Genomic DNA, 172741 nt, shown 5'->3' with positions numbered 1-172741 from the left:
AGCTGTAATTTTTTCATTGCCATTGGGTGTATTTGGAGCCTTCTTTTCAACAAAAATGATGGGCTTGGAAAATAATATCTATTTCCAAATCGCCTTGATAATGTTGGTTGGGCTGTTGGCTAAAAACGCCATCTTAATTGTAGAATTTGCTCTGCAGCGTAGAAAAAATGGTGAAGGTTTAGTAGATGCTGCTATACATGGAGCTAAAGCACGTTTACGTCCTATTTTAATGACATCGTTTGCCTTCATATTAGGTTTAATGCCGCTAGTACTAGCTAAAGGTGTTGGAGCAGAAGGAAACAACTCAATTGGAACAGGTGCAGCAGGTGGTATGCTTATAGGAACCATTTTAGGTGTATTTGTAATTCCTATTCTATTTATTCTATTCCAATGGCTACAAGAAAAAGTATCCAGTAAACCAGTAGTAATTGAAACAAAAGAACAGTAAAATGAAATTTATAAAAAATCCATATTTACATAAAACGGCTGTTATAGTATTTATGGCGTTTGTATTACAAAGTTGCTTTGTGGCAAAAGAATACACGCGTCCAGAACTAGAAGAAACAGCAGACAGCCTATATAGAACCGATAACTTGCCTCAAGATAGTATATCTATGGCTGATATATCTTGGAAAGATATGTTTGCTGATACCTACTTGAAGCAGTACATAGAAGAAGGTCTTCAAAATAATTTAGACATTCGTGTGGCTATTCAGCAAATTGCAGCTGCCGAAGCCTACATGAAACAAGGTATAGCAGGTTATTTACCAACGTTAAGCGCGAATGCTCAAATGACACATCAAGAATTATCATCAAACAGTCAATTTGGGTCGTTATTTTCTTCTCTAGATCAATATGAACTTTCAGGTAGTTTATCATGGGAAGCAGATATTTGGGGAAAAATAAGAAGTAATAAGCGCGCAGGTGAAGCAAGCTATTTACAAAGTGTAGCAGCACATCAAGCAGTAAAAACACAGTTGGTTTCTGCAATTGCTTCTACATACTACCAATTGTTAGCTTTAGATTCACAATTAGAAATAACTGAAAAAACTATAGCAGCAAGAGATAGCAGCGTAATTACTATCAAAGCATTAAAAGATGCTGGTCAAGTTACACAAGTTGCGGTAGATCAAAACATAGCGCAATATAATAACGCTAAAGCTTTATTGATTGATATTAAAGCGTCTATTTTTAGAACAGAGAACACATTAAATCTCTTATTAGGAAAACCTTCAGGAGAAATATCACGTAGTGTATTAGATGCTCAAAGTTTTGATGCAGATATAAAACTGGGAGTTCCTATGACATTATTACGAAACCGTCCAGATGTTATGGCATCTGAATACGGACTTGTACAAGCCTTTGAAATGACCAATGTTGCACGTAGTAACTTCTATCCGTCATTAACATTAACAGCTTCAGGAGGATTTCAAAGTTTAGAATTAGATGAGCTGTTAAGTGCCAACTCATTGTTTGCTAACATTGTAGGAGGATTAGCACAACCTATTTTTAATAGACGTAATATTAAAACGCAACATGAAGTAGCAAAAGCACAACAAGAGCAAGCACTTTTAAACTTTAAAAAGACTTTGTTAACAGCAGGAAATGAAGTGTCTAACGCACTTTATACTTACAATGCTGAAACAGAAAAAGTAACCTTTAGATTAAATGAAGTGCAAGCCTTAAGAGATGCTGAAGCTAATTCTGAAGAATTATTAGCAAACGGTTTTGCAAACTATTTAGATTTATTAACGGCAAGACAAAGCGCATTAAATGCAGAGCTTAACGTTATAGATAATAAACTACAGCAATTATTAAGTATTGTGAATTTATACGAAGCCCTTGGCGGCGGATGGAAATAAAAAAATAGTGTTAGTTTAAGTTAGCTATGATAGGCAAAGAACAAATTATAACGTTCGCAGCCGAGAAATTTACCCAATTTGGCAGCAAAAGGTTCACCATGGATGAGCTTGCTGCCTTATTGGGTATTTCTAAAAAAACAATTTACAAATACTTCCCTAGTAAAGAAGACTTGGTAACAGCAAGTATTCATCATTTAATACATGAATACAAGTATGCATTAGAGCACTTGATAAAAGAAGAACAAGATCCTATTGTATGTGTAATTTTAATGTATCAAAAAGCTTTTGAGCACCTAAAATACTTTAAGCCAGCTTTTATATTTGGTCTTCGTAAATACTATCCTTGTTCCAATAAAGTTTTTGATGATTTTCGTGACGATTTTGTAAAAAATAGAGTTTTCAATCTGTTAAAAATAGCTCAAGAAAAAGAGCTTTTAGTTCATGGAATAAACCTAGAACTATTTTGTGATATTTATTTTAAAAGATTTGAAGAAATAGCACTCAAAAAAAATAATTTATTTGAAATATACTCAAATAAAGATCTTCTAAATCATTTTATAGTGTACAGTTTAAGAGGCATTACAAAACCAAATTATTCAAACTCTTATTTTGAATAGTTTGCTATTTTTGTAGCATGAAAAAAGATATTGAAATCCCAAAAGTAGAAGGTGTTTATGTAGCGGTAGTTCATGAGTATAATGATATTTATAAAACTCAAGACTGGAACGCTTATATTATAAATGATAAAGACGTTGATTTAGACGTTGTTTTAATAGTAACCAATGGCTACTCTGGTGATAAAATAACATCTACATTTAGAAAAAAACTAGATACGCTTCCTAAAAAGAGCTATGCCAAAATAGAGCTCATGCAAGAGGAATTGTTTGCGCTTAACAATCAGTTTAAAGTGACATTTTTTGAAGGAAATCAAATGTTTGATAAAACTTATTTGTTTAGAAAAAACACGATTAATGAAAAAGCATTACAAAACATTCCGCTAATGCAAGTGAAAGGTGTTTTGGTGAAGTAGGAACACATTAAACCCCAAACTGGATAATAACAATTGTCCATAGAATAAAAATAAACAAATTCACAAAAATTAAGTTTAACCTTGCGTTTTTGCTAATCTCTTTCATAATAAAAATATATATAAGAGATGTTATTACTGTTAGCATGCAACCAATTAAAAAGAGCAAATTAATGCCTTGCATTCCAGAATTTACTCTGATCTTTCTATTTTTTGCAGTCACTTTTTTTACTAACTTAAAAATAGGCGATATGTGAAGAGTGATTTCGGTTTCTATAACTCTACCTTTTTGCGTTGAAAAGGAATAACCTTTTTGAGTTAGGTATTTATGACCTACCGTTTGTGATCTTCTTGAAGCCCTTCCTACACCACTATTCGATATTGTAATATAATATACTTGGGATATATGATCAGTCTCTTTATAACTAGGCAACAAAAAACAATCAATAGAAAGTAAAGTACTTAATAAAAGAGGTATTGAAACAAAGACAATAAATTTTTTCTTAAAGTCTTTTTTAAAAAACACACTGATTTTATTTAATGCTTCAACCATTTATTCGAGCAAAAAAATCGCTAATCCAACTTCTCTGTTAATTTTTGAAAGACTTTTTTAGCATCTTTACCTTCATAAAGCACGTTATAAACAGCATCTATAATAGGAAGTCGGGTTTTCTTTTTGTTCTTTTCGTTTAATAAATGGGCACTTTTAGTGGCGTAATAACCTTCGGCTACCATATTCATTTCCATTTGGGCAGATTTTACGGTGTAACCTTTACCAATCATATTCCCAAACATGCGATTTCTAGAGAAAACGGAGTATCCAGTAACCAATAAATCACCTAAATAAGCTGAGTTATTAATGTTACGTTTCATTTTATGCATTTTTTTTATGAAGCGTTTCATTTCTCTTATGGCATTACTCATTAAGACACTCTGAAAATTATCTCCATAACCTAAACCATGAGCAATTCCGGCAGCAATAGCATAAATGTTTTTTAGCATCACCGCATATTCAGTACCAATAACATCATCACTGATTTTTGTTTTTATGTAGTCGCTTGACAGGTTTTTTGCAATGGCTTTGGCCTTACTGGCATCAGCACATGAAATAGTTAAATATGATAAACGCTCTAAAGCAACTTCTTCGGCATGGCAAGGCCCAGCAATAACCGCGATGTTTTCAAAAGGAATGTGGTAAATATCATGAAAGTGCTCACCAACGAGTAATCCAGACTCTGGAATAATACCTTTTACTGCAGAAACAATGGTTTTTTTAGAAACATCGGCAGAAAGCTTTTCTAATTCAGAGTGCATAAAAGCAGATGGGATAACAAATATTAGCACGTCAGCATAATTTGCCATTTCATTAATATCGTTGCTTAACTTAAGCTGTTCGGTTTTAAACTCTACAGAGCTTAAATAGCTTGGGTTATGCTGTTCTTTTAGTAAGTGTTCTTTAGTGTAAGCACTACGCATATACCAACCAACTTCATCAAGGTTTTCGCATAGCATTTTTACAATAGCTGTTGCCCAACTTCCGGCTCCAAAAACGGCATATTTTATAGGTGTACTCATAAATTTTATTCATACAAATGAATTTCAAAAGTACATAAATTATAAATTCTTATTGTTATCTGAATATCAATCATTTAGTTTTTTGGCACGCAATTTGAATTGCCATAAGTAATAACTTTTTAAAATAATGGATTATGAAAACGATAAAATTACTTTCAGGGTTTGCTTTAATTACTTTGTTATTTACTTCTTGCTACCATGAAGAGGTTATTTATGATGATTATAATTATAATCCAGGTCCTTCACAAACAGTTTCTTTAAATCAAATGCTTAACTCGTATGAGTTATGGTATGTAGATATAAACCAAACAGCAGGTTATGGAGAAACACCTTTTTTACAAATAGCCTTTACAGTTTCTTTTAGAAACGGAACATTATATGCCAATAACAATTTAGTTGGTTTTGGTAGTCAAGGTAATGGTTATGGTATTGCTGTAGGAGATTATGATGCTTACAATATGATTCTAGATGTATATCACGATATAGATGGGTATCAAACGTTTGATGTTTATCAAGTAGATTATAATACAATTGAGTTATATAATCCATATAACGACACATCATATTTTTTAAATGGTTATCAGCGTAGTACGTTTGATTATGATTTTGTGTTTTATGATAACATTCATTATTTCTTACAAGAATATGAAGCATGGGAAAAAACATATACAAGTCAAACAGGTGCATTAAATGAGTTTGATAATGAAAACTATTTACAGTTTTTAGCCGGAGGTAATGATTCAGAGTTTAGAAGCTCTCAAGATATGAATATTTCAAACCCAAATAATATATATTGGGATTACACAGGTGTTTATGGCGTAGGAAACATTTCTGGTAATATGTACTTAAAAACATTGACGCTAGATTACGATTATTTTGCAAACGAGCACTTTGAGTTAAGCGTTATAAATGATCAGCGTGTTGAGTTGTATCATCCTTCTTCAGGAACTACATATCAATTTACAGGTAGAGGTTATATTCAGTTCATGAAAAACGCACAAGGAAAACAAACTGATACGCTAAAAAAACGTAAACAAAAAACATCTAAAACAGAAAACTTAAGAGAAAATACAAGAGAGAAATAATTTTTGGTTGGTTAGTTAAGAACGTACTTTTTACATAATAAAAAATGTGAAGTGCGTTCTTTTTTTACTATATTAATAACCTTTAAAAGCAAGATTAAAACATAGATTTTTTAAACATATTAACAATAAACATTAACACTTAAAAACAAACATTATGGGACTATTTTCATTTATTAAAAATGCGGGAGCAAAAGTATTTGGTATTGGAAAAACAGATGCAGAAGAAGCTGCAGAAAAAGCAGCTGAAGCAGCTGCAGCCGAATTAAAAGCAGAAGAAGCCGCAGCAAGAAATCTAGAAGAAACAATTAGTGATTTAGGACTTGAGGTTGAAAACCTAAAAGTACATATAGATGATGATACAGCTACTATTTCTGGTGCTGCATATGACCAAACAACTAAAGAAAAAGTGATTTTGGTTGTAGGAAACACCAATGGAATTGCTACTGTAGATGATCAAATGACGGTTGAAAACCCAGAGCCAGAAGCGCAATTCCACACTGTGGTTAGTGGCGATACATTAGGAAAAATTGCAAAGAAATTTTATGGTAACGCGATGAAATATCCTGTGATTTTTGAAGCAAATAAGCCTATGCTTAAAGATCCAGACTTAATTTACCCAGGACAAGTATTACGTATTCCTGCTTTAGATTAAACTTGAATAGCTTATTTAATATATAAAAGCCAACTTTTAAGTTGGCTTTTTTTAGTCATGAATTAAAAAAATTATTTGTAAAAATTCATTTCGTCAATATACTTCCAAACAGGTTCAGATAAAAGCGGTCTGATGTTTTTATCTTTTTTGATAGCATTTCTAATAAAGGTAGAAGATATTTCCATAATAGGTGCTTTTATATAATGCACATGATTATGATTGTTGAATTGTGTTTCTATTTTGCCTTCAGAAATTCTTGGGTAAACGTATAAGTGATATCTTTCTAAAATAACCTCATAGTTTTTCCACTTATGAAACCCTTTTAAGTTGTCTTCACCCATTATCAAAGAAAACGTGTGATTAGGATATTTTTCTTCTAGATGAATTAATGTATTTGCAGTATAATTAGGTTGAGGTAGGTTAAACTCAATGTTGCTAGGCTGTAATTTATCGTAGGTTTCGGTTGCTAGATAAACCATTTCAAATCTATGGTGATTATCTAACAAAGAACTTTTCTTTTTAAAAGGGCTATGAGGCGTAACTACAAACCATACTTGGTCTAAATCACTGTTTTCAGCCATGTGGTTTGCAATGGCCAAATGCCCTATATGTATAGGATTAAAAGTTCCGAAATATAAACCTACTTTCATTTTTATTGGCAATCAGTGTTTATAAAATTACCAACAAGTGTTTCAGCTTCAGCAAGTGCTTTATCTAGATTGTCATTTTCAATAATAACATCAAATAGCGGTGCTGTTGCAAGTTCGGCACTGGCTTTAGCAATACGCATATTTATTTTGTCAGCACTTTCAGTTTGACGCTTTTTTAACCTGATTTTAAGCTCGTCAATGCTTGGTGGTTTTACAAAAATAGCAAGTGTTTCTTCAGGGAATTTACGTTTTATACGGAGACCTCCAGAAACATCAATGTCAAAAATAACATGCTTTCCTGTTGCCCAAATGCGTTCAACTTCGGTTTTTAAAGTGCCATAAAAATTATCGCGATAAACTTCTTCCCACTCTAAAAATGCATCATTTTTTATTTTATTTTTAAATTCTTTTGCTGATAAGAAATAGTAGTCTTTACCATGAACTTCTTCGCCACGTTTTTCTCTAGATGTTGCAGAAATTGAAAACTCTAAATTTAAGTTGTCAATACCTAATAAGTGCCTTACAATAGTTGTTTTTCCTGATCCTGAAGGTGCCGAAAAAACAATAAGTTTTCCTTTAGTCATGCTTATAATACGTTTAAAAGTTGTTCTTTAATTTTCTCTAATTCATCTTTCATTTGCACAACTAGTTTTTGCATTGGCGCATAATTACTTTTTGAGCCAATGGTATTAATTTCACGACCAATTTCTTGACTTATAAAACCTAGTTTTTTTCCGTTAGAATCTTTAGAATTTAACGATTTTATGAAGTATTCTAAATGGTTTTTTAAGCGTACCTTTTCTTCGGTGATATCAAACTTTTCTATGTAGAATATTAATTCTTGCTCAAAACGATTTTCATCAACTTTTTCTTTTAGTTCTTCAACGCCTTTGCGTAAACGTTCACGAACACCATCTATACGTTCAGGGTCTATAGCGATAACTTGTTCTAACAAGTCATCAATACGTTGAATACGTTCTTTAAAATCGGCCTCTAGCACTTTGCCTTCATCTAGTCTATAAGTTGAAATATGGTTTAGGGCAGTATTTACTTCGTTTAAAATTGCGTTCCATTCATCATCATCAATATCATCACGCTCTGTACTTAATGCATCAGGAAAACGCACAGCCATTTTTAAGAGTTCGGTTTCATCACCAGCAACAACATCTCGTAATTGGTTCATGTATTGCTTTACAACGGTTTTGTTTACTTGTGTTGTGGTTTCTTCTCCAGTAATTTCAACATAAATAGAAAAATCTATTTTTCCGCGTTCTAACTTGTTGGCAATAAGTTTTCTTAAGCTTAATTCTTTCTCTCTATAAACAGAAGGCATTCTGGCATTCACATCAAGATTTTTGCTGTTAAGCGATTTTATCTCGATAGATATTTTTTTTGTTGGTAATTGTAACACAGATTTACCATAACCTGTCATTGAGTGTATCATAAATTAAATTGTATAAGTTATGCAAAGGTAACTAAAACCAAAGGTTTAGAAAACAGTTAATTTATATTATGCGCGCACAGCAAATATTTGTATTTTTGATACTTAAATTTGAAAAAAAGATGTTTAAAAAACAATTTGAAATACGTTGGAGTGATGTAGATGCTAACAGGCATTTAGCAAATAGTGCTTATACCAACTTTATGAGTCATGCGCGTATGGCTTTTTTAATAGAAAAAGGGTTTACTATGAAAGAGTTGGCAGTATTTAATATTGGTCCAGTGGTTTTTTATGAGCACATGTTTTATTTTAAAGAAGCATTTTTAGGACAGCCAATTACGGTAACTTTAGAAGTTTCAGGTTTGAGTGAAGACGGAACTTTTTTTCAGTTTGATCATAATTTTTACAACCATAAAGGTCAACACTTGGCGCATTGCGAAATGTTAGGGGCTTGGATAGACTTAAAAACGCGTAAACTAACGGCTTTACCAGAAGAATTGCATAAAGCAAGTGAGACTTTTCCTAGAGCTAAACATTTTAAAGTACTTACAAAAGAAGATACAAGAAGGCATAATAAAGTGCCTCAAGACTTAAGCTTGTAATTTTGGTTTTTTAGTAACCAAGTATACTCCTGAAAATATTAAAACTGAAGCAATGGCTTTTACTAAATCAAAGCTATCGCTTCCCATCAATAATGCAAAAATCACTGCAACAACGGGCTGTAAGTATAAAAAGGTACTTACGGTTGAAGCTTTGAGATGTACTAATGATAACGGGTTTAATAAATAAGTTAAAAATGTTGCTCCAATAATTACAAAAGCTACTGAAAAGATAATGTAAGCATCAAAAGATTCCCAATTTATTTCAGTAAACTCGCCATAACCAAAAGGTATAACCAAGATTAATCCAAACAAAAATAACCACCTAATAAAAGTAAACGGATGATATTTTTCGGTTAGTTTTTTTACTAAAATAATATATATACTATACGATGTTGCATTTATAAAAACTAATAAATTGCCTAGTAAAATATTGTCTCCAACTTGAGACGACTTGCCGTATAACGATAGTACAATGGCCCCAAAAAAGCCAAGAATGATGCCTAAAATTTTTAATATTGTAATGCGTTCTTTTAAAAAAACAGACGATAAGACTAACACAACAATAGGAGTCACAGTCATTATTACAGAAGCATGAATAGGTGTTGTATATTCTAAACCTTTAAAAAACGTAAGCATATTTAAAGCAATGCCAAATATTGAGGCCAAGAATAGTTTTAGATAATCCTCTTTATCAATACGCTCATTTTTTGTAAAGAAGCTTAAAATCCAAAACAGAGCAACAGCTCCAGCGACACGAATTAAAATAAAACCAAAAGGTTTTATAAAGCCACCATCAATGACATCATTTGCAAATGTGAAATTTAGCCCATAGAGTACTTGAACTAAAAAAGCTGCTATTAAAGCAAAAATACGTTTTCTATCCATGAATAGCTTCTTTAGCCAAGGCAGTTACTTTTTTTGAATTTCCTATAAAAATCGAATTGTTATAAATAAGTACAGGACGACTTAAAAATGTATAGTGTTCTAAAATGTAGTGCTTGTAATCTTTTTCAGTAAGCTCCTGATTTTTTAAATCCATTTCTTTATATAGCTTGGCACGTTTGCTAAAAAGTGCTTCATAGCTTCCAGCAAGTTTTGCCATGTCATCAAGTTGCTTAACAGTAATAGGTTCAGATTTAATATCTTGAAGTACAACATCAGAAGGAAGATTAAGCTCCTTTATAATTCTTGTGCAGGTATTACAGGTTTTTAAATAATAAATCTTATTCATGGCTTAATAATAGTTTCGTTTCAGAAATAAATTTAACTGCAAAATAACAGTATTTATATGGTTTAAAGTATCTTTATTGAAAATTAAATTTATGGATTTCACATTTGATGTCTTTTCAAAAACAAGAGCTTTTTTTAAAAAAATTATTGAAGAACAATCTTTAGAGGATTTAAACAAAATTCCTAAAGGATTTAATAACAATATTATCTGGAATATTGGCCATATTATTGTTACTGAACAAGTACTTATTTATAAATTGTCAGGTTTAAAACCTACTATAAGTGAATCATTGGTAAGTGCTTACATGAAAGGGACAAAACCAGAAAAAGATGTAACTCAAAAAGACGTTAATGAGATCGCTTCATTACTGTTTTCTACTTTGCAACAAACAGAAATAGATTATAAAAAAGGAGCTTTTAAAAATTTTAAACCATATACGGTTTCTACAACAGGAAATACATTAAATAACGTAGAGGAAGCTTTGCAGTTTGCGTTATTTCATGAAGGATTGCATTTTGGATATGTGCTAGCGTTACTTCGTGCTATTTAAAGTTTAAATAACTCTCAATTGTCTCATATGGAATTGTAAATTCGGTAAGCCCTGTTGAATAGGGAGCAATTTCATAACTGTTATATAGTAATATTAAGCCATCATCATTAAAACCAATATTTGCTGGAAGTGTGAAATTTTCAGGTTCAAAGTATAAATCGCGTTTTCCTTCAATCTCTTGATTAAAATAGGTTTTAGCAAGTTCTTTAAATTCGCTTAAATCATTTATTAAGGCATCATTTTCAATTAAATTACCTGTTTTGGCATCAAAGTTAAGAAACGACACTACAACTATACCGTGAGCGCCACCTGTATTTGTATAGGATGTCATTGCTATAGATACTACGTTAGGTGATTGATACATAACTTCACCATCTATTTGGGCTTCCCAAACTTGTGGTGTTTCTGGAAAGTCAGCTTTAAAAGCCTCAAACGCATTATTAAAATTAGAAACGCTTTCTTCAATTGATGTTTCCGTTTTTGAGTCTGGATCTCCAATATGTAAAGAAGAAACAACGGTTTTAGTAATTTGTGAATTTATGTTGTTAGAGACTGTTTCATTTCCAGTGGCTTCTATAATATTTATTTCAACAATATCAGTATTGTTAGTAGTTACGTTAACGGCATTAAATGTTAATGAAGTTTCTTCTTGACAAGAGAAAACGACACTAAATAAAACAACTAAAAACAAGATAAATTTATAACGCATAACTAGAAGACTTAATACGATGTTAAAGATACATATTGCTTTTGAATACAGCGAATTAAACCATAGATTTGTGCTAAATATGTTATAGAATGTTTTAGGTTTTTTTAATTCCTGTAATTCAATAGTTTAATAAATAAAAAACCACAAAAAATAATTTAATAGATGAAATTTAACACAAAAACAATACATGGAGGTCAAACACATGATCCAGCTTATGGATCAGTTATGCCACCAATTTATCAAACATCAACATATGCACAAAGTACACCAGGTGGACATAAAGGTTTTGAGTACTCAAGAACGCACAACCCAACACGTCAAGCCTTGGAAAATGCTTTTGCAAGTATAGAAAATGGAAACTACGGATTGGCTTTTGGTTCTGGGCTAGCAGCCATTGATGCTGTGTTAAAACTATTAGAACCTGGTGATGAAGTAATTTCAACAAATGATTTGTATGGTGGTTCTTACAGATTGTTTACATCAATTTTTAAGAAATTTGGTATCAAGTTTCATTTTGTAGGTATGCAAAATGCAGATAATATAGAATCATATGTTACTGATAAAACAAAGCTTATTTGGGTAGAAACACCAACAAACCCAATGATGAATATTATTGACATTAAAGCGGTTTCAACTATTGCAAAAAAGCATGATTTATTATTAGCTGTTGATAATACATTTGCAACACCATATTTACAGCAGCCAATAGATTTAGGAGCTGATATTGTTATGCATTCGGCAACTAAATATTTAGGAGGACACAGTGATGTTGTAATGGGCGCTTTAGTTGTAAAAGATAAAGAACTTGCTGATAAATTATATTTTATTCAAAATGCAAGTGGAGCTGTTTGTGGTCCTCAAGATAGTTTTTTAGTATTACGAGGCATAAAAACACTACATATTCGCATGCAGCGTCATAGTGAAAACGGTAAAGCTGTTGCAACATATTTAGCTTCTCACCCAAAGGTAGAGCATGTATATTGGCCAGGATTCGAAAGTCATCCTAACCATGAGGTAGCAAAATCTCAAATGAAAGATTTTGGAGGAATGATTTCTTTTACAACAAAAGGGAATAATTATGAAGAGGCTATCAAAATTGTAGAAAAATTAAAAATATTTACACTAGCAGAGTCTTTAGGTGGTGTAGAATCTCTATGTGGCCATCCAGCAAGTATGACGCATGCGAGTATCCCAAAAGAAGAGCGAGAAAAAACAGGTGTTGTAGATTCTTTAATTAGACTAAGTGTAGGAATTGAAGATATTGATGACTTGCTTGATGATTTAAAACAAGCAATAGGATAACTTAAATAATAAGTAAACAAAAAAGCCAGAACCCTAAAGTTCTGGCTTTTTTATTATGCTTTTCTAATATTTTAATCTAAATAATAGATGTATCCAAAGTTTAACCAAACTAACCAATCGTTGTGTTTGTTTGAAGATAACTGGTGATCAAAACCATCAATCCAATCACTACCATAATATTGCCATCTTAAATCTAGCATTAAATCAGATAGAGGTGTAAGCTTATAGCGAGCACCAATACTTGTTACTAAAGACCACGTGCTTCCAGAATCAGGGTTTATTGATCCAGGATCCCAATATGAGTAAAAGTTATTGGCATTATTAATGTTAGAGTTTCCATAAGAAGTATAAGCTTTAGGGTTGTATGATGTGTAATGCACACCAAGACTAACAAAAGGAGCAATTCTATAACTAAATGCCTGAAAAGATCTAATACTAAAAGGGAAGTATTCTAATTGCATCCCGATGTCAAAATTATTGGCTTCTCCAGTATGTGCTCTTAATTTATCAGCATTAGCACTTGTTTTATCTGGGGCAACCCATTCTCCGTAGTGTTCTAGTTTTGTTTTGTTGTATGAAAGTTCACTTCGTAACTTAAAGTGATCATTAAAATAAGTGTCTGTAGAGTAGCAATTACAATCAGCACGATAAGAAAAGTTGATGTAGTGAACAATACCAATTCCAAATCCAGAATTTCCAAAGTTGTTACGATCATTTGCTCTTTCACCAAAATCAGATCTAAATTGAACAGGGCCGACTATAGCTCCAATTTCATGTGAAAATCCTAATTGTGAAAATCCTGAATAAACTCCAATAAGTAGGAATACTATTAGTTGTAAAGGCCTGTAGTTAAACATAGTGCTAATTTCAATGGTTTAGAGCATTATTAAACAAATATAAAAAAACCCAATAACCTACCAAATATAAAATATTAAAAGCAAAGCAATTATATGAAAAGATAACATACAATCAATATAGAATTTTAAAAAAAATTTTGCAATTGCGAATTATAAAAAAAACCATTTTATTTTTTAAAGATAATGTATATTTGCAGCATTAATGTTTAAGAAATTAAGATTTCTTCAAAATAATAAAAAATGAAACAAAAAATAGAAGCGTTTTTAGAGATTGTAAAAGAAAAAAATGGTCATGAACCAGAATTTTTACAAGCTGTTCATGAAGTAGCTGAAACAGTAATTCCATTTATAGAGAACAACCCAAAGTATCAAAATAAAATGTTACTTGAGAGAATGGTAGAGCCTGAGCGTACTATTATTTTTAGAGTGCCTTGGATTGATGATCAAGGAAACACCCAGGTAAATAGAGGTTTTAGAGTTGAATTCAATTCAGCAATAGGACCATATAAAGGTGGACTTCGTTTTCATCCATCTGTAAACTTAAGTATTCTTAAGTTTTTAGGTTTTGAGCAAGTATTCAAAAACTCACTAACAACATTGCCAATGGGTGGTGGAAAAGGAGGAAGTGACTTTGACCCAAAAGGAAAAAGCGATAATGAGGTAATGCGTTTTTGCCAATCATTTATGAACGAGTTATTCCGTCATATAGGTCCAAATACTGATGTTCCTGCAGGAGATATAGGTGTTGGAGGTCGTGAAGTAGGATACATGTTTGGTCAGTATAAACGTTTAAGAAACGAATTTACTGGTGTGTTAACAGGAAAAGGGATTTCTTTTGGAGGTTCTTTAATAAGACCTGAAGCAACAGGATATGGTTGTGTATATTTTGCAAAGAATATGTTAGCAACAAAAAATGATACATTAAACGGAAAAACTATTGTTATTTCAGGATCTGGAAATGTTGCTCAATATGCATGTGAAAAAGCAACTGAATTAGGTGGTAAAGTTGTAACAATGTCTGATTCTTCAGGTTATATTTATGACCAAGACGGAATTGATGCTGAAAAATTAGCACATATTCAAGATATAAAAAATGTAAAGCGTGGTAGAATAAGTGAGTATTTAGACAAATATCCATCAGCTACATTTCATAAAGGAGAAAGACCATGGTCTGTAAACTGTGATGTAGCAATGCCATGTGCAACACAAAACGAATTAAATGAACAAGAAGCAAAAGCTTTAGTTGATAATGGTGTTATCGCAGTAGCTGAAGGAGCTAATATGCCAACAACTCCAGAAGCGATTGAGGTATTTCACAAGGCTAAAATTTTATTCTCTCCAGGTAAAGCTTCAAATGCTGGAGGTGTAGCAACTTCAGGATTGGAGATGAGTCAAAACTCATTGCGTTACAACTGGACAAGAGAAGAAGTTGATGCTAAATTAAACCAAATTATGGATGATATCCATGCTTCATGTGTTACTTATGGTACACAAGAAGATGGTTACGTAGATTATGTAAAAGGAGCTAACATTGCTGGTTTTGTTAAGGTAGCTGACGCTATGCTTGCACAAGGCGTTGTGTAGTTCTTTATTATAAAATAACTTTAAAAAAAGCTTTCTAAATAATTAGGAAGCTTTTTTCGTTTTAAAATTATATTATTTTTCGTTTTAAGTCGTTAGTTATAAATATATTTGAATGCATAAAAAAAGTCATATGTTTAAAAAGCTTATTCTTGTTTTCATTTTTTTTATTCCACTAGTTAATTTTTCTCAAGATTATTCTGCTCTATGGGATGAGCATTTTTCATACTTAAACATTAAAGATGTTACTCAAAACCAAAACAAACTTTATGCAGCTTCTGAAAATGCCATTTTTGTTTATGATACCGAAACTCAAGAAATAGAAACCTTAACAACCGTTAATGGTTTGTCGGGAGAAGCGATATCTCAAATACATTATAGCGAAGCTTACGAGTTATTGGTTGTTGGTTATGAAAATGGGTTGATGGATATCGTATTTGATAATGATGATGACGTATTAACAGTTATTGATATTTTAGAAAAACCTACAATTCCTCCAGGAAGCAAGATAATTAATCATTTTAATGAATACCAAGAGTTTTTATATATAGCAACAGATTATGGTATTTCTGTTTATGATTTAAGCCGTTTAGAATTTGGAGACACCTATTTTATAGGTAATGGAGGATCTCAAATAAGAGTGACACAAACCACTGTTTTTAATGGTTTTATTTACGCATCTTGTTTAGATGCTAATGGTCTTAAAAGAGCATTAGTAACTAGTGATGATTTAATTGATTATCAAGAATGGGAAACATTTAGAGGCGGTAACTATAGAGCTGTACAGGCAATGCAAGAAAAATTATTTCTTTCTAGAGCAGATAGAAGTTTCTTTGAGATTATAGATAACGCAATGAATCTATTGGTAAGATATGATGATTTACCACTAGATGTTAGAGCTACAGAAAACTATTTAGTTGTAACAACGGTAAACAACGTGTTTGTTTACGATATAAATTTTACCCTTATTTCTCAAATATCGGTAAGTGACCCTTTTATTACAGATTTTACATCTGCTACAGTAGTTGCAGAAAATGTATATATAGGCACAAAAGACTTCGGTGTTTTAAATGTGTCGTTAAATGCGCCAACTGAATTTCAAGAGTTACACCCTAATGGGCCTTTAATGAATGCTTCTTTTTCTATAGAAGCTTCTCCTAATAACCTTTGGGTTGTTTATGGGGATCATAATTTAACATACAACCCATCACCTTTAAAATCATATGGATTTAGTCATTTAAACGAAGAAAGTTGGGTAAATGTTCCTTTTGATAGTGTGCTTAATGCTAGAAATTTAAGTGAAGTTTCTGTCAATCCTTTTAACACCAATCAAGTTTTTATTAGTTCTTTTCACGATGGTTTATTGGAGGTCAATGATGATTTACCAACTATTTTATACAATCAAGAGAATAGTGGTTTAGAAAGTTTAGTTGTTCCTGCAGCCCCAAACTATGTCTCAATACGTACAGGTGCTTCAATTTTTGATACTAATGGTGTTTTATGGACAATGACAGCGAGGGTAGAAAGGCCTTTAAAATCTTATGATCCTTCAACTGGAGAGTGGAGTAGTTACAATTTTAGTAGTTTAATCGCTGACCCTTTAGAAGGTGAGTGGGGATATAGTGATATTGACATTGATAATAATAATACTAAATGGATAGGTGGTTATAATTACGGTTTGATAGCTTTCAATAATAATGGAGGGAATCAGCTGCTTGCAAGTATTAAAGATTTAGAGAATAATATGCCTTCTAATTATGTGACAAGTGTTGCCGTAGACAAGCAAAATCAAGTTTGGGTAGGAACAACAGGTGGATTAAGGGTATTGTATAATACAGGAAGTATCTTTACTGATGATAATGCAAGTGTACAAGAAATCATTATTTTAGAAGATGGTGTTCCAAAGGAATTATTATTTAGAACATTTGTTACAGATATAGAGGTTGATGGTTCAAACAACAAATGGATATCAACCGTAGGGTCTGGAGTTTTTTATTTTTCTGCAGATGCTCAATTAACATTATATCATTTTACTAAAGAAAACTCTCCATTACCATCAAATAATGTTGTTAATGTTGCTTTAGATAGCTCTAACGGTCGTGTTTATTTTGCAACAGACAAAGGACTTGTTTCTTTTCAGGCAGGCGGATCTGAAACTCAAGAAAGTATTGAAGAGGCTTATGTGTATCCAAATCCGGTAAGACCTACCTTCAATATCACACAAGAGAAAGTAAAAATAAAAGGAATATCAGATAATATCAACATCAAAATTACAGATATAGAAGGTAATTTGGTTGCTGAAGCGCAATCTAAAGTCAATTTAAGATATAAAGGTTATAATTTAGAGATTGATGGTGGAACAGCGTTTTGGAACGGAAAAAACTTATCAAATAATGTCGTTGCTTCAGGTGTTTATTTAATAATGCTTTATGATTTAGACTCCTTTGAGACCAAGGTTTTAAAAGTCATGGTTGTTCGCTAATGTTAGGTTCTACACAAGCAATAGTTTTATCAAAAATTAAATACCGAGACAACGATTTAATTGTAAAATGTTACACGCTTAATAGAGGTGTTGTTAGCTACTTGTTGCCGGGTGTTTTAAAAAGTAAAAAAGGAACTTCTAAAGTAGCTTATTTTCAAGCTTTATCTCAATTGTTAATTGAAGAAGACTACAGAAAAAATAAGTCTTTGCATTATATCAAAGATGTGAAAATTAATAATGTCTATCAGTCTTTACATTCTCATGTTATTAAAAGTGCAGTAACCATGTTTGTAGCTGAAATATTGTCTTTAGCTTTAAAAGAAGAAGAAAAGAATCAGACACTATATAGTTTTCTAGAAACGGCTCTTTTATGGTTTGATACAGAAAAAGAATACGCTAACTTTCATTTACTTTTTTTAGTAAAGCTCACAAAATATTTGGGTTTTTACCCAGAGTTGCCAAAGCAGAATGACAAACCTTTTTTTAATTTAGAAACAGGAACTTTTGAAAGTATAGAAGTTGGAAACTACAGTATATCAGGCAAAAATGTTGATGTTTTAAAACATTTACTGGCAGCAACTTTTGATACTGTTAGTAGTATAAAATTAAAGTCAGAACAACGTCAGTCATTTTTGAATATGTTATTACTTTATTACGAGTTACATATCGGTGGTTTTAAAAAAACCAAGTCGTTAGACATATTTGGACAAGTATTTAGCTAAAACAAAAAACCAATACAAACTCATGGAGTAGTGTATTGGTTTTTTTGGTTTTATAATTATGTTTTTACTTCTTCACCATTTTCTTTGTAATTACATAATCGTTATCTAACTGTACTTTAGCAATGTAATTAGCTTGGCTTAAATGCGACAAGTTGTAAGTTTCGTTGTTTGAGTTTCCTGTGGCAGAAAAAACTTCTCTTCCAAGCATATCAATAAGTGTTATCCTTTTAATTTGATACGCGGCATTAACTTTAAATGTTGTGTCGCCATTATTATCAATAATAGTTAGTCCGTTATCATTTATAGTGTTTTCATCAATAGACAATAAGGTGTCAGTAAATACAATCTCAAAACGATCATTGATTTCACCAGCATCGGCAGTAAAACTATATGGTTGTTCAAGCAGATTGTGTGTTATGTTTAATGAATAATCTTTTAGATATATTGTTTGATTTTCCGTTTCAAAAAAGCCGTCTATTTCAGCAATGGCAATCGTATAATTATCGTTATCAACGGTTTTAATACCTAACGGAATACGATCTGTAACATCAAACGGTAACCCACGACCTTGAATTACAAACGGTTTGTTTTCTATCACAGAATAAAATGATTGCTCTTCTTTAAGTACTGTTAAGGCATCAAACATTCTATCTCGCTCATGTGTTGCGCCATTAGTATATCCTAATAAAATTCTATTGGTTGCTTGTGTACTATTAGAAACTAAATCTAACCAAAATCTACCATTAGTATTGTCTTCAGTTTGTTGGTTTGAGCTTCGGTAGAATACAGAGTTATCATAAGATTTGTCTCGCATATTATTTCTAAACTCAATAGTTTGCGTACTAGCTGTTCCATCAATCATATTTACCATAAAACTTTGTCCAGCACCTATTGTTGTGTCTCCAGGACCTGCACCACTACCTAAAGCGTTGTAGGCAATATAATCACTGGCAGTATAGTTTGCAGAAAAGTCATCATAAAACGGATCTGCTATGGCATTAGATGGTAGAGTACCATGAGTCCAAATGTTTACAAAACCATCTAGAACAGTGCTATTAGTAGCATTGGTTAAAAATGTATATGCATCTATTGCTGAAGGATACGGGTTTCCAACTAGGTTCCAATCATCATCGTCATTTGATGGATCAGTACCTCGAGACACAGATACATTTATAACACCATTTAGTGGTACGCCATTATTAAAGGTAGCTGTAAAATTCAAATCACTAGAATTTGCTGGTTCTGGTTGACCATTAGCTCCTCTAACAATATATCCAACGCCAGGAATCATCGTTTCTCCTACAGCAGATACCCAGTTTCCTTGACCTCCATTAGGATTTGATATTGTTGGATTCCATCTGTAAATATGAGCTGTTGAAGAAATATTATTTACTCCATATCCTGTGACAGGTGATGACCAATAAACATAATCGTAATTTCTTACAGAAGCACTGCGTAACATGCTAATGTTTCCTGTATTAATACCGGTGTCATCACCTTGTACTAATGAACCATTATTTTCAATGTTAAAAGTACCATTGTTTGTAACTCCTAGGTTTACATAGGTATATCTTCCAGAAGTAACAGTCAAGGTTTTACCAGTGTTTATGGTAAGGTTGCCGTGCATGTGTAAATCATTTGAAGTACCCGTGTTGTAGTCATTGTTTAAAATAACATTATAGAACTCTTCTGTTGTAATAGGAGGAATTGGAGTAGCTCCATTTACAACGTTTTGGCTTGTGTTTCCTGTAAAAACAATAGTACTATTACCTTCTAAAAATGCATTTGTTCCTCTGTTGTTAATCCAATCGCCATATAAATGTATTTGACCGTCTGATGTGGCATTATTACCATCGTCCATGTCTAGAGTTCCTGATGATTCAATAAGTAAATTTCCGTGAACTTCAAGTAGGTTATTAATGTTATCTGAAATCTCAACACGGCTTCCAGAAATTGTCAAATTATGACTGTAAGCAATATCGTTAAATTCATCAGAGTAATTTGCCGTGTAATCTATAACCGCATTGTTTGATGCAGAGTTATCAATTTTAACATCCGTAGATGATTTAGGAACAGCAAGACCTTCCCAGTTTGCACAGTTGAACCAGTTTGTATCAACATCACCAACCCATTGTCCAGCAGGGTTGCTTGGGTTTAATAAAAATGTTTTTCCACCGCTATTAGCTGTGTTGTCAGTAGGATCAAAATTATATGAGCCTAAATCCCAATTTCCTGCTACATCAGAAACGTTGTTAACAATTTCTCGTATAGTAGCTAGACCGTGTTCTTTGTCATTTTCATAATAACCTCTAATAGAAGAGGTGCTTTCAACATTGAAACAACGTAATTCCGGAGGTAATCTAGATTCTCTGTTGTTACCACTATCATCGCCATTACAAGCGCTTGTAAGGTCTACCCAAGGAATTCCAATAGTAATACCATGAAGTAGTGTTCCTGTGAAATAATAATTAGCTTCATCAGGGTTGATAGTTCCGTCAGATACAAAGTCTCCTTGCATTAAGTATAACTGGTCATCACTTGATGTTGAAATATTAGGGTAAGAACCAGGTGTGATTACATTTGCAGAAAAGTCGGTTGTTCGAGTAGTCGTTGTTGTGCCTTCAGTAACAGAGGCATTTACAATAAAAGCATTGGAATTTGTAATTTCAAAACGTAATACAGAACCCGCAGGAATTATTGCGCTTCCAGTGTAAGTTATTTTAGCTTCAAAAGGTTGTTGATCAGCGCTGTCACTTCCGCCACCCCATTTATTTGTTCTTACGTTAGCAGCAGCTCCAGCTTCAAATCGAGAGTTTACAATAGAAAACTCGGTTCCAGCTGTGATGTCTACAAGTGTTGCAATTAAAAATTCATCTTCAGAACCACTTCCGTTTATCTGTCCATCATAACCAACAAAAATTAACTCACCAGGATTAAAAATTGTTGAGGTTGTTACGGTTAAAGTAGCAGTGTTTGATGTTGTGTTTCCACATGAATTGCTTACTATAACTTGATATAAATTACCGTTATCTGTTAACTGAATATTATTTAAGCTTAATGAGTTGTTGTCTGTACCAATATTTGTCCAAGTTGATCCACCATCAGTAGATACTTGCCATTGATAATTTGATGCGCTTGGGCTATCTACTACAAAAGCAGCAGAGCCACCAACACCAGTACTTGTATCGCTTGGGTGTGAATCTATTGTTGTTGTTGAGGTTGTTACTGAAACGGCATAAGGACCTATTTCACCATCAGACCAGCATCCCTCAACTGTGTTAAAAGCTCTTACATAATAATCTCCAGATGCAGTAACAGTTAAATTGTTTGAAGCGTTATTTGTTTGATCTTCACCTAATGATATGCTTTGCCAGTAATAAGCAACATTTGCTGGAGCAGTTCCGGAAAAACTTAATGATGTACTTGCTGCACAAACAGGAGTTGCACCAGATATTGTTCCTACTGGATCAGCTGCTGGTGTGCAAGATGGTGCACAATAAATTTCAACTAAATCAATGAATACCCTCATTCCTGATATTGTTGAAAACTCTAGAATCGAGTTATCAGGAACAGATGTGAAAGTGGCTGTGTAGGTGTTGTAAGACCCATCAATAATCGTGTTGAAAAATTGAGAAACACCGTTTAAAGTAACTGTAACTTCATTTTCATTACTATCCCAACCTTCAGCAGTAAACTGCACGGTTAAGTCTCCAGAAATACCAGTAAGAGCATTTGTTGAAATTGAACCAAAACTTGATCCTGATGCCAATCTTTTAGCACTGGCTCCGCTATTTATAGTATAACCACCAGTAGTAGGAAAATCCCTTCCGTTAATTGAAAAACAAGGTCCAGAAACTGTTTTTTCATCATCAGTCAAAGGGGTTGAGGTGTTATAATTTGGTCCTCCTGCACAACTACTATCGTTAAAGGCAAATACAAAAAAGTAATATTGTGTAGTTTGAGATAAACCTGTAGCTGTAAATGTTGTAGCATTAGAACTTTGTACCACAGTACCACTACCAATAGTATCACCAGCAGAATAGGTTGTTCCATTTACAGGGTTAGCTCCTAAAGTTGAAGAAGTGCTTACAACAACCAAGTATTCATCAGCTGTAGTTGTTGAGAATGAACCATCAATTGATGAGTTTGTAATGTTGCTAAGTGTTAAGTTTGTTGGTTGGTTGGTTGGTGCTGTACATGGTGTAGGTGTAGTAACACAAATATCGAAATCACCTTCAGTTCCTCCTCCATACTCCCAAACTCTAATGTAAACGGTAGAGCCTACTGTAAGGCCAGGTGCTGTGGCTAAAGACATGTTACCAGAGCCTCCATCATCATTGCAAACCTCTTCTGTCAAACTACCACAAGTTCCAGTATATATCGAAACACCTGTATCACTAATACTCCCATTTTGTGAGGTTTCCACAGTAATTTCTCCAGAGGCAGGAACAACTACAGAAAACCAAACATCAGGACCAAGAGAGGAACAACTAGGATTACTAATACCACTATCTGTAGCTCCTACATTGCTATATGTTTGATAAGTACAAGAAGCGTTTGGAGTTAAACTTATAGCGCCACTACAATCATTATTTACAGGCGGAGGTGGTGTTACATCTCCACTAACATCAATAGTAGGTGTTGATGATAAACCTGATGTAGCATTTGTCATTGTAATTGTACCTGAATAGCTTGTTTGAGCTAACCCGCTTACCAATCTTACATAAATGGTGTTGGTGTTATTAGCATCAAAAGCAGGTATATTTACCGTGTTATTGTATGGTCCTGCAGCAGATGTAGCAATTTCGAAATTTGTAGGTGCAGTAATATCAATGCCTGCTGTAAGTAACGTACCTTCTATATCAAAACTTTGTGGTGTTGATGGGCCATTTCCAAAACTGTAATCTAAACCAGTTATTGTGCTTGGTGTAGCAGTGATGGTTGGACCAGACGGAGTATCTTGCTTGTACAAAACTAAATCTATTTGAGACCCTGTATAACAAGCAAAACGAGGAGCTGATGGGTTATATTGTAAATCTCTGTTTGTTATAGCAATATTTGAGAAAATGAAATTTCCACCACTATATGTAATATTCCATCGTTGGTTATTGGATGTTACAGTATTCACTATTTGAACATTATTGCTACTACCTGAATAAGAAATATATCTTGAAGAATCTTCGCTATAAATAGTTTTCCCAGACCCATTAGTCTCTATTGTCCAAATAATTGTAGCATCCGGATTTGTTATAGTTCCACCGACAGGAGAAATAGCTGTTCTTGCCAAATAAGTGCCATTATGAGAGTTGTTCATTGCATATTCCTCATTACTTTCAGCAATAATATAATTACCATCTGTTAATTCTGCCAAAGATGTAATTTGGTTGTAAGTCTGCCCAAATCCAGTAATAGTAAGGCATAGAAATGCTATTAACAAAATAATGTAGTTCTTTTTCATAGGGAAAATTTCTTTATTTTTACAAAAAATGCTTACAAATATATGTCAAATAACTTAATTTTCAAGGTGTTGTGTGTTTATGGGTTATTAACAAATTGTTACTAATTTTGTCATGATGCAAAAACATAAGACATATACAGTAGAGGAAGCCAAGCGAGCTCTAGAAAGTTTTTGTGCTTATCAAGAGCGTTGTCATAAAGAAGTTGTTAGTAAATTAATAGCTATGAATATGATTCCAGAGGCTCGTGATGTGGTTATTGGTCATCTTATAGAGCATAATTTTTTAAACGAAACACGATTTGCTAAAGCTTTTGTTCATGGTAAGTTTAGAATAAAAAAATGGGGTCGCATTAGGTTATCACGAGAGCTTAAGTTTAGAGATATAAGTACATACAATATTAATTTAGCACTTAAAGAACTTTCTGACGACACTTACTTAGCTACTTTTCATGATTTAGCAGAAAAAAAAGCTTCATCTATTAGAGAGAGTCATCCTTTGAAGAAAAAGAAAAAACTTGCCGATTATTTATTATATCGCGGTTGGGAAAGCCATTTGGTGTATGATAAAATAAACACACTAGTATAAAAAGCAAGAAGCAACTTATGGTATGTAAGTTGCTTCTTTTTGTTTTGGTTGGTGTTTTTTTTAGTTGGTAAGTATCTTTTTTGAGATAACAGCACCATTATTTAGGGTGACTTTTGCTACATAAGTTCCATATTTTAAGTTAGGTAACTTATATGTTTCTGTAGTATTATTAGCTTTTAAGTTATAAACCAAGCTACCATTAATAGAATAAATTTGAACAGCCGATAAAGTGTGGCTATTATTTGTTTTAAATGTTATTTCTTGGTCATTTTCTTGAATTATACTTAAGCTATTTTCTAATGCTGATACATGCGATGTACTTAATGTGTTGTTGTTGAAAACAATCTCAAAACGGTTGTTAAATTCACCTGTAGCTGATGTAAACGTGTAGTCGGCATTCTTTATGTCATGTGTTACATTAAGTAAATTGTCTCTTAAATATATTGCATTGTCACTAAAAAACTCACCTTGAAATTGTGCAATAGATAATGTGTAAAGTGTAGCTTCTTCTATGGCAGAATAAAAACCAATAGAGATACTTTCATTTTGGTTTATGCTACTAGGAGATTTTCCTTGAATAGCATATTTACGATCGGTATCATTTTCTATAGTGGTATAAATTATAGCAGCAACATCAGATGATAAGTTTCTTGTAGTATCATACGAAGGACCATCATCAGCGCTTGTAGCACCAGTTACATACGCTATTAATGCTTGATTAAAAACACCGTTATCAGATGTTAAATTTACCCAAAGCTTATTATCGTTTTGATTTCTGAAAAACTGGCTGTTACTTGTGTTATCTGCAATACGCATGTTATTATTAAATACAACATTGCCACTACTTAAGCCTTGAACAAAGAAGCCTTGTCCAGAAGGTATGGTTCTATTAGGAATAACAGGTTTTCCTCCGGCAATTTCACCACTACCAGCATTTATGATAGCATAATCATCTGTGTTGAAGTTTAATACCTGATTACCATTATTGTCTGAAGCTGGAGGCGAAGCATGAGACCATAAGTAAATAGCACCACCAATAACAGAAGCATTTTCAGCAAAAAAAGCATCAGCGTCTATAGCAGATGGATATGGATTTCCGATAAAATTCCAGTCATTATCACCGTTGTCACCATTATAATGTATAGGTGTATTTATAATACCTGTATTAAAAGGGCCTTCAAATTGGCAATTATAAGTATCACCAGGTGTAAAACCAGAAGATTTAGATGTTATCGCATAACCAGCTCCTGGAGTAAGTACGTCAGAATCATTTAAAACAGCCCAATCATTTCCGTCATCGTCAATATCATCATGACCAGCAACGTAAGAGTTTCCATTTTCAGATTCTTCTAAAACATCTAAAAAATTTGCTGCATCATACCAATAACGTCTGCTTTGTTGAGTTGTAGGAAAAGCTTCAGCAGCTGTAATACCATTAACAGGAGAACTCCAATAAGTATAATCATACCAATTAGTAAGTTGTGATGTTTCTTTAATTACTACTGATGTTCCGCCTTCGCCAACGGCAAATGTAGCCGAGTTGTCTATTTGTACAACAGCTCCTTTTGAAGTTACAGTTAAGTTACCGCTGATGTTAATGTTTTTTTGAACACTAATAAATGTATTGTCGCTTACAGTACATGTTTTTCCAGAGTTTACATTAAGCTCCCAAGCGTTAATGCTGCCATTTAATGCCGTATCATAATCTTCAGCAATTGTTATGATAGAGTTTAAGTCAGGTAAACCATCGCTCCAAGTGCTGCCGTTCCACTCAGTTGACTTTCTAACACACTCACCTGATAAGCTTATGCTTTCAAGTACAGATGGATATCCGCCGTGAGCAGGAGCAAGTATTGTCATTACATCGCTATAAAAACCTATAGATAATCCAGCAGCCAACCTCACATAAATAGTCACACTGCCAGCACTAATAATTGTGGCATCTATGGTTAATTCGTCTGTGAAACCAGATAGGGGATTTAGTGAAACTTCAAAATTTGATGAAGTTATTAAGGTGTATTCACGTGCTAGCGCATTCTCGTCAAGGAGCACAAATGTTTGGTTTAAAGAAGGACCGTTTTGATATACGTAGTTAAAGCCTGTTAAAGAAATAGGAAGTGCATTTGTCATTTTTTTAGAAAAATGATCATTTTTTGTACTAAACCCAGATAAAATTAGGCATAGGCATATCAGGAAGGAATAGTTTAGTAGGTTTTTCATTAGGATGAGTTGTTTAGGTTAATTTGGGGTGACTAATAACTCTATTTTTGAAAAAAAATCAAAGAAACGTTGCTTTTTTTCGATGAAATGCATGTTTTTTGTTGAAAACGTAAGAAAAGGAATATGTAAAACTTTAACCTTGTGTGTCAATCAAAGCTTTTTTATTTTTCCAATCAATCCATTTTTGACCTCTTATTCGTCTCATAGCATTATCAAAATGTCTCATAATAATGATGTTATATAATGCTTGACTTAAATTGGTAATTTTTTTAGGAACAGACCTTAAACTCATAGAGAACCCTGGAGTTAGGTATTTCATATAATGCCAATAACCTTCTGGCATGTATAGAATTTCTCCGTGGTTTAACTGTGTTTCGTATCCTTTAGCGTGTTTTAATGCGGGCCACTTGGTGTAATCAGGATTTGAAAAATCTATATCCTCGCGTGTAATTAATGAGAAAGGAATTTTGTATAGATACTTATTCTGTTTTTGATCAAATAATATAATTTGCTTTTTACCTTCAAAATGAAAATGGAAAATATTGGCTAAATCAATATCGTAATGCATAAAGGTATGCGAGTTTTTTCCACCGAAAAACAGCATAGGTAATCCTTTCATGAGTTTTAGTCCAAAATCAGGATACTTAAAATCGTGCTGAAGTTTTGGTACTTCTTTTAAAACATTCCAAAGAAAAATACGATACTTTGTTGGTTCAGATTTAAGTAAGTCAATATATTCAGACATTCTCATTTTGGCATGAGGCTCATTAAAACCGTCTTTATAATTTACAGGTCTGTCATCATAAAGTGGTACAATTTTATCTCCTGCAACATCTTTTATATAATCTAGTCGCCATTTAGAATATGCCGGCCAATCTTCAATAAAACGTTCTATTACCACAGGTTTTTGTGGTTTGTAATAGTGTTTAATGAAGTCCTCTTTAGTTATTGTTTTTACTCGAGGAATATCTTGAAGATGCAATATAAAAGCCTTGAAAAATTAACGCTTCAAAGTTAAGAAATTGTAAATAATATTGCGGTTATTTAAAGCTGTATTTTAGTCCAAATAACACATTGCCTTTTATTGCTGGTACAAGGTTGGTTTCTGTATAATCTGCGTTAAAAATGTTATTTGCCATAATTGAAAAATCTAAAGCCTTGAACGTGTAGTTTATACTTGCATCATAAACGTTATAGCTTTCGCCTGCTGTTCTTTCGGCATATCTGTAAGCAATAGTTTGAGATAAATTTTTAATAAATTGACTTTTAAACGATGCTGTAAATTCATGTTTTAAAGAGTTTATCGAGTAACGAGAAAAATTGGCAGCTACATCTTTTAAGTCTTCTTCTAGAAACGTATACCCTAATTGAATGTTTTGATTGAAACTAGATGCTAAAAAGCTGTAACTTGTGTTAGCCTCAAATCCTATGGTGTTCAACTTGGCTATATTTGTTGCTTGCCAAGGGTCTGTGGCTGTGTTTTTAACATAGTCAATGAGTTTTTTAGAATCTCTGTTAAAAAATGCTCCTGTAAAGCGAAACTTATTAAGGTGTAATTTAATACCTAGTTCTTCTGATACTGCTTCTTCTGGTTCTAAACTATCGTTTCCTAATTCTGTTGGGCTTGAGTAATATAAATCTGTATATGTTGGTATGCGATATGTGTAGCCAATGTTTCCATATACTTGTAATACATCATTTATTTTATACCCTAAATCTATACCTGGAAATGCATGAAATTTAAAATCTGTAAAATAACTTAAAGCAACACCTGGCGTAATAGATAATGATTCATTAAATAAAGAAAAACGATGTTCTAAAAATACATTAGTCATAAATCTATCATGTTGGCCTAAATTATTACTAGATATAAAGGTTTGAGATAAATCTACACCAAAGCCTGTAATCCCTAATCTTGAACGATATGACGCGTTTACTTCTGCCCCAATCTTGTTGGTTTGATGTAGATTTCTGTATGCAGGTGGATTATCACGAATAAACAAATACATATCTTGATTTCTTCGCCAGTAAATACGTGGTTTTAATGTTAGTTTTTCCTTTTTTATTTCAGTTGATAACCCGATTAAGCTTGTTTGTGTTTCTTCATATTGATCTTTAGCTGTTGGTGACGCATAAAATCCGTTAGCTCCAAAATTGCGTTCTTGATAGTTTGCTATAAATGATATAGGTAGTTTATTTTTATTAAACGTACTTTTTATAAAATAGCTTTGGTTATCATAATCTGTATTATAACGATATCCTTCTGATGTGTTTCGAGACACATGTATAATATGAGAAGCGTTTTCTTGATTACTTCCTACGGTAATGTCAGCATTTTTTTGACCATAAGAACCAGCTTCTACACCAATTGAAACGCTATCATCTATACTGTTTTTAGTAACAATATTTATGGCGCCTGTAAAAGCATTTTGTCCAAATACGCGCGCAGCAGGTCCTTTTATTATTTCAATACGCTCTATAACTTCAAGCGGTAAAGCCATGTTTAGTGTATGATGCCCTGTTTGAGCATCTTCAAGTTTCATACCATCAATAAGTAAAAGGGTTTGATCAAAACTTCCGCCGCGAATGTATAAATCGGCTTGGCTACCATCAGTACCACGACGTCTTACATCAATACCAGCAACTTGTTGTAGTAAATCTGCAATATTATTGGTTGCACTCTTTTTTATATCATCACTTGTTATTATAGAAATTGTTCTAGAATTTTCTTTAAATGGTAATTCAATTCTAGTTGATGTTATTACTACCGAGTCTAAATCTTGCTGTTGTTGTAGCTTTTGCCCTTGCGTAGTAAATGTAAAAAGTGTAATTAATATAGATAATGTAATTAATCTCATAATAAAATAGATTCGTGTTTTTTAGCGCGGCAAAATTCGTAACTTTCCGGATTATCAAAATAGTCCAGTTTTAAAACAATGAATAGTCCGGTTGATGATATATTAAAATCGTTAGTTCAATTTGAAAAATCACCTAATACAGCTATTTATATTCAAATAGCGCAACAAATTATAAATGCCATACAGCGAGGGTATTTACCTGAAGGTACTGCATTACCTGGTACTAGAAAATTTGGAGAGCTATTAACTATCAATAGAAACACAGCTGTAGCTGTATATGATGAGTTGGCTTCTCAAGGTTGGGTTGAAATAGTTCCTAATAAAGGAACCTATGTACTAATGCCAGAACGAAAAACAGCAATTATAAAAGGAACTTCACAAAGTTTAGAAGCTTTAAAAACATATCCTAAAAAAGCTGGTTTCCCATTTCAATCGTCTTTTAATTTAGCCTCTACAGAAGAGTTTACACAAAGTGATTATGTTATTAATGATGGGCAGCCTGATTTACGTTTGCATCCTACACATCAATTTTCACGTTGGTATAGTGCGTCTATGAAACGTACATCGTTAATATCTAAATGGAATTTACCACAAGATCAAGCCTATAGTATGTTCAATAAGCATTTGTGTAATTATCTAAATGCGACACGAGGGTTTCATATTCAACCTCAAAATATCATGAGTACACGTAGTACGGAAATGAGTTTGTATATTGTTTCACAGCTTCTTATTAAAAAAAATGATATTGTTTTAGTTGCTGATTTAAGCCACTACAAATCAAATATGATTTTTCAGCAGGCTGGAGCTCATATTAAAACAGTTCCTGTTGATGCTAATGGTATTGATGTTGATTTTATTGAGAAGCACTTCACAAAAAATAGTATTCGCTGTGTATATGTTTGCGCGCATAGGCAATATCCAACTACCGTAACACTTTCAGCTGAAAGACGTTTAAAGCTTTTACAATTAGCAAAAGCTTACGAGTTTGCAATTATAGAAGACGATTTTGATTATGATTTTCAGTTTGATGGTTCAGCTATGTTGCCTATGGCAAGTGCTGACGGACAAGGTGTTGTTATTTATTTAGGGCGTTTAGGTCAGTCGTTCTTTCCAAGTTTTCAGGTAGGGTTTGTAGTGGCTCCAGAGAATATTGTAAATGAGACTAAAAATTACCTACAATTACTTGATAAAAAAGGCGATTTAATTCAAAAACAAATACTTTCTGAACTTATTTCAGAAGGTGAAATACACCGTTTAATAAAAAAAAATATTACCGTTTATAAACAAAGGCGCGATTATTTATGTGCTTGTCTGGATACGTATTTTAATGAATTAGCGGATTGGGATATTCCATCAGGCGGTTTGGCGGTTTGGGTGCGTTTTAAATCGCATATATCACTTATTAAATTAGCAGAACAAGCGAAAACACATAACCTGTTTTTGCCTAAAACAATACTTTATCAAAATCAGCATGTCTGTGCTATTAGATTAGGTTTTGGGCATATAAATGAAGATGCTATTGAAACAGTTGTAAAAAAATTGAAAAGTGCTTATAATTTGATAGTAGCAACTAATGATGATATCTAAAAATAATGTAATTTTAAAAACATTTTTTAGCTGAATCATAACATGTTTGCACTAGTAGATTGTAATAATTTTTATGCCTCTTGTGAACGGGTTTTTAATCCCAATTTACAAGGAAAACCTGTTGCTATATTAAGCAATAATGATGGTTGTGTTATATCGCGTAGCGATGAGGCCAAGGCTTTAAATTTACCTATGGGTGCGCCTATTTTTAAGTGGGAATCTTTCTGTAAGCAAAATCAAATTCAAGTACTTTCATCAAACTATCCGTTGTATGGAGATATGAGTAATCGTGTTATGAAAATTCTTGAACAGTTTACTCCCGATATTGAAGTATACAGCATTGATGAAGCTTTTTTACAGTTTAAAGGATTTGAAAACTATGATATTAACGACTATGGAAACCAAATACGTCGTCGTATTTTAAAATGGACAGGTATTCCTACATGTGTAGGTATTGCGCCCACAAAAGCATTAAGTAAGGTTGCCAATAAAATAGCACGAAAATTTCCTGAACATACCAAAGGTGTTTATGTTATAGACTCTGAAGAAAAACGCATAAAAGCCCTAAAGTGGATAAAAATTGAAGATGTTTGGGGAATTGGTCGCAGGTTGGCAAAACGTTTAAAAATTAAAAACTGTCATACCGCTTTTGACTTTACACAACTTTCTGATGCATGGGTACGAAGTAATTTCTCTGTTACAGAATTAAAACTGAAACATGATTTAGAAGGGTCACCAAGTATACAATTAGAAGAGGTAACAAACAAACGAGCCATCGCTACAACACGTAGTTTTGATTTTTCTTATAGCGATGTAAATTACATTAAAGAACGCGTTTCTACCTTTGCAGCCACTTGTGCTGAAAAATTGCGAAAGCAGGAATCATGTTGTTATATGATAATGGTAACTTTGAGTAGTGATAGGCATAAAAAAGAATTGCCACAACATAGAGAGACACGGATGATAAACCTAGCGTATCCTACAGATTCCACATTAGTAATCAGTAATGAAGCGGTAAAAGCTGTGGCAAGTATGTATAAACAAGGTATCAAATACAAACGCGCAGGCGTTATTGTAATGGGATTAGTGCCAAATGATAATTTTCAATTACATTTGTTTGAACATCAAAACCCAAAGCATAAACCCTTAATGTCTACTATAGACAAGCTAAACACAAAATATAAAGACTATAAAGTAAAGCTTGGAAATCAAGATTTAGAACGCACTTGGAAAATGCGTCAAGAACGATTATCACCAAAATACACGACCAATATTAATGATATAATACAAGTAAAATGCTAGTGAAACAAACATCTAATTTAACCTTTTTTACACCAGATATATCAGAAGACACATCATCAGGAGCTCTTTTTGTTGATGTAGGCATTTCGGCTGGATTTCCATCGCCTGCAGACGATTTTAAAGAAGAGCGCTTGTCTCTTGATAGTATGTTGGTTAAAAATAAACTAGCCACATTCTATGCGCGTGTTTCTGGACAAAGTATGATAGATGCTGGCCTAGATGATAATGATTTGTTAGTTATTGATAGAAGTTTAGAACCAGAGCATAATAGAATAGCTGTTTGTTTTCTTGATGGTGAATTCACTGTAAAGCGCTTACGTGTAGAAAAAGATGGTGTGTGGTTACAACCAGAAAATGCAAACTATCAGCCTATAAAAGTCACTGAAGAAAATGAGTTTGTAATTTGGGGCATTGTAACCAATGTGATTAAAAAGGTGTAATTTTTTTTCAAAAGCAAGCTATACATCAAGATTAATACATATTTTGTAGATTATTATTGAAAATAAAGTTGTTCATGATTCAATTATCTACAATAGATTATATTCTTATCATTTCATTCTTTGCAATAACCCTTTTTGTAGGTGTTTTTGTTTCTAAAAAGTCAGGAAAAAGTGCTTCTGAATATTTCTTGTCAGGACGTAATATGCCTTGGTGGTTGTTGGGACTTTCTATGGTTGCAACCACTTTTTCAACAGATACACCCAATCTGGTAACAGATATAGTGAGAACCAATGGTGTTTCTGGAAACTGGGTTTGGTGGGCTTTTTTACTCACCGGATTGTTAACAGTATTTGTCTATGCTAAATTATGGCGAAAGTCTAATGTCACAACCGATATTGAATTTTACGAACTTCGCTATGGAGGTAAACCAGCAAAATTTTTAAGAAGTTTTAGAGCTGTTTATCTAGGAATCATTTTTAATATTCTTGCAATGGCGGGCGTTACTTTAGCGGCCATAAAAATAGGCGGTATTATGCTAGGTTTAGAGCCTTGGCAAACAGTAGTTGTCGCAGGTTTAGTAACAGTTGTTTTTAGTGCACTTGGAGGCTTTAAAGGTGTTGTTTACACAGATTTTATACTGTTTTTTACAGCTATGGCAGGTGCTATTGGAGCTGCTTATTACCTTGTTGGGTTGCCTGAAATTGGAGGTTTAGAGAAGTTATTGGCGCATGAAAACGTTACTGATAAGTTATCATTATTGCCTGATTTTAGTAATACAGAAGCATTAATCACATTATTAATTATTCCTCTAGCAGTTCAATGGTGGAGTTCTTGGTATCCAGGAGCGGAGCCTGGTGGAGGCGGCTATATTGCTCAACGTATGTTGGCAGCAAAAAATGAAAACCATGCTATTGGTGCTACCTTCTTTTTTAATATTATGCATTATGCATTACGTCCTTGGCCATGGATTATTGTTGCTTTAGCATCTCTAGTTTTATTTCCTGATATTGCTAGTATTCATAAAGCTTTCCCTAATGTAGCAGAAAGTAAATTAGGACATGATTTGGCTTATTCTGCTATGCTAACAAAGTTGCCTGCAGGTTTATTAGGACTTGTGTTAGCATCGTTAGCAGCAGCTTATATGTCTACCATTTCTACGCATTTAAATTGGGGATCATCTTATGTGGTAAATGATTTTTATAAACAACAAATAAATAAAGACGCTTCAGAAAAAGAATTAGTTACTGTGGGACGTATTTCTACAGTCGTTTTAATGGTTTTAAGTGCTTTGCTGGCTTTAGTTTTGCAAAATGCATTACAACTTTTTGACATTATATTGATGTTTGGAGCAGGTACAGGCTTAATTTTTATTTTGAGATGGTTTTGGTGGCGTATCAATGCTTGGAGTGAAATATCAGCAATGTTAGTATCAGGAGTTGTTTCTATGGTATTAACTTTTACCTCATTAGGAGAGGTTTTATTTGGAATTGATGGAGTACTGCCTGCTTGGGCAAAATTTCCTTTTATTGTTTTAATAACAACTATTGCTTGGATTGTAGTTACATATCTGACGCCAGCAGAAAACACTTCAGTATTGCAAAGTTTTTATCAGAAAACGCAACCAGGTGGTCCAGGATGGGCTAAAATTATTACCGATGCAAACAAAGAAGGCGTTGATATAACTACACAATCTGAACGTTGGAGCGTTCCTTCAGGAATCATTGCTATGCTATTGGGTTGTGTGCTTATTTATAGTTGTTTATTTGCAGTAGGATATTGGATTTATGCAGAATATACTTTGGCTATAGGACTTACTTTGCTTGCAGTAATTGCTGCGTTTTTATTAAAACGTGTTTGGAGTAAAGTAAAAGCAAATATTTTATAAATAAAAAACCCTTACAAAATGTAAGGGTTTTTTAAAATATTGTAAAGTATTTAAATTAGTCTGCTAAAATAATTACTTTATTATCTTTCATTTCAAGTGTTCCTGAATTGATTTTTACAGTTAGAATCTTATCATCATCATTATGAGGAACAACTTCTGCATGTAGTTCATCAAAAACCAAATGGCTTTGAGTATGCGTATGAATTTTTATTGACCCAGAACCTAATGCTGCAACAATAGGTGCGTGATTATTTAACATTTGAAACTCACCGCCTATACCTGGTACAGCTACAGAGTCTACTTCGCTACTAAATAATGTTGCTTCTGGTGATACAATTTCTAAATACATATTTTTAAATATTGAGTATTGAGCAATTAGTTGTTATTAAGCTAATAGCTCATTACTAGTTTTACGCTTCAGCTAACATTTTTTCTCCAGCCTCAATCGCTTCTTCGATAGTTCCTTTAAGGTTAAACGCTGCTTCTGGTAAGTGATCTAATTCACCATCCATAATCATGTTAAATCCTTTAATAGTTTCTTTAATATCAACTAATACACCAGGAATACCAGTAAACTGCTCAGCTACGTGGAAAGGTTGAGATAAGAAACGTTGTACACGACGCGCGCGAGATACAGCCAATTTATCTTCTTCAGATAATTCTTCCATACCAAGAATTGCGATAATGTCTTGTAATTCTTTATAACGTTGTAATAACTCTTTTACACGTTGTGCACAGTCATAGTGCTCATTTCCTAAAATATCAGCAGTTAAAATTCTTGATGTAGAATCTAATGGATCTACCGCAGGGTAAATACCAAGCTCTGCAATTTTACGAGATAATACTGTTGTTGCATCTAAGTGAGCAAACGTTGTTGCAGGAGCAGGATCCGTTAAATCATCCGCAGGTACGTAAACCGCCTGTACAGATGTAATAGAACCTTTTTTTGTTGATGTAATACGCTCTTGCATCGCACCCATTTCAGTTGCTAATGTAGGTTGGTAACCTACCGCAGATGGCATACGACCTAAAAGTGCAGACACCTCAGAACCAGCTTGTGTAAAACGGAAGATGTTATCTACGAAGAAAAGTACGTCTTTTCCTTGTCCGTCACCAGTGCCATCACGGAAATATTCTGCTATAGTTAATCCTGAAAGTGCTACACGAGCACGAGCTCCAGGTGGCTCATTCATTTGTCCGAATACGAAAGTAGCTTTAGAATCTTTCATAGCAGTTTTATCTACTTTTGATAAATCCCATCCACCATCTTCCATAGAGTGCATAAAGTCATCACCATATTTAATAATACCAGACTCTAACATCTCACGAAGTAAATCGTTTCCTTCACGAGTTCTTTCTCCAACACCTGCAAATACTGAAAGACCACCGTGTCCTTTTGCAATGTTGTTAATTAACTCTTGAATTAATACGGTTTTACCTACACCAGCACCACCAAATAAACCAATTTTACCACCTTTTGCATAAGGCTCAATAAGATCGATTACTTTAATACCTGTAAAAAGTACTTCAGTAGATGTTGATAAATCTTCAAATTTTGGTGCTTGTCTGTGAATTGGTAAACCTGCGTCTCCAGCTTTAGGTAAATTTCCAATACCATCAATAGCATCACCAATTACATTAAATAGACGTCCGTAAACATCTTCACCAATTGGCATTTGAATAGGAGCACCAGTTGCAGTAACTTCTGTTCCTCTACTTAAACCATCAGAAGAGTCCATCGCAATAGTACGTACAGTATCTTCACCAATGTGAGATTGTACTTCTAGTACTAAAATTGAACCATCAGGTCTTTTAATTTCTAACGAATCATAAATTTTTGGAAGTTCAGCACCAGCTCCGAATTCAACATCGATAACTGGACCTACTATTTGTGCAACTTTACCTGTAACTTTTGACATTACTTATGTGTTTAATATTATGCAATTTAATTGAATGAAAACACCTATTGTTTTCGCGCTGCAAATATATGAGTTTTTAATTTAAAAACCACATCAAATTTTTCAGCTCTTTATCTATAAAAAACGCTCCCATTTTGAGAGCGTTTATATTATGATTATAAAGTATGTTTTATTGTAGCATTGGCGAGTATGTTACGCCATAGTTAGAAACGTTTAATAGGTTTCCAGATGCTTCAAAGTTACTACCATAAGTAGCATCTATAGCTTTCATAATTTCATTTGCCATAACTGCGTAGCCTCTGGCTGTTAAATGAACACCATCTAAACTTATTAAACCTCCAGTTACTAAACTTGTATTTAAAATATAGTCTCCAGTAAAAATACCAGATGTAGATGCTTCTTCTAAAATACCTTTAAAGTCAACTAAAGCTAATCCGTTGTCAGTTGCTGCAGACTCAATGGTTGCATTGTAAGCATCAGTAGCTGTTTTTATAGATGCTTGTTCGCTAGGAATCAACACCCATTTATCTTCTAAAGGTAAAGTAACACCTTCAACAGCAAATTGCCCTGCAACTTGAGCAGGAAGGCCTTGTCCTACTAAAAACTGCGCGTAAGCTTGATTTACTTGCCCAATAATAGAGCTACTTGGTAATACGAATAAGTCATTTTCTGTTGCTTGTCTAGTTTGTCCATAAGTTTGTCCTAAAAGGTTAGCTACTAACTGAACAACAACGGGGTTACTACCATCTAAACCAAATTGTGCTAAAAACGCAGGAAATGTAGGACTGTTATTTAAAGCTGTTGCTATTTGAACAGAAATATCAGCTAATGTTTCATCTCTTATTACAACCGGGCTTGCTTCTGTTTCAGAGAAAACTATGGCGCGACTTGGATCTATAGCTTGAAATATTGGGTTTAAGGCTCCGAAAACATTATTTAATGTAGGAATTTGAGGCCCAAAATCAGGATTAGAAGGGTCTAAAGGATTATGTGGCACTGTTGTAAAATGCGCTAAACTTGTAATATAAGGAACGTTTCCTACAACGCCTTTAGCGTTATTAGTTCCAATTAAAGCGCTTACAGCAGCATTAAATGATGTTGCAAAAACATTAGGGTCAGTAATGTCATTAGCTCCATATGTTGCAGGGTTAAAGTTTCCTGTTTGGTCTACACCTGTTCCTCCTGATAGAGCGTAACCTAAAACATCATTTCCTCCTATTTCTGATAAAGAAAAGAATGTAGGACTTTGAGCCACTGCATCTCCTAAAACAGTAGCACCAGCACTAGATGCCATTCTACCAAAATAAGGATTTAATGTACCATATCCAGCAATTCCTAAATGAAAACTTTTCATTCCTGGAATTCCATAGTTATTAAAAGGACCTGTTAATACATTTGTTACTTGTGTTGTTGGAGTAGCAGGTAACATAGCAGGGCCACTACCATCAAAGTAGAACCTAGGGTTTGCAAGAACCGTAGTTCCTGCAACTAATCCACCAATGTTGTCATTCATTAGGGGTTGTGAAAATGTGCCACCACCAACTAATGCAAACTTTTGAGAAAGCATATTTGGGAATGAATTTTCTTGACCTGCAATGAATAAAGCTCCATCTGTATAACCACCACTAAAAGAAGCTCCTACTGCTATATATTTAGAGAAATCTGCTTCACCATTAGATAATTTAGGTTTAGGTGCTTCAATATTTGTTGTTAAACTGTCATCGTCACTACTACAAGCTGATACAGCAAGTAGAGTAGCGAATAACCATATGTATTTTGATTTTGTTTTCATAATCATTGATTTATTCTTTTTCATGGCTTATAAATTATTAATTGTCCAAGATACATAGTACATAGAACCGATGTAACCAGTACCTATAGCTGTAAAGTATTCGTCACCAAGAATGTTTGTGGCACCAACTTTAAATGATGATTTAATTTTAGGTACACGGTAATTAAGTTGAGCGTCTAAAGTATGGTAAGCAGGGATGTCTCCATCTCCAAAAGTAGCTTGCCAGTAGTAATCGTCACTCCATCTCCATGCTACGTTAAATCCGAAATTTTTAAACAAGTCTGTTTTCCCAAAAGAAGCTTTTACTTTGTGCTCTGGAGTGTTAAAGTTTGTTCTAAAATCAGGGAAAGCAGCTTGATCAAAATCTTGTTTAGTATACGTGTAATTTACACCTAAATCAAAACCATTAAGCACTTTTGTAGATAACCCAATTGATCCACCATAAGAGTTAATATCAGCATCAGAGTTTGTATATGTTTGATATGTGATATAATCATCAGAGTCAATTGCATCAATAGAAAGTGCATTGTCACCTACTTGACCATAAAGAGGCGCAATAACGTTTTCACCAGAAATAAAGTCTTTGTATTTGTTGTAGTATAAACTTAAATCAATGATTGTGCTATTAAGTTTACCTCTATAACCAACTTCAAAAGATGTTACTTGCTCTGGTTCAACAATATTAGAGTTTCCTACTCGTAAAAGTTGTGAAGCTTCCGCTAAAGGTGTTCCTGTTTTTCTTGCAGCTTCAAATGCTAATACTGAAGATTGTGTATAAGAGTTGTTATAAGCTGCAGCACCACTTTGCGTATATCTGTTTCCATCATTGGCATTGTATGTTCTTACATAGCGATCTAAATTTGTAGGTGCAGACCCTACTAAAATAGCTCTACCAGCATCAAGACCTATAAATAAATCTTGCGTTGTTGGGTTTCTAAAACCTGTTTGGTAAGAAGCTCTAATGTTGTGGTTTTCATTAACAGTTAAACCAGCTGAAATTCTAGGTGAAAAGAATCCGTCAAAAAATTCTGATTTATCATAACGAAGAGATCCTGTAAGCTTTAATTTTAAGCTTTCATTTAATTCTAATTGTTTTTGTAATTGAGTATACATACCAAATTCAGAATACTCGATTGCTTCGTTATAATCTGTATAAATTGTACCTGAAGAATTTAGGCTGTATCTTCTATAAGAACCACCAACTTGTACTTCAATAGCATCCCAAAGATGACTGAAATTATAATTACCATCTGCATGATAGTATTTTGAAGCATCTTTAAATTGAGATCCTTTAGAAAAATCTGGATCTTGAATTACTCTATTAAATGCATTATTGAATTGTGTTGATCCTGGAGCAAAACGACCATTATCAGCAACAGCACGAGCTGCAGCATGTTTTTGCTCGTCAGTTAAGCCTTGTGGGTTTCCACTTAATTCAATTCCTGCATAGGTTGATATGTAGTCTTCAAACCAGTCTTCATCACTTTTAAAAGCTCTGTTGATATTAATTCCAGTAAAAACCATATCATAAGAATCACCAGCTTTATCAGCAACCACATAACCTCTTAAAAAGAAATTATCATTTCTAACTTCGATTTTGTGTTGTTGTTGTGTAAAGTTATCAATGTAGTAACGGTTAGTTCCTTGATATATAGTTGAACCTGTTCCTACTTTTCCGACATATTGGATCTCAAAATCACTAGCCCATGGGCGATAGTATAAGCCCCAGTCAGCTTTAACACTTTCTGCATTATAATCAGTAAGGTCTGTTTCATTGTATCCTGTTCTACTTACAACAACATCTGGAACAACTCCTAATCCTCCTGAAGCGTCATGAATGTTTGTAGAAACTTCATCACCGTATACGTTATAACCATCATAGTCTACAGATGCTCTTGTAGCTCCACCACCAGGTTTTCCTTGCATGTTGTTAGCTACCCAGTCGGTACCTTTTAGCCATCCAAAGTTTACTTTAGCTGCAAATTTTTCGCTAAACTTATGAGCTACTCTTATACCTGCATCTCTATAAGTATTATCTCCAGCAGCATCTTGTGAAGTTATACCTTGTTTGTAATATCCGCTAATTCCAGTATGGTCAAAAGGGCTTTTACTTCTCATAAATAAAATACCGTTAAAGGCATTTGCTCCGTATAGTGCAGAAGCTGCACCAGGAAGTAATTCAACACTTTGAACATCTGTTTCATTCATACCTACTAAATTTCCAATTGGGAAATTTAAAGCTGGAGTAGAATTGTCCATACCATCTACTAACTGCATAAACCTTGTGTTTGCAAATGTTGCAAAACCTCTTGTGTTTATAGCTTTGAATGTTAAACTGTTTGTGTTTACATCTACACCTTTTAGGTTTTCTAAACCATCATAAAAATCTGCAGAAGCAGTGTTTTTGATTTCTTTTAACCCAAAACGCTCAACTGTTACAGGAGATTCAAATATACGTTCTGGAGTTCTAGAAGCAGAAATAACAACTTCATCTAAAGAAGTTCCTTCTTCAAGAATAAAGTTTATTACTTGGTTGTTTTCATTAACCTGTTCAGAAACTGAACCAAACCCTATACTACTAGCTTGAAGCGTAAAAGGAGGATTTTGGTCTAAGGTTAATGTAAAGTTACCATCAAAATCTGTTGATGTACCACTTGAGGTACCTACTACAATAACATTTGCACCAGGAATGGGCTGGCTATTATTATCTACAACCGATCCTGAAATTGTTGTTTGTGAGTAAGTTATACTGCATACAAACAACAATAAAATTGAAAGAATTGATCTCATCTTTTAGTTTTAGTTAATTATTTTAATAGCAATATAAATAATAAAATGAGAATTTTATGTTTTTTTTACAAAAAAGTATGCGCGCATAATATAATTTAATAAAAATACATGCCTAAAATTATGATATTCTTAATTGGTGAATTGTAGAATAATTGGTAAAATATTCGTTTACTGTAGTTTAAAAAATGATTATTCTACCGTTACGGATTTTGCTAAATTTCTAGGTTGATCAACATTTTTATCAAGCATCACAGCAATGTGATAAGATAGTAGTTGTAATGGAATTGTGGTTAATAAAGGAGTTAATGACTCTAACGTTTCAGGAACCTCAATAACATGATCTGCAAGTTTTTTTACAGTCTCATCACCTTCAGTTACAATACCAATAATTTTACCTTCTCTAGATTTAATTTCTTCTATATTGCTAACAACTTTTTCATAATGCCCCATTTTCGTAGCGATGACAACGATAGGCATGTTTTCATCAATTAAGGCTATTGGTCCATGTTTCATTTCAGCAGCAGGATAACCCTCTGCATGTATATATGAAATTTCCTTTAGTTTTAATGCGCCTTCTAAAGCAACAGGGAAATTGTAACCTCTTCCTAAATAAAGGCAGTTTTTAGCGTCTTTGTATATACTAGCTATAGTTTTGACGTTCTTATCAGAAAGTAATGTTTTTTCAACTTTTTCTGGGATAAGTTCTAATTCTATTAAGTGACGTCTAAAATCAGAGCTAGAAATTGTTCCTTTTGCTCTAGCTAATCTTAATGCAATTAACGTAAGTACGGTAATTTGTGTAGTAAATGCTTTGGTAGAAGCAACCCCTATTTCTGGGCCGGCATGTGTGTAGGCACCCGCATGGGTTTCTCTAGCTATAGATGAACCTACAACATTACAAACACCAAAAACAAATGCTCCTTTTGATTTAGCTAGTTTTATGGCCGCTAATGTATCAGCAGTTTCACCAGATTGTGATATTGCAATAACAATATCTTTTTCTGTTATTACAGGATTTCTGTATCTGAATTCTGAAGCATATTCAACTTCAACAGGGATTCTTGCTAAATCTTCAAAGATGTATTCAGAAACCAAACCAGCATGCCATGATGTTCCGCAGGCTACAACTATTATTCTATCAGCATTAAGGAATTTTTTCATATTATCCTCAACGCCTACCATTTTTATAATAGCTTCGTTAGAAAGAAGTCTACCTCTAAATGTGTCTAAAATAGCACGTGGTTGTTCGTATATTTCTTTTAGCATAAAATGCTCATAACCTCCTTTTTCAATTTGCTCTAAATTCATTTGAAGCTCCTGAACATAAGGATCTACTGATGAGTCATCTTTTATTTTTCTGATTTTTATTTCTTTACCTAGCCTTACAATTGCCATTTCTTCATCTTCAAGATATATGGCATTTTTTGTATATTCAATAAATGGAGAGGCATCACTTGCTATAAAAAACTCGTTGTCTCCAACGCCAACTGCAAGCGGACTTCCTAAACGAGCTATGACTATTTCGTCTGGTTTATTCTTGTCAAAAACGGCAATAGCATAAGCGCCTACAACTTGGTTTAGTGCAATTTGAACTGCTTTACCTAGTTTTGTTTTTTCTTTACGTTTTATGTCTTCTATAAGGTTGACTAAAACTTCTGTGTCGGTATCAGATTTAAAACTATAGCCTCTTGAAATTAACTCTTTTCTCAAAGCGCTATAGTTTTCTATTATACCATTGTGTATAATAACTAAATCACCAGAATTTGAGTAGTGTGGATGCGCATTAATGTCATTAGGAACACCATGTGTAGCCCAACGTGTATGTCCAATACCAATAGATCCTTTGGTTGTTGATTCTTTTTCTATGCGTGATTCTAGATCGGCTACCTTACCTTTTGTTTTACAAACATTTAGGTCTGTACCATCATATAGGGCTATACCAGCACTATCATAACCACGATATTCTAAACGTTTTAACCCTTCTAAAATGATTGGATATGCCTCTCTATGGCCTATATAACCTACAATACCACACATAAAATTATTCTATTTAATTATTTGGATCAGTGAAATATATTTCTAAATATGCTTTTTTGTCATCAGGAACACCAGCTGTGTTTCCATGTAAAACGGTTCCTCTAGGAGATAAAACTGTTGTTGTTGGAACAAAGTCATCTTCACTGTTTAAAGTAGCAGAATTTGTTTCTCCATTTATATTGGTAGTAACAAATAAACCTAATTTAAGGTTCAGAGAATCTCGTAATAAAATATTATTTAAATGTTCTGTAACTTGAATTTTATATTTAACACCGTTATTGTTACTATCTCTTTCTAATATTTTAGAGAAATTTATTTTTGAATAAAGCGGTAAAGCTGTATTTGTTGAAGTGTCATAAGAGTAGTCTATTATTGCCTCTTTATTTGTTAAGTCATAGAGCGTAACCCTGTCTGGTTCTTCTTGATTTACTATATCTTGGTTTACATAAAAAACTAAATTAGCTTCATTTATTAACCAATCCTCTTTTTTGCTTAAAAAGTATTCTTTAGAATCTACTGGGTTTCCATCTTCGTCAAGCATTTGGCCATTAAACAAGTCAATAACCGCCATTGATCCTTCTCCTCCTTTTATATATAGATTCTCATCTCCTGTTGTTGAATTAGCATTAGCATCTGCTTGATTTATAATGGTGTTTGATGGGTCGTTTTCAAAAATATTTAATTTATTTCCTGAAAAGATTAAGTTGTATTCGCTGTTAATTCTAGCGGTACCGGCATCATTTGGGTTAGAGTAAGTAACAACTATTGATGCATTTGTAAGGTCTAGCATCACCATATTTCCTGATTCGCTAACAGCTTCAGCTTTTAGTAATAGGCCCCTGAAATAGTCTTTAAAATTGTTAGCGTTACTAAATGCGGAAGTCCCTTCTTGAGAAAAAAACAAGTCATTCCAAAACGCTTCATTATCAGTACTGTTGAAAAGAGAAACTTGTAAGCTAGGTGTTATTCTTTCAACCTCTTCATCTTCTCCAGTATCTTCATTATATTCTGTTACTACTATTTCACTATTATTAGGGAAAAACTGTCCGTTTACAAAGAATTCTTCTCCATCTTCATTATCAATATTTAGTGCTTGACCAGCATTAGAATAGTATTTTTGAGATTCATCTAAATTATTAGGATTGTTGTCTCTCAAAAAATAAGTGTTTTCTCTGATTGTTAGTTTTATTGGAGAGCTGCCGTACAGTGAATCTATGTTGTACATTGCTAACCCATTTTCATCAGTAGTGTTAAGGTTTGTAACAAAGTAAGGGACTGTTAATATTACATCTACTATTTCTGGGTCTTCTCCAAAATCAGGGCTATAAGTTGTTGGGACTACTTGGCTAACAATTGATGCTGTAGTTTGACCATAAACAGGGTCGTTATAAACCCCAAGCAAATTACTTGATAAGTTGTTAGTCTGTACTGGTCCAGTTTTTTTATTGTAAGCAACAATAGGGAACTGCATTGAGTTAGTGTTGAAGTTTTTATAACCTTCTAAATCACTTTCTACAGAAGAGAAATCTCTTTCGCAGGCAATACATGTTATAGCAATAAGCAGTAATAAGCTTATTGATTTTAAAATATGATTTTCTTTCTTTTTCATTGTTTTTTTAAAGTACGTAAAATTTAATCTAATACTTCAGTATTGTAAAACTGTGTGTAAGCTTCACTGAATTCGTCTTTAGATTTATAATCTAAAACAGGTTTTTTAGAGTCTTTTAAATAATTTGTTAACTCGTCAGGAATTTCTTCAGACCCAATAATTAAAGCGTCAGAATGATCTATAGCAACTTTCATTAAGTTGTTGTAAGTTGGGTTTTCAAGCGTTTTTACAGCAGTTTTATCTATGTTGTCAAACTGAATTTTTTTGTGCATGTCTTTATTTAACGTTTCGTCAAAGCTTTGATTGTACACAGATGTAACTATTTTACTTTCATTAAATAAAGGCTCGTCTTTATAAAATTGCTTTAGGTATAATGGCAATAAGGACGCAAGCCAACCATGAACATGAATAATATCTGGAGACCAGTTTAGTTTCTTAACTGTTTCAATAACGCCTTTAGCAAAAAAGATAGCTCGTTCATCATTATCAGGGAATAAGTTACCGTCTTCGTCTGTAAGTGTTGCTTTTCTTTTAAAGTATTCGTCATTATCTATAAAGTAAACTTGAATACGCTCTTTAGGTATAGAAGCAACTTTAATAATTAGAGGCATATCTAGATCATTAATTACCAGATTTATACCAGAAAGTCTTATAACCTCATGTAATTGATGTCTCCTTTCATTTATATTGCCATACCTTGGCATAAATATTCGTATTTGACCTCCTAATTGATTCACCATTCTAGGTGCTTCAAATGACATAGAAGAAATTTCGGTTTCAGGTAAATAAGGCACTACTTCAGATGATACATACAATATCCTCTTATCTTTCATAAACTATCTTGTTTTTATGTGAATTCAGAATAAAAAACACGCAAAAGTACAAAATTTTATGCAGATTATCAGTAAAGTATTAAGTTTGCACCCGTTAATTTTTTATTAAAAGTGATTGTTCTAACTAAAAGGAAACAAATACAAGACCTAATAAGCTCATTAAAGGCTCAAGGTAAACGTATAGGCTTTGTACCAACTATGGGTGCATTGCACGAGGGACATATGTCTTTAGTAAAAGAAGGATTAGAAAATAATGACATACTTGTTGTTAGTGTTTTTGTAAATCCAACACAGTTTGATAATGCTGAAGATTTAGAAAAATATCCTAGAACATTAGAGCGAGATACAGCGCTTTTAAGCACAGTATCTAAAGATATTGTTATTTATGCGCCTTCTGTTGATGATATTTATCAAGGAAAAACAGAAGCCGAACATTTTAGTTTTGATGGATTAGAATTTGAAATGGAAGGGCAATTTCGCCAAGGTCATTTTGATGGTGTTGGTACCATAGTAAAACGTTTGTTTGAAATAGTAACTCCAGACAATGCTTATTTTGGAGAAAAAGATTTTCAGCAACTCGCCATCATAAAAAAACTGGTTCAAAAGCATAATTTACCAGTTGCCATTGTAGGTTGTAAAATTCACCGAGAAACAAATGGATTAGCAATGAGTTCTCGTAATGAACGACTAAAACCAGCGTATAAAAAAGCAGCACCTTTTATTTATAAAACACTAAAAGAAGCCAAAGAAAAGTTTGGCACAAAAAGTGCTAATAAGGTGGTGGAATGGGTTGAAAATCAGTTTAAAGAAAATGAATTATTACAGTTAGAATATTTTGTAATAGCTGATTCAGAAACATTAAAACCAATAAAAAGAAAGTCAAACAAAAAAGCATATAGAGCCTTTATAGCAGTATATGCAGATGATATTAGATTAATTGATAATATCGCCCTAAATTAATTATCTTTGCCGTATGCAAGTACAAGTAGTAAAATCGAAAATTCACAGAGTAAAATGCACAGGTGCAGATTTAAATTACATTGGTAGTATCACTATTGATGAAGATTTGATGGATGCAGCAAATATTGTACAAGGAGAAAAAGTTCAAATTGTAAACAATAACAACGGTGCACGATTAGAAACTTATGCAATCCCAGGACCAAGAAAAAGTGGTGAAATTACCTTAAACGGTGCGGCTGCAAGACTCGTGTCACCTGGAGATGTACTGATTTTAATCACCTATGGCTTTATGACTATGGACGAAGCAAAAGAATTTAAGCCTTCGTTAGTGTTTCCTGATGAAGCCACAAATCTTTTAAAATAGCGTGTGAATAGCAAGACAAAAAGTATACTAAAAATATCGCTCCCAATTTTATTGGGAGTTTTTTTAATATGGTATTCTTTGTCTAAAGTGCCCTTTAACGAATTATTAGAATACTTTAAAAACGCAAATTATTACTGGGTGTTTTTGGGTGTTTTCTTCGGTTTTTTAAGTCATTTGTCTCGGGCATATCGATGGCTTTATTTGTTAGAACCTATGGGATATAAGCCTAAACTTCCTAATAGTATCATGGCTGTGTTTTCTGCTTATCTTATCAATTATACAGTGCCGAGAGCTGGAGAAGTTGCAAGAGCATCGGTTTTGACAACTTACGAGCAAGTTCCTTTTGAAAAAGGTTTCGGAACCATAGTGGCAGAACGTGTTGCAGATATGATTCTGCTTTTGCTTATTATAGCCATAGCTTTATTTCTTCAATTTGACTACATTTATGCTTTTTTTATAGATAGGTTTAACCCATTTACTATAGCATTTGGTTTAGCTTTTTTAGCCATAATGTTTGGGCTTTTAATCTTGTTTATAAACAAAAGTCAATCTTCATTTGCAATAAAAATCAAAAATTTCATAAATGGTTTAAAAGAAGGTGTGTTTAGCATTTTTAAAATGAAGAAAAAATGGCAATTTATTGCGCATACAATCTTTATATGGATTATGTACGTGCTTATGTTTTATGTAACCACATTTGCCGTTGCTGAATTGCATGGTATTGCTTTTGGAGCTATATTGATAGGTTTTATATCCGCAAGTTTTAGTATTGCAGCTACAAATGGAGGTATAGGTTCTTATCCGGTTGCGATATTTGCTGCATTTGCAGTATTTGGTATTGCGCAATCACCAAGTATTGCTTTTGGTTGGATTGCTTGGTCATCACAAACATTAATGCTTGTGATTTGTGGTGGGTTTTCTCTTATATTTTTACCACTTTACAATAAAAAAAGATTGTAGAAGAATTTATATTCTTCTTAAAAAAACAATACACTTTTTTTAATCTTTATTTCATAACTTGCCGTTATAATATTCAATATACGCCTAATGAAAAAAATTATCTACGCACTTCTTGTTCTGTTTTCAGTGCAAGCGATACAGAGTCAGGTTATTTATGAGCCTTTAAAGTCTATCAAACTAGGAGAAACACGTGAGTTAAAAATCCAATTACCAAGAGGATATGACGATAGTGATAAAAGTTATCCAATAATTGTAGTTTTTGATGGTGATTACTTGTTTGAGCCAGTAGCAGGGAATGTTGATTATTATTCATACTGGGAAGATATGCCAGAAGCTATTGTTGTTGGAATAAACCAAATGGATAAACGATTTGATGATAGTTATTATTCAGAACAAAACTCATTACCAATAGAAACAGGGGCTGCTTTTTTTGAGTTTGTTGGCACAGAGTTAATTCCGCATATTGAAAAAAACTACCGAACAGAAAATTTTAGAGTAGCAGTAGGACATGGAGAAACAGCAAATTATATTAATTATTATCTATTAAAAGGTGTTCCGTTATTTCAAGCGTACGTTTCTATAAGTCCAGATTTAGCTCCAGATATGAATAGTTATCTTACGGAGAAAATGTCTAAACTTGAAAGTAAAGTTTTTTACTATTTAGCAACGTCTAGTGATGATGTAAAAAGTATAAAAGCTGATACTGAAACTTTAAATACAAGCATTTCGGCTATAGATAACAAAAACCTTCTTTTTAGTTTTGATAATTTTGAAGGGCCTTCGCATTATGCATTACCAGCTCATGCAATTCCTAATGCGTTAGAAGATATATTCTTTGTTTTCAGGCCAATAAGTATAAAAGAATATCGTGAAACAATTGTAAAATTAGAATCATCTCCTGTTGATTACCTTACAGAAAAATACCAAATGATAAAAGATTTGTTTGGTATAGAAAAGCCAATTCTTGTAAACGATTTTAAAGCCATAGAAGCTGCTATAAATAAATCTGAAAAGTATGAATACCTTGAAGAGTTAGGGAAAATTGCGAGAAAGCAATATCCTGAAACGCTTTTAGGAAGTTACTATATTGCACGTTTTTATGAGGAAACAGGCGAGCCAAAAAAAGCAATGAAAACCTATCAATCAGCATATGTTTTAGAGGAAATAGCAGGATTAACAAAAGATTTAATGCTCGAAAAAGCTGATGAAATTAAAGCAGATTTTGGATATTAATGGCTAAAGTAAAAACCACTTTTTTTTGTCAAAATTGCGGCACCCAATATTCTAAATGGCAAGGACAATGTACATCTTGTAAGGAATGGAATACCATTGCTGAAGAAGTAATACAAAAACCTGAAAAAAGCGATTGGAAATCTCCAACATCAGCCGCAAAAAGAACATCAAAACCATTACTAATTAATGAAATAGATGCTTCTCAAGATGCGCGATTAAATACAAATGATGAAGAGTTTAACCGTGTTCTAGGTGGTGGTATTGTTCCTGGATCTCTAACGCTATTAGGAGGCGAACCTGGTATAGGAAAAAGTACACTTTTGCTTCAGATAGCTTTAAAACTACCCTACAAAACGCTGTACGTCTCTGGAGAAGAGAGCCAAAAGCAAATAAAAATGCGTGCGCAACGTATTAATCCTAATAGTAATAACTGCTATATTTTAACAGAAACAAAAACCCAAAATATTTTCAGACAGATTGAAGATTTACAACCGGATATCGTTGTTGTAGATTCTATCCAAACATTGCACAGTGACTATATCGAGTCGTCTTCAGGGAGTATTTCTCAAATTAAAGAATGTACTACAGAACTTATAAAATTTGCCAAGGAAACAGCAACACCTGTAGTTTTGATTGGTCATATTACCAAAGATGGAAATATTGCAGGACCAAAAATCTTGGAGCACATGGTTGATACGGTTTTACAATTTGAAGGTGATCGTAATCATGTTTTTAGGATTTTAAGGGCAAATAAAAACCGTTTTGGTTCAACTAGTGAATTAGGTATTTATGAAATGCAGGGTTCTGGCTTAAGAGAAGTGTCAAACCCTAGTGAAATATTAATATCAAAAAAAGATGAAGAACTTTCAGGAAATGCCATTGCAGCAACACTAGAAGGTTTACGTCCTTTAATGATAGAAGTTCAGGCTTTGGTAAGTACAGCGGTTTATGGTACACCACAGCGTAGTGCTACTGGTTTTAATGCAAAGCGTTTAAATATGCTTTTGGCAGTTTTAGAAAAACGAGCAGGTTTTCGTCTTGGTGCAAAAGATGTTTTCTTAAACATTACAGGAGGAATTACTGTAGATGATCCAGCAATAGATTTAGCAGTAGTAGCTGCTATTTTGTCGTCAAATGAGGATGAAGCTCTTCAAAAAGACTTTTGTTTTGCAGCAGAGGTTGGCTTGTCTGGTGAAATCAGGCCTGTTCAGCGTGTTGAGCAACGTATTTTAGAAGCTGAAAAGCTAGGATTTTCAACCATTTTCGTGTCTAAATACAATAAAATTTCACTCAAGAATACAGTTATCAAGATTCAAATGATTTCGAAAATTGAGGATTTGGTAGATTTTATTGTTTAAATTTATTAGTGAAATGGTAGCTAATAATTCTTTTCAATTTTCAAAGAGAGATTTTTTTATAGTTGTATTATTTATTCTGTTTTTTCCAATTAAAACACAATTTTATAATGCCACGTATGTTTTATTTGACGCTTTGATAACCGATGGTCAAATATCAGAGGTTTTTACGTACAACTATTTGGGGTATTTACTCGGGTGTTTTGAAATACAACAGCTACAAGAGTCTTTAGGCTCAAAATTTGATGATTTTAATTTAATAGTAAATATAAGCTTATTTATAGTGGCTGTTGTAAGCTGGTATATGCTAAAAAACAGAACCTCTACAAAGAAAAACTTTAATTTAGTTGATTGGGTTTTGTTAGCTTTATTTAGTTTTTCTTTAGTTGATAGTCTTGAGTTTTTATTAGAATTTTTTAATAATATTTCAGTTTATATAATTGATATAAAAAAGCAAGTATTTCGAATTTTAGTAAATACTTCCATTTTATTTTTAGCAGGATATTTATTCTTTAAATGTTTTAATGTCACTATAAAAAAGAACATTCTTTATATTGTTTTCCCAGCATCAATTATCAGTTTTGTGGTTTGGTTTTTTTATTTAGGACCTATGATTTTGCCGATAGTTACAAAATAAGATAGCTTAATAGGTTTTTCGATACATTTTTCAACGCCTATTTTACTAAAAATCATTAATTTCGCACCTCGAAACGAATTAATGATATAATGAGTAAGAAATTCCCTGAATATAAAGGTCTTGACTTACCAAAAGTTGCTGAAGAAATTGGCAATTATTGGCAAGAAAATAACGTATTTGAAAAAAGTGTAACCACACGTGAAAACGCTAAACCATTTGTGTTTTTTGAAGGGCCTCCTTCTGCAAACGGTTTACCTGGTGTACACCACGTTTTAGCACGTGCTATCAAAGATATTTTTCCGCGTTACAAAACCATGAAAGGTTTCCAAGTAAAGCGTAAAGCTGGTTGGGATACCCACGGATTACCTATTGAATTAGGTGTGGAAAAAGAATTAGGAATTACAAAAGAAGACATTGGTAAAACCATTTCGGTTGAAGATTACAACGCTGCCTGCCGTAAAGCAGTTATGCGTTACACTGATGTTTGGAACGACCTGACTCAAAAAATGGGTTATTGGGTTGATATGGACGATCCATACATTACCTATGAACCTAAATACATGGAATCGGTTTGGTGGTTACTAAAGCAGATATACAACAAAAGCTTGTTGTATAAAGGTTATACCATTCAACCGTATTCGCCAAAAGCTGGTACAGGTTTAAGTTCGCATGAGTTGAACCAACCAGGAACCTATCAAGATGTAACAGATACAACGGTTGTTGCGCAGTTTAAAGCTAATGAAGCATCACTTCCTGACTTTTTACAAAATGAAGGAACTATTCATTTCTTGGCTTGGACTACCACGCCTTGGACGCTTCCAAGTAATACAGCTTTAACAGTTGGACCTAAAATAGATTATGTTTTAGTTGAAACGTATAACCAATATACGTTTGAACCAATTAACGTAGTGCTAGCAAAACCGTTAGTTAACAAGCAATTTGACGGAAAGTTTAAACGTGTTGAAACAAAACCAGAATTATTAGAATATTCATCTGGAGATAAGAAAATACCATACTACGTTGTAAAAGAATTTAAAGGAGCTGATTTAGTAGGTATTACGTATGAGCAATTATTACCTTATGCGTTACCAAACGACAATCCTGAAAATGCCTTTAGAGTTATTGCTGGAGATTTCGTAACTACCGAAGATGGTACTGGTATTGTACATACAGCGCCAACTTTTGGTGCAGATGATGCTTTGGTAGCTAAACAAGCAACACCAGAAGTGCCACCAATGTTGGTAAAAGATGCCAATGGAAACTTGGTGCCTTTAGTAGATTTACAAGGTAAATTCCGTCCTGAAATGGGTGAATTTGCAGGTAAGTATGTAAAAAACGAATATTATAATGATGGCGAAGCTCCTGAAAAATCAGTTGATGTAGAGTTAGCTATCAAATTAAAAACCGAAAATAAAGCCTTTAAGGTTGAAAAATACAAACACAGCTATCCTAACTGTTGGAGAACTGATAAGCCAATTCTATACTATCCGTTAGATTCTTGGTTTATTAAAGTAACCGATGTTAAGGACAGAATGTTTGAATTGAATGAAACCATCAATTGGAAACCAAAAGCAACAGGAACTGGTCGTTTTGGTAACTGGTTAGCTAATGCCAACGATTGGAACTTATCGCGTTCGCGTTATTGGGGAATTCCGTTGCCAATTTGGAGAACCGAAGATGGTAAAGAAGAAATCTGTATTGGTTCGGTTGAAGAACTAAAAGCTGAAATGGCTAAAGCTGTTGAGGCTGGCGTAATGAAAGCTGATATTTTTGCTGATTTTGAAGTAGGAAACAATTCCGAAGAAAACTATGCAAAGTTAGATTTACACAAAAACATTGTAGATGAAATTGTGCTTGTGTCGCCATCAGGACAACCCATGAAGCGTGAAAGCGACTTAATTGATGTTTGGTTTGATTCAGGTTCTATGCCTTATGCACAATGGCATTATCCGTTTGAAAACAAAGAAAAAATAGACAACAACACTTCATTCCCTGCCGATTTTATCGCAGAAGGTGTTGACCAAACACGTGGTTGGTTCTATACGCTACATGCTATTGGAACAATTGTGTTTGATTCAGTAGCTTATAAAAACGTAGTGTCTAACGGATTGGTGTTAGACAAAAACGGACAAAAAATGTCTAAACGTTTAGGTAATGCTACTGACCCTTTTGAAACCTTATCAACTTATGGTGCTGATGCCACACGTTGGTACATGATTTCAAACGCAAACCCTTGGGATAACTTAAAATTTGATGTAGATGGTATTGAGGAAGTAAAACGTAAATTCTTCGGAACACTTTACAATACCTACTCATTCTTTAGTTTATATACCAATTTAGATAAATTTAATTATAGCGAAGCCGATATTCCGTTAGAAGAACGTCCAGAGTTAGACCGTTGGATTTTATCTGAATTACATACGCTTATCAAGAAGGTAGATGAGTTTTATGCAGAATACGAACCTACAAGAGCGGCAAGAGCTATATCAGACTTTACACAAGAATATTTAAGTAACTGGTATGTGCGTTTAAGTAGAAGACGTTTTTGGAAAGGCGATTACCAAACCGATAAAATTTCGGCTTATCAAACGCTTTATACCTGTATGGTAACGCTTGCAAAATTAGGCGCGCCAATTGCACCATTTTATATGGATAAACTTTACCAAGACTTAACACAAGTAACACAAAAAGAAAACTTTGAGAGTGTACATTTGGCAGAGTTTCCAAAATATGATGAAAGCTTTGTAGATAAAAGTTTAGAACGTAAAATGGAGAATGCGCAAACAATATCGTCGTTGGTATTGTCATTAAGAGCAAAGGAGAAGATTAAAGTGCGTCAACCATTGCAAAAAATTATGATTCCTGTTGATAGTGAACAACAAAAGGAAGAAATTCTTGCAGTTGCCGATTTAATAAAACATGAGGTTAACATTAAAGAAATTGAATTGTTAAGTGACGCTTCAGATATTTTAGTAAAACAGATAAAGCCTAATTTTAAAGCATTAGGACCACGTTTTGGTAAAGATATGAAGCTTATAGCTGGAGCTATTTCAAAGTTTACTTCAGAAGATATTAAAAAAATCGAGCAAAATGGTGTTTTAGATGTTGAAGTTAACGGAAAAAACATTACTTTAGGACTTGACGATGTTGAGATAACATCTCAAGATATCGAAGGTTGGCTTGTTGCTAACGAAGGTGCTTTAACAGTAGCACTCGATGTTACACTTACTGATAATTTACGAAGAGAAGGGATTGCTCGTGAGCTCGTAAACCGTATTCAAAATTTACGTAAAGATTCAGGCTTTGAAGTTACAGACAGAATTAATGTTGTACTTCAAAAAGATGATAATATTGTTAAAGCCATAGATACAAATCTTGAGTATATCAAAACAGAAACTTTAACCGAAGAACTTGAAATTATGGACACTGTAAACAATGGTATAGAAATTGCTTTTGATGATGTAAATACCAAATTGTTTATTCAAAAACATTAGAGAATATGGCAGCAGAAACAAACGTAAGATACTCTGATAAAGATTTAGCAGAATTTAAAGCGCTAATTCAAGAAAAAATAGAAAAAGCACAGCACGATTTAGAATTGATAAAAAGTGCATATATGAATGACCTAAATAATGGCACTGATGACACATCGCCAACATTTAAAGCATTTGAAGAAGGTAGTGAAACAATGAGTAAAGAAGCAAACTCACAACTTGCTATTCGTCAAGAAAAATTTATTCGTGACCTTAAAAATGCACTTATTCGTATAGAAAATAAAACATACGGCGTTTGTAGAGTTACTGGAAAATTAATAAATAAAGAACGTTTAAAGCTAGTTCCTCATGCAACCTTAAGTATTGAGGCTAAAAATATGCAATAAACGTTATTACTTTTTTTAAAAATAAATATCAAAAACGCTTCAAGAACCTTGAAGCGTTTTGTTTTTTTATGAAACAACAAGGGCTTTTAATTTTTGTTCTTTTGGCTTTTTTTCATGTAAACGCACAAAAAGTTTCTAAAAAAGAGTTACAGGCAGGCACTATTTCTACAGTAAAAATTAATGCTAATAATAGCTTTAGAATATATGTAGAAACAGCTGCTGTTAGCACAATTTCAGTTAAAACCTTGATGGAAGGTGAAAATAGTGAGCAATTGGTGTTGTCTAACCAAACAAAAAACGATACGCTTTTTGTTTCAACAGCATATCAACCGTTGTTTAAGGCAAAAGATGATAAGTTGTCAGCGCATAAAGTTGTCTCTATTGAATATCACATTATCATGCCAAAAGGATTAAATCTAAATATAACAAGTGATATAGGTTCAGTGTATTTAAAAGGTGAATATGAACATGTTTTTACTGAGCTTTTGAGCGGACATTTTTCTGCTACAGAGTTCACAGGTTCTGCTGTGGTTAATACAATACAAGGTGATATTACAGTAGTAAGTAATTATGCTACTGTAAATGCACACACAAAACATGGTAAGGTAAAGCCTGATAAATTAGAATTAGGAGCTAATACATTGTTGTTAAATTCTATTAATGGTGATATTAGCATTACTAAAACACAATAATTATATTACTTTTGTTTGAAATCAAACAGATTACATGTCCTTAAAAAAATCTATTCTTTTTATTGTTCTTATTTTACTTGTAGACCAAGTGAGTAAAATTTATGTAAAAACACATTTTGTAATAGGAGAAGATACTACTGTGTTTAGTTGGTTTAGGATATATTTTGTTGAAAATGAAGGTATGGCTTGGGGAACCAAGATTAGTGATTTTGTTTCATTTATATCTGATAGAACAGCAAAAATGTCATTAACTATTTTTAGAATAGTTGCTATTTTAGGTATTGGTTATTGGCTGTATGATGTAACCAAAAAGCAACAATCACGAGTGCTTATAATAGCAGTATCTCTCATATTTGCCGGCGCTTTAGGGAATATTATAGATTCCGTTTTTTATGGTGTTTTATTTAATGATAGTCATGGGCAAGTTGCTTCTTTTTTACCACCTGAAGGAGGTTACGATAGCTTGTTTCATGGTAAAGTAGTGGATATGTTATATTTTCCTATTTGGAAAGGATATTTACCTGAATGGATGCCACTTGTTGGTGATAAGTATTTTACTTTTTTTGAACCTGTTTTTAATATTGCTGATGTTGCAATAAGCACAGGTTTTGGTTTGCTTATTGTGTTTAATAAAAAAGCATTTGATAGAAATTAAAAAGAAAAAATTTGTTCTGGAGTCACGCAATAATCTACAGCAATATCAGTTTCCAAAACATCTTCAATTAAAGGCTCTGCGTCAAAAAAAGATAATCCAACTTTAATGACATCTGCTTTGCATGATGTTAAAAACCTATCGTAAAACCCTTTTCCGTAGCCAACACGATGTCCTTGCTTATCAAAAGCTAAAAGTGGTATAAAAACAACATCAATAACATTGTTTTGAATTGGAATTCCATCAATAGGTTCAGGGATGTTTAAAGCATTTTTTTTAATAACAGTATTGTCTGTCAACAAAAAATTATGCATCAACCCTGTTTTGAAATCACTTTTAGAAATAACAATGTTTTTATCTTTTCCAGAGAGAATATTCAAAATAAAATCAGTGTTTACTTCTTTTTGTTCTTCTATTGTTAAGTAAATATGATAAAAGGATTTGTCCCAAATAGGCAACTGTAATAGCTTGTTTGCAATAGCGATACTTAAATTATCAATGTCTTCAATGCTTAAGTTGTTTCGTTTTAACTTATAAGCTTTACGAAGTGCTGCTTTTGTCATTTTAGCTTGGTAGTTATATGGAATAAGGCGTCTCCTTGATATACAATAGGAGACTCATTTACATTAATGATATATCCTGAATTACTAGCTTTAACAAAGTGGTTAAACTTGCCATAAGGATCTGTTATGTTACCTATAACATCGCCTTTTGTTACTTTAGAATTTATAGCAATAGAAGGTTTAAACATGCCTGAAAAACTAGCACGTTGCCAGCGACTATCCAATATGTAAACAGGCATCTTTTTTGGTTTAGATACTTTGAATCTGGTAGAAAGCATTCCTAAATGATTAAGCACGCGTTTAGCACCGTTTACAGCTGTGTTAGTTACTTGATCATCTATGTGAAATGATTTTCCGCCTTCAAATAAAAGAATAGGAATATCTAGTTTATGACAGGTGCTTCTGAATGATTTTTTGATGTTTTTAGAGTAAAGAACAAACGGTGACCCAAAAACATCGGCTAGCTTGTCTAGTTTTGGGTTGTTTTTTGCAATACGAATTTGAGGTGCATTAAACCTTCCGGCGCCACCGGTATGAAAATCCATAATAAAATCAACATCAGGGATTACTTCATTTACAAGTTTATAGGCAACACGGCTTGCTAAAGAACCGTTTTTAGTACCAGGAAAAACACGGTTTAAATCTCTGCCATCAGGGAATTCTCTGTTTAAGTTAATAAATCCAAAAACATTAATAATGGGAATACAAATAATGGTTCCTGCTTTAGGTTTGTTTATACCTTTAGCAATTATTTGTCTAATTATTTCTACGCCATTTACTTCGTCACCATGAATGCCAGCAGTAAATAAAACTACTGGTCCAGGTTTTTTAGAGCGTTCTATTATTACAGGAACATCTACGCTAGATGAGGTATGAAGATTTGCAACGCCAAAACTTAATTCACAATTTTCACCTGCTTTTATATCGTGTCCTAATACTGTGATTTTGTTTTTTTGTCTAAATGTCATACTTATTTGTTTCGTTCTATATAGGTTATTATTGCTTTAGCAATATTTTTTCCGGTAGCACCTTCAATACCTTCTAATCCAGGTGTTGAGTTTACTTCTAATAGTAAAGGACCACGATCAGATTGTAACATGTCTACACCACAAACAGGAAGTTTTAAGGCTCTAGATGCTTGCATAGCTAATCTTAATTCGGCTTCGCTTAATTTTACAATTTCTGCGGTTCCGCCTCTGTGTAAGTTAGATCGAAATTCTCCATCTTTACCTTGGCGTTTCATAGCGCCAACAACATGCCCGTCAACAACTAATGCTCTTAAATCAGCACCTTTTGCTTCTTTAATAAACTCTTGAACTATTACGCGAGCCTCAAGTCCATTAAAGGCTTCTAGTACAGATTCGGCTGCGTTTTTTGTTTCAGCAAGTACAACACCTAATCCTTGTGTGCCTTCTAAAAGTTTTATAATAACAGGTACGCCACCAACGTGGTTTATAACTTCTTCTACATCTCTTGAATAGTTTGTAAATACAGTTTTTGGCATACCAATACCTGCTTTACTTAAGCGTTGTAAACTGCGAAGTTTATCTCGAGATCTTTGTATGGCATCAGAGGTGCAAATAGTAAATACATTCATCATTTCAAACTGTCTTACAACAGCACAGCCATAAAATGTTACAGAGGCGCCAATCCTAGGTATAATGGCATCTACATAATCAAGATATCTATCTTTGTAATATATAGTTGGTTTTTCTTTTTCTATAATGATATCACATTTAAGAGGATCTATAACCTCTACTTTGTGTCCTCTTTTTTCGCCTTCTTCTATAAGACGTTGCGTTGAGTATAAATGTGTATTCCTTGATAGAATGACTATATTCATGGTTGTGTTGCGTTAAATGATAAATTTTGGAGATCTACATCTACTAGAAATTTTTTGCTTAAAAACTGTCTGCCAATAAGCACCGGAAATTTCATGTCGTCTCTTGTGCTTAAAGTTAAGTTAATCTTATATGTTTTACCAAAAAATATCACGTCAGATTTTATTTTAAAACGATTCTCTTTAAAACCATTGCTACTTTTTACATCGGTTCTTGAATAATCATCAAAAATAATTTCAATACTATTAAAGTTAGCATGTCCTTCACTATGAAAGGTGCAAAATAGCATGTTGTCTTTTTCAACAATTTGAGAACAATGTATTGCAGATGTGTATGCACCTGTATCTATTTTTACATCTATATTGTATAAATCTAGTGTAGGAAAGTCAATTTTATCAACCCTTCCAATAGTTTTTTTCTTCATATACGGTTTTAAAAAAAGTGGCGCAATGTAGTGAATTAGCAATTCTAAAAAATTATTTTTTTATTAAAATTTAAAAAGATTTAACCCTACAAAATTCAACCTAAAAAATTAAAATAATTACCTTTGGAAGAATGAGTAAAACGGCTTTAGATATTCAATTAAAAACCTTGCCAAACCTTCCAGGTGTCTATCAGTATTATGATGCTGACGGAAAGATTTTGTACGTAGGAAAAGCTAAAAATTTAAAAAAAAGAGTAAGTTCTTATTTTAATAAACAGCACGATTATGGCAAGACAAAAGTGCTTGTAAAAAAAATTGCAGATATAAAGCATATTGTTGTTGATACCGAAACAGATGCTTTGTTGCTTGAGAATAACCTTATAAAAAAATATCAGCCGCGGTACAATGTGATGCTTAAGGATGATAAATCTTATCCTTGGATTTGTGTAAAAAATGAACGTTTTCCTAGAGTATTTTCTACCAGGCGTGTGTTTAAAGATGGTTCTGAATATTTTGGGCCTTACACTAGCATGAAAACCGTATCTACATTATTAGGTTTAATAAGAGGTTTATTTCAGCTGCGCACTTGTAATTATGATTTGGCTCAAGAAAAAATAGACGCAGGAAAATATAAAGTTTGTTTAGAATATCATTTAGGAAACTGCAAAGGTCCTTGTGAAGGCTACGAGACAGAGGTTTCTTATCATAACAACATTGCGTCTATAAAAGAAATTTTAAAAGGAAACTTTAAAGATTCCCTTTCTGGCTTTAAACACCAAATGAAAACCTATGCCGAAGATTTACAATTTGAAGAGGCTCAAAAAATAAAAGAAAAGATAGAGGTTTTAGAAAATTACCAGGCAAAATCTACTATAGTAAACCCTAAAATAAGTAATGTAGATGTGTTTACCATTGTTAGTGATGAAAGCTATGGATATATAAATTTTTTGCAAGTATCTTATGGTTCTATAATTAGGTCGCATACTATGGAGATTAAAAAAAAGCTTCAGGAAACAGATGTCGAATTACTTGAGCTTGCAATAACCGAATTAAGACAACGCTTTAATTCAAAATCAAGAGAGATTTATGTACCTTTTAAAGTTGATCTTGGAGAAAGTGTAAAAGTTACTGTTCCTAAACTTGGTGATAAAAAGCATATTTTAGATTTATCCTTAAGAAATGCCAAGTATTATAGGTTGGAGCAGCTTAAGCAAGTAAAAATTGTAGACCCAGATAGGCATGCTAATAGAATTATGGCGCAAATGAAAGCTGATTTAAGACTACATGAAGAGCCTAGACATATTGAGTGTTTTGATAATTCTAACATTCAAGGAACAAATCCAGTAGCAGCTTGTGTGGTTTTTAAAAATGGTAAGCCAAGTAAAAAGGATTATCGTCATTTTAATATAAAAACCGTTGAAGGTCCAGATGATTTTGCTTCAATGGAAGAGGTTGTTTACAGGCGTTACAAACGTTTGCTAGATGAAGATAAACCACTACCACAACTTATTATTATAGATGGAGGAAAAGGGCAATTGTCATCAGCGTTAAAAAGTTTAGATGTTTTAAACTTAAGAGGAAAAATAGCCATTATCGGAATTGCTAAACGTTTAGAAGAATTATTTTACCCAGATGATCCAATTCCCTTATATTTAGATAAAAAAAGTGAAACTCTAAAAGTTATTCAACAATTACGTAATGAGGCGCATCGTTTTGGAATAGAACATCATAGAAACAGGCGAAGCAAATCGGCATTAAATACAGAGTTAGAAACCATTCCAGGAATTGGAGAAAAAACAATTGTAGAATTACTTAAAACATTTAAGTCAGCAAAGCGTGTAGCAAATGCCAAGCTTGATGAGTTAGAAGATGTTGTGGGTAAGTCTAAAGCAAATAAAATATATAATTACTTTCATAAATAATGAAGCATATAATATTAGTCATAAGCATTTTATTATGTTTTTCAGTGCAATCACAAAGCAATGAAAAACAAGATGTAAAGGTTGGTTTGGTTTTAAGTGGTGGTGGTGCAAAAGGACTCGCTCATATAGGAACATTAAAAGTTATTGATAGTTTAGGAATTCGAGTAGATTATGTTGCTGGTACAAGTATGGGAGCTATTATAGGATCACTATATTCGGCTGGATATTCAGGAAAAGATATAGATTCAATTTTTAGAGATGTAGACTTTGATAAAATAATAAACGATGACTTGCCTAGGGCATCAAAAACTTTTTATGAGCGTGATAACTCCGAAAAATATGCAGTTACATTACCGTTTGATGATTTTAAAATAAAATTACCATCGGCACTTTCTAGAGGGCAAAATACATTAAGTCTTTTATCTAAATTAACACTTCACGTTTGTGATATAGATGATTTTAGTAAACTGCCAATACCATTTTTCTGCATAGCAACAAATGTTGAAACAGGTAAGCCTGTTGTTTTAGATAAAGGAAGTTTGCCGCAAGCCATAACAGCAAGTGGTGCATTTCCGTCGCTTTTTCAACCAGTAATTATTGATGATCAAATTTTAATAGATGGTGGCGTTGTAAACAACTACCCTATTGATGAACTTAAAGCAAAGGGTATGGATATAATAATAGGTGTTGATGTACAAGATGGTTTAGCCACACGCGACGAGCTTAAATCTGCTCCAGATATCCTTCTTCAAATTAATAATTACCGTACAATTAATGATATGATAGAAAAGTCTAAAAAAACAGATGTTTATATTAAACCTGATATTTCAGACTACACCGTTATATCTTTTGATGCAGGAAGGCAAATAATTGAAAACGGAGAAAAAGCCACCGTAAAAGAAATAGATGCTCTAAAAAAAATATCCTCAATGCAGGTTGCCAAAAATCAAAAAGAACAATCTATAAAAGCTATTGATAGTATTAAAATAAATGCAATTGTAGTTAGCGGAAATGAAAAATATACACGAGCTTATGTTTTAGGAAAATTGAAGTTTAAACAAGATGAAAAAATAAAATATACCACCTTGGTAGATGGAGTAAATAATCTTGCAGCAACCAATAACTTTCAAAGTGTAGTTCATCAATTAAAACCATCTATAAACAAAGAAGGTTATGACTTATTTTTTAGAGTAAAAGAGTCTGACAAAAAAACATTTTTTAAGTTAGGTGTTCATTATGATGATTTGTATAAAAGTGCCGCATTAGTGAATTTTACACGAAAACAACTTTTATTTAAAAATGATGTTACTTCTATAGATTTTATTTTAGGAGATAATTTACGATACAACTTTGATTACTATATTGATAAAGGATTTTACTGGAGTATTGGTTTTCATTCTAGATATAATCAATTCAAAAAAAATATTCAATCATCGGCGTTGCTGTCAGATCAAGAGCTTGCAACTTTAGGTGTAAACAAGTTAGAAGTAGAGCTAAATGATTTTACAAACCAGCTTTACTTGCAAACATTATTTAGAAAAGACTTTGCTTTAGTTTTAGGAGCAGAACATAAAAAACTAATCCTAGAGTCAGAAACTATATTAAGACAAGCAACAGCTGAAGAAACAGTCTTTGAAAACAGTGATTATTTAAGTTTATATGGAAAACTTAAGCTAGACACATACAATAATAAATACTTTCCTGACGAAGGATTGTTTTTTGAAGGAGATTTTCATTTATATCTATATTCTTCTGATTATAACAACAACTTTTCAGAATTTTCAATAGGAAAAGCAACTCTTGGATATGCAAAAAGTATAACGCCAGCCTTAACAGTAAACTTAATAGCAGACGGAGGCTTTACAATAGGGGAGAATGATAACCAGTATCTTAATTTTGTTTTAGGTGGATATGGAAATAAGTTTATAAACAATTTCTTGCCTTTTCTAGGGTATGATTTTGTTTCTCTGCAAGGCAATAGCTTTGTGAAAGCATTAATAAATATAGACTATGAAATCTTTAAAAAGAATCATGTTAATATAGCGGCAAATTTTGCAAATATAGAAGACAATCTTTTTAGTACCGGAAATTGGTTTTCGTCACCGGATTATACAGGCTATGCTTTAGGTTATGGTATTGAAACCTTTTTAGGGCCAATTGAAGCAAAATATACTTGGTCGCCAGAAACAAAACGCGGACTATTCTTTTTTAATTTAGGTTTTTGGTTTTGATTTCGAAATCAATAAAATTTTCCGATATTTGTTGAATTATGAAACATTTTTGGATCGATTTATTATCACACCTTCAATTTCTTATCAAAAGAAATCCAGAATAAACAGCAATTTTCTAATTTCTGCTTAAGCAGAAACCTTATTAATTTGTACCTTTAATACTTTAGTAATTAAGTTTTTAAACAAAAGCAATAACACGTGTTTTTAGTTGAAAACTAAACAATAATTTTAAGCAATGCCATTTTATCATAAACTAGGAAACATCCCTCCAAAAAGGCATACACAGTTTAGAAAGCCTGACGGAAGCCTGTATAGTGAGCAATTATTTGGAACCATTGGTTTTGACGGTATGTCAACAAATAGTTATCATGAGCACAGACCAACACAAGTAAAAGAAATAAAAAAGCAATATAGTGTTGCGCCAAAAATTGCAAAAGCAAATAGTATACAATCATATCGTTTAAAAGGGTTTCAAGTGCCACAAGAAAGCGATTATTTAGAAAGCAGAAAAACAGTACTTACTAATAATGACTGTAGTATAATACTTGCTGCACCAAAGCAATCAACAAGAGACTATTTTTATAAAAATACAGATGCAGATGAGCTTATTTTTATCCATAAAGGAACTGGTAAGCTACGTACAATGCTGGGGAATTTAGATTTTAAATACGGTGATTATTTATTAGTACCACGAGGTATTATTTATAAAATAGATTTTGATACCGAAGATAATAGACTATTTATTGTAGAATCTAAAAGGCCAATTTATACGCCAAAACGTTACCGTAACTGGTTTGGTCAGTTGTTAGAGCATTCACCATTTTGTGAGCGTGATTTACGTAGGCCTGAAGAGCTTGAAACCCACAATGAAAAAGGCGATTTTTTAATCAAAGTAAAAAAACAAGACGATATTTTTGAAATGGTTTATGCAACACATCCTTTTGATGTAGTTGGTTATGATGGGTATAACTATCCGTATGCTTTTTCAATTCATGATTTTGAACCTATTACAGGGCGTATACATCAGCCGCCTCCAGTACATCAAACTTTTGAAACAGATGCGTTTGTTGTATGTAGTTTTGTGCCAAGATTATATGACTATCATCCAGAATCAATACCTGCGCCATATAATCATAGTAATATAGATAGTGATGAGGTTCTTTATTATGTAGATGGAGATTTTATGAGCCGAAATGATATAGATGCAGGACACATTAGTTTGCATCCAGCAGGAATACCACATGGTCCGCATCCAGGTGCTGTAGAGCGTAGTCTCGGAAAAGTAAAAACAGATGAGTTAGCTGTAATGGTTGATACTTTTAAGCCGCTTCAAATAACAGAAGATGCCTTAAAAATAGCAGACGAAGATTATTTTAAATCTTGGTTAGACAAATAAAAAATCAATATAAATATACGTGAATCAAAATAAGTTACCAGCAGACTCATCAGCATTGATTTTAGGAATTATTGCTATTGTTTTAGTTTTTTTAGGATGTTGTTGTGGAGTCTTTTCTGTAGTAAGTGTGGCATTAAGCATTATTGGTTTGGTGTCTGCAAACAGAAGCTTAAAATTATTTATTGAAACACCTGATGGTTTTTCAGTTCAAAGCTATAATAACGTAAAAAATGCTAAAATTTTAAATATAGTTTCTTTAATAATAAGCAGCTTAATAACCGTTTTATACATTATTTATTTTGTAGTGTATGGTGCGCTTATATCAACAGCATTTATGGAAGCTTATAATAACAATAACACAACCTACCAATACGAGTATGAGTATTCTCAAGAAGCCTATGACTCGCTTTATAATGAAGATTACGACACTTATGAGTATCAAGAAGATGCTGTTATAACATCTGATTCAATATCAGATTCATTAAACGAACACAATAACATTGAAAATTAACAACTATGTCAAAAGAAATAAAATCAGTAAACTACGGATTAGAAAAAATATTTGAAGGAGCCGAAGATTTCCTTCCGCTATTAGGAACAGATTATGTTGAGTTTTATGTAGGAAATGCAAAACAAGCAGCGCATTTTTACAAAACAGCTTTTGGGTTTCAATCTTATGCATACAAAGGATTAGAAACAGGAAGTAGAGACACAGTTTCATATGTGTTAAAACAAGATAAAATTAGATTAGTTCTTACAACACCATTAAACTCTAAACATCCAATTAACGACCATATTGTAAAACATGGCGATGGCGTTAAAGTTGTAGCGCTTTGGGTAGAAGATGCACGTAGTGCTTATGAGGAGACTACATCTCGTGGCGCAAAATCTTATATGGAACCAACTGTAGAAAAAGATGAATTTGGAGAAGTAGTAAGAGCAGGAATTTATACCTATGGAGAAACAGTGCATATGTTTGTAGAACGTAAAAATTACAACGGAGTCTTTATGCCTGGTTTTACTAAATGGGAATCAGATTATAACCCAGAGTCAGTAGGGTTAAAATACATAGATCACATGGTAGGTAACGTTGGCTGGGGCGAAATGAATACATGGGTAAAATGGTATGAAGATGTTATGGGCTTTGTAAACTTTTTATCGTTTGATGATAAGCAAATCCATACAGAATATTCAGCTTTAATGAGTAAAGTAATGAGTAACGGTAACGGACGTATAAAGTTCCCTATAAACGAACCTGCAGAAGGTAAAAAACGTTCTCAAATTGAAGAATATTTAGATTTTTACGAAGGTTCAGGTGTACAGCATATTGCCGTTGCTACAGATGATATCATATCAACGGTTTCTGATTTACGTTCTAGAGGTGTTGAGTTTTTATCACATCCGCCACAAGCATATTATGATGCGGTTCCTGGTCGATTAGATGAATTTAGTCACGAACTTCGTGAAGATATTGAAAAGCTAAAAGGTTTAGGTATTATGATAGATGCTGATGAAGAAGGCTATTTATTACAAATATTTACAAAACCAGTTGAAGATAGACCAACATTGTTTTTTGAAATTATTCAACGTATGGGAGCTCGCGGTTTTGGAGCAGGAAATTTTAAAGCGTTGTTTGAATCTATTGAAAGAGAACAAGAAAAAAGAGGAACTCTTTAGAAATAAGTATAAATTAATATTAAAAAAACGCTTCCAAAGTATAAGGAAGCGTTTTTGTTTTATATTTTTGGAATAGTAATTGTAATCTTATATTTTAATTAATAACATAGTAATTATAAACGTTACATTTACAATAACTTAATTATGAAAAATCTATTATTTATTTGCGTCGTAATTCTAGGAATTAAAACCAGTTTTTCACAAAGTGAAAGCGCTTTTGGAGTAGGCGAATGGTTTAGATTTGAAATGAGTTACAGTGGTTTTTTAAAAGCAGGAGAAGCAACACTTACTGTCAATGAAGGTTTGTATAAAAACGAATCTGTTTATCATGTGGTAGGTAAAGGCTGGACAACAGGCGCAATTAAATGGTTTTTTAAAGTAGATGATCGTTATGAAAGCTATTTTAGTAAATCAACCATTTCTCCGTATAGATTTATTAGAAAAATAGATGAAGGCGGTCATACAAAAGACATCGAAATTCATTTTGATCAAAAAAAACAAAAAGCTCACGTAAATAATAAAAAACACAACAAAAAATCTGTAATAGATACAAAGCCTAACATTCAAGACATGGTATCTACGTTTTATTATTTAAGAAACAATTTAGATATCACAAACCTAAAACTAGGCGATGAAGTATCAGTAGATATGTTTTTTGATGAAGAAAATTATGGATTCAAAATAAAATTTTTAGGAACCGAAATTATAGATACCGAATTTGGAAAAATTAACGCTCTTAAATTTAGACCATATGTTATGGCAGGAAGAGTGTTTAAAGAAGAAGAAAGCCTAACATTATGGGTTTCAAATGATAAAAACCGAATTCCCTTACGTATCAAAGCAGATTTAGCAGTAGGCTCTTTAAGAGCAGATTTAGATGCGTTCAAAGGGTTAAAACATCCCTTCAAAATTATTGCACAAAATTAATGGACAAAGAAAAGAACTTAACAAGTCAACTTAAAGAAAAATTTGATAGCATTGGTCAAGACCTTGATACACATTTAGAAGGTCTCTTATATAGTAAACCCATAAACTATTGGGATTATATCCAAACAGATGCCTTACTTGATTTACAAACTCAACGCACTGTTTTGCCAGACGAAATGGTATTTATCATGTATCATCAAATCAACGAATTGTTGTTTAAAATGATACTGTGGGAAATAGAGCAAGTAGCAAAAAGTGATGCCATTGAGGCTGCTTTCTTTTCAAATAAATTAATGCGTATAAGCCGTTATTTTGATATGCTAACATCATCTTTCAATATTATGAGAGAAGGCATGGAAGTAGAGCAATATAATAAGTTTAGAACCACTTTAACACCTGCTAGCGGATTTCAAAGTGCGCAATACAGAAAAATTGAGTTTGCTTCTACAGAGCTTATAAACCTTATAGATAATAGATTTAGAAAAACAATAGATAGAAACACCTCTTTTGAGCACGCTTTTGAGCATTTATACTGGCAAGCAGCAGGAAAAGACTACAAAACAGGCAAAAAAAGTTATTTATTAACAGTTTTTGAAGAACGATACAAAGAGGAATTTATTAGATTTGCGAAATTCTACAACACAAATAACCTCTGGACTAAGTTTAAACAACTTCCAGAAAGTGTTAAAGAGGACAAAGATTTAATAAATGCCATGAGACATTATGACCACACGGTTAATATAAAATGGGTTATGGCACATTACAATACCGCAAACCACTATTTAAATATAGGAGGTAAAACAGCAGAAGCAACAGGAGGAAGTGAATGGGTAAAATACATGCATCCAAAATATCAAAGACGAATATTTTTTCCAGACTTATGGAGCAAAAAAGAATTACAACATTGGGGAGAAGATGCCTAATAGTTTTTGCAGCAGCATTACTTTTTGTTGGCTGTAAAGAAGAAGAAAAACAACAACGAGAAGAGGTTAAAGAAGTTGCTGTTTTAGAACCTAAAGATATTTATGAATTTGGTTTTAATCTTAACGATTATATAGTAAAACGAGATACCATAAGATCTGGAGATAGCTTTGGAGTTATTATGGAGCGTAATAGATTAGGTTATCCTAAAATATTTCAAATCGCTGAAAAAGCTAGAGATAGTTTTGATATTCGTAAGCTTCAAATAGGAAAACCGTACACTTTGTTGTGCTCTAAAGATACACTTCAGGAACCTAAATGCTTTATTTATCAGCCTAATAAAGAAGAATATGTTGTTGTGAATTTTCAGGATTCTATACACGCATACAAAAGTAGAAAACCAATTAAGTATGTAGAAAAAGAAGTGTCAGGAGTCATTACAAGCAATATATCAGAAGCTTTAGAAGACAAAGGTATTAGCTTTATTTTAGCATATAAGATGTCAGATATCTATGCTTGGACTATAGATTTTTCAAGACTGCAAAAAGGAGATAAATTCAAAGTAATATATACAGATAAGTATATTGATGATAGTATTTATGCTGGAATAGCAGATATAAAAGCGGCATATTTTGAACATAGAAACGAACCTTTTTATGCGTTTGAGTTTGAAACAGACAAAGAAAAAGGATTGGTTGATTATTTTAATGAAGAAGCCAAAAATTTACGAAGAGCATTTTTAAAAGCTCCTGTTGAGTATAAACGTATCTCTTCAAGATATAACTTACGTCGTCGTATAGCATTATATGGAAACCGCATTAGGCCGCATAAAGGCACCGACTTTGCTGCAGATATTGGAACACCAATTAGAGCAACCGCAAATGGAACCGTTATCAAGTCTGCTTACACTAGAGGAAATGGTAATTATGTTAAAATAAAACATAATTCAACCTATTCTACGCAGTACTTACATATGAAAAAACAAAACGTAAAAGCAGGCCAATACGTAAAACAAGGCGATGTAATAGGTTGGGTTGGAATGACAGGAAATACATCAGGACCACATGTTTGTTATCGTTTCTGGAAAAATGGAAAACAAGTAGACCCTTTTAAACAAAAACTACCAGAAGCCGAACCTATTTCAGATAGTCTAAAAGCAAAATATTTAGATTATATCAAACCTATAAAAGTTCAGTTAGATAAAATAGAATCTGATGTAGAGCCTCTTATTGAGCCAGCTTCAGAAAATTTGATTACACAGGCATATTAATTCATTCATGGCATTACCAAAAATAAACCCAACAACAACTACAGCTTGGAAAAACCTCCAAGATCATTTCTCAACAGTAAAAGACACACATATAAAAACACTATTTGCTCAAGACAAAGAACGAGTAAATAAAATGACAATTACTTGGGAAGACTTTTATCTGGATTTTTCTAAAAATAGAATCGCAGATGAAACAATGGGTTTATTGAAAGATTTAGCAAACCAGGTAGAACTTAAAGAAGCTATTAACACCTATTTTTCTGGAGAAGAAATAAACGAAACAGAAAAACGTGCCGTGCTTCACACAGCTTTAAGAGCCAAAGAAACTGAAACCGTTTTAGTAAATGGTAAAAATGTTATTCCAGAGGTTTATGCTGTAAAAAACAAAATAAAAAGCTTTTCAGATGCTATTATACAAGGAGATAAAAAAGGTAGTACAGGAAAGGCGTTTACAGATATCGTTAATATTGGAATTGGAGGTTCTGATTTAGGACCAGCCATGGTGGTAGATTCACTTCAGTATTATAAAAACCACTTGAACACGCATTTTGTTAGTAATGTTGATGGTGATCATGTAAATGAGGTTCTAAAAAAAATAAATCCTGAAACCACACTTTTTGTTATTGTATCAAAAACGTTTACAACACAAGAGACATTATCAAACGCAACTACAATAAAAAACTGGTTTTTAAAATCTTTAGACGAAAAAGCGGTAGCACAACATTTTGTAGCGGTTTCTACTAATATAGAAAAGGTTCAAGGTTTTGGAATTGATGCCAACAATATTTTTCCAATGTGGGATTGGGTTGGAGGACGTTTTTCTCTTTGGAGTGCAGTAGGATTGACAATAAGTTTATCACTTGGTTTTGATAATTTTGATAAGCTTTTACAAGGCGCTAATGCTATGGATATACATTTTAAAGAAGCGCCGTTTGATAAAAACATTCCAGTAGTTTTAGCGTTAATAAGTGTTTGGTATAATAACTTTTTTAATGCTGAAACAGAAGCAATAATTCCTTACTCACAATATTTAAATCAGTTTGCAACCTACCTGCAACAAGGTATTATGGAGAGTAATGGAAAAGGTGTAGATAGAAACGGAAATTCTGTAAACTACCAAACAGGAACCATAATTTGGGGAGAACCAGGTACTAATTCACAGCATGCTTTTTTTCAATTAATTCACCAAGGAACAAAACTTATCCCTGCTGATTTTATCGGGTTTGCCAAGTCGCTACATGGAGATAAAGACCATCAAGACAAATTAATTTCCAATTTTATAGCACAAACTGAAGCGCTTATGAATGGAAAAACGTCTGATGAGGTTTTATCAGAATTAAAAGACAAAAACTTGTCTGAAGAAGAAATTTCTAAAGTATTACCATATAAGGTTTTTGAAGGAAATAAACCAACCAACACTATTTTTATAAAGCAATTAACGCCTCAAAGTTTAGGTAAGCTTATCGCTATGTATGAGCATAAAATATTTGTTCAAGGTGTCATTTGGGATATTTTTAGTTATGATCAATTTGGTGTTGAACTAGGAAAGCAATTAGCAGGAAATATCTTGAAAAATATACAAGGTGACACTTTTATGAATCATGATGACTCTACGTTAAACCTTTTAAGTTTTTATAAGGAATTAACGTAATCTTTGTTGAAAAAGTTGTTAATACCTTTTTTGCGTAACATATTGATACGCTTATTTTTATTGTATTTTAAATAAGATTAAAAATTCTTAACAATTACGTAATGAATATGTGTTGTTTAAGTGTAATTTTGCAAAAAATTTAAAACAAATCTTATTAATACAATGAAAAAAATTACAAGATTATTTTTAGCAGTAGCTTTTATGTTTACTGCATTTTCAATGGCTCAAAGTACTGTTTCAGGTACAATTATGGATGCCGAAATGAACGCGCCACTTCCTGGTGCTAACATCGTTGAGAAAGGCACTACAAATGGTGTGTCTTCTGATTTTGATGGAAATTTTACCTTAACAACACAATCTGCTTCTGGTGAAGTAGTGATTTCTTTTGTTGGATATGGTAAAGTAACAATGTCTTTCAATGGAAACACAAACCTAGGTAATGTAACACTATCTCCTGACAACACATTAGAAGAAGTTGTTATTATTGGTTCTGGTGTTATTGATTTAGCTGAAGACAGAAAAACACCTGTTGCAGTTTCGACTATTAAAGCAGCCGAGATTCAAGAAAAAGCAGGAAACTGGGATTTACCAGAAGTATTAAAATCTACACCTTCTGTACAGAATGTTAAAGGTGGAGGTTTTGGAGATGGTTCAATGTTTTTACGTGGTTTTGACCAGACTAACACAGCGTTTTTATTAAACGGTCAGCCTATAAACGGTATGGAAGACGGTAAGATGTATTGGTCTAACTGGTCTGGAGTGTTGGATATAGCTAATGCAGTTCAAGTACAACGAGGTTTAGGTTCGTCTAAATTAGCAATATCATCTGTAGGTGGTACTGTAAACATTGTTACAAAAACAGTAGATAAAAAAGAAGGTGGTTTTGTTCAAGCTATGACAGGAAATGACAACTATCTTAAAACAACAGGATATTATTCTACAGGTTTAATGGAAAATGGTTTAGCGTTTTCTGCAATGATAGGTCATTGGCAAGGCGATGGTTATATGCAAGGAGCTAAAGGTCAGGGGCAAACATATTTCTTGTCTTTAGGGTATAAGCCAAACGAAAAGCACATCTTTAACTTTTTAATTACAGGTGCGCCACAATGGCACGGAGCAGCTGGAGGAAATGAGTTACAAGACTATTTAGATAAAGGTAGACGTTACAATGATTGGTGGGGATATTATAAAGGTGAAGAATATGCTGGAGGAAGAAACTACTACCACAAACCAGTTACTAACTTAAGTTGGGATTGGAATATAAGTGATAAGTCTACGTTGTCAACTGTGGCTTATGCTTCTTTTGGTAGAGGAGGATTTGCTTACCCTAGAGGTAACACATTTTATAATTTTAGAGATGCAAATGGGTTGATTGATTATGATGCTATTGAAGCAAATAATTTATCTAACCCAGATGCAGACAATTTTGTGCATGCTTCTGTAAACTCTCATAACTGGTTTGGTTTATTATCTAACTTTGAGCATAAAATTAATGATAAGTTGTCTTTTAATTTTGGAGTTGATAGTAGATTTTATAATGGAATACATTACAGATCAGCAGTTGATTTGTTAGGAGCAACACCTACATATACTAGTGCATCTTCTCCAGTACCTTACACATTAACAGAACAAACAGGTTTCAATCCTTGGAAAAACTTGTTTTCTACTTTAGACCATAATCAACGTTTTGGACATGATTATGAGGAGCAAATTAATTACATAGGAGGTTTTGGACAAATTGAATATGCAACAGATAAATTTTCTGCTTTTTTCCAAGGAGCTTTATCAACTCAATCTCATCAAAGAGAAGGGTTTTGGGATGTTCAAGGTCTAGGAGAGTCTGAAAAAGTGAATAACGTTGGTTATAATTTAAAGGCTGGTGGAGCATATAATATTAATGACAATAATATTGTTTTTGTTAATGGAGGTTATTACTCAAGACAGCCATATCACGATGATTTATATACTAATGTTAGAGCTTCAAATGAATTAAACTCGTTTGGAGATGAGAACCAAAAAATAACAGGATTAGAGGCTGGATATAAATTTAAAAGTCAATATGTGTCTGCTAACTTAAATGTTTATCACACAATTTGGGATAACAGAATACTTTCTTCTGCAGAAGATACAGATAATAATGGTAACTCTGATGTTTTTTATCAGTCTAGCGGAATAAAAGAAATTCACCAAGGTGTCGAGTTAGAGGTATTTACTAAACCTTTAAAAGGCTTATCTGTAAATGGATTCATATCTATTGGTAATTGGGAGTATGACGGAAATGTTGAAACACGATCATTTGATGATAACAACAATATCTTGAGTGAAGGTGATGTAGCATACATTGATGGAGTAAAAGTTGGTAATGCAGCTCAATTTACTGCGGGATTAAATGCAGGTTATAACGTAACTAAAGCTCTTGCTTTAGATGCTACGTTCAATTATTACAGTGATTTATATGCTTCTGTAGATTTTGGAGCTGATGAATTTACAACTCAAAATAATAGAGGTTCTATAGAGCTTCCTAGTTATGAAACATTAGATTTAGGACTTTCTTATAAATTAAAAGTAGGTAAAGAAAACAACAACGTTCAATTTAGATTGAACGTAAGTAATGTTTTTGATGAACTTTATATTGAACAGTCAACAACAAATATCCATGATGTTGAAAGTGGTTATACTTCATGGAATGGTGTAAGTACTGAAAATGAGGTGTATTTAGGATATGGAAGAACTTGGAATGCTAGTTTAAGATTCAATTTCTAACATCAGTTTTTTAGATAAATTTAAAAACCTCTTCAAAAATGAAGAGGTTTTTTTATGCATATTATTATTACCTTTGCTATATCAACAAAAATTAAACCTTAATTATGTATAATACTGTAAAAATACTTCACTCTTACTGGGCATATCTTGTGCTTTTAATATTAGTTTTAGCGACTTTAAATGCGATAATAAAAACAATCGGAAATAAGGAATATGAAGCAAAAGATTTCAGAATATCACTATTTACATTAATAGTAACTCATATTCACTTGTTGCTAGGTATTATATTATTTTTTGCTGCTGACTATTTTTCGCTTATAAGCGAAATGGGAATGGGAGAAGTTATGAAAAATAGTACTTTACGCTCTAATATTGTTGAGCATCCTTTTACTATGATTGTTGCAGTAGCATTAATTACAATAGGCTATTCAAAACACAAAAAGAAGTTAACTTCCAAAAATAAACTTAAAACGATTGCTATATTTTATACCATTGCATTAATTCTTGTATTAGCAAAAATTCCATGGAATGTTTGGTTCAATTAGTAGTAATATAAACTATAAAAAAAGCGTCTAAATACATTTTAGACGCTTTTTTTTGAGTATTCTAATAGATTGTTAGTCTATTTGTTTTATAATGTAAACATAAACAGGGAAGTGATCACTAAAGCCATCAGTGAAACCGCCATCTGCAAAACTACGTAAAGGATATCCTTTATAACGTCCTTCTTTGTTTACTAAATAATTTTTGTTGTATATACCAGCTTGGTAAAATCTAAATGAAGAATAGTCTTTTTCAATTAAAGGCTTTGTCATCATAATTTGATCAAATAAACTCCAAGCATCTCTATAAGCGTTAGAGCCAAGTCCTTTTCTAAAGAAATTTTCCATTGGGTTGTAAATGCCTTTTAAACCTACATCTTCTCTATCTTTTTTAGCTTTTAAAATCTTTTTCACACTAGCATTTGTTGGGTCGTCATTTAAATCTCCCATTGTAAAAATTTTAGCGTAAGGATCTATAGCTTGTAAAGAGTCTATAATGCTTTTGTTTAGTTTTGCAGCAGCAACACGTTTAGGTCTACTTCTTGCTTCTCCACCACGACGCGAAGGCCAATGGTTTACAATTACATGAATCATCTCACCATCAAGTTTTCCACTTACTAATAATTGATCTCTTGTGTAAACGCGTTCACGAGTATTATCGTCATAAATTTTAAGTTCATGAGAACTTGTGTGTAATGGTGTAAATAACTTTTTTTGATATAGAAAAGCAACATCAATACCACGAGCATCAGGAGAGTCATAATGTACAATGCCGTAATCTTTATTTATAAGTAAAGGATCGTTTACAAGATCTTCAAGCACGCTTCTGTTCTCTACTTCAGAGACACCTATAACAGCTGGAGAATTATGTGCCATTTCAGAACCAATGTCAGAAATAACACGAGCCATATTGCTAACCTTCTTTTTGTAAATGTCACCAATTTCGGTTTTCATTTCCATTATTGGGCTAGCTTCATCAAACTTATTAGGATCGTTAATTGTGTCAAATAAGTTTTCTAAATTATAAAATGCAACGGTATGTATTTTAAATTTCTTTTTCTCTTGAGAATGAATGTTAATACACAGGAGTAAGAAAAAAGTTGCAATCCAAGGTTTTAAAGTTTTCATCTATTTTAGAATGTTATGTTATTGTTATGTTAATACAATTCTAGGGCCAAAAGTAGATATTTATTATAAATAATGTAAATTTGCACGCCTTAAATAATAATTATTTAACGCAGAAACTATTATTAACTATAAATTTAAGTATGAAAAAACGCTTATTTATTTACCTATTCGGAGTTATCTCAACATTTACTATGTATGCACAGCAAACACTAGTAAAAGGTAGCGTAACAGAAGCTATCTCTTTTGAGCCAATTCCAGAAGTAACAGTTACTATTGAAGGAACAGAACTATCAGTTGTAACTGGAGAAGAAGGAACTTTTGAGTTCTTAGAGACAGTACCATTAGGAGAACAAATTTTAGTGATTTCTAAAAGTGGTTATATCTCAAAAAGGTACCCTATTGTTGTAAACGCAGGTCAAACAGTAAACATTACTGATATGACTTTAGAAAAAGTGGTTACAGATGCAGACCTGTTCACTATTACCTTATCTGATGATGAACTTAATGATGATACTAGTGGAATGGATAACATTTCTGGTTTATTACAATCATCACAAGATGTTTTTCAACGTACAGCAGCTTTTGAATTTAGCCCGTCTTTCTTTAGAGTTAGAGGTTTAGATTCTGAAAATGGTTCAGTACTTGTAAATGGTATTGAAATGAACAAGATGTACAATGGTCGTCCACAATGGAGTAATTGGGGTGGTTTAAATGATGTTGTTAGAAATCAAGAATTAACAACAGGTTTACAACCTTCTAATTATAATTTTGGAGGTGTTTTAGGAACCACAAATATGATTGTAAGAGCTTCTAAATATAGAGAAGGTGGTCGTGTTACTTACTCTACATCAAATAGAAGTTACACAAACAGAATTATGGCTAGCTACGCTTCAGGTTTATTAAAAGGCGGATGGTCTTATGCTCTTATGGCAGGTAGACGTTGGGGAGACGAAGGTTACCAAGAGGCTACTTTATATGACTCTAATTCATTTTTTGCATCTGTAGAGAAGCAATTAGGTGAGAAACATAGCTTAAACTTTACATCTATTTATACTCCAAACCGTAGAGGAAAATCATCTCCAAACACACAAGAGGTTTATGATTTAAGAGGTATAAAATACAACGAATATTGGGGATGGTACGATGGTGATAAACGTAACTCTCGTATTAAAGAAATAGAGGAGCCAATTTTAATGCTTAACCACTACTGGGATATAAGCAGTAAAACAAAATTAAACACCAATGTTGGATATCAGTTTGGTAAAACAGGAAATAGCCGTTTAGATTACGGAGGAACACGTTTAGTAAACGACAACCCAATAGGAAATGGTTCTAACCCAAGTCCAGCTTACTATCAAAAGTTACCAAGCTTTTGGTTAGGTCTTGATGAAGGTCCTGATTTTGCTGAAGCATACAAAAGACAACACAGTTTTGTTAATGACGGTCAAATTGATTGGGCTTCATTATATAGAACAAACATGGAAAACATAGGAGCTTACTCAACGTATGCACTATATGAAGATAGAAATGATGATAAGCAGTTAACAGTAAACTCAATATTAACTTCTGAAATTAACGAGAACATTATATTAAATGCTTCTGTTAATTATAGAAAATTAAAATCTGAAAACTTTGCTGAAATATTAGACTTATTAGGTGGAAGCGGTTTCTTAAACGTAGATTCATTTGACGGATTCCAATTTGATTTACAAAACCCTAATCGTGTTGCTTTAGAAGGAGATAAATTTAAGTATAACTACAACTTATATGCTGATGTAGTTTCTGGATATGCTCAAGCTCAATTCAAATATAGTAAAGTAGATTTTTACCTTTCAGGTAGCTACACAAGTACTCAATATCAACGTGAAGGTTTATACCAAAACGAAGCTAATTTAAATAACTCATTAGGAAAAGGAGAAAAATTAGACTTTAATGGTTTTGGAGGTAAAGCAGGATTTACATACAAGTTTTCTGGAAAACATTTAGTTGATGTAAATGCAGGATATTTAACAAAAGCACCTTCATTAAGAAATACATATTCTAATGCCAGAGTAAACCACAATATAGTACCAAACATTACAGAAGAAAAAATATCTTCTGCTGATATTAGCTATATTTTCCGTTCACCAATTGTAAAAGCAAAAATCACAGGGTTTTACATTAAGTCTGAAGATGCTAATGAAATTTCATTCTATTATGCTGATGGAGTTCAAGGATTTTCAGAAGATTCAGAGTTTGTAAGTGAGATTTTACAAGGAATTGACAAAAAGCACTTTGGTGCTGAAATAGGTATTGAAGCACAAGTTTTACCAACACTTAAATTAAAAGGTGCTGCTTCAATAGGACAATACACTTATGATAATAACCCTAACTTAATTTTAAGTGCTGATGATGTTACTGTAGATCAAGGAACAGCATACTTAAAAGACTATAAAATTGCAGGAGGACCGCAACAAGCTTACTCTGTAGGTTTTGAATACCGTGATCCTGACTACTGGTGGTTTGGAGCAACTGTAAACTATTTTAACAATACTTATGTTGATGTAGCTCCATTAACAAGAACTAAAAACTTTTATTTAGATCCAATTGATGGAACAAACAACGTAGTATTTAACGACTATGATCCTGCTTTAGCTAGAGAGTTGTTAAAACAAGAAGAATTTGATGATTATTACGTAGTAAACTTAATGGGAGGTAAATCTTGGAAAATAGGTGATTACTATGTAGGATTTTTTGCAAGCGTAGGAAACCTTTTTGATGAAGTATACAAAACAGGAGGTTTTGAGCAAGGACGTAATGCAAATTACAGACAATTACGTGATGATGCCAGCAATGGAACACGTGTATTTGGATCAAAATATTGGTACGGAAGAGGTGCTAATTACTTTGTAAACCTTAACTTTAGATTTTAAAAAAAGAAAAAGAAAAATATTAATTAAAACATTTAAATTATGAAAACGAGTAAAATTTTATCATTAGCCCTAGGTTTGGTTGCTATGTTTTGTATCACTGCTTGTGTACAAGATGATGATTACAGTGTACCTACCGTAATTTTACAAGAACCAAATATTACAGAGACTAATACAATTGCACAAGTAAAAGCAATGTATACAGGAAGTTTAGTGAACTTTTCAGAAGTAAGTAATGGAGGTAAGGTAATTATTTCAGGATATGTAGTTTCTAGTGATGAAGCAGGAAACTTCTACAAAACTTTAATAATTCAAGATGCTCCAGAAAACCCATCTGCAGCTATTCAAATTGATATTGATGCTACATCACTTTTTGCACAATATAAGCCAGGACAAAAAGTATATGTTATCTTATCTGATAGTGATTTAGGTCTTAATTTAGGAATGGATGATGTAAACGGTGTTTTACACATTGGAGCTATAGAGAGCAATGCTGTAGAGCGTATCTCTGGTGCTGATTACGAACAATACCTTGTTAGATCTACTGTAGTAGAGACTATCGTTCCTAAAGTAATTACTCCTGCTGAATTTGACGATAGCTACATTAATATGCTAGTTCAAATTGATGATATGCAATTAAGATCGGCAGAATTAGGACAAGCTTACGGAAATTTAGATGATACTTATACTGTAAACAGATATATTAAAAACTGTGTTGACGATTCTGAAACTATATTAAGAAACAGTGGGTTTGCAGATTTTAAAAGCCAAATGTTCCCTCAAGGAAGAGGATCATTAGTTGCAGTGTTTAGTAAGTATAATTCAGATTACCAGTTATTTATTAGAGATACTGCTGATGTTATGTTTGATTCAGAAAGATGTGATCCTGTTTTTGAAGAACTTTTTAATGATTCTACAGATAACACAACATTAAACACTAACGGTTGGATAAACTTTGCTGAAGCTGGTTCAGAATTATGGTCAGAGCAAGTTTACAGCGGTAATGGTTATGCTGAATTTACAGCTTACGGAACAACAGAATCTAGCAACATAGGATGGTTAATTTCTCCAGGTATTGATTTAGATGCTCAAGATGGTGAAATTTTATCTTTCCAAACAGAACACGCTTACCCTGATGCAGGTCATGATGCTATTGAAGTATTAATTTCTACTGATTTTTCAGGAAATGAAGCTGATATTACTTCTGCAACTTGGACATCTTTAGAGTTTACTTCTAGTTTAGAAGCTGATTTTGATACTTGGTTTAACTTTACTAATTCAGGAAACATTGATATCTCTTCTTATACAGGAACTGCTTATATAGCGTTTAGGTATACAGGAAGTGATACTGCAGATTTAAATACAACAATTCACGTTGATAACGTAAGAGTATTTGTTCCTTAATTGGATAAATAATTAAATAAAAAAGCCCGCTAAATTTTAGCGGGCTTTTTTATTTAATTTGTTTTTAAAACCATATAAACAGGAAAATGATCACTATAGCCACCTTTATATTTTTTTCCTACATATGTCCTGAAAGGAGTGTCTTTATAGCGTCCGTGAAATTGTCTTAAAAAATCAGCATTAAAAATATGTGTGCTTTTTAGTGATAGCTTATCAGCTTTAGTTTCAAAAAAATTAGTGCTTATCATAATTTGATCAAACAGGTTCCAACTAAAGTTATGACTTGTAGTCCCTAAAGTGTCTGAAAGAAGCGTATCCATAGGATTATACAAATTGTTATCACTAACTAATTTTTTAATACTATTACTATATGGGTCATCATTAAAGTCGCCTGAAACAATAATTTTAGCGTGCGAATCTTCATTTTTAATAGTGTTAATAATATCTGTGACACTATTTGCAGCGGTTATTCGCTTTATTTCGGTAGTTGTCTCACCACCATGCCTAGAAGGCCAGTGATTAACCAGTATATGAATACGTTCATTGTTTATAAAGCCTGTAACTAGCAAAATGTCTCTTGTGTAATCAATACTACCATCTTCATCATAAATATGCACCGGAAAAGTTTCGGAGTTTTCAATAGTAAACACATCTTTATTAAAAACTAAAGCAACATCAATTCCGCGTTCATCAGGAGAATCATAATGAATATAATCGTAAGGAAAATCTTTTAAATGTTTACTGTTTAGTAAATCGTCTAAAACAAAACTATTTTCAACTTCAGCAATGCCAATTATTGTAGGTGGATTATTAGTGTTTTCTAAACCTATTCTAGAAATAGAATAGCCGAGCTTTCGTATTTTATTTTGATATCGTTTATGTGTCCATCGTTTTGCAGAAGTTGGTAAAAAATCATTGTCATTAGTCATCTCGTCATCATAAATATCAAATAGATTTTCAAGATTATAAAAAGCAACTGTATATAATTGTTTTGGTAAGTTATCAGGCATTATAATTTGTAAATATTTGTTTTTAAAGATAAAGATACATATTAATACAGCATTCATTTTTCAAAAATTCATTTTATACTTGTAACTTTGTGCCATATAAATTTTTATGATAGAAAAGAAAGACATTGCTTTAGAGAAAGCAGTTTTAATAGGTGTTGTTACTAGAGAGCAAGATGAAGAAAAGTCTAAAGAGTATTTAGATGAGCTCGAATTTTTAACATATACAGCTGGAGGAGACGTTATAAAGCGTTTTACTCAAAAAATGGATATGCCTAATCCCAAAACGTTTATTGGGACTGGAAAAATGCAGGATGTACAAAAATTTATTGAAGAGCATGAAGTTGGCACTGCAATTTTTGATGACGAATTATCACCAGCACAAGAGCGTAATATTAGTAAAATACTAAACTGTAAAGTATTAGATAGAACAAACCTTATTCTCGATATTTTTGCACAGCGAGCACAAACAAGCTATGCCAGAACACAAGTAGAGTTAGCGCAATGCGAATACTTGTTACCAAGACTTAAAGGTATGTGGACTCACCTTGAACGTCAAAAAGGAGGTATTGGTATGCGTGGTCCTGGTGAAACCGAGATAGAAACAGATAGACGTATAGTACGTGATAAAATAGCATTGCTTAAAGACAAAATAAAGACCATAGATAAGCAAATGGCTGTTCAGCGTGGTAACCGTGGTAAAATGGTTCGTGTGGCACTTGTAGGTTATACAAACGTTGGGAAATCTACCTTAATGAACACCATAAGTAAAAGTGAGGTTTTTGCAGAAAATAAATTGTTTGCAACACTTGATACTACCGTTCGTAAAGTAGTTATTCAAAACCTTCCTTTTTTGTTAACAGATACTGTAGGTTTTATTAGAAAACTACCAACACAATTAGTTGAAAGTTTTAAAAGTACTTTAGATGAGGTTCGTGAAGCTGATTTGCTGTTGCATGTGGTTGATATATCGCATCCTAATTTTGAAGAACACATTGAGTCTGTAAATAAAATTTTAGGAGAAATAGATAGCGCTGATAAGCCTACAATAATGGTTTTTAATAAAATTGATGCTTATGAAGCTGAACCTTATGATGAAACCGATTTAGTAACAGAACGAACAAAAGCCAATTACACATTACAAGAGTGGAAAAAAACTTGGATGAACAAGATAGGAAACAACGCTTTATTTATTTCTGCCATAAACAAACAAAATTTAGAAGACTTTAAAAAGCGTGTTTATGATGAGGTTAGAGAAATTCACATAACGCGTTTTCCTTACAACCATTTTCTGTATCCAGACTATAATTATGAGAATTTAGGGGAAGAAGAGTAAATCATAAACCTAATAAATAAATTTTTCAAGCGTTTGTAATTACATTATGATAAAACTCAAAACATTGTTAAGGAAAACGTGGGTAAAATGGTCTTTTAGGTTATTTATAGCCGGTTTAGTCTTTCTTGTGTCACTTTACATATGCACCTATTTAGGAGTATTTGGAAAAATACCAACGAAAGATGTTTTAAGTTCACTCAAACAAGCTGAAGCTACCCAAATTTTAGATACAAATGAAAAACTTATAGGTAAATACTATATCTACGATAGGCAACCGCTTACTTATGAGGCGTTTCCACAGCATCTTATTGATGCTTTAGTAGCTACTGAAGATGCTAGATTTTATGAGCATCATGGTGTTGATAATATTAGTTTATTACGTGTTTTTTTTAAAAATATTTTACTTGGAGATTCATCAGCTGGTGGTGGCAGCACAATAACATTGCAGCTTGCAAAAAACCTTTATGGAAGACAGCATTATTGGGCATTTAGTATGCTTATTAACAAATTTAAAGAGTCTATAACAGCAAGGCGTATAGAAGATGTTTACTCAAAAAAAGAAATATTAACATTATATCTCAATACGGTTCCTTTTCCAGATAATACCTACGGAATAGAAAGTGCTTCACAAAAGTTTTTCAATAAAACGGCTTCTCAATTAACTATAGCTGAATCAGCAACGCTTGTTGGTACATTAAAAGCAAACAATTATTATAATCCTAGAAAATATTTAGAACGCAGTACAAGTAGAAGAAATGTGGTATTGAACCAAATGGTCAAGTACAACTATCTAGACAAGGAGCAGGCATCACAACTGCAAACCGATTCACTACTTTTAAAATATCAATCATTCAATCATGATGTTGGGTTAGCACCTTATTTTAGAGCGCAAGTAAAACAAGAATTAAAAGAGATTTTAAATGAGCTTAAAAAGCCAAATGGCGATGCTTATGATTTGTATAAAGACGGTTTGGTTGTACATACAACCCTAGATGCAACAATGCAAACCTATGCTGAAGAAGCTATGAAAGAGCACTTAACCAAGCTTCAAGAAGCTTATGAAGCATCTTATGGCAAGAATGCTCCTTGGAGTAAAGATAGTCCTATTGTTGATAAAGCAATAAAAGAATTACCAGCATATAAACGTTATAAAAACGATGGACTTTTGCATCAGCAAATTTTAGATTCATTGTCTGTTTCTCGAGACATGGATGTGTTTACCTGGAAAGAAACAGCTATAAAGCCTATGTCTGTAGTAGATAGTTTACAGCATTACTTAAAGCTTCTCAACACAGGTATGTTATCATTAGACCCTAAAACAGGTGCCATTAGAGCTTATATAGGAGGTATTGATTATCGTTATTATAAATATGATCATGTTTCTCAAAGCGAGCGTCAAGTGGGTTCAACCTTTAAGCCTTTTGTCTATACAGCAGCTATTGAAAACGGTATGAAACCTTGTACATATTTCTCTCTTGAAGCCATTACATATACCAATTTTAACAATTGGAAACCAACCAATGCTGGCGCAGAAGAAGAAAACCCTGATATAAACTACAATCTAGAAGCAGCATTAAGTAACTCAGTAAATACTATTGCTGTAAAAGTTTTAAATGATGTTGGTATTAGCAACGTGATTGCACAAGCTAATAAAATGGGAATTACCAAAGAATTACCAGAACAGCCATCGCTAGCATTAGGAGTTGCAGAAATCAATTTAAAACAGCTAACAGCAGCTTACACAAGCTTTGTAAATAATAGTAAACCTGTTAGGCCTTATGCCATTACAAAGATTGAAGATAAAGCAGGTAATGTTATAGCGAGTTTTGAGCCTGAAGTGTTTGAAGAAAAAGCATACAGCGATTACACAAGGCAGGTTATGTTACAAATGATGAAATCTACAGTAAACACTGGTACGGCAAAAAGATTGCGTTCTAGTTATAACCTTAATAATGATATTGCAGGAAAAACAGGGACAACACAAGATAATAAAGATGGTTGGTTTGTTGGTATAACACCCAATTTGGTAACTGTTACTTGGGTAGGAAATGATAATTATAACATTGGGTTCAAAACAACCGGTTTAGGGCAAGGAGCTAATTCAGCGTTACCAATGTTTGCTAAATTTTATCAAAAGCTAAATAAAGATAAAACCTATAATCAAATTACTAAAGCTCATTTTGAGAAACCTAGTCAAGATGTTTTAAGTGATTTAGATTGTAAACCAGAGAAAGAAGATGGTTGGCTAAAAAAGCTTTTTAAAAGTAAAAAGACTGAAAAAGAATTTAAAGGAAAATAAAAAAGCATCCGATGAGGATGCTTTTTTTATAATATTTCTATACCTCTTTTTTAGAAAGAGTAGCTAATACCTGCAGTTGTATAAACTTGTAATTCATTATCAACAGTATCAAAAGTAGCATTTGTGTTACCTAATGTTGTTTTAGCATAGTTTAAAGCTTCTTGCTTGTTGTTTCTTAAACCAAGTTCAAAACCAACACCAATACCTTTAAAAATAGAATAGCTAAAAGAGTTTATCCACGTCCAGTTTGATAAGTTTGAATCCTCATAACTTTGAAAAGCAGATAGGTTAGACATAATCTTTAAACCACCAATAGACTTTGTATAGTTAGCAACAATTTTTGCACCTAATGAAGATTCAAATGTTGTATCATCATCAGCAAAAACAAAGTTGTAGTTGGCAGGATGAACAACAACAACTAAATTTGTTATAGGTGTCCAAGTAATACCAAGACCAGCGTCTAAATATCCAGGATCGTTAAAGTTATTTAATAGCGTTGTTCTATATTCAGCTAATGTAGAAACTGCTATTTTTTCAGTTAATTTATAACCAAAAAGCGATGTAATATTGAAAACATCAGTAGCTTCTCTAAAATCTTTGTTGTCAGTAGGATCATCTTTATCATCAAACTTTACCCAACCTAAATTAATATTAGCGTTATTGTTCCAAAAGTATTTTTCTTTCATCAAGTTAGCATAAGGGCTAAAAGAAATTGAAATATTACCAGCAGAGTTGTTAGGAGCTCCTTGTGCATACCAGTTGTTAAATTCAGAAAAACTAGCACCAACAATTCCTACAGCGCCAATACGCCATCCTGGCATAGCATCTATTTTAGATTGAATAGCATCAACACGACTTTGAATGGCTGCGATAGAATCTTTCTTGGCTGCTTGTTCAGATTTTAATTCTTCTAATGTTTGCGAGAACCCAGCCGTTAAGGTTGCCATAAACAATACGAATGAAAGTAAATTTTTTTTCATTTTTAATGTTTTAATTAATTGATTAATTTTTTAAAAGCCTGCAAATATAGGTCTTACTATAAATGTAGCAAATTTTTTTAAAAGCTATTTTTTCTTGTACAAAGGCACTGTAGAACAAGCTTCACCATACATAATAGATTTTGCTATAGGTTGTAACTTTGAAATAAGCAATGTGTAAGCAGATTCAGGGATAGGTTTGTTGGCACATCCTTTTATAATAAGAGGTTTTTCAGAATAGTCTGAAACATCTAATTGCGATATAATATCTTGATAAATTGCTGTTTCTAAAGTCACCAAATCACCAACTACAATTTTTTTGGCATAAGCCGAAACATGCGATGTAATAAGTAAATATGCCCAAGATGGAATTATGGCATCTACCGAACACGTTAATGCTAAATAAGCATCTTGATATTGTGACCAATCGTGCTCCTTAACAAAAGCTCTAAAATCAGATTCTTTTAAAATAAGCTCTTGAAACAACCAGTCTTTTATATCAAATAACACGCGTTGCCCTTTTGGATAGTAGTCTTCCAAATCTATAGTAACAAGTTTACTATTTGCGACTCTGTTTATAATTTCTTCTGCCATACTACAAAGATAAATTGTTTTACTCGATAATCGAGTGTTTAATATGTTGAAAGCTATTGATAACCTTCAGCCTGAAGTGTAAATAATTCAGCATATAACGATTTGTTTGCCATCAACGCTTCGTGAGTTCCTATTTCAAGAACACGACCTTCTTCTAGAACCAAAATCCTATCGGCTTGTCTAACTGTACTAAATCTATGTGAAATAATAATGCTTGTTTTTCCTTCGGTAAGCCCAATAAACCTTGTGAATACATCACTTTCAGCTTTGGCATCAAGTGCTGATGTAGGTTCATCTAGAATCATTACTTCGGCATTTTTCATATACGCTCTTGCTAAAGCTACTTTTTGCCATTGTCCACCAGAAAGTTCCATGCCGTTTACAAAACGTTTTCCTAATTGTTGGTTGTAACCGTGTTTTAGCTCTGAAATCACATCATTTGCCAAACTTAATTCAGCAGCATTTTCAATTTTTTCTTGATTGTTCAGTTCGTCAATATCACCAATAGCAATGTTTTCTTTTACAGTAAATTCATACTTAAAGAAATCTTGAAAAATCACTCCAAAAAACTCTTGGTATTCGGCTTTGTTAAAGCGATTTATATTAATACCATCTAACAAAATTTCTCCAGAAGTTGGTTCGTAAAAACGTAATAACAATTTGGTTAATGTGGTTTTTCCTGCACCATTTTGACCGACAAACGCTAGTTTTTCGCCAGCTTGTAATGTAAACGAAATGCCTTTTAATATTTCAACTTCAGAACCTGGATACGAAAAACGCACGTCTTTAAACTCAAAACCTTGTTTAATCTGTTTTGGTAATGGTACATCTTCTTTGGTTTTTGAAGCTACAGAAATATCAACGAAATCAAAATAATCTTTAAGGTATAAAGCACTTTCAGAAATACGTGTGAATTTTGAAAAGAAGTCTTGAAGGTTTTTCATAAGCCTATTGAAAGACCCAGAAAGAAACGTAAGTTCACCTAGTGTAATAGCACCAGAAAGCACACGATAAATGATGAACACATAAGCACCATAATAACTTAATGAACCCAAAACATTAAAAACAAAACCTAAAGCCGAACGCTTTATAGCTAGGGTTTTGTTGAGTTCATAGTATTCTTCTGAAAGGTTTTTAAACCGATTTACAACAAAATCTGTAAGTCCAAAAAGCTTTATTTCTTTTGCTGTTTTATCATTGGCACCAATAAATCGTAAGTAATCTAATTCTCTGCGTTCTGCTGTCCAGCTTCTAGCTAATGAATATTGCTGTTGACTAAAGCGAACTTCGTTAATAAACGACGGAATTATACTCAATACCAACAAGATGATTAAATACGGTTCAAAATAAATTAAACCAGCCACAAGTGTTGCAATAGAAATGGCGCTTTGTGCTTGTCCTAACACGTTAGACATAAGACCAACACGACCTGTGGTTTGCGTTCTGGCACGTTCTAGCTTATCGTAAAAATCGGCATCTTCTAACAGGCTAATGTTAATTTGATTGGTCTTTTTTATAATAGTAACCGAAGTTGCAATATTATATTCATCGCCAAGTAAACCATCAGTTAATGAAATAGCACGACTCACCAAATCTGATAAAATAACTAGCGTGAATTCAACAGCAACATAGGTCCAAATTTGGGTGTAATCTGTAACTTCTAATGAGGTTTGAAGAATAATTTCATCTATAATGAGTTTTCCAACCCATAAAATGATAACAGGAAGCAATGCGCCAATTAATCTGCAAAAGGCAGCAAGTATAAAAAGTTTTTTGTTTACGTTCCAGATTTCTCTAAAAAACCTAGGAATGTAAACAAGCGCATTAAAAGACGACTTAAGATTAGTTTTTTTATCGTCTTTTAATGAAGTAGGCGTACGTCTTGGCATTTATAAAACCTTATTAAAGCATACCAAGTTCTAACTTGGCTTCTTCGCTCATTAAATCTTGACTCCAAGGCGGATCAAAAGTAATTTCTACTTCAGCAGATTTTACTTCGTCTAAAGATTTTACTTTTTCTTCAACCTCTAAAGGCAATGTTTCAGCAACAGGACAATTAGGCGTTGTTAAAGTCATTAAGATTTTTACATCATAATCTTCGTTAACAAAAACGTCATAAATTAAACCTAATTCGTAAATGTCTACAGGAATTTCAGGATCAAAAATAGTTTTTAAAACCTTTACTATTTTTTCACCTAAAGCGTTTGTATCTATTGTGGTTTCCATATTAATTTAATTGTGTTTGGTATGCAACTGCATACATTTTTAATTGTTTTATCATACTTACTAAACCATTAGCTCTAGTAGGTGATAAATGTTCTTTTAGTCCAATTTCATCAATAAAATCTGTATTAGCTTCTATGATGTCTTTCGGGTGTTGGTTTGAGAATACACGAATTAAAATAGCGATAATACCTTTGGTAATAATAGCATCACTATCTGCAGTAAAAACAACTTTGTCTGTATCTAAATTGGCATGTACCCAAACTTTACTTTGGCAACCTTTTATAATAAAATCGTCGGTTTTGTATTGTGCATCAATTAGCGGAAGTGTTTTACCTAAATCTATCATGTATTGGTAACGCTCTTCCCAATCATCAAACATTGAAAATTCGTCTATAATCTCGTTTTGTATCTCTTGTATTGTCACAGTCTTTCTTTTATGCAAAAATACGAATAGTTCTATTTCTATTCAACCTTTTCTGATAATGATAACAATTGAGCCACAAGAGGTTCTATAGTAGTATTTGGTTTTCCAGCATCAAACGTAGGTGTTTGGTGAGTTTCACCATTTAGTGTTACTTTTAGTGAAGCTCCAGCTGCACCATCATATTGATGCGCTTTTGAAGGTGCTTCTAAATCCTTTAAGTTTTTATAATCTAAAGATTCAAGCTCTTTTTCTATTGAAGAAATTTCTTTGTCAGACAACGGTCTTGATACAGGTGTTTCATTCCTGCTATTTTGAATAGTTAGGGTGTTTTTATTTATAATTATAGATTTATAATAACCTCTAGATATGGCAACATATTCTATAGTAAGATTTGAGTCTTGTGCTATTGAATTACTTGTTTTCTCAAGTGATGCTTCTATAAGCAATGTGTCTTTGGTTAATAGCTTTAGCGAATCTCCTTGTAATGAAAACGTATTTGTTTCTTGCAGTTTTTTAAGCATATCCTGCTCAATGTCCATGAATCTTTTGCAATACCTTTTTGTAGTTACTAAAGGACCAAATGTTAGTATATTGTTGCTAATAGTATAAGAACCTGAAAATTGGTTACAACCAGAAAAACCAGATACTCTATGGTTTTCTTCGTCAAAACGAATAGTTAAATCAGCATCAATCTGGTTGTTTTTTCCTAATGTATGTATTTTGTAGGTTCCAGAAAGCGATTCACTTGGCGAGGTTCTTTCTTCATTAGACTTTAATGATGACTCGGTTTTTGCAGAGCCACAGGCATTTAGTAAAGCTAGATTTAATAAAATTATAATAAGTTTCATCTGTCGTTTTTTAGATTCAGAATGAATACCTGAATTTATACTAACAGGTATTTCATGATTAATTTTTATAATACTAACTTAATAATACAAAAAAGAAGCCAAAGTTGTTAAGACAACATCATTTTTGCTTTTTTGACACCTGCTACTAAAGCGTCAATCTCTTCTTTAGTGTTATAAAAGGCAAATGAAGCCCTAACGGTTCCTGGAATTTTAAAGAAATCCATGATAGGTTGTGCACAATGATGACCTGTACGAACAGCGATACCTAATTTATCAAGAATGGTTCCTACATCATAAGGGTGAATTCCTTCTAAATTAAAAGAAACAACCGATGTTTTATGTTTAGAAGTTCCGTAAATTTTAAGTCCATCGATAGCTAGTAACTTTTCAGTAGCATACTCAAGTAGCTCATGCTCGTAGTTTGCAATGGCATCAAAACCTATTGCATTCATATAATCAATTGCAGCTCCAAAAGCAATGCCTCCACAAATATTAGGTGTTCCTGCTTCGAATTTATGAGGTAAATCAGCGTAGGTTGTTTTTTCAAAAGTAACTTCAGCAATCATTTCGCCACCACCTTGATAAGGAGGTAAAAGGTTTAACCATTTTTCTTTTCCGTAAAGTATACCAACTCCTGTTGGACCACACATTTTATGCGCAGAAGCGACATAAAAATCAACGTCTAAAGCCTGAACATCTGGTTTAATATGTGGGCACGCTTGAGCACCATCAATTAAAACTGCAGCATCTACTTGATGCGCTTTTTCAATGATAGCCTCAATTGGGTTAATGGTTCCTAGAGCATTTGAAATATGATTAACAAATACCAATTTGGTGTTTTGAGATAATAGCTTGTCAAATTCTGACATAACCAACTCACCATCTTGGTTCATTGGAATGACTTTTAGTGTTGCTCCTGTGCGTTCACACAACATTTGCCAAGGCACAATATTACTGTGGTGTTCCAAGGCAGAGACAATAATTTCGTCATCTTTTTTTAATAACGAAGAAAATCCATTAGCTATTAAATTAATACCGTGTGTGGTACCAGAGGTGAAAATGATTTCATGAGTCTTTTTCGCATTAAAATGCGCTTGTATTTTCAGTCTAGCTTCTTCGTATTTGTCAGTTGCTTCCTGACTTAACGTATGAACACCTCTATGTATATTAGCATTATAACCACTGTAGTAATCAACGATACAATCAATAACTTGTTGTGGTGTTTGCGAAGTAGCTGCATTATCAAAATACACTAACGGTTTTCCATTTACTTGTCTATTAAGTATAGGGAAGTCTTTTCGTATATTTTCTATATTAAGACTCATAAATTGCGTTAAGTTTTACAGTTCAAATCCGATGTTAACACCTAATTTTTTAGCAATAAGTTTTGTGATACGCTGTTTTATTTCAGGTATTTTTACAGAGCTTAATACGTTATTACTAAAAGCATACATTAAAAGAGCACGAGCTTCTTTTTCTGGAATACCTCTAGAACGCATATAAAACATAGCACTTTCATCTATTTGTCCAATGGTACAACCATGAGAACATTTTACGTCATCAGCAAAAATCTCTAATTGTGGTTTTGTGTTTATTGTAGCTTTATCGCTTACTAATATGTTATTGTTAGCTTGAAACGCATTGGTTTTTTGAGCTTCTTTTTCAACAATTACTTTTCCATTAAAAACACCTGTTGCATTATCTCCAAAGATACCTTTGTAATCTTGATGACTTTCGCAATTAGGTTCAATATGATGTACTAGCGTGTTATGATCTACATGTTGTTTATCGCCAATAATGGTAACACCTTTTAGCGTTGAGTCTATGCGCTCTCCGTTTTGGTAGAAATTTAAGTTGTTACGTGTAAGTTTTCCGCCAAAAGAAAATGTGTGTACAGACGCAATACTCTCTTGTTTTTGTTTGATAAACGTATTATCTATTAAAGACGCAGATTGTTTGTCGTTTTGAATTTTGTAGTAATCTACAATGGCACGCTTTGCAGTAAAAATTTCAGTAACAGAATTTGTTAAAACAGGGTTTTCTGTTAAGCTTTGATGACGTTCAATGATTTGTACATGAGAATTTTCGTCAACAACAATTAAGTTACGTGGTTGTAACATTAAAGCGGCTTCGTTGCCTGTTGAAAAATGTACAATTTGAATTGGTTTTTCAACAACTTTATTTTTTGGAATATGAATGTAAGCACCTTCGCAAGAAAACGCTGTATTTAAAGATGATAAACTATCACTAGTAGCTGCTTTATTAAAGTAGTTCTCTATAACTAACCTATATTTAGGTTTTGATAAAGCGGCAGACATTAAGCACACATCAATTCCATCATGGGTAGTTTGAGATAAATGCGACGAGTATTTACCGTCTATAAAAATAATTTTATAACAATCTATATCATGAATTAAGTATTGCTTTATGTCTTTATACTCGATAGAGTTTTCCTTTTTTGGGAATAAGCTATAGTCATGCTTTAATACACTATTTAAAGATGTGTATTTCCAGGCTTCTTCTTTTTTGCTAGGGAAACCTTCTTGTTCAAATGTTTTTATAGCTTGGTTTCTTATATCATGCAATGGCGAGTTATCATCTAAATGATCTTCGAATGCGATGTATGAAGAAACTAATTTATCTTTTAAATTCATTTTTTAAATCTTCAGTTTGCAGTTTTAGTAGGGTTTACTAATAACTGATTACTGGCGTTATGCGCCAACTTCTTCTTTAATCCAGTCGTAACCTTTTTCTTCAAGTTCGTGAGCTAATTCTTTAGGCCCAGATTTTACAATTTTTCCTTTGTAAAGTACATGAACGTAGTCAGGAACTATATAGTCAAGCAAACGTTGGTAATGCGTAATTACAATTACAGCATTGTTTTTGCTTTTTAGCTTGTTTACACCGTTTGCAACAATACGAAGTGCATCAATGTCTAGACCAGAATCTGTTTCGTCAAGAATAGCAAGTTTAGGCTCAAGCATGGCCATTTGAAATATTTCATTACGCTTTTTCTCTCCTCCAGAAAACCCTTCATTTAAAGAGCGTGATAAGAATTTGCGGTCAATCTCAAGTAGTTCAGATTTTTCACGAATCATCTTAAGCATTTCATTGGCAGGCATATCTTCTAGGCCTTTAGATTTGCGAGTTTCGTTGATAGCTGTTTTTATAAAATTTGTTACAGAAACTCCAGGTATTTCAACAGGGTATTGAAATGATAAGAAAATACCTTTGTGAGCACGCTCTTCAGCTGCTAGTTCATCAAGGTTTTCACCATCAAGGATAATTTCTCCTTTTTCAACTTCATATTCTTCTTTACCTGCTATAACAGAAGCTAGTGTACTTTTTCCAGAACCGTTTGGTCCCATTATGGCATGAACTTCTCCTGCTTTTACTTCTAGGTTTATACCTTTAAGAATATCTTTTTCTTCTACACTAGCGTGTAAATCTTTTATTTGTAACATACTATTTTGATCCTAATTTTACTACGTCGTTTTTATTTGGGTCTGGTTTTTCTACGCTTAAAATTTCTTTTATTATAACGCGGTGTGGCCAACCTTCTTCATTTTCTGGTTTGTTTATAATTTCAGCTCTTATTTCTACAGGAACCATGTCTGTATCTTCTTGCTTATATTGTTTTACTTGGTTGTTTAACTCATGCATTTTTTCATTGATAACAACACCGTAAACTTCTCTGTGTGTTTGTAAAACAGCAGCATCTGCATAATAGACAAACTCTCCTTTAAGAAGGGTTAAGCCATCGTTTTGTTTTGCTGTTTTTCCGTTAGCTTCTGTTTCAATTTTTGTTTCTGAATTTTCAACTTCAGATTTTGAATCGTTTTTACAACTAAATAATGCTGCAACAAATACAAGTAATACAAGTGTTTTTTTCATAATTGGTTTTTTATTAATGTAAAAATGGCATTTTATTCAACTTATATTTTTAATCAAAATAAGTTTACTCTCTAACCTACAGAACCTTCTAAACTTATTTCTAAAAGCTTTTGAGCTTCAACAGCAAACTCCATAGGGAGTTTGTTTAATACGTCTTTACTAAAACCATTTACAATTAGCGCAATGGCTTTTTCAGTATCAATACCACGTTGGTTACAGTAAAAAATTTGGTCTTCACCAATTTTACTAGTCGTAGCTTCGTGTTCTATTTGTGCTGTTTTGTTTTTTGCTTCTATATAAGGAAATGTGTGCGCTCCGCATTCATTACCCATTAATAAACTATCACATTGTGAAAAGTTACGAGCGTTTTCGGCTCTGGAGTTTATTTGAACCAAACCACGGTAACTGTTTTGAGATTTTCCTGCTGAAATACCTTTTGAAATAATAGTAGATTTTGTGTTTTTACCTAAATGAATCATTTTGGTACCGGTATCAGCTTGTTGATAATTATTAGTTACTGCAATAGAGTAAAATTCACCTACTGAATTATCGCCTTTTAAAACGCAACTTGGGTATTTCCAAGTAACTGCTGAACCTGTTTCAACTTGTGTCCAAGAAATTTTAGCGTTTTTCTCGCATAAACCACGTTTGGTTACAAAGTTGTAAACACCACCTTTACCTTCGGCATTTCCTGGGAACCAGTTTTGTACTGTAGAATATTTTATCTCGGCATCATCAAGAGCAATTAATTCTACAACTGCGGCGTGTAATTGGTTTTCATCACGGCTTGGTGCTGTACAGCCTTCAAGGTAACTTACATAACTTCCTTCGTCAGCAACAACAAGTGTTCTTTCAAATTGGCCTGTTCCTGCTTGGTTAATACGGAAGTATGTTGATAATTCCATAGGGCATTTTACACCTTTTGGGATGTAGCAAAAACTACCATCACTAAATACGGCAGAGTTTAATGCAGCGTAAAAGTTGTCTTTTTGTGGCACAACAGTACCAATGTGTTTTCTTACAAGTTCAGGGTGTTCTTTGATAGCTTCAGATATAGAACAGAAAATAATGCCTTTTTCAGCTAATGTCTTTTTGAATGTTGTAGCAACAGATACAGAGTCGACAACGACATCCATAGCAACACCTGCAAGCTTTTTTTGCTCGTCTAGAGATATACCAAGTTTATTAAATGTGTCTAATAATTCAGGGTCAACCTCGTCTAAACTGTCATATTTTGGTTTGCTGTTTGGAGCAGAATAGTAAGATATAGCTTGAAAATCTGGCTTTTCGTAATTTACGTTTGCCCAGTCTGGTTCTATCATTTCTTGCCAGATTCTAAAAGATTCTAAACGCCATTCAGTCATCCATTCAGGTTCTTCTTTCTTTTTAGAAATGGCACGAACGATATCTTCATTTAACCCAACAGGAAATGTTTCTGATTGTATATCGGTATAAAAACCGTACTCGTATTCTTTAGTTTTTAATTCTTCTCTTAAATCGTCTTCAGTATACTTACTCATTCTTCGATTTTATAATTTTTAAAAGTCTTCCTTTTTAGGGAATTTAGGATGGTTATAACGAAAATGATTCGCCACAACCACAAGTTCTATTCGCATTAGGGTTATTAAACACAAAGCCTGTTCCGTTTAAACCTCCTGAATATTCTAATGTTGTACCTATTAGATACAAAAAACTCTTTTTGTCTACAATGATTTTTACACCATTGTCTTCAAAAACTTTATCGTCGTCTTGTTGTTCTTTATCAAACTTTAAATCGTAAGATAACCCAGAGCAACCACCGCTTTTAACGCCTACACGAATAAAATCTGTTGTAGAATTAAAACCATCTTCGGTCATTAATTCAACAACTTTCTTTTTAGCTGTTTCAGATACTTTTATCATAATTAAATAGATTATCTCTAAATAGACTGCAAATATACAATATAAGTCATGGATTACCATATAACCTAACATTATATTAATAAATACTATGATAGCATTTTATTATGGTATGCTGAATGCCGGATTATTTATAAAAGAAGGGTCAGAAAGTGCTAGTAAAAAAGCTTTTAAGTCAGCTTTGTCTTGAGGTGATAATTGAACGCCTCCTTGGTTTACTTTTTTCATTAAAGGATCAATGGTTGGAGAGTTTTGAAGCCCTTCACTGTAGTGATTTATGACTTCATCTAGCGTTGCAAATCTGCCATCATGCATATATGGTGCAGAATATGCTAAATTTCTTAAAGAAGGTGATCTAAATTTTCCATTGTCTGCTGGATCGCCGGTAACGTCACCAAGTCCATTATCAGAAAAGGTTGCGTCCAGTCCGTTATTGTGAAAAATATTATCTGTCCATAAAGGATTATTAGGATTACCATGACAATGAAAACAATCGCCTCGTTCTTCGTCCATAAACACATTTAATCCATTTTGTTCTTGTGGAGTTAGCTCTGCTTCACCAAGTAGATACTTGTCAAATTTAGAGTTAGCCGAAATCAATGTGCGTTCAAATTGTGCGATAGCTCTTGTAACCAACTCTTTTGTGATAGGTTGTTGTGGAAATGCTGCGTTGAATAAACTTGGGTACTCTGCATGCTCTTGTAGTCTTGAAATAACTGTTTCCCATGTGTTGTGCATTTCAATGGGGTTTGTTACGGGTTCTAAAGCTTGATGCTCTAGACTAAAAACACGACCATCCCAAAAGAAATTCTGATCGTAATTCCAAGCTAAATTAAATAAAGGCATAGAGTTTCTGATGCCTGAAATTCCATCAATGCCTTGACTGAATTGAGCAATGTCAGTAAAAGCGTTTTCAGGTTTGTGACAGCTAGCGCAAGCTTGGGTATTGTTGGCTGATAAAATAGGGTCAAAAAACAGCTTTTTGCCTAATGAAACGCCTTCAACAGTTTGAGGGTTGTTTGCAGGAATTATTGGGGCTAAAATGTTTTCTGCAAACACTTGCGGTATTTCTAATGCTTGAGGTGTTGGTTGTGGTATGTAAGCAGGAGTGTTTTCATCAGAACAAGATTGTAAGATGATAACAAAAAAAAGGCATAAATATGTAAGTCTACCTTTTAGCATTTTATTGGTTTATACCAGATAAGCTAAACACATCTTGACCATTGTTATATATCATAACTTGAGCGTCAAAATCAGGCATCATCATTGAGTGCAGGTTGTTTAAATCCCATAGATTAGGGTTTTTAAACCATGCTGCTATATTCATTGAGATATCAAATGTTATATCATTTGTAATGGATGTTTCTCCTAAATTTACTTCAAAGAAGGTGTCTTGAAAAACAAGGTTATCAGGACCTGTTGCATTTACAGCTCTAATGGCATGGTATTGATATCCTATTTCTGTATCAGTATTATCAATAAATTTTCCTTCTAATTGCATATAGTGATAACCGCCGCCAAGCATATCAGGGACATTCCAAGATGCAGAATTTAAATCAGGATAGCTAGTGTTGTAGTTGTCATCATTATTAAAACCAAATGTGAATGTTACGTTTGTGTAATTTCCTTTAGGAATATCAAAATTAGATTCAAAAGTTAAGTTTTCTCCAGAGTTAAGATCAACTAATAGATAATCAGGTATTACGTATTGTGTGCCATCTTCATGGTGAAATGTTATGTTTGATATTAAGTATCTTAAACGTTCAATACTCATCATGTCTCCATTGGCATTTGTGAATGAAATTGTATTGAAGTCATCATTGGTAACTGATGTTTCATCCCATGTATGTGTAAAGTTAAATGTTGGGTTTACATTGCTTTCAAAAACATTTAATGGAACATTATTGTCACTACTGCAATTAAAAAAGAGCGCGCAAACAGTCATAATTAAAAATAGCTTTTTCATATATGTTTATTTTGTTTTTATAATTAGTAGATCAGAAAAGCCTTTGTTTTCTGTAAAGTCACCATCATTACTACCAGATTCACCAACGGCAATTACAGTGTTGTTTGGTAATTGTATGGCATCATATAGGTAATCAATTAATGAGCCGCCTATGGTTTTTTGCCAGATAATGTTAGCGTTGTTGTCAATTTTTAAAAGCCAAGCATCATTTTGTCCTTGGTTTTCAGAAAGATCACCATTAATGCTTCTAGAGCTACCAGAAACTATAAAGTGGTTGTCTGGTGTTTTAGAAATGGAACGTCCGACATCAAAATCTGAACCACCTATTGATTTATCCCAAAGCAGTTCGCCGTTTGGAGATATTTTAATCAACCATAAATCTGCTGCTCCATTGTTTTGAGATACATGAACGTCATTGCTTCTAGTATCTCCAGCAATTATATAGTTACCGTCATTGGTTTTTATTATGGCTCTAGCTTCGTCTATTTGTGTGCCTCCAAAAGATTTTTCCCATATGATTTCTCCTGTGTTAGAGATTTTAACCACCCAAAAATCATAGGTTCCAACATTGTTTGATATATCAACATCGCTACTGTCTGATGATCCTACAATTATAAATGCATTGTCGTTGGTTTCAATAGCGTCATAAGGTGTGTCTGTGAAAAAACCACCGTAGTATTTGCTCCACTCAATGTTGCCGTTTGAGTCTGTTTTTATGGCCCAATAATCTCCGCCTGCATGTCTAAAGCTTTTTTGCAGCGTATTACCTTCACCTCCAGAAGCTGTTACATCAAGTACACCTATGAGAAAATATCCGTTGTCGCTAGTTTGTATTATTTTGTTTCCTACATCGGCACCAACATACCCATATGATTTTTGCCAGGTAATATTTCCTGATGCATCTAGTTTTGTAAGCCAATAATCTTGAGCTCCAAAGTTTTCAGAAACATCATTGTTGTTGCTTGTTGAATATCCTAATACAGCGTAGCCGCCATCTTGTGTTTGTATTATGCTGTTAGCTCTGTCATCATTGTTTCCGCCGTAGGTTTTAGACCACTGTATATTATTTTCTTCATCAAATTTTAATACCCAATAGTCAAAACTTTCATTGTCTTTATCTGTAATATCGCCATCAGCGCTTTGTGAGTATCCGGCAATGACATAGCCGCCATCAAAAGTTGAGGCTACCGCATAAGCAGCATCATTTTTAGAACCGCCCAACGTGCTCACTTCAAATTCAGGTTGTTGAATTGTTGTAGGTAACAAGCTTGGACTGCTGTCACTTGAGCAATTGAATATAAAAAGGGAAACTAAAAAAATGAAGCTTACTTTTTTCATATGCTAGTTGCTTTCTCTTAAGATGAAAAGACCACTTTCTATATCACTTACAATAATGTTTCCGCTAGGAAAATAAGGGTATACACTCCAAGCACCATTAAAACTGGTGTTATTATTTGCTGGATAGGTGTCAAAAAAACCACGCTCTGTCATAGTGTTGCTGCTTATGCCTGATATATCAATTACACGAAGTCCTGCTGTATAGCTTGCTTGGTAGTAGTCATTTCCTTTTACATAACCATTGTGGTCTATAGCAGCAGTTGGACCAAAATAATCCATTTTTAAAGAAGGATTGTCTAAATCACTAAAGTCAAAAACAATAGTTCTTGTATTGTTTCCAAAGTTTCTCTCATCAGTTTCGTCACCTAAAATAAAATAACGCATATCTTCAGTAAACCAACCTTGATGAACGTAACCTACATTATTATATTGAATGGTTGAAATTGTTATCGGGTTAGACTTATCGGTAATATCAGCAATAACAACTTCAATTTCATTGCTACCAATTAATATTTCTCTACCTGCATAATCACTATCAGGGCCATTGTAATTAACAACTTGGGCATCATGTGAGTATCCAAATAAACCACCTTCGTCAATTGGGTTTAATGGATTTTGAATATTTATAAAAAGAGGACCGCCAGCAAATGTGCCACTTCTAGATGTTCCTACAGCAAAGGCATAACCAGAGTCTTCATTAATCACAATATTGTGGGCACTTCCAAAACCAGAATATAAAGCATCTGCTATGAAGTTTTCAGGAGGATTAGCTACGTTTCTTAAACGTGTTAAGTCAAAAACTTGCATGCCGTGATTACCAACGTTATCAGCTACTATAAACGCATAGTTGTTATATACTTTTACATCACGCCAAGCACTTGTGCCTGCAGATGTGTTTAACCTACCTAAAAAAACAGGGTTTATTGGATCTGTAACATCAACAAAAGCAGTGCTGTTTGTAGTTGCTACAAGAGCGTATTCGCTGCCAGTAACAGTGTCAACCCAGCCCCAAATATCACTTCCTTGAGGAGTTCCTTGTTCGTTTGCTAAAACAGAAACAGGAATATGAGCCATCAAATCATAACCATCACAAGGGTAGTTTCCTGCCATGCCATTTATGCATAGTGCAAGAGGTGATGTGTTTGGTGTGTTGCTATCGTCACATACATCTCCAATTCCATCATTATCTGTGTCTGCTTGGTCAGGGTTTGATACAGTAGGACAATTATCGTTGTTGTCTGTAAAACCATCGCCGTCAGTATCTGTTTCATTATTAGTTGGAGTTGGTGATGTTGGAATTGTTGTTGGTGAGTCATCGTTGCACGAATATAAAGCAAGAGTCATGAAGCCAACAAGCGCAATAAATTTAAACTTAAAAGTCATTTTTTTTATGATAAACATAGAGGTGATATTATATGTGATAACGAATTTTTATGCTTGATATTTTTAGATTACTAAAAATATCATACTATGATAAAATTTAATTTTTTATTATAAATACTTTAATTTATGTGGTAAAATTAACAGATTAATACAAAATTGATGATTTTTTTGGTTTTATTTTGTGTTAAAGTGTATTGGTATACTCTAGTCATTTTTGAGATATTTTAAAATTTGTCGGAATAATTATTACATCCTTGCTATTTTTGCATTATGATTGAAGATAAAAACCAGCAACGCACACAATTAAGTGATTTAGGAGAATTTGGTTTGATAGACCATTTAACTAAAAATTTTAAAATAAAACAAAGCTCTACTGTTAAAGGTATTGGAGATGACGCAGCAGTTTTAGATTTTAAGAAGAATAAAATTGTTGTTTCAACTGATTTATTAGTAGAAGGTGTGCATTTTGATTTGAGTTATATGCCTTTGAAGCATTTAGGATATAAGTCTGTTATAGTAAATCTTTCTGATGTTTATGCAATGAATGCTACTGCTACTCAAGTAACTGTTTCTATTGCAGTATCTAACAGGTTTCCTTTAGAAGCACTTGAAGAACTCTATGCTGGAATTGAAACAGCAGCAAAAATTTATAATGTTGATGTTATAGGAGGCGATACTACGTCGTCAACATCAGGGTTATTAATCTCTGTAACCGCTATAGGTGAGATTAATAGTGATACAGAAGTTTACCGAAACGGTGCAAAACCTAATGATTTACTTGTTGTAACTGGAGATTTAGGAGGTGCATATATGGGATTACAAGTTCTTGAACGTGAAAAAGAAGTTTTTAAGGTAAACCCTAATAATCAGCCAGATTTAGAACCTTATACATATATAGTAGAGCGTCAGTTAAAGCCTGAAGCTAGACAAGATATTATTAAACTATTAAAAGATTTAGGTGTTAAGCCTACATCTATGATAGATGTTAGTGATGGACTATCTTCAGAGATTTTACACCTGTGTACTCAAAGTGGTACGGGTTGTGATTTATATGAAAATAAAATTCCATTAGACCCTCAAGTGATTTCTACTTGTGAGGAGTTTAATATTGATAGTACTACAGTAGCTTTAAATGGCGGTGAAGATTATGAGTTATTGTTTACAATTTCTCAAGAAGATTTTCCTAAAATTAAAGCAAACCCTAATTTTAGTGTTATAGGATATATGAGAGAAAAAAGCGCAGGAATTCATTTGGTTACTAGAGCAGAAACCAAAATTCCACTAAAAGCGCAAGGATGGAAAAACTTTAGCTAAGCAGTTATTTTTAAATCTGAATTAGAAAAAGATTCATGTCTTAATCGCATGGTTCTTTTTGTGTGAATTCTTTCTAAAATGCGGTTTATCTCCCTAAATTTTGGTGTTAATTCTGTTAAATAGCCATTACTATTTGTTGTGGCTTCATGTTTACAGTGTTTGCAAGTATACTCCTTTACGTGATATGTAACATTTCTACTTACTTGATACTCATGCCCAAAAACATTGCAGTATAGTCTTGGGATAAACAAGCGTTTTTGATTGGTTGGTTTCATAGGTTTATCACTTTTGGTGTAATAAACATAAAATTTATTTTAAATAAATCGACAAAAACCTATATATTTTCGATGAAATGCATTATTTCTTGTAAGAAATTGTTTTCATTTTCAATATGACTCATGTGTCCATCGGGAAATTCTACAATATTTACATTTGAATTTTTTACATGGTTTTTAGTGTTTTCAAAATTTAAAACAGGGTCTTTTTTTCCTAGAATGAGCAATTTTTTTATAGGTGCACTTTTGAAAAAATCTGTTTTATTAGGCCTTATTTTCATGCCTTCAAGAGCAGCTATAATACCTTGTAGCGGTGTTTTTAAGGCTTCATTTTTAACAAACTCTATGGCGAGGTTTAAGTCTTCTCGGCTTTTAGTTGCAAATAAATTTGCAACAGCCATACTTACAAAAGTTTTATGGTTTTGTTTTACGGCTTTTATGGCGCGATCGCGATTCAGTTTTCTTTCTTCGCTATCTGCTTCAGCTGTTGAGTTCATTAAACACAAACCAGCTACTTTTTCTAAATGATTTTCAGTGTAAGCCAACGCAACATAACCACCCATAGAATGTCCAATAATAATAGACTTTGATATGTCTAAATGATTTAAAACAGCTTCAACAATTTCTGCCATATCTTGCATAGTGTGGATATATCCCAAACTTTCGGTTTTTCCATGACCTAACAAATCTATTGCTATAACACGATATTGTTTAGATAGTGTAGGCGCTATGTTTTTCCACATGCTTATGTTTTCAAGAAAACCATGTAAAAGAACAATAGCTTTTCCGCTTCCTGAATCTGTAAAATGTATGTGTATGTTTTTATATTGCATGATGTTAGCCTTTTAAGCGTTTAATTACAGAAAATGCTTTGTCTACTAATTCATCTTCTACCAAAACAGTAAATTCATTTGTGGTAGAAACCACTTCGTATAATGAAATACCTTCCCAAGCTAACCGTTTAAAAATTTGATAGTACAATCCGGTGATTTTTGAGTTTCCTTTGGGAAGACTTATGCTTATTGCTGAAAGTTGTTCTTTAACCCCTAATTGTTTTTCATTTTTAAAATGTTCTAAAACATACGCTTTTTGAGAGCTGGATATTATTATGGTACTTTCTAAAATTCCTCGTGTAAAGGCATAAAAAATATTATTATTTGTATTTAAATGCTCTAAAATTTTAGAATGGCTATTTATAAGTGTGTTTGAATTTTGAAACGTAAAATCACTTAAGTTTGAGCGAACTGTTATATCTCCTAGGTTTTTGATGACTCTTTTCAGTCTTGGAGAATTGCCTAAATCTGTTGGTGGATTGTAGCGTCTTAAAGCCATCATAATAGCTCCAGTTTTTACTGGTTTTTTTAGCATTTCACTTATAGGGGTTACTAATTCTTCAGCTAATGCAGAATAATTTATGATGTTTCTAGATAATGCTTCTTCTAAAAAAGGTTGAGAAACCAGTAATTCCTCAACACATGCTGATATTGTTTTCATAAACGACTTGTTAACTATATAACAATTTGTGCAAAATTAGTTTAATTTTTTTATTTTCATTCATAAAATAGCTTTTGAGAATACATTTGTCTTCAAAAAATATAAACTATGCGCGTTTTAAAGTTTGGAGGAACATCTGTTGGCTCTATTGAAAACATGATTCATGTTAAGAACATTGTAAATGATGGTGAGAAAAAAATTATAGTACTTTCTGCTATGTCAGGAACAACAAATGCTTTAGTGGAAATCTCTTTAGCATGTAAGGAAGGAAAGCGTTCGTTGGCTAAAGAGCATGTAAACAATCTTTATTTAAAATATATAGATGTTATTTTAAATTTGCTACAAGATTATCCTTTAAATAAAGAAACAGAATGCTATGTGCAATCTGTTTTTAATTATTTAAATAAACTTATTGAGTTACCTCATTCAGAGCTTATGCATGACTCTATTGTGTCTCAAGGAGAAATGCTGTCTACATTTATATTTAGTAGATTTTTACAGCAAGAAGGTATCAATGTAAAGTTGATATCTGCATTAGATTTTATGCGAATAGATAAAATGAACGAGCCTGATAGTTTTTATATAAATCAAAATCTAACAAGAATCATTAATGAGTTTCCTGATTATGATATGTATGTAACTCAAGGTTTTGTTTGTTTAGATGCTAAAGGAGATGTTGCTAACTTGCAACGAGGTGGAAGTGATTATACAGCAACCATTATTGGCTCTGTGATTAATGCTGAAGAAGTGCAAATCTGGACAGATATTGATGGTTTTCATAATAATGATCCAAGATTTGTTGAAGGTACTCACGCTATTTCAAACCTTTCTTTTGACGAAGCTGCAGAGTTGGCATACTTTGGTGCAAAAATTTTACATCCGCAGACAGTAATGCCTGTTAGAGATTTAGATATTCCTGTTAGGTTGAAAAATACTATGTTGCCAGAAGCATTTGGAACTTTGATTACTAATGAAATTCATGGAGAAGGAATAAAAGCTATAGCAGCAAAAGATGGAATAACTGCCATAAAAATCAAATCTGGCCGTATGTTACAAGCACATGGTTTTTTGAAAAAAGTATTTGAAATTTTTGAAAAGTACGAAACCTCTATAGATATGATTACAACATCTGAAATAGCTGTGTCTTTAACTATAGATGATACTAAACACTTGGTAGATATTAAGCAAGAATTAGAAAAGTTCTCAACTGTTGAAATAGATGATTATAGAACAATTGTGTGTTTGGTTGGTAATAATATTGTATTCCATCCTGATACACCAAAATTATTCCAGATATTACAAGATGTTAATGTAAGAATGATTGCTTACGGAGGTAGTAATAATAACATATCGTTATTAATAAACACAAGTGATAAACAAGAAACATTGCGTAAACTAAATAGGTACGTTTTTGAAACAGAAACAGTGATGAGTTAAACAAAAAAGAACGGCTAAATTGCCGTTCTTTTTTTGTTTTTTTAAGAGTTCATGATATCTTCAATCTCATCGGCTTCAATAGGAATGTTTGCCATCAAGTTAAGAGGTTCTCCTTGTTCTTGAATTACAACGTCATCTTCTAATCGGATACCAAATCCTTCGTCAGGGATATAAATACCAGGTTCTACAGTAAACACCATATTAGCGGTCATTGGTTCTGTTAAGATGCCATAATCATGAGTGTCTAATCCTATATGGTGGCTTGTACCGTGCATGAAGTATTTTTTATACGCAGGCCAGTCTGGGTTTTCGTTTTGAACATCGGCTTTGTCTAGTAATCCTAAACCAAGTAATTCTGATGTCATTATTTTTCCAACTTCAACATGATAATCTGCCCAAATAGTACCAGGAACAAGCATTTTTGTAGCTTCTTTTTTCACGTTGTTTACAGCATTGTAAACGGCTTTTTGTCTGTCAGAAAAACGACCATTTATAGGGATTGTTCTACTTAAATCGCTAGAGTAGTTGGCGTATTCGGCAGCCGTGTCAAACAAAATTAAATCACCGTCTTTACATTGTTGGTTGTTTTCAATATAGTGCAATACATTGGCATTGTTTCCAGCTGCAATAATAGGTGTGTATGCAAATCCTTTAGATCTGTTTCTTAAAAATTCGTGCATCATTTCTGCTTCAATTTCAAACTCCCAAACACCAGGTTTTACAAAGTTTAACACGCGTCTAAATGCTTTTTCTGTGATATCACAAGCTTGTTGCATGATATCAATCTCTATTTGATCTTTTACAGAGCGTAAACGTTGAAGAATAGGGTTGCTCTTTTTAACGCTATGAGCTGGGAATTTTTCTTTTAGCCATTTGTTAAAACGATCTTCTCTGGTTTGAGTTGTAACATTGGCACGGTAATGTTCGTTGGTATTAATGTAAACAGTGTCACATTGCGACATAACCTCTTTAAATATTTTTTCAAAATCTTGAAGCCAATACACGGTTTTAACGCCAGAGGTTTCAAAGGCTTTTTCTTTGGTTAGTTTTTCACCTTCCCAAACAGCAATGTGGTCATTTGTTTCTGTTAAGAATAGAATCTCACGGTGTTTTGGGTTAGGGCAATCAGGAAATAACAATAAAATACTTTCTTCTTGATCTATGCCACTTAAATAAAAAATGTTACGATCTTGTTGAAAAGGTATGGTGCTATCTGCGCCTATTGGGTAAATATCGTTGCTATTAAAAACGGCTAAACTATTTGAGCTCATTTGAGCCATAAAATTTTTGCGATTTTTAATGAATAATTGGTTGTTTATTGGGTGATATTTCATTGTGAAAATTTATTTTCTTCAAAAATACTTAATAGAATAGAGTATAAAAAATGATAATAGTGAAACTTATCATAAATATTAAAGAAGAATTACTGATGTTTCTCTTCTTTTTGTTTAAAATCATTCTAAATACACAATTAAAACGTTTGAGTTTTGTCTAAAATTTGAATGTAGCGTATCTTTGTTGAGATAAAAAACTAAACTTCAACAATGAGCGGAATTCTAAATTCTTCGATTGGAAGAAAATTTGCCATGGCACTTTCGGCACTCTTCCTTATGATTTTCTTATTACAGCATTTTGCGATTAATATTCTTTCAGTTTTTAGTGCAGACGCATTTAACGAAGTGTCTCATTTTATGGGAACATTTTGGGCTGTACAGTATTTATTGCAACCTGTATTAATTTTTGGTGTAATCTTTCACTTTGTGATGGGTTTTGTACTAGAAATTAAAAACAACAAAGCAAGACAAATAAGCTACGCTAAAAATAATGGAGCTGCAAATTCATCTTGGATGAGCCGCAACATGATTTGGAGTGGTTTAGCAATTTTAGCTTTTATAGTGCTTCACTTTATTGATTTCTGGATTCCAGAGATTAATACAAAATATATTGTTGGTGATATGTCTGGTATGCACAATGGTGAGTTCAGATACTTTCACGAATTAGTAGAAAAATTCCATAGTCCACTTCGTGTTGGAGCTTATGTAGTAGCATTTGTGTTTTTAGCATTGCACTTACTGCATGGTTTTAATTCGGCATTTCAATCGGTTGGTGCTAACAACAAGTACACAAAAGGATTGAAAACATTTAGTAAAATTTATGCAATAGGTATTCCAGCAGGATTCATCTTTATTGCATTGTTTCATCATTTAACAGGACATTAAAATATCTAATATGGCTTTAGATTCTAAAATACCTCAAGGTCCAATTGCAGACAAATGGACAAATTATAAAAATCATATCAATCTTGTTAACCCAGCAAACAAGCGTCTTATTGATGTTATTGTTGTTGGTACAGGATTAGCAGGTGGTTCTGCTGCTGCAACTTTAGCAGAGCTAGGCTACAATGTAAAAGCATTTTGCTTTCAAGATTCACCAAGACGTGCGCACTCTATTGCGGCTCAAGGTGGTATTAATGCAGCAAAAAACTATCAAGGTGATGGTGATTCTACATACCGATTATTTTACGATACTGTAAAAGGTGGTGATTATCGTTCTCGTGAAGCAAACGTATATCGTTTGGCTGAGGTTTCAGCAAATATTATTGACCAATGTGTGGCGCAAGGTGTGCCTTTTGCACGTGAGTATGGCGGACTTTTAGACAACCGTTCTTTTGGTGGTGTATTAGTATCGCGTACGTTTTATGCAGCAGGTCAAACAGGTCAGCAGTTATTATTAGGTGCTTACTCTGCTATGAACCGCCAAATTGGTCGTGGAAAAATAAAAATGTACAACCGTCACGAAATGCTAGATGTTGTTATCGTTGATGGTAAAGCACGTGGAATTATAACACGTAACTTAATTACAGGAGAAATAGAAAGACATTCAGCGCACGCTGTTGTTTTAGGAACAGGTGGTTATGGTAACGTATTCTTCTTATCAACAAATGCGATGGGAAGTAATGTCACTGCAGCTTGGAAAGCGCACAAACGTGGTGCTTACTTCGCTAACCCTTGTTATACTCAAATTCACCCAACATGTATTCCGGTTTCTGGAGATCATCAGTCTAAACTAACGTTAATGTCTGAATCTTTAAGAAATGATGGTCGTATTTGGGTACCAAAACACATGAAAGATGTAGAAGCTATTAGAGCTGGTCAATTAAAACCAACACAAATAGCTGAAGAAGATAGAGATTATTACCTAGAGCGTCGTTATCCAGCGTTTGGTAACCTTGTACCTCGTGATGTTGCTTCTCGTGCAGCTAAAGAGCGTTGCGATGCTGGTTACGGAGTAAATGCAACTGGTGAAGCTGTTTATTTAGATTTTGCTTCGGCAATTCAACGTTACGGAAAAGAGCAAGCGCACATTAAAGGTTTAGATGAAAACGATGCAGCTCTGGTTAAAAAATTAGGTCAAGAAGTTGTAAGAGTTAAGTATGGTAACTTATTCCAGATGTACGAAAAAATCGTAGATCAAAACCCATACGAAACACCAATGATGATTTATCCTGCGGTACACTATACTATGGGAGGAATTTGGGTAGATTATAACTTAATGACAACCGTACCAGGATTATATGCAATTGGTGAAGCTAACTTCTCTGATCATGGTGCTAACCGTCTTGGTGCTTCGGCATTAATGCAAGGTTTAGCTGATGGTTACTTTGTATTACCATACACTATTGGAGATTATTTAGCTGATGATATTAGAACAGGGCCTATTTCTACAGACACTAAAGAGTTTGAAGAAGCAGAGAAAAATGTAAAAGATAGAATAGCAAGTTTAATCAACAACAACGGATCACATTCTGTAGATTATTTCCACAAGAAATTAGGAAAAATCATGTGGAACAAAGTAGGAATGTCTCGTAACGAAAAAGGATTAAAAGAAGCTATTGAAGAGATTTCAACACTTCGTAAAGAGTTCTGGGCAGATGTAAAAGTTCCAGGAACAGCTGATGAATACAACGAAGAACTTGCAAAAGCAGGTCGTGTTGCAGACTTTTTAGAATTAGGAGAATTGTTTGCTAAAGATGCTTTACACAGAACAGAATCTTGTGGAGGTCACTTTAGAGAAGAATCTGTTGAAGAAGACGGTCCTCAAAAAGGTGAAGCAAAACGTGATGACGAAAACTTTACGTATGTAGCAGCTTGGGAATACAAAGGAGAACCTAAAGATGCAGTGCTTCATAAAGAAAACTTGGAATTTAAAGATATTGAATTAAAACAACGTTCGTATAAATAAGAAAGACTATGAATTTAACCTTAAAAATTTGGCGTCAGAAGAACGCAAGCGATAAAGGAAAAATGGTAGATTATCCAGTAAGTGATATTTCACCAGATATGTCTTTCCTTGAAATGTTAGATGTTTTAAACGAACAACTTATTGAGCAAGGTGAACAGCCTGTAGCTTTCGATCATGACTGTCGTGAAGGTATTTGTGGTATGTGTTCACTTTATATCAATGGAGAAGCACATGGTCCAGATCGTGGTGTAACAACATGTCAGTTACATATGCGTATGTTTAAAGATGGTGACACTATTACAATAGAGCCATTTAGAGCAACAGCTTTCCCTGTAATTAAGGATTTAGTTGTAGATAGAAGTGCTTTTGATCGTGTACAACATGCAGGAGGATTTATTTCTGTAAATACCTCTGGTAACACGATTGATGCGAACGCTATTCCTGTAAATAAGCACGATGCAGATGATGCCTTTGCTGCTGCAACATGTATTGGATGTGGTGCTTGTGTAGCGAGTTGTAAAAACTCGTCAGCCATGCTATTTGTTGGTGCTAAAGTATCGCAGTTTGCATTATTACCACAAGGTCAAGTTGAAGCAACTGATCGTGTACTAAACATGGTGAAGCAAATGGACGAAGAAGGTTTCGGTAACTGTACTAATACAGGTGCTTGTGAAGTGGAGTGTCCAAAAGGGATTTCACTAGAAAACATTGCTCGTATGAACCGCGAATACTTAAAAGCGGCTTTTAAAGGATAGAAGTATTTGTAAGTAAAATGCTTACGTTAATTATTATAAAAAAAATCTCAAGTCTTCGCTTGAGATTTTTTGTGTAAATTTAAAAAGAAATGAACTATAAGTTTTTCCCATTGTTCCTTTTGCTATTACCTATATTTATTGGCTGCAAAGGACAAACTGTAGTTGAGAAAGAATCTAAAGTTATTAAGCAATCTTGGTTTGATAGTGATTCTTTACTTAAACATGTTGAAGTATTATCGTCAGATGAGTTTGAGGGACGAAAAACAGGAACGCCTGGATCTGAAAAAACACGAAATTATATACGCAAAGCTTATAAAGATTTAGGTGTTTTACCACTTACAGATTCGTACTCTCAAAGTTTTAAATTTTCAAATTATAAAGCAGAAAATATTATAGGTTACATAAAAGGTACTCAAAAACCAGAATCTTATATTGTTATTTCAGCGCATCATGATCATTTAGGTATTCATGATAATAAAATATTTAATGGTGCAGATGATGATGCTTCAGGAATAAGTGCACTATTTGCCTTTGCAGAATATTTTAAAAAATATCCGCCAAAGCATTCGGTTATTTTAGCTGCTTTTGATGCTGAAGAGTTAGGATTGAGAGGATCAAAATACTTTGTAGATAATACCATTGTTCCATTTGATAGTATAAAGTTGAATATCAATTTAGATATGATTTCTAGAAATGATAATAATGAATTATACGTAACTGGTGCACGATTTAAAGATAATTTAAATCAAGCTGTTTCAAGTTTTAAAGTAAAAGAAGGTTTGACTTTAAAACAAGGTCATGACGGAAAAGACAGCCTTCAAAACTGGACGTATTCTTCTGATCATGGTTCTTTTTATAGAAAAGGTATACCTTTTTTATATTTTGGAGTTGAAGATCACGAGGATTATCATATGGCTACAGATGATTATGAAAATATTCATCCTAATTTTTATCAAAATGCAGTGTATACAATTATTTCAGTGTTTAAAACTCTAGATGATATCAACTTATAGAATATGCAAAAACCTGAAACATTTTATACATCTCAATTAGAGCATCATCAGGCAGAGGTAAAGGTTTTTCAAAAAAAACTATTAACCTTGAGCTCTTTGAGATTACTTGTGTTTTTGGTAACAGCTTTTGCTATTTACTTAACTTATAATTACTGGCAAATTGCTGTAATTATTGGTTTAGCTGGAATAGCAAGTTTTATTTATTTGCTTTCAAAGTATACAGATGTCAAATATAAACGTGATATAAGCAAGGCTTTGGTTAAGCTAAACCAAGAAGAACTTGCCATTGCATCAGGAGATTTTCATAGCAGGCCAACAGGAAATGAGTTTCAAGATCCAAAGCACTTTTACAGTTTAGATATAGACTTATTTGGTAAAGGTTCTTTTTTTCAATTTATTAATAGAACACGCATTTTTGAAGGTACTCATAAGTTAGCCAATGCTTTAAAAGCTAACAATATTTCAGAAATACCACAGCGCCAGCAAGCCATTAAAGAGTTGGCAAATAAACCAGAGTGGCGGCAAATGTTTTCTGCTGTAGCATCGTTAATTCATGTTGAAGTTTCTACAAAAACTGTAACTAATTGGTTGCAAACTTATAAGGTTTTCTTACCTAATGTTATGCGCTGGTTTCCTATTGTGTTTAGGGTAATTACACTCATATTATTAGGGTTGACAATTTTTAAAATTATCGGATTTTCTTTTATTGGTTATTGGTTGTTAATAGGGCTAGGCATTACGGGAATCTATTTAAAAAAAATAAACCAATTAGCCTCAAAAACTGATAAGATTAAAGATACTTTTAGGCAGTATGCATCATTATTAAATAGCATAGAGAGCGAGGGTTTTACAACAGATTTATTACTAGAAAAGCAAAAGGAAATTCAATCCTATAAAGAAAAAGCTTCACATATTTTTAGCAAATTTTCAAAGCATTTAGATGCTTTAGATAATAGGAATAATCTTATATCGGCTATTTTTGGAAATGGATTATTTCTTACTGATATAAAAAACAGCTACAACGTAGAACAATGGATAGTTGCTTATAAACAAACCGTAGCAAAATGGTTTGAAGTAGTAACATTTTTTGATGCCTATAACTCATTAGGGAATTTTGCGTTTAATCATCCAGAATATGTTTTCCCTGATATTGTAGATAAACAGATAACAATACAATCTACTGCGCTTGGGCATCCGCTATTAGATGCAACAAAACGTGTTGATAGTGATTTAGAAATCAATCATCAAGAGTTTTTTATAATCACAGGAGCAAATATGGCAGGAAAAAGTACGTTTTTAAGAACGGTATCTCTACATATTGTTATGGCAAATGTTGGTTTGCCGGTTTGTGCTACAAAAAGCAGTTATCAGCCTATAAAGCTTATTACTAGCATGCGAACTAGTGATTCACTAACTGATGATAGCAGTTATTTCTTTTCAGAGCTAACACGTCTTAAATTTATTGTTGATGCTATTCAGGATGAATCTTACTTTATTATTCTTGACGAAATATTAAAAGGAACAAACTCTACTGATAAAGCAATAGGTTCAAAAAAGTTTGTAGAAAAGTTAGTAGCATCTCACGCTACAGGAATAATAGCAACACATGATTTAAGCCTTTGTGATATTGAAGCAGAGTTAGAGCCCGTAAAGAACTATTATTTTGATGCGCAAATTGTAAACGATGAACTCTTTTTTGACTATAAACTTAAGAAAGGTATTTGCCAGAATATGAATGCGAGTTTTTTATTAAAGAAGATGGAGATTGTTTAATAACAACCTAGTTTTTCTTTAATGTAACACTAATATTTTTAGGTATCACAATATTGTCGTTATCTAGCATAATATCAAAAATATAGATGTTATCTCCAACTTTAGCGGTTTGTAAATAGTATCTAGCTTTACTAATTCTAAAATCACCACTAACATCTACAGCGGGTTTCCCAAGAAACTTTATTTTGTATGAAAGCGACTTAAAAACAGAGTCATTTGAAATTTTAAAACACTTTAAAGGAAGTCGGTGTTCTAAAAACTCCTTTTTAGTCAATGTTACTTCGCAAGAAGCTCCTTTTTCTTGAGCCAGACTACTTAAGCTTACAAATAGAAAAAAAAGTTGAAAAAATAAATTTCATATCATATTTTAAAACGTTAACAATCAATGTTTATTTTTTTCTGCTTCAGTTTTAATTTTTTCAATCATTTCAACAGCATTCTTGTCATCTGGTTTCAGACTTAAGACTTTGTAGTAATTTTTTAAAGCATCAGTATATTTTTCAGCTTTAAAGTAAGCTTCTCCAAGGCTATCATAAACATTATATCCGTTTGGAAATATTTTAGTGTTTAAATCAAAAATATACAGTGCTTTTTCAATTTGATTAGATCTTAAAAAGATATATCCAAGTGTGTTTAGTTCTTTACTACCGTTAACAAACTCTGCAAGTCTTGATGACCAGAATTGTTCGTTTGATTTTAAGTCTTCTAAAGGTGTTTCGTTTACCATATAGAACATGTAATTTGCGGCATTGTAATTAGGTATGTAGCGCTCATTGTTTACAATTTTTAGCATATCGCGCTCTAGCGTTTCTTTAGGGTACTCAACAATACGGTTTATTTCTTTATTGTCTTTTATGAAGATAAATGTGGGTACACGATGTATGTTGTAGCCTTTCTCTTCATGATTTGGGCTTTGTTTGTAAGCTTCTTCAGTATCATCAACAGCAATAACTTCTAGTTGATTTTCTGGGAACTTTATAGATTCTAAAATTTTATAAAATTTAGGTAGTTCTCGTTTGCTATCACCGCACCAACTTCCAAAAAACACTTTTATTTGATATTGGTTTAAGGAGTCTTTTAGTTGTTTAGTAATAGCGGTGTTTATTAAGTAGTTGTCATGATATTTATTAAACCACTCAGCAAAAGGGGCTTTTTTTAAACCATTTTCATCTACTTTTCCTAGTAATTTTAAATCACCATCTTTATCAGTAACCGTGTGATTTAGTGTTTGCGAAAAAATAAATGGAGTAGAAATAATTAGAGCAAAAACAAATAGAAGGTGTCTCATATGACGAAAGTTTTTTTAAATATAATTCTTTTTTAAAAATAAAGACTTGCTATTTAAGGTGTTATTGTTGTAAATAAAAAAAGCCTCTTAAATCTAAAAGGCTTTTTTTATAAGTTTCAGTAATGATATTACTTTTTCGGATGTACTAATTTCATTTCATCAATTAAGTGCTTTGCACCAGCATATTTATCAACTATAAATAATACATAGCGTAAATCTACCATAATGTTACGGCAAATTTCAGGGTCGTAATTCATGTCACTCATAGTGCCTTCCCAAACACGATCAAAATTCAGTCCAACAAGATTTCCATGAGCATCAATAGCAGGGCTACCAGAGTTTCCTCCAGTAGTGTGGTTGGTTCCTAAAAAGCAAACAGGTACTTTACCATTGCTATCAGCATATTGTCCGTAATCTTTAGCATCATATAAATCGCGAAGTTTTTGTGGTACATCAAATTCATAATCACCAGGCACATACTTTTCTATAACACCATCAAGATAGCTTACAGGTTGATAGTATACAGCATCTCTAGGAGAGTAGCCTCTTACTTGCCCGTAAGTAACACGAAGTGTGCTGTTAGCATCAGGGAAATAGCGCGCATTTGGTAACGCTTTCATAAGCGCTGTCATATATTCGGTTTGAAGCGCTGTAATAGGTTCGTTTTTTTCTTGATATTCAGAATTAATCGTATTAAAAAACTCCTCAATCATTGGCTTGGCATATGCATAAGCAGCATCGTTGTTTATGTTTTTTATGATGTCATCAGCAGAACCATCAAATAGTTTTAAGGCGCTATCAAGATTTGTAAAAGCTGTTTTATCATAGATTGTAGGATCTATATTGTTTTTTTTGTAAAGCGGCATAACAGCTTCAAAAACACCTTTATCTACATTTACATCATAATCTTTATGTACACCTTTTAAAAGGTTTGTAATGTACGTTTTGTTCTTTTCTAGATTGTCAGGGTTTTGTTTTAAACCTTGTTCTACTTGGTAGGTTCTAAAAGTCATTTGCATTAACTCGTTTGTTACCAAGAACACCTCAATAAAGTTTCTACGTTTTATATTAATGCTTGCAAAATCTTTATAAAGTTTATCAAACTCTGGAAGAATATGTCCATACTTTGATTCAAGACCTTTTTCTTTTAAAGCTTTTGTAAAAGAAGCTTCAAAAGCACGGCGTTCAGCAACAGCATCACTTTTCTTTATACCAAGATTTTCTCCAATCCATTTTTTCCATGCATTGGCAATACGCGCTTGTTTTGAAGCGTATTTTATACGAACATCATCACTAGCTTTCATGCCCGCATCAATAACTTTTAAAGCAGCTTCACGAATAGCAATATTGCTTGGGTTGTATTCTGTTGTTATATGCTCTATAGCTACGGCTGGTAAATATTCGTCTGTACGACCTGGAAAACCAAAAACCATGGTGAAATCTCCTTCGTCAACACCATCTAAAGAAATTGGTAAAAAGTGCTTTGGTTTGTAAGGCACGTTATCTTTGCTGTATTTTGCCGGACGGTTATTTTTATCAGCATAAATTCTAAACATTGAAAAATCTCCAGTATGTCTAGGAAAAACCCAGTTGTCTGTATCACTACCAAATTTACCAATACTACTTGGTGGCGCACCTACTAAACGAATGTCTTCATAGCGTTCTGTTACAAATAAAAAGTACTGGTTTCCTTTGTAAAAAGACTTAACTTTTGTGTCTTGCCACGTTTCTTTTTTAACTTCAGTTTGTAACGTGTTACTGTTTTTGTCTATTTGAGATTGCTTTTCTTTTTCTGTCATAGTTTCTGTGATACCAGCAAGAACTTGGCTAGTAACATCTTCTATACGAACAATAAATTCTACAAATAAACCTTCGTTTGGAAGTTCTTCATCAAGATTCATTGCCCAGAAACCATCTTTTAAATAATCGTTTTCTAAAGAAGAATGTGATTGTATTTGACTAAAACCACAGTGGTGATTTGTTAATAATAATCCCTTGTCAGAAATAATTTCTCCAGTACAACCACCATTAAAATGCACTATAGCATCTTTAAGGCTAGATTTGTTAACATCATAAATATCTTTGGCAGATAGTTTGCTGCCTAAACTTTGCATTTCATCTTCATTCATGCCTTCTAAAAGAGAAGGAATCCACATGCCGCCTTGTTGTGCAGAGACTTGAACGGTAATAAAAAGTATAAGAATTCTTAATAGTTTCATTGTGTAATTTTTTGATTGCTGTAAAGATAAAAAACCACTAAAAAAAAAGATGTTAAATTGATTGAAATAATGTCATTATTACTGATTATATTTAGCATTATGCAACACAAATCAAAACTTCCGCAATTAGGTACAACTATTTTCTCTGTAATGAGTGCGCTGGCTAAAGAGCATCAGGCTATTAACTTGTCTCAAGGGTTTCCAAACTTTGAAAGTGACAAAAAACTTATAGACTTTGTCACAAAAGCTATGCAATCAGGATACAACCAGTATGCGCCCATGCCTGGTAATACAGAATTGCTTAAAGCCATAGCAAACAAATATGAAAAACTATACAATACCAGTTATCATCCTGAAGATGAAATTACCGTTACAGCAGGTGCTACTCAAGCTATTTATACCATTATATCAGCATTTGTTAGAGCTGATGACGAAGTAATAATTTTCACGCCTGCTTACGATTGCTATGAACCAGCTATTACCATACATAACGGAAAAACAATTCCTATACAATTACACGCACCAAGTTATTGTATAGATTGGGATATTGTTAAAAGCAAGATTTCTGCAAAAACAAAAATGATAATCATTAATACACCACACAACCCAAGTGGTACGGTTTTAACAAAAACCGATTTGCTAAAATTACAAGAACTAACGGCTAATACAGATATTGTTGTATTGAGTGATGAAGTGTATGAACATATTATTTTTGATAATGAATCTCATCAAAGTGTCTGTTTGTTTCCAGAATTAAAAAAACGAAGCTTTATAACAGCCTCTTTTGGGAAAACATTTCACAATACCGGTTGGAAAATGGGTTATTGTTGTGCACCAAAAGACTTAATGATTGAGTTTAGAAAAGTACATCAGTTTAATGTATTTTCAGTAAATCACCCAATGCAAAAAGGTTTGGCTGATTACCTTCAAGAACCGAGTCGTTATTTGGAATTATCAGGATTTTATCAAGAAAAGCGCGATTTGTTTTTAGAGCTTATAAAAGATTCTCGTTTTGATTTTATTCCAGCAAAAGGAACATATTTTCAGGTTTTAGATTTTTCTAAAATAACAAAGGAAAATGATGTGGAATTTGCAAAACGCCTAACTAAAGAGCATAAAATTGCGGCTATTCCTTTGTCGGTTTTTAACGAAAACAAAAAAGACGATAGCATGTTGCGTTTTTGTTTTGCTAAAACTAATGAGACGTTAAAGCAAGCTGCAGAAATATTAAATAAAATATAGATAAACATGATGCAAGATCAACTTAAAGTAGCATTTATACAGGCAGAATTATTTTGGGAAAACCCTATAGAAAATAGAGCTTATTTTGAAAATAAAATAGCACAACTTCCTAATGAGGTTGATGTTGTTTTGCTTCCAGAAATGTTTACAACAGGCTTTACTATGAATGCCAAATCTGTAGCAGAGACGATGAACGGTGATACCGTTTCATGGATGAAAACTATAGCAAAAACTCATAATATTGCTCTTGCCGGAAGTTTAGTTATAGAAGAGGATGCATGTTATTATAACAGGTTGTTATTTGTTAAGCCTGATGAAACATTAGAAGTTTATGATAAGCGACACACGTTTACACTAGCAGGTGAAGATAAAGTTTATACATCTGGAACTAAAAAACAAATTGTAACTTATAAAGGTTGGAAACTATGCCTAATGGTTTGCTATGATTTGCGTTTTCCTGTTTGGGCTAGAAACACTGATGACTATGATGTTTTAATTTATGTTGCCAATTGGCCAAAGCCTCGTATTGCAGCTTGGGATGCATTACTTAAGGCACGAGCTATTGAAAATATGTGCTATGTTATTGGAGTAAATAGAGTTGGTTATGATGAAAAACAAAATGAGTATTGCGGGCATTCTGCTGTTTATGATGTTTTAGGAACAAGTATAACTGCATTACGACCAAACAAAGCTTATACAGAGACTGTAATTCTAGAGCGAAATCATATAAATTTTTATAGAAACAAATTGAAGTTTTTACAAGATAGAGATCTGTTTACTCTAGAGTAAAATCTACTACTTGATCCCAAAAAGCTCTTATTTCAACAATTTCTTTAGCATAGCTAATACGCTCTGGTTGTCGCTTTTCAAGGTAATTACCGGTGTCAAATTTTTTGTTTTTATTAGAGTCGTAAATAACCCTTAAAAAGTAGTCTCCAGACTCCATATTTCTAAAATCTAAAGGCTCGGCTTTTTCGCTAAATTTCTCATATTTAACCTCACCTTTTTCATCAACAAACTGAACAATTACTGGGTATACGGCATTTTGTAACGTTACACGAGCGTTGCCGTAATCTGAATAAGATTTCGTGTTTAGGTTAAAGTATAGAGAGTCATTGGTGTCGTTAAAAAAATCAGTAAAGGCTTCCGGTAAAATTTGAATAGCGTATTTGTTTTCTTCAGATTTTTCAAAATGTATTGCATATGAGTTTTCTAAAGAATCTAAAGTTGCTGAAAATGCTACATTTAATGAGTCTTTATCTAGAATTTTTATTTTTTCTTCGTCTATTTTAGATAGAGGTGTTGATGCATATATCTTAAACGTTTCATAAAACTTAATTGTACCTGTTGGTTCAGCCTTTAAAGCTAAAGTGTCTCGCTTTTGTTCGCTGATTCTTATGGTAAAGTCTTCAGAGTATCCTTTTTTATTACTTACATTAAAAATTAATGAATCTGTGTTTTCCAATCTAGGTTTATACCAGTAGTTTAGAGTGTCTGTTTTTTGGTCTTTTGTGATTCTGTATTCGTAGTCATCAGGAACTTCTGAAAGTATATTAATGCTCATGTCATTATAGTTTCCTTGAAATCCAAAACCTATTTTTTCTCCAGAAAGTAATCTTGGTCTTATAATTTTAGGAGTAAGTTCCTCATTAAATAACTTTAATGTAAAGAAAGCCGTTGAGTCTGTAGGAACATCAATGAATGTGTCACTAAAGGCTATTTTGTCACTTTGCGGTTGAAATTTATTATCTTGATTTTTATCATTTATAGCAACCATCATATACTTTCCTGGTTTCATATTTTCAACAGAAAAAACAGTTGTGCTATCTAATGTATTAGTTATATAACGTGGTAACTTGTTGTAAACGACAGAGTCATTAAAGGTTGAATCTACTTCATAAAGCATAACAGAAACAAAGTTGTCAGGCTTGCGAAGTTCAGCATCTATTATGGTTCCTTTTACCGTAAGAGAATCTAAAGTGCTTCCTGTAGAGAAAACATATCTAAAATATGGGTAAGGGTTTTCTTCATTATTATCAACAATACTGTTTCCAAAATTAAAGGCGTATGTTGTATTGGGAGATAATGTGTCTAGTATTTTTATAGTAATACGTTTGCTAGCACCGCCTAATGGAGTAATCACTGGTTTTGGATCCATTGGTGGTGAAATTATAAGTTGGCGCTGAACATCTTTGATTTTTATATACTCATCAAAGTAAATTTTAATCTCATTGTTATTAAAATTTGTAGAATAATTTTTAGGTTCAGATTTTGTTATTTCAGGCGGAGTTGTGTCTCTTGGTCCGCCGCTAGGGTTACCGCGATTTGCACAATTAATTATTAACATGCTAATAAGGCAAAAGCCGAAGAAATTTAATAGCGTTTTTTTCATTATACCCGTTTGAAATTTTTACAAAGAAACAACATATTTGTTAGTAACGAAATACTCATTGAGCAATTGCCATTGTAGCAATACTTATTTTAACATTATTTGCATTGCTTAATACATTGATGCAAGCTTCTAATGTGGCTCCAGTTGTAATAATATCATCAACTAGTAATATATGCTTGCCTTCTATTTCAGAATTATTTTTTACTACAAATATTTCATGAGTGTTTAGTAGCCTACTAAATCTGTTTTTATGTACTTGAGAAGCTGTGTTAGTTACTTTTATTAGTACAGAGCTTGTGTATTCAGCATCTAAAGCTTTTGCTATTTGTTGTGCAAATTTAGCAACTTGATTGTACCCTCTTTTTTTTAATTTCTTTTTGTGTAATGGTACAGGAATCACTATGTCAATGTTTTTATAGCTTTCAATAGTTTTTAATTCACTACCAAGCCAATCTCCAAGAAAAACACCAATTTCTTCATGGTTTTTATATTTTAAATTGTGTATCAGTTTTTGGGTGATTCCTTTTTTTGTAAACCTTAATAAAGCTGTTGCTTGTTCAATAACCGCTCTGCCATAAAAGGTTTTTGAAACTGTTAAATCATCATTAAAGTGAAAATTTGTAACAGGTAAATCATGCCTACATGTTGTGCAAATGTAACTTTCATGATCATGTAAAAGCCCATTACAAGCATAGCATACTTTTGGAAAAAATAAATTGATTATGGCAGATAACATGATGATAATTTACAACTAAATATATTAAATATTTTTATTGATGATGTTGATATATAGTTGTTTATGGTTGTTGTTTAATATGTTTAACAATTTTTTTTTCTGTTTGTCGATTAAAATCTGATAACAACAAGATAAGTCATAGCTTCGCAGAGTAAAATTAATTATGATGATAGTTAACCCTCAATTTTTTAACTACAGATTAATTATTGGTACTTTGGTAATAGCATTTGTTGTATTAGGGTCATATAGCTTTTCAAGTTATAACACACTTAAAGATCATGAAGTGTTTTTAGAGCAAGAGCGTCGCTTTGTTCAAAAAGAACTATCAGAGATGATAGCTTTATATGATAAAGTCACTGTTAAAAATGAAGTGCTATCAGAAGAGTTGCAACAATCAAAATCTAAAATTCAAGCTGTTTTAGATTCTTTAATAGCAGCTAAAACCAGTGTTCCTTTAATATCTAAAATTAGCCGTAAATTAAGTACTCTAAAACAAGAGAATGCTTTGCTATTAAGTAAAATTCAAGAAGCAAATCATCAAAACAAAGTTTTAAGCGATCAAGTACTTGCTGTTTCTGAAAAATTAGCGCTTCAACAAGCCTATATTTCTTCATTAGAATCTAAAAACGAAAAGCTTTCTAAAACCTTACTTGAAGCTCAAAATCTAGCGGTGTTACAAATACAAGCTAAAGCATTACATACCGTAAGCTCTAAAAGCGTATCAGAAACTGAAAAAGCTAACAAAGCAGACCATATTGAAGTTTGCTTTACCTTATTAAAAAATAATTTAACACCACAAGGAGGAAAAGATATTTATATACAAATAATAGACCCAAATAATAACGTTGTGGCAAATAGAGGTGTTGTCAATTTTGGAGAAAAGTCACTAATTTATACAGGTAAGACTGAAATAAATTACACAAACACCGATTTAGAAACTTGCACAAAAATGAATGTAGTTATTGATAATAACCTGATAAAAGGAAATTATTTAGTAAATGTATTTCATAACCAAAACAAATTAGGGTCTACAAAAATAGCACTCAATTAACTAACCCACTTTATTTTTTGAAAAACCGTTCCTTTAGTTGGAGCGGTTTTTTATTTTTGCATTATGGCAAACAATGATGATCAATTTAAAAAAGTAATATCTCATGCAAAGGAATACGGATATGTATTTCAAAGTAGTGAGATTTATGACGGATTAAGCGCTGTGTATGATTATGCACAAAATGGCGCAGAGTTAAAGAAAAACATTCGTGACTACTGGTGGAAAGCCATGGTACAAATGCATGATAATATTGTAGGTATAGACGCCGCAATATTTATGCATCCTACTACTTGGAAAGCTTCTGGACATGTCGATGCATTTAACGATCCGTTGATAGATAATAAAGACTCTAAAAAACGCTATCGTGCAGATGTTCTTGTAGAAGATTATTGTGCAAAAATTGAAGCTAAAATAGATAAAGAAGTCAAAAAAGCTGAAAAACGTTTTGGAGACGCTTTTAATAAAGACGAGTTTGTATCAACAAACGGAAGAGTATTAGGTTATCAAGAAAAAATTGATACCATTCTTAAGCGTTTAGGGCAATCTTTAGAAAAAGAAGATTTAGCTGATGTAAAAGCACTTATAGAAGAACTAGAAATAGCCGATCCTTTAACAGGCTCTAAAAACTGGACAGACGTTAAGCAGTTTAACTTAATGTTTGGAACCAAACTAGGAGCAAGTGCAGATAGCGCCATGGATTTATACCTGCGTCCTGAAACAGCACAAGGTATTTTTGTAAACTTCTTAAACGTTCAAAAAACAGGGCGTATGAAAATTCCTTTTGGTATTGCTCAAACAGGAAAAGCTTTTAGAAACGAAATTGTAGCAAGACAATTTATTTTCCGTCAGCGTGAGTTTGAACAAATGGAAATGCAATATTTTATCAAACCAGGAACACAAAAAGAATGGTTTGATTACTGGAAAGAAACGCGTCTTAAATGGCATAAATCACTTGGTTTAGGTGAAGAAAATTACCGTTTTCATGACCATGAAAAACTAGCGCATTATGCTGATGCCGCAACAGATATTGAATTTAAATTCCCATTCGGATTTAAAGAGCTAGAAGGTATTCACTCACGTACAGATTTCGATTTAAAACAACATGAAGAGTTTTCTGGTAAAAAGCTTCAGTACTTTGATCATGAAGATAATACGAGCTATACACCATATGTTTTAGAAACCTCTATTGGTTTAGATCGTATGTTTTTAGCTGTGTTCTCAAATAGTTTACAAGACGAAACTTTAGAAGATGGAAGTACAAGAACTGTATTAAAATTACCAGCAGTATTAGCGCCTATAAAAGCAGCCATTTTACCTTTAGTAAGAAAAGACGAAGCGTTAACAAAAATGGCAAAAGATATTGTAGATGATTTAAAATGGGACTTTAATGTGACTTACGATGAAAAAGATGCCGTTGGTAGACGTTATCGTCGTCAAGATGCAGCAGGTACACCATTTTGTATTACTGTAGATGGAGAAAGCCTAGAAGACAATACAGTGACCATACGTCATAGAGATACTATGGAGCAAAAACGTGTTAAAGTTGAAGAATTACGCGACATCATAAAAAAAGAAGTTGACGTAAAAGAATGGTTAATGAAAATGAAATAATTCTTATAACTATATAGTATAGGAATGATTATAAACAAAATCCCAAGTAAAACTTACTTGGGATTTTTTTGTTTCACTCATTGAAGGAGCTATTTCACTCAATTGTGTTTATTTGATTTAGTGATTTTTATATTTTTATTCTATATATTGTATTGATTATGAGATGTTTGTTTGTTTTTGTTTTTTGGTTGTTTTCCTTGGCTGTTTATTCTCAACAAAATTTGGATACCATTTACGGTAATCCAAAATCAGTTAGTGAGAAAGTGGAGTTTTTAAATGAAAATAAACAGAACTATGTTTTTATGAGAGGTGATGGCGATTATGGGCATGCAACAATTTTTGCGCCTAAAGGTATAAAGAGTAGGTTTTATTTGTATTGGTATAATTATCATTGGGTTTTTTATGTAAACTATTACAAAGAATTTTTAGAAAATGGACTTCCTAAAAATGAAACGTGGTATAACAAAGACGGGAGTTTTAAAAGGGAATATAAATATACTTATGATGAAAATAATAATCTTATAGAGGAAAAAGAATTTTACTATAACAATGAATTTTGGCTTACCAAGTTTCATTATAATAGTTTTAATAAACCAATTGCGATGAGTTATTATATAAGTGATGAACCAAATGATTTTGTTCATTGGTACTTCATACGTAATAAAAATAATAAGATAATTGAAACGAGAATAATTGATGAAGAAGGAGATAGACCCTCGATCGTTTATGATTTGAATCATCAAGGCAATGTTGTTAAGAAAAGCCGAAAATTTATTCCCAATTTGAGAGATTTAGAAAATAAGAAATCAAATTTTTTAGACTCATTAAATACTTTGCATGAATATGGTTATGACAAACGAGGAAATAAAATATTAGAACTGAATTATTTTGAGGAAGAAGGTAGCGTTTATTCCAAAAAGACTTATAAATATAACGAGCTAAATAAATTAATAACCTATAAAGTGTTCTTTAGGCCGAGTGATTCAACTAAATTTAGAATTACAAATTATAGGTATAATGAAAATGGGTTAAAAGTGTTTCAAGAGAAAAGATCATCAGTAGATAAATCCTTTTACAGTTCTCAAGAAACGTTTTATAACAAAAGCGGATTTATTGTTAAGAGTATATTATTAGAGAATAACAACACAACAACTATGGCCTTTAAATACAAATTCGAGAAAAAGGGAAATTGGACAAAAATCACTAAAATAGTCAATGACGAGCCTTTGTATGTTTGGTCTCGTAAAATTAAATACTATTAAAAATTTTTAAACGGTTTTCACAAAACCTCTTTAGCTAAAAAAGCCGCATCTTTTTTTATACCGCCTAATGTTGCAGAGCCTCTTGTATGTAACCAAGGTAGCCCAATAAAGTAAAGTCCTTTTGTTGTACTAATTCCTCTGTGGTGTTTTGGGTAGCCATCATCTGTAAGTTCAATGTTTTTTATCCATTTAAAGTTAGGTTTGTAACCAGTAGCCCAAACAATATTTTTTACATTTTCTAGGTTTTTAGAGGTTGTTTTTATTGTGTCATCTACAGCATCAATAGTGTAACCAACAGTTTCTACATTGTTACGTTTTAAAATGGCTTTAACATCTGTACCTATAATAGGTTGTTTAGATTGGCTAATGCGTTTGCCAATCCATGACTTTTTGCTAAAACTCAAAAAACCTGTTTTTGTAAACCACCACCACAACGTTTTTCCTAATATTTCTTGAGGCAATGTTCTAATGTCAGTGTTTCCTGAAAAGTAAGTGGTTTCTGTTGTGTTTTTAGAAATCTCATCTAAAATTTGAAATCCGCTATCGCCACCACCAACAACAAGCGTAGCGCCTTTTTGAAGTTGATCAGGGCTTTTGTAATAGTTACTATGAACTTGGTATATGGTTTCTGAAAGGTTGTTGTGAAAACTTGGTGTGTAAGGAATGTGAAATGGACCTGTTGCTATAATAACATGTTTGCAAGTTATTTCTTGTTGATTGGTTGTTATAACAAAACAATTATCTTGTTTTTCAATGCCTTTGGCAAGTGTGTTTAGTTGAACAGGCAGCTCAAAAGTTTTTACATACTTTTTAAAATAAGAAGCGACTTCATACTTATCAGGATAATGTCCTTTTGGTGCTGGAAAAGGTAAACCTGTTAGGTGGTTAAACTCTGTTGGTGTAAATAACTTTAGAGAATCCCAACGGTTAAGCCAAGAAGCGCCAATTTCGTTTTCTTTGTCAATTATTAAGAAATCTTTCTGGCTTTTTTTTAAAAAATAGGCCATAGAGAGCCCTGCTTGTGCAGCGCCTATAATTACAAAGTCTTTCATGAATACAGTTTGATGTTATCTGCGGAGTATACATTTTTTAATGCTTTTACACAAATTGTTAAGGCACGTATTTTTAAAAATATGCTTTAAGCTGAATGTTTCCTGTATGTATGACTTTGCTTGTCTCGGTTTTTCTTCCAAAATAGCTTACGTTTAAATCAAGATACTTGGTCAGTTTTTTTTGAATTAGTAATGTCCACGTAAAGTTTTTACCAGGTTGTAAACCTTCAAGAATTTGATAAGCTACTGGTGAGTTTGCATTTCCAGTAAAATCATTTGAAAAATAGTTTAACTCTCCACTAATCGCTGCTTTTTGATTTTTAGAAAACGAAAATGACAAGCCGTAATTTTGTTGTTTCAATTGTTCTTCATTTCCAATGGTATTGTCTTTTGTGGTGTATTGATAAAAAACATCAAACTGTGCATTATCACTAAACAAATAAGATAACTTTGGGTTAAAGCGCAATTCGTCTAGTTTGTAATTTTTACTTGAGAAATTTTCACTTTCGCTTTCGTTTATATCAAAACTAGATGATAAGTTTATTAGCCAGTTTTTTGCAAACTTATGGTTGAAATTCAGCTTGTGGCTTGTAAGTGAGTTTTCAATAAAACCACCTGTTAAAATGTTACGAGAGCCATTTTTTAAAAATGTATATGATGATGTGTAACGTTGTTTTCCTCGGTTAAAAAAGAAAACATTTCTAAAATTAGACTGTAGTCCTAATTCGTTGTCTTCTTCGCCATAAAACGGATTAAGATTAAAAGCGCTTCCTTGACGTTTTTCTTTTCTATCTACCAAATAAGATGTTTGATTGTAAAAATGAGATAGCGTTTTTAAGAATCCATTCTCTGAACCAGACCATTGTATAGGATTTAGGGTAAGTGCTAAGCTCAATCTGTTTTGATGTGTTTTTATAAACACTTGGTTTGGTAATAACACACGAATGAATTTGCCTTCATCTTGAAATTGAGCAACTTCAAATTCTTCTATTTCTTGAATACCATTGTTATTATAGTCTATCCAAACATAAGCACCTTGTCCTGGTTCTACTTCTACATAGGTAAAATCTTGTTGAGGTAGTGTTCCTGAATTGGTTTCGTATGCTGTGTTGAATAATATAAACTGATCAATGAATCGCTGACTAAATTGTAATCTTGAATTGAATGATTGTTCTTTTTCGATATTAGGATCAGTATCTTTTAAGGTTCTGTAATTAGCGTAAATAGATAGGTTGGTTTTGGTGTTTTGAATAAGTCGTGTGTCAATATAATACGTGTTTGAGGTATTCACTTTTTGTAAAGTACCATTTCTTATACTGTCATTTACTCGATACTTATAGCCAATTTCGGCAAAAACTTTTGTGCTGTCTCCAATACCTGTAAAGACTTCATAAGATTTATATTTCTGACTTAAGGCAGTAAAGGCTTCAGTTTCTATGTTTTTTTGCTGATTATCTTCTAGTCCTACTTTGGTGCCAACCCATGCTTTTTTTAAGCTATAGGTAATTCTATTATAGCTTCTTAAAAATGTTGATGTATTGATGTTTGACGTAGCATTGAGAAAGCTAGAATTTGTGGTGATTTGCCATTTATTTAAAATTAAATTTGCGTTTGCTACATGTCTATTTCCTGTGAAATTTTCAGAGTAATTTAAGTGTTCAAATTGATAATTAGCATACCCTTTTTGAGCATGAAAAACACGTAATCCAGTTTTAGAGAAAAACTGATTCCCGTAATTAGTTACAGCTTGTATGCCTGTAGATTGGTCTAAATTCCAATCTCTGTTAAATTCGGCATTATATAAACGCTCAATAGATCTAAAGTTTTCTTGAACATAATCACCGTCAATATATGCGTTTAAATTCCAAAGGCTATCTTTTTTTATTATAGCTTGCTCTATTTTAAGTTTTCCAGCAAAGCCATCGTTATCGCTATCATCTATATCTGAAAATAAGTTTAAGTCATTTTTACTACCAGCAACTTCAAAAGCAATATGTGTTTTTTCTGAAGGCGTGTAACTTCCGTTTACTACGGCAACTTGTAATTTTGTTGGAGCAACAAGTCTTATAATAGGTTCAAAATTCCCTTGCGGAACACCAGCTATAGGTGCTACATATTCATATATGGTTGTTATGGCATTGATGTTGCTTACTACATAATTACCTTGATTGTCTCCTACAAGAGAGAAATTAACGCTAAATAATTCGTCTTCAGGATTGTTTGAAAACACAAATGCTTCTACGCCATTAATGATTTCTTTTTTATATAAAATCCTATTTTCGTTGTAAACTTCTGGAGTTATTGATGGTGCAATCATTTGAGAAGTGTCATCGCCTGCGTTTGCTAATATTTCTATTTGTTCGTTAGATAGGTTTTGTTGCAACGGATTGTTTTTAGCATCATTCTCACTATAAATAGAGGCGCCAATTTTTAATTTTTCGCTTGAGTAATTTCCGCCACCAAAAACAACTAAACGCGAGTAGTTTCGTTCGCTATATTGATAATCAACTGTAATACGCATTTCTGAAGTAATAGGAAATGTGGCGTTAAAAATAATTTCTCCAGCATTATAATCTATAATATAATCTTCGTTTTCACCACGTTTTAAAGCAATACCATTTACGTAAACGGTTTCACTGCCAGAGACAATTAACACGTAGAGTTCACCATTAGGACCTTTTAACTTGTATGGTCCTTGATTTCCTTCTTGAGCAACAAATTGACTTGTTGTAAATTGCCCTCTTACTAGCGCGCCTGCTGCAAAAAGGTTGGTAGTAGATTCAGGGTGATTTAGTTTTGCGTTTACAGACAAGCCTTGTACACGTTTGCTAAAATTAGCAAAGTAGGAGTTAGTGTTTTCTAGGTCTACATCACCGGCTCGTATTTTCCAATTGTCACTAAATAATTCTACAAATACTTGGTCAAACTCATCAAGCCGTTGAGAATAGCCACTTTCCTGTAAGGGTATATTGGCATCTTGTATAGAGGCTCTCAAGGAAACCTTATCGCTTAATTTTCCAGTAATTTGTAAGTCAAGTTCACTGTTTAATACAGAGTTTTGATTGTTTCCAACAATAATACCACGCGAAATGCTACCAGAGGTTGTTAAACCATCAAAAGGCGTAAAGGTGTTTTTTTCGCTAGGTTGAGAAAGTTTGTATAGTTTTTGAAGTTTCCCGCTACTATTTACAATAACATCATCATTAAGTTGTTGGTATGTACGTGTTAGGTATTCAGGATATTTTAAATAGCTTATTGTAACCGAATCTGTTTTTATAGGTTTTTTTAAGGTTAAAATTGATTTTGCATAATCAACCGTGTAATAGGAATCGTCTAAATAGGTGCTATCGTTAACTTTTAACGAAAAGAAACTTGGGTTTATACTTACACTATCTATAGCAATAGAGTCTCTTACAGCAACAGTTTTTGTTTTGTAGTTAGAGTTCAAGTCTTGAGCCAATGCACAAAAGCTGAAAAAGGTTAAAAATAATGTAGTTAATAGCTTCATTAGGTAGTTAACTGTGTAAACCTAAAAATATTTTGTTAATAGTTTTTGTTAAAAGGGCTTTAAATTAATAGTGTAAATGTAAAGCATTATTTATTTTAGCTCAAATTCTTAAAATATCGATGAAGATTATATCCTATAACGTTAATGGAGTTCGTGCAGCAATAAATAAAGGATTTATTGATTGGCTAAAAAGTGCCAATCCAGATGTTATTTGTTTGCAGGAAATAAAAGCTTTAAAAGAGCAATTAGATTTAAATGTATTTCAAGAAGCTGGTTATAAATTTAATTATTGGTTTTCGGCTCAAAAAAAAGGTTACAGTGGTGTTGCTATTTTGTGCAAATCAGAACCAAATCATATAGAATATGGTACTGGAATAGAGTCTATGGATTTTGAAGGTAGAAATATTAGAGTAGATTTTGATAATGTTTCTATTATGAGTTTGTACTTGCCTTCAGGAACCAATATAGCAAGACTAGAACACAAATTAGAATACATGGATATGTTTCAAGATTATATTAATGATCTAAAAAAAACAATTCCAAACCTTATAGTTTGTGGTGATTATAATATATGTCACGAAGCAATTGACATTCATGACCCAGTAAGAAATAAAAATGTTTCAGGGTTCTTGCCAGTAGAGAGAGAATGGATTGGTAATTTTATTGATAGCGGATTTATAGATTCCTTTAGGTACTTTAATAAAGAACCTCATAATTATAGTTGGTGGAGTTATCGAGCCAATGCGAGAGCAAATAATAAAGGTTGGCGATTAGATTATGCTATGGTTTCAGAACCATTACAAGAAAAATTAAAACGAGCTGTTATCCTATCAGATGCCGTTCACAGTGATCATTGTCCAATATTAGTTGAAATTGAAAATTAAAACCCTTATCTAAAAAAAGTAAAATGAAAAAAAACGTAATTCTAGCAACACTATTAGTAACCATGTTTTCATGTGTTTCGCCAAAAGTTTATAAAGACCTAGAAAGTAAATATAATGCCTTAAAGAAAGAAAACGCTCAATTATCAGGAGACAAAGAAAATGTTTCAGAATCCTTAAATAAAGCTCAAAATGATTTAGCAGCATTACAATCTAGATATGATGAAACAGTCGCTCAAAGAGATAAGTTACAAGCAGATTATGATGCTACAAAAGCTAATTTAGATAATTTAAGAGCATCATATGATGCATTAGAAAAAAACAGTTCAGCATCTATCGCTGCCAATGCAAAAAAGAATAGAGAACTATTAGCGCAACTAGAAGCAAAAGAAACAGCGCTTGCAGCAGAAAACACAAGATTAGAAGCATTAAAAAAAGAGCTTGAACAACGCTCTAACCGAGTAGCGGAATTAGAAAGTGTTATTGCCGCAAAAGATGCAGCTATGACACAATTAAAAGATGCAATTTCTAGCGCGTTAACAGATTTTGAGGGTAAAGGATTAACTGTAGAGCAACGAAACGGAAAGGTTTACGTTTCTATGGAAAACAAATTACTGTTTCAATCAGGTAGTTGGGCTGTAGGAACTAAAGGTAAACAAGCTGTAAAACAACTAGGAAGTGTTTTAGCCGAAAACCCAGACATTGCTATATTAATAGAAGGACATACAGATAATGTTCCATACAAAGGAAACTCTCAAATCAGTAGTAATTGGGATTTATCAACAAAGCGTGCAACAGCAATAGTTCAAATTTTAAGAGAAAATCCAGCTATTAACCCTGAAAATTTAACAGCAGCAGGTAGAGGAGAATATGCGCCAGTAGCATCAAATGACACTGCTGAAGGTAAATCAAAAAACAGACGTATAGAGGTTATTCTAACGCCAAAACTTGACGAGATTTCTAAACTTCTTAATGATATTTAAAAAAAGGTTATTTTTAACTATATGTAAAAGCTTTTCAAATTCACGAATTTGAAAAGCTTTTTTTTGTTTACAATCAAGCGCTGTTTATCATAATTACTGCATAAATTTAAAATATTGCCAATTTTAAAAAACGAACATTAACTCAATTCATCGAAGAAAACAGTGTTTTATCTATTAAGTTTATGTTAACACATGTAACAAGTAGTTTTTTTTTAATTTTAGAGGATTAAGTAATTAGTAGTACTTTAAGATATGCTGATTCTTATCAACCCTTAAAAAAAAGGCGTTTCGGCTGTTTTTTTAAGATTTAAAACATTTTTTTAAGAAAAATTATAACTAACTTATTGATTAACAAATGAAAAAAATTACACTTTCTATTTTATTTGGGTTTCTATCCTTTTTTGGATTTTCTCAAGTAGGGCTAGTTGAGAATTTTGATGCAGGCCTTGCTTTACCAACAGGATGGACCTCTGATTCTGGAGATTATTTTGGAGCGGTAGTTCAAGTCTGTGACGGTATTTCTCAAAGGGCGAATTTTGATAGCTCAAACGTAACAGGACACCTAACATCTCCAAACATTGTGGGTGGATCTAATGGAACTGATTTAACAATAGCTTTTGACTACAAAGTTGTTGATTGGTCAGCAGGAACAGATGCAACAGGACCAGGTTGGGGTGAGATATTAGTACAGTACTCTACTGATGATGGTGGTGCATGGACTACTGCAGGTACTATCAATGATGTTAATCATGCTACATCTCCCGATTGTGCAAATATAAGTTTTGTTGTCCCTGCAGCCGATTTGCCTACAGGTTCTGATTTCAAATTAAGAATAAGCAATAACTATTTTTCAGGAAATTATTATGTTTATATAGACAATGTCTCTGCTACACAGCTAGTTGAAGACCCTCCATCTTGTGTGAGTCTTATTACTCCTGTAAATGTAAATGGTGTTAGTATAAATACTGATTTAGAATGGACAGCAGCAACAGGGATTCCAACTGGGTATAACCTTACCGTAGGAACAACTTCTGGAGGAAATGAATTAGTAGATAATGAAAACGTTGGGCTTTCTACCGCATATACATTACCAACATTAGAGTATGGTACAACGTATTATGTAAATATAGCTCCATTCAATAGTAATGGTCCAGCAATAGGCTGTGATGAAATTGTTTTTACTACTGGCGCAGATCCTAATGCACCAGTTGATTGTGATTCTGGTATTCCAGTTAATACCGTATATTGTTATACCGATGATGATACAATGACTTGGAACTTTCAGAGTTCTAATAACGCACCGTTAGTTGTCTTTTTTAATGAAGGTGAAATAGAAGAAAACTGGGATTCTGTTATAATTTATGACGGTTCTGATAACACAGGAACAGTATTGTTTGATGGTGATAACGGTGGTAATATGGCTGGCTTGTCTGTGATTGCAGAAAGTGGTTTTATGTATATAGAAATAGATAGTGACGGCTCCACTAGTTGTGAATCTAATAACTTTACACCTTTAAATTTTGACGTGTCTTGTGTTGATGAAACAGCAATTCCTAATTGTAATGCTGTTTTAACAAGCCCTGCAAATGGAGAGGAAGATGTGGATGAAAACTCTGATATTTCTTGGAGTGCTGCATCAGTGCTTGTTAATGGATATACATTATTTGTAGGAACAACGCCAGGAGGAACAGAAATTCTTAATGGTGTGGATGTAGGAGATGTTTTAACCTATGATTTAGGAACATTAGATTATGAAACAACTTATTATGTGACTATTGTGCCTTATAATGATAATGGTGATGCACAAAATTGTAATGAACAAACTTTTACAACCAGAGACGATCCAAATCAAGTTGTAGATTGCTCTACTGGAGAAGTGGTTAATACAGTATATTGTTATGATAATAACGATCCAATGGTATTTAACTACGCTAGTAGTGATGGTTCACCATTAGCATTAGTGTTTAATGCAGGACAAATTGAAGCAGGATGGGATGAAATAATAGTAACTGACTCGGATGGCTCTGTACTTTATCAAGGAGATAACGGCGGTAATTTAGCAGGTTTAGTATTTGTGTCTTCAGGAAGTACAATTGCAATAGCAATTGATTCAGATGGAACAGGAAGTTGTCAAACAAGTACTAATTATACGCCTTGGGATATTAGTGTGTCTTGTGTTGATACAACTGCGTTACCTAACTGTAACGCTTCATTAACCTATCCATTAGATGGAGAGTCAGATATTGATGAAGATGTAGTGCTTACTTGGTCACCTGCAACAATATTTGTTACAGGTTATTATCTTACTGTAGGGACAACAGAAGGCGGAAGTGAAATTCTTCAAAATGAAGATGTAGGAGATGTTTTAACTTATGATTTAGGAACATTAGATTACGAAACAACTTATTATGTAACTATTGTACCTTATAATGATAATGGTCCTGCCGTAGATTGTACAGAAGAATCTTTCACAATAAGATTAGATCCTAATCAAGTTGTAGATTGTGATGCTAATGAGATTATAAATACCGTTCATTGTTATGAAAACGGAAACAATCAATATCAAGAAATTTATAGTTTCGTAAGTTCAAATGGTAACCCATTAAATATTTTCTTTAATTCAGGAACCATAGAAACATGTTGTGACACTATAAGAATTGAAGAAGGAGACGGAACTGTAATATATGAAGGTACTGGAAACGGAGGAGACCTTTCTGGACTTTCATTAAATTCAGATGGAGATACTATTGTTGTCTTTGTGGAAGCAGATACTTCTGTAAGTTGTTCTAGTGGAAGTAGAGTTACTTGGGATTTTGATGTGTCATGTATTGATCTTACTGCTGTGCCAAATTGTAACGCTTCATTAACCTATCCATTAGATGGAGAGTCAGATATTGATGAAGATGTAGTGCTTACATGGTCACCTGCATCAGTTCTTGTTAATGGATATTACCTTACTGTAGGAACAACAGAAGGCGGAAGTGAAATTCTTAATGGTGTAGATGTAGAAGATGTTTTAACTTATGATTTAGGAACATTAGATTACGAAACAACTTACTACGTAACTATTGTACCTTACAACGATAACGGTCCTGCCGTAGGTTGTACTGAAGAATCTTTCACAGTAAGAGCAGACCCTAATCAAATTGTAGACTGTGAGAATGGCCAAGTTATAAACACCGTACATTGTTATGAAAACGGAAACAATCAATATGTTGAATTATATAGCTTCCAAAGCTCTTCAGGTTTCCCATTAAATATTTTATTCAATTCAGGAACCATAGAAGCATGTTGTGATACTATTAGAATTGAAGAAGGAGACGGAACCGTAATTTATGAAGGTACTGGAAATGGAGGAGATTTAGCAGGATTAAACTTTACTTCAAATACAGATAGAATAGTTGTATTAGCTGAAGCAGATGGTTCAGTAAGTTGTTCTAGTGGAAGTAGAGAACCATGGGATTTTGATGTTTGGTGTCAAACATGTCTACCACAAACTGTATCTTTTGATATTGTAAATGGAGATTGTGCTACAGACCCAAGTAACCCCACTTTTGAAGTAGAAGTTAATATTTCTGATATGGGTGATGCAACTTCTTTAACAATAACAGACACGGCAAACCCAAGTGAAAGCCAGGAAGTTTTAGAAGCGGGTATTATAATATTAGGGCCATATCCAGCAAGTACAAACGTAGTGGTTACTGTGGCTAATACCAATGACGAAAACTGTGTGGTAGTTAGTAACCCATTAGCATTCTTATGTCCACCACCACCAAACCCTTGTTCTATTGCTTATGCAGGAGAAGATCAAACAGTAGACTGTGAAAACCCTGACGCTACACTTACTGCAAACTTCCACCTTTATGGACAGGATACAGAAAATTATGAAATAAACGCTATTGACACTTGTCCTACACCACCAGTTGATGGTGCAACACCAACGAGTATAGATGTAGATGATACATGGTCTGAAGTTATTGACCTTGGTTTTGAATTCTGTTTCTATGGTGGTACGTATGATCAAGTAGTTATTGGGTCAAACGGTGTAATTAGTTTTGAAGTAGAAAATACAGGAACTTACAACGAATGGGATTTACAACCTTTCGGAGATGGTCCTTCAACATTACCAAATGGAACAAATACTACGGTTTCTGAAGCAAATATTTTTGGTGTAGGCCATGATATAGACCCTTCAGTATGTGGAAGTATTGACTATGTAGTTTTAGGTTCTGCACCATACAGACAGTTTGTTGTAAATTACAATGGTGTATGTCACTTTGGAACTCAATGTAGCTCTAACGAGTCTACAAGTCAAATCATCCTTCATGAATCATCAAATAATATAGATATCCATGTTATTAGTAAACCAACTTGTACAGCTTGGAACGACGGCCTTGCCGTAATAGGTTTACAAAGTGTAGATGATACACAAGCGGTAACTCCTGTAGGAAGAAATACTGGAGTTTGGACTGTTGATGAGCCTGAATCATGGAGATTCTCTCCTTCAGGAACACCTAACTATACTTTAGAATGGGTAGACGAAGATGGAACCGTAGTTGGTGATACTGATACCATTGTTGTTTCTCCTACTGAAACAGAGACTTACACATTCCAAGTAACTTATGATTTATGTACAGGAGGTCAATCAACAGTATCAGATGATGTTCTTGTTGAATATCTTGGAGGTAGTGATTTTGATGCTTCATTTACAGTAACGCCTACATGTGATGGAGGTACAGTAACTATTGATGGAGATGCAGGAGGTACATTTGCTTTCAACCCAGCAGCTACCGATGATGCTGTTATCAACTCTACTACTGGAGAAGTGACTGGAGCAACACCAGGAGCAACATATACAATTGAGTATACCACTGCTGGAGAGTGTCCAGCAACATCAACTCAAGAGTTAGTAGTATTACCAGAAGAGAATGCGTCATTTACAATAGTAGCTACATGTGATGGAGGTACAGCAACTATTAATGGAGACACAGGTGGTACATTTGCTTTCAACCCAGCAGCTACCGATGATGCTGTTATCAACCCTACTACTGGAGAAGTAACTGGAGCAACACCAGGAGCAACATATACAATTGAGTATACCACTGCAGGAGAGTGTCCAGCAACATCAACTCAAGAATTAGTTGTGTTACCTGAAGAAGATGCAACATTTACATTAACATCTGAATGTGATGAGACAACAGTTGTAATTACCGCAACTATAACAGGTGATACAGGAGGTGTATTCTCGTTTGGTGAAACACCTAATGACGATGCAGTAATTAACCCTGAAACAGGAGAAATTACAGAAGCAACTGGAGGAGCAACTTATACAGTAATGTATACAACATCTGGCAACTGCCCAATGGTATATGAGCAAACAATTCAAGCTGATAACTGTTTGATGAAATTAATCCCGGAAGTTATTACACCTAACAGAGATGGCTTTAATGACACCTTCGATTTAACTGGTTATGATGTAACAAGTTTAGAGATATTTAACAGAAACGGAGTTAAAGTATACAGTAAAACTAATGGTTATATAAAAGAGTTTGAAGGTATCGCTGATAATGGTGATGAGCTTCCTGTAGGAACATACTTCTATGTTATGAAGTATGGAAATAACGAAGTAAGAACATCTTGGCTATATATTAACAAGTAAACTAACACAACTAAATTATAATAATGAAAAGACTATATATAATTCTCGTACTTTTCTTGTTTGCATCGCAAATGCAAGCACAACAAGATCCGCAGTATACGCAGTACATGTATAATATGAACGTGGTTAACCCAGCATATGCAGGATCATTTGATGGTATTGCTATAGGAGCACTTTACAGAAGTCAGTGGGTTGGTTTAGATGGTGCACCTAATACAGGTACACTATCTTTACATGCGCCTGTTGGTGAACGTGTAGGGTTAGGTATATCATTTATCAATGATGAAATTGGTCCTGTAAGAGAAAACAATGCTTATGCTGATTTCTCATATACACTACCTCTAGGTGGAGATCACAAACTTGCTTTAGGTATTAAAGCCGGAGCAACATTTCATAAAATAGGTTTAACTACACTTGCAGCAATAGATCCTAATGATCCATTTCTGCAAGAAAATGTAGATGCCGTAACACCAAATGTTGGTGCTGGTGCTTACTTATACAAGCCTAATAAATACTATGTTTCTGTATCTATGCCTAATATGCTCAATTCGGTACATTTAGATGCAACAAATGGTACTAAAGTAGGTTCAGAAACTCAACACTTATTTGCAGCTGCAGGTTACGTATTTAATCTGTCTGATAACTTTAAACTAAAGCCTCATGGTTTGTTTAAAATGGCTTTTGATGCTCCTGTAAGTTTTGATGTTAATGCTAACTTATTTATGTATGACATTGTTGAAGTAGGTGTAGGATATCGTTTAGAAGATTCGTTTAGTGGGATGATTAATTTTATGATTTCTCCAAATTTAAGAATTGGATATGCTTATGATAATGTGCAATCTGATTTGGATATAGCAACAACATCATCACACGAGATATTTATTAATTTCGATTTCAGTTTCGTAAAGAAAGTGTCACGTTCACCTCGTTATTTCTAATCACTTAAGCTAAACATAATGAAAAACTTTAAAATATTTATTGCACTATTATTATTTAGCAGTTTAAGTGCAACTGCTCAAAACAAATCAACGCAGTCTGCGGATAAGCATTTTGCCAAATTCGAGTTTATTGAAGCTATAGAAGATTATAATAAGCTAGTTGAAAAAGGAAAAGGCGATACCTATGTATATACTCAATTAGGTGAAGCAAACTATAATATATTCAACACAGAAGAAGCTGAACGCTGGTACGCAAAAGCATTAGAGACTTCTCAAAATGCAGAGATTGTATACAAGTATTCTCAAATGCTAAAAGCAAATGGAAAATATGAAGCTTCAAATGTACAAATGAATAAATTTGCTGATATGCGTCCTGGTGATGACAGAGCTATTGCTTTCAAAGCAAATCCAGAATACCTACCTAAAATTTTAGAAAAAGGTAAAAAATTCAATATTCAAAATTTAGACATAAACACTGAATTATCAGAATTTGGAGGCGCTATAAATGATGGTAAATTTTATTTCACCACAGCAAGAAACAATGCCAGACGTAATTATGGATGGAATGATCAGCCTTTTTTAGATATTTATGTATCAAACATTCTATCTGATGGCTCTTACCAAGAAGCAGAGCAAATAGAAGGAGCTATCAATACTAAATATCATGAAGGAACTGTTTCTTTCTCACCTAATGGTGATACCATGTATTTTTCACGTGAAAGCTTTTTTGATAATGAATTTGAAAAAGATAGTGTTTCTAATACAAAATACAGTGTATTACACTTATTCAAGGCAACAAAAGATGGTGATAAATGGAGTAATATAAAGCCACTTCACATCAATAGCCCTAATTATAACGTAAGTAACCCATCGGTAAGTGTAGACGGAAAAACACTATTCTTTCAGTCTAATATGCCTGGAGGTTTTGGTATGTTTGATATCTATAAAGCCGATATTAAATCTGATGGAACCATTGGAGAGCCTGTAAATTTAGGTCAAAAAGTAAATACTGAAGGAAACGAAAAATTCCCTTATTCAAGTGATAACGGAACACTTTACTTTTCTTCTGATGGCCATTTAGGTTTAGGAGCTCTAGATGTATTTTATACGAAAATAATTGATGGTAAATTAGCACCAATTCGTAACGTAGGAATACCAGTAAATAGTAATGCAGATGATTTTGCTTTTTACATGAATGAAGAATCTGGAGAAGGTTATGTATCATCAAACAGAGATGGTGGAAAAGGTAGTGATGATATTTATTTACTTAAAAAATTACAACCTATTTGTGATGTGTTAATTACGGCAACTATTGTAGATGCAAACACAGGAGAAGTTCTAAAAGGTGCTATGGCATCTATTTTAGACAACGACGGAAACAAATTAGCTTCTAAATTATCTAATGAAGAAGGTATTGCTGAATTTATTGTAGAGTGTGAAACTGACACAGAAATTGAAGCAACACTTGATGGTTACGAAAGTAATAAAGTAACTGTAAAAGGAACTAGAGACGAAGAAACAGCAGTACAAATTCCTTTAACTCCAATAGAAGAGATTATTGTTGAAGATAGAGTTGAATTACAACCTATTTATTTTGATTTTGACAAATCTAACATCACAGCTAAAGCTGCATTTGAGTTAGATAAACTTGTTCAAATCATGAAAAAATACCCAGAAATGGTAATAAAAGCAACATCTCATACAGATAGTAGAGGTTCTAATTCATATAACGAAAGATTATCTGATAGACGAGCTAAAACTACAGTACAATATGTAATTTCTAAAGGCGTTGATGCAAGCAGAATTACTGGTATGGGTATGGGAGAAAATGAGCCAAAAGTAAAATGTGGATCTAACTGTACTGAAGAAGAACATCAATTAAACAGACGTTCTGAATTTATTATTGTTAGTGGAGGTCCAGCTTCGCAACAGTAGTAGATAACTACAGTAATTACAAATAAAAAAGCCCGACATTAATATTAATGTCGGGCTTTTTATTATTTAATTTGATTACCATCTTTATCAAAAAAGTGGTATTCTAGATACGTGTAAGCATCTCTTGGTAAAACTTTAACCCATTTTTTATGTTCAAAAAACCATTTTGAACGAATAGATGGAAAACCTTTAGTTATAAAGGCTGCTATAAAAGGATGTGTGTTTAAAGTCATCTTTTTATAGTCTTTTTTAATTAGTTGTTCAAGATCTTGAGTAATCTTTTGTACAATGCCAATAGGAGCTTCTACTTCTTGCCCATTAATTATTGCGTCAGGATTTTCCTCACGAGTTTTAATGTTCATTTCAGGACGAACTCGTTGTCTGGTTATTTGTACTAAACCAAATTTACTTGGAGGTAAAATTTTGTGTTTCGCTCTATCATCTTTCATTTCTTCACGTAAATGATTGTAAAGCGTTTTTCTGTTTTCGGCTTTAGTCATATCAATAAAATCAACTACAATGATACCTCCCATATCACGCAGTCTTAATTGTCTAGCAATTTCAGTAGCAGCAATAAGATTTACTTCAAGTGCTGTATCTTCTTGAGATTTTGCTTTGTTAGACCTATTTCCGCTGTTTACATCTACAACATGTAAGGCTTCTGTATGTTCTATTACTAGATAGGCGCCTTTTGCCATAGAGACTGTTTTTCCAAAAGAGGTTTTAATTTGTCTCTCTATTCCAAACTTTTCAAAAACAGGGATATTTGATTGATATAACTTGACGATTGATTCTTTTTTTGGTGCAATTTTTTGCACGTAATCTTTAATTTGAATGTAAAGCTCTTCATCATCTACATGAATGCTTGTAAAGGTGTCGTTAAAAATATCGCGTAATAACGATGAGGCTTTGTTTAATTCGCCTAACACTTTACTAGGATGATGCGCTTTATGTAGCTTTTTACACATTGCGGTCCAACGACCTAACAAATTTTGTAAATCTTTATCTAGCTCAGCTACTTTTTTGCCTTCGGCTACAGTACGAACAATGACACCAAAACCTTGAGGAGTTATACTCTTTACAAGGCGTTTTAAGCGTTCTTTTTCATCTTTAGACTCTATCTTTTGAGAGATAGAAATTCTATCAGAAAAAGGTACTAAAACAATATATCTACCAGCTATAGATAGCTCTGAACTTATTCTTGGTCCTTTGGTTGATATAGGTTCTTTTACAATTTGTACTAATAGCGATTGATTTGATTTTAAGACGTCATTTATTTTGCCGCCTTTATCAATATCTTTTTCAAATGGAAAGTTTTTTAAAGAAAAATCTTTTAGTTTACCTGTGCTTACACGTTTGGTGAATTTTAAAAGAGAAGGCAGTTTTGGCCCTAAATCATGATAATGTAAAAAGGCATCTTTTTCGTAGCCAACATTTACAAAAGCAGCATTTAAGCCAGGAACAGCTTTTCGTATTTTGGCTATAAACACATCGCCAACAGAAAAGTTATTACTGCTTTCATCTTTTTGTAATTCAATTAGTTTTCCATCTTTTAATAAGGCAAAATCAACATTATCGGAACTAGATCGAATAATCAATTCTTTATCCATTTTGTTAATTTTTATCCATACAATTATGTATAGATGGATTAATACTAATTCTTCACAGGATTTTTCAATCCATAGAGTTACTACTATAAACGCAAGGTTTTACGTTTGTAGAAAACTCATTATCAAAGAACGTTTTACTTTTAAAACCAAAAAAGTAGTTAATCAACTACTTTTTCGACTTATTTTTTCTTTTTGTGACGATTAGCACGTCTTCTTTTTTTACGCTTATGCGTTGCAACCTTGTGTCTTTTACGTTTTTTACCACTTGGCATAAGTTTCTCGGTTTTTTAAGTTAATACTGGTTAAATATGCTATTTAACGTCTACATTGGTTTTTACACCTTCAACGAAAATTTTTGCAGGTTTAAATGCAGGGATGTTGTGTGCAGGTATTTTGATAGTTGTATTTTTAGAAATATTTCTACCTGTTTTTTCTGCTCTTGTTTTAATAATAAAACTACCAAATCCTCTTAGGTAAACATTGTCTCCGCTTTCTAAAGAAGTTTTTACTTCTTCCATAAATGTTTCTACAGTTGCTTGAACGTCACCTTTTTCAATTCCTAATTTTTCAGAAATTTTTGCTACTAAATCAGCCTTCGTCATTTTAAATATTATTATTGTGTTACTATTAATTTATTAAAGGGATGCAAATATAGGAATTTAAAATTCAATATTTCAAACCTAATTCACTAAAATTTAATATTATAAACCTTTATTTTTGCATGTTGTATATTTTTTAAATGAACATTACTAAAATTTTAACAGACTGGTATTCAATTAATAAGCGAGTTTTGCCGTGGAGAAAAACGAAAAATCCATATCATATTTGGTTGTCAGAAATAATTTTGCAGCAAACCCAAATTAAGCAAGGACTTCCATATTATGAAGCTTTTATATCAAAATATCCCAACGTTTTATCGTTAGCAAATGCACCAGAAAGTGAAGTTTTAAAACTTTGGCAAGGTTTAGGATACTACTCGCGAGCTAGAAATTTACATGCATCTGCAAAATATATAGTAAATGACTTAAACCAAGAATTTCCTGATACTTATAAAACTTTACTAAAATTAAAAGGCGTTGGAGATTACACGGCTAGTGCTATTGCTTCAATTTGCTTTAACGAGCCTGCCGCAGTTGTTGATGGTAATGTATATAGAGTTTTATCAAGATTTTATGGTATTGATACACCTATAAATAGTTCTAAAGGAATAAAACTTTTTAAAGCTTTAGCTCAAGATATTATAGATGAAAACAACCCAGGCGATTATAATCAAGCTATTATGGAGTTTGGTGCTGTGCAATGTAAACCAGCAAATCCTGATTGTGATAAATGTCCTTTAACTCAAGATTGTGTAGCATATAGAAATAATAATGTACAGGAATTACCAGTTAAGATTAAAGCCAAAAAACCACAGAAGAAGTTTTTTAATTTTTTAGTTTTTATTTCTGATTCTGAAACTACAGTATTAGAGAAACGAAAAGGAAAGGGAATTTGGGAGAACTTATATCAATTTCCACTTCTAGAAAGTAATAAGAGCTTGACTGAAAAATCTATAAAAGAAACGCTTAAAGATTACAAGTTAACAAAAAACAGCTCTTATAAGCTTACGCTTTTTAATCAGGATGAGATAATTCATAAACTATCACATCAACACTTGTATGCTAAATTTTGGATACTTAATGTTTCAGAATTACCACAAGCTGTAACACCAGTACCAATATCAAAAATAAACGATTACGCTGTTCCTGTTTTAATAGGTAACTTTATTGAAGCATTCAATTTTTAAAGTATTAGGTAACACTGCTCATATTTTTTTATTAATTTTAAAAAAAAGAACAAGTTAAAACTGTAATTTTGCTTTAATAAAACTGTAAATTATGTCAGGAACATTGAATAAAGTTATGCTAATTGGGCATTTAGGAGATGAAGTGAAAATGCACTATTTTGAAGGTGGTGGCTGTGTTGGTCGTTTTCCATTGGCCACTAACGAAACTTATACAAATAAGCAAACAAACGAGCGTGTTACTAATACCGAATGGCATAATATTGTAGTAAGAAATAAAGGTGCTGAAATATGTGAAAAGTACTTAAGTAAAGGAGATAGGATATATGTTGAAGGCCGTATTAAAACCAGAAAATGGCAAGATGATAGCGGTAATGATCGTTATTCAACCGAAATACAATGTACAGACTTTACATTTTTAACAACAAAAAATGAAAGCTTAAATCAAGCATCCTCACAGCAACCACAAGCTAATAACCAAACAAAACCTAAAGATCACAATATTGAAGATGGTGATGATGATTTACCATTCTAATTGTTTAACTAAAATATACGTAATTGGATCCTGAACCCCCGAGTTTTTATTTTGCTTTATTAACGATTGATTTCTCAATTGTTTTTGGTTATGTATTATTGTTAATACTTCTGTTATGCTCTGCTTTAATTTCTGGAGCCGAAGTTGCAATGTTCTCTTTAACGCGAACAGATATAGATGATAATATAGATGAAAACACAAACGCCCTAAACATAATAACAAAGCTTTTAGAGCGTCCTAAAAAACTACTAGCAACTATTTTAGTAGCCAATAACTTTATTAATATTGGTATCGTTATTTTATTTGCTTACTTAAGTGACTTTTTATTTAAAAGTATAGACTCTGAAATACTACAATTTTTTCTTGAGGTTGTTGTTATAACATTCCTTATATTACTTTTTGGAGAAATATTACCAAAAATTTACGCTAGTAGAAATAGACTAAAATTTGCTGTTTTTATGGCCTACCCATTACGAATTTTAGATATTGTTTTTTCTCCATTAAGCTTACCTATGAGAAGCGTTACTATAGCAATACATAGTAAATTAGGTAAACAAAAATCAAACATAAGCGTAGATCAGTTATCTCAAGCTTTAGAGCTTACAAGCGAAGAAGACACAACCATGGAAGAACAAAAAATTCTTCAAGGAATTGTCTCTTTTGGAAATACAGATACGAAGCAAGTAATGAGACCACGTATAGATATTTTTGCATTAAACATAAATCAAAAATACTCTGAAATTATTCCTGAAATAATAACCAATGGTTATTCTAGAATTCCTGTTTTTGAAGATAATGTAGATTCTATAAAAGGAATTCTTTATGTAAAAGATTTATTACCATTTATAGATAGAAAGCAGTTTGACTGGACAACTTTGTTACGAGAACCATTTTTTGTGCCTGAAAACAAAAAGCTAGACGATTTAATGGCTGAATTTCAAGAAAAGAAAGTGCATTTGGCTGTAGTTGTAGATGAATATGGAGGAACTTCAGGACTTATTTCATTAGAAGATATTATTGAAGAAATAGTAGGCGATATTAGTGATGAGTTTGATGATGAAGATTTGATTTACTCTAAGTTAGATGATAAAAACTATGTGTTTGAAGGGAAAACACCTTTAAAAGATTTTTATAAAATAGTAAAGCTTGAGGATGATACACCTTTTGAAGATAATAAGGGTGAAGCTGAAACCATAGCAGGATTTGTTTTAGAAACATCAAAGAGTTTTCCTAAACCAGGAAGTAAAATAAATTTTGAAAATTACGTTTTTACTATAGAAGCTTTAGATAAAAAACGAATAAAACGTGTAAAAATAACGCTCCCATAATTTATGAAATACCTTAATATTTTTGCTTTTATATTACTTTTTAGTCTATGCCTTTCATGTGGTAATAATCCTGTTCCTAAACCAGATGCTTACTTAAGGTTAGATTATCCTGAAGCAGAGTATCAAGAAACAAATTTGAATGTGCCATTTACTTTTGAAAAAAATAAATTGGCTGAAAATGTAGTGCTAAAACCAGTGAGAGGAACTGAAGGTTATGGTATCAATTTAGAATATCCCTCATTAAAAGGAACAATATATTTAACTTATAAACCTATTGAGGATAGTGTTGAGCATTTAAAAACACTTTTAAGAGATGCTCAAAGCTTTACACAAGAGCACACGCTTAAAGCTGATGAAATTATAGAACAGATTTACGAAAATAAAAAGCACAAGGTTTACGGCATGTTTTATGAGGTAGGTGGTAATGCTGCTTCTCAATCACAATTTTATGTGACAGATAGTGTTAATCACTTTTTAACAGGATCATTGTATTTTTATGCAAAACCAAATTATGATTCTATTCTTCCGGCTGCATATTATTTACAAAAGGATATTCAGCATATCATGGAAACCGTGCAATGGAAACAATAATAAAAAAAAGCCTCTCAAATTTGAGAGGCTTTTTTGTTAGTTTTTTTCAGAAAACTCATCAACAGTTTTCATGTCTTTTACAGAGTAGGTATCGCCTGTCTTTTTTACTACTTCTTCAAGCGATGTAGTAGTTACTTTAGCATTATCATACTCTACCATAGCTAATTTTTTATCAAAGTCTACTTTAGCAAATTTTACACCTTCCATTTTAGCCATTTTCTTTTCAATGGTTTTAGCACAACCCATTGCGCAAGTCATTCCATCTATGGTAAATTCAGCTTTAGCATAAGTGGCATTAGGATCTAATTCTGCTTTTTCAGTAGTAGTTTCTAATGCAACAGTTTTTACTTCTGGTGTTGCGTTGTTTTTACAGCTTACAATTGTAAGTGTAAAGCAAGCAACTGCGATAATATTTTTGAATAGTTTCATTTATAGTACAAATTAAATTTATTACAAATTTAATGATAAATAGTGTTTATTACGTTAATAAGTGAGAATTTTGTGATTTAAAAAATAGCATATGAAGCATATTCAAGTAAAGTGGTTATACCTCTTTACGCTTTCTTTAATTTGGGGAACTTCTTTTATTTTAATTAAGAAGTCTTTATTAGGGTTAACACCATATCAATTAGGAGCTTTAAGAACAGTAATTACAGGTTTTTTCTTATTGGTAGCAGGTTTTAAAAGTTTGAAAACAATAGCAAAACATCAATGGAAATGGATAGCTTTATCTGGTTTGTTAGGTTCTTTTCTTCCTGCATTTTTCTTTGCTATTGCTGAAACCGAAATAGATAGTGCTATTGCGTCTATTTTAAATTCGCTAGTGCCACTTAATACTATTTTGTTTGGTTTTGCTGTTTTTAAGATAGCTTCATCTAGACGTCAAATATTAGGTGTTATTATTGGATTTATAGGAACTGCAATTTTAATACTAAAAGGCGCAGAGCTTAATCCAAATCAAAATTATTTATACGCAGGTTTTGTTATTGTATCTACTGTAATGTATGCACTAAATGTGAATATTATAAAACGATATTTACAAGATGTAAAGCCATTAGGAATTGCAGCAGGAAACTACTCTGTTATTATTTTACCGGCTGTTATAGTTTTATTTTTTGCTGATTTTTTCTCTGATGCAACGTGGAGTCACACTGATTTTAAAATGTCATTAGTTTATGTTACTATTTTAGCCTTTTTTGGAACAGCTTTAGCTAAAGTGTTTTTTAACAAATTAGTGCAAATATCTACACCTGTTTTTGCTTCTTCAGTAACATATGTTATGCCAATTGTGGCTTTGGCTTGGGGTGTTATAGATGGTGAAGGCTTTAGTTTGCTTCAAGGTTTTGCAGCAGTTGTCATATTAATTGGAGTTTATTTATCTCAAAAAAAGAAAAAAGCCTGAAGCAATGCTTCAGGCTTTTTTAAGTTGTTAGACGCTTAATTAGTCAAAATCAGAATCACTAACACCTTCGTTTACTTTAACTTCTTTTACAATGAAATCAAATTTACGAGGTCCCATAGTTTGTGAAATTTTGAAAGGAAACTTAACGCCTGCTACTTCTTTATAGTCAGTGAAGAATGTTTCACTTTGTCCCATTTCAGAGGTTTTAACTTCTTTTATTTTTAAACCAGACTCTACACTGTAATAAATACTAGTTTCATCGTCTACTTTAACCTTATAAGCTTTTTCTCCATCAAGGTTTTCTATTTTTTCTAAAGTTACACCACCATTTAAGTAATTAACTTCAGGGAAAGGAGAAGACTCAACAATTGCTTCTTTTACTTCTTCTTCGCTCATGTCTGTTTTTTGACCTTGAGCTACGGTATATCCTGTTTTACCATCTACTACACGTTTCATTATAGATTGTCCCATTGCTGAAATTTCTTGAGCAGATTGATTTTTAGATGTTTTTTTCATTTCTAAATTCATCATCATACCTGGCTGTAATTCAGCTTCGGCTAAAATTAAAACAGAATTTACATTATCAAGTTTAGCTTTTCCACCAATAGCTTCAATGTATGCGTTTAATACTTTGTTAACATCAACGTCAGCAGGCATCTCTATTTCGTAGTTAGGCTTTTCTGCTGGGTTTGCATAGCTGTCAAAATATTTGATAGGAATTCCTGTTTTTTCAAGGTTTTCAAGAACTTCACTTCCTTTTCCTACTACAACAACACGTGCGTTTTCAGATTTAAAATACTTATTTGCTACACGGTTTACATCAGCAGCTGTTACAGCATTAATTTTTTGAAGGTAGGTTGTGTAAAAGTCTTTTGGTAAATCGTTAACCTTTATGTTTAAAGCATAACGGGCAATAGTTTGTGGGTTTTCAAGTGCTAAAACAAAATCTCCAACATATTTAGCTTTAGCATTAGCTAATGCTTCAGCAGATACAGGTTCTGTTTTTATTCTGTTTATCTCTTTTAGTGTCTGTACAACAGCACTGTCTGTTACCATATTTCTTACAGAAGCACCAGCTCTAAATCTTGTAACATATTTATCTGCACTTAATCCAGAACGTGCACCATAAGTGTAACCATGTTCTTCACGAAGGTTCATATTTAGGTAACTGTTGAATCCACCACCTAAAATTTTATTTGCAATTAAAACTGAATGATAATCAGGATCATTCATTTTTAAATCTACATTGCTAGTTACAGAAATGTTAGATTGTACTGCATTTGGCATGTCAATAAAATCTATTTCGGTTTTAGCTACATTGTTTTTAGCAGCAGGTACAGGAGCTGTCACGTCTAATGATTTTTCCCATTTACCGAAATATTTTTTCACTTGCTTTTCAACAGTTTTAAAATCTACATCACCAACAACAACTAAATATGCGTTTGTTGGGTTGAAATTCTCTTGATAGAAAGCATTTACATTGTTAAGCGTAATGTTGTTTAGGGTTTCTTCGCTAATGTACTCTCCATATGGGTGATGCGTTCCGTATGCTAAAGCACTTCCTACTCGTCCAGCTACTGCGTCAACACTTTTCTCGTTAGACTTGATTCCTTCTAGAGCTTTTTCTTTTTCTTTTTGAAATTCTTCCTCAGTAAGTAATGGGTTGATTGCAGCATCAGCCATTAATTGTAAAATTCTTTCAGAATATTTAGATAATGAACTTGCGTAACCACCTCTGTAGTTAAAGCTCATTCTAGCACCTAAAAAGTCTATTTCTTCATTAAACTCATCTTTAGAAATTGATGTTGTTCCGTTTCCTAGCATGCTTCCTAATAATCCAGAAACACCAGCAATTTTTCCTTCTTTAACAGGGTTGTTATCAATAGTTAAAGTATAAGAAACACGAGGTAATTTGTGGTTTTCTACAACAAGAACTTTTAGTCCGTTTTTTAGTTCAAATTCACCAGGAGTTTCCAAAGTTATTTTTGGTGCAGGTCCTGGTTCAGGTTGTTTAGAACGATCTATTTGTGCAGATACACCAACAGATAGTAAAAACAATGCGATTACTGTATATATGTTTTTTTTCATTGTATTATTTTTAATGTTTTATTGGTCGTCTTTTTTAGGTAAATATTCTAAAACTAAACGCTGATTAGGATTCAAGTACTTTTTAGCTACTGCTTGAATGTCTTCTCTTGTAATAGATCTATAAATATCAATTTCGTTGTTTATAAGCTCTGTGTTACCAAAAAGCATGTAGTAACGAGCAAGAGAGTTTGCAATGCCAGATATACTTGAGTTAGAGTTTACAAATTGGTTTTCAAAAATGTTTTGAAGTTTTTGGTAATCTCTTTCAGAAATTAATTCATTTTGAACTTTTACAATTTCCTCGTCAATTTCTTTTACTAAATCATCAAGTTTTACATCTCCTAAAGGAAGACCAAATAATATATAAGTTCCGTAATCTTCTTGGCTATTGTTAAATGCGCCTACTTGAAGTGCCATTTTCTTCTCGTCAACAAGTTTTTTGTATAATACAGACGATTTTCCGCTACTTAAGTATGTTGATAACATATCTAGAACATAGGCATCTCTATCTTTCATAGATGGTGTTCTGTATGCAGCTACTACAGCTGGAATTTGAATGTTTGGGTCGTAAGCTTTAGCTCTAATAGTTTCAGTAATTGGGTCTTCTTTAGGGAAGTTTCTTGTAATTTCTTCTCCTCTAGGAATTGGACCAAAGTAATCTTGAATCATTTTTTTTACAGAAGGAACATCAATATCACCAGCAACCACTAAAACAGCATTGTTAGGCACATAGAATTTTTTATTAAATGCTTGAAACTCTTCAAGAGTCGCAGCATCTAAATGTTCCATCTCACCAATAGTTGTCCATCTGTAAGGATGTTTTTTAAACATATTCTTCTTTACGTTTTCAAAGAATCTACCATATGGTTGGTTGTCTACACGTAAACGCTTTTCTTCTTTTACAACTTCGTTTTGAGTATCTACACCTATTTGATTGATAATAGGGTGCATTAAACGTTCAGACTCCATCCATAAACCAAGTTCTACACTGTTAGATGGAAATACTTCGTAATAATATGTTCTGTCATCTGTAGTATTAGCATTATTGCTACCACCGTTTGATGATACTATGGTAAACCACTCACCACGTTCAATGTTTTCTGTTCCTTCAAATAAAAGATGTTCAAAAAAATGAGCAAAACCTGTGCGTTCTGGGTTTTCATCTTTAGCGCCAACATGATACATAACAGAGGTTGTAACTACAGGAGCAGAGTTGTCTTGATGTAAAATAACGTGCATACCGTTATCTAAATCGTACTCTTCATACTTGACTTCTTGTGCAGTTGCTAAAGCGCCAACTAACAACAAAGAAGCAAATGAGAATATACTTTTTTTCATTTTAGGTTGTTTTTTGAATTTATAAAGTTTCTTGTATGTCTAAAACTTTAGGGAAAAGTTACAGATGCTCAAAAATAAAGAAAACAGATATAAGTTTATTCATAAGATTATTAAATTTTTAAGCTTTAATTATTATAAACCATAAATTTTTCCGAAATTTAAAGATAAGTAACCGCTCAAAATTATATTTAATTATGAAATCTACTATTTCTGTCGCGGTAAAGTATGGGGTTTTTACCGCAGTAACGTTAATTGCTTATTTTTTAATTTTAAAACTATGTGATTTACACAACAACCCTTGGTTTAGATTGTTTAATGGATTAATTGTAGCTTATGGTGTATATGCCGCAATTAAATATTATAAGTTAACTTCAGGAACCGCATTTAATTATACAAATGGTTTTAAAGCAGGCCTATTGACAGGTTTTTTTGCCACATTTTTGTTCACGCTGTTTATGGCTATTTATTTATTTCATTTAGATGTTGACTTTAAGAATAACTTGTTGAAAGACTGGTTTCAAGATTACAATCAAGGAGGTGGAATACTCATCTTTATTATTCTTATAGAAGGGTTGTCTTCTTCTGCAATTTTAGCATTAGCATTTATGCAATTGTTTAAAAACAGTAAAAATCTTAACCCAAAATAAATAAAACGTTTGTAGTTTAATTAATTAGCAGTATATTTGCACTCATTTTTTGAACAAATTAATTAATATAAACGTTACGCTATGTACGCAATTGTAGAGATAGCAGGGCAACAATTCAAAGTTGAAAAAGACCAAAAAGTCTTTGTAAATCGTTTATCTGTAGAAGAAGGAGAAGCAGTATCTTTTGATAATGTACTTCTTTTAGGAGACGGAGACAAAGTAACTGTAGGCGCCCCAGCTATAAATGGAGCTCAAGTAGGAGCAAAAGTTTTAAAGCACCTTAAAGGTGATAAAGTTATCGTTTTCAAGAAAAAGAGACGTAAAGGTTACCGTGTTAAAAATGGACACAGACAATCTTTAACTGAAATTGTAATTGAAAACATCGTAGCATCAGGAGCAAAGCCAGCTGCAAAAGCTGAAAAGAAAGCTGCTCCAGCTAAAAAAGAAGCGCCAAAAGCTGCTTCTAAAAAATCAACTGCAAAAGCAGATGATTTAAAGAAAATTGAAGGTGCAGGACCAAAAGCTGCTGAAGCATTAGTAAATGCAGGATATGAAACATTTGCTAAAGTTGCAAAAGCAAAACCTGAAGAGTTAAGCGCTGTATTATCAGAAGCAAGCTCAAGATTAGCTCATATTGTAACAGATACTTGGCCAAAACAAGCTGCATTAGCTGCTGATGGTAAGTGGGATGAGTTAAAAGAATTACAAGACAGATTAGACGGCGGAATCGAAAAATAATCCGTTATTATTAACAATATAAAACCTTAAGACAATGGCTCATAAAAAAGGAGTAGGTAGTTCTAAAAACGGTAGAGAATCAGAATCGAAACGATTAGGTGTTAAGATTTTTGGTGGTCAAGCTGCTGTAGCAGGAAATATCATCGTAAGACAAAGAGGTACTGCACATAATCCAGGTGAAAATGTGTATGCTGGAAAAGATCATACGTTACACGCTAAAGTTGACGGTATCGTAAAATTTACAAAGAAAAAAGATAATAAATCTTATGTTTCTGTAGAGCCTTTTGAGGCTTAAGAAACAGGTTTCTTTACTAAATTAAAAAACCCTTTCTGTTTTCAGAAAGGGTTTTTTGTTTAATATAACATTAAGGTTACATAGTTATAAATTATATGAATTTTATTTACACTTTATAATTTTTAATAACTATACCATTGCAACATTTGTATAAAGCCTTTCGGTGTTGCTGTATTTTAATATTTTGTAATTTACAATTAGAAGCCCAAACGCTAATTGATACTTCAAGTGTTGTAAATAAAGAACTTCTTCAATTAAAATATAATTTACAGGCAGCAAAATTAGCAAACAATGATAAAAAAGAATCACAAGCCTATATCCAGTTAGGAGATTTTTATAATCAGTTAAAGCTAAAAAGTGAAGCTGTAAAAAATTACCAATTGTATTTATCGTTAAATAACGACAAGGATACGTCATTGGTGTACGTGAAAAATGCAATAGCAGCCATAAACGTTGATTTAAAAAACTATAATGAAGCTATTAATCATTTACATGAAAGCTTATCTATTTCAGAAAAAATAAATGACCTAAAAGGTAAAGCTAACGCTAATGCTTTATTTGGTACTATTGAAGAAAAAAAAGGCGATTATAAACGAGCTTTAGCATATCAGAATAAGAGTCTTAATATTTTTAAAAAACTTCAAGATAGTACTGGTTTAGCCGTAAGTAATGAAAATATAGGTAGTATTTATGAGGATTTAGAACAATATGACTTGGCGTACCAGTATTTTAAAAAAGCTTTTGTTTTTTCTAAAAACAGCGATTCTCATATTAGAATAAATATTATTAATAACCTAGGCGATGTCAACCGTAAACAAGGTTACTATAATAAGGCATTGACTTATACAAGCCAAGCTTTAGATCTAGCAAGAGCGACTAACAATTTTTCTCAAATAGAAAGTGCTTTAAAAGATTTAGCTAGAATATACGCAGGTAAAGAAGATTTTGAGCAAGCTTACAATTACCTTAATCAGCAAAGCACCGTTAATGAGCAAGAGCTTAAACTTCATAATGCAGAACTTGTGAGCGCTATGCAAGTTCGTTATGATGTTAAAGAAAAAGAAGCGGCATTAGAAATTTTAAACAAACAAAACCAAATAAACAAGGTTCAGAAATATATAATAATAACCATTACGGGAGCTATAATTTTAACGTTTATAATAGGGTTTTTGTATTTAAAGAAAAGGCGAAAACATGAGAAAGCAATTCTAGAGTATAAACAGCAATTATTGCAAGCAGATTTAGATAAAAAAATAACGGAAGAAACAGCTCTAAAACGAGAAATAGACATTAAAATATCCTCATTAACCAACTATAGTTTACATATAGCTCATAAAAATAAAATGCTTTCAGATGTTTCTAAAACTCTTACCAAAATAAAAGGAAGAAATAGTGAACTAATAAAAAGTAAAATACAACAACTGGTTGAAGAGATAGAAGCAGACTTAAGTCATAATAATGAGTGGACAGAACTAATGGGTTATTTTGGTCAAATTCATCCTAACTTTTTTGAAAGCTTGAAACAAGTAGCTACAAGTAAGTTATCTGCATCAGAAATGCGCCTGTGCATGTTATTAAGGTTAAACTTGTCTTCAAAAGAAATAGCAGAAGTACTCCGTATTACTTCAGATAGTGTTAGAATAGCAAGGTACAGACTCAGAAAAAAACTTCCTTTAAATTCCAAAGAAGATTTACAAGCGTATTTATTGAATTTATAACCAATGTTTAGGCAATATGTTTTTCATGTTACGCAATTGTTAATGTTGCTATGTTTTATAGTTGATTTTCAAGACTGAGTTACCATTTGTTAACACATTCTTTAGCTACTGCTCAAAGCTTACACATAGCTTTGTTTCAAACAAAAATTAACTAATAATGAAAAATCACATTACTTTTTTATTACTGTTTACTTTGTCATTTTTTGGTTATTCACAATCAGGGAATATTCAAGGTATAATTACAGATGAAAACGGAGTTACAGTTCCTGGAGCTACCGTTTCAATAAAAGAACTAAACAAAGGGACTGTTTCAGACTTTGATGGCAAATTTACTTTAGTAGATGTTGCAGAAGGAACTCACAATGTATTAGTAAGCTTTATAGGTTACGCAAACGTTGAAAAAGAAGTAACAATAATTGCAGAAGGTACAGTTACTTTAAATGTAATTATGAGTTCAGAATCTACCGAGCTTGAAGAAGTTCTTATTACAGGTTATGGTTTAGGAGGTCAAGCAAGAGCGCTTAATACTCAAAAAAACAAACAAAATATTACAAACATTGTTTCAACAGATCAGATAGGGAAATTCCCAGATGCAAATATAGGTGATGCTGTAAAGCGAATTCCAGGAATTACAATGCAAGTAGATCAAGGAGAAGCTAGAAATATCATTATCCGTGGTTTATCGCCACAACTTAACTCGGTTACATTAAATGGTAGTAGAATACCTTCTGCCGAAGGCGATAACAGAAACGTGCAAATGGATTTAATTCCTTCTGATATGGTGCAAACTATAGAAGTAAATAAAGCAGTTACGCCAGATATGGATGCAGATGCTTTAGGAGGGTCAGTAAATTTAATTACAAGAACATCGCCACAAGGATTCAGACTATCTGCAACCGCAGGATCTGGTGTTAATTTTATAACAGATAAGCGTATTTTAAACGGATCATTTTTGCTAGGAAACCGCTCTAAAAATGATAAGTTTGGATGGATGGTTTCTGCATCTATAAATGATAACGATTTTGGAAGTGATAATGTTGAGGCTGAATGGAATGACGAATTTGAATATTATACAGGTGTTGATGATGTTGAAGGAGACCCAATCATGGAGGACGTTTCAGTAAATCCGTATGCTAAAGTATTTGAAATAAGAGAATATTTAGTACAACGTATACGTCGTAGTTTTTCAGCAAATTTTGATTACAAACTAGACAAAAACAATACAATTTATTTTAAATCTATTTACAACTGGAGAGATGACAGAGAAAATAGATTTAGATTGGAAAATGAAATATTAGACGGAGAAGATATCGAAGTAGGTGACTTTACGGTAGATAGTAACGGTAATCTTACAAGTTTTCCTGTAGAGGCAAAACGTCAAACCAAAGGAGGTATTGATAGCAAGCGTAACAAAAATGCTAGATTAGAAGATCAACGTATGCAAAACTATAGCATAGGCGGAGAGCATTTATTAGGCAATTGGCAAGTAGATTGGATGGGATCTTTTTCAAAAGCCTCTGAAGAGCGTTTAAATGAGCGTTATTTAGAATATGAAAGTGAATATTCTGTAGCTTTCAATAACGATCAGGATAAGCCTTATTTTATGCCATTAAGCGCAACAGATGCTGACTATAGTGTGTTTGAATTTGGAGAACTTACAGAAGAAAATCAGTATACAGAAGAAAAAGATATTAACGTGTTTGTAAACGCTCAAGCACCATTGACTTTAATAAAAGGAAAAGAAGGTTTTATAAAGTTTGGAGCTAAAAGTAGAATAAAAAACAAAAATCGTAATAATGATTTTACAGAGTTTGAAGCTATTGGTGACGAACTAGAGTTTTTAGGAAATATCCCTGTAAGAAGCTATTCAGATCCAGACTTTTTAGCAGGTAACCAATACCAAATAGGAACATTTGCTTCTGCTGATTATTTAGGTGGTTTAAACCTATACAACGGTGATGTATTTGATAGTACTGTATTGCCAGAAGAGTATTTAACTGCAAATTTTGATGTAAACGAAAATGTATATGCGGGTTATGCAATGATAAACCAAAAACTATCAGATAAGTTTACTGTTTTAGCAGGTTTACGATTAGAGCATACCTCTATTGATAGTCAAGGAAATGAGTTAAACTTTAATGAAGATGGTGATTATGCAGGAACTAGCGTTATAGAGTCTAAAAACGAATATACTAATATTCTTCCTGGCTTACACTTAAAGTATGATGTCTCACCAAGCACTGTATTGCGTTTTGCTTGGACAAACACTATTGCAAGACCAAACTATGTAGATTTAGTGCCTTATCAAGAAATAAACAATGAAGATCAAGAAATTTACTTTGGTAATGCAGATTTAAGCCCAACAACTTCAATGAACTTTGATATTATGGGAGAGCACTATTTTAAGTCTGTTGGAATTATATCAGCAGGTGTTTTCTATAAAGATATTTCAGACTTTGTTTATGTAAATAGATCTGAAAATGAAGCAGGCTTTGAAGTTTATAAGCCACTTAACGGAAAAAGCGCAACAGTTTTAGGAGCAGAAGTATCTTTACAAAGGCGTTTAGATTTCTTACCAGGTTTTGCAAAGAATTTAAGCATTTACTTAAACTATACATATTTAACATCAGATACAGATGGTATTGCTAATGAAGATGGAGATGAGCGTACAGATTTAGATTTGCCAAATACAGCACCTAATATGTTTAATGGATCTATAGGTTATTCAGGAAAACGATTTAGCTTAAGACTTTCAGGGAACTATTCTGATTCTTATGTAGACGAAATTGGAGGTAGAGCTTTTGAAGATAGATATTATGACGAACAATTCTTTTTAGACTTTAACGCAAGTGTTGCTTTAACAAACAGATTAAGCCTTTATTTAGATTTAAACAATATCACCAATCAACCGTTACGTTATTTCCAAGGAACAAAAAACAGAACTATGCAAATGGAGTTCTATGAAAAACGATTAACATTTGGATTGAAGTATGATATTTTCAATAAAAAATAATTTTAAAACATTAAAAATGAATAAAATAAAAATAAATATTGTATTTGGTTTTACGGTATTGCTTTTAGGTTGTGTAACACAATTACCAGAAATAGCAGCAACACTGATAACTGAAAAATTGCCTCACGATAGTGATGACCCAGCAATATGGGTAAACAAAAAAAATCCAGAACAAAGTATTGTTTTTGGTACCGACAAAGACGAAATAAACGGTGGTGTTTATGCTTTTGATTTAGATGGTAAAATAATCAAAGAAAAAAGCATTACCAATGTTAGTTACCCTAACAATGTAGATGTTGAGTATGGTTTTAAACTTTCAGATTCTACAAAAACAGACATTATTGTTTTTACAGAAAGAGAAAAACACCAAATTAGATTATTTTCTGTTCCAGACATGCAGCCATTAGATAACGGAGGTTTTAAAGTTTTTGAAGATGAAACTGAAGTTGCAATGAAGCGCCCTATGGGAATATCTATTTACAAAGATCCTATAACAGATAAAGTTTCTGTAATTGTAAGTAGAAAACAAGGACCTACAGCAAATTACCTGTATCAATATGAGTTAGTGTCTGACTCTCTTGGAGTGAAAGCTAACTTAATAAGAAAATTTGGGAAGTTTAGTGGGCAAAAAGAAATTGAAGCTATAGCTGTTGATGACGCTTTGGGTTATGTATATTATTCAGACGAAGGTGTAGGAATAAGAAAATATTATGCTAATCCTGAAAAAGGAGATGAAGAAATTGCCTTATTTGGAAGCGAGCATTTTAAAGATGATATAGAAGGTATAGCAATAGCAGCATATCAAGGAAATCAAGGCTTTTTAATCGTTTCTAATCAGCAAGATCATTCTTTTAATATCTTTAAAAGAGACGATAACACATTTGTTAAAACACTAAATTTAGGTACTATTGAAACAGATGGTTGTGACGTAACAACAGAAGCATTGGGAGATAAGTTTCCAAATGGGTTATTTGTCTCAATGAACGATGAACAAGATTTTTTCTATCACGCTTTAGATTCTTTAAAGCTTAAATAGTTTTTGTATTTTTTTAATAAGATTAAAAACCCTTTTTGGAAACAGAAAGGGTTTTTTGTAAGTAAACTTTGCTAGAACATATTGTATAAAAAAAGTCCAAACAAACTGTTTGGACTTTTATATTATATCTAAAAGCAAAAAGTGTTTAGTATCTGTAGTATTCAGGTTTAAAAGGACCTTCTACTTTAACACCAATGTACTCTGCTTGGTCTTGCTTAAGTTCAGTTAGCTCAACACCAATTTTTTCAAGGTGTAATTTCGCTACTTTTTCATCAAGATGCTTTGGTAACATATACACTTTGTTTTCGTAAGCGTCTTTGTTATTCCAAAGTTCTATTTGAGCCAATGTTTGGTTTGTAAACGAGTTACTCATTACAAAACTTGGGTGTCCTGTTGCACAACCTAAGTTTACTAAACGACCTTGAGCTAAAATGATAACATCTTTACCGTTTACGTTGTATTTGTCAACTTGTGGCTTAATTTCATCTTTAGTGTTACCATGGTTTTTGTTTAACCAAGCCATGTCAATTTCATTGTCAAAATGTCCAATGTTACAAACTATGGTTTTGTCTTTCATAGCTTCAAAGTGCTCACCACGAACAATATCTTTATTTCCTGTAGTTGTAATCACAACATCTGCATTACCAATAACAGTTTCCAGTTTCTTCACTTCAAAACCGTCCATAGCAGCTTGTAGTGCACAAATAGGGTCAATTTCAGTAACAGTTACAATACTTCCTGCGCCTTTAAAAGAAGCAGCAGTACCTTTACCAACATCACCATAACCACAAACAACCACACGTTTTCCAGCTAGCATAACGTCAGTAGCACGACGAATAGCATCTACAGCACTCTCACGGCAACCGTATTTGTTATCAAATTTAGATTTAGTAACAGAATCGTTTACGTTAATAGCAGGCATTGGTAATGTACCTTTTTCCATACGCTCATATAAACGGTGAACACCTGTTGTAGTTTCTTCACTTAACCCGTTAATTCCAGGAACTAACTCTGGGTATTTGTCTAATACCATATTTGTTAAATCACCACCATCATCAAGAATCATGTTAAGTGGCTTTCTGTCTTCACCAAAGAAAAGTGTTTGTTCAATACACCAATCAAATTCTTCTTCGGTCATATTTTTCCATGCATAAACTGCAGTACCAGTTTCAGCTATAGCAGCAGCAGCTTGATCTTGCGTAGAAAAGATGTTGCAAGAACTCCAAGTTACTTCAGCGCCAAGAGCTTGTAATGTTTCAATCAAAACAGCAGTTTGAATAGTCATGTGTAAACATCCTGCAATACGAGCACCTTTTAAAGGTTGTTCATCTTTATATTCTTCACGAAGGCTCATTAAACCTGGCATTTCTGCTTCGGCTAATTCAATCTCTTTTCGTCCCCAAGCCGCAAGCGACATATCTTTTACCTTATTAGGTACGTAAGCAACAGTTTTTGTACTCATAGTTATCTTTCTTATTATTTTTTATAGTGTAACAACTTTGGCAATAGCACTTAAAATAGTTAAATTCGCTTACCAAAATTGTATGATGTGCCAAAGGCTGTGCAAAGATAATCAATAACTTTCAGAATACTAAATGCCACTATATAAAACTCTTAATCCCAATTCACAAACTACTGTTAAAATCTGGAAGATAACAGAGTCTTTTGATGAGTTAAAAAAAGATATTTATTTACGTCCAGAATGTGAAGCTCGTGTTTCAAGAATGAAAAGTGAGTTACACAAACGTGGTTTTTTAAGTGTGAGACATTTACTAGCAGAGTTTGGGTACACAGATGCGGATTTGTTTTATGATGATAATGGTAAACCACACTTAAAAGATGGAAAGCATATTTCTATTACGCATTCGTTTACATTTTCAGGCGTTGTTGTTAGTGATACTAACGTAGGTATTGATATCGAAAAACAGCGAGAAAAAATAGGTGTAATAGCGCATAAGTTTATGGCGTATGAGTTTGAATACCTAGATAAAAAAGACACACATTATATAAATAAGCTTACAGTTATTTGGTGTATTAAAGAGTCCTTGTATAAACTTTTTGCCACACCTGGTTTAAGTTTTTTACAACATACACTTGTGATTCCGTTTATGATGAAAGATGAAGAAACAATAGCTTGGATAGATTACAATAATAAAAAACACCGATACCAAACCACCTTTTTTGAATTTGAAGGTTTTACATGTGCTTTTGCTTTACCATCATAAATGACAACAATTTATAATAACATACAACAGGCAATTGCAAATCAAGAAAAATTATTAGCTGTTTTAATAGACCCTGATAAGTTTCATGTGCAAAATACAAAACCCTTTGTTGATAAAGTGAATGCTTCTATAGCGACCCATATTTTTGTTGGAGGTAGCGAAGTAGAAGCAGAACTTACAACTATTTTAGTAAAAGAAATAAAGAAGCACACACAACTACCTGTGGTTTTATTTCCTGGCGATGTCACACAAATTACTGAAAGCGCTGATGCGTTATTGTTTTTGTCATTAATTTCTGGAAGAAACCCAGAGTATTTAATCGGGAAACATGTTAAGGCAGTTTCAAAACTAAAAGGCACGCAGCTCGAGATTATTCCAACAGGATATTTGCTTATAGAAAACGGAAAAGAAACAGCTGTACAGCGTGTAACAGAAACACAACCTTTACAAAAAAGCAACAGCAGTCATATAGTAAACACAGCAAAAGCTGGAGAGTTTTTAGGTATGAAACTTATTTACCTTGAAGCAGGCAGCGGAGCTATCGAACCTGTCTCAAAGCATATTATTTCTGAAGTAAAAGAAGTATTAAATATTCCACTTATTGTTGGTGGCGGAATTAGAAGTACAACAGCATTACAAAATGCTTACCAAGCAGGAGCTGATGTTGTGGTTATAGGAACTGCTTTTGAAGAAGACGAATCATTTTTTGACAGTTTAAAAAAATAAATATGAAAATATCAGTAGAATTAACATTGACACCATTACATGATGATTACGAGCCATCAATCATCCATTTTATTAAAAAGCTTCGAGCATCAAACCTTAAGGTGTTAGAAAATCCATTAAGCACGCAGGTTTATGGTGATTATGATGAGGTTATGCAGGTACTTACAACCGAAATAAAAGAAGCTTTTGAACTTGTAGAAAGAGGCTTACTGTATATGAAAATTGTAAAATCTGACAGACACGATTATGAGCCACATTTTTGATTGGTTGTTCTCGCAGTATCAAGGTATAGATACACACTTAATAGTTCTTGAATTTATAGGAGTATTCTTTGGCTTTTTAAGCGTTTGGTATTCCAAGCAAGAAAACATTTTGGTATATCCAACAGGAATTATTAGTACAGCAATTTTTGTTTATATTCTTTGGGTTTATGGCCTTTTAGGAGATATGTTTATAAATGCCTATTACTTTTCTATGAGTATTTATGGCTGGTATTTCTGGACTAGAAAAGATGATAATAACCAAGAAGTGTCAGTAACAAAAACTACAAAAAGAGAACACTTGTGGAGTGCAGTTATTTTTGTAATTACAATTCTTTTTGTGATTCTAATTTATAAAGTAAATGATAAGTTTGATTCTTGGACAGCTTATGTAGATACTGTTACTACTGCCATTTTTTTTGTTGGTATGTGGTTAATGGCAAAAAAGAAATTAGAAAACTGGACATATTGGATTATAGGAGACTTAATTTCTGTGCCTTTATACTTTTATAAAGGGCTTGTTTTCACCTCATTTCAATATTTTTTGTTTACTATTATAGCTGTTTACGGATATTTAGCATGGAAGAAAAGCTTAAACAACAACCATCAAACTGCATAAAGGTCGTTTTATTTGGCCCAGAAAGTACAGGTAAAACAATTCTGGCAAAAGCTTTGTCAGCATATTATAATACTTTGTGGGTTCCTGAATATTCAAGATTATATGCCGAAGAAAAAGCAAAAAATAAAGAGGTTTTAACCAAAAAGGATGTTTTACCTATAGCTGAAGGACAAATGTTATTAGAAAACAAAATGTCTAAAAAAGCAAAAGATTTACTTATCTGTGACACTGATTTGCTTGAGACAAAAGTCTATAGTGAAACGTATTATGACAATTACTGCCCAAAAGATTTACACAAATTTGCTTTAGAAAATTACTATAATCTTTATTTTTTAACTAATATTGATATACCATGGCAAGCCGATGGTATTAGAGATAAGCCTAATGACAGAGATAATATGTTTCAAGCTTTTAAATCTGCCTTGATAACATTTAATAAACCGTTTGTTTTATTAAATGGCAATTTACAAGAGCGCTTAAGTATAGCAACAAAACATATTGATGAATTATTAAAAAATAGTGTATGAGTTTTTCTAAAAAAGATATTAAACAAATAGAACAAAAAGGCCTTACTGTTGCTCAAGTAAATAAGCAAATAGAAATGTTTAAGTCCGGTTTGCCTTTTACCAATTTAGTATCTGCAGCAACAGTTAGAAACGGTATTTTAAAACTCACAAACCAAGAGGAAACTTATTACACAGAAATATTTAATAACGAAAAAGATCAAAAATGCCTCTTAAAGTTTGTTCCGGCTTCTGGAGCAGCAACTAGAATGTTTAAGTTTCTTTTTACCTTTTTAGAGGCGTATAATCCAGAAAAAGAAAGCATCAACGCTTATTTAAATAGTAAAGATAATAAGGACTTGTATATCTTTTTTGTAGGGTTAGAAAAATTTCCGTTTTATCGAGAAATAAAAGATCAGCTAAATGTATTGTACCCAGATTATGAAACGTTAAGCATTAGCAAGCAGTCGCAACTATTTGTTAAGGCTATGTTAGATGAAAACGTTATGAATTACGGGAATTTCCCTAAAGGATTATTGCCTTTTCACGAGTATGAAAACAATGTTATTTCAACAGCTTTTGAAGAACATTTATTTGAAACAGCGTTATATTCATCAAGCAGTTCAAGCGCAAAATTACACTTTACCATTTCTGAACAGCACAAAGATAAATTTAACAGCGAATTTGCCAGAATAGAAGAGAAAGTAGAGAAAAAAACAAATTCTCAATTCGATATTTCCTTTTCTTACCAAAAAGAATCTACAGACACTATTGCGGTAACACCAAAAGATAAACCATTTAGAAACGAAGATGGTAGTTTGTTATTCAGGCCCTCAGGGCATGGTGCGCTCATAGAAAATTTAAACGAACTAGATGCTGATGTTATATTTATAAAAAACATTGATAATGTAGTTGTATGTAAATACAAAGAAGAAGTTGCAAAATACAAAAAAATACTAGCAGGTATTCTAATAGAAATCCAAACTCAAGCATTTAAGTATCTTGAGCAAATAGATAATGAAACTTTAAATTGCGATGATGTTATTAGCATAGCTAAATTTTTAGTGAATAAAATGAATGTGAAAATATCTCATGAATTTGAAAAGTATGCTGAAAAATATCAAATAGAATACTTAAGAGAAAAGCTTAACAGACCAATTCGTGTTTGCGGAATGGTAAAAAATGAAGGAGAACCAGGCGGCGGACCATTTTGGGTAAAAGATGAAAGTGCAAACGTTTCACTACAAATAGTTGAAACAGCACAAATAAATAAAAAGAATAAACACCAAAAAACCATTTTAAAAAACGCGACTCATTTTAATCCAGTAGATTTAGTTTGTGGTATAAAAGACTACAAAGGCAATAAATTTAACCTTACCCAATATGTAGATCATAAAGCCGCTTTTATAACCAATAAAACACGATTAGGAAAAGATTTAAAAGCACTAGAATTACCAGGACTTTGGAATGGTAGTATGGCCAATTGGAATACCGTTTTTGTTGAAGTACCTCTTATTACATTTAATCCTGTAAAAACCGTAAACGATTTATTAAAAGCGCCACATCAAATAAAATAGTGTGATAAACGATGAAGCTCTCATAGCAGAACTAGTCTTTAAAGCTGTAAGAAGCTCTGGAGCTGGCGGTCAGCATGTAAACAAAACAGCCTCTAAAGTTGCGTTGTATTTTGATGTTGAAGCTTCCCAGGTACTCACTGAAGAGCAAAAGGCTTTGCTTATTAAAAACTTAAAATCAAGGCTCACTTTAAATCATGTGTTAATATTACAATGTGATGAAAGTAGAAGTCAGCATAAAAATAAGGACACTGTTACAGCACGATTTTTAGAAGTCATAAATCAAGGTCTTGTAGTCCCTAAAAAACGGAAAAAAACTAAAACTCCAAAAGTCGAAAAGTTAAAACGTTTATCAAACAAGCGCCAACAATCTGAAAAAAAAGCAAGTAGAAAACCACCTAAAATAGATTGAAAAATATTTTGGATTCGTAATTCTAAAATCAGAAATCTCTACTATCTTTGCAGCGTTCTCAAAAAGGGGTGCCTATTATCGGCTGAGATCATACCCAATGAACCTAGAACAGGTAATGCTGTTTAGGGACTGTGAATACTAAAAGCTGTATCCGGAATAGCTTATGTATTCTATTTATAATCAATTATTAACAAAGAATAATGACCTCTTTTATTCGGCAAAAACTATTTTATCGAATGAAAAACCTATTCGCATTTTTAGCATTATTTGTGCTATCTGTCAGTGCTTTTTCACAAGAAAAACAACAAGATTCAACAACTGTTGAAGAACTAAAAGAAGTGCTTTTGTCAGCAACAAGAGCAAAAGACAAAACACCTGTAGCTTTTACTAACATTAGCAAAGAGCAACTTGAATCAACCAATTTAGGCCAGGATTTACCTATTTTATTAGACCAACTTCCATCAGTAGTGACAACTAGTGATGCAGGAGCAGGCGTTGGTTACACAGGTATTCGTGTGCGTGGTACAGATGCAACACGTGTAAATGTAACCATAAACGGAATTCCTTATAATGATTCTGAAAGCCAAGGTACATTTTGGGTTAATATGCCAGATTTTGTGTCTTCGGTTGAAGATATTCAATTACAGCGAGGCGTTGGTACAAGTACTAATGGTTCAGGAGCTTTTGGAGCAAGTTTAAATTTAAAGACATTAGAACCATCAAAAGAAGGCTATGCAACTACAACACATGTTGTGGGTTCATACGGAACTAGAAAACACAATGTTAGTCTTGGTTCTGGTTTGAAAAATAATTTCTATGTTGAAGGTCGCTTGTCAAAAATTATGAGCGATGGTTATATAGACAGAGCTTCATCAGACCTATCATCATATTATACAGAAGCAGGTTATTTAGGAGAGAAAACATCTATAAAAGCCATTGTTTTTGGAGGAAAAGAGAAAACATATCAATCATGGTATGGAACTCCTGAAGCCGTTGTAAATGGCGATTTAGCAGGAATTCAAGCTTTTATTGATAGAAATTATTCTTCTGATGCTGAAGCAGCAAATATGTTGTATTCTGGTCGTACTTACAATTATTACACATATGATAATGAGGTAGATGATTACGAACAAACTCATTATCAATTACATTTTTCACATCAGTTTAGCGATTATTTTTCAGCAAATATTTCTGGAAACTATACTCGAGGAAAAGGCTTTTTTGAGCAATATAAAGATGGAGAAGAAGTAGGTGATTATTTTCCTAATAGTCCAGATGCTAGTGAAGAAGGAGATGCAATAAGAAGACGCTGGTTAGACAATCATTTTTATGCATTTGTTTACTCTTTAAACTATCATAAAGATAACTTGAACTTATATTTAGGTGGTGGCTACAATAAATATGACGGAGATCATTTTGGAGAATTAATTTGGGATTCTTTCCCTGTATCAGTACCAATCAGGACAAACTACTACAATAGTTTAGGAAAAAAGCGTGATTACAACACGTATTTTAAAGCTGAATATACTATAGGTAATAACTGGTTTGCATTTGCTGATTTACAATATAGACGTGTAGATTACTCATCATACGGAAATAGTTCAGATTTAATTCCTATAGCTGTAGATGAGCAATATAACTTCTTTAATCCAAAGTTGGGACTAACGTATTCTTTTAATAATTTTCATAGTGTTTATGGGTCTTTTGCAGTGGCAAATAGAGAGCCAAATAGAGATGATTTAACCAAAAACCCGACACTACCTAATCCTGAAAGATTGCATGATTTTGAGTTTGGTTACAAGCTTAAAAAACCAAAATACTATGCTACAGCAAACCTGTATTACATGAATTATAAAGATCAATTAGTGTTAACTGGAGATCTAGATAACGTAGGTGATGCTATTAGAATGAATGTTGATAAAAGTTATAGAGCAGGTATAGAATTACAAGCTGGTTATAAGTTTTCTAATAAATTACGTATTGATGCAAATGCTACATTTAGTAAGAATAAAATAGAAGCTTTTGATTATGTGGTTTATGATACCCAATATGACCCTAATACATATGAAGAGGTTTCTTACGCGCCAGTTACTACCTCATATAAAGATACAGATATTTCATTTTCACCAAATGTTATTGCGGGAGGAACAGTAACATTTTCTCCAGTAAAAAATCTTAACCTAGCATTAATATCAAAATATGTAGGTAAGCAATATTTAGACAACACATCTAGTGATAGCAAAAGTATGGATGCTTATTTTGTAAATAACTTTAACGCATCTTTTAAGTTGAATCCGTCTTGGATGAAAGAAATTGCGTTCAATCTATTGGTAAACAATATTTTTAACGAAAAGTATGTGTCTAATGGTTATACATATAGCTATTACTATAGACCAGAAAATTCTAATGATGCACCTATCACAGAGAATTTTTATTATCCACAAGCAACTACAAACTTCTTATTGGGAGTAACATTGAAGTTTTAAACTAATTTTCTGTAGAGCAGAAATTTTAAACAAAAAACCCAAACAGTGATGTTTGGGTTTTTTTATACTTTAGAGACGATGAAAAATCTTTCAATATTACGGTATTTGTTTTCAGGAATTGTATTTTCTCTATTACCTTTTTATAGTTTTATCTCATGGCTAAATGTTTTCAATCAAGAACATATAAAAAATCAAAAAGAACGATTGGTCGCTTTTAAAGATTCTTTTATGTTGTTTAATGTTAACTTGACTGTATTAAGTTTTGTAAGCCTATTATTTTGTGTGGCTGCTATTGTTTGTTTTTCTATATAATGTGTGGAGTTTGTTGTAATCTCTAGTTGTTATAAACTCTGATAATATCACCGTTAACTTCAACAAAATAGCGCCTTAATGTATAAGGACCAACAGTACCTTCCTGGCCAATACCATTAAAAATTTCATAACTATTTTCATCATTATCACAAGAGCAATGCGCTATAATTCCTTCCATGGTAAGCTTTGAGCAAGTTTGTAAATGGTGATTAGGGTCACTTAACTCAAAAGCACTATATTGATTACTACCAGCATAAAAAAGAACAACACCGTTAATGCCATATTGAGGTAGAACAACATAATTACCCGCAAACTTTAAATCATTGTATTGTGGTAAATTGGTGTTTATAGTGTTTTGAGAATCAAATTGATAATTTGGAAGATATTGGTTGTTTATTAAAAGTGAGTTGTCATCATCTTTATTACAAGAAGCTGTAAAAAAAACAGCTAAAAGCATAAAACAAATAGGTTTTATAATGCTAGATATAGGTTGTTTTGAGTGGTTTTTCATTGAGCAAAATTTTGAGTGCAATTTACAATAAAAAGCAAACAGAGTTAAATATTTTGTATATTTGCATAGTAATCTCGTGAGAACGAGATTTTTTGCGTTTAGTACACGTTCTTTTTGAGAATGAATAAACTAAACGTTATTTTATAATATAAACGATGAAGTTATGAGTAAAGTATCTTATTACACAGCAGAAGGTTTAAAAAAATTAAGAGACGAATTAAGACAGCTAAAAGATATTGAGCGTCCACGCGCTTCACAAGCTATTGCTGAAGCTAGAGATAAAGGAGATTTAAGTGAAAATGCAGAATATGATGCCGCTAAAGAAGCTCAAGGTATGCTAGAAATGAAAATTTCTAAATTAGAAGAGGTTTTAGCAGGTGCTCGTGTTATTGATGAATCACAACTAGATACGTCTAAAATTTTAGTGCTTTCTAAAGTTAAAATTAAAAACCAAACCAATGGTATGGAGATGACATACACTTTGGTAGCTGATGGTGAAGCCGATTTAGCGTCAGGAAAAATATCTGTAAACTCTCCTATTGGTAAAGGTTTATTAGGTAAATCTGTAGGTGAAGTTGCTGAAGTACAAGTGCCAAATGGTGTTATGAAATTTGATATCCTTGAGATATCTAGATAAGCAATTTTAAAAAATATCGAATATATAATTTAGAATTCCTGTTCAAATAAAAAACCGAACAGGAATTTTCTTTTTATATTTACCTAATTACAAGTTTTTAAAGCAATAAAAAAGTATGGCATCTATATTTTCAAAAATAATTTCTGGAGAATTACCTTGTTATAAGGTTGCTGAAACCGAAGACTTTTTAGCGTTTCTAGATATCAATCCTAACGCAAAAGGACACACACTTTGTATCCCTAAAAAAGAAGTCGATAAAATTTTTGATCTAGATGAAGCAAGCTATCATGGACTTATGGCTTTTTCACGCCAAGTAGCTTTAGCTTTAAAAAAAACCGTGGATTGCAAACGCATAGGAATGTCTGTAATAGGATTAGAAGTACCGCATGTGCATGTGCATTTAATTCCGCTTACCACTATGGAAGATGCTAGGTTTACTACAAAAACATCTTTAACGTCTGAAGAATTTGAAAATTTAGCGAAAGCTATTCAGCAAAATTTATAGAAAATTAAAAACAGCCAATGTTATTATTGCAACAACTACTATTACAGAAACAATAATAAGTAGCCAAGCTGTTTTTTTGAGCTTTAAAGAAGCCTTTTTTGGCTGAAAAGCTTTTTTTTGATACGCAAACACACGCTCTATATCATCTGTCCAGTTTACAGGATAAATAATAGTGTTACACGTTTTACATTCTATTTCTTGTGTTGTCTCTTTAGTAATAGATTTGTATAAATTGGTTTCAACAAATTTTTGTTTAAAAGTAATTTGAAGTCCATTAGTGTTATAACACTCTGGGCAGTTATTGTTTAAAGCAGCTTCTTTTATTGTAATAAATTGTTCCTTCATAACTTAAACCGATTTTAAAGCGATTTGCATAGTGGTTCCTTTTCCTATTTCAGAATGAAGTACTTTAATTTTTCCTCCATGAAACTCCTCAATAATGCGTTTAGCCAAAGAAAGGCCTAATCCCCAACCACGTTTTTTTGTTGTAAAACCAGGCTCAAAGATAGTATTAAATTGTTTTTTAGGAAGCCCTTTTCCAGTATCAGTTATTGCTATTTTTACTATGTGCTCAATTTGAGAGATTTCAATAGTAAGTTTTCCTTTGCCTTTCATAGCATCAATAGCATTTTTTACAAGGTTCTCAATGGTCCAACTATAAAGTTGCTTATTTAGGTTTACGTAAATCTCTTCAGATGGTGTTACAATTTCAAAATCTATCAACTTTGAAGATCTTGCTTTTAAGTAGTCATAAGAGTCTATAGTTTCTCTTACTATATCTGTTTTTTCAAGTGTAGGTAGCGAACCTATTTTGCTAAAACGTTCTGTTATGGTTTGTAAACGACTTATGTCTTTTTCTATTTCTATAATATACTCCGGATTCGTGTTTTCAGATTTTAAAATTTCGGTCCAACCAATAAGTGATGATAATGGTGTACCAATTTGATGAGCTGTCTCTTTAGCCATTCCAGACCAAAGTTTGTTTTGAGTAGCAATTTTAGAACTTCGGTAAAAAAAGTAAACAACAGCACCAAACAAAATAATGATGAGTAATAATGCTAGTGGATAATACTTTATTTTATTTAACACATCAGAGTTACCGTAGTAAAGTGTGCCATAAATAATGGTTTCATTGGTGGCTTTATCATCATAAGAAATGAGTATTGGTTCATTTTCTTGAGAGAATTGATGAATAAGCTTTTCTATATATAAGCTATCTTTTATTTTTTCTTCGTTAATATTTTTGTAATCCCCTAAAACACCGTCTTTATACACAAGCATTGGGTTTGTAATATTGCTACTAAAAACTTTATCAACAACAGGGTTTACATTTTCGCTTAAAGGATTTTTAAGAATCTCTTTCATAGATGCTGCCCAAACATCCATTTTAGTTTGTTCTTCAACTTTAAATTTTTGAAAAAACACATACGTATTCCAAAGAATTAAGGAAATAATAGCAAAAGAAGCAATAACAATAATCCACCTAATAAGGTTTCTATATTTTGAAAAAACCATAAATTTTGTTTCAAGTTCTAATATAATGCAAATCTGTTAATAATATTGCTTGACAAGTAATCAAATCATTTTTAGTTCAATATCATAATAGTTACCTTTGTGGAAATTAAATAACATTAATGACATCATTCGAACCTAAAGACTTATCAACAGGAAAGTTACATGGCTATTTGTTAAGCGCTGTTGCGCCAAGACCTATAGCTTTTGCTAGTACTATTGATGAAAATGGCACCCCAAATCTGTCTCCTTTTAGTTTTTTTAATGTGTTTAGCGCAAATCCGCCAGTGATGATTTTTTCGCCAGCAAGACGCGTAAGGAATAATACCACAAAACATACATTAGAAAACGTAGAATATTTAAAAGAGGTAGTTATAAATGTGGTGAATTATGATTTGGTTCATCAAGCTTCATTAAGTAGTACTGAATACCCAGAAGGTGTTAATGAGTTTGATAAAGCAGGTCTTACTATGCTTGAATCTGATATTGTTAAGCCTTTTCGTGTTGCAGAATCACCAATTCAGTTTGAGTGTAAAGTAACTGATATTATTAAATTAGGAACCGAAGGTGGTGCTGGAAATTTAGTAATTTGTGAAGTAGTGAAACTTCATATAGAAGATGATGTTCTTGATGAAAATGGCGTTATTAATCAAGAGAAACTAGATTTAGTTTCTAGAGCAGGCGGAAGTTTCTATAGTCGTGCTAAAAGTGGTTTTTTTGAAATACCAAAACCGCTATCTACATTAGGAATAGGTGTAGATAGTTTCCCAGAAGAGGTTAAAAACAGCATGATTTTAACAGGAAATGAACTAGGCATGTTAGGAAATGTAGAGGCGTTACCATCTCAATCTGAAGTTGATGCCTTTTTAGAAACAGTAAGTGAGCGTTATCCTAATATTACCACAGCGTCTCATAGAGAAAAGCATAAATTAGCTCAAAACTATTTAAGTTTTGGTGATATTTTAAGTGCTTGGAAAATTTTATTATCATAAAACATAAACGCTTATTTTAATAGGCGTGCATAAATTCAAATTAAATTAAAACATGGAAGTACAAGGAAGAATTAAATTAATTGGAGAAACCCAAAGTTTTGGAAGTAATGGGTTTAGAAAGAGAGAATTGGTGGTGACAACAGAAGAGCAGTATCCGCAGCACCTTATGATTGAATTTGTTCAAGATAAAACAGACTTGTTAAACACTTATCAAGTAGGTCAGCAAGTAAAAGTAAATATTAATTTACGTGGAAGAGAATGGACAAACCCACAAGGTGAAGTAAAGTATTTTAATTCTATTCAAGGTTGGCGTATAGAGGCAGTACAAGCAGATGCTTCAAATCCAGAAATGCCTCCTGTTCCACCAGCACAAGCTTTTGAGCCTGCAAATAATTTAAACGAAGAGGATCATGATGATCTTCCGTTTTAAAAAAATATAATAATTCAATTATTTTAAGGTCTATTAAATATTTTAATAGACCTTTTTTATACAATGCATTATTTGTCAAAACATATTGCTTTTCCAGACGTAAATCTAGCAACACCAGAAGGTATATTAGCTGTTGGCGGAGATTTATCTGTAGAAAGATTATTACTTGCATACAAGAGCGGTATTTTTCCGTGGTTTAACGAAGGAGAACCTGTTATATGGTGGTCTCCAGATCCTAGATTTGTATTGTTTCCTGAAAAACTCAAAGTTTCAAAAAGTATGAAACAGGTGTTGAGAAATACAGAATTTGAAGTGACAGTAAATCAGGACTTCAAACAAGTGATTGCAGCGTGTGCAAAGACAAAACGTAAAGGGCAAGATGACACTTGGATTACACAAACCATGATTGAAGCCTATACAGAGTTACATAATTTAGGTTATGCCAAATCTGTTGAGGTTTGGTTGCATAACGAGTTGGTTGGTGGTTTGTATGGTGTTGATGTTGGCAATGGCGTGTTTTGTGGCGAAAGTATGTTTGCCAAAGTTAGTAATGCTAGTAAAGTTGGTTTTATAACTTTTATACAGCATACTAATTACAAGCTTATAGATTGCCAAGTTTATACCAATCATTTAGAAAGTTTAGGAGCAGAAGAAATTGATAGGACAGAATTTCTGAAATTTTTATAATTATACATCATCATACCTAAAACAACTTACCTCATGGTCGTTTACCATACCTGTGGCTTGCATATGCGCATAAATAACGGTTGAACCTACAAACTTAAACCCGCGTTTTTTTAAGTCTTTACTTAAAGCATCACTTATTTCAGTTGTGGCAGGAGCACTTTTGTAATCTTTAATAGCGTTTTTTATGGGTTTACCATCAACAAAACTCCAAATGTATTTTGAAAAGCTTCCAAATTCTTGCTGTACTTTCATAAACGCTTGAGCATTTGTAACTGTAGCGTTTACCTTTAGCTTGTTACGAATAATACCAGCATCTTGTAGTAAGCTGTCTATTTTAGATTGCTTGTAATTAGCAATGGTTTTATAATCAAAGTTGTCAAAAGCTTTTTTAAAGTTTTCGCGTTTACGCAAAACGGTTATCCAACTTAATCCGGCTTGAAAGGTTTCTAAAATTAAAAACTCAAAAATAGTAGCATCGTCATAAACAGGAACGCCCCATTCTTGATCATGATAAGCTTCGTAAAGAGGGTCGCCAACACACCAATCACATCGCTGCTTTTCCATATATTAATAGTTGTAAGTTTTTGTATTAAAGATAGACATACTTATGATATAAATCATGTTTCAAAATAGAAAATCATTTTATTTTTGAATAAAATCATTAATACAAAATGCAAGATATAATAAAGGATAGCTTAAAAAAGCATATATCATATTCAGAGTATACTGAATTGATGACGCAACTCGTAGCAGATGAATCAACAACAGGCGCAGATAAAACAGAAGCTCTAATTAATTATACAAAACTTAATGAGCGACGTATGAAGCGTTGGGATAAAACAATAAAACTATCAGAAGACGCTAAAACTAAAATAGCACAATATAAAAAACCAACTACTTGGCTAGTGCTTACAGAGAGTTGGTGTGGTGATGCAGCACATGTGATACCAGCAATAAATAAGGTTGCAAATGAAAATGAGAATATTAATTTAAAGCTGGTATTTAGAGATGAAAATGAAGCCTTGATGAA

At 32.8% G+C, this 172741-nt stretch carries 147 protein-coding genes and 1 riboswitch (1 of these 148 only partly in view); of the genes, 84 read left to right on the top strand and 63 right to left on the bottom strand.

All coding sequences use genetic code 11. The features are described 5' to 3' along the window. The 4 genes from ACN5J3_RS06280 to ACN5J3_RS06265 all read left to right on the top strand — a co-directional run. Positions 1 to 448 (top strand): efflux RND transporter permease subunit (locus ACN5J3_RS06280; RefSeq protein ID WP_418511152.1); only part of this gene is annotated, 448 nt, incomplete at its 5' end. A gap of 1 nt (position 449) precedes the next feature. Further along, positions 450 to 1862: an efflux transporter outer membrane subunit gene (locus tag ACN5J3_RS06275; RefSeq protein ID WP_418511151.1), complete on the top strand. Its 1413-nt coding sequence runs from the start codon at positions 450 to 452 to the stop codon at positions 1860 to 1862. Between the two features lie 26 nt (positions 1863 to 1888). Then, on the top strand, positions 1889 to 2479 hold the full coding sequence (locus tag ACN5J3_RS06270; RefSeq protein WP_418511150.1) for a TetR/AcrR family transcriptional regulator: 591 nt from the start codon (positions 1889 to 1891) through the stop codon (positions 2477 to 2479). A 17-nt stretch (positions 2480 to 2496) separates the two neighbouring features. After that, positions 2497 to 2892 carry a hypothetical protein gene (locus ACN5J3_RS06265; protein ID WP_344726721.1) on the top strand — a complete coding sequence of 132 codons (396 nt, stop codon included), beginning with the start codon at positions 2497 to 2499 and terminating at the stop codon, positions 2890 to 2892. Positions 2893 to 2899: 7 nt separating this feature from the next. On the opposite strand, the gene ACN5J3_RS06260 is transcribed toward ACN5J3_RS06265, so the two are convergent. Both ACN5J3_RS06260 and ACN5J3_RS06255 read right to left on the bottom strand, forming a co-directional pair. Beyond that, a complete protein-coding gene (locus ACN5J3_RS06260) occupies positions 2900 to 3442 on the bottom strand; it encodes a hypothetical protein (RefSeq protein ID WP_418511149.1) in 543 nt (180 codons plus the stop codon). Positions 3443 to 3462: 20 nt separating this feature from the next. After that, complete coding sequence (locus tag ACN5J3_RS06255) at positions 3463 to 4464, bottom strand: NAD(P)H-dependent glycerol-3-phosphate dehydrogenase (RefSeq protein WP_344726717.1); 1002 nt, start codon at positions 4462 to 4464, stop codon at positions 3463 to 3465. 134 nt (positions 4465 to 4598) lie between these two features. Here ACN5J3_RS06255 and ACN5J3_RS06250 point away from each other — a divergent pair, with 134 nt between their 5' ends. Together ACN5J3_RS06250 and lysM are read left to right on the top strand one after the other, a co-directional pair. Continuing rightward, complete coding sequence (locus tag ACN5J3_RS06250; protein ID WP_418511148.1) at positions 4599 to 5549, top strand: nicotinic acid mononucleotide adenyltransferase; 951 nt, start codon at positions 4599 to 4601, stop codon at positions 5547 to 5549. Positions 5550 to 5703: 154 nt separating this feature from the next. Next, a complete protein-coding gene (lysM, locus tag ACN5J3_RS06245) occupies positions 5704 to 6201 on the top strand; it encodes a peptidoglycan-binding protein LysM (protein WP_417290496.1) in 498 nt (165 codons plus the stop codon). A gap of 71 nt (positions 6202 to 6272) precedes the next feature. On the opposite strand, the gene nadD is transcribed toward lysM, so the two are convergent. The 3 genes from nadD to ACN5J3_RS06230 are packed head-to-tail and all read right to left on the bottom strand — an operon-like array spanning position 6273 to position 8295. Further along, complete coding sequence (gene nadD / locus ACN5J3_RS06240) at positions 6273 to 6851, bottom strand: nicotinate (nicotinamide) nucleotide adenylyltransferase (RefSeq protein ID WP_418511147.1); 579 nt, start codon at positions 6849 to 6851, stop codon at positions 6273 to 6275. A gap of 2 nt (positions 6852 to 6853) precedes the next feature. Then, a complete protein-coding gene (gmk, locus tag ACN5J3_RS06235; protein WP_344726707.1) occupies positions 6854 to 7435 on the bottom strand; it encodes a guanylate kinase in 582 nt (193 codons plus the stop codon). A 2-nt stretch (positions 7436 to 7437) separates the two neighbouring features. Beyond that, positions 7438 to 8295: a YicC/YloC family endoribonuclease gene (locus tag ACN5J3_RS06230; RefSeq protein ID WP_418511146.1), complete on the bottom strand. Its 858-nt coding sequence runs from the start codon at positions 8293 to 8295 to the stop codon at positions 7438 to 7440. Positions 8296 to 8414: 119 nt separating this feature from the next. Here ACN5J3_RS06230 and ACN5J3_RS06225 point away from each other — a divergent pair, with 119 nt between their 5' ends. Beyond that, positions 8415 to 8894, top strand: coding sequence for an acyl-CoA thioesterase (locus tag ACN5J3_RS06225; RefSeq protein ID WP_344726703.1), 480 nt, complete (start codon positions 8415 to 8417; stop codon positions 8892 to 8894). Here the strand turns inward: ACN5J3_RS06225 and ACN5J3_RS06220 are convergent. Beyond that, positions 8883 to 9779, bottom strand: coding sequence for a DMT family transporter (locus ACN5J3_RS06220; RefSeq protein WP_418511145.1), 897 nt, complete (start codon positions 9777 to 9779; stop codon positions 8883 to 8885). The two genes, ACN5J3_RS06225 and ACN5J3_RS06220, sit on opposite strands and share 12 nt — an antisense overlap. After that, complete coding sequence (locus ACN5J3_RS06215) at positions 9772 to 10125, bottom strand: arsenate reductase family protein (RefSeq protein ID WP_344726699.1); 354 nt, start codon at positions 10123 to 10125, stop codon at positions 9772 to 9774. Before ACN5J3_RS06215 ends, ACN5J3_RS06220 begins: the two co-directional genes overlap by 8 nt. A gap of 91 nt (positions 10126 to 10216) precedes the next feature. On the opposite strand from ACN5J3_RS06215, the gene ACN5J3_RS06210 reads away from it, so the two are divergent. Next, positions 10217 to 10675, top strand: coding sequence for a DinB family protein (locus ACN5J3_RS06210; RefSeq protein WP_418508687.1), 459 nt, complete (start codon positions 10217 to 10219; stop codon positions 10673 to 10675). Here the strand turns inward: ACN5J3_RS06210 and ACN5J3_RS06205 are convergent. Then, on the bottom strand, positions 10668 to 11384 hold the full coding sequence (locus tag ACN5J3_RS06205; protein WP_418511144.1) for a DUF3298 and DUF4163 domain-containing protein: 717 nt from the start codon (positions 11382 to 11384) through the stop codon (positions 10668 to 10670). The genes ACN5J3_RS06210 and ACN5J3_RS06205 overlap by 8 nt on opposite strands. 162 nt (positions 11385 to 11546) lie before the next feature. Here ACN5J3_RS06205 and ACN5J3_RS06200 point away from each other — a divergent pair, with 162 nt between their 5' ends. Continuing rightward, entirely contained in the window at positions 11547 to 12686 is a 1140-nt protein-coding gene (locus tag ACN5J3_RS06200) for a cystathionine gamma-synthase (RefSeq protein ID WP_344726693.1), read from the top strand. A gap of 71 nt (positions 12687 to 12757) precedes the next feature. Here the strand turns inward: ACN5J3_RS06200 and ACN5J3_RS06195 are convergent, their stop codons facing one another. Beyond that, positions 12758 to 13543: a THC0290_0291 family protein gene (locus ACN5J3_RS06195; protein WP_418508685.1), complete on the bottom strand. Its 786-nt coding sequence runs from the start codon at positions 13541 to 13543 to the stop codon at positions 12758 to 12760. Positions 13544 to 13783: 240 nt separating this feature from the next. Here ACN5J3_RS06195 and gdhA point away from each other — a divergent pair, with 240 nt between their 5' ends. The 3 genes from gdhA to recO all read left to right on the top strand — a co-directional run bounded on the left by gdhA (position 13784) and on the right by recO (position 18328). Beyond that, positions 13784 to 15127 carry an NADP-specific glutamate dehydrogenase gene (gene gdhA, locus ACN5J3_RS06190; RefSeq protein WP_418508684.1) on the top strand — a complete coding sequence of 448 codons (1344 nt, stop codon included), beginning with the start codon at positions 13784 to 13786 and terminating at the stop codon, positions 15125 to 15127. A gap of 130 nt (positions 15128 to 15257) precedes the next feature. Beyond that, the gene (locus tag ACN5J3_RS06185; RefSeq protein WP_418511143.1) at positions 15258 to 17606 is read left to right on the top strand and encodes a two-component regulator propeller domain-containing protein; all 2349 of its coding nucleotides are present in this window, start codon (positions 15258 to 15260) and stop codon (positions 17604 to 17606) included. Next, positions 17606 to 18328 carry a DNA repair protein RecO gene (recO, locus tag ACN5J3_RS06180; protein ID WP_418511142.1) on the top strand — a complete coding sequence of 241 codons (723 nt, stop codon included), beginning with the start codon at positions 17606 to 17608 and terminating at the stop codon, positions 18326 to 18328. Before ACN5J3_RS06185 ends, recO begins: the two co-directional genes overlap by 1 nt. Positions 18329 to 18392: 64 nt before the next feature. On the opposite strand, the gene ACN5J3_RS06175 is transcribed toward recO, so the two are convergent. After that, the gene (locus tag ACN5J3_RS06175) at positions 18393 to 23786 is read right to left on the bottom strand and encodes a T9SS type A sorting domain-containing protein (RefSeq protein WP_418511141.1); all 5394 of its coding nucleotides are present in this window, start codon (positions 23784 to 23786) and stop codon (positions 18393 to 18395) included. A 115-nt stretch (positions 23787 to 23901) separates the two neighbouring features. On the opposite strand from ACN5J3_RS06175, the gene ACN5J3_RS06170 reads away from it, so the two are divergent. Continuing rightward, complete coding sequence (locus tag ACN5J3_RS06170; RefSeq protein ID WP_418511155.1) at positions 23902 to 24372, top strand: regulatory protein RecX; 471 nt, start codon at positions 23902 to 23904, stop codon at positions 24370 to 24372. 60 nt (positions 24373 to 24432) lie between these two features. Here the strand turns inward: ACN5J3_RS06170 and ACN5J3_RS06165 are convergent, their stop codons facing one another. The 3 genes from ACN5J3_RS06165 to ACN5J3_RS06155 form a co-directional block, all read right to left on the bottom strand. After that, positions 24433 to 26592 (bottom strand): T9SS type A sorting domain-containing protein, encoded by a 2160-nt coding sequence (locus ACN5J3_RS06165; RefSeq protein ID WP_418511140.1) that lies wholly within the window; start codon positions 26590 to 26592, stop codon positions 24433 to 24435. A gap of 133 nt (positions 26593 to 26725) precedes the next feature. Beyond that, positions 26726 to 27574 carry a cupin-like domain-containing protein gene (locus ACN5J3_RS06160; RefSeq protein WP_344726677.1) on the bottom strand — a complete coding sequence of 283 codons (849 nt, stop codon included), beginning with the start codon at positions 27572 to 27574 and terminating at the stop codon, positions 26726 to 26728. A 58-nt stretch (positions 27575 to 27632) separates the two neighbouring features. Then, complete coding sequence (locus ACN5J3_RS06155) at positions 27633 to 29450, bottom strand: TonB-dependent receptor (RefSeq protein ID WP_418511139.1); 1818 nt, start codon at positions 29448 to 29450, stop codon at positions 27633 to 27635. 78 nt (positions 29451 to 29528) lie between these two features. Here ACN5J3_RS06155 and ACN5J3_RS06150 point away from each other — a divergent pair, with 78 nt between their 5' ends. The 4 genes from ACN5J3_RS06150 to ACN5J3_RS06135 all read left to right on the top strand — a co-directional run bounded on the left by ACN5J3_RS06150 (position 29529) and on the right by ACN5J3_RS06135 (position 34665). Further along, positions 29529 to 31037 carry a PLP-dependent aminotransferase family protein gene (locus tag ACN5J3_RS06150; RefSeq protein WP_418511138.1) on the top strand — a complete coding sequence of 503 codons (1509 nt, stop codon included), beginning with the start codon at positions 29529 to 29531 and terminating at the stop codon, positions 31035 to 31037. A 42-nt stretch (positions 31038 to 31079) separates the two neighbouring features. Beyond that, positions 31080 to 32339, top strand: coding sequence for a Y-family DNA polymerase (locus ACN5J3_RS06145; protein ID WP_417290512.1), 1260 nt, complete (start codon positions 31080 to 31082; stop codon positions 32337 to 32339). Then, complete coding sequence (locus tag ACN5J3_RS06140; RefSeq protein WP_417290513.1) at positions 32333 to 32779, top strand: LexA family protein; 447 nt, start codon at positions 32333 to 32335, stop codon at positions 32777 to 32779. Before ACN5J3_RS06145 ends, ACN5J3_RS06140 begins: the two co-directional genes overlap by 7 nt. A gap of 74 nt (positions 32780 to 32853) precedes the next feature. Continuing rightward, positions 32854 to 34665: a sodium:solute symporter family protein gene (locus ACN5J3_RS06135; RefSeq protein ID WP_418511137.1), complete on the top strand. Its 1812-nt coding sequence runs from the start codon at positions 32854 to 32856 to the stop codon at positions 34663 to 34665. Between the two features lie 55 nt (positions 34666 to 34720). On the opposite strand, the gene ACN5J3_RS06130 is transcribed toward ACN5J3_RS06135, so the two are convergent. From ACN5J3_RS06130 to ACN5J3_RS06100, 7 genes are all read right to left on the bottom strand, one after another. Then, complete coding sequence (locus ACN5J3_RS06130; RefSeq protein WP_418511135.1) at positions 34721 to 35014, bottom strand: F0F1 ATP synthase subunit epsilon; 294 nt, start codon at positions 35012 to 35014, stop codon at positions 34721 to 34723. Positions 35015 to 35075: 61 nt separating this feature from the next. Further along, a complete protein-coding gene (gene atpD, locus ACN5J3_RS06125; protein ID WP_418511133.1) occupies positions 35076 to 36584 on the bottom strand; it encodes a F0F1 ATP synthase subunit beta in 1509 nt (502 codons plus the stop codon). 169 nt (positions 36585 to 36753) lie between these two features. Continuing rightward, positions 36754 to 38400 (bottom strand): SGNH/GDSL hydrolase family protein, encoded by a 1647-nt coding sequence (locus ACN5J3_RS06120; protein ID WP_418511132.1) that lies wholly within the window; start codon positions 38398 to 38400, stop codon positions 36754 to 36756. A 3-nt stretch (positions 38401 to 38403) separates the two neighbouring features. Next, positions 38404 to 41166 (bottom strand): TonB-dependent receptor, encoded by a 2763-nt coding sequence (locus tag ACN5J3_RS06115; RefSeq protein ID WP_418511131.1) that lies wholly within the window; start codon positions 41164 to 41166, stop codon positions 38404 to 38406. 189 nt (positions 41167 to 41355) lie between these two features. Next, positions 41356 to 43203 carry a glutamine--fructose-6-phosphate transaminase (isomerizing) gene (glmS, locus tag ACN5J3_RS06110; protein WP_418511130.1) on the bottom strand — a complete coding sequence of 616 codons (1848 nt, stop codon included), beginning with the start codon at positions 43201 to 43203 and terminating at the stop codon, positions 41356 to 41358. 13 nt (positions 43204 to 43216) lie between these two features. Then, positions 43217 to 44812 (bottom strand): DUF4270 domain-containing protein, encoded by a 1596-nt coding sequence (locus ACN5J3_RS06105; RefSeq protein ID WP_418511129.1) that lies wholly within the window; start codon positions 44810 to 44812, stop codon positions 43217 to 43219. Positions 44813 to 44835: 23 nt separating this feature from the next. Beyond that, positions 44836 to 45645, bottom strand: a complete 810-nt coding sequence (locus ACN5J3_RS06100; protein ID WP_418511128.1) for a glycogen/starch synthase — start codon at positions 45643 to 45645, stop codon at positions 44836 to 44838. Between the two features lie 111 nt (positions 45646 to 45756). Here ACN5J3_RS06100 and panC point away from each other — a divergent pair, with 111 nt between their 5' ends. From panC to ACN5J3_RS06050, 10 genes are all read left to right on the top strand, one after another. Then, positions 45757 to 46605: a pantoate--beta-alanine ligase gene (gene panC / locus ACN5J3_RS06095; RefSeq protein ID WP_418511126.1), complete on the top strand. Its 849-nt coding sequence runs from the start codon at positions 45757 to 45759 to the stop codon at positions 46603 to 46605. Positions 46606 to 46618: 13 nt separating this feature from the next. Continuing rightward, entirely contained in the window at positions 46619 to 46969 is a 351-nt protein-coding gene (gene panD / locus ACN5J3_RS06090; RefSeq protein WP_344726639.1) for an aspartate 1-decarboxylase, read from the top strand. Positions 46970 to 46972: 3 nt separating this feature from the next. After that, positions 46973 to 47929 carry a lysylphosphatidylglycerol synthase transmembrane domain-containing protein gene (locus ACN5J3_RS06085; RefSeq protein ID WP_418511125.1) on the top strand — a complete coding sequence of 319 codons (957 nt, stop codon included), beginning with the start codon at positions 46973 to 46975 and terminating at the stop codon, positions 47927 to 47929. A gap of 87 nt (positions 47930 to 48016) precedes the next feature. Beyond that, positions 48017 to 49162: an alpha/beta hydrolase gene (locus ACN5J3_RS06080; protein ID WP_418511124.1), complete on the top strand. Its 1146-nt coding sequence runs from the start codon at positions 48017 to 48019 to the stop codon at positions 49160 to 49162. Further along, positions 49162 to 50520, top strand: a complete 1359-nt coding sequence (gene radA / locus ACN5J3_RS06075; RefSeq protein WP_418511123.1) for a DNA repair protein RadA — start codon at positions 49162 to 49164, stop codon at positions 50518 to 50520. Before ACN5J3_RS06080 ends, radA begins: the two co-directional genes overlap by 1 nt. A 13-nt stretch (positions 50521 to 50533) precedes the next feature. Beyond that, the gene (locus ACN5J3_RS06070; protein ID WP_418511122.1) at positions 50534 to 51154 is read left to right on the top strand and encodes a hypothetical protein; all 621 of its coding nucleotides are present in this window, start codon (positions 50534 to 50536) and stop codon (positions 51152 to 51154) included. An 89-nt stretch (positions 51155 to 51243) separates the two neighbouring features. Next, positions 51244 to 54648 (top strand): isoleucine--tRNA ligase, encoded by a 3405-nt coding sequence (ileS, locus tag ACN5J3_RS06065; protein WP_418511121.1) that lies wholly within the window; start codon positions 51244 to 51246, stop codon positions 54646 to 54648. A 5-nt stretch (positions 54649 to 54653) separates the two neighbouring features. Further along, positions 54654 to 55034, top strand: coding sequence for a TraR/DksA family transcriptional regulator (locus tag ACN5J3_RS06060; RefSeq protein ID WP_417290527.1), 381 nt, complete (start codon positions 54654 to 54656; stop codon positions 55032 to 55034). Positions 55035 to 55102: 68 nt separating this feature from the next. Further along, positions 55103 to 55726, top strand: coding sequence for a hypothetical protein (locus ACN5J3_RS06055; RefSeq protein WP_418511120.1), 624 nt, complete (start codon positions 55103 to 55105; stop codon positions 55724 to 55726). Between the two features lie 34 nt (positions 55727 to 55760). Next, positions 55761 to 56381, top strand: a complete 621-nt coding sequence (locus tag ACN5J3_RS06050; protein WP_417290529.1) for a lipoprotein signal peptidase — start codon at positions 55761 to 55763, stop codon at positions 56379 to 56381. On the opposite strand, the gene ACN5J3_RS06045 is transcribed toward ACN5J3_RS06050, so the two are convergent. Genes ACN5J3_RS06045 through ACN5J3_RS06030 form a run of 4 tightly spaced genes read right to left on the bottom strand, consistent with a single transcriptional unit; the run spans position 56378 to position 59206 of the window. Continuing rightward, entirely contained in the window at positions 56378 to 56941 is a 564-nt protein-coding gene (locus ACN5J3_RS06045) for a 5-formyltetrahydrofolate cyclo-ligase (RefSeq protein ID WP_417290530.1), read from the bottom strand. The two genes, ACN5J3_RS06050 and ACN5J3_RS06045, sit on opposite strands and share 4 nt — an antisense overlap. After that, the gene (locus ACN5J3_RS06040; RefSeq protein ID WP_417290531.1) at positions 56938 to 57909 is read right to left on the bottom strand and encodes a succinylglutamate desuccinylase/aspartoacylase family protein; all 972 of its coding nucleotides are present in this window, start codon (positions 57907 to 57909) and stop codon (positions 56938 to 56940) included. The genes ACN5J3_RS06045 and ACN5J3_RS06040 overlap by 4 nt, the downstream gene beginning before the upstream one ends. A gap of 2 nt (positions 57910 to 57911) precedes the next feature. Further along, positions 57912 to 58784, bottom strand: a complete 873-nt coding sequence (rimK, locus tag ACN5J3_RS06035; RefSeq protein ID WP_344726619.1) for a 30S ribosomal protein S6--L-glutamate ligase — start codon at positions 58782 to 58784, stop codon at positions 57912 to 57914. After that, positions 58781 to 59206, bottom strand: a complete 426-nt coding sequence (locus tag ACN5J3_RS06030; protein ID WP_418508660.1) for an ATP-dependent zinc protease — start codon at positions 59204 to 59206, stop codon at positions 58781 to 58783. Before ACN5J3_RS06030 ends, rimK begins: the two co-directional genes overlap by 4 nt. A gap of 131 nt (positions 59207 to 59337) precedes the next feature. Here ACN5J3_RS06030 and uvrC point away from each other — a divergent pair, with 131 nt between their 5' ends. From uvrC to ACN5J3_RS05975, 11 genes are all read left to right on the top strand, one after another. After that, the gene (uvrC, locus tag ACN5J3_RS06025; RefSeq protein ID WP_418511119.1) at positions 59338 to 61128 is read left to right on the top strand and encodes an excinuclease ABC subunit UvrC; all 1791 of its coding nucleotides are present in this window, start codon (positions 59338 to 59340) and stop codon (positions 61126 to 61128) included. Beyond that, the gene (locus ACN5J3_RS06020) at positions 61128 to 63359 is read left to right on the top strand and encodes a patatin-like phospholipase family protein (RefSeq protein ID WP_418511118.1); all 2232 of its coding nucleotides are present in this window, start codon (positions 61128 to 61130) and stop codon (positions 63357 to 63359) included. Before uvrC ends, ACN5J3_RS06020 begins: the two co-directional genes overlap by 1 nt. A gap of 235 nt (positions 63360 to 63594) precedes the next feature. Then, positions 63595 to 64755: a homogentisate 1,2-dioxygenase gene (locus ACN5J3_RS06015; protein WP_418511117.1), complete on the top strand. Its 1161-nt coding sequence runs from the start codon at positions 63595 to 63597 to the stop codon at positions 64753 to 64755. A gap of 19 nt (positions 64756 to 64774) precedes the next feature. Then, entirely contained in the window at positions 64775 to 65266 is a 492-nt protein-coding gene (locus ACN5J3_RS06010) for a CCC motif membrane protein (RefSeq protein WP_344726610.1), read from the top strand. A 5-nt stretch (positions 65267 to 65271) separates the two neighbouring features. Continuing rightward, positions 65272 to 66432 carry a 4-hydroxyphenylpyruvate dioxygenase gene (hppD, locus tag ACN5J3_RS06005; RefSeq protein ID WP_344726608.1) on the top strand — a complete coding sequence of 387 codons (1161 nt, stop codon included), beginning with the start codon at positions 65272 to 65274 and terminating at the stop codon, positions 66430 to 66432. A 144-nt stretch (positions 66433 to 66576) separates the two neighbouring features. After that, complete coding sequence (locus ACN5J3_RS06000) at positions 66577 to 67359, top strand: DUF3108 domain-containing protein (protein ID WP_344726606.1); 783 nt, start codon at positions 66577 to 66579, stop codon at positions 67357 to 67359. Continuing rightward, positions 67359 to 68282 (top strand): tryptophan 2,3-dioxygenase family protein, encoded by a 924-nt coding sequence (locus tag ACN5J3_RS05995; protein ID WP_418511116.1) that lies wholly within the window; start codon positions 67359 to 67361, stop codon positions 68280 to 68282. Before ACN5J3_RS06000 ends, ACN5J3_RS05995 begins: the two co-directional genes overlap by 1 nt. After that, entirely contained in the window at positions 68240 to 69550 is a 1311-nt protein-coding gene (locus ACN5J3_RS05990; protein WP_418511115.1) for a peptidoglycan DD-metalloendopeptidase family protein, read from the top strand. Before ACN5J3_RS05995 ends, ACN5J3_RS05990 begins: the two co-directional genes overlap by 43 nt. A gap of 7 nt (positions 69551 to 69557) precedes the next feature. After that, the gene (pgi, locus tag ACN5J3_RS05985) at positions 69558 to 71201 is read left to right on the top strand and encodes a glucose-6-phosphate isomerase (protein ID WP_418511114.1); all 1644 of its coding nucleotides are present in this window, start codon (positions 69558 to 69560) and stop codon (positions 71199 to 71201) included. Positions 71202 to 71363: 162 nt separating this feature from the next. After that, complete coding sequence (locus ACN5J3_RS05980) at positions 71364 to 73964, top strand: TonB-dependent receptor domain-containing protein (protein WP_418511113.1); 2601 nt, start codon at positions 71364 to 71366, stop codon at positions 73962 to 73964. 104 nt (positions 73965 to 74068) lie between these two features. Then, positions 74069 to 74509 carry a hypothetical protein gene (locus tag ACN5J3_RS05975; protein WP_417290540.1) on the top strand — a complete coding sequence of 147 codons (441 nt, stop codon included), beginning with the start codon at positions 74069 to 74071 and terminating at the stop codon, positions 74507 to 74509. A gap of 72 nt (positions 74510 to 74581) precedes the next feature. On the opposite strand, the gene ACN5J3_RS05970 is transcribed toward ACN5J3_RS05975, so the two are convergent. Then, positions 74582 to 75634, bottom strand: a complete 1053-nt coding sequence (locus ACN5J3_RS05970; protein WP_417290541.1) for an endonuclease/exonuclease/phosphatase family protein — start codon at positions 75632 to 75634, stop codon at positions 74582 to 74584. A 140-nt stretch (positions 75635 to 75774) separates the two neighbouring features. Here ACN5J3_RS05970 and ACN5J3_RS05965 point away from each other — a divergent pair, with 140 nt between their 5' ends. Both ACN5J3_RS05965 and ACN5J3_RS05960 read left to right on the top strand, forming a co-directional pair. After that, the gene (locus ACN5J3_RS05965; protein ID WP_418508650.1) at positions 75775 to 78546 is read left to right on the top strand and encodes a carboxypeptidase regulatory-like domain-containing protein; all 2772 of its coding nucleotides are present in this window, start codon (positions 75775 to 75777) and stop codon (positions 78544 to 78546) included. A 39-nt stretch (positions 78547 to 78585) separates the two neighbouring features. After that, positions 78586 to 79947, top strand: coding sequence for a DUF5689 domain-containing protein (locus tag ACN5J3_RS05960; RefSeq protein WP_417290543.1), 1362 nt, complete (start codon positions 78586 to 78588; stop codon positions 79945 to 79947). A gap of 53 nt (positions 79948 to 80000) precedes the next feature. On the opposite strand, the gene ACN5J3_RS05955 is transcribed toward ACN5J3_RS05960, so the two are convergent. Further along, positions 80001 to 80957, bottom strand: coding sequence for an endonuclease (locus ACN5J3_RS05955; protein ID WP_418511112.1), 957 nt, complete (start codon positions 80955 to 80957; stop codon positions 80001 to 80003). 106 nt (positions 80958 to 81063) lie between these two features. Between ACN5J3_RS05955 and hflX the strand changes: the two genes are divergently transcribed. Both hflX and ACN5J3_RS05945 read left to right on the top strand, forming a co-directional pair. Then, entirely contained in the window at positions 81064 to 82290 is a 1227-nt protein-coding gene (gene hflX, locus ACN5J3_RS05950) for a GTPase HflX (RefSeq protein ID WP_417290546.1), read from the top strand. A 46-nt stretch (positions 82291 to 82336) separates the two neighbouring features. Next, on the top strand, positions 82337 to 84589 hold the full coding sequence (locus ACN5J3_RS05945; protein WP_418511111.1) for a penicillin-binding protein 1A: 2253 nt from the start codon (positions 82337 to 82339) through the stop codon (positions 84587 to 84589). Positions 84590 to 84639: 50 nt separating this feature from the next. On the opposite strand, the gene ACN5J3_RS05940 is transcribed toward ACN5J3_RS05945, so the two are convergent. The 16 genes from ACN5J3_RS05940 to ACN5J3_RS05865 form a co-directional block, all read right to left on the bottom strand. Continuing rightward, positions 84640 to 85569, bottom strand: coding sequence for a DUF3078 domain-containing protein (locus ACN5J3_RS05940; RefSeq protein WP_418511110.1), 930 nt, complete (start codon positions 85567 to 85569; stop codon positions 84640 to 84642). Between the two features lie 84 nt (positions 85570 to 85653). Further along, complete coding sequence (locus tag ACN5J3_RS05935; protein ID WP_418511109.1) at positions 85654 to 86160, bottom strand: DUF2480 family protein; 507 nt, start codon at positions 86158 to 86160, stop codon at positions 85654 to 85656. 53 nt (positions 86161 to 86213) lie between these two features. Continuing rightward, positions 86214 to 88049, bottom strand: a complete 1836-nt coding sequence (locus ACN5J3_RS05930; protein ID WP_418511108.1) for an ABC transporter ATP-binding protein — start codon at positions 88047 to 88049, stop codon at positions 86214 to 86216. A 13-nt stretch (positions 88050 to 88062) separates the two neighbouring features. Continuing rightward, on the bottom strand, positions 88063 to 88386 hold the full coding sequence (locus ACN5J3_RS05925; RefSeq protein ID WP_262733572.1) for a DUF59 domain-containing protein: 324 nt from the start codon (positions 88384 to 88386) through the stop codon (positions 88063 to 88065). A 1-nt stretch (position 88387) separates the two neighbouring features. Then, the gene (locus ACN5J3_RS05920) at positions 88388 to 88810 is read right to left on the bottom strand and encodes a SufE family protein (RefSeq protein ID WP_129759930.1); all 423 of its coding nucleotides are present in this window, start codon (positions 88808 to 88810) and stop codon (positions 88388 to 88390) included. Between the two features lie 38 nt (positions 88811 to 88848). Further along, a complete protein-coding gene (locus ACN5J3_RS05915) occupies positions 88849 to 89658 on the bottom strand; it encodes an META domain-containing protein (RefSeq protein ID WP_418511107.1) in 810 nt (269 codons plus the stop codon). 107 nt (positions 89659 to 89765) lie between these two features. Next, the gene (locus ACN5J3_RS05910; protein ID WP_418511106.1) at positions 89766 to 90983 is read right to left on the bottom strand and encodes an aminotransferase class V-fold PLP-dependent enzyme; all 1218 of its coding nucleotides are present in this window, start codon (positions 90981 to 90983) and stop codon (positions 89766 to 89768) included. Between the two features lie 15 nt (positions 90984 to 90998). Next, positions 90999 to 92312: a Fe-S cluster assembly protein SufD gene (gene sufD / locus ACN5J3_RS05905; RefSeq protein ID WP_418508641.1), complete on the bottom strand. Its 1314-nt coding sequence runs from the start codon at positions 92310 to 92312 to the stop codon at positions 90999 to 91001. Between the two features lie 57 nt (positions 92313 to 92369). Next, positions 92370 to 93122 carry a Fe-S cluster assembly ATPase SufC gene (sufC, locus tag ACN5J3_RS05900; protein WP_344726567.1) on the bottom strand — a complete coding sequence of 251 codons (753 nt, stop codon included), beginning with the start codon at positions 93120 to 93122 and terminating at the stop codon, positions 92370 to 92372. Position 93123: 1 nt separating this feature from the next. Continuing rightward, positions 93124 to 93552 carry a hypothetical protein gene (locus tag ACN5J3_RS05895; RefSeq protein WP_417290556.1) on the bottom strand — a complete coding sequence of 143 codons (429 nt, stop codon included), beginning with the start codon at positions 93550 to 93552 and terminating at the stop codon, positions 93124 to 93126. A gap of 71 nt (positions 93553 to 93623) precedes the next feature. Further along, a complete protein-coding gene (sufB, locus tag ACN5J3_RS05890; protein ID WP_418508640.1) occupies positions 93624 to 95072 on the bottom strand; it encodes a Fe-S cluster assembly protein SufB in 1449 nt (482 codons plus the stop codon). A gap of 52 nt (positions 95073 to 95124) precedes the next feature. Then, entirely contained in the window at positions 95125 to 95454 is a 330-nt protein-coding gene (locus tag ACN5J3_RS05885; protein WP_417290557.1) for a HesB/IscA family protein, read from the bottom strand. Between the two features lie 102 nt (positions 95455 to 95556). After that, positions 95557 to 96633: a cytochrome-c peroxidase gene (locus ACN5J3_RS05880; protein WP_418511104.1), complete on the bottom strand. Its 1077-nt coding sequence runs from the start codon at positions 96631 to 96633 to the stop codon at positions 95557 to 95559. Position 96634: 1 nt separating this feature from the next. Further along, positions 96635 to 97417 (bottom strand): MbnP family protein, encoded by a 783-nt coding sequence (locus ACN5J3_RS05875; RefSeq protein ID WP_418511103.1) that lies wholly within the window; start codon positions 97415 to 97417, stop codon positions 96635 to 96637. Between the two features lie 6 nt (positions 97418 to 97423). Continuing rightward, a complete protein-coding gene (locus ACN5J3_RS05870) occupies positions 97424 to 98755 on the bottom strand; it encodes a hypothetical protein (RefSeq protein ID WP_418508637.1) in 1332 nt (443 codons plus the stop codon). A 3-nt stretch (positions 98756 to 98758) separates the two neighbouring features. Continuing rightward, positions 98759 to 100138 carry a choice-of-anchor B family protein gene (locus tag ACN5J3_RS05865; RefSeq protein WP_418511102.1) on the bottom strand — a complete coding sequence of 460 codons (1380 nt, stop codon included), beginning with the start codon at positions 100136 to 100138 and terminating at the stop codon, positions 98759 to 98761. Between the two features lie 270 nt (positions 100139 to 100408). Between ACN5J3_RS05865 and thiL the strand changes: the two genes are divergently transcribed. Further along, positions 100409 to 101452, top strand: coding sequence for a thiamine-phosphate kinase (gene thiL / locus ACN5J3_RS05860; RefSeq protein ID WP_418511101.1), 1044 nt, complete (start codon positions 100409 to 100411; stop codon positions 101450 to 101452). Here the strand turns inward: thiL and ACN5J3_RS05855 are convergent. From ACN5J3_RS05855 to ACN5J3_RS05845, 3 genes are read right to left on the bottom strand one after another with little or no spacing between them, the layout of a single operon-like run. Next, the gene (locus ACN5J3_RS05855; RefSeq protein ID WP_344726557.1) at positions 101449 to 101727 is read right to left on the bottom strand and encodes a hypothetical protein; all 279 of its coding nucleotides are present in this window, start codon (positions 101725 to 101727) and stop codon (positions 101449 to 101451) included. The genes thiL and ACN5J3_RS05855 overlap by 4 nt on opposite strands. Positions 101728 to 101786: 59 nt before the next feature. Further along, positions 101787 to 102560, bottom strand: coding sequence for an alpha/beta fold hydrolase (locus ACN5J3_RS05850; protein ID WP_418511100.1), 774 nt, complete (start codon positions 102558 to 102560; stop codon positions 101787 to 101789). Between the two features lie 4 nt (positions 102561 to 102564). Beyond that, positions 102565 to 103221, bottom strand: coding sequence for a hypothetical protein (locus ACN5J3_RS05845; protein ID WP_418511099.1), 657 nt, complete (start codon positions 103219 to 103221; stop codon positions 102565 to 102567). 108 nt (positions 103222 to 103329) lie between these two features. Between ACN5J3_RS05845 and ACN5J3_RS05840 the strand changes: the two genes are divergently transcribed. Then, on the top strand, positions 103330 to 104658 hold the full coding sequence (locus tag ACN5J3_RS05840) for an aspartate kinase (protein WP_418511098.1): 1329 nt from the start codon (positions 103330 to 103332) through the stop codon (positions 104656 to 104658). Positions 104659 to 104699: 41 nt separating this feature from the next. Here ACN5J3_RS05840 and ACN5J3_RS05835 read toward each other — a convergent pair whose 3' ends face one another. Then, positions 104700 to 105992, bottom strand: coding sequence for an aminopeptidase P family protein (locus ACN5J3_RS05835; protein ID WP_418511096.1), 1293 nt, complete (start codon positions 105990 to 105992; stop codon positions 104700 to 104702). Between the two features lie 210 nt (positions 105993 to 106202). Here ACN5J3_RS05835 and ACN5J3_RS05830 point away from each other — a divergent pair, with 210 nt between their 5' ends. The 5 genes from ACN5J3_RS05830 (at position 106203) to ACN5J3_RS05810 (ending at position 112441) form a co-directional block, all read left to right on the top strand. Then, positions 106203 to 106877: a succinate dehydrogenase cytochrome b subunit gene (locus ACN5J3_RS05830; RefSeq protein WP_129759904.1), complete on the top strand. Its 675-nt coding sequence runs from the start codon at positions 106203 to 106205 to the stop codon at positions 106875 to 106877. A 10-nt stretch (positions 106878 to 106887) separates the two neighbouring features. Then, positions 106888 to 108900 (top strand): fumarate reductase/succinate dehydrogenase flavoprotein subunit, encoded by a 2013-nt coding sequence (locus ACN5J3_RS05825; RefSeq protein ID WP_418511095.1) that lies wholly within the window; start codon positions 106888 to 106890, stop codon positions 108898 to 108900. A gap of 8 nt (positions 108901 to 108908) precedes the next feature. Next, positions 108909 to 109655, top strand: coding sequence for a succinate dehydrogenase/fumarate reductase iron-sulfur subunit (locus ACN5J3_RS05820; RefSeq protein WP_129759902.1), 747 nt, complete (start codon positions 108909 to 108911; stop codon positions 109653 to 109655). An 89-nt stretch (positions 109656 to 109744) separates the two neighbouring features. Further along, entirely contained in the window at positions 109745 to 110668 is a 924-nt protein-coding gene (locus ACN5J3_RS05815) for a M28 family peptidase (RefSeq protein ID WP_418508628.1), read from the top strand. 3 nt (positions 110669 to 110671) lie between these two features. Continuing rightward, positions 110672 to 112441 carry a MutS-related protein gene (locus tag ACN5J3_RS05810; RefSeq protein WP_418511093.1) on the top strand — a complete coding sequence of 590 codons (1770 nt, stop codon included), beginning with the start codon at positions 110672 to 110674 and terminating at the stop codon, positions 112439 to 112441. 7 nt (positions 112442 to 112448) lie between these two features. On the opposite strand, the gene ACN5J3_RS05805 is transcribed toward ACN5J3_RS05810, so the two are convergent. The 3 genes from ACN5J3_RS05805 to ACN5J3_RS05795 form a co-directional block, all read right to left on the bottom strand. Then, positions 112449 to 112715 (bottom strand): hypothetical protein, encoded by a 267-nt coding sequence (locus ACN5J3_RS05805; protein WP_418511092.1) that lies wholly within the window; start codon positions 112713 to 112715, stop codon positions 112449 to 112451. A 108-nt stretch (positions 112716 to 112823) separates the two neighbouring features. Further along, positions 112824 to 113729 (bottom strand): thioredoxin family protein, encoded by a 906-nt coding sequence (locus ACN5J3_RS05800; RefSeq protein ID WP_418511091.1) that lies wholly within the window; start codon positions 113727 to 113729, stop codon positions 112824 to 112826. Between the two features lie 128 nt (positions 113730 to 113857). Beyond that, complete coding sequence (locus tag ACN5J3_RS05795) at positions 113858 to 115948, bottom strand: S46 family peptidase (RefSeq protein ID WP_418511090.1); 2091 nt, start codon at positions 115946 to 115948, stop codon at positions 113858 to 113860. A 99-nt stretch (positions 115949 to 116047) separates the two neighbouring features. Here ACN5J3_RS05795 and ACN5J3_RS05790 point away from each other — a divergent pair, with 99 nt between their 5' ends. After that, on the top strand, positions 116048 to 117190 hold the full coding sequence (locus ACN5J3_RS05790; protein ID WP_418511089.1) for a methionine aminotransferase: 1143 nt from the start codon (positions 116048 to 116050) through the stop codon (positions 117188 to 117190). Between the two features lie 9 nt (positions 117191 to 117199). Then, positions 117200 to 117979, top strand: coding sequence for an amidohydrolase (locus ACN5J3_RS05785; RefSeq protein ID WP_418511154.1), 780 nt, complete (start codon positions 117200 to 117202; stop codon positions 117977 to 117979). Here ACN5J3_RS05785 and ACN5J3_RS05780 read toward each other — a convergent pair. After that, positions 117966 to 119537 (bottom strand): Ig-like domain-containing protein, encoded by a 1572-nt coding sequence (locus ACN5J3_RS05780; RefSeq protein WP_418511088.1) that lies wholly within the window; start codon positions 119535 to 119537, stop codon positions 117966 to 117968. The genes ACN5J3_RS05785 and ACN5J3_RS05780 overlap by 14 nt on opposite strands. 100 nt (positions 119538 to 119637) lie before the next feature. Next, positions 119638 to 120318, bottom strand: a complete 681-nt coding sequence (locus tag ACN5J3_RS05775) for a ComF family protein (RefSeq protein ID WP_418511087.1) — start codon at positions 120316 to 120318, stop codon at positions 119638 to 119640. Between the two features lie 163 nt (positions 120319 to 120481). Between ACN5J3_RS05775 and ACN5J3_RS05770 the strand changes: the two genes are divergently transcribed. The 3 genes from ACN5J3_RS05770 to ACN5J3_RS05760 all read left to right on the top strand — a co-directional run bounded on the left by ACN5J3_RS05770 (position 120482) and on the right by ACN5J3_RS05760 (position 124242). Beyond that, positions 120482 to 121369: a hypothetical protein gene (locus tag ACN5J3_RS05770; protein WP_418511085.1), complete on the top strand. Its 888-nt coding sequence runs from the start codon at positions 120482 to 120484 to the stop codon at positions 121367 to 121369. A 63-nt stretch (positions 121370 to 121432) separates the two neighbouring features. Continuing rightward, positions 121433 to 122980 carry a glycine--tRNA ligase gene (locus ACN5J3_RS05765; RefSeq protein WP_417290578.1) on the top strand — a complete coding sequence of 516 codons (1548 nt, stop codon included), beginning with the start codon at positions 121433 to 121435 and terminating at the stop codon, positions 122978 to 122980. A gap of 221 nt (positions 122981 to 123201) precedes the next feature. Next, positions 123202 to 124242, top strand: a complete 1041-nt coding sequence (locus ACN5J3_RS05760) for a hypothetical protein (RefSeq protein WP_418511084.1) — start codon at positions 123202 to 123204, stop codon at positions 124240 to 124242. A 17-nt stretch (positions 124243 to 124259) separates the two neighbouring features. Here ACN5J3_RS05760 and ACN5J3_RS05755 read toward each other — a convergent pair whose 3' ends face one another. Both ACN5J3_RS05755 and ACN5J3_RS05750 read right to left on the bottom strand, forming a co-directional pair. Then, positions 124260 to 125294 carry a flavin-containing monooxygenase gene (locus ACN5J3_RS05755; protein WP_418511083.1) on the bottom strand — a complete coding sequence of 345 codons (1035 nt, stop codon included), beginning with the start codon at positions 125292 to 125294 and terminating at the stop codon, positions 124260 to 124262. Between the two features lie 73 nt (positions 125295 to 125367). After that, the gene (locus ACN5J3_RS05750) at positions 125368 to 128802 is read right to left on the bottom strand and encodes a hypothetical protein (protein WP_418511082.1); all 3435 of its coding nucleotides are present in this window, start codon (positions 128800 to 128802) and stop codon (positions 125368 to 125370) included. A 119-nt stretch (positions 128803 to 128921) separates the two neighbouring features. On the opposite strand from ACN5J3_RS05750, the gene ACN5J3_RS05745 reads away from it, so the two are divergent. The 5 genes from ACN5J3_RS05745 (at position 128922) to ACN5J3_RS05725 (ending at position 139198) form a co-directional block, all read left to right on the top strand. After that, positions 128922 to 129686 carry an exodeoxyribonuclease III gene (locus ACN5J3_RS05745; protein WP_418511081.1) on the top strand — a complete coding sequence of 255 codons (765 nt, stop codon included), beginning with the start codon at positions 128922 to 128924 and terminating at the stop codon, positions 129684 to 129686. A 23-nt stretch (positions 129687 to 129709) separates the two neighbouring features. Then, positions 129710 to 130666: an OmpA family protein gene (locus tag ACN5J3_RS05740; protein WP_418508615.1), complete on the top strand. Its 957-nt coding sequence runs from the start codon at positions 129710 to 129712 to the stop codon at positions 130664 to 130666. A 355-nt stretch (positions 130667 to 131021) separates the two neighbouring features. After that, entirely contained in the window at positions 131022 to 136325 is a 5304-nt protein-coding gene (locus ACN5J3_RS05735; protein ID WP_418511080.1) for a gliding motility-associated C-terminal domain-containing protein, read from the top strand. Between the two features lie 23 nt (positions 136326 to 136348). Further along, entirely contained in the window at positions 136349 to 137263 is a 915-nt protein-coding gene (locus ACN5J3_RS05730; protein ID WP_418511079.1) for a type IX secretion system membrane protein PorP/SprF, read from the top strand. An 18-nt stretch (positions 137264 to 137281) separates the two neighbouring features. Next, positions 137282 to 139198, top strand: a complete 1917-nt coding sequence (locus tag ACN5J3_RS05725) for an OmpA family protein (protein ID WP_418511078.1) — start codon at positions 137282 to 137284, stop codon at positions 139196 to 139198. Between the two features lie 62 nt (positions 139199 to 139260). Here the strand turns inward: ACN5J3_RS05725 and ACN5J3_RS05720 are convergent, their stop codons facing one another. Further along, positions 139261 to 140808 (bottom strand): Rne/Rng family ribonuclease, encoded by a 1548-nt coding sequence (locus tag ACN5J3_RS05720; RefSeq protein ID WP_417290587.1) that lies wholly within the window; start codon positions 140806 to 140808, stop codon positions 139261 to 139263. Positions 140809 to 141119: 311 nt separating this feature from the next. Continuing rightward, positions 141120 to 141410 (bottom strand): HU family DNA-binding protein, encoded by a 291-nt coding sequence (locus tag ACN5J3_RS05715; RefSeq protein WP_344726504.1) that lies wholly within the window; start codon positions 141408 to 141410, stop codon positions 141120 to 141122. A 137-nt stretch (positions 141411 to 141547) separates the two neighbouring features. On the opposite strand from ACN5J3_RS05715, the gene mutY reads away from it, so the two are divergent. From mutY to gldD, 4 genes are all read left to right on the top strand, one after another. Beyond that, positions 141548 to 142594, top strand: coding sequence for an A/G-specific adenine glycosylase (mutY, locus tag ACN5J3_RS05710; protein ID WP_418511077.1), 1047 nt, complete (start codon positions 141548 to 141550; stop codon positions 142592 to 142594). 91 nt (positions 142595 to 142685) lie between these two features. After that, positions 142686 to 143126 carry a single-stranded DNA-binding protein gene (locus tag ACN5J3_RS05705; protein WP_417290589.1) on the top strand — a complete coding sequence of 147 codons (441 nt, stop codon included), beginning with the start codon at positions 142686 to 142688 and terminating at the stop codon, positions 143124 to 143126. A 23-nt stretch (positions 143127 to 143149) separates the two neighbouring features. After that, on the top strand, positions 143150 to 144454 hold the full coding sequence (locus ACN5J3_RS05700; RefSeq protein WP_418511075.1) for a gliding motility-associated protein GldE: 1305 nt from the start codon (positions 143150 to 143152) through the stop codon (positions 144452 to 144454). 3 nt (positions 144455 to 144457) lie between these two features. Next, a complete protein-coding gene (gldD, locus tag ACN5J3_RS05695; protein WP_417290591.1) occupies positions 144458 to 145045 on the top strand; it encodes a gliding motility lipoprotein GldD in 588 nt (195 codons plus the stop codon). 36 nt (positions 145046 to 145081) lie between these two features. On the opposite strand, the gene ACN5J3_RS05690 is transcribed toward gldD, so the two are convergent. Next, entirely contained in the window at positions 145082 to 145474 is a 393-nt protein-coding gene (locus tag ACN5J3_RS05690) for a heavy-metal-associated domain-containing protein (protein ID WP_418511074.1), read from the bottom strand. Between the two features lie 91 nt (positions 145475 to 145565). On the opposite strand from ACN5J3_RS05690, the gene ACN5J3_RS05685 reads away from it, so the two are divergent. Beyond that, complete coding sequence (locus ACN5J3_RS05685; RefSeq protein ID WP_418511072.1) at positions 145566 to 146447, top strand: DMT family transporter; 882 nt, start codon at positions 145566 to 145568, stop codon at positions 146445 to 146447. Positions 146448 to 146486: 39 nt separating this feature from the next. Here the strand turns inward: ACN5J3_RS05685 and ACN5J3_RS05680 are convergent, their stop codons facing one another. Next, positions 146487 to 148535 (bottom strand): M16 family metallopeptidase, encoded by a 2049-nt coding sequence (locus ACN5J3_RS05680; protein ID WP_418511071.1) that lies wholly within the window; start codon positions 148533 to 148535, stop codon positions 146487 to 146489. Between the two features lie 18 nt (positions 148536 to 148553). Continuing rightward, positions 148554 to 149873 (bottom strand): M16 family metallopeptidase, encoded by a 1320-nt coding sequence (locus tag ACN5J3_RS05675; protein ID WP_417290595.1) that lies wholly within the window; start codon positions 149871 to 149873, stop codon positions 148554 to 148556. Positions 149874 to 150067: 194 nt separating this feature from the next. On the opposite strand from ACN5J3_RS05675, the gene ACN5J3_RS05670 reads away from it, so the two are divergent. From ACN5J3_RS05670 to ACN5J3_RS05645, 6 genes are all read left to right on the top strand, one after another. Beyond that, on the top strand, positions 150068 to 150520 hold the full coding sequence (locus ACN5J3_RS05670) for a DUF4199 family protein (protein ID WP_417290596.1): 453 nt from the start codon (positions 150068 to 150070) through the stop codon (positions 150518 to 150520). An 81-nt stretch (positions 150521 to 150601) separates the two neighbouring features. Beyond that, positions 150602 to 151258: a 50S ribosomal protein L21 gene (rplU, locus tag ACN5J3_RS05665; RefSeq protein WP_417290597.1), complete on the top strand. Its 657-nt coding sequence runs from the start codon at positions 150602 to 150604 to the stop codon at positions 151256 to 151258. A gap of 34 nt (positions 151259 to 151292) precedes the next feature. Continuing rightward, a complete protein-coding gene (gene rpmA / locus ACN5J3_RS05660; RefSeq protein ID WP_344726483.1) occupies positions 151293 to 151553 on the top strand; it encodes a 50S ribosomal protein L27 in 261 nt (86 codons plus the stop codon). 137 nt (positions 151554 to 151690) lie between these two features. Beyond that, the gene (locus tag ACN5J3_RS05655) at positions 151691 to 153271 is read left to right on the top strand and encodes a tetratricopeptide repeat protein (protein WP_418511070.1); all 1581 of its coding nucleotides are present in this window, start codon (positions 151691 to 151693) and stop codon (positions 153269 to 153271) included. 157 nt (positions 153272 to 153428) lie between these two features. Further along, positions 153429 to 156284, top strand: coding sequence for a TonB-dependent receptor (locus ACN5J3_RS05650; protein WP_418511069.1), 2856 nt, complete (start codon positions 153429 to 153431; stop codon positions 156282 to 156284). A 16-nt stretch (positions 156285 to 156300) separates the two neighbouring features. Further along, the gene (locus tag ACN5J3_RS05645) at positions 156301 to 157320 is read left to right on the top strand and encodes a phytase (protein WP_418511068.1); all 1020 of its coding nucleotides are present in this window, start codon (positions 156301 to 156303) and stop codon (positions 157318 to 157320) included. A gap of 145 nt (positions 157321 to 157465) precedes the next feature. Here ACN5J3_RS05645 and ahcY read toward each other — a convergent pair whose 3' ends face one another. Further along, complete coding sequence (gene ahcY / locus ACN5J3_RS05640; RefSeq protein WP_418511066.1) at positions 157466 to 158782, bottom strand: adenosylhomocysteinase; 1317 nt, start codon at positions 158780 to 158782, stop codon at positions 157466 to 157468. A 133-nt stretch (positions 158783 to 158915) separates the two neighbouring features. On the opposite strand from ahcY, the gene ACN5J3_RS05635 reads away from it, so the two are divergent. The 8 genes from ACN5J3_RS05635 (at position 158916) to ACN5J3_RS05600 (ending at position 166125) form a co-directional block, all read left to right on the top strand. Beyond that, the gene (locus ACN5J3_RS05635) at positions 158916 to 159545 is read left to right on the top strand and encodes a 4'-phosphopantetheinyl transferase family protein (RefSeq protein WP_417290602.1); all 630 of its coding nucleotides are present in this window, start codon (positions 158916 to 158918) and stop codon (positions 159543 to 159545) included. Next, entirely contained in the window at positions 159546 to 160271 is a 726-nt protein-coding gene (locus ACN5J3_RS05630; protein WP_418511065.1) for a geranylgeranylglyceryl/heptaprenylglyceryl phosphate synthase, read from the top strand. Between the two features lie 2 nt (positions 160272 to 160273). Continuing rightward, positions 160274 to 160534 (top strand): thiamine-binding protein, encoded by a 261-nt coding sequence (locus ACN5J3_RS05625; RefSeq protein ID WP_417290604.1) that lies wholly within the window; start codon positions 160274 to 160276, stop codon positions 160532 to 160534. Continuing rightward, the gene (pnuC, locus tag ACN5J3_RS05620) at positions 160518 to 161150 is read left to right on the top strand and encodes a nicotinamide riboside transporter PnuC (RefSeq protein WP_418511063.1); all 633 of its coding nucleotides are present in this window, start codon (positions 160518 to 160520) and stop codon (positions 161148 to 161150) included. Before ACN5J3_RS05625 ends, pnuC begins: the two co-directional genes overlap by 17 nt. After that, a complete protein-coding gene (locus ACN5J3_RS05615; RefSeq protein ID WP_418511062.1) occupies positions 161111 to 161677 on the top strand; it encodes an AAA family ATPase in 567 nt (188 codons plus the stop codon). The genes pnuC and ACN5J3_RS05615 overlap by 40 nt, the downstream gene beginning before the upstream one ends. After that, positions 161674 to 163230, top strand: coding sequence for a DUF4301 family protein (locus ACN5J3_RS05610; protein WP_418511061.1), 1557 nt, complete (start codon positions 161674 to 161676; stop codon positions 163228 to 163230). Before ACN5J3_RS05615 ends, ACN5J3_RS05610 begins: the two co-directional genes overlap by 4 nt. 1 nt (position 163231) lies before the next feature. After that, entirely contained in the window at positions 163232 to 163639 is a 408-nt protein-coding gene (gene arfB / locus ACN5J3_RS05605; RefSeq protein WP_418511060.1) for an alternative ribosome rescue aminoacyl-tRNA hydrolase ArfB, read from the top strand. Positions 163640 to 163693: 54 nt separating this feature from the next. After that, positions 163694 to 163785: riboswitch (TPP riboswitch) on the top strand. Positions 163786 to 163875: 90 nt separating this feature from the next. Next, positions 163876 to 166125: a TonB-dependent receptor gene (locus tag ACN5J3_RS05600; RefSeq protein WP_418511059.1), complete on the top strand. Its 2250-nt coding sequence runs from the start codon at positions 163876 to 163878 to the stop codon at positions 166123 to 166125. A gap of 334 nt (positions 166126 to 166459) precedes the next feature. Here the strand turns inward: ACN5J3_RS05600 and ACN5J3_RS05595 are convergent, their stop codons facing one another. Further along, positions 166460 to 166948 carry a hypothetical protein gene (locus ACN5J3_RS05595; RefSeq protein ID WP_418511058.1) on the bottom strand — a complete coding sequence of 163 codons (489 nt, stop codon included), beginning with the start codon at positions 166946 to 166948 and terminating at the stop codon, positions 166460 to 166462. Between the two features lie 163 nt (positions 166949 to 167111). Between ACN5J3_RS05595 and greA the strand changes: the two genes are divergently transcribed. Next, on the top strand, positions 167112 to 167585 hold the full coding sequence (greA, locus tag ACN5J3_RS05590) for a transcription elongation factor GreA (protein ID WP_344726461.1): 474 nt from the start codon (positions 167112 to 167114) through the stop codon (positions 167583 to 167585). Positions 167586 to 167700: 115 nt separating this feature from the next. Then, positions 167701 to 168090, top strand: coding sequence for an HIT family protein (locus ACN5J3_RS05585; protein ID WP_417290612.1), 390 nt, complete (start codon positions 167701 to 167703; stop codon positions 168088 to 168090). On the opposite strand, the gene ACN5J3_RS05580 is transcribed toward ACN5J3_RS05585, so the two are convergent. Beyond that, on the bottom strand, positions 168085 to 168435 hold the full coding sequence (locus ACN5J3_RS05580) for a hypothetical protein (RefSeq protein ID WP_417290613.1): 351 nt from the start codon (positions 168433 to 168435) through the stop codon (positions 168085 to 168087). The two genes, ACN5J3_RS05585 and ACN5J3_RS05580, sit on opposite strands and share 6 nt — an antisense overlap. A 3-nt stretch (positions 168436 to 168438) precedes the next feature. Continuing rightward, a complete protein-coding gene (locus ACN5J3_RS05575) occupies positions 168439 to 169605 on the bottom strand; it encodes a sensor histidine kinase (protein WP_418511057.1) in 1167 nt (388 codons plus the stop codon). 119 nt (positions 169606 to 169724) lie between these two features. Here ACN5J3_RS05575 and ACN5J3_RS05570 point away from each other — a divergent pair, with 119 nt between their 5' ends. The 3 genes from ACN5J3_RS05570 (at position 169725) to aat (ending at position 171711) form a co-directional block, all read left to right on the top strand. After that, positions 169725 to 170594: a flavin reductase family protein gene (locus ACN5J3_RS05570; protein WP_417290615.1), complete on the top strand. Its 870-nt coding sequence runs from the start codon at positions 169725 to 169727 to the stop codon at positions 170592 to 170594. 52 nt (positions 170595 to 170646) lie between these two features. Beyond that, complete coding sequence (locus tag ACN5J3_RS05565; protein ID WP_344726450.1) at positions 170647 to 171024, top strand: DUF3127 domain-containing protein; 378 nt, start codon at positions 170647 to 170649, stop codon at positions 171022 to 171024. A 63-nt stretch (positions 171025 to 171087) separates the two neighbouring features. Further along, complete coding sequence (aat, locus tag ACN5J3_RS05560) at positions 171088 to 171711, top strand: leucyl/phenylalanyl-tRNA--protein transferase (protein ID WP_418511056.1); 624 nt, start codon at positions 171088 to 171090, stop codon at positions 171709 to 171711. On the opposite strand, the gene ACN5J3_RS05555 is transcribed toward aat, so the two are convergent. Next, the gene (locus ACN5J3_RS05555; RefSeq protein WP_418511055.1) at positions 171712 to 172275 is read right to left on the bottom strand and encodes a DNA-3-methyladenine glycosylase I; all 564 of its coding nucleotides are present in this window, start codon (positions 172273 to 172275) and stop codon (positions 171712 to 171714) included. It abuts the gene before it with no gap. A 107-nt stretch (positions 172276 to 172382) separates the two neighbouring features. On the opposite strand from ACN5J3_RS05555, the gene ACN5J3_RS05550 reads away from it, so the two are divergent. Next, a protein-coding gene (locus tag ACN5J3_RS05550) for a thioredoxin family protein (protein ID WP_417290618.1) crosses the window boundary here: on the top strand, positions 172383 to 172741 show its 5' portion. It continues 238 nt past the right edge of the window; the window shows 359 of its 597 coding nt (coding positions 1-359); its start codon is at positions 172383 to 172385; its stop codon lies beyond the right edge, outside the window.

The organism is Corallibacter sp. (genome assembly GCF_048381695.1).
In the GTDB taxonomy this organism is placed as follows: domain Bacteria; phylum Bacteroidota; class Bacteroidia; order Flavobacteriales; family Flavobacteriaceae; genus Corallibacter; species Corallibacter vietnamensis.
This window is presented reverse-complemented; position numbering and strand designations above follow the sequence as displayed.

Bases quoted from the DNA above. Each gene is read 5' to 3' on its own strand.
- ACN5J3_RS06275 (WP_418511151.1), top strand. From the start codon at position 450: ATGAAATTTATAAAAAATCCATATTTACATAAAACGGCTGTTATAGTA.
- ACN5J3_RS06270 (WP_418511150.1), top strand. From the start codon at position 1,889: ATGATAGGCAAAGAACAAATTATAACGTTCGCAGCCGAGAAATTTACC.
- ACN5J3_RS06265 (WP_344726721.1), top strand. From the start codon at position 2,497: ATGAAAAAAGATATTGAAATCCCAAAAGTAGAAGGTGTTTATGTAGCG.
- ACN5J3_RS06260 (WP_418511149.1), bottom strand. From the start codon at position 3,442: ATGGTTGAAGCATTAAATAAAATCAGTGTGTTTTTTAAAAAAGACTTT.
- ACN5J3_RS06255 (WP_344726717.1), bottom strand. From the start codon at position 4,464: ATGAGTACACCTATAAAATATGCCGTTTTTGGAGCCGGAAGTTGGGCA.
- ACN5J3_RS06250 (WP_418511148.1), top strand. From the start codon at position 4,599: ATGAAAACGATAAAATTACTTTCAGGGTTTGCTTTAATTACTTTGTTA.
- lysM (WP_417290496.1), top strand. From the start codon at position 5,704: ATGGGACTATTTTCATTTATTAAAAATGCGGGAGCAAAAGTATTTGGT.
- nadD (WP_418511147.1), bottom strand. From the start codon at position 6,851: ATGAAAGTAGGTTTATATTTCGGAACTTTTAATCCTATACATATAGGG.
- gmk (WP_344726707.1), bottom strand. From the start codon at position 7,435: ATGACTAAAGGAAAACTTATTGTTTTTTCGGCACCTTCAGGATCAGGA.
- ACN5J3_RS06230 (WP_418511146.1), bottom strand. From the start codon at position 8,295: ATGATACACTCAATGACAGGTTATGGTAAATCTGTGTTACAATTACCA.
- ACN5J3_RS06225 (WP_344726703.1), top strand. From the start codon at position 8,415: ATGTTTAAAAAACAATTTGAAATACGTTGGAGTGATGTAGATGCTAAC.
- ACN5J3_RS06220 (WP_418511145.1), bottom strand. From the start codon at position 9,779: ATGGATAGAAAACGTATTTTTGCTTTAATAGCAGCTTTTTTAGTTCAA.
- ACN5J3_RS06215 (WP_344726699.1), bottom strand. From the start codon at position 10,125: ATGAATAAGATTTATTATTTAAAAACCTGTAATACCTGCACAAGAATT.
- ACN5J3_RS06210 (WP_418508687.1), top strand. From the start codon at position 10,217: ATGGATTTCACATTTGATGTCTTTTCAAAAACAAGAGCTTTTTTTAAA.
- ACN5J3_RS06205 (WP_418511144.1), bottom strand. From the start codon at position 11,384: ATGCGTTATAAATTTATCTTGTTTTTAGTTGTTTTATTTAGTGTCGTT.
- ACN5J3_RS06200 (WP_344726693.1), top strand. From the start codon at position 11,547: ATGAAATTTAACACAAAAACAATACATGGAGGTCAAACACATGATCCA.
- ACN5J3_RS06195 (WP_418508685.1), bottom strand. From the start codon at position 13,543: ATGTTTAACTACAGGCCTTTACAACTAATAGTATTCCTACTTATTGGA.
- gdhA (WP_418508684.1), top strand. From the start codon at position 13,784: ATGAAACAAAAAATAGAAGCGTTTTTAGAGATTGTAAAAGAAAAAAAT.
- ACN5J3_RS06185 (WP_418511143.1), top strand. From the start codon at position 15,258: ATGTTTAAAAAGCTTATTCTTGTTTTCATTTTTTTTATTCCACTAGTT.
- recO (WP_418511142.1), top strand. From the start codon at position 17,606: ATGTTAGGTTCTACACAAGCAATAGTTTTATCAAAAATTAAATACCGA.
- ACN5J3_RS06175 (WP_418511141.1), bottom strand. From the start codon at position 23,786: ATGAAAAAGAACTACATTATTTTGTTAATAGCATTTCTATGCCTTACT.
- ACN5J3_RS06170 (WP_418511155.1), top strand. From the start codon at position 23,902: ATGCAAAAACATAAGACATATACAGTAGAGGAAGCCAAGCGAGCTCTA.
- ACN5J3_RS06165 (WP_418511140.1), bottom strand. From the start codon at position 26,592: ATGAAAAACCTACTAAACTATTCCTTCCTGATATGCCTATGCCTAATT.
- ACN5J3_RS06155 (WP_418511139.1), bottom strand. From the start codon at position 29,450: ATGAGATTAATTACATTATCTATATTAATTACACTTTTTACATTTACT.
- ACN5J3_RS06150 (WP_418511138.1), top strand. From the start codon at position 29,529: ATGAATAGTCCGGTTGATGATATATTAAAATCGTTAGTTCAATTTGAA.
- ACN5J3_RS06145 (WP_417290512.1), top strand. From the start codon at position 31,080: ATGTTTGCACTAGTAGATTGTAATAATTTTTATGCCTCTTGTGAACGG.
- ACN5J3_RS06140 (WP_417290513.1), top strand. From the start codon at position 32,333: ATGCTAGTGAAACAAACATCTAATTTAACCTTTTTTACACCAGATATA.
- ACN5J3_RS06135 (WP_418511137.1), top strand. From the start codon at position 32,854: ATGATTCAATTATCTACAATAGATTATATTCTTATCATTTCATTCTTT.
- ACN5J3_RS06130 (WP_418511135.1), bottom strand. From the start codon at position 35,014: ATGTATTTAGAAATTGTATCACCAGAAGCAACATTATTTAGTAGCGAA.
- atpD (WP_418511133.1), bottom strand. From the start codon at position 36,584: ATGTCAAAAGTTACAGGTAAAGTTGCACAAATAGTAGGTCCAGTTATC.
- ACN5J3_RS06120 (WP_418511132.1), bottom strand. From the start codon at position 38,400: ATGAAAAAGAATAAATCAATGATTATGAAAACAAAATCAAAATACATA.
- ACN5J3_RS06115 (WP_418511131.1), bottom strand. From the start codon at position 41,166: ATGAGATCAATTCTTTCAATTTTATTGTTGTTTGTATGCAGTATAACT.
- glmS (WP_418511130.1), bottom strand. From the start codon at position 43,203: ATGTGTGGTATTGTAGGTTATATAGGCCATAGAGAGGCATATCCAATC.
- ACN5J3_RS06105 (WP_418511129.1), bottom strand. From the start codon at position 44,812: ATGAAAAAGAAAGAAAATCATATTTTAAAATCAATAAGCTTATTACTG.
- ACN5J3_RS06100 (WP_418511128.1), bottom strand. From the start codon at position 45,645: ATGAAAGATAAGAGGATATTGTATGTATCATCTGAAGTAGTGCCTTAT.
- panD (WP_344726639.1), top strand. From the start codon at position 46,619: ATGCAAGTACAAGTAGTAAAATCGAAAATTCACAGAGTAAAATGCACA.
- ACN5J3_RS06080 (WP_418511124.1), top strand. From the start codon at position 48,017: ATGAAAAAAATTATCTACGCACTTCTTGTTCTGTTTTCAGTGCAAGCG.
- radA (WP_418511123.1), top strand. From the start codon at position 49,162: ATGGCTAAAGTAAAAACCACTTTTTTTTGTCAAAATTGCGGCACCCAA.
- ACN5J3_RS06070 (WP_418511122.1), top strand. From the start codon at position 50,534: ATGGTAGCTAATAATTCTTTTCAATTTTCAAAGAGAGATTTTTTTATA.
- ileS (WP_418511121.1), top strand. From the start codon at position 51,244: ATGAGTAAGAAATTCCCTGAATATAAAGGTCTTGACTTACCAAAAGTT.
- ACN5J3_RS06060 (WP_417290527.1), top strand. From the start codon at position 54,654: ATGGCAGCAGAAACAAACGTAAGATACTCTGATAAAGATTTAGCAGAA.
- ACN5J3_RS06055 (WP_418511120.1), top strand. From the start codon at position 55,103: ATGAAACAACAAGGGCTTTTAATTTTTGTTCTTTTGGCTTTTTTTCAT.
- ACN5J3_RS06050 (WP_417290529.1), top strand. From the start codon at position 55,761: ATGTCCTTAAAAAAATCTATTCTTTTTATTGTTCTTATTTTACTTGTA.
- ACN5J3_RS06045 (WP_417290530.1), bottom strand. From the start codon at position 56,941: ATGACAAAAGCAGCACTTCGTAAAGCTTATAAGTTAAAACGAAACAAC.
- ACN5J3_RS06040 (WP_417290531.1), bottom strand. From the start codon at position 57,909: ATGACATTTAGACAAAAAAACAAAATCACAGTATTAGGACACGATATA.
- rimK (WP_344726619.1), bottom strand. From the start codon at position 58,784: ATGAATATAGTCATTCTATCAAGGAATACACATTTATACTCAACGCAA.
- ACN5J3_RS06030 (WP_418508660.1), bottom strand. From the start codon at position 59,206: ATGAAGAAAAAAACTATTGGAAGGGTTGATAAAATTGACTTTCCTACA.
- uvrC (WP_418511119.1), top strand. From the start codon at position 59,338: ATGAGTAAAACGGCTTTAGATATTCAATTAAAAACCTTGCCAAACCTT.
- ACN5J3_RS06020 (WP_418511118.1), top strand. From the start codon at position 61,128: ATGAAGCATATAATATTAGTCATAAGCATTTTATTATGTTTTTCAGTG.
- ACN5J3_RS06015 (WP_418511117.1), top strand. From the start codon at position 63,595: ATGCCATTTTATCATAAACTAGGAAACATCCCTCCAAAAAGGCATACA.
- hppD (WP_344726608.1), top strand. From the start codon at position 65,272: ATGTCAAAAGAAATAAAATCAGTAAACTACGGATTAGAAAAAATATTT.
- ACN5J3_RS06000 (WP_344726606.1), top strand. From the start codon at position 66,577: ATGAAAAATCTATTATTTATTTGCGTCGTAATTCTAGGAATTAAAACC.
- ACN5J3_RS05995 (WP_418511116.1), top strand. From the start codon at position 67,359: ATGGACAAAGAAAAGAACTTAACAAGTCAACTTAAAGAAAAATTTGAT.
- ACN5J3_RS05990 (WP_418511115.1), top strand. From the start codon at position 68,240: ATGGAGCAAAAAAGAATTACAACATTGGGGAGAAGATGCCTAATAGTT.
- pgi (WP_418511114.1), top strand. From the start codon at position 69,558: ATGGCATTACCAAAAATAAACCCAACAACAACTACAGCTTGGAAAAAC.
- ACN5J3_RS05980 (WP_418511113.1), top strand. From the start codon at position 71,364: ATGAAAAAAATTACAAGATTATTTTTAGCAGTAGCTTTTATGTTTACT.
- ACN5J3_RS05975 (WP_417290540.1), top strand. From the start codon at position 74,069: ATGTATAATACTGTAAAAATACTTCACTCTTACTGGGCATATCTTGTG.
- ACN5J3_RS05970 (WP_417290541.1), bottom strand. From the start codon at position 75,634: ATGAAAACTTTAAAACCTTGGATTGCAACTTTTTTCTTACTCCTGTGT.
- ACN5J3_RS05965 (WP_418508650.1), top strand. From the start codon at position 75,775: ATGAAAAAACGCTTATTTATTTACCTATTCGGAGTTATCTCAACATTT.
- ACN5J3_RS05960 (WP_417290543.1), top strand. From the start codon at position 78,586: ATGAAAACGAGTAAAATTTTATCATTAGCCCTAGGTTTGGTTGCTATG.
- ACN5J3_RS05955 (WP_418511112.1), bottom strand. From the start codon at position 80,957: ATGCCTGATAACTTACCAAAACAATTATATACAGTTGCTTTTTATAAT.
- hflX (WP_417290546.1), top strand. From the start codon at position 81,064: ATGATAGAAAAGAAAGACATTGCTTTAGAGAAAGCAGTTTTAATAGGT.
- ACN5J3_RS05945 (WP_418511111.1), top strand. From the start codon at position 82,337: ATGATAAAACTCAAAACATTGTTAAGGAAAACGTGGGTAAAATGGTCT.
- ACN5J3_RS05940 (WP_418511110.1), bottom strand. From the start codon at position 85,569: ATGAAAAAAAATTTACTTTCATTCGTATTGTTTATGGCAACCTTAACG.
- ACN5J3_RS05935 (WP_418511109.1), bottom strand. From the start codon at position 86,160: ATGGCAGAAGAAATTATAAACAGAGTCGCAAATAGTAAACTTGTTACT.
- ACN5J3_RS05930 (WP_418511108.1), bottom strand. From the start codon at position 88,049: ATGCCAAGACGTACGCCTACTTCATTAAAAGACGATAAAAAAACTAAT.
- ACN5J3_RS05925 (WP_262733572.1), bottom strand. From the start codon at position 88,386: ATGGAAACCACAATAGATACAAACGCTTTAGGTGAAAAAATAGTAAAG.
- ACN5J3_RS05915 (WP_418511107.1), bottom strand. From the start codon at position 89,658: ATGAAACTTATTATAATTTTATTAAATCTAGCTTTACTAAATGCCTGT.
- ACN5J3_RS05910 (WP_418511106.1), bottom strand. From the start codon at position 90,983: ATGAGTCTTAATATAGAAAATATACGAAAAGACTTCCCTATACTTAAT.
- sufD (WP_418508641.1), bottom strand. From the start codon at position 92,312: ATGAATTTAAAAGATAAATTAGTTTCTTCATACATCGCATTCGAAGAT.
- sufC (WP_344726567.1), bottom strand. From the start codon at position 93,122: ATGTTACAAATAAAAGATTTACACGCTAGTGTAGAAGAAAAAGATATT.
- ACN5J3_RS05895 (WP_417290556.1), bottom strand. From the start codon at position 93,552: ATGAAAAAAACACTTGTATTACTTGTATTTGTTGCAGCATTATTTAGT.
- sufB (WP_418508640.1), bottom strand. From the start codon at position 95,072: ATGAGTAAGTATACTGAAGACGATTTAAGAGAAGAATTAAAAACTAAA.
- ACN5J3_RS05885 (WP_417290557.1), bottom strand. From the start codon at position 95,454: ATGATAAAAGTATCTGAAACAGCTAAAAAGAAAGTTGTTGAATTAATG.
- ACN5J3_RS05880 (WP_418511104.1), bottom strand. From the start codon at position 96,633: ATGCTAAAAGGTAGACTTACATATTTATGCCTTTTTTTTGTTATCATC.
- ACN5J3_RS05875 (WP_418511103.1), bottom strand. From the start codon at position 97,417: ATGAAAAAGCTATTTTTAATTATGACTGTTTGCGCGCTCTTTTTTAAT.
- ACN5J3_RS05870 (WP_418508637.1), bottom strand. From the start codon at position 98,755: ATGAAAAAAGTAAGCTTCATTTTTTTAGTTTCCCTTTTTATATTCAAT.
- ACN5J3_RS05865 (WP_418511102.1), bottom strand. From the start codon at position 100,138: ATGACTTTTAAGTTTAAATTTATTGCGCTTGTTGGCTTCATGACTCTT.
- thiL (WP_418511101.1), top strand. From the start codon at position 100,409: ATGATTGAAGATAAAAACCAGCAACGCACACAATTAAGTGATTTAGGA.
- ACN5J3_RS05855 (WP_344726557.1), bottom strand. From the start codon at position 101,727: ATGAAACCAACCAATCAAAAACGCTTGTTTATCCCAAGACTATACTGC.
- ACN5J3_RS05850 (WP_418511100.1), bottom strand. From the start codon at position 102,560: ATGCAATATAAAAACATACACATACATTTTACAGATTCAGGAAGCGGA.
- ACN5J3_RS05845 (WP_418511099.1), bottom strand. From the start codon at position 103,221: ATGAAAACAATATCAGCATGTGTTGAGGAATTACTGGTTTCTCAACCT.
- ACN5J3_RS05840 (WP_418511098.1), top strand. From the start codon at position 103,330: ATGCGCGTTTTAAAGTTTGGAGGAACATCTGTTGGCTCTATTGAAAAC.
- ACN5J3_RS05835 (WP_418511096.1), bottom strand. From the start codon at position 105,992: ATGAAATATCACCCAATAAACAACCAATTATTCATTAAAAATCGCAAA.
- ACN5J3_RS05830 (WP_129759904.1), top strand. From the start codon at position 106,203: ATGAGCGGAATTCTAAATTCTTCGATTGGAAGAAAATTTGCCATGGCA.
- ACN5J3_RS05825 (WP_418511095.1), top strand. From the start codon at position 106,888: ATGGCTTTAGATTCTAAAATACCTCAAGGTCCAATTGCAGACAAATGG.
- ACN5J3_RS05820 (WP_129759902.1), top strand. From the start codon at position 108,909: ATGAATTTAACCTTAAAAATTTGGCGTCAGAAGAACGCAAGCGATAAA.
- ACN5J3_RS05815 (WP_418508628.1), top strand. From the start codon at position 109,745: ATGAACTATAAGTTTTTCCCATTGTTCCTTTTGCTATTACCTATATTT.
- ACN5J3_RS05810 (WP_418511093.1), top strand. From the start codon at position 110,672: ATGCAAAAACCTGAAACATTTTATACATCTCAATTAGAGCATCATCAG.
- ACN5J3_RS05800 (WP_418511091.1), bottom strand. From the start codon at position 113,729: ATGAGACACCTTCTATTTGTTTTTGCTCTAATTATTTCTACTCCATTT.
- ACN5J3_RS05795 (WP_418511090.1), bottom strand. From the start codon at position 115,948: ATGAAACTATTAAGAATTCTTATACTTTTTATTACCGTTCAAGTCTCT.
- ACN5J3_RS05790 (WP_418511089.1), top strand. From the start codon at position 116,048: ATGCAACACAAATCAAAACTTCCGCAATTAGGTACAACTATTTTCTCT.
- ACN5J3_RS05785 (WP_418511154.1), top strand. From the start codon at position 117,200: ATGCAAGATCAACTTAAAGTAGCATTTATACAGGCAGAATTATTTTGG.
- ACN5J3_RS05780 (WP_418511088.1), bottom strand. From the start codon at position 119,537: ATGTTAATAATTAATTGTGCAAATCGCGGTAACCCTAGCGGCGGACCA.
- ACN5J3_RS05775 (WP_418511087.1), bottom strand. From the start codon at position 120,318: ATGTTATCTGCCATAATCAATTTATTTTTTCCAAAAGTATGCTATGCT.
- ACN5J3_RS05770 (WP_418511085.1), top strand. From the start codon at position 120,482: ATGATGATAGTTAACCCTCAATTTTTTAACTACAGATTAATTATTGGT.
- ACN5J3_RS05765 (WP_417290578.1), top strand. From the start codon at position 121,433: ATGGCAAACAATGATGATCAATTTAAAAAAGTAATATCTCATGCAAAG.
- ACN5J3_RS05755 (WP_418511083.1), bottom strand. From the start codon at position 125,294: ATGAAAGACTTTGTAATTATAGGCGCTGCACAAGCAGGGCTCTCTATG.
- ACN5J3_RS05750 (WP_418511082.1), bottom strand. From the start codon at position 128,802: ATGAAGCTATTAACTACATTATTTTTAACCTTTTTCAGCTTTTGTGCA.
- ACN5J3_RS05745 (WP_418511081.1), top strand. From the start codon at position 128,922: ATGAAGATTATATCCTATAACGTTAATGGAGTTCGTGCAGCAATAAAT.
- ACN5J3_RS05740 (WP_418508615.1), top strand. From the start codon at position 129,710: ATGAAAAAAAACGTAATTCTAGCAACACTATTAGTAACCATGTTTTCA.
- ACN5J3_RS05735 (WP_418511080.1), top strand. From the start codon at position 131,022: ATGAAAAAAATTACACTTTCTATTTTATTTGGGTTTCTATCCTTTTTT.
- ACN5J3_RS05730 (WP_418511079.1), top strand. From the start codon at position 136,349: ATGAAAAGACTATATATAATTCTCGTACTTTTCTTGTTTGCATCGCAA.
- ACN5J3_RS05725 (WP_418511078.1), top strand. From the start codon at position 137,282: ATGAAAAACTTTAAAATATTTATTGCACTATTATTATTTAGCAGTTTA.
- ACN5J3_RS05720 (WP_417290587.1), bottom strand. From the start codon at position 140,808: ATGGATAAAGAATTGATTATTCGATCTAGTTCCGATAATGTTGATTTT.
- ACN5J3_RS05715 (WP_344726504.1), bottom strand. From the start codon at position 141,410: ATGACGAAGGCTGATTTAGTAGCAAAAATTTCTGAAAAATTAGGAATT.
- mutY (WP_418511077.1), top strand. From the start codon at position 141,548: ATGAACATTACTAAAATTTTAACAGACTGGTATTCAATTAATAAGCGA.
- ACN5J3_RS05705 (WP_417290589.1), top strand. From the start codon at position 142,686: ATGTCAGGAACATTGAATAAAGTTATGCTAATTGGGCATTTAGGAGAT.
- gldD (WP_417290591.1), top strand. From the start codon at position 144,458: ATGAAATACCTTAATATTTTTGCTTTTATATTACTTTTTAGTCTATGC.
- ACN5J3_RS05690 (WP_418511074.1), bottom strand. From the start codon at position 145,474: ATGAAACTATTCAAAAATATTATCGCAGTTGCTTGCTTTACACTTACA.
- ACN5J3_RS05685 (WP_418511072.1), top strand. From the start codon at position 145,566: ATGAAGCATATTCAAGTAAAGTGGTTATACCTCTTTACGCTTTCTTTA.
- ACN5J3_RS05680 (WP_418511071.1), bottom strand. From the start codon at position 148,535: ATGAAAAAAAACATATATACAGTAATCGCATTGTTTTTACTATCTGTT.
- ACN5J3_RS05675 (WP_417290595.1), bottom strand. From the start codon at position 149,873: ATGAAAAAAAGTATATTCTCATTTGCTTCTTTGTTGTTAGTTGGCGCT.
- ACN5J3_RS05670 (WP_417290596.1), top strand. From the start codon at position 150,068: ATGAAATCTACTATTTCTGTCGCGGTAAAGTATGGGGTTTTTACCGCA.
- rplU (WP_417290597.1), top strand. From the start codon at position 150,602: ATGTACGCAATTGTAGAGATAGCAGGGCAACAATTCAAAGTTGAAAAA.
- rpmA (WP_344726483.1), top strand. From the start codon at position 151,293: ATGGCTCATAAAAAAGGAGTAGGTAGTTCTAAAAACGGTAGAGAATCA.
- ACN5J3_RS05650 (WP_418511069.1), top strand. From the start codon at position 153,429: ATGAAAAATCACATTACTTTTTTATTACTGTTTACTTTGTCATTTTTT.
- ACN5J3_RS05645 (WP_418511068.1), top strand. From the start codon at position 156,301: ATGAATAAAATAAAAATAAATATTGTATTTGGTTTTACGGTATTGCTT.
- ahcY (WP_418511066.1), bottom strand. From the start codon at position 158,782: ATGAGTACAAAAACTGTTGCTTACGTACCTAATAAGGTAAAAGATATG.
- ACN5J3_RS05635 (WP_417290602.1), top strand. From the start codon at position 158,916: ATGCCACTATATAAAACTCTTAATCCCAATTCACAAACTACTGTTAAA.
- ACN5J3_RS05630 (WP_418511065.1), top strand. From the start codon at position 159,546: ATGACAACAATTTATAATAACATACAACAGGCAATTGCAAATCAAGAA.
- ACN5J3_RS05625 (WP_417290604.1), top strand. From the start codon at position 160,274: ATGAAAATATCAGTAGAATTAACATTGACACCATTACATGATGATTAC.
- pnuC (WP_418511063.1), top strand. From the start codon at position 160,518: ATGAGCCACATTTTTGATTGGTTGTTCTCGCAGTATCAAGGTATAGAT.
- ACN5J3_RS05615 (WP_418511062.1), top strand. From the start codon at position 161,111: ATGGAAGAAAAGCTTAAACAACAACCATCAAACTGCATAAAGGTCGTT.
- ACN5J3_RS05610 (WP_418511061.1), top strand. From the start codon at position 161,674: ATGAGTTTTTCTAAAAAAGATATTAAACAAATAGAACAAAAAGGCCTT.
- ACN5J3_RS05600 (WP_418511059.1), top strand. From the start codon at position 163,876: ATGAAAAACCTATTCGCATTTTTAGCATTATTTGTGCTATCTGTCAGT.
- ACN5J3_RS05595 (WP_418511058.1), bottom strand. From the start codon at position 166,948: ATGAAAAACCACTCAAAACAACCTATATCTAGCATTATAAAACCTATT.
- greA (WP_344726461.1), top strand. From the start codon at position 167,112: ATGAGTAAAGTATCTTATTACACAGCAGAAGGTTTAAAAAAATTAAGA.
- ACN5J3_RS05585 (WP_417290612.1), top strand. From the start codon at position 167,701: ATGGCATCTATATTTTCAAAAATAATTTCTGGAGAATTACCTTGTTAT.
- ACN5J3_RS05580 (WP_417290613.1), bottom strand. From the start codon at position 168,435: ATGAAGGAACAATTTATTACAATAAAAGAAGCTGCTTTAAACAATAAC.
- ACN5J3_RS05575 (WP_418511057.1), bottom strand. From the start codon at position 169,605: ATGGTTTTTTCAAAATATAGAAACCTTATTAGGTGGATTATTGTTATT.
- ACN5J3_RS05570 (WP_417290615.1), top strand. From the start codon at position 169,725: ATGACATCATTCGAACCTAAAGACTTATCAACAGGAAAGTTACATGGC.
- ACN5J3_RS05565 (WP_344726450.1), top strand. From the start codon at position 170,647: ATGGAAGTACAAGGAAGAATTAAATTAATTGGAGAAACCCAAAGTTTT.
- aat (WP_418511056.1), top strand. From the start codon at position 171,088: ATGCATTATTTGTCAAAACATATTGCTTTTCCAGACGTAAATCTAGCA.
- ACN5J3_RS05555 (WP_418511055.1), bottom strand. From the start codon at position 172,275: ATGGAAAAGCAGCGATGTGATTGGTGTGTTGGCGACCCTCTTTACGAA.